This window comes from Sphingomonas daechungensis, assembly GCF_039543105.1.
GTDB classification, from domain to species: domain Bacteria; phylum Pseudomonadota; class Alphaproteobacteria; order Sphingomonadales; family Sphingomonadaceae; genus Sphingomicrobium; species Sphingomicrobium daechungense.
In genome coordinates this window covers 2,713,232-2,937,525 of record NZ_BAABJC010000001.1, presented here as the reverse complement: position 1 = coordinate 2,937,525, position 224,294 = coordinate 2,713,232, and the positions used below count along the sequence as shown (strand labels likewise).

The window sequence follows — 224,294 nt, the reverse complement described above, 5'->3', positions numbered from 1 at the left end:
CGGAGTGACCGAGCGACCGTCGGCGAATTCCTCGAATACGCCCGACAGCACCGGCTCGATCGCATTGAACACGTCGTCCTGAGTGACGAAGCTCATCTCGAAATCGAGCTGATAGAACTCGCCCGGGGAACGGTCAGCGCGGGCGTCCTCGTCGCGGAAGCAGGGCGCGATCTGGAAATAGCGGTCGAAGCCCGCGACCATGATCAGCTGTTTGAACATCTGCGGCGCTTGCGGGAGCGCGTAGAACTTGCCCGGATGGACGCGGCTCGGGACGAGATAGTCGCGAGCACCTTCCGGCGAGCTGGCGGTCAGGATCGGCGTCTGGAACTCGGTGAAGCCCTGGTCGATCATGCGACGGCGGATCGAGCTGATCACTGCCGAGCGGAGCATGATGTTCGCGTGAACCTGCTCACGGCGAAGGTCGAGATAGCGGTACTTGAGGCGGATATCCTCAGGATAGTCCTGCTCTCCGGCAACCGGCATCGGCAACTCGGCCGCGGCAGACTGAACCACGACTTCCCGAGCGACGACCTCGATTTCGCCGGTCGGCAGCTTCTTGTTCACGACCTCGGCGCCGCGAGCGACGACGTCGCCGGTGATCGACACGACCGATTCGGCCCGCAGTGCATCGAGCTGCTCCAGCATCGGGCTTCCCGCGGCAGCAACGACCTGCGTGATACCGAAATGATCGCGGAGATCGATGAACAGGACGCCCCCGTGATCCCGCTTGCGATGAATCCAGCCGGAGATGCGGACGGACGAGCCTACGTCGGAAGCGCGGAGCTGGCCGCAATTATGAGTGCGATAAGGGTGCATTTGCCTGTCGATAGCGATGTTCGGAAATTCGGGGCGGCACTCACTGGCGCAAAGCCTTTTGTCAACCCGACGGCAGGTCGCTAAGGCCGCCTGAGACTCATGCACATACACCCACTGATTACCAAGTCCGAGGACTTGGCTACCCTTGTAGACCGCCTCGCCAAGCATCCTTTCGTCGCCGTGGACACCGAGTTCATGCGCGAGAATACCTATTGGCCGGATCTTTGCCTGATCCAGATCGCAAGCCCTGAGGAAGCGGCGGCGATCGATCCGAAGGCCGATATCGACTTGGGCCCACTGCTGTCGCTGCTGGTCGACAATCACGACGTCTTGAAGGTCTTTCACGCCGGCGGCCAAGACCTGGAAATCATCTACAATCTGACCGACAAGACGCCCGTGCCGCTGTTTGACACGCAGATCGCGGCGATGGCGCTCGGGCATGGAGAGCAGGTCGGCTATTCGAACCTGATTGAATCGATGCTTGGCCACAGCATCGACAAGGGCGCCCGATTCACGGACTGGAGTCGGCGGCCGCTCGACAAGAGGCAGATCGATTACGCCATCGCCGACGTCACGCATCTCGCGACCGTTTTCCCCAAACTCCTCAACCGTTTGAAGAAAACCGGGCGCGGTGGGTGGCTCGACGAGGAAATGGAGCGGCTCGCGAACCCTTCCAGCTTCGCCTTCGAGCCCGAGGATGCCTGGAAGCGGCTGAAGCTGCCCAGCCGCAATCCCGCGGTTCTCGGCCGCCTCAAGGCCCTTGCCGGATGGCGAGAGGTCGAAGCGCGGACCAAGAACATCCCGCGCGGACGGATCGTCAAGGATGACACCCTGGGCGAGCTTGCCGCTCACCCCCCCAAGACACAGGACGATCTTGGCAGGGTTCGTGGCCTCTCCGCCGGGTGGAGAACAAACGACATCGGTGCCCGCCTGATGGGGGCGCTGGAAACTTCCAGGCCGCTGGAGCAGGACGAATTGCCGGATCGCGAACCCCGCCGCCCGGGTCTGACCAAGGACGCCGCGCTCGTCAGCGATCTTCTCAAGCTCCTTCTCAAGATCCGTTCCAAGGAAGCCGGTGTCGCCCCTCGGCTGATTGCGCGGTCGGACGATCTCGAAGCTTTGGCCGCGGGCGTGCGGTCTGGCCTGAACATCCTCGATGGTTGGCGTTTCGAAGAATTCGGCAGGGATGCGCTTGACCTTGTCGAGGGCCGGCTCGCTTTCGCCATCGAGCACGGCAAGCTAAAGATGAGCAGGCTGGAGAAGGAGTCCGTTGATGCGTAGCGCAATCGTCCTGGTCGCTTTGGCGCTCGGCGCCTGTGCCACCGCGAACGCCAATGATGCCGCGCCGAGTTCGGGAAAGTGCAGTACTGACAAGTTGGGCGCGTTCGTCGGCCGCGACGCGACATCGGACACCGCGGCAGAGCTTGTCCGCGAGTCGGGAGCGAAGGTGCTTCGCTGGGCACCAAAGGGGTCGATGCTGACAATGGACTTCCGGGAAGACCGGCTGACGGTCCATCTCGACGCCAACAACAAGATCGAGCGGCTCGACTGCGTCTAGGCGGCGTCGCCGATCATCCTCGCCTGTGACAACGCCCGGCGGATGGTTGGCATGGTGACTCGCGCCCGCTCCGCAATCGCGTAGCGATCGACTTCCTCGACAGCCCTCTCCGCCGTCCAATATTCGCGATTCAACCGCTCGGTCATGAAACGAAGTGCCTCCAGCGGCACGTGAAGCCCCCGGTCGGCGAACAAAAGCTGGATCAGCGCTTCGAACAGCTTGTCGTCCGGCTGGTTGATCGTCGCCACAGGCGTGATCGCAAGTCGAGTCCGCAAGTCCGGCAGCGCCGGCGACCATGCGGGCGGCGCCGAATTCGCGACCAGGATCACCGGATGGCCTGTGTCCTGCGCATCGTTCCAGGCGTGAAAGACCTCTTCCTCATCGTGGCTGTCGGCCTGGTCGATCACGCGGCCGTGAACCCGTTCGGCGAAGGTTCTCGCCAGCAGGGTGCGACCCGAACGGCGCGGCCCGGTCAGGACGGTCGCCTTCACCGGCCACATGCTCCATTTGCGGAAATGTTCGAACGCCTCGCGGTTGGCGTCAGAGACGATGAACCGGGTTTCACCTTCCGTCTGCGGCCAGTCGAGCGGAAGCGCGATCTGGTCCGCCCCCCTTTTCATTCGTTGCCTCTCGGCGCCTGACCCTGGGGAGCGGGTGGAGTGGCGGGCTGCGGCTGCGGCGGGGCCGGCTGCGGCTTGGGCGGCACCGGTGGGGGGAGCGGCGGAGGCCCGGCAGACCCCGTCGACATCCTCAACACGAAACCGTTCTGCTCGACGTTCCAACCGCGCGATCCGAGCGAGGTCCGCAAGTTTGCAATGTTTCCGCCACGGTAGGTTACGTTCACGTAGCTGACACCGCCGGGGTTGATGCTGACCGGCACGACCTGGTCGACGCCCGGCGACGTGCGCAGGTGGGCCATCGCGAAATTGTAGATGTTCACATCAGGCGAAACGATCTGGATCTGATACGCCCACGGCTGTGCCTGCTGAACCGGCGCTTCCTCCACGACCGGCGGCGGCGGGGGCTCGGGAATGTCGAGGGTGCGGTCGCGGACCAGCCTGCCGCTGGCCAGCGCATCGGCGAACAAACCGTCCATTCGCTGAACGCCTGCCCGCATGATCTGCAGCGTGCCTGCGCCAGCCGGTGCAGTAATCGTGAAAGTCACCACCGGCTGCTTGTCGGGGCCGTGATAGCCCGTGAAACGAGCGAAGGCCGGACCACCGGGGTAGGCGCGCTGAATCTGAACTTGGGCAACGAGAATGTCGGCCGCCCCATAGAGATCGATCAAGTTGCGCCACCAGCCCCGGCCGGGACGATCGACTTGGGCGGCATTGACCAGCAGCGGGTCGATGCCCTGCCCGCTCACGCGGACATAGTCGATCGGGCTCTGAGCCGTTCTGAACTCGGCCCAGGCGCGCTGCCACGGATTGCGAAGCTCGACCGTCGTCGCGGTGCCCCCGGTCACGAGCACCGGGATCAGCAGCATCGGCACGGATCGGCGAACGTCCCCACCTACGCCCAACAATTCCGCGGATCGCGCCCGGTCGAACTGAATGCCTAAATCGGCGATGTAGCGATTGGGCCCGATCTGCTCTCGCTCCACAACGATCGAGCTGACAAGGTCGTCCAGCGTCGAGTCGGGTACCGTTGGAGCCTCGGAAATCGGGCGGTTGTGAGTTTTAGCCCAAAACGCCTTGAAGCCCTGCCGCTGGGCGACCCGCCAACCCTCGTACCGCGCGGACTGGCCGTCCTTGCCCGAAACGTCGACGTGAACTCCGGTGATTTCGAGCGTTCCCGAACTGTCGACTGGAGGGATTCCGCGGTCGCCACTTTCCATCTGCGCGTAGAGCACGCCGGAAATCCCGACGAGAGCGCACAGCGAGATCAGGAGGGCAACGAAGCGGCGGCGGAACATTCGCGGTGCCTTTTGACGATAACGGCGTGGAAATCCAAGCGGCTTGTGGCTAGGCGGCGGCTGATGTCTCAAAAGCCGCTCACCTATGCCGACGCCGGAGTGTCCATCGACGCCGGAAATGCGCTCGTCAAAACGATCGGCCCGCTGGCCCGTTCGACGGCTCGTCCAGGAGCCGACGCGGAGCTGGGCGGATTCGGTGGGTTCTTCGACCTCAAGGCTGCGGGCTACAGCGATCCTCTGCTAGTCGCCGCCAACGACGGCGTCGGGACAAAGCTCAAGCTGGCGATCGAGGCGGGCAAGCATGACGGTGTGGGCATCGACCTCGTCGCAATGTGCGCCAACGACCTGATCGTGCAGGGCGCAGAGCCGCTCTTCTTCCTCGACTATTACGCGACCGGAAAGCTCGACCCGGCCGTCGCCGCCGAGGTTGTAGCCTCGATCGCAGAAGGCTGCAGGCAGGCCGGCTGCGCGCTGATTGGCGGCGAGACCGCCGAAATGCCGGGCATGTACTCCGAGGGAGACTACGACCTCGCAGGTTTCTGCGTTGGCGCGGTGAACCGCGACAAGGTGCTGACGGGAGCCAACATCGGTCCGGGTGACGTCATTCTCGGCCTCGCCAGCTCCGGCGTCCACAGCAACGGCTTCTCGCTGGTTCGGCGGATCATTTCCGATCGCGGATGGAACATCGCCGAGACGTACCCATCTGCCGGTGGCAGCACGCTGGCAGACCAGCTGCTCGAGCCAACCCGCATCTACGTGAGGTCGCTGCTGCCCCTGGTGCAGGAAGGGCTGGTCAACGGGTTAGCTCACATCACCGGTGGCGGACTGCTTGAGAACACCCCGAGAGTCCTTCCGTCAAATGCCCACGCTTACGTCGATGCCGGCTCTTGGGAGCTGCCGTCGCTATTCCGGCTGCTTCAGGATGGGGGAAGCATCGAACCCCAGGAGATGGTGCGGACGTTCAACTGCGGCATTGGCATGATTGCCGTTGTGAGCGCCGGTCAGGCAGACGCCGTTGCATCGCGGCTCGAGGCAGCGGGCGAAGCGGTCTTCCGCATCGGTCGCATCGAAAACGGTCCGCGGGGATGCACGGTCCACGGCCCGAATCGTGCCTGGACCGCAGCCCATAATGCGTGACCCGCGCCGCGTCGGCGTTCTCATCTCCGGACGCGGAAGCAATTTGCGGGCTCTGGTCGAACAGGCGAAGGGCTACGAGATCGCACTGGTCGCATCGAACAAGCCGCAGGCGCCCGGCCTCGATTGGGCGCGAGAACAAGGGCTCTCCACTTGGACCTGGGACAGCAAGGGAGTCGAGAAGGAAGAGTTCGACCGGACCTTGAGCGCCGCGCTCGACGATCATCGCATTGGAACGGTGGCTCTCGCAGGCTTCATGCGTATCCTTTCGCCGTGGTTCATCGACCAGTGGCGGGGACGCATCCTCAACATTCACCCGTCGCTGCTGCCGAAATATCGAGGATTGGACACCCATGCGCGTGCCATCGAAGCGGGCGATCGAGTGAGCGGCTGTTCAGTGCACGTAGTAACCGAAGTTCTCGATGCAGGCGAAGTGCTGGGGCAGGCGGAGGTTGCGATCGAGAGCGGCGACACACCTGCGACCCTTGAAAATCGAGTGCTCGCGGCGGAGCATGAACTTTACCCTCGGATTCTGCGGGAGTTCGTGAGGCGATGACTGACGCCCTCAATTTCGTTCGAAGGACGGCCCTGGAGCTGCCGGAGACTGAGGAACGTAAATCTCACGGACAAGCGACGTTCTTCGTGGCCGGAAAGCAGTTCGCTCAATTTCGCGACAACCATCATGGTGACGGCAAGACGGTCGTCTGTGTCCGGACCAGTGGGCTCGATGAGCAAGCAACTCTTCTTGAAGCCGACCCCAAAACCTATTCGAAGCCGGCCTATCTCCATCCGTCAGGCTGGGTTTCGGTCAACGTCGCCGGCGAGGTCGATTGGGATCACGTTGCCGACCGCATCGCGAGCAGTTGGGAGCTTGCAGCGCCGAGGAGGTTACTGGAAGCAGGCGGTCGATGAGCGAATCACAATCCGAAGACGCCAGGCGCAAGTCGCGCCTTCGCTGGATCACCCTTGGCGAAGCCATCGCCATTGCCGCCCTGATCGTCTCCGCCGCGGGTGTCTGGCTTAGCTGGCAAGGGGCGGACGAAATGCCGCCGACCACGACGATCATCGAAAAGCAGCAGTCCATACCGCTCGCCTTGCGAGGAAAGGCTGAGGATGACGGTCGGTCGCTGACAATCACGCCGGTTGAGGCCGGCCATGCCCTGCAATCGCTCACGATCACTCCCTCGGGAGGTACCGCCATCGAAGTCGGCAGCGATGGCGAGCTTGAGGCAAGCGCCCTCATGGCCGCATTAGCCAAAACGGACAGCGATGAAAAAGGGACCCAGCGCGTGCGCGCCCAGATCGCCGCACGATACATAGAGGCGGGAGCCGACAAGTCGGCCAAGAGCAGCTACGTCATCACTTATCGCTGGGAAGGCGGCGGACTGTTCGGCGGCCGCTCGCTTCGGTTAACCGGGATCGCCCGCGCCTAGAAAGACTGGACAGACGCCCACGCATGTGCGGCATTAGCAGCCATGCAGCCATTCTATATCATTGCCGCCGGGCTGCTGGTTTCGGTGGCACAGATCGCTGTGCTCATCCGGGCGATTCTTCGCCCCCATCGCGACCCGTCGTCGAGACTGGCTTGGGCCGTGGTCATCGTGGTCGCGCCGATTATCGGCATGGTTGCTTACCTTCTGCTGGGCGAAGTCCGGATCAGCCTCGGCCGACGAGACAAGGGGCGGGCAATCGAGGCAGCACTCCCCAGGCCTGCAGGCGAGGATGACGCTGTCCGCGAAGTCGCCAAGGGCTTCTACCGAGCGCCATTCGATCTTGGCGAAAGCGTCAACGGCCTGGAAACGACGAGCGGCAACAGCGCCACACTCGCGGCAGACAGCAACGTGGCGATCGAAGAAATGGTCCGCGACATCGACGCCGCCGTACAGACGGTGCACCTGCTGGCATACATCTGGCTCGCCGATCACAACGGTACGAAGGTCAAGGACGCGTTGATCCGTGCGGCTAGGCGCGGAGTTAAGGTCCGCGCGCTCGCCGATGCGCTCGGTTCAAGGCATTTTATCCGGTCCAGCAACTGGTCGGATCTCGCCGACGGCGGCGTCGAAGCACGAGTAGCGCTCCCTGTCGGAAACCCACTGTGGACCATTCTTCGCGGCCGGGTCGACCTGCGCAACCACCGCAAGATGCTCATCATCGACAACCGGATCGCCTGGTGCGGAAGCCAGAATGTTGCCGATCCGGAGTTTCGCGTGAAGCCGCACTACGCGCCCTGGGTGGACATCATGACCCGGTGGCAGGGGCAGGTCGTCCATCACTGCCAATATCTCTTCGTCTCCGACTGGATGGGCGATGGCGGCGATGACATCAGCGCCCTCCTGTCCGCGCCCGTCGAGCACCCGACAGGCACAATCATAGCCCAGGTCGTCGGCACGGGACCGACGGTGCGATATGACGCAATGCCGTCCTGCTTTGCCGAGCTAATTCACTCAGCGCGCCAAGAGTTGGTCGTCACGACACCCTATTTCGTGCCCGATGATCAGGTGCTGTCCTCCTTGTTGTCAGCGGCCAGGCGGGGCGTAAAGGTGATCTTCATCTTGCCGAAGCGCAACGACAGCCGCGTGGTCCAGGCGACAAGCCGAAGTTATTACGCAGACCTGATCAAGGCCGGCGTGAAGCTGTACGAATATCGATGTGGCCTGCTTCACGCCAAGACGATGGTGGCGGACAGGAAAATTGGCTTGATCGGCTCGGCCAATCTCGACCGCCGCAGCTTCGAGCTCAATTTCGAGAACAACATCCTGTTTTCGGACAAGAAATTTGCCGGCGTCATCCGGGCCCGACAGGACGAATTCCTCGCCCAATCGGACCCGGTGACGATGGCAGACGTAGAAAGCTTCAGCCTACCGGCCCGGTTCTGGCAGAACAGCGTGGCGATGCTGAGCCCGATCTTTTGATCAGCCGACGATTTCTTCCGGCGTGAAGAAGTAATCGATCTCGATCTTGGCGTTCTCATCGCTATCCGAACCGTGGACCGAGTTCGCCTCGATCGATTCGGCGAACTCCTTGCGGATCGTGCCTTCGGCAGCGTCAGTTGGGTTCGTGGCGCCCATCACTTCACGGTTGCGGAGGACGGCGTTCTCACCCTCGAGGACCTGAACGACGACCGGACCCGACGTCATGAAGGTGCAGAGGTCATTGAAGAACGGACGCTCGCGGTGGACCGCGTAGAAGCCTTCGGCCTGGTCGCGAGTCATATGGATCCGCTTGGAAGCGACGACGCGAAGGCCGGCATCTTCAAGCTTCTTGGTGACTGCGCCCGTCAGGTTGCGGCGGGTGGCGTCGGGCTTGATGATCGAAAAGGTGCGCGTGGCGGCCATGGCCGTGCGGTCTCCTGAAACAATGGGTTGGGATTGGTCGCAGCGCCTAGCGGGGCGCGGACCGAACGGCAAGACTCAGCCCTTCTCCACCCATTTACCGCCTTCGTCCTGTGCCCAGTAGCGGCGATCCACCCCGTCCCGCCCGGCTAAGAGCTTCCACGCCAGCCGCGCGCCCTCGAGCGTCGCTGCATCGAACAGGTAGAACGCGCGATCGAACGTCAGCGCAGCTTCGCGCCATTGCCCGTCTGCGATCAGCAGATTGCGGGCGATGTTCGGCGCATCGGTGCTCGCGGAGAGCAAAATCGGCTGGCGTGCATCGTCGCTTCCTCCCGAGGGCGCATGCGGAATAAAGCTTGCAGGCCCCTGGTCCCACAGCATGCGGTCAAGCTTTCCGAGAAGACCCTCATCGTCAGCGACGATCAGCAGCCGTTTTCCGTCGGCGAGCAGGCGCTGCGAGATGCTTGCAATCACCTGCTCGAGCGGCGTTCGTCCGAGCTGGTAGAAATCGATCTGCATTCAGCGCTTCAGCGCCCCTCCACCGACGCTTCGATGAAGCGGTCGAGCAGGCGGACCCCATAGCCGGTCGCACCCTTTTCGTAGGTGCTGGTCGGCTTGTCGGACCAGGCCATGCCGGCGATGTCGAGATGCGCCCAGGGCGTTCCACTCTCGACGAAGCGGAGAATGAACTGTGCCGCGGTGATTGATCCACCCTCGCGCGGCCCGACATTCTTCATGTCGGCTATGGGAGAATCGATCAGCTTGTCGAACGAGTCCCCCATGGGCTGGCGCCACAATTTGTCCCCGGAAGACTGCCCTGCATCGAGTAACTTCGCCGCGAGGTCGTCGTCCGTGGTGAACAGGCCACCGTACTCGTGGCCGAGGCTAATGAGGATGGCTCCGGTCAGCGTCGCGAGGTCGACGATCAGCTTCGGCTTGTAGTTGCGCTGCACGTAGGTGATCGCGTCCGCGAGCACGAGGCGGCCTTCGGCGTCGGTGTTGATCACCTCGATCGTCTGGCCCGACATGCTGGTTACCACGTCACCAGGACGCTGGGCATTCCCATCGGGCATGTTTTCGACGAGCCCGCAGATCCCAACGACGTTTGCCTTCGCCTTCCGCTTGGCGAGCGCGACCATCGCGCCAGTGACCGCGCCGGCGCCGCCCATGTCCCACTTCATGGCTTCCATGCCGGCAGCCGGCTTGATCGATATGCCGCCGGTATCGAACGTCACGCCCTTGCCGACGAAGGCGACCGGCGCTTCTCCTGCCTTGCCGCCGTTCCAGCGCATGACGAGCATGCGGGGTTCGCGGACCGAGCCCTGGGCGACGCCAAGCAGCGCGCCCATTCCGAGCTTCTTCATCGCCTTGCCGTCGAGGACTTCGACTTCGACTCCCGTCCCGGACAGCGCGGCCTGCGCCCGGTCCACAAAGGTCTCCGGATAGATGATGTTGGCCGGCTCGGTCACCAGCTCACGCGTAAGCGAGACACCCTCGGCAACCGGCTGCCAGCGTTTCTTCCAGACACCTTCGGCTTCAGCCGGCGCCCCAACGATCGTCAGCTCCTTGAGGGTCGGCTTCTGCTTGTCCTTCAGCTTCGTGCGATACCGATCGTAGCGCCAACCTCGGAGGGTTGCGGCAAAAGCAACCTTCGCGGCAGCGTCCGCGTCGTACTTCAGGCCGGTCACGTCGAGCACGGCATGGGTCTCGCCTGAGGTCAGCAGCCTGGCGACAAGAGCCCCACCCAGCTTCTCCGCGGCGTCTTGCGGGCTGGTCCCGTCACCCGTTCCGACCACGACCAAACGTCGAACTCCGCCGTCGGCAGGCACGAACAGCTCCGCCGCGCTCCCGGAGTCGCCCTCGAACCGCTGTCGTTTCAGGGCAGCGTCGACCTCGGCACGAGCCTTCCCCAGACTGTCCAGCGCAATCCTGTTCTTTCCGCCGGCGGGCAGAACCAACGCGAAATCACCCGTCGGGCGGCTGTCGGCGAAACGTATCTTCATCAAGGAGAAATCCTGAAGGCAAAGGGTCTTGAATATGTGCGGCGTCTCTTAAGACCCGCCTGCCGCAATAGCAAAGGGCCCTCATGCAAGGCGGATTGTGGAGTGCCAGCCAAGGTGCAATAGGCTGGGCCAGCTTGCAGCCAGGGTGAATGGGCGGGATCAATTTTGCGTAGTCGATTTGCCTGGTGGACCGCGCTCCCTCTGACATTCGCCTCGACGGCCGCCTTCGCCCAGGCGCCTGACACCGCGTCCGAGCCTGCGGCGTCGGCATTACAGACGCCCGCCACGCCTGCGGCAGACGCTGAAGACATCATCGAATTCAGCTCCGACCAGGTCACCTACGACAACAGTCAGGACATCGTCACCGCGACCGGCTCCGTCCGTATGCAGCGGGACGGCAATTATGTCGCGGCCGACCAGATCGTCTGGAACCGCAAGTCTGGCGAGGTTCGGGCAATCGGGAATGTCGTCGCCATGAACCCGCAGGGCGACAAGTTTATCGGCGAGAACGTCGTCCTCACCGATACGCTGAAGGATGGCACGATCGACAACCTGCTGATCGTCCTGGAGAGCGGCGGGCGTCTCGCTGCGACCAAGGGCCGCCGTTCCGGTGACCTGACCATCCTCGACAACGCGATCTATTCCCCCTGCCCGGTCACCACCGAAAGCGGATGCCCGCGCAATCCGAGCTGGGCCATCACCGCGACCCGCGTCACCTACGATCCAACTTCGCAGCGTGTGCACTTCAAGGGCGGGCGCATGCAGATCTTCGGCATGCAGCTGCCACTTCTGCCGATCTTCAGTCTGGCAACGGGCGGTGCGGGCGGGGGCGTAAGCGGGTTCCTGGTGCCGGATATCAGCATCTCGCACGGCCGCGGCTTCGAAGTTGCCCTGCCTTATTACAAAAGGCTTGGTCCGAACCGCGACCTGACGCTGACGCCGCATGTCTACACGAAGAAGCTACCCGCCATCGAAGCGCGCTACCGCGAGCTGAACAGCCTTGGCGCGTTCCAGATCGGCGGGTTCCTCACCTATGGCCGCATCGAGGAGCTGACGGCTCTCGGCGAACCGCAGGAGACCGGCGAAAAGGGCATCCGGGGCTATTTCGATGCCAACGGCAGGTTCCAGCTCAATCCACTCTGGAGCATCACAGGCTCGACGCGGATCGCGACCGACAAGACTGTGACGCGGCGCTACGACATTACCCAAGACGACCGTCTACGCAGCTTCATCAACGCCGAACGGATCGATCCCAACAGCTACATCTCGATTGCCGGCTGGGCTTTTCAGGGGCTGCGGGTCGACGACGTGCAGAAGCGCATCCCCATTGCCCTTCCGGCGATCGACGCCCGCTTCCGCATTGACCCGCCGGCTCTTGGCGGTGTCATCGAGCTGCAGGCGAACAGCCTCGCCATCACCCGCATCGAAGGTCAGGACACGCAGCGGGCCTTTGCAAGCGCGCGGTGGGACATTCGCAAGCTGACGAACTGGGGCCAGGAGGTCGTCTTTACGGCCTATGCGCGCGGCGACGTCTACCACACGAGCAATGCTGCAAGCACTCTCGTACCGCTTTATCGCGGCGTCGATGGTTGGCACACCCGCGGCATCGGTGCCCTCGCAACCGACGTGAAATGGCCGTTCGTCGGTCCGCTCTTCGGCGGTTCCCAGCGGCTCACGCCGCGCGTCCAACTCGTCTTCACCCCCGCCACGCCGAACCTCGATATTCCCAATGAGGACGCCCGCGCAGTCGATCTCGAGGACAGCAACCTCTTCGCGCTTAATCGCTTCCCCGGATACGATCGCTGGGAAGACGGTTCGCGCATCACTTACGGGCTGGACTGGTCCTACGACCGCCCGAACCTGTCGATCGTATCGACGATCGGTCAGAGCTACCGCATATCCAAGCGGGAGAATATCTTCCCGGACGGGACCGGGCTTTCCGATCGGGTGTCCGACATCGTTGGCAGAACCCGGATCCGCTTCGGCCGCTTCATCGACCTCACGCATCGTTATCGCCTCGACAAGGAGAATTTCGCGGTTCGTCGCAACGAGCTCGACCTGACCGTCGGCGGCGAGGAAACCTATGCGCAGATCGGCTACCTCCGTCTCAACCGCGACATCGACGAAGCGATCGAGGATCTTCGCGACAAGGAAGAGCTTCGCGCGGCGGCTCGCATCAAGTTCGCGAAGTACTGGTCGATCTTCGGAGCGACGGTTCTCGATCTCACGGGCAAGGCCGAAGACCCCTTGTCAGTTTCCGACGGATACGAGCCAGTCCGCCATCGCCTGAGCATCGACTACGAAGACGACTGCATTGCTCTTGGCGTCTCGTGGCGCCGGGACTATGAGCGTGTGGGCGGGTTCAATGAAGGCAGCACATTCTCATTCCGAGTGTCCTTCAAAGGTCTCGGCCGCTAAGCCTGCGTTCAGCGGGCACGCGTAAACGGCATTCGCCCAATGGATTGAACAACAAGGGATTTCCAGACTTGCCAGCAGCATTCGATTTTTTGCCCGTCCGCGCTCGTTTTGCAGCGGCGGCCCTTGTGCTGGCCGTGGCGACCACGGCAGCGGCCCAGGATGCGGCAGACCAGCAGCCCGCAGGCGGAAACAGCGCAATTGCGCTGAAGCTCCCCGACAACCCCCAGATCTTCGGCCAGGCCATGCCGTCGGTCATCAAGGCCACGGCGATCGTCAATGGCGAGGTGATCACCCAGACAGACGTCGATCAGCGTCTGGCGCTGCTCGTCATCGCCAATAGCGGCAAAGTTCCGAACGATCAGGTCGAGGAGCTTCGCCAGCAGGTCCTGCGCAACCTGATTGACGAAAGCCTTCAGATCCAGGCCGCCAAGCAGGCGGAGATCACCGTCACGGACAAGGACATCGCCCGCACACTTGAGCGCGTCGCGTCCAGCGTGAAGATGAATCCCGATCAGCTAACCACCTACCTCAAGGCGAACGGGTCTTCGATCCGGACCCTCCGCCGGCAGATCGAGGGTGAGACGGCCTGGCGCCGCCTGCAGCAGCAGAAGATCGAAAATACCGTCAGCGTCGGCGACGACGAGGTGAAGGCGGTGCTCGAGCGACTTAACGCATCCAAGGGCACCGAGGAATATCGCGTCGGCGAGATCTTCCTGTCCTCGACACCCGACAAGATGCAGCAGACGATCGCCAACGCCAATCAGATCATCGCCCAGCTTCGGCAGGGCGCGTCGTTCCCGGGCTATGCGCGGCAATATTCCGAAGCTTCGACCGCCGCGGTCGGCGGCGACCTCGGCTGGGTCCGTCCTGAGCAACTTCCGGACCAGCTCGGCGGCGTTCTGCGAACCATGGGGCCGGGCCAGATCAGCTCGCCCATCTCCGTCCCGGGCGGCGTCTCGATTCTCGCGGTGCAGGATGCCCGCAAGATCCTTTCGGCCGATCCGCGAAATGCGGTCTTGAGCCTGAAGCAGGTGTCGATCGCGTTCCCACCCGGCACTTCGCGCCCACAGGCCGAAGCCCGCGTTGCGAAGTTCGCCGAGGCTGCCCGCAACGTCGGCGGGTGCGGCGGCGCAGAGCGGATTGCCGCCGAGTTCAACGGCGAAGTCGTAGCCAACGAAGGCGTCCGCCTTCGCGAGCTTCCGCAGGCACTGCAGGAAATCATGTTACCGCTGCAGGTCGGTCAGGCGACGCGCCCGTTCGGATCGATCGAAGAAGGCGTTCGAACACTGGTCATCTGCGGCCGCGACGAAGCCGATCCCACCGCTCCGACCTTCGATCAGGTCTTCAACCAGCTGAGCGAGGAGCGCGTCAACCTTCGCGCCCGTCGCTACCTGCGCGACCTGCGCCGCGATGCGGTGATCGAATTCCGCTAGGTTTCCTTTTCGGAAGGCGCAGCTGATGGCTCGCTTCCTGTCTCGGCCAATAGCCATCTCGCTCGGTGACCCTGCGGGCATCGGTCCCGAGGTCGTGGCCAAGTGCTGGGATGGGCGAGCAGTCAACAACCTCCCGCCGTTCGCCGCGATCGGCGATCCGCGCGCCATCGCTCACGTCTGGGATGGTCCAATCGAGCTGGTCGACGATCCCCAGGAGGCCGAGGCCGTTTTCGACTACGCTTTGCCCCTGGTTCAGATCACCGCGGCAGAGGACGACCTTCCGGGTCACCCGTCCGTCGCCGGCGCGCATTGCTCACTGGATTCGCTGGAGATTGCGGTAGGACTCGCCCGCTCCGGGTCTGCAGCGGCAGTGGTGACCGGTCCGGTCTCCAAGGAACAACTCTATTCGATCGGGTTCGCTCATCCCGGCCAGACGGAATTCGTGGCCGAACGCTGTGGCGTGTCGCAGGGCAATGTCGCCATGATGCTTGCCGGGCCGACACTCCGGACTGTCCCGGTCACGACCCATATTCCGCTCGCCGAGGTTCCGGCACACCTCTCGCCCGCGCTGATCGAAGCCCGCGGACGGACGACCTTGCGCGGACTGCAGCGCAACTTTGGGATTGCCGAGCCGACACTCGCCATTTCCGGGATCAATCCCCACTCGGGCGAAGGCGGCCTTCTCGGACGGGAAGAGATCGAGATCATCGAACCGGCGATCGCGGCCTTGCGAGCGGAAGGCTGGCGCGTGACCGGCCCTCATCCGGCGGACACGATGTTCCATGCCTCCGCTAGAGCCCGATACGATGCCGCTCTCTGCATGTATCATGACCAGGCGCTCATCCCACTGAAGGCGCTTCATTTTGAGGACGGGGTGAACGTCACGCTCGGACTGCCGATCATCCGCACGGCCCCGGATCATGGCACCGCCTTCGACATTGCCGGGCAGGACCTTGCGGACCCTCGGCCGATGGCGTCCGCGATCCAGATGGCCGCCTTGTGCGCTGCCAATCGGGAACTCGTGGAGTGACCGTTCCCCAGGAGCCCTTGCGCGACGTCATCGCGCGGCACGGGCTCCAGGCAAGCAAGTCCCTCGGTCAAAACTTCATCCTCGACCGCCAGCTACTCGCGAGGATCGCCGCCGTGCCCGGATCCCTCGCGGGTCAGACGGTTTACGAGGTCGGTCCCGGCCCCGGTGGACTCACCCATGCTGCACTCGGGGCTGGAGCAACGGTGGTTGCAGTCGAGCGCGATCGGCGCTGCCTCCCGGCGTTAGCCGAGCTCGAAGGCCTTTACCCCGGCAAGCTCCGCGTGATCGATGCCGACGCTCTCACCATTGACGAGCCTGCTGAAGTCGGCGTCGGCGCGCACGTGATCTCCAACCTGCCCTACAATGTCGGGACGGCGCTTCTGCTCAGATGGCTTAGCGGCTCTTGGCGGCCCTGGTGGCGGTCGCTGACCCTGATGTTCCAGAAGGAGGTCGCCGAAAGGATCGTCTCGGCGCCCGGAAGCAAGAATTACGGCCGCTTGTCCGTCCTGTCGCAATGGCGCTCCGACGCCCGCATTGTGCTCAATGTCCATCGATCCGCCTTCGTACCGCCACCGAAGGTCATGTCGGCGGTCGTCCACATCACGCCCAAGGCAATGCCGCTAAATGTTGAGCCCGCCGTCCTTCAGAAGCTGACGGAGGCCGCATTTGGGCAGAGGCGGAAGATGCTGCGCTCCAGCCTGAAAGACCTTCCGCGCGCGCTCGACGTTCTGAAACACCTCGGGATCGACAGCGCCCGGCGTGCGGAAACAGTGAGCGTCGACGAATTCGTCGCAATCGCCCGCCAGCTTTCCGCCGGCGGATGAACTAGTTCTTCTTGGAAACTTCCGGTGCGGTTGCAGAGGCGACCGACGGCCCGCGCGTGATGGTCGCGGATAGTTCGGCAAGCTGGGCGCACCCGGTCGGGCAAAGCTTTTGCAGCTTCGCCTGGTTCTCCTTGGCTTTCGCCAGAGCACCAAGCTCGACCATCGCCTCGCCCTGGATCGCAATCGCGTCGCGGTCATTCGGCTCCAAGAGCAGTGCCTTGCGCGTGTAGCGGATCGACTGGCCGAACAGGCGCTCTCGCTGAGCCACCCGAGCGAGCGAGTTGTAAGCCGCCCGGTTACGTGGATCGACCGCAAGCGCCGTCTCGAGCGCCTCGTCCGCCTCCACGAAACGCCCGGCGGCGAGATGCGCATTGCCCTTGGCGAGCAGTTCCATCGACCGCGGCGAGATCTGGTCGTCCGGCCTCTGCCCGATCGCGGATGTCGACACGCAAGCCGTTGCAATCGCAGCAATCATGACATTGGACAAAAGGCGCATTCTTATCTCCTCGGGCACGGCGGTTCTAACATGGGCGAACCAGCCGCGCGACGAAAAAGCCGTCCGTTCGGTCGTGACCCGGAGTCAGAAGCTTTCCTGCTCCGTCCAAACGCCCGGCGGCGATCGGCGTTTCCTCCACCTTCCATGATGAACGCTGGCTGAGGAATTGGTCAATTTGGCCTGCCCCTTCGCGGGACAGCAGGGAGCACACGGCATAGACGAGCCTCCCGCCTGGCCTGACCAGTTCCGCAGCCATTTCCAGGAGGTGTTTCTGAAGGGCTACCAAGCGATCCAGTCGCTCTTGCGTCAGCCGCCATCGCCCTTCGGGATTACGACGCCAGGTGCCGCTCCCGGAGCATGGCGCATCGACAAGCACCAGGTCCGCATGTCCGCGCCAGTCCGACAACTCCTGAAGCTCATTGGGTGGGCTGAGCAGCCGCGTCGCAATCCTTGTCCCCGCCCTCTCGGCCCGCGGCGCAAGCTTGGAAAGACGGGCGCGGTTGCTGTCGGTGGCGAGGATGCTCGCCGAGGGGTCCGCAGCCGCTAGAGCCAGCGATTTTCCACCCGCACCGGCACAAAGATCGAGTATCTGACCGGACGACGTCGGGGCGCAGGCAAGGGCGACGAGTTGGCTACCCTCGTCCTGAACCTCGACCAGGCCCCTGGCGAATGCGGGGTGATCGTCGATCCTTATTTCGGCGGGCAGTCTTATTCCCCACGGACTGAGCCGGGTCGCTTCCGCACCCTCGAACTCGGCAAGCATGGCGTCGCGATCGATACGGGCCACGTTGACGCGCAGGTCGAGCGGAGCACGCTCGAGCAACGATGGCAGTTCGTCCGCGCTCACCAATGGCGAGAGTTCCTGAACTAGCGGCCCAGGCACGATCCCCCTGCCCGCCGCCAGCTCCCCTTCGACCAAAGGCTCCGGCCCGCGAGGCTGGCCGAACAGGTCGTCGAGTGCCGGATCGTCGGAGCGAAGCGCCAGCACGGCCGCTCGCCCGCTTTCAGGCCGGTCCGCGACCGCACGGATCGCCCGGAACACCAGTTCACGAACCGCGCGCCTGTCCTTCGACCCGGCATAGCGCCGGGTCTTGAAGTAGCGAGTCACGAGTACGTCGGCGGGGGCGCCCTCGTCGCGCGCCGCAGCCACAACCTCATCCAGGATCTCGATCGCCGCCTGGAGTCGCGCGGCGGGTGTCATGACCTAGCGTGTCGGATAGTTCGGCGCCTCACGCGTGATGGAGACGTCGTGGACGTGGCTTTCGGACAGTCCGGCGTTGGTGATGCGGATGAAGCGAGCACGCGTCTGCAGATCCTTGATCGTTGCCGAACCGGTGTAGCCCATCGCGGCCTTCACGCCGCCAACGAGCTGATGGACGATCTCGCGGACTGGACCCTTAAACGGCACCTGCCCCTCGATCCCCTCGGGGACCAGCTTGAGCTGATCCTTGATGTCCTGCTGGAAGTAGCGGTCAGCGGAGCCGCGGGCCATGGCTCCGACCGAGCCCATGCCCCGATAGCTCTTGTAGGCTCGACCCTGGTACAGGAACGTTTCGCCGGGAGCCTCTTCGGTACCCGCGAGGAGCGATCCTACCATCACCGTCGAGGCGCCAGCCGCGAGAGCCTTCGCGATATCTCCACTGGTCCGAATGCCGCCGTCTGCGATCACCGGCACGCCGGACTTGGCCGCAGCCCTCGCGGTTTCCATGATCGCCGTCAGCTGCGGCACTCCTACACCGGCGATGACGCGCGTCGTGCAGATCGAGCCGGGGCCAATCCCCACTTTGACCGCGTCTGCCCCGGCATCGACCAGGGCCGTGGCGGCATCAGCGGTTGCGACATTGCCGGCTACAACCTGGACCGAGTTCGAAAGCGCCTTCACGCGTTCAACGGCGCGGCCAACGTCAGTGTTGTGCCCGTGCGCCGTGTCGATGACTATGCAATCGCATCCGGCCTCGATGAGTGCTTCCGAGCGGGCAAAACCCGCGTCGCCTACGGTGGTGGCCGCTGCGATCCGCAAGCGTCCTTCGCGATCCTTGGTCGCGTTGGGCGTTGCGACAGCTTTCTCGATGTCCTTCACCGTGATCAGGCCGACCAAGTGATCGCGTTCGTCGACCACCAGCAGCTTTTCGATGCGCCGCTGATGGAGAATCCGTCGAGCAACTTCCTCGCTGGTCCCAAGACCGACAACGGCGAGGTTCTCCTTCGTCATCAGCTCGGAGACCTGCTGGCCCGGATGCTCGGCAAAACGAACGTCGCGGTTGGTCAGGATCCCGCAGAGCTTGCCCGACTTCTCGACAATCGGGATGCCGCTGATGCGATTGGCCTGCATCAATTCCAGCGCCTCAGCCAATGTCTGGTCCGGGGTCATGGTAATCGGATTGACCACCATCCCGCTTTCGAACCGTTTGACTGCCCGAACGGCCGCGGCCTGTTCCTCGACCGACAGGTTGCGATGAAGGACGCCGATGCCGCCGAGCTGGGCCAAGGCGATTGCCATGTCAGCTTCGGTGACCGTGTCCATTGCGGATGACAGCAACGGAATGTTCAACGGGATTTCGCGGGTCAGGAAGGTCCGCGTATCGGCCTGGCTTGGCAGGACGGAGGACTCGAGTGGCTGGAGCAGGACGTCGTCGAACGTCAGTCCGAGCTGGATTTCAGGAGCTTCGTTGTGTGGGGCCATATCGGCCCATGCCAAGCTTCGCCCGATTCGCCAAGGGGCGGCTAGAGTCCAGGCTTCGCCTCCTTCAGCCAGCGACGGGTCTGCGGCGACAGGTCGTCCGGCAGATCGCCGAGAGCAAACTCGCAGACGGCTTCGACCTCCCAGCTCCAGCGTTTCGGTCGATATCCGACGTCGCGGACCACCACAACCGACGCCAGGTCGCGCTTGAAATCGATCGATTCCTCAAGCTCGCAGGCTATCTGCGTGATCCCGTGGGAGGTCATCCCGATCTCTTCGCGAAGCTCGCGCAATGCCGCGTCGACGGCCGGCTCATCTTCCGAACGGCCACCACCGGGCAGACGCCATCCCCGTGCATACCAAAGCTTGACGAGCACCAGCCGGTTCTCGGGCGTCAGCGCAATTGCATGTGCCCCGAACGTACGGGGTCGGCGGAAGAACCATCCGACCGCCAAAACCTTGTGGAAGGTCGTCGCAGCAACACGCAACAAGCGAGTGAGCACTCTAGCCTTCGCCCGCGCGTTTCAGGGCCCGCCTTGCAGCCTCGACGTGCATTCGCTCGATCATCCGGTCCTCGAAGCGCTCGGCCCCACCACTGAACGCCTCAACCAACCGGCGTGCGGTCTGCACCTCGTCCTGGCTCGGACCGAACGCTTCATTGCAAGGAGCGATTTGGTCGGGATGGATCAGAGACTTGCCGTCGAAGCCGAGACTGCGCCCGTGCATGCATTCGGAGAGGAATCCCTCAGCATCGCTAAGCCGGTTGAATACGCCATCGAAAGCCGGAACTTCGCCAGCTCGGGCGGCGAGGATGATAAGCTGAAGCGCGGTGGAGATTGGCTCCCTGGTCGCATCCAGCGGAAGATGAAGGTCGGCCCTCAGATCGTTGGTCCCCGCGATCAGCGCCTGAGCAGCGCGAGCAATTTCGGGAGCGGCCAACACCCCGGCCGCCGTCTCGATCATCGCCAGGAGCGGCTTGTTTAGTGCATCGGCAACCTGCCGAACGTCCTGCAACGACGACGCCCTCGGCAGGACGGCGTAATCGCTTCGCGATCCGGCAACTGCCTCAATGTCGTCCGATTGCCACTCAGTCCCGACGCCATTGATGCGGATAGCGACGGGCATCGGCCATTCGGACGAGACCGCCTCGACGGCTGCAATCCGTGCTTCGGCCTTGTCGGCGGGCTTTACCGCATCCTCCAGGTCGAGAACGACAAGGTCCGCTGCGCTCTCGCGCGCCTTCGCGATAGCCCGAGGATTCGATGCCGGCAGGAATAGGATCGAACGGACAGCGAACAGGTCCGACTTCACAGCGATTTTCCTTTCGTTCCGCCTCTCCTCACAGCAATATGGCCGAACGAGACGCTTGGGGGAATTCAATGCTGACGAGTTTCATGGTCGCCGTCGCGGTTCTGGCGCTCCTCTACGTGATGATCGGGATGAAGATCATCCATCAGGGGTATCGCTATACGATCGAGCATTTCGGGCGCTTCGTCCGCGTGGCTCAGCCCGGCTTCAACTTCGTACCGCCTTTCTTCTATCGGGTCGGCCACCGCATCAACATGATGGAACAGGTGCTCGATATTCCTGGTCAGGAGATCATCACCAAGGACAACGCCATGGTTGCGGTCGACGGTGTGGTCTTCTTCCAGGTACTGGACGCTGCCAAGGCCGCTTACGAAGTCAGCGACCTTTACACCGCCATCATGGCGCTCTCGACCACGAACCTGCGCACCGTCATGGGCTCGATGGATCTCGACGAGACATTGTCGAAGCGTGACGAGATCAACGCGCGCCTCCTGGCCGTGGTCGATCACGCGACCGAGGCGTGGGGAGTGAAGATCACCCGCGTCGAACTGAAGGATATTCGCCCGCCGCGCGACATTGTCGACGCCATGACTCGACAGATGAAGGCGGAGCGTGAGAAGCGCGCGGCCATCCTGGAATCCGAGGGCATGAGGCAGTCGGAGATTCTGCGGGCCGAAGGAGAGAAGCAGGCGAAGATCCTCCAGGCGGAAGGCCTTCGCGAAGCCGCCTTCCGCGAAGCCGAAGCCCGCGAGCGCGGCGCAGAGGCCGAAGCCAAGGCGACGACCCTGGTTTCCGACGCCATCGCCGGCGGGAACGCCCAAGCGATCAACTACTTCGTTGCGCAGAAATACGTCGAAGCGGTCAGCGAGTTCGCGCGCTCACCCAACGCAAAGACGATCCTCTTCCCGGTGGAAGCGACCCAACTGATTGGTACGCTTGGTGGGATTGGCGAATTGGCTCGCGAGGTCATGGGCGGCGACGGCCAGAAGCCACCCAGCCCGCCCAAGCCAAAGCCGGTCGCTTCGCGCGGCGCTCCAACGCCGTCTGTCCCTGGCATTCCCAGGATTGAAGGATGAACTTCATCGAGAGCATGGAGCCGGCCTGGCTGTGGCTGATCGGTGGCGTAATCCTGCTGATTGCCGAGATCATCGCACCGGGCTTCTTCCTTGTTTTCATCGGAGCCGCCGCCATTGCGACCGGCGCGTTCACACTGCTGTTCGATCTCGGCACCGCGCCGCAGTTGGCGCTCTTCGCCCTATATGCAGTCATCGCCTTCATGGTTGGGCGGAAAGTCTACGCGAACCAGAATGTCGACAGCACGGACCCGCTGCTCAACGACCGCTCTGCGCGGTTGGTCGGAAAAGTGGTGACGGTGATCGCCGATGTGGACGAACACTCCGGCAGGGTCCGCGTCGGCGACAGCGAATGGTCGGCGCGTGGCGGCCCCGGTCGCCCAGGCGAGCGCGTTCGCATAACGGGGGTTGATGGCAATTGCCTTCTCGTCGAGCCTGAGCGCCTGATCCCTTCCGCGTAACTCGGAGTCGTCCCTTGCCCGAATTTCAGCTTTCCCGCCGCCAGGCGCTCAACACGCTTGCCGCCAGCGCGGCGCTTCCGCTCTTCTCGAATGCCTCTGTCGCCTGGGGTAAGCCCGCCACCGACGCAGAAGCTGGCGCATTACTGGATTCGATCGGCAACAACCTTCTCGACACCAGTCCGGAAGGCGCGACCTCACTCGGTCTCGACACCGGAGCACGAGCCAAGATGCGCTATCACTTGGGCGATCGCTCTCCCGGCGGGCAAGGTCGCGTTGTCGCCACGCTTAAGGCCGATCTCGCGCGAGCCGAGGCGCTAGACACCTCCAACCTCTCCTTCCCTGTCCGCACCAGCGTCGAGGTCGTGAAGAGCGCCTACTCGACCGCGCTCGAAGGCTTCGCGCTGCCGTATGGCGACGTCGCTGTCGGGGGCTGGCGCAACACGCCCTACGTCGTGATCCAGAACGTGGGCGCGTACATCGACACGCCGCAACTACTCGACACGGATCAGCCGGTTGAGAACCGCGACGATGCCGAAGCCTATCTCAGCAGGCTCGCGGAATATCCGGGACAGCTGGATGGCGAGTTGGTGCGGATGAAGGAGGCACGCGCGAAGGGTCTCGTCCCGCCCGCATTCCTGATCGACAAGGCGCTCGCGCAACTCGATATTTCGCTGAACGGAACACAGCAAGGCGGCACGATCGTCGATTCTCTGGTCAAGCGTGCGAAGGACAAGGGCATCGCCGGCGATTGGGATGCACGGGCGAGGAAAATCGCCGTCGAGCAGGTCGTGCCGGCCCTGCAGCGCCAGATCGATGAGCTCAAGGCGGAACGCACGCAGGCAACCGACGTCGCCGGAATGTGGTCGCGCCCGTCAGGCGACGAATATTATCGCTGGGCGCTCAAGGCCTCGACGACGACCACGCTTTCGCCGGACGAAGTTCACCGGATGGGCCTTGAGCAGCTCGCCGAGTTGCACGGCCGCATGGAGCCGATCCTCAAGTCGCTCGGTTACACGCAGGGGACCATCGGAGAACGCATGCAGGCGCTGGCCAAGGACCCGCGCTACATGTTCAGCGAAGGCGACAAGGGCCGCGCGGAGATCAAGGCCTACATTGCGCAGAGCATCGCCAAGATCCGCACCGTCCTGCCGCGGGCCTTCAACACGCTGGTTCCCGGACATCTCGAAGTCCGGCGCATGTCGCCGGAGCAGGAACCCGGCGCTCCGGGCGCTTACGGCGGCGCCGGCTCGATCGACGGTAAGATCCCGGGCAAGTTCTGGATCAACCTTCGCACCACCGATTTGCACAGCAAGTACAGCTTGCCCGACCTCGCCGCACATGAGGCAATCCCCGGTCACGTCTGGCAGGGTGAATATGCCAACAAGCTGCCACTGATCCGCACGCTGTTAGCCTTCAACGCCTATTCGGAAGGCTGGGCGCTCTATGCGGAACAACTCGTGGACGAACTCGGCGTGTACGACGATTTCCCGGTGGGCCGGCTCGGTTATCTTCAGGCCATCGCCTTCCGTTGCTGCCGCCTTGTCGTCGACACCGGCCTGCACGCGAAGAAGTGGACCCGCCAGCAGGGCGTGGACTTCTTCGTCCAGCGCAATGGCTCAAATCCGCTCGAGGTCGCTTCGGAAGTCGATCGCTACTGCAGCTGGCCGGGCCAAGCCTGCGGCTACAAGGTCGGCCACAGCACGATCAACCGCCTCCGTGATCGGGCCAAGGCGGAGCTTGGCTCGAAATACGATCTCAGGGCGTATGACGATGCGGTCGTGCTTGGTGGGAACGTCCCGATGGACGTGCTCGCCAAGAACGTGGACGATTATATCGCTCGGGCGAGAAGCGCGGCCTAGCTCCCGACGACCGGCGGCTGCGGTGGGAACTTGGCCAGCGCCGCAGCAACCGCCTGGTTGAGCTTAACGTAGTCGACCCTGCCGCGATACTCGCGGTTCGCACCGACACCGTGCCAGATCGGCCGTCTTGTTGCGCCATCGTAGATGTCGATCACGACGCTGCGCTCCGTGAAGGTGTCGACATCGATGTCGCTGAAGGGCGAGCCAAAGCCGCCCCAGCCACCGAACCCCCAGCCGCCCCAGCCACGATGGCCCCAGCCACCCCATCCGCCCCATCCGGAGTAGAACGGCCCGAAGTCGTAAACCTCAGTGCGGTCGCGCTCGCCGATCGTGAAAGCGACCGAGAAGTCACCTTTGTCGGCAAGAGTGTAGCCGCGTGCAGCAAGCGTCTGATCAATCGACGCCTTTACCCGGGCGAACATCAGTGGGTTCATTCCCTGCGGTACACCGGAGTCGATCCAGCTGTAGGTGCGGTAGGTCTGAAAGTTCGCCGACGGGTCGAAATCCGTGCGAACGGTTGGCCCGTTTGCACATGCCGACACAAGAAGCGCAGCGGCCAATGGAAGGGCTCGCATAGCCGATCTCCCGAACATGAAGTCCATCTCCCCCGATTTATATCCCACCACCATACGCAGAACTACGAATAACGGTAGGTGAACGGGGAATAGCCGCGAGGTCGGGCTCGACATGGTTTAGGCGCGCCTCGACGGAGAACAGGCGATCCCTGCTGTAAAAGCGCAGCGGCCAGTCTCTCCGGCCCATCTCGGACAGCAGCAGGCGGTTAACCAGCTTGTGCAGTGGTTCGCTTGCATCGGCGTCGCTCAGAAACAGGCGCACTCCCGCCAGGAAGCAGCGCGTGATGGTCTCGTGGTAGCCTTCAGTCTCGCTGTTCACGCCGCCCACGCTCTCGTTGAAGCGCCGGATGATGCCGGCCAATTTCGCGTCCAGATCGACGTCGGGCCGTTTCATTAGAAGGTAAGTCGTGGCGCCGAGATGGGCTTCGTGGGTCCATTCTTCGCGAGCGAGCGTGCAGGCGAGCAGGCCCTCGCCAAGATGCTCGAGCTCGGCATCGGCGGTGAAGAGTCGCGGTGAATATTCGGTCATTGGATCGGGTCCTTAAAATTCGGAGCCCGATCCTTGAATGACCGGGCAATTACGCGGCGGCGGGAACCTTGGGCGCAGCTTGTCGAACGCCCTCGTCCACTTGGTCCGCGAATTGAGCGAAGTTCTCAATGAACAGGTCGACGAGCTTGGACGCCGTGCGGTCGTACTCGTCCTTGTCCACCCACGTGCTGCGCGGATCGAGGATCGACGTATCCACTCCGGGAACCGACACCGGCACCTCGAATCCGAAATTCGGATCCTTGTGGAACTCGACAGTGTTGAGGCTGCCGTCGAGAGCTGCGTTTAGGAGCGCACGAGTCTCCTTGATGGGCATCCGCTTGCCAACGCCATACTTTCCACCAGTCCAGCCGGTGTTGACCAGCCAGCATTCCGCGCCGCCCTCGGCGATCCGCTTCTTGAGCAGATTGCCATAGACAGACGGCGGGCGCGGCATGAACGCGGCGCCGAAGCAGGTGCTGAAGGTCGCGGTCGGCTCGGTCACGCCGATCTCGGTCCCGGCAACCTTGGCGGTGTAGCCCGAAAGGAAGTGATACATCGCCTGGTCGGGCGTCAGCCGCGCAATCGGAGGCAGAACGCCGAACGCGTCGGCGGTTAAAAAGATGATGGTCGACGGCGGCGGGCCGAGATTCTTCTCGCTCGTGTTCGGGATGAACTCGATCGGATAGGCGCCGCGGGTGTTCTCGGTCTTGCTGGCGTCCGTGAAGTCCAGCTCGCGCGTTGCCTCGTCCATCGTCACGTTCTCGAGGATCGTGCCGAACATCTTGGTCGTCGCGTAAATCTCCGGCTCACCTTCGGCCGAAAGATTGATCATCTTCGCGTAGCAGCCGCCTTCGAAGTTGAAGACTGCGGTGTCCGACCAGCCATGCTCGTCGTCGCCGATCAAAGTTCGGCTCGCGTCGGCCGAAAGCGTGGTCTTGCCGGTACCCGAAAGGCCAAAGAAGATCGCGCTCTTGCCGTCGGCGCCGATGTTGGCCGAGCAGTGCATCGGCATCACACCTTCCGCCGGCAGCAGGAAGTTCAGGAGGCCGAACACCCCCTTCTTCATTTCGCCCGAATATTCGGTGTTGCCGATCAGGATCATTTTCTCGGTCAGGTTGACCGCAATCACGGTATCGCTGCGGCTGCCGTGACGTGCCGGATCCGCCTTGAAGCTCGGCAGGTTGATGATCGTGTATTCGGGCGTGAAGCCCGCCAACTCGTCGGCCTTCGGACGTACCAGCAAGGTGCGGATGAACAGGTTGTGCCACGCCATCTGCGTAACCACACGGACGTTAACGCGATATTCCGGCTGGCTGCCGCCGAAGAGATCCGCGACGTAGAGCTCGTCCTGCTCCTTCAGAGCGGCCATGAAGTCGGCCTTCAGGTTTGCCCAATGCTCAACCGTCATTGGCTGGTTGATGGAGCCCCAGTTGATCGTGTCTTCAGTCGTTGCGTCGCGGACGACGAATTTGTCCTTCACGCTCCGGCCGGTAAACTTGCCGGTATCGACCAGCAGTGCGCCGTCCTTCGTCAGCCGGCCCTCGCCACGCTGCACGGCAGCTTCCACCAGGGGCGCGGTCAACAGGTTCCAGTGGAGCGTCGCACCAGTCTCAATGCCCTGGTCGTCTAGCCCGAACTGCGGCACCCGATCGGTCACGTAAAATCCCCTTCGTTTCAATAAATTAAGCGGCGACGACCGGTCTGGCCTGCCGCCGCATACGTATGCGTTGGCGGCCTATAACCCCAAGAAACTTACTGCGTCAAAGCGGATGACCGGTCTTGTGTCAGCCCGACACAATGTAACCGGTTCCAGTAAGCGATTGAAAAGTCAGGCCCAACGCTCTGTCGGAAACTGACGGTGCGCGGACCGCTTGTTTAAGCGGATTCGCCTATCTATCCGTGCCCCGATGAGCCACGAGATCGCGCTGGTCGATGACGACCGCAACATCCTGACTTCCGTCTCGATCGCGCTGCAGGCGGAAGGCTTCGTGACTCGGGTCTACACCGACCCCACCGCCGCGCTGAAAGCTTTCGCCGAAAAGGAACCAGACCTCGGCGTCTTCGACATCAAGATGCCGCACATGGACGGGATGGAGCTGCTGCGTCGCCTGCGCGAGTTCAGCACTGTTCCAGTCATCTTCCTGACGTCGAAGGACGATGAACTGGACGAGGCCCTTGGACTCGCGATGGGTGCCGATGATTATATCGCCAAGCCCTTTTCCCAGCGTCTCCTGATCGCCCGCATCCGCGCCATTCTGCGCCGGCAGGAGCTCGCCAAGGGCCTTGCGAGCGACAGTGCGGACGAGCCAGAGCCCGTCCTTCTCGACCGAGGTCGCCTCGTCATGGATCCAGCCCGTCACAAGGTGTTGTGGGGCGGCCGCGACGTGACCCTGACGGTCACCGAGTTTCTCATCCTGGAGGCGCTGGCCCAACGTCCGGGCGTCGTGAAGACGCGCAACCAGCTGCTCGACATCGCCTATCATGACGACGTCTTTGTCGACGACCGCACCATCGACAGCCACATCAAGCGCATGCGCCGGAAATTCCGAGCCGTGGATCCGGAGTTCGATGCCATCGAGACTCTCTATGGCGTAGGTTACAAATTCCAGGATGAATAACCGGCGCCCGATCTGGTTCGGCCAGCTGCCGCTGACCCGCCGCATCCTGGCGGTAAACCTGCTGACGATCGTCCTGCTGGCGCTCGGCGTCCTCTACCTGGATGCCTTTCGCAATCAGTTGAGCGAAGAGCGCCTCAACCTGATTTCGCGAGAGGCGGGCATGGTCGCCGGAGTCCTCGCCGCGACGCCGGAACAGGCACAAGATTCGGTCCTAACCTCCCTCGCCCGTTCTACCGGTAGCCGGATTCGCGTCTACGGCCCTGACGGTTCGCTGCAGGCCGACAGCTGGAACGTCACCGGCCCGACCTACACGCTGAGGGACCCGACCCTGCAGAAGTGGAACAAGGATGCAGCGCGAGCGCTCGACCGCGGCTTCAATGCCTTGGTCGGAGCATCGCCTCTCGACGATTTCATCGAACCCACGGACGATAGGGTCGAGGTGTGGTCCGAAGCCGTCCATGCGCGCGAGACGAAGCAGGCGGTCACCAAGGTCCGCAACGCGCCTGACCTGACCCCCGTTTTCTCGGCGGCCGCTCCGGTCGGCGATCGCACCGTGCTGCTGACGACCAACGATCGGGATTTCACCCGCATCGTACGAAGCCAGCGTCGGTCGCTGTTCGCCGCGATGGCCTTCGCGACCCTGCTTTCCGTCCTGCTCTCGCTGTTCCTGGCAAGGACCATCGTCCGTCCGCTGCGCAGGCTGGCCTTGGCGGCCCATCGCGTTCGTCTCGGCCGGGCGCGAGAGGTGAAGGTCCCTCGTTTGCCGTCCCGAATTGACGAAATCGGCCTTCTGGCCCGCGCAGTTTCCGACATGAGCCAGTCACTCCGCCACCGCATGGACAATATCGAGCACTTCGCGGCCGACGTGACTCATGAGCTGAAAAACCCGCTGGCGTCACTGCGGTCGGCGCTGGACGGCCTCGAGCGGGTCGATGACCCGGAGCTGAAGGCGAAGTTGCTGATGGTCGCCAAGGACGACGTCGTGCGCCTCGACAGGCTGATCGGGGACATCAGCGAAGCGGCGCGGACCGATGCCGAGTTGGCTCGAGCCCGCTTCGAGCCGGTCGATCTCGGTCCTGTCATCGAGCAACTCGTCAATTCGTGGGAGCACCGCCGCGAAAAGGGCGACGCGCGCATCGCCTTTGCTCGGCCGCGAAAGTCCAGCGCTGTCGTGCTGGGTGACGTCAATCGCCTGGTCCGGGCCATCGACAACATCATCGACAATGCAATCAGTTTCTCCCCCCCGGGTGGACTCGTGGAGATTGCGGCCACGCATGTCGGCGACGAAATCCGGATCCGCATCGATGACGAAGGCCCAGGCGTCCCTGAAGACGCGCGGGAAGCCATTTTTAACCGATTCCACTCAGTAAGACCCGAAGAGGAACATTTCGGACGGCATACCGGGCTTGGTCTCGCCATCGCCCGGGCGATCGTCGAAGGCCACGACGGGGAAATTGACGTGCAAGACCGCGATGACGCACCTTCCGGCGCCCGCTTCACCATTCGCCTGCCGGCGGCAGAGGTAGAATGAGCAGCCGCCTCCTGTCGTCGGAGACGGTCCACGCCAGCACAGTCGCGCTGGAAGGCCGAGCGGTGCTGATCTCCGGTCCGTCCGGATCGGGAAAGTCCGATCTCGCACTCCGCCTGCTCGACCGTGGCTTCATGCTTGTCAGCGATGACCAGACCATCGTCCGCCGCGATGGCGAACACCTGCTCGCCAGCGCCCCGCCGACGATCAAGGGCAAGCTCGAGATTCGCGGCATTGGCATCGTGGACATGGAAACGATCGGCGATGTCCCGATCGCGCTTTACGTCGAGCTGACTAGCGAGATCATGCGATTGCCCGACGATCGGCGCGAGCGACCCGTCCTTGGCGTGAACGTTCCGCTGGTGAGCGTTGACGCCCAGACAGCGTCGGCCGCCTCGAAAGTTGCGCTGGCCCTCGACCGCCTCGGACTGAAGTTCTAACAAGGCGACGGTGCCTACCCGCCAGAGTTCCCCGCCCCGTCTTCTTCTCGTCACCGGCATGTCGGGTGCCGGCAAGTCCAGCGTGCTCGACGCGCTCGAGGACATGGGCTGGGATTGCGTCGACAACCTTCCCGTTTCGCTTCTCGACAATTTCGTGCGCGGCGGCCGAGCGTCCGATGTTCGAGTAGGGCCGGCGGCGGTCGGCATGGACGTCCGCAGCCGAGGCTTCGATGCGGCCGCTTTGCCGGGGCTGATCCGCTCAATTCAGGGCGTGCGCGGGGAGATCCTCTATCTCGACTGCGCCGGAAACGAGCTGATGCGGCGTTACAATGAGACGCGCCGGCGTCACCCTCTCGCTGCCGACCGGCCTGCAGAAGACGGGATCGCCCGCGAGCGCGACATGACTGCTCCGCTGCGAAGCGCGGCCGATGCGATCATCGACACCACCGACCTGACCCCGACCGAACTGCGCGACGAGCTCCGCCGCCGTTATCCTAGCGACAGCGACGAGCCGGTGCTGACGATTGTTTCATTCGGATACGCTCGCGGCGTCTCGCGCACCGCAGACCTGATGTTCGACATGCGGTTTCTGGATAATCCTCACTGGGTGGAGGAGCTTAGACCGCTGACCGGCATCGACCAGCCCATTCGCGAATACCTGGAAAAGGACTCCGCCTGGACGCTGGCACTGGACCAACTGGAAGCGCTTCTCACCGACTGGATTCCCCGCTACTGGGCGGCCGGCAAAAGCTATGTGACCGTGGCTTTCGGCTGCACCGGTGGACGGCACCGGTCGGTCGCGGCCGCGGAGGAGATGTCCGAACGGTTGCGAAAGGCGGGATTTTCGCCAAATGTCCGCCATCGTGACCTTGCCTCACAGCCGAGCGATACGATCGAGGAAGATCCGGGGCGCGCCGCAGCCGATGTATCCGGCGGCGATTCTGGAAGTGGGTTGAACGAATGATTGGATTGGTACTGGTGACCCACGGCCGCCTGGCGGCTGAATTCGTGGTCGCCATGGAGCATGTCGTAGGGCCGCAGGAGGCGATCGAAGCCATCTGCATCGGTCCCGATGATGACATGGAAGCGCGGCGGCAGGACATCGCCAATGCGATTGCCAACGTCGATCGAGGCAAGGGCGTGATCATCCTCACCGATCTGTTCGGCGGCACACCGTCCAACCTCGCCATCTCTCTGATGAAAAGCGAGAATGTCGAGGTGATCGCTGGCGTGAACCTGCCGATGCTCATTCGCCTGGAAGGCGCACGCAAGGTCATGGGCGTTCACGCGGCCGTTGCGGCTGCTCGAGAGGCCGGACGAAAGTACATCTCGGTCGCGTCCGAGATCCTCGGGGAAGCCGCCGCTTGAGCGCGCTACAGCGCGAGGTTCAGGTTACCAACCAGCGCGGGCTCCATGCGAGGGCGAGTGCTAAATTCGTCAATCTTGCCAGTGGCCTGGATGCGACCGTTGAGGTCGAAAAGGATGGCAACAAGGTCTGCGGCACGTCGATCATGGGACTGATGATGCTTGGCGCAGCCAAGGGCGACTCGATCACGATCTACGTTTCCGGTGAAAATGCCGAGGATGCTCTCGAGAAGCTTGCTGCTTTAGTCGTGGAGCGGTTCGGGGAAGAATAATGCCCCGCGAGATCACCGCCTTCTCCAATACGACCGTCAAAAGGCTCCGCTCCCTTCGGGACAAGAAGGCCCGGAAGGAAGAAGGCCTGTTCCTGGCCGAGGGTCTCCGGATCATCGCCGAGGCGCGGGACAGCGGCCGTTTGCCCGAGATCATCATGTTCTCCCCGGAGGGCGCGCGGCATCCGCTTGCGTCCGAGATCATTGCCGCCACCGAGGCCGCCGGGGGCGACGCTGTCCAGACCACGCCGGACATCCTGTCGAAGACGTCGGGCAAGGACAATCCGCAGATGCTGGTCGCGGCCTACAAGCAGCCTGCAACAGACCTCAGCAGCATCGATCGCACGCGCGCGCCCTTGTGGTTCGTCGCTCAAGCGCTTCGTGATCCAGGGAACATCGGGACGATCCTGAGGACCGGCGACGCAGTGGGTGCAGGCGGCCTCATTCTCGTCGACGACAGCGCGGACCCTTACTCCGTGGAAGCCGCGCGCGCTTCGATGGGCGCAATCTTCACGCAGCAGGTTGCGAAAGCACCGTGGAGCGATTTCCTGGCGTGGCTTCGCTCGGGCGAAGGGCAGCTTGTCGGCACCAGCCTCAACACGGACCAGGATTACCTCAGCGTCACCTATCTGCCGCCTACATTCCTGCTGATCGGCAATGAACAGCAGGGTCTGCCGCAATCGTATGAGGAAGCCTGCGACGTCCTGGTCAAAATTCCGATGGCGGGCCGGGCCGATAGCCTGAATGCTGCGATCGCGGCTGCGGTCATGGCCTTTCAGGTTACGGCAAGCTGGCGGGCTTCATGAGGTACTTCGTCTGAAATTGGAGGTCCAAGTCATGAAAGCGTTCCTGGCCCTACCTGTCGCGCTGTTGCTCAACGCCTGCATGACCTATCCACCACCGTCGACAGCGCCCTATCGCGCAATCGGAACCGAGCCATTTTGGTCGCTGGTCATCGACGATAGGGACGTCACCTTCATTCCCGCTGGAGGGGAACCGATCCGTCAGCCGCGGCCGCCCGCAATCGTCGGGATCGCCGGCGAAATCTACCAGACGCCGCGCATCCACGTGAACATCGTCCACGCCAGTTGCAGCGACGGCATGTCGGACAAGATTTATAGCGATAAGGTTCAGGTCGATGTCGACGGCAAACGATTCAACGGATGCGGAGGAGATCCCGTGGCTCCAGCGACTCTTGCCGGAACCAACTGGCGCGTGGAGTCGGTCAACGGCCGCCCCACACCACAGCAGGGTGATTACTTCGTTCAGTTCGATGCAGACCGTGTCAGCGCCAAGTTCGGGTGCAACAGCATGAGCGGCGGCTATTCCGTCGGCGGCGACACCCTGAACGTCGGCGCGATGGCCATGACGCGGAAGTTCTGTCCTGAGCCCGCCATGAGCTTCGAGAACCAGGGAGCGAAGATCCTCGGACAGCCTGTGACGATGAAGCCGAACGGCGATCGGCTCACGCTCAGCAATTCCGCAGGGACAATCGAGCTCCGTCAGACCTTCTAAGTCATTCGGCAGCGATCTGCGGCGGGCCTTCGCTCTCGCTGAGTCCGAGTTCCTCATCCGCGTAGCGCGGGAGCGCCTCGACGGGCATCAGCACATCGATGTCTCGCCGGCCCGGTTCGATATTGAGCTCACGAAACTTGCGCGCCGTAACTAGCGACCGCGTCTCAAAGCTCGCGACGAAGCTGTTGTAATTGTTCACCGCCGACGACAGGCCGCTGCCGACTTTGCGAAGATCGTCGGCCGCTTTGGCGAGCCGTTCGTAGAGCTCCTTCCCAAGCTCACCGATCTGCCGGGCTTCCTTGGCAAGCTTCTCCTGCCGCCAGACCGCAGCCACGGTGCGCGCGATCGCAATCAGATTGGTCGGCGTTGCGAGAAGCACTTTCTTGTCGAAGGCAAAATCCCAAAGGTTCGGATCCTGCTCGAGCGCTGCCGTTAGGAAATGCTCGCCCGGAATGAACATCACGACATAGTCCGGCGCATCCTCGAACTGTGCCCAGTACGCCTTTGCGCCCAAGGTGTTCACGTGGGCGCGGATCGCGGAGGCATGTGCCGTCAGGTGCGTCGCTCGATCGGCCTCGTCGACGGCGCCGAAGGCGTCCTGGTAATCGTTCAGGGAAACCTTGGCATCGATCACCAGCGATTGCCCGCCAGGCACGCGAACCACGACGTCAGGGCGCAACCGCTGCCCATCCCCGTCGATGACACTCACCTCGGTTGCGAAGTCGCAATGCTCGGACAGGCCGCAGCTTTCGAGCACGTTGCGGAGTTGCTGTTCACCCCAGCGCCCGCGTGCTTTAGGCGCATTGCGAAGTGCGTTCACAAGCTTGGCCGCCTCTGCAGATACGCGCTCAGTCCCGGTGCGCATCGCATCGATCTGCCCTGAAAGAAGTCCGAAGGCGTCGCGGCGTTCGGCTTCTACCTTCTGTACGGTCGTCTCATAACGTTCCAGGCGATCGTGAACCGGCTGAAGCAATGCCTTGATGTTAGCGCCGCTATTCTCCTCGGATTGCCGGAACCGCTGATCGGCGCGCTTCAGGAATGTCTCCTGCGCCTCGGCGAGTAGCTTGTTGCTGATCTCGGCAAACTGGCTCGACAACGCCTCCTTGGCCTCGATCAGTTCCTTGATACGGGCTTCGAAACCCTTCTCTCGTTCCACCTGTGATGCTTCGAGGGCAGCCAGCTTCGTCACCGCCTCGCGATTGGCATCGCGTTCCCGCGCGACCTCATTGAGTTGCAGGCGCAGGCTGTCGACCGTTTGCTTCGCGCCGGCTCCGTCTCGGCTGCCAAGCAACCAGCCTAGCAACGCTCCAACGGCGAGAGCGATAATGACGAAGGCGATGACGGTTCCACTCATGTCCGCACCCTCCCAGGAACAGAACGGGAACCTTAGAGCGATTTCATTTCAGCGACAATAGGAACCGCGCTACGCACTACTGGTTCTCCACAGGAATCTAGGGAGTCCTGAATGTCCATCCGCAAGATGATCTCGCTGCACCCCGACGTGCATGGCCATGTGAACCAGCCGCTCGGCGATGCCGTCCACCACCTGATGTACTGCGCGAAAATGTGTCTCAGCTGCGCCGACGCCTGCGCGGCCGAGAAGATGGACATGACGCAGTGCATCCGCACCTGCATGGACTGCGCAGACATCTGCGACGCCGCCTGCCGCGTCGGGCTACGCCGCACCGGCTCGAATGAACAGGTTCTCCGCGAAGTCCTCGAACTCTGCGCCCGCGTTTGCGACGCATGTGCGGCGGAGTGCGAGAAGCACGATCATGAGCATTGCCGGCTCTGCGCGCAAATCTGCCGGGAATGCGCCGAGGATTGCAGGAATGCAGCGGCGTCGGTGACGCCGGCGATGGCCTAGGCTGCCACCTTCCGCTGCTTGGCGAGCTTGTTGAGGATCATGTTGCGCTTCAAGCGGGACAGATGGTCGATGAACAGCACCCCGTTGAGATGGTCCATCTCATGCTGGAGGCAAACCGCCAGCATCCCGTCGATGTCCTCTTCGCGGACCTTGCCGTCGAGATCCAACCAACGCGCGCGAATGCGATCGGGCCGGTCGACCTCGGCGAACTGGTCCGGCACCGACAGGCAGCCCTCGGTATACGGCACGTCCTGGTCGGAGGTGGTCAGGATTTCCGGATTGATGAACACGCGCGGGTCCTTGACCGGCTCTCCGCCCTCTTCTTCCGGCTCCTGAAGATCGATCACCAGCACGCGCAGCGGCACGCCGACCTGGATCGCCGCAAGGCCAATGCCGGGCGCATCGTACATCGTCTCGAACATGTCGGCGACGAGGGTGCGCAGCTCTTCGTCCACGCCTTCAACAGGTTTGGAGATCTCGCGCAGGCGCGGGTCGGGAACTTCAACGATCGGTCGGATGGCCATGCGGGTCAATTTAGTCTTTCAGCCCAGTCGCTTCAAGCAACCGGCCGACGAGCACGAAGCGCCTGCGCGAGCGTGCCCTCGTCGAGATAATCCAGCTCCCCTCCCACAGGGAGGCCGTGAGCGAGCTGCGTGAGGCGGATTGGGAACTTTTCGAGCCGCTCAGCGAGGTAATGCGCCGTGGTTTGGCCCTCCAGGGTGGCGTTCATGGCGAGGACGACCTCCTCAATGCCGCCCGACGCCACGCGCTGGATGAGGCTGTCGATCGCCAGATCATCGGGCCGAACGCCCTCCAGCGCTGAAAGCCGGCCGCCAAGCACATGATATCGCCCGGGAAACAGCCGCGAGCGATCGAGCGCCCAGAGGTCGGCAACTTCCTCCACGATGCAGAGACTCTTCTCGTCCCGGCGCGGATCGCGGCAAATACCGCAGGGGTCCGACGTATCGACGTTCCCGCACACAGAGCAGGTCGAAAGCTTCTCCGAGACTCGCTGCAGGGCCGACAGCAGCGGCTCCAGTGCGGTCTGACGCTTTTTCATGAGGTGCAGCACGGCACGACGTGCCGAACGGGGTCCGAGCCCCGGCAGCCGTGCCAGCGCGCCTGAAAGCGCCTCAATCTCCTCGGAAGCCATTACGGCGCTGAGGTAGGCAAAGTCCCCGCCTTCCGCCATAGGGCGCGGCAATGCGGATCATCTTCATGGGATCGCCGGACTTTGCCGTTCCAGCACTAAACGCGCTGGTCGAGGCAGGTCACGAGGTCATTGCTGTCTATTGCCAGCCTCCGCGGCCTGCCGGACGCGGAAAGGCCGACCGGAAGACCGCCGTCCATGAGCGAGCCGAGCAGCTCGGGCTGGAAGTCCGGACACCAAGAACCCTTCGGAACGAGGAAGAGCAGGCTCGCTTCACCGCCCTGGACGCAGACCTGGCAGTCGTCGCCGCTTACGGTCTGATTTTGCCCAAGCCGATCCTCGACGCACCGAAGATGGGCTGCGTGAACATCCATGCTTCGCTCCTCCCCCGCTGGCGCGGCGCGGCGCCGATCCAGCGTGCAATCCTTGCCGGTGACAAAGAGACTGGCATCACGCTTATGCAAATGGACGAAGGCCTGGATACCGGTCCAATATTGCTAGACTGGCCTCTCGAAATCGACGGGAAAACAGCAGGACAGGTTACCGAAGAATTGGCATTACTTGGTGGACAGGCACTCTGGCGGTGGCTTGCCGAACCGGCACGCTACCCGCCAAGGCCACAACCCGAGGACGGCGCCACATACGCTTCAAAGCTCGATAAATCTGAGGCGCAGCTTGATTTCACGCGGGATGCGGACGCCGTCGAACGACAAGTGCGGGCGTTTAACCCACCCGGCGCTTGGTTCGAGTTCTTGGGCGAGCGGATCAAGGTCCTTCTAGCAGAAGTCGTTCCCGGCGGTGGTCCCTCGGGCGTGGTTGCGGACGATCATCTAAAAATCGCCTGCGCAGAGCGGGCGGTTCGGCCGCTGATCGTTCAGCGCGCTGGTCGAACTAGAATGAATCCCGACGAACTTCTCCGTGGGTTTCCGATTCCCAAAGGCTCACGGCTTAATCAAGAAGAGCCTGGCAACTCGTGACGCGATGGAAGCTGACGGTCGAGTATGACGGCCAACCCTTCATGGGCTGGCAGCGGCAGGATCATGGCCCGTCGGTCCAGCAGTCTCTGGAAGAGGCCATCCAGAGCATGACCGGAGAGCTTACAGCCGTGCATGCGGCAGGGCGCACGGATGCCGGTGTTCACGCGCTGGCCATGGCCGCCCACGTTGATATCGAGAAGCCGCTGACGGAGCACCGCTTGCGGGAGGGAATTAACGCTCTGATCCGGCCTCATCCGATCTCGGTCATTGCGGTGGAGGACGTCGCGGATGACTGGCACGCGCGGTTCTCATGCCTTGGCCGCAAGTATCTGTATCGCATACTGAATCGCCGCGCTCCGCCGGCTTTGGATCGCGGCCGCGTTTGGCACATCGCAGTTCCATTGGACGCGGAGGCGATGGCTGAAGGTGCAGCTTTTCTGATCGGCCGGCACGACTTCACGACATTCCGATCCGCGCATTGCCAGTCCGATAGTCCGGTGAAAACGCTCGACCATTTGACCGTGGCCAGGACGGGCGAGGAAATTCACATCGAGGCGGCTGCACGAAGCTTCCTGCATCACCAGGTACGCTCGATGGTGGGATGCCTGGCGCTCGTTGGACGAGGCCAGTGGCAGCCTTCCGACGTCAAGCGAGCGCTGGAAGCCCGCGATCGCGCGGAATTGGGACTGAACGCGCCTCCTGACGGGCTCTATTTCGTCGAAGCCAAGTACGGCTAGGAGCGAAACTCAAACGAGGATTTCTCTGGCTCGCTGCTGGCCGAGAAAATCCTGCGGACTGGCGGTCAAGCCGTAGGCGCCTGCACAGAATATGGCGATAACGTCTCCGGCCTCGGCCCGGGGCAACTCGACGCTGTCGGCGAGGAGATCGAGCGGGGTGCACAGGCAGCCTGTGATCGTCACCTCCTCATCTGGCTCAGCCCCAAAGCGGTTGGCAATCGCGACCGGATAGTTTCGGCGAAGGAGCTGGCCAAAATTGCCAGACGCGGCGAGCATGTGGTGAAGGCCGCCATCGGTGACCAGGAACGTCTCGCCGCGGCTTTCCTTCCGGTCGACGATGCGCGTGAGATAGACCCCTGCCTCGCCCACGAGCCAGCGGCCGAGCTCAATAGCGAACTTGGTGCTTTCGAGGGTTTTTCCACGCTCTTGCAATACATTGGAAAGCGTCGTTCCAATCGCTTCGAGGTCGAGCGGCTGATCCCCGCCAAAATACGGAATGCCGAACCCGCCGCCGAGATTAACCTCGGGCGGCGGGGCTCCGGCCTGATCAGCAATCTCCGCCGCCAGAGCGATTGTCGCAGCCTGCGCTTCGATCAGCGCTTCCGCGTGAAGGGACTGGCTACCGGCGAAGATGTGGAGGCCGCGCCAATCCGCGCCTGCTTCGATCAAACGGCGGATGAGCGCCGGCGCACGGTCGTGGTCAACGCCAAACTGGCTCACCGACCCGCCCATCTTCATCCCCGCGCCCTTGAGCGCAAAGGGCGGGTTCACTCGCACCGCAAGTTTGGGAGGCCTGTTTCCCAGCGCCGAAATGGCCAGCGCTCTCTCTGCCTCCCCCTCGCTTTCGAGATTGATCGTGACGCCGGCGCCGATCGCGGCTTCCAGCTGCTGATCGGTCTTGCCCGGCCCCGCGAAGCTAATTGGGAGGCCGAGATGAGCGACGCATCCGAGCTCCCCCGCCGAAGCAACGTCGAACCCGTCCACCTTCTCCGCAATCCATGGCAGCAACGGAGCATACGGGTTTGCTTTCACGGCATAATGCAGGGCGACACCAGGCGGCATTGCTGCCCGGAAGCGATCAATCTGCCGTCCGACCAAGGACTTGTCGTAAACGAACAGAGGCGTGCCGCCCGCATCGGCAATCAAGTCATCGAACGTGCGCCCACCGATCAGGAGACGCCCCTCACCATCGGCGCCAAAGCCTGGCGGAATAGGCCCCATCGGCTTCATGCGTGTTCCTTCACCAATGCCGCCCGATCGACCTTGCCATTAGGCGAAATGGGAAGTGCATCGACCCAGACGATGTCCCTGGGCTGCATGTAGGCAGGAAGCTCCCTGGCGAAGTAAGCTCTCAGCCGGTCTTCGGCGCTCTCCCCGTCGGCAACTGCGATCAACCTGACCGCCTGGCCCAGACGCTCGTCTTTCACCCCAAGTGCAATGACGTCCCGAACTGCGCCGCTTGAGAGCGCCGCTTCCTCGATCTCGGTCGGACTCAGTCGATTGCCACTCACCTTGATCATCGCGTCGTCTCGGCCACGGAAGCGGATCAGGCCGTCTTCAGCCCTCACCGCGCGATCGCCGGACCAGACTGCGGTCCCTCCATATCGAGAGGACGCGGGCGCCGGCTTGAATCGTTCAGCCGATTTCTCCTGGTCCTGCCAATAGCCTTGCGCGACCAGGGGCCCAGCATGAACCAGTTCGCCTTCCCTCCCCGGCAGAGCTTCACTTCCATCGGAGGCGACGATCATGACTTCCGCGAAGGGAATGGCCTTTCCCACGCTGTCCGGGTGCGCATCCGCGAGGGAGGGATCGAGGCTCGTCGAACGAAAGGCCTCCGTCAGACCGTACATGAGATGGACCGACGCGGCCGGAAAGAGCGAGCGGAGCTTGCGAAAGACGGTCTCGGGCAGATGCCCGCCGCTATTCGTCAGGGTTCGAAGCGTCGCACCCTGGCCTTTCGACCAATCAGCCTCCGCAAGCTGAATCCAAAGCGGGGGAACGCCTGCCAGCACGGTGACGTCATGACGCCCGACTGCTCGGGCGACGTCCTTTGGCAGGAGGTAGTCGAACGCGATCGCTTGTCCCCCCGCAGCCCATGTCGAAAGCAGTTGGTTCTGGCCGTAATCGAAGGCCAGCGGGAGCACGGCGAGAGTGCGATCACCTGGCCCAAGTCCGAGGTAATGCGCGACGCTGATTGCACCGAGCCACAGGTTGGCGTGACTCAGCATGACACCCTTGGGCTTGCCGGTGGACCCAGATGTATAGAGCAGAGCAGCCAAATCCTCGGGATCTCGCGTCGACGGACCGAGGGCCTCGCTGGACGCATTCCAATGCTCGAGGACTAATAGCTCCACGCCAGAACGGTCGCCGTCCTCCAGGGACGCCAATCGGGCCTCGTTTGCAATCAGCAGTTTCGCGCCGCTGTCCGACAAGATGTGCCGGGCCTGCGCGCGCTTGAGCACGGGGTTGATTGGAACATGCACAAGGCCGGCGCGCGCTGCGGCGAGCGGAAGGATGCAGGCCAGCTTGGTCTTTCCCATCCAGCTCGCCACGCGGTCGCCTGCACTGAGCCCCCTCGAGAGCAGCGTGGAGGCTGTCCGTCCAACCTCCTCCTCCAAATCGGCGTAAGTCAGCGTTTCCGTTCCCGCGGTAAGCGCAGGCGCATCCGGAGCGCCGCGAATGACCAGGTGATCGAGCGGAAAAGGCATTGGATCCGGTGTCACTCAGTCGTCATCGCCGGGAGAGGGGCGCGAGGCAATGATGTTGCCGTAACAACGACCATGGATTAGGGGCGCGAGGGTGTTGAACAAGGTCGAAAAAGCGCCCGACGAGATCATCGCCGAGGTGACGCTGCGGGAACTGCTGTCGCAGGTGCTCGGTCTCGCGGAATCCCAGGTGAGCGGGTTTGCAGACAGCACCGCTCTGTTCGGATCGCTTCCCGAATTCGATTCCATGGCAGTCGCGAATTTTCTGACCGCGCTCGAGGAGCGGCTGGGCGTCCTGATCGAAGACGACGACGTCGATGCCGAGGACTTTGCGAGCTTTGGTAGCCTTCTGGCTTTCGTGGAGCGGCTTCAGAGCCGCTAAGGCCTACTCGGCGGCCATCGCCTCGAATTCCTGCGCCGCCAGATACTTCTCCGCATCCAGGGCGGCCATGCAGCCCGTTCCGGCCGCGGTCACGGCCTGGCGGTAAATCTTGTCCATGACGTCGCCGCAGGCGAACACGCCCGGGATGCTGGTGCGGGTCGAGCCAATTTCGACGTCGAGATAGCCGTCGCTGTCGAGCTTGAGCTGGCCGTCGAACAATTCGGTCGCCGGCTTGTGGCCGATGGCGACGAATGCGCCTTCCACATCGATGCGCGAGACTTCGCCGGTCAGGCGGTTCTTGATGTCGAGGCCGATCAGCGCTTCGGGCTCGCCGCCGCCCACGAACTCGGTGACTTCCGAATCCCAGATGATCTTGATGTGCGGATTGGCGAACAGCCGGTCGTGCAGGATCTTCTCGGCGCGAAGGCTGTCGCGGCGGTGGATCAGAGTGACGTCGTGGCTGTGATTGGTGAGGTAAAGCGCTTCCTCGACCGCGGTGTTGCCGCCGCCGATGACCGCGACGCGCTTGCCGCGATAGAAGAAGCCGTCGCAGGTCGCGCAAGCTGACGCGCCCCTGCCCTTCATATGCTCTTCCGACGGAAGATTGAGCCACTTGGCCTGGGCACCGGTGGCGATGATGAGCGTGTCCGCGAAATATTGCGTGCCGCTATCGCCAGTCAGCCGAATCGGGCGGCTCTTCAGGTCCACTGCGGAGATGTGGTCCCACACCATGCGGGTGCCGACATGCTCCGCCTGCGCCTGCATTTCTTCCATCAGCCACGGGCCCTGGATGACGTCGCGGAAGCCGGGATAATTCTCGACATCGGTCGTCGTGGTGAGTTGGCCGCCGGGCTGAATGCCCTGGATGACGATCGGGGAAAGGCCTGCGCGCGCGGCGTAGATGGCGGCGGTAAGGCCGGCCGGACCGGAGCCGAGAATCGCAACGCGGGTGGACATGGTGTTGGTCATTTCGAAGCCCGATTTAGTGCCTAACCTGAATTAAACCAGACGCGACTGCTTGAGCGCGGCCTCGATGAAGCCGGCGAAGAGCGGATGCGGTTCGAACGGCCGGCTTTTCAGCTCCGGATGGAACTGGACGCCGATGAACCAGGGGTGGTCCGGACGCTCCACGATCTCCGGGAGACGACCGTCCGGGGACATTCCGGAGAAGACGAGACCGCCCTTCTCCAGCGCATCCTTGTAGTGGCTGTTCACCTCATAGCGGTGGCGGTGGCGCTCGCTAATCTCGTCCTGCCCGTAGATGCCGCGAACGACACTGTTGCCATCCAGCTTGGCCGGATAGGCTCCGAGCCGCATCGTCCCGCCAAGGTCGCCACCTTCCGCTCGAGCCTGAAGGCCCTCCTTGCTCATCCACTCTGTGATGAGGCCGACAACGGGTTCGGGAGTCTCACCGAACTCGGTGGTCGAAGCTTCTGCAATGCCGGCCGTGTTCCGGGCGCCTTCGATGCAGGCCATTTGCATGCCGAGGCAGATGCCGAAGAACGGAACGTTGCGCTCGCGGGCAAACTGCACCGACGCGATCTTGCCCTCGCTTCCGCGTTCACCGAACCCCCCCGGGACCAGGATGCCGTGAAGAGGTTCCAGCTCAGCAGCGAGATTGGCGTCCGGATGCTCGAACATTTCCGCGTCGAGCCAGCGGATGTGGACCTTGGCGCGATTGGCGATTCCGCCGTGGACGAGCGCCTCGTTGAGGCTCTTGTAGGCGTCGGGAAGGCCGACGTATTTGCCGACGACACCGATGGTGACCTCGCCCTCGTGGTTGTCGAGCCGGTCCATGATATCGTCCCAGCGGGACAGGTCGGGCGGCGGCGCATCGTCGATGCGAAAGGCCTTCAGGACTTCATCGTCCAGACCTTCCTTGTGGTACTGCAACGGCACATCGTAGATCGACCGGGCGTCGAGCGCCTGGATGACCGCCGATGCCGGCACGTTGCAAAACAGAGCAATCTTGGCCCGCTCGCTCTCGGGAATCGGCTTCTCTGTGCGACAGAGCAGGACGTCGGGTGCAACGCCGAGGCTGGAGATCTCCCGCACGGAATGCTGGGTCGGCTTGGTCTTCAGCTCGCCTGCGGCCTTGATCCACGGCACCAGCGTCGTGTGCACGCTGACCGTCTGGTCGCGGCCGAGGTCGTTGCGGAGCTGGCGGAGCGCTTCGATGAATGGCAGGCTTTCGATGTCGCCCACCGTCCCGCCGATCTCGCAGATGACGAAGTCGACATCGTCGGTATCGGCGAGCGCGAACTCCTTGATGGCGTTCGTGACGTGCGGAATGACCTGCACCGTCGCGCCGAGGTAGTCGCCGCGCCGTTCCTTCGCGATGATGTCGCGGTAGATGCGCCCGGTCGTGATATTGTCCGACTGCCGGGACGACACGCCTGTGAAACGCTCGTAGTGACCGAGGTCGAGATCGGTCTCGGCCCCATCGTCGGTCACGAAGACCTCGCCATGCTGATACGGCGACATCGTCCCCGGATCGACGTTCAGATAGGGGTCGAACTTCCGGATGCGGACCTTGAAGCCACGTGCCTGAAGCAATGCCCCGAGAGAGGCTGAGAGGAGACCCTTACCAAGCGATGAGACCACGCCGCCGGTGACAAATATGAACCGCGCCATGGGAGTTGGGGCTTAGGGGTGAAACGCCGCGACGCGCAACCCGGCCAGCGAAAAAAAAACTGTTCGTAGCTCGCTATTGAGCGAGCGGAACCGCCGGCTCGGCCTGGTTCGACGTCGGAGCGCCCGGCTGCTGCTGCGGCGTTGCGGGCGCAGTCGCCGGCGCGGGTGCAGGAGCGACCTGGTTGGCAAGCGAAGTGTCGACCTTGGTCGGCTCACGCGTCGTACCGGCGATCGCGGCCAACACGATCGATAGAACGATAAAGAGACCGCCGAGGATCGCAGTCGAGCGCGTCAGGAAGTCGGCTGCGCCGCGAGCGGTCATGAAGCCGGACGAGCTGCCTCCAACGCCAAGCCCACCGCCTTCCGAGCGCTGCATCAGGATGACGCCGACCAGCGAAGCGGCGACGAGCGTCTGAACGATCAGAAGGAACTTGAACATTTCGGCCTTTCAGGAGGATGCCGCGGGCATCTAGCGGTCGCTCCGCGGAGTTTCAATGCTTGAGCGGTCAGGCCGCGGAAGCGGCCTGGACGATGGGCAGGAATTTCTCCGTCGTCAGGCTGGCGCCGCCGACTAGCGCGCCATCGACATCATCCACCGCGAAGATCTCCGCGGCGTTAGAGGCGTTGACCGACCCTCCATAGAGAATGCGAATTTCGTTCCCGGCATCTCCATACGCGGCAACCAGCCGATCGCGCAGCGCCGAATGCATTTCGCCGATGTCGGCGGATGAAGCGACCTTCCCAGTCCCGATGGCCCAGATCGGCTCGTAGGCAATCGCAAACTGTCTCGGGATAGCGGCCGCGGCCTCCTCGGCGTGAGGGAGCGACTCATCAAGCTGAGCCTGCACCGTTCCGACGGCCTGCCCTGCCTCCCTGACGCCCAGGCTTTCACCGATGCAGAGGATTACGTCCAACCCGGCGGCAAGCGCGGCCTCGGCCTTCCGCCGCACTTCCTCGTTCGATTCATGCTGGCCCTCGCGCCGTTCCGAATGGCCGACAATCGTCAGCTTTGCCCCAGCATCGAGCAGCATCGCAGCAGAGATACACCCCGTGTGCGCACCCTTGTCCGCCCAGTGCACGTCCTGTCCGCCAATCGGGAGGATACTCTCGGACCGCGCGGCCCGCTCGATAAGGGTCGCAGGCAAGCAAAGGGCAGCATCGACGTTCGATACAGAAGCCGACCCGGCCGCGATGCTGTGAATCTCTCCCAAGTCGGAAGACACGCCGTGCATCTTCCAATTTCCAACCACATATTTCCGACGCGTCATTTGCTGCCCCCGACCTCGAGAAGCGACGGCACTACCCTTCGTCACCGATTGTTGGAAGCGGGCGCTTGATGGCCCGGAAAGCGCGACCTAAAGCGGCGGCTTCACATCGGCCTCGCGCGGAGCCTCAATGCTTGCTTCCTTCCGCCGACTGTCAAAATCGACCGTCGGAACTGCCATCATGGGCATCATCCTGATCCTGATCCTCGTCGGGTTCGCGATGGGCGATATCCAGAGCGTGATCTCGGGCGGCGGCTTCCGGGGAAGCAGCGATACCCTGGTGAAGATCGGATCGAAGACGGTCACCGACCGTGACATGAGCCGGGCGATGGAGCGCCGCCTGTCGCAGGCGAGACAGCAGAATCCGTCCGCTGATTATGCTAGCATCGCGGCCGACTGGGACCCTCTCCTGAATGCAGTCATCGACGCAAGGACGGTCGAGGCGTTCGCGCACAAGTTCGGGTCCGTTCTGTCGAAGCGTCTCGTCGACGCGCAAATCGCGAACATTCCCGGAGCCAAAGGCTTGGGAGGCAAGTTCACCGACGCATCGTACCAGAACTTCCTGCGCGAACAGCGGATGACCGATGAGGAAGTCCGCATGATCGTCAGCAGCGGCCTTCTCCAGCAGCTGATCATCGCGCCGGTCGTCGTGAACGCGAAGGCGCCGGTCGGCATGGCGACGCCCTATGCGTCGATCCTCCTGGAAGGCCGCTCGGGCGAAGTGGCATTCGTCCCAACTGCGGCGTTCCGCCAGGGTCTCAATCCGACCAGCGCGGACATCGATCGCTATTACGCCGCCAACCAGCGGCGCTACATGGTCCCAGAACAAAGAGTGCTCAGAATCGCGAAGATCGGTCCGGAGCAAGTAACGAACGTCCAGCCGAGCGACAAAGAGATCGACGACTATTACAAGGCCAACGGCGCAACTTACGGATCCAAGGAGACGCGTGTCATCACGCAAGCCGTCGCGCCGGATCAGGCGACGGCCAACGCTATCGTCCAGCGAATCCGCGGCGGGCAGACGTTCGCTGCGGCGGCCGCGCCTGCAGGTTTCACTCCCGAAGACATCTCCGTCGGCCCCCAGACCAAGGAGCAGTTCACGGCCACCGCCGGAGCCAATGTCGCCGGGGCGGCATTCGCTGCTGCGGAAGGCGCGACGATCGGCCCGATCCAGACCGCGAACGGCTGGAACGTGGTGAGGATCGACAAGATCGAGCGTGAAGGCGGCAAGTCGCTGGCGGCAGCTCGTCCGGAGATTGTCCAGAAGCTGGTCGCCGACAAGCGCAAGGAAGCGATCGAGGCGATCGTCGACAAGGTTCAGGACGCCCTTGATGGTGGCGCGAGTTTCCCCGAGGCCGCCGCTGCTGGCAAGCTGACCCCGATCGAGACCCCGCCGCTGACTGCGTCGGGAACGTCGCCGGCCAATGCGGCTTACAAGTTCCCTGCAGATCTCGCGCCCGCGCTCAAGTCCGGTTTCGAGCTTGGTGAGGGCGATGAACCCGTCGTGGATTCGCTTCCGAATGACGGCGGCTATGTCCTGGTCGCGCCGGCGCGGGTTATTCCGGCTGCCCCGGCCCCGCTGGCGAGCATTCGCGATCGCGTAACCCAAGACTGGATCGCCAGCCAGGCATCGCAACGGGCGCAGCAGCTCGCCCAGTCCATTGCTTCAAAGGTCGGCAAGGGCTCGCTCGCAGACGCATCGAAGGGCGCTCCGGTGGCCGTGAAGGTCGAGCCGGTGAATGCGCGGCGCATCCAGCTGAGCCAGTTCCAGGGCCAGGTCCCGCCTCCCCTGGCGATGCTTTTCATCCTCGGTGAAGGCAAATCGCGGTTGGTCGCCGGCGGTCAGGGCGAAGGCTTCTACGTCGTCAAGGTGGACAAGATCATTCCCGGGAATGCGTTGAACCAGCCCGCGCTCATCGGACGTACCCAGCAGGAAATGCAGCAAGCGCTGGCGGAGGAGTATGGCGCGCAGTTCACCAACGCCATGCGCCAGACGGTTGGCGTGAAGCGGAACGAGAAGGCAATCACCGCGTCGAAAGCACGGATCACGAGCACCGGTAGCTAAAGTCTGCGGTCGTATTGACGGCTAACATTTTGTTGCCTACACGTTCCCTGTCTGTTCCAGGGGGATTGGCCGCGCGATGCTAACTGCCAAGCAGCACGAACTGCTCCGCTTCATCAACACCCGTCTCAACGACTCCGGCGTTTCGCCGAGTTTCGACGAGATGCGGGAAGCTCTCGACCTCAAGTCCAAGTCGGGCGTCCATCGTCTGATTTCGGCTCTTGAGGAGCGTGGGTTCATCCGCCGCCTGCCCAATCGGGCGCGAGCCTTGGAAGTCTTGAAGCTTCCGGAGTCGTCGGCCCCTGCCGCGCCCGCTCCACGCCCGGTCGTGCCTGCAGCAGCCAACGACACGATTGAAATCCCTCTGCACGGCCGCATCGCCGCCGGCACGCCGATCGAAGCCCTCCAGGGAACGGAGGGTTTTGCGGTTCCCGCAGCACTCCTCGGCCCGGGCGAACATTACGCGCTTGAAGTTTCAGGGGATTCGATGATCGAGGAAGGCATCCTCGACGGCGACTTCGCACTGATCCGGAAAGCCGATACGGCCCGCGACGGAGAGATCGTGGTGGCGCTGATCGACAATGAGGAGGCGACGTTGAAGACGTATCGACGCGAAGGTCAAACCATTCGCCTGGATCCGGCCAACGCGCGCTACGAGCCGCAGCGCTACAATGAGAGCCGGGTCAGCATTCAGGGGCGGCTCGCTGGCCTCATTCGGCGCTACTGATGTCGGCGGCGCGGATTGACTACGTCGAATTGCCGAGCGCAACGGCTTACGAGCTTACGCGCGGCTTCTACGCCAAGGCCTTCGGCTGGGCGTTCACCGACTACGGCCCGGATTACTCCGCCACGACCACCGGTGACGTGGACGTCGGCCTGAACGGTCAGCCCGAAGAAGCCTTGTCCGCGCCCTTGCCCGTCATTCGTGTCGACGATCTCGAAGCCGCATTCGATGCAGTATCGAAAGCCGGTGGCGTTATCGCCAAGCCCATTTTCGCCTTTCCGGGCGGTCGCCGGTTCCATTTCATCGATCCGTCGGGAAGCGAACTCGCCGTCTGGCAGACCGCGGATTAGCCTATTCAGCGGTGGTCGGGTCGATGACGTTGCGAACCTCGCTGATCTTGTTGGCAGGGAAGCCGCCGCGCTCGGCATGCTCGCGAATGATTTCCTCGTTGGGCGCGCGATAGATGCAGTAGATTTTGTCGTCGGTGACGTAGCTATGCACCCACTGGATTTCTGGCCCGAGTTCTCGAAGGACCGAGCAACTGGTCTGGGACGCCCCCTTGAGATCGCTTTGCCCTAGCGAACCGACGCCGGGCATATCACGCTCGATCACGTATTGCGGCATATCACGTCTCCAATTCCGCGACGCTCGACGATAGCCGAGTTCGCAAGGAGCGTCACTCGGCCCAGGGGTGATCACCGACGCGCTGGGACACCGTCTCGACACGGGGCTGGTCATCAAGGAAGATGGCCAATCCACCCGTTTCAACAAGCGACTTTCGGTCGAACTTAAGCCACTGCGGCGTGCAGCTTTTCGGAAGCCAACGATCCGACACGACGATATCGGCCTCTGCGCAAGCGTCCGTGAGAGCTTTCCAGTCGATGCTGTTCGCCGATCTCGTTGCCAGCAGGCGGTAGTTCCGCGCCCCGGCCTTCAGGACGGCCACGCAGGAATCGCGCGAGCAGGACCCGATCGATGATTCTGCGAGCAGTCCGGGCTCGTCGTCGAACCCCGATGCCTCGCTCACCAGATCGCGCATGAAATCGCCGGACCGATCGCGAAGCATCATCGGCGTTCCATCCGGGGCGACGATCGCCAGATGCCGACCGTCGCCGGTGATCAGCACATCCGGCGATGGCGCAACGGCAGCGGCGGCAGCCCCGACCGCGACGGGAACCAATCCGAGCAAACGCACACGAGCGGTCGTCCAGAGGAAGAACCAGAGGCCACCGAGGACCATGGAAGCGAAGGCCCAGGCAGGCATGGAGGGCAAAGTCGCAACCGCGCCCTTCGCACCGGCGACGGTGTGAGCGATCGATAGCAAAACCGCGAGCGCCTTGTCCGACGCCCACCAGAAAGGCGTTCCAAGGCCGATAGGGTCCAGAACGAGAGCCGCGGCCTCCACCGGCATGATAACGAACGTCGTCAGCGGGATCGCGACGAGATTTGCGGCGACACCGAAGAGCCCGGCCTTGTGAAAGTGGTACAAGGCCAGCGGCGTCAACGCGACTTCGACGACCAGGCCGGTGAGGATCATGCCGACGAGGGTCCGCCCGGCCTTGGCGAACGGACCTTCGTCGCGGCGCATCAGGAGGTTCTGTCCCCAGCCGGAAGAGTGCAACGCGATGATCGCAGTCACAGCCGCGAAGCTGAACTGGAAGCTCGGGCCTGCCAGGGCTTCAGGCCGGAAAATGAGGACGGCCAAGGCGCCGACGGCAACGAGCCGCAGGCTGATCGCCTCTCGGCCGAGGGCAATTCCGCCAAGGACCAGCAAGGCAGCGACGCAGCTTCGCACTGTCGGAACCTGTGCGCCTGTCAGGAGGGTGTAGCCGATTCCCGCCGCGGCAGCCGCCGCAGCCGAAACCAGGACGAGATTGAACCGGAGAGCGACCCGCTCGCTGAGCGCGAGCAGCTTCAGTGCCAGAAACATCACCGCCCCGACGACGGCGGCAATGTGCAGCCCGCTGACCGAGAGCAAATGCGCAAGGCCGCTCCGCCGCATCGCGTCCGCGTCCTCCTCCGAAACAGCATTCTGGTCGCCGGTGACAAGCGCAGTGGCGATTGTCCCGGACGGCCCCGGAAGCCGCTCGCGGATATGGCGATCGAGGCGATCACGGAGCGAATCGAGCCAGCCAGGCTCGGCGGATTGCAGCACTTCGACTGGGCTCAGCGCCCTGCCAACAGCTCCCAAGCCCTTGAACCACCCATCCCGCGCAAAGTCGTGAGTGCCGGGCAACGCCATGGGCGGCGGCGGCGCTAGGCGGGCCTTGAGGGCAATCTTGGCGCCAGCTGCGATGCCGGGCGGAGCTCCATCGGCCTTCAGCGACACCCGCACGAGCGGCGGCAGCTTCTCGTCGAGAGGAGATACCGTCAGGCGTATGTCGCCCTTGGCCGGAAGCTGCTCGACCTGGGTTATCACGGCCTCGAACGTCACGACTTTCGGGCGATCGAGCCGAGGTGCGGCGACCCATTCGGAGCGCAGCCAGATGAGTCCGCAGCCAATTGCGGCGGCGAGACCAACCCAACCCACAGCCCGTTCCAACCGACCGGTGCCGAATGAGAAGCCGGCAACCGCCGCGCCGGCTCCAAGGCAAATGACTGCGAGCCACTCTCTCGGCCCATTCAGCGCAATCCAGAAGGCGATGCCCATGCCGAAGCTGGCGACCAGCCATAACGGCAGCTGGCCGCGTTCGCGCTCGAGGAAGCGCTCAACCTCCTCGCGCGACGCGGAAAAACGCGCCTTCCAATAGCCCCGAGCATGCTGTGGAAGATGCGCACTCCCTATGTTAGGGGCGCCCATCCGTTGCATTGCACAATGGACCAAAGAGGAAAGCGCGAGCGAGCGCAAGCGGAGATAATTTGACCACCGAAGCCCGTCCCGTCGTCACCCGATTTGCTCCCTCCCCCACCGGGTTCCTTCACATCGGCGGGGCACGGACGGCATTGTTCAACTGGCTGTTCGCCCGCCACCACGGCGGGAGGTTCCTGCTGCGTATCGAAGATACGGACAAAGCACGCTCAACCCAGGAAGCGATAGACGCCATTTTAGACGGGATGCGCTGGCTGAACCTCGATTGGGACGGTCACGAATATTACCAGTCGCAGTTCTGGGCTCGTCACGCGGAGGTGGCGCGCAAGCTGCTCGACCGAGGACACGCCTACCGCTGCTACATGACGCAGGAGGAACTCGCTGCGCAGCGCGAGAAGGCGCAGGCCGAGCGGAGACCGTTCCGCATCGAAAGCCCCTGGCGGGAAGTCACCGACGAACGAGGCGAGACCCCGTTCGTAATCCGCCTCAAGGCACCCCGCGACGGCGAGACCGTCATCGAAGATCGAGTTCAGGGTCGTGTTGCGGTGCAAAACGTCGAACTCGACGATTTCGTGCTTCTCCGGTCCGACGGAACGCCGACCTACATGCTGGCCGTCGTTGTGGACGACCATGACATGGGCGTGACTCACGTCATCCGCGGAGACGACCACCTCAACAATGCATTCCGCCAGCTCGCGATCATCCGCGCGATGGGGTGGCCCGAGCCGATTTATGCGCACGTTCCGCTGATACACGGACCCGATGGTGCAAAGCTTTCCAAGCGGCACGGGGCGCTCGGTGTCGACGCCTACCGCGACGAGCTTGGGCTGCTGCCTGAGGCCGTTTCGAATTACCTGCTGCGCCTAGGTTGGGGCCATGGCGACGACGAAATCATCAGCCGCGAGCAGGCAATCGAGTGGTTCGACCTCGCCAATGTCGGAAAATCCCCGTCACGGTTCGACTTCAAGAAGCTTGAGAACCTCAACGGGCACTACATCCGCGAAGCCGAGGACGGTCGACTGGCTGAGCTGGTTGCCCCGAAGCTCGGCCTGGACAATGGGCAAAGGGAACTGCTGCTTCGGGCCATGCCGGAACTGAAAGCGCGGGCGCATGATCTCAATCAGCTCGCCGAGGCTTCAAAGTTCCTGTTCGCCAGCCGCCCGCTGCAGTTTGATGAAGCGGCATCAGTGCTTCTCACGCCTGAGTGCCGCGTCCTTCTTTCGCATGCGTACAAGGCGCTCGCGGGCGTCGAATGGAACCATGACGCCCTCGAACAGTCTGTCCGCGAGGTAGCTGATGCGCAGGACCTAAAGCTGGGGAAGCTGGCTCAGCCGCTGCGCGCCGCGTTGACTGGCCGGACCACGAGCCCTGGAATTTTTGACGTGCTGGCCCTCCTCGGCAAGAGCGAAAGCCTGGCGCGAATTGAAGATCAAATGTTGGAGCCGAACGAATGAGCGATAAATCCGCAACTCTAAAGACCCCGGCCGGAGACTTTGCCTATCCGGTGCTCGAGGGTTCGGTCGGACCCGACGTCGTGGATATCCGCAAGCTCTACGGCCAGACCGGGATGTTCACCTACGACCCCGGCTTTACCTCGACGGCGAGCTGCGAGAGCGCGATCACTTACATCGACGGCGAAAAGGGCATCCTGCTCCATCGCGGCTATCCAATCGATCAGCTGGCGGAAAAGTCGACGTTCATGGAGGTCGCGTACCTGCTTCTGCACGGAGATCTGCCGAAGAAGGATGAGCTGGACACCTTCGTCTACACGATCAGCCGTCACACCATGCTGCACGAGCAGCTGGCGACCTTCTATCGCGGCTTCCGGCGTGACGCGCACCCAATGGCGATCATGTGCGGCGTCGTCGGCGCGCTTTCGGCGTTCTATCACGACAGCACGGACATCACCGACCCGCAGCAGCGGATGATCGCTTCGCACCGACTGATAGCGAAGATGCCGACGATTGCGGCGATGGCCTACAAGTATTCGGTCGGTCAGCCATTTCTCTATCCGGACAACAGCTTGTCCTACACCGGCAACTTCCTGCGCATGACCTTTGGTGTTCCGGCCGAGCCCTACGAGGTCAATCCGATCATCGAGAACGCGATGCGCCGGATCTTCATCCTGCACGCCGACCACGAGCAGAATGCGTCGACTTCGACAGTTCGCCTGGCGGGTTCGTCGGGAGCGAACCCGTTTGCCTGCATTGCGGCCGGCATCGCTTGCCTTTGGGGTCCCGCCCATGGCGGCGCCAACGAAGCGGCCCTGAACATGCTGCGCGAGATTGGTGATGTGAAGCGGATCCCCGAATACATCGCCCGAGCCAAGGACAAGGACGATCCGTTCCGGCTGATGGGCTTCGGCCACCGCGTCTACAAGAACTTCGACCCGCGCGCGAAAGTGATGAAGGCGACGGCGGACGAGGTTCTCAAGGAGCTCAACATTTCCGACCCGGTCCTCGACGTTGCCAAGGAGCTCGAGCACATCGCGCTTAACGACGAATATTTCATTGAAAAGAAGCTCTACCCGAACGTCGACTTCTATTCGGGGGTCATCCTCAATGCGATCGGCTTCCCGACGGATATGTTTACGGCTCTCTTCGCCTTGGCGCGCACAGTCGGCTGGGTTGCGCAGTGGAACGAGATGATCTCCGACCCCGAGCAGAAGATCGGACGTCCGCGGCAGCTCTATATCGGAGAGACGCAGCGGGACTACGTCCCCTGCGACCAGCGCTAGACCGAAGGCAGTGACAAGGTGAACCGGGCGCCCTGCCCCGGTTCGCTTTCAAGGCTGATCTCGCCACCCATTGCGTGAGCGAGACGGCGAGCGATTGCCAGGCCGAGGCCCGATCCGCCCTCGGTGCCTTTGGCGCGCTCGAACCGCTCGAAGATGCGCTGCTGGTCTTCGGGATCGATGCCCGGTCCCTGATCGGCGACGTGCGCCCGGGCAAACCCGTCCGAACGGTCGAAGGTGATGGTGATCGTTGAGCCGTCGGGCGAATGACGGACCGCATTGCCGAGAAGATTGACCAGGATCTGCACGACACCGCGGCGGTCTCCATGCGCGGGGATTTGCCGGCTGGGTTCGGAGACGATGGTGACACCTTTCGCCCGCGCCGCCGGCTCCAGCAGGCCGATCGCCTCCGTGGAAATCGCAACAAGGTCAACACGGTCGCGGTCTTGCTCTCCCTCGCCGTTCATCGACCGAATGACGGAGAGGAGGTGGCGACCAGCGGCAGCAATGTCGCCCGCATAGTCGGCATAATCGCTGCGCAGCGGGCCTTCGGACTGCTGAACGATACGGTCGGCGCTCTCGATGATGCGGTCGAGCGGCGAGCGTAGCGCCTCGTCGATCATCTCGTCGAGCTGCGAAGCGGGGTCCACTGCCGAAGCACGCGACTCCATGCCTTCACCGGACGCTTCGCCCTGAAAGCCGGCGAACCTGCCGTCAGTGGAGGTTACGGAAACACCCCGAAGCATGATCACATCGTCGCTGCCCTGCCGGGGCCGGGCACGCTGACCTTCAAATTCGGATCGCGAGGTTGCCGCCACCAGCAGCGGCAATTCGCCGTCCTCGTTCTCCTCAAGCTTCAGGAAGCGCGTCAACGGCTTGCCAATTGCCTCTTCGGGCGTGGTGCCAAGCTTTTCCGCCAATCCGGACGACATCGAGACGATCGCCAGATCTTCGTTGACCGCCCATTCGTCGGGCGCGGCTCCAATCTCGATGTGTTGCTCATGCGGAACCAGCGTGCCGAGGCGTGGACCGGCCGCCGCGCGATAGACCCAGCGCTCGAGCACCAGCGAGACTTCTTCGCCTTCGGGCGTGGCCCGGACCCAGAGCTCGACGTCCTGGTTCGATCCCGCCGCAATGGCGTTCCGGTAGATCGGTACGCCGAGCTTCCTTGCCAGGCGGGCAATCGACAGAATCTGCGGAAGCGCAAGCTGCGATCCGACGTGGGATCCCGCCTCCATTTGAAGCGCAACAAGATCAGGATCGGCAGAAATCAGCCGGTCCTGCTCGTCGAGACGCCCGCGCACCGGGCCACGATCAGACGGCGCGGTCGCCATGATCGCTTCCCAAGGTCCTCAGCGCAGATCGGTATGCCGGATCGAGCTGAAGCCATTCCCGCACAGAACGCGCCTTGGCCTCGTCTAGCGCATCGAAGCGGCCAAGTTCGACGCCAAGATCTGCGATGCCAACGAGGTCGCCAAGCAAGGCCAAAACCTTTGCAGCAAACTCGCGGGACACTCCGGCGAGCCTGAGGAGCAGGACGAGGCGGCCATCGCTCCCATCCGCCAGGTAATCCCACGCATTAGCGCCGCTGAAGCCCGCCCGCTCCCCGAGAGCATGGGACAGGAACGCGACGTCGCCCTCGTCCGCGGCCACTTCCAGCAGGTTTTCGTCGAGATAGCCCGCTTTGCTAAGGGCGCCGACTAGGACTGCCGTAAGGCCGTCGACCGCCTTCCGTGGGTCGCGCGATCTCAATAGGACCTCGGCGGCGGTGCCAAACGGAAGATGACCTTCTCTCGACGCGACGCCTGGTGCGTGACGACGGATCTGCGCGGCGACCGACAGGGCAAGCGCCTTCGCAAGATCGTCCGACAGGTCCTCGAACTCGATACCCGGTTGGCCCAAGCGGTTCCGGCGCCGTCCGCGTGCCAGGATCAAGGCCATCGCCGCGGCAGAAATCGCCTCATTATCGTCAGCGATCAAAGCCTGAAGAAAACCACCGCGCGGATTTGAGCGGACGCGGATGGCATTGGAAATACGCTCTTCATCCGCCCGGCGCAGAAGCAGGGCGATCAGCTCGACATGATCGAGCAACTGGGCGTCGGTCAACTCGCGGAGCAGCTGTTGGCCGTCTTCATCGTTCGCGGCGACGAAACCGATCGGCAGCGAGGCGCGAATTTCCTCCGCGATCGTGCCAAGCAAATCGGCGAGCATGGACGTCATCAACGCCCGTTCCTGCTCGGTCAGCCGATCCTTCGGATCGAGGAAGAAATCCTTGCGAACGGTAGGCAAGCGCCGTCGACCTGCGGGTCGCGCAGGATAGCCCCCATCATCTTCCGACGGCGAGGCAATCGGCCATTCGTCCGGCACCATTTGATTGGCATTATCGGATTGAGGTTAATGCGGCGTCAATTCTGTTCGCACGCGGTGTACCAAATACTGAACGAAGAAGAACGAAACAGAGGTGTATACCAGCACGGCGACGAGGAAGCCGGTCCACGCTTGGCCGATTGCGAACAGAAGCAAGAGAAAGATCGTGTTCCGGCGAGACACGAGCCACGGCGGAAGAGCGATGTCCGTATGAGCCCGCTCGACCTGATACGCTTGCGCGAAGGCAGCGGCGCTCAACGCACAGACGAGAGCCCCCCACCCTGCTCCATGCCGCGTTTCCCACCAACTGAGCGCGATCAGCGCCAGCCCACCGGCAGGCCAAAGCAGGAGCTGTGAATAGGTCTTTGGCGGGATTGGGCGGAGGCGAAGGATCCCTAGCCTCCGCGCCACGAGGTCCAGCGGAGACGACAACACCAACGTGATCACTGCGGGCCAGAGCCAGCCGCGAGTAAAGGCGAACGCCGCGCCGACGGTGAGCGCAAGAGCGAGATAAAGGAGCCACTCAGCCCGAACGCCGGTCTCCATCAGCTTCTCGGTCGCAAAATCCTCGACCGGCGGAAGGACGTAGCGGCTGGCCAGGTCAGTGCGCTCTGACCGAGAGGCAGCGATCAGCGAACGTTCGAATTGTTCGAGAGCGCCGGAATTGCGGGCGAGAAGAGGCTCATTCCCGGACGTTGCGGCCTGTAACCGGGCTCCCGCCTGGAGCGATCGACGCAAGAGCGTAGACGGCAAGTCCCAATCGCCCAGCATGGCCGCGGTCGCACCGAGCATTCGGCCGTCGATCAGCGCCACCCCGCTCCAACGACTGACGCTATCGATGCGCTCGAAATTCTCGTGCGCTTCGTCATCGGGCACCGTCAGCACCAGCGCCTCGTGCTCGTGGCCCAAACGCAGCAGCAATTCGAGTGGCGCCGCGATTCCGTCGCCGATCAGCAGGATCAGCTCGGACGCCTCAAAACGAGTGGCCGCCTCGGCGCCGTCGCTGACGGGCACGACGGCAAGCCCCTCCTGCCGGAGTCGCTCGAATGCCTGGTTCAAGGCCAGCGGGATCCGCTCCACGAGAACAACGATTGGCGAAGCGCCCGCCGCGGCTGCGCAGCGCACCTGGTACTCGATGAGGGTTCGGCCGGCGAGCGGAAGCAAGGCAGCCAGGCCGCCGGAATCATCCTCCTGATAGGCTCCGATAAGAGCGCCTAGCGCCAACGATCCCCTCTCGGCTTCACTGAACTCGGCGCAATCGAAGCAAACGCCGAACCGCTTCTGTAACGGCTTTCGCGCAGGGACAAAGATGATAAACTGCCCGACATGAAGCCAAACCCGCAGAGCGCCGAAAGCCAGCCCACCTCGTTGAGGGACTATGTTTCGCCGCCTGTAGAGACGGAAATCTCCGGCGGGTTCGACCCTTATGCCTGGCGGGAGTCCGAGGCGGAATCCGATTTTCGCGGTGCAGGCGGCCGCCAGGTCCTTGGCAGCGCGCTCGTTGTCCTCGCGGCGCTGTGGGTCGGATACATTGCATGGGCGGCCGGCAGGGCGCTTGCGAACGAGCCGCTGACATCGCCCTCGATCGCGCAATGGCTGGCTTTGGCGACGGGGCCGCTGGCGCTGCTCGGCTTGTGCTGGATCATGTTCGGGCGGACCCGGCGCAAGGAAGCAGAGCGCTTCACGCGCTCCGTGATCGAGATGCGCGCTGAGGCGCGCTCGCTCGAGGGCCTGCTCGGCGTGCTGTCCCAGCGGATCACCGATAGCCGCACGGAGCTGACAACGATCGCTCAGCAGCTGATGCAGCTTGGCGACGACGCCACCGGCAAGCTTGGCGGGATCACGCGGGAATTCGATTCAAGCACGGAAAAGCTGGTCAAGCATGGCGTTGCCCTCGACCGGGCCGCCGAGTCTGCTCGGACTGATATCGCCGTACTGCTGGACGACCTGCCCAAGGCTGAAGCCACGGCCCGCAACATGGCGGAACAACTGCAGGTGGCCGGAACTGCGGCCTCTCGGCACGCGACCGGATTCGCCGAGCAGGTTTCGGCTTTGTCGACGACGGCGCGCTCGGCTGAGGAAGTCGTCGCGGCGGCTGTGCAACGGCTGACCGAACATTTGTCGCGGGTCGAGGCCGGCGGCAATGAGGCGGCTGCTGCAATCGGAGATGCCAATCACCGGCTGTCCACGACCGCCGACGACCTCATGATCCGTGCGGCTGCGACGCTGGAGCAAATCCGCTCCGGCATCGACACGCAAGCGGCTGCGGTCGCGTCGCTGGTCGAGCAGTCGTCCGCCGGCATCGGGAAAACGGGCGCCGAGGCTGCTGAGTCGCTGGCGTCGAACGTGACAGCCGCCAACGTGGCCCTTGACGGGCTGACGTCGCGGATCGCGGAACAGGAGCGGGCCTCGCAGCGGATCGTCGCGGAGACGGCGCGCGCACTTGCCGAGCTCGACCAGCATTTCACCAGCCTCGCCGAGGCAGGCGACCAGCGGGCCGGGACGTTCGCAAGGTCGATCGGTCGGGCGCGGACGGAGCTGCAGCAGCTTTCGGAAGAAACCAGCGCGCAGGACAATGCCGTGGAAGCGCTGGCGGAACGCGCGGCCGCTCTCCAGAACTACGTTGGCCGCCTGACGAACGACGTGAAGGACCAGCTCTCCTTCGCCATCGGCGACGCGGAAGCCGGGACCGAGCGCCTCATTCGTTCGACCGAGAAGATCAGGCCCGAACTGCAATGGATGCGGGAGGCCGCGATCGAGGCGAGCGAGCGCATCAAGACATCAGCTTCGGGCATCGCCGAGCAGCAGGACCGGTTCACCACGCTTCTGGCTACTCTCGACGAGGGGGTCGGCGAGGCTGGCGAACGCCTCATCTCCCTCGCTCACGCCATCTCCGCCGCACAGACGGAGGCGAGCAAGCTGAGCCACGAAACGGGCCCTGCTCTCATCGACGCGATGGTGCAGGTCAAGGAAGCGGCGTCGCATGCCGCGGACCGCGCCCGCGAGGCAATTGCCCGCGTCGTGCCGGAGAGTGCGCAGAACCTCTCCTCGGCGACACGTGAGGCCCTTGAAGCCGTCATTCGGGACGAAATCGAGTTGAAGCTCGCCGACGTACAGGCAACTGCCGCGCGTGCAGTCGACGCGGCACGCTCTGCGTCGGACCGCTTGACGGAGCAGATGCTGACGCTCGGACGAAGCGCCACTGCCCTCGAACAGCATATGGAGCAGGTCAGCTCGCAACAGCGGGAAAAGGACAGCGAGGCCTTCGCCCGCCGGGTGTCGCTACTCATCGACTCCATGAACTCGGCATCGATCGACGTCGGAAAGATCCTGTCCGACGAAGTCGACGACAAGGCCTGGGATTCCTATCTCAAGGGCAATCGCGGCGTGTTCACGCGACGTGCCGTCCGCCTGCTCGAAGGCTCGGAAACCCGGGCAATCAAGGCGCACTACGATTCCGACATCGAGTTCCAGGACGCGGTCCACCGCTACGTCCATGACTTCGAGGCGATGATGCGCAGGATTGTCGCCGACAAGGATGGCGGAGTCATCGCGGTGACGTTGATGTCGTCGGATACCGGCAAGCTCTACGCAGCGCTCGCACAAGTTGTCGACAAACGCCGCTAAACGATTGATCTAATTGTAAAAGTCGATGTCGTCGGCGGTGATCCATCCGTTGACGTAATTCGCGTAGTAGATCGCGGTAAGCAGTGCGCCCAGCGCCACGGCCTTGAGCAAATGTCGCTTGAGGTCGAAGCGATGCGGGGCGCTATCGGCCTGTCCCTGTATCTTCGAATTTCCGACTTCCTCGTCGGTCCTTACGCCGAACGGCAGCAGGAAGAACGCGCTGGCGGCGAAGAACAGGAAGAAGATCGCCGAGATCGACGTCCACCTCATGAGATAGTGCGGACCAGCATGACCTCGACCAACGGCTTCTTGCCTGTCCATGCGGTCGCGCAGCGACGAACGGCCAGGCGCACGGCCTCGCGGAGTTGATCCTCCGCAGCGCTGGGATTGAAGGCCTTTTCAGCGGAATCGGTCGCGTCGGCGATGAAGTCCTCGCGGTCCTCTTCGATCGGAACACCGAAGGGCCGGATCACGGGTGTGCCGGCCAGCTTCCCGTCAGGGCCGATCGGCAAGGCGACGGTGATCAGGCCGCTGAAGCCCAGACGGCGGCGCTCGGTGATGGTCGACCCATCCGCCGGGAGGATGACGTCACCATCGAGAACCAGCCGACCAACGCGTACCTCGGTGAGTTTCGCCGGCCCGTCGGGGGCGAGACGGACAAGATCGCCGTTCCTCTGCAGCATGGCCTGAGGAACACCGTGCGACAGGGCGAAACGCGCATGCTCCGCCATGTGACGCGGTTCGCCGTGCACTGGGACGATGATCTCGGGCCGAATCCAGTCGTACATCTGTGCAAGCTCGGGCCGGCCCGGGTGACCGGAGACGTGAACATGTGCCTGCCGGTCGGTGATGATGATCACTCCCAGGTCCGACAGGGCATTCATGATCCGGCCGATCGCCGCCTCGTTCCCCGGGATGATCTTGGACGAGAAGATAACGGTATCGCCCTCGGTAAGCTTGATATCGTGGTTGCCGAGAGCGATTCGGCCGAGCGCGGCTCGCTGCTCCCCCTGCCCGCCAGTTGCCATGATCAGCACTTCCTTGCGCGGCAGGCGCATCGCCTCATCGAAGCCGATGATCTCGGGAAAATCGAGAAGGTAGCCGGTCGATTTGGCTACGCGGACGATCCTGTCGAGCGAGCGGCCGGCCATGCAGACCTTCCGCCCGGTCTCGGTGGCGACGCGTCCAATCGTCTGGAGTCGCGCGGCGTTGGAGGCGAAGGTGGTAACGACAACCCGTCCCTTGGCGCGCGCGACCTCGTTGCGGAGGCCCTCGTGAACGCCGGCTTCCGATCCGGAAGGCGCATCCTGGAAGACGTTGGTGGAATCGCAAACCAGAGCGAGGATTCCTTGGTCGCCGACACGCTCCAACGCCTCGTGGCTCGACGGTTCGCCGAGCACGGGAGTCTCGTCGATCTTCCAGTCTCCGGTGTGAAAGATCCGCCCGTGCGGCGTCTCGATCAGAAGGCCGTTCCCTTCCGGGATCGAATGCGCGAGCGCGACATAAGTCAGCTTGAACGGGCCAATCTCGAAGCTCGCATCGCGGGCGATGACGTTCAGCTTCACCTGCCCGGTGAGCCCCTCCTCCTCCAGCTTCTCGGCGATCAGGCCCGCGGTAAACGGCGTCGCGTAGAGCGGCGTTTTCAGGTCGGCGGCCAGATAGGGGATGGCGCCGATGTGATCTTCATGCCCGTGCGTGAGGACAATGCCCGCCAGCTTGTCCCGCTGCTTCTCGATGAACTCGAGATCGGGCAGGATCAAGTCGATGCCCGGATAGTCCGGATCGGCGAACGTCAGGCCGAGATCGACCATCAGCCACTGCCCCTGCATGCCGTAGAGATTGACGTTCATGCCAATCTCGCCCGACCCGCCGAGCGCGCAGAACAGCAGTTCTTCGCCTGGAGTCATTTAAGCCGAAGCGACCTTCTCATGCAGCAGGCTCAACCCCCGGATCGTGAGGTCGGGCTCAACGGTGTCGAACAGGTCGGTCTGCTTGTCGAATAGCGCGGCAAGGCCGCCGGTCGCGATGACCTTCACCGGGCGGCCGATCTCTTCCTTGAGGCGTGCCACCAGCCCTTCCATCATCGCCACATAGCCCCAGTAGACGCCGGTCAGCATCTGGCTGGCTGTGGTGCGCCCGATGACGGACGTGTTCTCAGGGACCTCGATGGCGATGCGGGGCAGCTTGGCCGCAGCATTCACGAGCGCGTCGAGTGACAGGTTGATGCCCGGAGCGATGATCCCGCCTTTGTACGCGCCATTATAGTCAACGATGTCGAAAGTCGTCGCGGTGCCGAAATCGATCACGATGAGGTCGCCTGGGAATTTCGCGTGCGCCGCCATGGCGTTGAGAGCGCGGTCGGCGCCCACGTTCTGCGGCTCGTCCACATCCAGAGGGATGGGCCACGCGGCCTTCCCCTCGCCCGCGATCAGCGCCTCAACCCCGAAATACTTGCTTGCGAGCACTTCAAGGTTGTGGGTCGCTCGAGGAACAACGGTACCGATGATTGCCGCCGTGACGTCAGCCTTGGAATAGCCTTCGAGTTCCAGCAACTGATGGAGCCAGACTGCATATTCATCGCCAGTCCGCCTTGGGTCGGTCGCGATCCGCCAACGCGTCTTGATCTCGCGCCCGTCGACGAGGGCGAAGACGACATTCGTATTGCCGGCGTCGATGGCTAACAGCATGGTTGCGCACTAGCCTTCCCGGCTGGCGTTCACAACTTGGCGGTAGACGAGATATGACCGACGCGCCCTATCACGCCCATATCTATTTCTCGCCGGAGGAACGCGGCACGGCAGAATCGTTGCGGGTGAGCTTCCAGGCCCAACCGGACGTGCTGTTCGTGGGGCGGATGACCGAGGGCAAGGCTGGGCCTCATCCGATTCCGCAATACGAGGTCCACTTCCACGAAAGCGCTCTCGACAAGGTTCAGAACATGATCCGCGCTTCAGGACTTCGCGCTTTGGTTCACCCCCTGACGCAGGACGATCTCGCCGATCACACGAGCCTTGGCGAATGGATTGGCGGCAAGCCGCTCGATCTCGACCTGACCACGCTGGATCCACCGGGGAAGAACCAGGGGATCCCCAGGTTCGGGAAAACAGACTTCTAGAGTTCGACGTCCCCGGCGCGGATGACGTCTACGTCACCGTTCCGGCGGAGACGAAGCGCTCCGTCCGGCTCGATGCCGTCGAAGATCCCGTTGACCTTCTCTTCGCTGCTCGAATGGACCGTCAGCCGAGTGCCGATCGGGTGAGCGCGTGCGAGCCAGGCGCGCGAGAACACGTCTGGAGTCGAGCTGCGCCAGAGCGTGAGCATGCGGGCGAAGCTTCCGGCCAGCAACGGTGCGAACGCCTGAGGCAGCAGAGCGCCATTCAACGCGGCGGCATCGCGGCCCTCAAGCTTCGGCGCCGACGCAAGATTCAGTCCAAATCCGACGACCACCCGCTCCGCGCTCCGTTCGAGCAGGATGCCCGCGAGCTTTGCCGTTCCCAGCATCAGATCGTTGGGCCATTTCAGCATCAGCGGCTGATCGGGAACGGCGATATCGACCGCTTCGATGAGAGCCAGTCCGGCGGCGAGCGATAGCGACTGCGGTGGAGGATCGCCTTGCCCCAATCGAACCAGCGTGCTGCCGAAGAAATTGCCGGCCTCGCTGACCCATTCGCGGCCCTGGCGGCCCCGTCCCGCCTCCTGGGTCATGGCGACCAGCCAGTCGCCCTCGATGGCGTTCGCGTCGGCAAGCAGATCGGCGTTGGTCGAGCCGGTCTGCTCGACGATCCGAATCCGGGTCAGAAGATCGAACTCGCAGCCAGATCGGTGAGCTTGTTCAGCGGTCCGATCAGCAAATATCCGAGCGGCGAGACAATCAGCGCTGCAAGAAAGATCAGAGCGCCCTGCACCGGCTGGCTCACACGACCGAACGGCGCGGCGGCCTCGTCCATGTACATGACCTTGATGATCCGCAGGTAATAGTAGGCACCGATCACCGTCCCAACGATCGCGGCCACGGCCAGCGCCACCAGTCCCGAGTTCACGGCGGCCTGGAACACCAGCAACTTCGGCCAGAAGCCGAACAATGGCGGGATTCCTGCAAGGCTGAACATGAACATCGCCAGCGCGGCCGCGTAGGCCGGACGCGTCTGGGACAGGCCTGAAAGCGCCGCGATCTCCTCGACCGGTTCACCATTCTCGTCGCGCATCCACAGGACGCAAAGGAATGCGCCAAGCGTCATCACGACATATACGGCCATGTAGAACAGAACGGACGACGCCCCCTGCTGGCCGCCCGCCGCAAGGCCGACGAGAGCAAAGCCGACATTGTTGATCGAGGAGTAGGCCAGCAGGCGCTTGATGTTCGTCTGCCCATACGCGGCCACCGCGCCGAGGAAGATTGAAGCAAGCGCGGCAAAGATCACGATTTGCCGCCAGGCCTCGATCGCCGGCTCGAGCGCGTCGAGGCAGATCCGTGTGCCCAGGAGAACCGCGGCCACCTTCGGCGCGGACGCGAAGAAGGCGGTGACTGGCGTCGGCGCACCTTCGTACACGTCCGGGGTCCACATATGGAACGGAACGGCGCTGATCTTGAAAGCGACACCGGCCAGCACGAACACCAGACCGAAGAGAAGGCCGAGCGAGGTCGAACCTTCGCGAGCAAACGCCGCTGCAATGCCGTTGAAATTCATCGTCCCGGTGAAGCCGTAAAGCAGCGAAATCCCATAGAGCAGGATGCCGCTGGCGAGGGCGCCAAGGACGAAATACTTCAGGCCAGCTTCGGCGGACCGATCATCGGAACGGCGGTACGAGGCGAGGACGTAGGCTGACAGGCTCTGCAGCTCCAGGCCGACGTAGAGCGTCACCAGGCTGGTCGCGGAAACCATCACCGCGCCACCGAGTGCGCTGAACAGGATCAGCACGGAGTATTCGGCGCTATGCTCGGTGTCCCTTTCGAACCATCCGTGCGCAGCGATGATCGCGACGGCCGAAGCGAGGAAGATGATGGCCTTGCCGAACGACCCAAAGAGGTCAGCGGTGATTAGGCCCCCAAACACTCCCCCCGCATGGGTCGGGGCCCCGATCAGCGCGAAGGTTGCCGCTATCAGGATCGCGACGGCCGACCAGCTTGTGACGCCGCCGATGCGGCGCCCACCGAACGCGGCGACCATCATCAGGGCGATGCCGCCGACCGTGAGGATCAGCTCCGGCAGGATGGGTGCGAACGGGTTCATCAGTGAGCGGCCTCGGCTGCATGGTGTTCAGCCTGCAGCTGAGGCTTTCCGGGTTTGAAGTTGAGGTCGCCTGCGGGTGCTGCGCGATCGATGCGTTCGACCAGTCGCGCGACGTCGGCGCGGAACGGACGAATGAAGCTTTCCGGGTAGATGCCCATCCAGAACACGCCCACCACGATGGGCGCGAGGAGCCACCACTCACGAGCCGACAGGTCAGTCATCTGCGCGGCCTCGGGCGTCCGGGCGACGCCGAACGCGATCCGCCAATAGAGAAGAAGCATGTAGGCGGCACCGAGGATGATGCCGGTCGTGGCAACGATCGCCGCCCAGCTCGACACCTTATAAGTTCCGACCAGGCTAAGGAACTCGCCAACGAAATTGCTGGTGCCGGGCAGTCCGACGCTGGCCATCGTGAAGACCATGAACAACAGGGCATAGCCCGGCATGTTGTTCGCAAGCCCGCCGTATTTGGCGATCTCGCGCGTGTGCATGCGATCGTAGACGACGCCGACGCAAAGGAAGAGCGCGCCGGACACCAGGCCGTGGCCGAGCATCACCATCATCGCGCCTTCGATGCCCTGCTGGTTGAAGGCGAACAGGCCGAAGGTGACGAATGCCATGTGCGCCACCGACGAATAGGCGATCAGCTTCTTCATGTCGGTCTGCACGAGGGCGACCAGGCTGGTGTAGACGACCGCGATCCCGCTCAGGACGAAGACCAGTGGCACGAAATAGGCCGAGCCTTCAGGAAACATTGGCAGCGAGAACCGGATGAAACCGTAGCCGCCCATCTTCAGGAGCACACCGGCAAGGATCACCGAGCCCGCCGTCGGCGCCTGGACGTGCGCATCCGGCAACCACGTATGGACCGGCCACATCGGCATCTTCACCGCGAAGCTGGCGAAGAATGCTAGCCAGAGCCATTTCTGCGCATCGACCGGAAAGTCGTGCGCCATCAGCACCGGGATCGACGTCGTCTTCGCCTGGGTCACCATGTAGATCATGGCGATCAGCATCAGCACCGAGCCGAACAGGGTGTAGAGGAAGAACTTGTAACTGGCCTTGATGCGCTCCGCGCCGCCCCAGATGCCGATGATCAGGTACATCGGGATGAGACCGCCCTCGAAGAAGACGTAGAACAGGAACAGGTCCTGCGCGGCGAACACGCCGAGCATCAGTGCTTCCATGAGCAGAAACGCCGCCATGTACTCGGGCACGCGCTTGTCGATCGAACGCCAGCTGGCCCCGATGCAGATCGGCATCAGGAACACCGAGAGCATGATGAGGACGAGCGCGATGCCGTCGATGCCGAGCGCCCAACTGATGTTGCCTGCGAGCGGGAGGTTCTCGACGAACTGCCACTGCGCACCATTCGGGTCGAACGCCGCCCACAAGTAAGCGCCAAGTGCCAGGTTGATCAGTGTCGCCACGAGTGCGATCCAGCGCGCCGCCTCCGCCTTCACGAACAGGCACAGTCCGCCGGCAATTAGCGGAATGGCAATGAGGAGGGTCAGCAAGGGAAGGTTCGTCACTTGGCTGCCCACCAGATTGCCCAGCTTGCCGCGCCGACGAGGCCGAGAAGCATCACGAGAGCATAAGAATAGAGGAAGCCCGATTGCAGCCGCGCGGAGATGCGGTTCCCGACGCCGACCGCGTACGCTGCGCCGTGCGGCCCGAAGCGGTCGATCGTGCCTTCGTCACCGCGTCGCCAGAACAGGCGGCCAAACCACAGCGCCGGACGGATGAAGATCCGATCGTATAGTTCGTCGAAGTACCATTTGTTCTTCACGAACTGATAGATGCCGCCGAACTGCTTTACGAAGGCCGCCGCGTCCTGCGGATGGCGAATGTAGTTGTTGTAGGCAATCGCGAGGCCGACCAGCATCACGATCGTCGCTGTGTACTTCACCCAGATCGGCACCTCATGCATCGCGTGGGCCAGGTGCTCGTTGAACGCCAGGCTGCCGTTCCAGAATTCGGCTGACTCCAGGAAGTAATGGCTGAAGGTAAAGCCTGCGGCGATCGCTCCGATGGCGAGCAGGCCAATCGGCACCAGCATCGTCAGCGGACTTTCGTGCGGATGATACCCGCCCGTACCTTCCGGCGGCATCGCATCGTCATGCGCACTGTCGCCATGCTCCTCGTCCGGATGATCCGCATGGTCGCCGTGGACTGCATGCTGGATGTGCTCCGAAGCGCCCCAGCGCGGCTTGCCCCAGAAGGTCAGGAACATCAGGCGCCAGGAGTAGAAGCTGGTGAGCAAGGCGGCGATGGCGCCTGCCCAGAAGGCAATGGTCCCGTGCACCGAACCGCTCGCGTAGGCGCTCTCGAGGATGGCATCCTTCGAATGGTAGCCGGCAAAGCCAACCCCCAGGATGCCGACGCCGGTGATCGCAAGCGTGCCGATCAGCATCACCCAGAACGTGAACGGGATTTCCTTACGGAGGCCGCCGTAAAAGCGCATGTCCTGCTCGTGGTGCATCGCGTGGATGACCGAGCCCGCGCCCAAGAACAGCAACGCCTTGAAGAAGGCGTGCGTGAACAGGTGAAACATCGCTGCGCCATAAGCGCCGACGCCTGCCGCAAAGAACATGTAGCCGAGCTGCGAACAGGTCGAATAGGCGATCACCCGCTTAATGTCGTTCTGCGCAGTGCCGACGGTCGCCGCGAAGAAAGCCGTAGCCGCCCCGACGAAGGTCACGACCATGGTTGCCGTCGCGCTCTGCTCGAACATCGGCGACAGGCGGCAGACCATGAACACGCCGGCGGTGACCATCGTTGCCGCATGGATGAGGGCGCTGACGGGGGTGGGACCCTCCATCGCGTCTGGAAGCCAGGTGTGGAGGCCGAGCTGCGCAGACTTGCCCATCGCGCCGACAAACAGCAGCAGGCAAAGCGCGGTCATCGTGTCGACCTGCAGGCCGGCGAAGCCGATCGTCGAACCGGCCATTGAGGGCGCGGCGGCGAGGATCGCCGGGATCGACAAAGTACCGAACACCCAGAACGTGCCGAAGATGCCGAGAGAAAATCCGAAGTCGCCGACGCGGTTGACGACGAACGCCTTGAGCGCCGCCGCATTGGCCGAGGGCTTATGGTACCAGAACCCAATCAGCAGGTAGGACGCCAGGCCCACCCCTTCCCAGCCGAAGAACATCTGGACGAGGTTGTTGGCCGTCACCAGCATCAGCATCGCGAAGCTGAACAGCGACAGATAGGCGAAGAAGCGAGGCTGGCTCGGATCCTCGGCCATGTAGCCCCAGCTGTAGAGGTGAACGAGCGACGAGACCGTCGTCACCACCACCAGCATCACCGCCGTCAGCGTGTCGACGCGAAGCTCCCAGGCGACGTTCAACGTTCCAGAGTGGATCCAGTCGAGCACAGGAACGACCTGCTCATGCGACGCTCCGGTCAGGTACCCGATGAAGATCGGCCAGCTGAGTGCCGCGCCGATGAACAGCGAACCCGTCGTGACGACCTTTGCGGGCGTCTGACCAATCCAGCGGCCGCCGAGGCCGGCGACGATCGCGGCCAGGAGCGGCAGGAAAACGATGAAGAGGACTGGGTGCATCAGCCGTGCATCCGGTTGACGTCGTCGACCGCGATCGAGCCGCGGCGACGGAAGAAGATGACGAGGATGGCGAGGCCAATGGCGGCTTCGGCGGCGGCGACGGTCAGGACGAACATCGCCATCACTTGCCCGACGAGGTCGCCGAGGAAGGCGCTGAACGCGACAAGGTTGATGTTCACCGCGAGCAGGATCAGCTCGATGGCCATCAGGATCAGGATGACGTTACGGCGATTGAGGAAGATGCCGAGCACGCCCAGCACGAACAGCACGGCCGCGACGCCAAGGAAATGATACAGCGTAATCACAGCTTCATCCCCTCGCCCACGGTCGGGTTCTCGAGCTTGATCGCGTCCTCCGGACGGCGGTCGACCTGCTTGGAGATCTTCTGGCCGCGGACATCACCCCGGCTGCGGTGGGTCAGCACAATCGCACCGATCATCGCGACGAGCAGGATCAGGCCGGCGATTTCGAACGGATAGAGGAAGCGGCTGTAAAGCACCTGCCCGAGGGCGACGATGTTCGGCTGCGTGGCTTCCGGAGCGGACGCGGCGCTCAGCACCGGACCTGCCTGCCATGCGCGCACGGCGAAGAACATCTCAGCGAAAAGGATGATCGCGATGATGATCCCGAACGGCAGGTTCCTGCTGAAACCGGAGCGGAGTTCCGCGAAGTCGATGTCCAGCATCATGACGACGAACAGGAACAGCACCGCGACCGCGCCGACATAGACGATGACCAGCAGCATCGCGATGAACTCTGCGCCGACGAGCAGCATCAGGCCCGCCGCGTTGAAGAACGCCAGGATCAGCCAGAGCACGCTGTGCACCGGATTGCGCGAGAAGATCACGCACACCGCCGAAGCGAGCATGACCGTCGCGAAGAGGTAAAAGGAAAGGAGTGCGATCAAGTCTTGGACCCTGTTGCGGCGCGCTTATCGGTAGGGGGCATCGGCGGCAAGATTGGCGGCAATGGCGCGTTCCCAGCGGTCGCCATTGGCCAGCAATTTCGCCTTGTCGTAGAGCAATTCCTCGCGCGTCTCGGTCGCGAATTCGAGGTTCGGACCCTCGACGATCGCATCCACCGGGCATGCCTCCTGGCACAGGCCGCAGTAGATGCACTTCACCATGTCGATGTCGTAGCGCGTGGTCCGACGGCTGCCGTCCTCGCGTGGTTCGGCTTCAATGGTGATTGCCAGCGCCGGGCAGACCGCTTCGCACAGCTTGCACGCGATGCAGCGCTCTTCGCCGTTGGGATAACGGCGCAAAGCATGCTCCCCGCGGAAGCGCGGGCTCTGAGGCGCCTTCTCGTAGGGATAGTTTATGGTCGCCTTGGGCTTGAAGAAATACTTCAAGGTCAGCCAGTGCGCCTTCACAAATTCCCAGAGGGTGAATGCCTTGATGGTGCGCGCGATCATTTAGGACTTACCTGCCGGTGTGCACCGACCCTGCATGAAAACCTGGAATGGCTTGCTGCGGTCGCCTTCGGAAGCAAGCGCGGCAGGCTGAATGAGAATGTCCGCGGTGCCGTCCGCTTGTTCGCTCAATGTGTACATGAAGATGCAGGACGTCTGAGTGAAAAGACATGGGCCTCCATGCAGCGACACGAACGAGTAGTCGTGAGGCCCAATCGGAAACGCCGCGAGGGCCTTGCCAGCGCGGATTGGGTCACCGGGCCAGTTCATCTGGACGTCAACTTCGTCCTTTCCATCACGAAGCGTGAGACTGAACGCCCACTTATTCATCTCTGGTGGAAGACCGATCTTGTTCGAGGTAACCGCCCCGCCGCTGACGACAACGCTTCGCGGAGGTTCCACGACGCAGTTAAGTGACAGGACCTGAGCAGCTAGCCAAAGTTCAATCACGCAGCGCCTCCGTAGCGGGAGAACATGAGCCAGCCCGAGATGATGACGACGAAGAGAAGGCTGAGCGGAAGGAAAATCTTCCAGCCGAGCCGCATGAGCTGGTCGTAACGATACCTCGGCACCGTCGCCTTCACCCAGCTGAAGACGAAGAAGAAGAATCCCATTTTGAGGAAGAGCCAGATCGGGCCCGCCGACCACCCAAGAAGCGGAATTGTGTAGAGCGGCGCCCAGTTCACCGGCGGCAGCCAGCCGCCCCAGAACAGCAGCGCATTTAGAGCGCACATTAGTATGACGTTGCCGTATTCGCCGAGCCAGAAGAGCGCGAAGCTCATCGAGCTATATTCGGTCTGGTGTCCCGCAACGAGCTCGCTTTCCGCTTCGACGAGGTCGAACGGCGTGCGGAAGGTTTCCGCCATCGAGCTGATCAGGAACACGATCGCCATCGGGAACAGCAAGGGATTGAAGCCGTAGCCGTTCAACAGGCCAAATAGCTTGTGGCCCTTCTGCGCCATGACGATATCGGTCAGGTTGAAGCTGTTCGCGTAGAGCACGACGCAGATCAGCACGAAGCCGATCGACACTTCGTAGCTCACCATCTGCGCGGCCGCGCGAAGGGCCGAGAAGAACGGGTACTTTGAGTTCGACGCCCAGCCGGCGACGATCACCCCGTAAACGCCGAGCGACGACGCCGCGAGCACGTAGAGCAGGCCGACGTTGATGTTCGCCAGCACCACACCGTAGTCGAACGGAATCACCGCCCATACAATCAGAGCGGTCGTGAACGTCACGATCGGCGCGAGCAGGAACAATCCGCGGTTCGCGCCCGACGGGATGATGGTTTCCTTGAGGAAGACCTTCAGGCCGTCGGCAAAGCTCTGCAGCAGGCCCCACGGGCCGACCACGTTCGGTCCGCGCCGGAGGGCAATCGCGGCCCAGATCTTGCGATCGGCATAAATGATCATCGCCACGGCCAGCATCAGCGGCAGCGCAATGACGAGGATTCCGATGATCGTGGCGATCAGCCACGACCATTCGTAGGTAATTCCGAAGGATTGGAACCAGGCCGTCACTCAGCCGCCTCCTGCACCGTTCGGCCGTGAAGCAGCTCTTCCGAGCAGGTGTGCATGGTCGGGCTCGAGCGCGCGATGGCGTTGGTCAGGTAGAAATCGCGGATCGGGTAGACGATCGCGCCCTCCGCCTTCGCGTTGAGCTTTGGCGGCGACCAGTCGAAGGCGATCAAGCCGTCCGTACCGAGATGCGGAAATTCCTCGATCATCTTTGCCCGGAGCTGGTCGAACCGATCGAAGGGCAGCGGCGAACCGATCAGGTCGGAGACCGCGCGGAAAATCGTCCAGTCCTCGCGCGCCTCGCCCGGCGCAAATGCCGCCCGTTCACTGCGCTGAACGCGGCCTTCCGTATTGACGTAAGTGCCGTGCTTTTCCGCATAGGCCGCTCCCGGAAGGACCAGATCGGCCTGACGGGCACCGTTGTCGCCATGGTGGCCGATGTAGACCTTGAAGCTTCCAGCGAAGCGTGCGGGGTCCATCTCGTCGGCGCCAAGCAGAAGAACGATCTCAGGCTTGGCCTTCTCCAAATCTGCGATTCCGCCTGGCTGCGCATAGCCGAGGATCAGGCCCGCCATCCGAGACGCGCTTGTGTGCAGGACGTTGAAACCGTTCCAACCATCACGAACAAGGTTGAGGGACTTCACGAGCGCGAGAGACGCGCCAAGCGCGCCGGCGGCAAGGCCACCGGCACCGACGATCACCGCGGGACGTTGAGCGTTTGCAAAGGCTTCCGCGACGTTCTTGGGAAGCTTTCCGAGCAGTTTGAGATCGTTGCCGATCCAGCTGACCGGCATACCGAGGTCGATTTCGGGGCCAAGACCGAACACCCTGGCACCCTTGCGCGCCGCCTTGCGGAGCCGCGTGTTGACGAGCGGCGCTTCCCAGCGCGGGTTCGTGCCGACGAGCAGCACGACGTCGGCATCCTCGATGCCGGCAATGGTCGAGTTGAAATTGATCGCCGCGAGGCTCGATGCGTCATAGGTCAGGCCGGTCTGACGGCCTTCCAGAAGCGAAGACCCTTGCGCCTGAAGCAGCTTTCGCGCCGCGTACATCGTCTCGGCGTCGAGCAGGTCGCCCGCAACAGCCGCAACGTTCGCGCCCGCCGCCTTCAGTTTTGCGGCAAACAGGTCGAGCGCTTCACCCCAGGTCGCTTCGCGAAGCTTGCCCTTTTCCCGCACCCACGGGCGATCGAGTCGGTTGCGCACAAGCGCGTCGGCGTGGTGCCTAGTCTTGTCGCTGATCCACTCCTCGTTGACGTCGTCGTTGACGCGGGGAAGGATGCGCATGACCTGGCGCTGGCGAACGTCGAAGCGAATGTTCGACCCCACCGCATCCATCACGTCGATGCCCGGCACACGGCGAAGCTCCCAAGGGCGGCTCTCGAAAGACTGCGGCCGCTGGAGCAAGGCCCCCACCGGACAGACGTCGGCGAGGTTGCCCGCCATCTCCGTCTCGACCGCTCTTTCGAGGTAGGACGTGATCTGGCTGTCCTCGCCGCGGTACAGCATGCCAAGCGCCGGGACGCCCGCAACTTCCTCGGAAAAGCGAATGCAGCGGGTGCACTGGATGCAGCGCGTCATCGCGGTCTTGATGACCGGGCCCATGTATTTGTCGTCGATGGCGCGCTTGTTCTCGTCGAAGCGCGAGAACGGGCGGCCATAGGCCATCGCCTGGTCCTGGAGATCGCATTCGCCGCCCTGGTCGCAAATCGGGCAATCGAGCGGGTGGTTGATGAGCAGGAATTCCATCACCCCTTCCCGCGCCTTCTTCACCATTGGCGTGTCGGTTCGGATCGACTGGCCGTCGGCGGCGGGCAGTGCGCAGCTTGCCTGCGGCTTCGGCGGACCAGGAGCAACTTCGACGAGGCACATGCGGCAGTTGCCGGCGATCGACAGCCGCTCGTGATAGCAAAAGCGCGGGATCTCCTTCCCGGCGAGTTCGCACGCCTGCAGGACGGTCGCGCCCTGCGGGACTTCGATCTCGGTGCCGTCGACGGTGACCTTGGGCATCAGTTCTTCGCAGCCTCCACTGCTGGTGCGGTCGCGGCCGTGGGTGCCGGCGTCGGCGCATTGAGCCGCTGAAACAGTGCCTCAGCAAGCGCTGCACGAAGCGCTGGACGGCTGGCCTGAAGCTTCACGCCGGCGCGAAGGCACTTGCCAAAGTTACCCATCAGTGCGCCGAATGCCGTGTTTTCTTCAGCGCTCGTCGGCTTGGTCCGCGACAGAGCCAACACGCCCGCCGGGTTTGTGTCGGCCACGCACGCGCCCATCTCGTCAACGCTGACATGCCGGCCGGTCACTGCGTACCAGTCGCGATTGTAAATCTGCTGGAGCGGCAGCGGTTGCAACGCGGCCGCTTTCTCATACGACCGTTCCAATCCCGCTTCTGCCAACATTCCACGAAGAATGTCCGGCGGAATGTTGATGCGCCGCTCTTCGACCATGTCGTTGCTAAAAACGATCCCGAAACACTGCACGCTGCCGCTCATCAGTTTGGCGTAGGCGGCTTCCTCTGCCGGTCGCGTCGCTGCGAAAAGCGTCTGCCGAACAAGGTCATTCCGGCGATTGAAAAGGCATTCGCCGAACTCTTTGGCGCCTTCAGCCTGATCCTTGGCTGTCAGCGTCGGCCCGGGCCGTCTAAAGTCGCCCAAACGGGAACCAGTCGGTGGCTCAGCTAGTGTCGCGCTCCCAGTTGCACCAAGAACGACGGAAATAAGGACTGCCCGAAGACACCTCATTCGCCCTTCTCCCCATCCTCGGTTTCGCGACGAGTCTCGATCGTCGTCACGCGTGGTCCGGCGCGCTGGGAAATGGCGATCCCGGCAATCAGTGCCAGCACCAGCAGACCTGCGATGAGCGCGACGCTCATTGGGCGGCCTTCGTAGGTGCGGAGAGGACGCGATAAGCAGCAAGAGCAAGCATCGATCGCAGGCCAGGCTTATTGATTTCGACCATGGCGCCTTTCTTCAGGCATTCCGAAAGGACCGGACCAAGCGGTCGCATTGCGTCGACTTCTTGCTTGGTCGCCGGGCTTGTACTCAACACCGCGGCGGTAGCCTGCGGCGCGTTGAGTACCGCACAAAGCGCCATTTCCTCTGACGGACTGCGCGCGGGAATCGGCTCGCGAGCTTCGTTAAAGGCCGTCTTGGTCGAAAGATCGGGGCCAGCATCCAGCTTAATCAGCGCTTCGGCCAGGGCACCGGCGAAAAGCAGACGGTTGAAGCGCAAGGTCGCGCCTGGCGCGCAACGATCATGCCCCTTGGCAATCGACCGCATGCGCTTGTCGTAGGCTTCGGTCCAATAATCCAGCGCCAGGATGTCGCGTGCACCTTGCGGCGTCTCCGAGACGACGCACGCGCCGAAATTGTGCATGGCGGTGACCGCCAGCTGGTCGTTCGAAAGAGAGCCGGCAGAAACAGCAACGAGGGCCAGAACAAGGCTCATTCCGCCGCCTCCAGCATGCCCCTGGCCGTGCGCTCGGCGATCCGGCGCTCGATTTCCGGGCGGAAGTGGCGGATCAGGCCCTGGATCGGCCAGGCGGCGGCATCGCCGAGGGCGCAGATGGTGTGGCCTTCGATCTGCTTGGTGACGTCGAGAAGCTTGTCGATTTCGCCGACCGACGCATCGCCTTCGCGGAGCTTCTCCATCATGCGCCACATCCAGCCGGTGCCTTCGCGGCATGGCGTGCACTGGCCACAACTCTCGTGCTTGTAGAAGTAGGAGATGCGGCTGATCGCGCGGACGATGTCGGTCGACTTGTCCATGACGATGACCGCCGCCGTGCCGAGGCCCGAGCCGAGCGCCTTCAGCCCGTCGAAGTCCATTGGCGCGTCCATGATTTCGGCCGCCGGCACCAATGGAACCGACGATCCGCCCGGGATGACTGCTAGAAGATTGTCCCAGCCGCCCCGAATCCCGCCTGCGTGGCGGTCAATCAGCTCGCGGAAGCTAATCGACATCGTTTCCTCAACCACGCACGGGCAATTCACATGACCCGAGATCTGGAAGAGCTTGGTACCCTCGTTCTTCTCGCGGCCGAAGCTCGCGAACCATGCCGGGCCACGACGCAGGATCGTCGGGACGACTGCGATGCTCTCGACGTTGTTGACGGTGGTCGGACAGCCGTAGAGGCCTGCTCCGGCCGGAAACGGCGGCTTCAGGCGCGGCTTGCCCTGCTTGCCCTCGAGGCTTTCGAGCATCGCCGTTTCTTCGCCGCAGATGTACGCACCCGCCCCGCGGTGGACGAACAGGTCGAAGTCATAGCCCGACCCCGCAGCGTTCTTGCCAAGCAGCCCAGCTTCATACGCCTCGGCAACGGCTTTTCGTAACACCTCGGTTTCGAAGATGAATTCACCACGGACGTAGATGTATCCGGCGCGGGCCCGCATGGCGAAACCGGCAATCAGCGCGCCTTCGATCAGCTTGTGCGGATCGTGGCGGATGATCTCGCGATCCTTGCACGAACCCGGCTCGGATTCGTCGGCGTTGATGACCAGGAAGTTCGGCTTACCCGGCTTCGGCTCCTTGGGCATGAAGCTCCACTTCATGCCTGTCGGGAAGCCCGCGCCGCCACGGCCGCGAAGGCCTGAAGCTTTCACTTCCTCGATGATGGCGTCCTGGCCCCGCTGCATGAGCTTGGCAGTGTCGTCCCAGTCACCGCGAGCGCGCGCGGCCTTCAGCCACGGCTCCTGGAAGCCGTAGAGGTTGGTGAAGATGCGGTCCTTGTCGGCGATCGGGGTGACGCTACCCATCAGCTGACGACCTTCTTGCCGAAGAGAACGCTCAGGCCGCCAAGCAGCACGCCCAGGATAATCCAGACGATCCAGGCGCCGCCGGTGAACAGCTTGAACAGGCCAAGCAGCAGGAAAATGGCTCCGATCACCGCCAGGCCGCCTTTAGCTGGCGCTCCCATCACCACTGCCCCCGATAATCGTAGTTCCGCTCGGCCATCTTCTTCAGCGTGGTCGGTCCGCCCTCCGGGCAGCTCGTCTTGCGCTCGACCTGCGGGCCCACCTTCGGATGCTCGCCGCGAGCAAGCGCATCGAGCACCGCGCCCATGCTCTCCTCGGTGAGGTCCTCGTAATTGTCGTCGTTGATCTGGACCATCGGCGCATTGGCGCAGGCGCCGAGGCACTCGACCTCGGTCAACGTGAAGAGCCCGTCCTCGGTCGTGTGACCCTTGCGAAGGCCTCGCAGCTCGCAGGCCTTCAGCACATCGTCCGAGCCGCGGAGCATGCAGGGCGTGGTGCCGCAAACCTGCACATGGAAGCGTCCAACCGGCACCAGGTTGAACATGGTGTAGAAAGTCGCGACCTCGAGCACGTGGATCGGCGCCATGCCAAGCTCGCGGGCCACGAATTCCATCACCGGAAGCGGCAGCCAGCCCTGCGTGTTCGCCTCTGCACCGACCTGACGCTGAGCGAGGTCGAGGAAGGGGATCGACGCCGACATCTGCCGGCCTTCCGGATAGCGCGCGACGATCTCCTTCGCCTTCCGCGCGTTCTCCGGCGTCCACTGGAAACCATCCCAGCGTGCCCGAACTTCCGGATCGTCAATGATTCCGCTTTGGCCGGCCATTAGCGAGATCCTCCGGCGCGGGCCCGGAGGTGAGCTCCGATGACAGCAGCTAGGCCGATGCCGAAGCCAAAAATCAGACCTGCAGGCAAATAGAATGATACCCCGCTAAGGGTGGAACCCAGCCAGTATCCAGCGGCGGTTATGGTGGCGGTAAAGACGAAGAGCGCCAAAAGCTTTGGAGAAGTCACCGGTCCACCTCCCCAAACACGATGTCGATCGCGGACAGCACGGCCGTCACGTCCGCGAGCATGTGGCCCTTCATCATGAAGTCCATCGCCTGCAGGTGCGAGAAGCCGGTCGGGCGGATCTTGCAGCGGTAGGGCCGGTTGGTGCCGTCCGCGACGAGATAGACGCCGAACTCGCCCTTGGGGCTCTCGGTCGCGACGTACACCTCGCCCGCCGGGACGTGGTAGCCCTCGGTGTAGAGCTTGAAGTGATGGATCAGCGCTTCCATCGACGTCTTCATCGTCGAGCGGCTCGGCGGGAACACCTTCTGGTCCTCAGAGCCGACCGGCCCCTTCGGCATTTCCTTGAGGCACTGCCGCATGATGCGCGCCGACTGCCGCACTTCCTCGACGCGGACCATGAAGCGGTCGTAGCAGTCGCTGGCGGTGCCGACGGGCACGTCGAACTCCATTCGGTCGTAGACCTCGTAGGGCTGCGAGCGGCGGAGATCCCACGGCAGTCCGGCTGCGCGGATCATCGGCCCTGAGAAGCCCCAGGCGATCGCGTCGTCCTTGTTGACGACGCCGATGTCGACGTTGCGCTGCTTGAAGATTCGATTGTCGGCGACCAGGCTGATCGCGTCCTCGAACAGCTTGAAGCGGGTATCGAGCCACTCCCCGAGGTCGACAAGCATCTTCTCCGGCAGATCGTAGCGAACGCCGCCCGCGCGGAAGTAATTCGCGTGCATGCGCGCCCCGGACGCCCGCTCGTAGAACTGGAGCGTGTCCTCGCGCACTTCGAACAGCCACAGGTTCGGCGTCATCGCGCCAACGTCCATGATGTGGCTGCCGAGGTTCAGCATGTGGTTGGAGATGCGGGTCAGCTCCGCCATCAACACGCGGATGTACTGCGCTCGCAGCGGCACCTCGAGACCGAGCAATTTCTCGATCGCCAGCACGAAGCTGTGCTCCATGCACATCGGCGAGCAGTAATCGAGGCGGTCGAAGTACGGGATCGCCTGAGCGTAGGTCTTGTACTCGATCAGCTTCTCGGTGCCGCGATGGAGGAGGCCCACGTGCGGATCGACACGTTCGACGATCTCGCCGTCGAGCTCCATGATCAGGCGAAGAACACCATGGGCCGCAGGGTGCTGCGGTCCGAAGTTGATCGTGTAGTTGCTGACCGCGTCGTCGCCGGCAGTCCCACCGCCGACGTTGACCTCAACCGTTCGCGTGCGCGTGTCGGTCATCCGGCGCCTCCACCGGGACGGCGGCGCGTCGTGCCCTTGGGCTTGGGATCAGGCGTGTCACTGGCCTTGCTGACTTCCGACTTCGCCTTGACGGCACGCGGCTTGCGGGCTTCCTTGGTGGCCTGAACGTCAGCCGGCTTGCCCGCGCCGGTCTGCGCAGGTGTATCGGTCGTCTTTGGCGTCTCGGCCGGAGTCTTGGCGTTCGTTGGCGCGGTACCGCTCGGCGTCGGGCCTGGCGAGGGTGCTCCCGCGCCCACCGGCTTCGCCTTCTCGTCGCCCGGGAGGACGTACTCCGTACCCTGCCAAGGCATCAGGAAATCGAACGTGCGGAAGTCCTGCGGCAGGTCGACCGGCTCGTAAACGACGCGCTTCTCGGCCTCGGAATAGCGAAGCTCGACGTGGCCCGTCAGCGGGAAATCCTTGCGGAGCGGGAAACCGTCGAAGCCGTAATCGGTGATGATGCGGCGAAGGTCGGGATGGCCAGCGAACAGTACACCGTAGAGGTCGTAAACCTCGCGTTCGAGCCAATTGGCGACTGGCCAGACGGCCGTTGCGCTCGGAACCGGCGAGCTCTCGTCAGTCAGGACTTTCACCCGAATACGCCGGTTCTTGGTCAGCGACAGAAGCTGGTAATTGACCTCGAACCGCTCAGGCCGCTCGGGATAGTCGCAGCCGGCGATTTCCATCAGCTGCTGGTATTCGAGGCCGGGCGTGTCGCGCAGCGTACGCAGCGCATCGACGACGCTCTCGCGGTGGACGGTCAGCGTGATCTCGCCGACATGGTCCTTCGCGTCGAGCAGGATCGGCCCGAGCGCATTGGTCGCGGCGTCGATGACCCCCTCGTCCGATGCGGTCTGGGGGACGTGTGGAGCGAGCTTCACGGCCATCAGCGTTCGATCGTCCCCTCACGGCGGATCTTCCGTTGAAGCTGGAGGATTCCGTAGAGCAGAGCCTCCGCCGTCGGCGGGCAGCCCGGAACGTAAATGTCGACAGGCACGATGCGATCGCAACCGCGAACCACCGAGTAGCTGTAGTGGTAATAGCCGCCGCCGTTGGCGCAGCTGCCCATCGAGATGACGTAGCGCGGCTCCGACATCTGATCGTAGACCCGTCGAAGCGCCGGAGCCATCTTGTTGCAGAGCGTTCCGGCGACGATCATCACGTCCGACTGGCGCGGACTAGCGCGCGGGGCCGCACCGAACCGTTCAAGGTCGTAGCGCGGCATGTTCACATGGATCATCTCGACCGCGCAGCAGGCAAGGCCAAAGGTCATCCACCACAGCGACCCGGTACGCGCCCAGGTGAACAAATCCTCGGTCGTCGTGACCAGGAAGCCCTTTTCGTCGAGGCTCTGCTGAAGCTCCTCGAGCTTCTTGCGGTCGATGTCGCCCGGAACGAGGCCCGCCAGCCGGGCAAGCTCTTCCTCGGTCGGCATCGGGTCATGCCGGGGATCGAGCATCACTCCCATTCGAGAGCTCCCTTCTTCCAGGCATAGGCGAGGCCGAGGCCGAGTTCCGCGAGGAAGACCATCATGGCGATCCAGCCCGGCCACTTGGTGAAGTCGAGACTGACCGCCCACGGGAACAGGAATGCTGCTTCGAGGTCGAACACGATGAACAGGATCGCGACCAGGTAAAAGCGGACGTCGAACTGGGCGCGCGCATCCTCGAACGCCGGGAACCCGCACTCATATTCGGCGAGCTTGGCCGGGTCCGGCTGGTGCGCCCCGGTAAAGCGCGACACGATCATCGGCAGGATCACGAACGCGCTCGACAACGCCAATGCGATGCCGAGGAAGAGCAGGATCGGAAGGTATCCGGCAGCTACGCTGGACAAAGGGAAACTCCGGGGCTCGAAAACTTGGCGGGGCTTTAGGACAGAGGGTTGCGGGGGGCAACCCGCTTACCCTCACGAAAATGGCCAAATTTGCTAGCGGAGCGCCCCTGCAATCAGCTTCTGCAGGCGGCTGTGGATCGATCCGGCCGCGGCGACATATTCCCGTCGCTCGAAGACGCGGTCCTGGCCGCGATAATCGCTGACGAATCCGCCCGCTTCCCGCACCAGAAGCACGCCCGCTGCACTGTACCAGGGATCGAGGTCGTCTTCCCAGAAGCCGTCCATCCGGCCCGCAGCAACCCATGCCAGGTCGAGGGCGGCGGATCCGAAGCGGCGGACACCGGCGACCTGCGGCCCAACGGCATTGTAGATCTTCGCCCACTCCGCCGCTTCGCCGCGACCGAAATGAGGAATTCCTGTCCCGATGACGCAATCCGCAAGCTCGCGGCGCGCAGACACGCGGAGCCGGCGGTCCTGGAGCCAGGCACCCCTGCCCTTCTCGGCCCAGAAGCTCTCGTCGGTCAGCGGCTGGTATACCAGGCCGTGGGTGATTTCCGGCCGGCCGTCAGGGCGCTTCTCCTCGACGGCGATCGAAATGGAGAAATGCGGGATGCCGTGCAGGAAGTTCGTCGTGCCATCGAGCGGATCGACCAGCCAGCGCGGCTTGGACGGGTTGCCCTCAATGCTCCCGCTTTCCTCGGCCAGAATGCCCCAGTCAGGCCGCGCGTTGCGCAGCTCTTCCAGGATCGTCTGCTCGGCGCGCTTGTCGGCCATCGATACGAAGTCGGCCGGACCCTTGCGACTTACCTGAAGCTGTTCGACCTCCCCGAAGTCGCGACGAAGACGCGGCGCCGCCTTGCGAACGGCGCGCTCCATGACGGTGATGAGGCCGGAGTGAGCTACCATCTACTTAGTCGGCGCGGCGGACATATTCGCGGGAGTACGTATCGACGACGATACGGGTTCCGCTCGCAATGTGCGGCGGGACCATGACGCGTACGCCATTGTCGAGAACAGCCGGCTTGTAGCTGGAAGAAGCCGTCTGGCCCTTCACCACCGCGTCGGCCTCGACGATCGTCGCTTCGATCTGGTCGGGCAGCTGAACGCTGATCGGGCGCTCGTTGTAGAGCTCCATCACCACGTCCATGCCGTCCTGAAGGAACGCCGCCGGCTCGCCGATCAGGTCTTCGGCGAGCGAGACCTGCTCGTAATTATCCTTGTCCATGAACACGAGCATGTCGCCGTCATGGTAGAGGAACTGGAAGTCCTTAGTGTCGAGGCGGACGCGCTCGACAGTCTCTGCGGAGCGGAAGCGGACGTTGGTCTTGCGGCCGTCGATGAGGTTCTTCATCTCGACCTGCATGTAGGCACCGCCTTTGCCCGGCTGCGTGTGCTGGATCTTCACGGCGCGCCAAATGCCGCCTTCGTACTCGATGATGTTGCCCGGACGGATGTCCACGCCGCTGATCTTCATGACCGCCTACCTGCTGAGACTGGTGAAAGAGCCGCCACGGGCTGAACCCGCGGATTGGCGGGCGCCTTAGCCTTTGGTCCGTTTCCCGGCAAGCAGGGGGTAAGGGTTGATGGGCGTACCCTGGTACCACTTCTCCCCCGGAGCCATCTTGTTGATGGCAAAATGGAGGTGCGGGCCGTCAGGGCTGGCGTTTCCGGTGTGGCCGACCCGGCCAAGCACCTGGCCGCGCTTCACCCGCTGCCCTTCGGCAAGCCCCGGCTGATAGGCCTGGAGGTGAGCGTAATAGTAGGTCCAGTTCTGGTCGGGCGAGCGGACGTAGATTGTGTTGCCCCCACCGCCGTTGGAGAAGAACAGCTTCTCCACTGTCCCATCGGTCGCCGCGATCACCGGCTTCCCCTCGTCGGCCATGATGTCGATGGCATCATGAACCCGCGCTCCGCCCGCGCGTGCCTGCGTGAACGTGTCGGTCAGCTGATCGGCCTTGATCCCCTCTACCGGGATTGCGAGGCCTGCCGGTCCAACCTCAACGCCTTCAGCGATCGCAACCGGCGCGCCCGAAGGCGGCTGGACGACTGCGACATCGCCAGCCGACTTGACCTTGCGGGCGTCGGCGGTCGGGAGGACCCCGGTGTTGTAGGCGAAAATCCAGAAGGCGCTTGTCAGGATTGCGGAGACAATTGCGGTTGTGACGACCCTGAACATCGCGCCTCCCGAATTAAGCGACGAATTTCGCCTGGAACCCAGGCTTCATGATCAGCGACAGGCGCATGACGTCCCAGTTGGTCATGCGCAGGCAGCCGTGGCTCTGCGTCTTGCCGATCAGTTGCGGCTCCGGCGTGCCATGAATGCCGTAATGCTCCTTGGTCAGGTCGAGCCAGGCGACGCCGACCATCCCGTTGGGGCCCGGAGGGAGCTTGTGCTCGGCCTTGTCGTCCGAAACATCCCAGAACAGGTCGGGCTGGTAGTTGAACGGCGGCAGGAACGAATAGGTCGTCGCCTTCCAATTGCCGAGCGGCAGCGGGTCGTGACTTGAGCCGGTTGTCACCAGGAACTGCGCAAGCAACTTGCCGTCGATCTTCCCGGATTCAGACGGGAACTCTCCCTCATAGACCTTCAGCGTACCGTCGCTCTTGTCGACGACGACATAGTCGCCGCGCGGCTGGCTACCCTCGATATTCAGCGCGTTGAGCAAGGGAGCCTGCTTGGGGTTCGCGCCAGTATACTCGCGCGACGCCGGAACCACGTTCGGAAGCGTAAGGGTTTGTCCAACTCCAATGAGCTTCTCCGGCCCATTCAGCGCCACGATCGTTTCCGGGGTCGTGTGATACCGTTCGGCCAGCTTCTCGAGCATGTTCCGGTATCCGAGGAAATCAAGCTTGGCCTGCTCCTCGGGCTTGGATGGCATTGGGTAAGTGAACGGTCCGCCAACGTCCTCGGCGCTCAGCTTCACGTCCACGGTGGCCGGACGGCTGTCGCGGCCGAGCTCCTGCTTGGTCTTCTCATCGAGCTTACCGGTGACCGGCAGCCCGTTGGCCTGCTGAAATCCTCGCAGCGCCTTCATCTGCGATGACCCCGCGCGGCCGTCGATCGCGCCTGGCGAGAAACCCGCCTCGTCGAGAAGGACCTGAGCCTGCAGCAGTCCAAGATCGATTTTCGCCGCTGGATTTGCGGACGCGGCGTTGGACTGAGCAGAGTTGGTCTCCGCCGTATTGGATTGAGCGAACGCCGCTCCGGCAAGCAAAGCGGCGGCGGTGAGGAACAAACTGTGGTGACGCAACGCAACTCTCCGAATTCAACAAGGTTCGGATGGTGCAACGATGCAAGATACAACTGTTTCCAATTCGCCCCGCGCGATCCGCATCGGCTGCTCCGGCTGGAACTACAAGCATTGGCGCGGCGCCTTTTACCCCGATGGCCTGCCGATGCGGCGCTGGTTCGAGTTCTACGCCGCGCATTTCGACACGGTGGAGATCAACAACAGCTTCTATCGCCTGCCGCCGCCCGCTACGTTCGACAAATGGCGTGAGCAGGCGCCGGAAGGATTTTGCTACGCCGTGAAGGCGAACCGGTTCATCACGCAGGCCAAGAAACTTCTCGACCCGGAAGAACCGCTGGAACGGATGATGACCTCAGTCCGGCACCTGGGCGATCGAACCGGTCCGATCCTCTACCAATTGCCGCCGAGCTTGAAGCGAAACCTGGAGAGGCTGGAGCGATTTCTACAAGCGCTGCCATCCGACGCGATCAATGTCTTCGAGTTCCGCGACCCAAGTTGGTACGTGCCGTTGACCTACGAGCTGCTAGACCGGCACGGCGCTTCGATTTGCGCCCACGATATGCGCGGCTCGGCGACCGAACGGATTGCCGTTGGGCCGGTCGCTTATGTCCGTTTTCATGGTGGTGTCGGTAAATATTGGGGCCGTTACGCGGACGAGCAGTTACATCACTGGGCGGAGTGGATGCTCGACCAAGCAAGCAACGGTCGCACGGTCTGGGCCTATTTCAACAATGATATCCACGCGCATGCCATCGCCGATGCCCGGACTTTGAAGTCAGTGCTCGACCAGGTCCGGCACTAGGCACAAAAAATCCCGGGCGAAGCAGCTGCCTCGCCCAGGATCCCCTTTAAGCGGAGCTAAAGTTTAGCCGCGCTCTGGCGCCGGTGGCGGCGGCGGAGGCGGAGGGGGCGGAGCTGGGCAAGCCTCGGTCGCCAGGATCACCGTTCCATCCGGACACGTCTGCGTCGACGGCGGCGGAGGGGGCGGAGGAGCCGGTGGAGGCGGCGGTGGGGGCGGAGGAGCGGCTTCCGCACCACCAAAGTTGAAGATCAGGCTGGCCATCAGGCTATGCGACCGGAACTTCGATTCGAAGTTGGTGAAGCCAACCGCATTGGTCGTGACATCGGTCGTGACCGGCGCGCCCGCCGCGTCGGTGCCGATCACCGTCTCCGGATTGCCCGCAAGCGCGAAGCCCGCGTTGCTGGAAAGATCGAGATTGCCGGTGCGGAAGTAGCGATACTTCAGGCCGATATCGATATTCCGGCTGAGCGCGTAGCGCAGCGCGGCAATGCCCTGGAACGCCCAGGCGCTGTCGCTCTCGCCGAGCGCCTTGACGCGAGCACGACCGGCGCCGGCTCCGACCGAGAAGGACAGGCCGTCGTCGTTGCCGAAATCAACCAGCGCGTTGATCATTCCCGACAGGACTTTGACGCTGCTGTTGTCGAGATCGATGTCGCCGCCGATCAGCGCCGGCAGCGGATCGACGATGTCCGGAGCGACGTCGCGGTCGGGCCGGTTGAGGGCGGTGCTGATCGCCGCCAGGTCCGTGGAGTCGACTTCGAGGCCGTCGATCTTTGAACGCTTGTAACCAAGCTCGCCCTCGAGCCGGAACATGCCGAAGTCGTAGCCGCCGATGACGTCCAGATCGTAGCCGCGCTTGTAATCGAGGCCGAAGGTGTTGTTGTAGGTGGCGTCCGCCGGACCGATGATCGTCGGCGTCGTCGCCACGGTTTGGGTGGTCGTATAATCCACCAACAGGTCAGCATCCTGATCCTTCGGGAACAGGACACCGCCTTCGATACCGACGTATCCGGCGTTGTCCCGCGCGGCTGCCGGAGACGCGATTGCAGCCGCCGCGGCGGCGGCGAGCAGATAGTTACGCATTGAGATTTCCCTTGCTTGCTTGTCGCGGCCTCCAACCGGTCAGCAGCGGCGAAGTTGCAGCGTTCCGCGGCTGTTGGGGGATTCGCTTTCAGCTTGTGTCGTTTGGGATACAGTTCGGGCGGTTATCGGCAGTTTCCCGCCGCCGTCAGATCAATGTCTGTTCAAACAGCTTCGCGAATTCCGTGACGACCTTCGCGACGTCCTCCTCACCCCACACGGCCTGGCAAACAGCGAGGAAGTCCGCGCCCGCGCGAACCAAAGGCTCGGCATTCTGCGGCGTGATGCCGCCGATCGCGACACAGGGGATCTCGAACACCGACGACCACCAGCTAAGGATCGAAGGGTCCGGACGATAAGAGGATGGCTTCGTCAACGTCGGGTAGAATGCGCCAAACGCCACGTAATCCGCGCCCGCTTCCCCGGCACTCATTGCAAGGTGTCGGCTGTCGTGGCAGGTTACGCCGATCTGCGCGCCCGGCCCAAGCACCGCCCGCGCCTCCCGCACGTCCCCATCGCCCTGGCCAAGGTGCACGCCGTCGGCGCCAAGGCGCTTGGCCAGGCCGATGCTGTCGTTGACGATGAACGCAGTGCCGGCGTCGGCGCAGATCCTCTGCAGCGGGTCCGCCCACCGGGCGAGCTCGTGCTCACCGACATCCTTCACGCGAAGCTGAAACGCGGCGACTTCACCCGTGTCGCAGGCGGCCTTCAGCCGGTCAGCGAAACCGCCGCCAACGTCTTGAGGCGAGATCAGGTAGAGGCGGCAGGCCTCCGTCCGCCGCGGCGGCGGAAAGTCTGCCGGATCGAAATCGTCCTCCACCGTTAAGCGGCAACCTTGTCGGTCGATGCCTCGTAGATTTCGTCGATCGCTTCACCGAGCTCACGATCGAAGTCGGCTTCGCTCGTATCGTGGCGAAGGCTTTCGAGCAGGGCGCGCGAGAAGCTGGCGATCATGCCTGGATTCTTCGCAAGCTCGCGGCAGGCGTCGGTTCGGGAAAAGCCGCCGGACAAAGCAACGACGCGCAGCACGCGCGGATGATTGACCAATGCATCGAACGTCCCGGGCACGGCTGGGATCGACAGCTTGAGCATGACTTCGCTGCCTTCCGAAAGCTGATCGAGATGCTTCAGGATTTCGTCGCGAAGCAGAACGTCCGCTTCGGCCCGCTCGGCGCTCTTGATATTCACTTCTGGCTCGATGATCGGCACCAGCCCGTGGCTGAGCACCTGCTTGCCGACCTCGAATTGCTGGGCGACGACGTCTGCAATGCCCTGCGGGTTGGCGAGATGGACGACCGAGCGCTCCTTGGTTCCGAAAATGCCCTTCTGGACCGCACGCTCCAGAAGCTGGTCGAGATCGGGGTTCGGCTTCATCAGCTGGACGCCGTTGGCCTCATCGGCGAGCCCCTTGTCGATCTTGAGGAACGGAACGACGCCCTTGCTCCAAAGGTAGGCTGGAACCGGCTGGCCATTGGCCTCCCCGTCCATGGTTCGCTCGAACAGGATCGCGCCGAGAACCTTGTCGCCGTTGAAGACCGGAGAGGAGATGATCCGCACCCGCATCTTGTGAACGAGATCGTACATCTCGGCATCCGACGACCACTCGTCGCCCTTGTAGCCGTAGCCCTTGAGCGCGCCCGGCGTCGATCCGCCGCTCTGGTCGAGGGCCGCGATGAAGCCGTTGGCGCTCTTCACCTTCGTCAGCATGTCGTGGTTCGGCATTGTCATCCCCATTCTTCGTTAGCGCCGCGCTAGTGCCGCGCGGATGTTCATTGCAACGGAAATCCGGTTTCCCTCCCCGAACCAGGGCTCCACACTGTGGAGCAGCCAGGCCGGAAACAGGACCATCAGCCCGCTCTTCGGTTCGATTTCGGTGCGGACATCAGGCCCGCTATCCCGAAAGCGCAAGCCCGGCGCATGCATCCTCAAGGCCGGCATGCGCGGATCGTGAAGGACGAGCTGCCCGCCCTCTCCTTCGCCCGCGCGAACGTAGTATACGCAGGACCAGTAACTACCGCCGTGAACGTGCGGCATGTTGAAGGCTCCGGACGTGTTCACGTTCGCCCAGATGTCGATGGTCCACTGCGGAGGCGGACGATCGGGACGATGGCCCGTGTGAGCGCTGGCCACGGCGGACGCATGATCGAGCAGGCGCCGCCCGGCGGTACCCGACCAGCGCGGGAAGTCGCGCTTCGACTGCCAACCCCCGCGATTTGACAGCTTCAGTCCGGAATCCCGCTTGTGCTGTTCGAGAATGAGCGGTTCCAGCTCACGATTGAGCGCTTCTGCATCGCCGACTTCATCGACGATGACCGGCGTCGGAAAGAAATGCAGAAGCTTGGCGCTCATTGCTCCAGCGCGGCCACGCCGGGGAGGGTTCGGCCCTCCATCCATTCGAGGAACGCACCGCCTGCGGTCGAGACGAAGGTGAAATCCTGCGTCACGCCGGCATGATTGAGCGCGGCCACCGTGTCGCCGCCTCCCGCGACGGACACCAGGGCACCGTCCTTGGTGAGCGCCGCCGCGGTCTTGGCGAGAGCGACTGTTGCGGTGTCGAACGGCGGCGTTTCGAATGCTCCAAGCGGGCCGTTCCAAACCAATGTGCGGCAGGTCTTGAGAGCGTCCGCGAGAGCTTCCACCGCCGCCGGTCCGACGTCGAGGATCATCTCGTCGGCCTGGACCTCGTGCACGTTGCATGTGCGCAGGCTCGGCGGGTTCCGGGCGAACTCCTTCGCGACAACCACATCGTATGGAAGATGGATCGTGCAGCCGGCCTCGTCGGCGCGATCAAATATCGCATTGGCCTCGCCGGTCAGATCATGCTCGCAAAGCGACTTGCCGACATCGACGCCGCGTGCGGCAAGGAAGGTGTTGGCCATGCCTCCGCCGATGATCAAATGATCGACCTTGCCGACAAGGTGGCCGAGCACCGCAAGCTTCGTCGAGACCTTGGCTCCACCGACAACAGCCGCGACCGGTCGCTCAGGCGAGCCAAGCGCCTGCTGCAGGGCCTTGAGTTCGGCCTCCATCGCCCGTCCAGCAAAGCTCGGCAGGAGGTGCGCCACCCCCTCGGTAGAGGCATGCGCACGATGGGCGGCAGAGAACGCATCGTTGACGTAATAGTCTCCAAGGGCCGCCATGCCCTTGGCCAGCTCCGGATCGTTCTTCTCTTCGCCCGCGTGAAACCGGGTATTCTCCAGGATGCCGATATTGCCGGGCAGCATCGTAGAAATCGCGCGCTGCGCTTCCGGTCCCTGACAATCCTCGATGAAGCGGACCGAACGCCCGGTTAGCTCCCACAGCGGCTTCACCAGCAGTGCCGTCGACATGTCGGGCCGGTTCTGACCCTTCGGACGCCCGAAGTGCGACAGAAGCAGGACGATTGCGCCCCGATCCGACAGCTCGGCGATCGTCGGAACGACAGCACGGAGGCGCGTGTCATCGCTGACCGAGCCATCCTGCATGGGTACGTTCAGGTCGACGCGCACCAGAACGCGCTTGCCATTCAGGTTTTCAGGAAGATCGTCGAGGGTCTTGAAAGCGCTCATGAATCAGCCCGAATGTTCCCAATGTTCACACTGACGAGCCTAGTTTCCGGGCTTTGGGGCCCATCGCACCGCTCATCAATCAGCCATAGTTCGATCCTACGCCTGTAGGACAGTCCTTAGCCGAGCTTGGCCATCGCCGTGGCGGTGTCGACCATGCGGTTCGAGAAGCCCCACTCGTTATCGTACCAGCTGACAACGCGGACGAGCTTGCCTTCGAGAACGGCCGTTTCGAGACTGTCGACGGTCGAGCTTGCCGAATTGTGGTTGAGGTCGATCGAGACGAGCGGCTCGTCGGTGTAGGCGAGGATGCCCTTGAGGCGGCCGCTCTCGCTGGCGGCCTTGAGCGCGCCGTTGACCTCTTCAAGCGTCGTGTCGCGCTTCGGCGTGAAGGTCAGGTCGACAAGGCTGACGTTCGGCACCGGAACGCGGACCGCGGAGCCGTCGAGCTTGCCCTTCAGTTCCGGAAGTACCTCGCCCACCGCACGGGCCGCGCCGGTGGTCGTCGGGATGATCGACATCGCCGCAGCGCGCGCGCGACGCAGGTCCGAGTGGATCTGGTCGAGAATCTTCTGGTCGTTGGTGTAAGCGTGGATCGTCGTCATCAGGCCGCGCTCGATGCCAATCGTGTCGTTCATGACCTTGGCGACCGGCGCGAGGCAGTTGGTCGTGCAGGAGGCGTTGGAGACGATCTTGTGCTCAGGCGTGAGCTTGTCGTCGTTGACGCCATAGACGACGGTCAGGTCGGCGCCCTTCGCCGGAGCCGAGATGAGAACGCGCTTGGCGCCCGCCGCGAGATGCTTTTCGCCGCCTGCGCGGTCGGTGAAGAAGCCGGTGCACTCCAACGCAATATCGACGCCGTTGGCGGCGTGCGGAAGGTTCGCCGGGTCGCGCTCGGCGGTGACGTGAATACGCTTGCCGTTGACGATGATGTCGTTGCCATCGGTCGTGACTTCGCCCGGGAAGACGCCGTGAACGCTGTCGCGCTTGAACAGCCAGGCGTTGGCCTTCGCATCGGCGAGGTCGTTGATGGCGACCAGCTCGAGACCGCTATCGGGGCGTTCCAGGATCGCGCGAGCCACCAGGCGCCCGATGCGTCCGAATCCGTTGATTGCAACTTTCGTCATTGGATGCCTCTTTGATTCATGTGGTTGAGCACCCTTGTGGCGATTGCCTCTGGGGTTAGCCCGAAGAATTCGTATGCGTCCTTCGCCGGAGCCGAGACGCCGAAGCGGTCAATGCCGATGCGCAAGCCGTGAAGACCAGTGTAGCGCTCCCAGCCGAAGGTCGTGCCCGCCTCGATCGAGACGCGGAGGATTTCGCGATTGGAAACGTCCGGCAGAATGTCCTCGCGATACTCGGCGGTCTGCGCGTCGAAAAGCTCGGTGGACGGCATGGAGACCACATCGGTGCCGATGCCCTGCCCTTCAAGACGTTCCGCGGTGTCCAGAGCGATCTCGACCTCGGAGCCGGTGGCGATGATGATGACCTTGCGGGCATTGCCGGCCGCCTTGAGACGATAGGCGCCGCGCGCGCAGAGATTGCCCTCGACGGCTACGGTACGGACCGGACGCAGGTTCTGGCGGGTCAGAGCGAGGACGCTCGGCTCCTTGGTCTCCAGCGCCAGCGCCCAGCATTCGGCAGTCTCGACCGCATCAGCGGGTCGAAAGACGTTCAGGCCCGGCATCGCGCGCAAGCTCTGGAGGTGCTCGATCGGCTGGTGGGTCGGGCCGTCCTCGCCAAGGCCAATGCTATCGTGGGTCATCACGTAAATGACCTTGGCCTGCTGCAGCGCCGAGAGGCGGATCGCCGGGCGGGCGTAGTCGGTGAACACAAGGAAGGTGCCGCCGTATGGGATCACGCCGCCATGCAGCGCCATGCCGTTCATTGCCGCGGCCATGCCAAACTCGCGGATGCCGTAGTAGATGTAGCGGCCGCCGTAATTGTCGGCGGTAAGCGGCTCGAGCGCCTTGGTCTTGGTGTTGTTGGAGCCGGTGAGGTCGGCGGACCCGCCGATCGTCGCGGTGACCACCGGATTGATCGCTTCGAGCGCCATTTCCGACGCCTTGCGGGTGGCGACCGTCGGCGGGTTGGCGATCAAGCTGTCGACATAGGGCTTGAGCCAACTGTCGTCGGCCTTGTTGGCCGTGCGGCTGACGAACTCGTCCTTCCTGCCACTCGCTCCGAGGCGCTTTTCCCACTCTGCCTTGGCCGATGCACCCTTTCGTCCGGCCTCACGCCACGTGCTGAGCACGTCCTCGGGAACTTCGAATGCCGGAAGTTCCCAATCCAGCTCCACACGCGCTGCAGCGACCTCGTCCTTGCCGAGCGCCGATCCGTGCGTTGCGGCCGTGCCCTGTTTGTGCGGAGCGCCGAAGCCGATGATCGTCTTGCAGCGGATCAGCGATGGACGCGGGTCGGCTTTGGCTTCGTCGATGGCGCGCGACACGTCGTCGGCATCGAGACCATCACACTCGGTGGTGTGCCATCCCGCGGCCTGATGCCGCGCGACGACGTCCTCGTTCCTTGAGAGCTCCGTCGAGCCGTCGATGGTAATCTCATTGTCATCCCACAGAACGATCAGGCGGCCGAGCTTGAGGTGGCCGGCGAGACCCGTCGCCTCGTGGTTGACGCCTTCCATCAGGCAGCCGTCGCCGGCGATCACGTAGGTCCAGTGATCGACGAGCTCGTCGCCGTAGACGGCATTGAGATGACGCTCGGCGATCGCCGACCCGACGGCCATCGCGACGCCCTGCCCAAGCGGACCCGTGGTGACCTCGACTCCGGGAAGCTCGAAGTTCTCCGGATGCCCGGCGGTAGGGCTGTGCAGCTGGCGGAAGTGCTCGATGTCCTCGATCGTCGGCCGCGCGTAACCGGTCAGGTACAGCAGCGCGTAGATCAGCATCGAGCCATGGCCGGCCGAGAGGATGAAGCGATCGCGGTCCGGCCAGTGCGGATCGGACGCGTCGAACTTCAGATGGCGTGTGAAGAGCGCGGTGGCCGCATCCGCCATGCCCATCGGCATGCCCGGATGACCGCTGTTCGCAGCTTCGACCGCGTCCATCGCCAAGGCTCGAATGGCATTGGCAAGTCGGCGTTGAGTCGGCTGCAAATCGCGCTCCATCCATGGGGTCGGCCCGCGCTCGGGATTCGGCGTGCCGGATTGCGGTGGCCCTTGGCGGGTGAGCGGTGAACCGTCAACCTCGGCGGCCTCAAGCCGGCCACTCGTGACTTGCCGGAATCGCGGTTCTTGCGTAGCGGAAATGGATGGAAGAGAGCCGCCTCAATACCGCACTGGATCGTGTCGAGCGCGCACTGGCCAGGATCGAGCAGTCCGTCCCCAAGTTGAGTCGTCCCACTGGAAAGGACGACGCGCTTCGGGCGCGAGTCCGCGAGGCCGTCGCTGAGCTCGACCAGATCATTCGCTTGGCGGAGGACGCCTGATGGCAGAGATCGACGTCTTCATCGCGGGTCGAAGCTACCGTGTCGCCTGCCGCGACGGCGAAGAAGACTCGCTTCGCAAGGCGGCGTCGCTGGTGGACGCCAAGAGCCGTGAGGCGCTGTCCGGGCTGGGCACCTTGTCCGAGGCACGCCAGCTTCTCTTCGCTTCGCTCCTCCTGGCGGACGACATGATCGATGAGGGGAAGGTCGCTGCGCCGCCTCCGGCTCCAGCGATCGATCCGGCGCTTGCCGAACGCGCCGAGCGGGTTGCGGACCGGCTCGAATCGCTCGCAGCGGCACTTGAGAACGAAGCGGCAAGCGCCTAGATTTGGTCTTGACGGGTACTGCCCGGTACGAAGCCACGAAAATCCCTGAGGCGATTAAATATCCTAGGGGACTGTCCCTGTCCGGATCCTGGTCCGGTGCACATGGTTCCCACCTGACGTTTGTGGCGTCAGAGGATTTCCGGCAAACGGCCACGGTGGTCCCGTCACTTCCCTTCGACCTGTCGAAAGATGTTCTGCGCAAATCCTCCCTGGAGGCACGCAAGGCGTTCGTTCGGACACTGGACGATGGGCACCGCGCGATTCTCGAACAGAAGCTTGCCGAGCATCTGACCTCGCTCTGCGCCAATGCCGCCGTTGTCGCCGGCTATTCGCCGATGGGAAGCGAGATCAGCCCGATGCTGGCAATCGAGGAAGCGCGCGCGGTGGGCCGCATCGTCGCTTTCCCAGCCTTTTCCGATCCCGCAAAGCCTTTCCGGTTCCTCTCCGGAGACCCCGTGGAGCCGGGACCGTTCGGCTTCCTGCAGCCGAAGCGACGTGCGCCGGTTGTGGAGCCGGACCTGATCCTGGTGCCGCTGATCGCGATCGATGGTCGTGGGACCCGCCTGGGTCGCGGCAAGGGCCATTATGACCGCGCTCTCGGCCACCTGAAGAAAACGGGTGCGAAGCTTATTGGCGTCGGATGGGCCATGCAGCGCCTGGAAGCAGCCATTCCCTCCGATCCATGGGACATCCCCCTCCACGGCTTCGCCAGCCCGGATGGCGTCGAGGAATTCGCGTGACTGAACCGAGTTGGCGGAGAGGTGCAGGAATCGCCGCGATCCTGCTTCTGATCCTCTTCTGGGCGATCCTCGTTGCAAGCCTCTCGAGTTTCGTCGGACGCTGGCCGATCCTGCTCCAATCGCTCTTCTACCTGGTCATGGGAATCGCTTGGATCGCGCCTTTGCGGCCGCTGATCCGCTGGTCGCAAACGGGGCATTGGCGGGCGAATCCGAAGCCGCGCAATTGAATCGAGCGTGTTATTTCACTATATCACTCGCTCCCGTGACACAGACGATCGCCTTGCAGGCCGCGCGCTTCTTGCGCGAGCGACCCTACGAAGTGGTGATGGCCGGCGCCGTCGCCCTTGCCGGCGTCATCGCGCTCGCCGGCTCGGCGGGTTCGACGCCGTCTTTGTCAGGCCTGCCCTCCGCGTCTGATCCGAAAGCCCTTCCTGCTCCGCCTCCCCTGCTCGTCCGGCAATTGCCCGTCGAGCAAGCGGAAGCGATCAACCAGGGGATTGCGATCGACACGGGACCGAACCCTGCCGCCAAAGCCTTCTCGCTCGGCTCCGCTGACTCTGCGGCGCGGGGCAGAGCGCTCGAATGCCTGACCAGCGCTGTCTATTACGAGGCGGGCCAGGAAAGCCTCGATGGACAGCGCGCCGTCGCTCAGGTCGTTCTTAACAGGGTTCGCCATCCGGCCTTCCCCGCGAACGTCTGCGGCGTCGTGTATGAAGGTTCGACGCGCGCGACCGGCTGCCAGTTCACCTTTACCTGCGACGGCTCGCTGATGCGCGGGCCGGAGCTTGGTGCATGGAACCGCGCCAAGGCCGTCGCCGAGGCGGCACTGAACGGCTACGTCTATAAGCCCGTCGGCAACGCCACCCACTACCATGCGAATTACGTCGTCCCTTACTGGGCGCCGACCCTGACCAAGAACGCAATCGTTGGGGCACACATCTTCTATCGTTGGGCTGGCGGATGGGGTCGTCCGGCCGCCTTCGTACAGTCCTATGCGCGCAGCGAGCCGAATGTCGGCGCATTGCGGTCGGCGGCTATCCTTGCCGAACAGCGCGATATTGCGACACGCGGGCAGGCTGGAGATGTCGGCAAGGCGATCGCCGAGATACCGGGCGCCGAGACGATCAAGCTCGCCCCGTCGATGCGCGGCGACAAGCGCGTTGCGGTTCGCTTCAACCTGACCGCCCGCAAGGCGTCGGACGAGGTGAAGCACAAGGAGTATGTCGAGGAAGTGAAGGCTTCGGACAATTTGCGCTGGTCGCTGAACGGCGGCATGGCTGCGGTGGACGACAAGCCGCTCGGCGTCGCCAGCGCCACGGCCGGAAGCGCCAGCGGCTCGCCGCAATAAGCAATCCAGATTTCAGGAATGGCGCGAGTGACGGGGCTCGAACCCGCGACCTCCGGCGTGACAGGCCGGCGCTCTAACCAACTGAGCTACACCCGCGTTTTTGGCGTGGCGGCGAACTAGGTGGCACCCTGCGGGGTGTCAACATCGGCTGAGTCTTTTTCTTCTTCCTCATCGCCGACATGCGTCAGCGTGCCGTGTTCGAACAGGAAGCCCGCGATGTCAGGCGTTCCGGCGGCCGAGAAAATCGTCTTCATGATGATCAGCAACGGGACGGCAAGCAGCGCACCCGTCGTCCCCCAAACCCAGGACCAGAAGCTCAGCGCGATCAGGATCGCCAGCGGGCTGATGGTCAATCTCTTGCCGACGATCATCGGCGTGATGAAATTGGCTTCCACCATGTGCAGGCCGACGAAGATCAGAGGTGGAAGCATCGCCGTCCACACATCCGAGAAGATCATCAATCCGCCGAGGAACAGCAGCAACGCCGACACGATCGGGCCGAGGTAAGGGATGTAGTTCAGCACCGCGACGATGCCGCCCCACATGATCGGGGAATCCATGCCCAGCTGCCACAGGATCAATGCCGTCAGCGCGCCTAGGGTCACGTTGATGAGGGTGATGGTGCCGATGTAGATCGAGGTGGCGTCGACGACCTGCTGGATCACTCGCGCCGTGGTCAGCGCGCCCTCAAAGCTGCCGCGGCTGACGATCGTCTTCTTCCGCATCGACGTCCAGCCGGCGAGAAAAAAGAAGATCACCAACAGCGAGAAGAAGAGCTGGATGAGGACATGCGGTGCGGACGTGGCGAGGAGGCCCCCGAGCGAGTTGGGCGTCTCCAGCGTGACGGTCCGTCCGCCACGATCTGGAAAGACGGTGATCTGCGAGAAAATTCGGTCAACGAACTTGTCGAACGCCTTGTAGAGGTCGAGCACCGGATCCAGCTCTGCCTTCACCCTCGGGATACGTTCCGGCACCAACGCAACCCAGTCGATGGCCGGAAGGACGATCGAGCCGATCGCAAAGACGGCGATCAGGATGAAGAAGATGATGCAAAGCCCGGCGGCCAGGCGTGACGGCACCCCGCGCCGCTCGAACCATTCCAGCATCGGTACAAGCGTGATGGCGACGACCAGCGCGGCCGTGACGGGCATGAAGAACTCTGCGCCCGCCCTCAATGCGAATGGCAATGCAAGCAGGCTGCCGATGCCCGCGATCAGCGCAATCGATGCAAGCAGCCGATCTCGCTTTGCACTGCTTTCAATCAATGCGTGCGGAATCTCCGGCGGTGGCGGCGGAGCGGCCTTCGCTTTCGTTGTCCGAGCATCCATGGGCTGACGATATCCGCGATAAGCCTTGCTCGCCAGCGGCTTGCGAAGGAATTCGTGGTGCCCCTGGTCCGACTCGAACGGACACTCCGGTTAGGAACTCGATTTTGAGTCGAGCGCGTCTACCATTCCGCCACAGGGGCCCCGAAGCGCCTAGCTAGCGACGGCTTGCCTCCAGGACAACCGATGGTTGTCAGCTGGCGAAGGAAAAGGCTGTCGGCGCCGCGCCGTATCGGTTGGGAACGGTCGTGCCCCTCTTCATGAACAGGGTCAACAGGTGCGCGAACGCGAGCAGGACGACTCCGAGGACGCCGAGGGCGACGATCTGCGGCAGAATGCCCCGGAACGCGAATGCCAGCGGCAGAAGCAGCAGGAGCAGGCAGGGAACGACAAGTTCGCGGCCAGACTTGCAGGCGGCGAACGGCAACGGCGATTTGTGGAACGATCAGCAAGAGACCGACGAGGCCGGAGAGGATCCCGCGCATCCCAAGCAACGCCCCGACTATGCCGGCCACGGCGTTGGCAACGATCACGAACGCGAAGAAGAGCCAGAACTCCTCTCGCGACGCCCGTCCCGAAAAGTCCGCATATTTCTTGAGCGTCTGACGCGCTGATTCAAACAGTCTCATTTGGCCCCCGTTGCCGCCGTTAGACATTGTTATTGTTAAATATCAATTACGTGGCACCTGCCTTCGGTAGCTCAAGGCCTCCGCGACATGGATCCGGCCGACACTCTGTGACTCCGCGAGGTCCGCGACCGTGCGCGCGACGCGGAGGACCCGGTGGAATCCGCGCGCCGAGAGCCGCATCGCCGCCGCCGCATCCGCTAAGAGCTTGCGTCCGGGCTCGTCCGGTGTCGCAAACCTCTCGAGAACCTCGCCGTCGGCCTCCGCGTTAGTACGTACTCCTGAGCCGTTGTAGCGGTCGGCCTGCAGCTGGCGGGCAGCCGCCACTCGGCCCGCGACCTCCGCGCTTCCTTCCGCTGGCGGCGGCAAGGTCAGGTCGGCTGCCGAAACCCCTTGCACGTCCACATGCAGATCGATGCGGTCGAGCAGCGGCCCCGATACGCGCGCCTGGTAATCCGCAGCACACCTGGGCGCCCGGCTGCAGGCAAGGGCCGGGTCTCCCAGATGGCCGCACCGGCAGGGGTTCATCGCCGCGACAAGCTGCACACGCGCCGGGAAGGTGACGTGCGTATTCGCTCGCGCAACGCTGACATTGCCGGTCTCGAGAGGCTGCCGAAGCGAATCCAGAACGCCGCGCTGGAATTCCGGCAGTTCGTCGAGGAACAGGACGCCAAGGTGAGCAAGGCTGATCTCTCCCGGTCGAACGCGAAGTCCACCGCCGACCAACGCGGGCATAGATGCCGAGTGGTGCGGTGCGCGGAATGGCCGGCGCCTGGTCATCCGCCCGCCTTCCAGTTCCCCAGCGACAGATGCGACCATCGACACTTCGAGCGCTTCGGCGGATTGAAGGGGCGGCAGGATGCCGGGAAGGCAAGCCGCAAGAAGCGACTTCCCGGCGCCCGGAGGACCGCTCATCAGCAGGTTATGGCCGCCGGCCGCGGCAATCTCGAGCGCGCGCTTGGCGACTTCCTGACCCTTGACCTGCTTAAGGTCGGGACCGGACGCATGTTCGACCGCTTCGCCCGGCTGCGGCGGAAGGAGCACTGACGACCCCTTTAGATGAGATAGCAATGCCAACAGGTCCGGCGCCGCGATCACCTCGACGTTCCCGGCCCACGCAGCTTCCGCGCCTTGCTCGGCCGGGCAGATCAGGCCCTTGTCCTCTGACGACGCCTGGATTGCGGCCAGGAGAACTCCGGGAGACGATGCGATCCGCCCATCGAGCTTCAATTCGCCAACGATGACGTAATGAGACAAAGCCTCGGCGTCCGCGGCACCGATTGCAGCCAAGAGGCAGAGCGCGATGGGCAGGTCGAAGTGCGACCCTTCCTTCGGCAAGTCCGCCGGCGAAAGGTTCACGGTAATCCGCTTGGGCGGGAGCGCGAGGCCGATCGATGCAAGCGCGGCATGAACGCGCTCGCGGCTTTCCGCGACCGCCTTGTCCGGTAATCCGACGATGGTGAAACGGGGCAATCCGGCGGAGAGCTGGACCTGGACTTCGACCGGCCGGGCTTCGAGCCCGAGATACGCAACCGTGGCGACGGTGGCCGTCATGCGGCACCGCCAAGGGACAACATTGCGCTACGCAGACACCCCCCTAACTCGGCGCCGACTTGCTAGCCCGCACCTGAGCCACACCGCAAGTCCTTGCGAGAGAAGGCGACTGGCCCCACATCGTCGGGATGATAACGAAGGACCAGTGGCGAAAATTCATCGACAACCCGATTGTCGAATGGACGATCTTCGTGGTCGGCCTGCTGCTTTTGTTCGTGGTTGCACCACTGGTCGGTGCAGTCCCCGGACCCGGCGGCGTCATCGTTGCCGGCATCGGCCTGGCCATGGTCCTAAAGACCAGCATGTGGGCCAAGCGCCGCTACGCCCGTTTCAAGAAGTGGGAACCGACGGTTCTCGGCAAGCAGGTGAAGCCGGGGAACTGGACGGACTTTGCACTGCGCAGGCGGAGCGCGCGCCGGCGTAAGGAAGTCGAAAAGGCCCGTCAGGCAAGTTTGCCCGAAGAGGGCCAGCCGAATTGACTTTGCAGCGGCCCTCCCTTATCGGCCCGCTGCAACAGCGGCTGCCGGAATGGCGGCCCTTTTCATTTAGATTTTGAGAGAATGAGCGATGAAGCGCACCTTCCAGCCGAGCAACCTCGTCCGCAAGCGCCGTCACGGCTTTCGGTCGCGGATGGCGACCGTCGGCGGACGCAAGGTGTTGAATGCTCGCCGCGCCCGCGGCCGCAAGAAGCTCAGCGCCTAACAATCCTCCGCAAACGCTCGGATTTTCTCGCTGCGAACGCCGGTCGGCGCGCGGCGATGCCGGGCTTTGTGCTGCTCGTTCGCGATCGCAAGGACGGCGACCCTGTAAAGCGCGTGGGCTTCACCGTCAGCAAGAAGGTCGGCGGGGCGGTTATCCGCAACCGGATGAAGCGCCGTTTCCGCGAGCTTGCGCGCGAGATCATTCCGTCGAGCGGACATGCCGGCGCAGACCATGTGATGATTGGCCGCTCAAGCGGGATCGAGCGTGAATTCAATGCCTTGCGCAGCGACCTGTCGAAGGCGCTCGAAAAGGCGCGGCCGTGATTGCCAAGGGCATGATCCTGATCGCGAAGGCTTGGCAGAAAGGCCCCTCGCGCGTCTTGCCCCCAAGCTGCCGCTACCAGCCTAGCTGTTCGGCCTATGCGATCACTGCACTTCAACGCTATGGGGCGGCGCGCGGTGGATGGCTCGCTTTCAAGCGGATCATGCGCTGTCACCCCTGGGGCGGCCAAGGCCCCGACCCTGTACCCTGATCGAGGATCCTAAGTGAACGAGAGCAAGAACCTGATCCTCGCGGTCGTACTGAGCGCGCTCGTGCTGCTCGGATGGAGCTTTCTGTCCGACAGGTTCGTCCCGGCGAATCCTCCGCCAAAGGTCGAGAAAGGCAAGGTTCAGGCGGCCAATCAGCCCTCGCAACCCAGCAACACGCCGGTCGCAGGTACGCCGTCACAATTGCGCGATCGCAGCGCGGTGATCGCGGAAGCGCCGCGCGTGCAGATCGAAACGCCATCGCTGCGCGGCTCGATCAACCTCAAGGGAGCACGGATCGACGATCTGTGGATGCTGAAGCACCACGTTTCCTACAAGAAGGACTCGTCTCCGGTGGCGCTGCTTTCCCCGCAGGGGACCCATGCCGCATCCTTCGTCGGGTTCAGCTGGAACGGGCCGGACACGCCCAATGCCGACACGCTGTGGAAGGCAAGCTCGCCCGTCCTGACGCCGGACAAGCCAGTCACGTTGAGCTGGGTCAGCCCCACGGGCGTTACCTACGAGCTCAAGATCTCGATCGACGACCTCTACCTCTTTACGGTCGATCAACGGGTCACCAATGGCTCTACGCAGCCGATCCAGGTCCAGCCCTACAGCTTCTCCAGCCGGGCAGGCCGTTCCGCCGACGTGTCGTCGTGGACGGTTCACGTCGGACCCATGACCGTCCGCGACGGCAAGGCGGACTACGAGGCCGACTGGAAGACGATCCGCGAGGCCGGGCCCAGCGGCCTGAAGTATGACGCATCCAAGGGCTGGATCGGGTTTACCGACAAATATTGGCTGACGGCGCTGGCTCCGGAAGGGACAACGCAGGACTCGTTCCGCTATTCCAACACCGGCGCCTACCAGGCGGACAGCGTCGGACCCGCCGCAATTGTCGCTCCCGGTCAATCGAGCAACTTCAAGACCTCGGTCTTTGCCGGAGCGAAGGAAAAGACCACGCTCGACCGCTACGAGGCCGCGGGCGTCCCGAAGGTTTCCAAGGCGATCGACTGGGGCTGGTTCGAATGGTTCATGCGGCCGATCTTCGACCTGCTGAACTGGCTGTTCCAAATCACCGGCAACTTCGGCGTGGCGATCATTCTCCTGACGGTAATCGTCCGCGCGCTGATGTTCCCGATTGCGCAGAAGCAGTTCCAGTCGATGGCGGCGATGCGCAAGCTGCAGCCGAAGATGAAGGCGCTCCAGGAGCGCTACAAGGAAGACAAGCCGCGTCTTCAGCAAGAGATGATGAAGCTGTACCAGCAGGAGAAGATCAATCCTGCGGCGGGTTGCCTTCCGATCCTGCTCCAGATTCCGGTCTTCTACGCGCTCTACAAGGTGCTGATGGTCAGCGTCGAAATGCGGCACCAGCCGTTCGTGCTGTGGATTCAGGATCTGTCGGCTCCGGACCCGTTGACGCCGGTGAATCTGTTCGGCCTGCTCGATTTCACGCCGCCGCACTTCCTGGCGATTGGCGTGCTTCCGATCTTGCTTGGCGTGACGATGTGGATCCAGTTCAAGCTGAACCCCGCCCCGGTCGACCCGACGCAGCAGCAGATCTTCGCGATCATGCCGTGGGTGATGATGTTCGTGATGGCGCCGTTTGCGAGCGGCCTGCAACTCTACTGGGTCACCAGCAACATCCTGACGATCCTGCAACAGTGGTGGCTGTACAAGAGATACGGCCTCCACTTCTCCGACACGCATCCGGCGACAACCTGACGTGTCGGAGGAGCAGGACGAGCATAGCGAACGCGCGCGCAAGCTGTTTGCGGGGCCCGTCGAGTTCCTGAAGTCGGCGCCGGGCCTCAAGTTCCTGCCTGACCCGGACTATCCGGAGATCGCGTTCGCGGGCCGGTCGAACGTCGGGAAAAGCTCGTTGCTCAACGCCTTGACGAACCGGAAGGGTTTGGCGCGGACGTCGAATACGCCGGGCCGCACGCAGGAGCTGAACTTCTTCGATGTCGGCCAACCTCCGCAAATCCGCTTGGTGGACATGCCCGGCTACGGGTTTGCGGAAGCCCCAAAGGACCTGGTGAAGCGCTGGCGATTCCTGGTGAACGACTTCCTGCGCGGCCGCGCAGTCCTCCGCCGCGCGATCGTGCTGATCGATTCGAGGCACGGGATCAAACCGGTCGATCTCGAGATCATGGAGATGCTCGACGGTGCGGCAGTCAATTACCAGCTTGTCCTGACGAAGGCCGACAAGGTGAAGGCGACTGATCTCGCCGAAACGCTAGAGCGGACGAAGGTTGAGGCCGCCAAGCATGCCGCCGCACACCCGCAACTCATCGTGACATCGAGCGAAACCGGGTCCGGTATCGCCGAGCTGCGGACCGCAATCCTTGAAGCCGCGACATCCTGAGGGGATAGCCTTGCTGAAGATCATCATCGGTAATCGCGCCTATTCGAGCTGGTCGATGCGCGGCTGGCTGGCGGTGAAGCAGACGGGCGAGGAGTTCGAAGAGCTGGTCGTGCCGATGTTCGACGAGGATTGGGAAAAGCGTCGCGAGGGCGACGAGTTCGCGCCTTCGCTCGGCAAGGTGCCGATCCTTTGGGACGGCGACTGCGTCGTTTGGGACAGTCTTGCCATCGTCGAATTTCTCGCCGACCGCTTCGGCAAGGAGCTCTACTGGCCGGACGATGAGACCGCCTGCGGCATGGCGCGGTCGATGGCGGCCGAAATGCACTCGAGCTTTGCGAACCTCCGCCGCGAGCTTCCGATGAACGTCCGCAAGACCTTCCCGTTCAAGCCGTTGCCCGAAGGAGTCCGGGGCGAGATCGAACGCATCCTGACCCTTTGGGCGCAGGCCCGCGCGCGCTTTGGCGGCGGAGGCGATTTCCTGTTCGGCCGCTGGTGCGCCGTCGACATGATGTACGCACCGGTTGTGACACGTTTCATCACTTATTCGGTGCCGCTACCTCCGTTCGCCGAGCTCTACATGAAAGCGGTCCTCTCCCACCCTCACGTCGGTGAATGGATCGACAAGGCGCAGGACGAGCCTTGGGTCATCGAGCATTACGAACAGGAACCCGCCTAGGCCGGACGCTTCGTATCCGGATAGGGCATGCCGTCCTTGTGGGCGTAGGTGCCTTCGGGCGTGAAGATCAGGTCAATGTCGGAATAGCCGCCGCCAGTGTTGGTGCCGCCTCCGAACGCGAGGAAGCTGCAGTCTTCGCCGCTTTCGTTGATCAAATGGTGGCCGATCCCGGTTCCCTTAGGCCAGGCCGCGAGGTCCCCAGCACGGAGCTTCGTCCGCCCCTCGTTCTCGACGAGAACGGCCTCGCCCGAAAGCATGACGACGAACTCGTCCTCGCCATTGTGCCAGTGACGCTGGCTCGACCAAGCACCGGGCTTGAGAGTCACGTGGCTCACGCCGAAGTCGGTCAGGCCCGTTGCTGGGGCAAGGCGTCGATACCAGCGGCCCGCAAGCTCCTTGTCGAACGGCGGCGGATAGCCCGTGCGATTGACCTGCTCGATGGATTCAAGGTCGATCTTGGGCATGCCTCGCTCCTTTGCTACGCCAGCGAAATGTCAGTCGATCCAATCGCGCTTGCGCGGGACCTAATCAACTGCGCAAGCGTGACCCCGGCGCGCGGCGAAGTCTTCGACGTACTGGAAGGGGCTTTGACGCCGCTCGGATTCACCGTTCATCGTTTCACGCTTGGAGAGCCGCCCGACGGCCCGACCGAGAACATGGTTGCCATACGCGGCGGCGGCGGCCCACACTTCGGTTTTGCCGGGCACCTCGACGTCGTTCCTCCGGGCGATGGCTGGGCCACCGATCCGTTCGAAACCGTCATCGATAATGGCGTGATGACCGGCCGCGGCGCTGCCGATATGAAATGCGCCATTGCGGCCTTCGTCGCTGCCGTCTCCCGCACCGATGCAGCAGGCGGGACCATTTCCCTGCTCATCACCGGCGACGAGGAAGGGTATGCGACGTACGGGACGCCGCGGATCATCGATTGGCTGAAGGAATGGTCGATCAAGCCCGACATGATCCTGATCGGCGAGCCGACTTCGGTCGATCGTCTTGGCGATACGGTCAAGATCGGGCGGCGCGGATCGGTCAACATGTGGATCGACGTGCCCGGCACCCAGGGACACGTTGCCTATCCGCACCGTGCCGACAATCCGATTCCGAAGCTGGCGCGGGTCGTGGCGGCGCTCGATGCAATCCACCTCGACGATGGCACTGACGCCTTCCCGCCATCCAATCTGGAATTCACGGCGATCAGCACCCCGACGCAGGCGAGCAACGTCATCCCGGCGACAGGGACTGCCCAGCTCAACATCCGCTTCAACAACATGCAGCGCGGGGAGGCTCTGGTGCGGATGGTCGAAGAGATCGCGGAACGCGAAGCCCCAGGCTCGGCCGTTCGAGCACGTATCTCCGGCGAGGCTTTCCTAACCCCGCCCGGCCAACTCTACGACGTGATCGTCGCTGCGATCGAGGAAGAGACCGGCATCACGCCGGAACTGTCGACCTCGGGAGGCACGTCCGACGGGCGCTTCCTGATCGAGCTGTGCCCGGTCGTCGATTTCGGACTTCCGAACGCGACGATGCACAAGCTCAACGAAAGCGCAGCCGTGGACGACGTTTACCAGCTATCGCGCATATACCAACGCGCGCTGGAGAAGGTGCTAGGCCAGGCCTAGCGCGCGGACGCGAGACCTCCGGGCCGCAAAACCGATTGCCCCGAAGCCGATCAGCATCATCATCCACGTTGCAGGCTCCGGCACGGCAGTGTCGATGCGCGTGAACGTGATCCCGAACAGGCCCTGGTTATTCCAGACCGAAGTCGAGTTATTCGAGCCCACCGAGGCGTAATTCGTGCCGCCGGCACCGTAGATCGGGACGTTGATGTAAAGCCGATCCAGGGACGCGCTGAAATCATTGTCCGCATGGAAGACGGCAGAGGTGATGACGCCGTTCTGCACGGTGAAGCTGTTCTCGAACTGAGAAAACCACAGCCTCGCATCCACGGGGACGGAGGCGCCCGCATTCGGTGAAAAGCTGTCGATGAAGACCGACTGCGCGCTGGACGTTGCATTGTCGGTGAGTCCGACGATCCGCCCGGTGACCGTCCCGGAGACGGCGCCAGTTCCCATGACGTTGGGATCGGTCAGGTCGGATCCAAACGTGAAGATGAAGTCCGTGGCACTCGCCACCGTACCGCTCAAAGCAAGACAAGCGGCAGCCACCGCTTTCAGAAAAGCGCCCTTCATGGACACCCCTTTCCCCCGTTAACCCGGCGATAAGATTAACATAAATTTAGATTGTGGGTACCCGCGCGTGCCGCAACGCACGCCAACGTGGCATTCAGGCAACAGCGGTGTGCGGAGAGCGGGGTGGTCAGGCGACCGAGCGCGACGGAGCGGCATCGCGTGTCCACGCCAGATATTCGGTTTCGAACATCGGCTCAGCGAACACGTAACCCTGGATGGTGTGGCAACCCATGGCACGCAATATGTCGGCCTGGGCGGATGTCTCCACGGCCTCGGCGACAATCTCGCATTCGACGCCCTGGATCAGTTGCATAACGGCCTGAACCATCACCCTCGCCTTGTCGGACTCCTCGATGTCGACGATCAACGACGGGTCCAACTTGACGCGGTCCAGTGGAAGCTTCTGCAAGCGGGCAAAGTTCGAATAACCCGTTCCGAAGTCGTCAATCGCGATGCGCACGCCATCCTCGCGGAGCGACGCGATTTCCGCAACGACGGTATCGCTTGCGCGCATCGCCGCTGTTTCGGTGAACTCGAGTTCGACCAACGAAAGCGGAACGTGGTTCTCGGCGAAGGCTTGGCGCAAGCGGTCGAAAAAGTCTGCGCGGTCGAGCTGCCGCGGACTGACATTGAACGCGACCCTGCGATCGAAACCCTCACGGTGCCAACTGCCGAGCGTTGCGGCGACTTCGCCGATAACCCAGTCGCCTATCTCGGAAATCAGGCCAGTGCTCTCCGCAATCGGAATGAACAATCCCGGCAGGCACAGGCCATCGCGCGGGTGATTCCAACGCAAGAGCGCCTCGGTACCGACGAGCTCGCCGGTCACCAGGCTAAGCTGCGGCTGATAAGCCAGCACGAACTCGCCGCGCTGGACAGCCTCCGTGAGCGCCTTTTCCATATCGATCTTGCGCTGATGTTCGGCGGCGAGCTCGTCATCGAACAGGCAGTGCTGCCCCCCGCCGAGCGCCTTTGCACGGTACATGGCAATGTCCGCCGCTCGCATGAGGGATTCGACGGTCGTCCCGTGATCGGGGTTGAGCGCGACGCCGATCGAAGCGCCGATGTCGACGCTATGGCCGTAAAGCTCAAACGGCTCCGAGATCGCCACGACGATGCGCCGTGCAATTCGTTCGACATCCGCAGTCGACGCAATGTCGGGAAAGAACAAGGTGAACTCGTCGCCGGCAAGACGCGCCAGCAGCGGTCTCTTGCAAGCCGTCTCGGCAATTTCGGCAGTGACCACCACGCGCAGGCGATTGGCCACCATGATCAGGAGTTGGTCGCCGCGAGCGTGACCAAGGCTGTCATTGACCATCTTGAAGCGATCGAGGTCCACGAACAGCATTGCGCAGCTTTTGTCCGGACCGACGTCACAAAGCAGCTTGTCCGCCTCGGAGCGGAAATGAAGCCGGTTCGGCAGCGACGTCACCGGATCATACATGCCGAGCGCCTGGGCGTTCTCGATCGAGGATCGCACCTCCGCGAAAAGGGTATCCACGGCTGCGGCAAGCTTCGGCATGTTGCGACGAACGATTGCCGGCGGCGGTGAAATCAGGTCGCCGCCTTCAACGGCCAGCAGGCGATCCCCCAAGGCGGTTAGCGCGCGAGCACTTTCGCTGTTGGGACGCTCCGACGCGATGTAACAGATCAGCAAGCAGAAGGCGCCGGCGACGACCGACGCGACGATCTGGTCGTTGAAGTTGGTGATGTAGAGGAAGGCGCACAGCGAAAATATGAAGGAGGCGAACCCCGCCGCGCCCGAAAGCAGGGCGTTGCTGAACTTCTGAGCCGAGCCTGCCTTCATGAAGATGGTCGCGTGCCTCGAGACGGCCGATTGCCGTTCAGCGAGTCCTAAACGGGCACGGTTAAAAAAGTGTGCAGTGAACGAGTTACCGTTTTCGAAGGACGAGATAGAGGCTGCCGCCTCCGCCGTGACGCCGATGAGCCCCACGAACGGCCGCAATTCTCCCTGCGTGACGCGATGCCGCGAGCCAGTCGTGGACTGCCGCCCGAATCCGTCCGCGAGCGACCGGCGGTTCACCTGGGCGATGGTGCCCAGTTATTAACAAAAGGACGCGATCGCCGGCAGCCTCGGCACGTTCCAACGCCACGTCGATCGCGCTCCAGGCCTGGTCCAGATTGAGGCCGTGAAGGTCGACAATCCGGTCGGGTTGAACCGATCCGGAGCGCAGCTTGCGATCCCATGTTCCGTCGAGTGTCCTACCGGGCTGCGGCGGCTGAGGGGACCGGTTCTCCCGGGCTGGCGGCTTCAGCTTGGTCGTGGCGATGGGTGTCATCCCCTCCACGGCGCTCGGCAGCTCTTCTATTTGGGTAGAGGACGACTTGAGCGGCTCGCGCGATAGCGGTCGGATCGTGGCGGTGACACGAGCCCAAAGCTCGGCCTCATCAGGGCTGAGCGGTCGCGCCATTCACGGTGCCCTTTGGCACCAGGACCCAGGCGACGCCGTTGGCGGACATGCCGCCGGCGATGCGCGTGGCGTCCTCTCCCGCGCCCCAGAATGTATCGAAGCGATTGGCCCCCTTGATGGCACCGCCGGTATCCTGCGCGACCCAGAAACCGTAAGCCTCCGGCCGATCCATCGCTAGAAACACCGGAGCGCCGAGCGGGACGAACCTGGGGTCGGCCGCCACCGTCGCCTTGGGCGAGACGGGAACGTTCATGGCGCCCAATGGCCCCGGTCCCGTCAACTCCCGAAAGAAGATGTAGGACAGATTCTCGCGCATGAGCTGGCGGCCCTGATCGGGGTTCGCGCGCATCCAGTCCTTGATCGCCTGCATGTTGGCCCCGCCCGGTGGCAAGATGCCGCGCTCGCGGAGGAGACGCCCGATGGCCACATAATCACGGCCGTTCTGGTTCGCATAGCCGAGCCGCATGACTGTCCCGTCAGGGAAACGGACGCGGCCTGATCCCTGAATTTCTAGGAAAAACAGGTCGACGTTGTCGGCCGCCCAGGCAAGGATCGGTGCGCGGTCGGCAATCGCTCCGTCCTCAATTTCGGGCCGCGTGAAATAGAGAACGCAGGTGCCTGTCTCGTCGACTCGGCCGCGTCCGGTCTGGCCATCCAGGCGAGTGCAGCGTGTCAGGTCCCGCGGTATACCATGGATGGGAACGTAGCCGGGCAGCGGCGACCGCGATCCGGCGATTTCCGGCTCGTAATAGCCGGTTGCGAAGGCCTTGCCGCCGCCGACCGAGATCCAGTCAAAGCGATCGCGGAAGAACGCGCCGGCGGCTTCCGGCGCAACTGCGCTCGCTTCAGTGCAAACCGCGGCCCAGGCAGCACCTGACGTCAGGCCAGATTGATCCTGACGGCGTAGAAGCGCCGGACAGCTCGCTCGGAAAGCCTTGAAAGCCCGGCTCGCGTCCATCTGTGTGACAAATTGCGGCGCGGCCGCCAGACTGATGCCCGCTGCAATGGCGTTAGCAGGCGGCGGCGGGGCAAGCGGCGCGGGCGGAGGAACGGGCCTTGGGACGGGCGCTGGTGCAGGCTGCGTTGGAGCCGGGACTGGCCGCGTCGCGCAAGCTGACAGGAAGATGAAAGTCGCGAGCGCAACCGCTCTTGCGGCGCGGGTCACTCTTCCTCGTCGGTCTCGATCAGAAGCCAGTTGGGATCGCGAGAACCGATCTTCCGACGGAAAGTCCACAGGTCGCGGGTCTGCACCGCGTCGCTGAGCGAGCCGGCGACAACTTCGCCATCCTTGTTGCGAGTGACCGCCGCAATGTCGGCTTCGAACCGAACCGTGACAACCGCAAGATCGTGATCGGCCGATGCCTCGGTGATGAGGGTCTGCTCAACGTTGACTAGCCTGTTGTCGAGGACGAGTCCGTCCTTCTCACGCTGCTCGATGGCAGACGAAAACGTCTCGTAAACATGGTCGTCGACATAGGGGCGCAGCGCATTCGCATCGCCCTTCCAGAAGGCTCCGAGCACGATCTGGTAGGCGGACTTCGCGCCCTCGAGGAACTTCGCGACGTCGAATGTCTGATCAGCCGCGAGCAAGGCGCGCACGCCCGGCCCCGCGGTTGGCAGATAGGCAAGGTCGCCAGCATCGGTCGACGACGGCTGCAGGACCGAGGGCTGGGTCACCCGCGGCTCGACCATAGCCTCAGGATCGGCAGGCTTCAGAATCGGCTGCTGCTCATGTCCCGTGCGCTCACCCAGCACACTGTAGAGCCGCAGACCGATGAACAATGCCACCAGAGCCAGGATGATGATCACAGTCAAAGCTTCGAGTCCGATCCTTCAAATCTTAGCACGAACATAGTGCGCGAAACCTTTCAATTCAAAGCCCGCATCGCCATGCCGTCGCCATTGCGCGCCCGATGGGCGACTGCTAGTCGGCCAACCGCAAACGCGCACGGGTCCAAACAGGGTCCGCAACTCCCAAATCGATCAAGGCGAAGAACACAATGGCCGATCAGGATACGCTTACACCCGGCAACGGCTCCGGGGACCAGAACCTTGGCCCGCAGGCCGCGACCCTTGCGCAATACATCAAAGACCTTTCGATTGAGAATCCAAATGCGCCGCATGTGTTCCAGTGGCAGGACCAGCCGCGCGTCGACGTTCAGTTCAACATCAATGTCGATCGCGTTTCGGACGACGTTCATGAGGTGGTGATCAAGCTCGACGTCTCCGCACGTTCCGACAGCGGCGTCCAGTTCATGATCGAGCTCAGCTACGGCGGCCTGTTCGGACTTCGCAACTTCCCGGAAGAAGCGCTTGGGCCGTTCCTCCTCGTCGAGGCCCCTCGCCTGCTGTTCCCGTTCGCCCGCCAGATCATTGCGGAGTCGACGCAGAACGCCGGTTTCCCGCCGCTGCTTCTGGACGGCATCGATTTTGGGGCCGCGTACCTCGCGCAACTGCAGGCAGCCCAGGAAGGTGAGGCTAACGGCAGCGGCGAGGCCGCTCCGGCGGAGCCGGCCCCGTCGCCCGACGAGGGCCAGGCGTAATCGCGCCTGACCGAAGCGGGATCGCGTCATGAACCTGCTCAAGGCAACTGGAACAATCGGCGGGCTGACCCTGGTCAGCCGCATTGCGGGCTTCGCGCGCGAGATGCTGATGTCTCGCGTCATGGGCGCAAGCTGGCAGGCGGACGCCTTTTTCGTCGCGTTCCGGCTTCCCAACACTTTTCGCCGTCTGTTCGGTGAAGGCGCCTTTTCGGCCGGCTTCGTCCCGCTCTACAGCCAGCGGCTGCAGGGTGAGAACGGCGAGGTAGAGGCGAAGAAGTTCAGCGAGGAAGTGCTGGCGATCTTTCTCCCGACCCTGATCCTCTTCACCCTCGTCTTCGAGATCATCATGGGACCGTTCGTGTTCCTGATCTCGGGCTATCACGGGCAGGAATTGTGGCTGGCGACGTTCCTCACTCGCCTGACCTTCCCCTACCTGCTGCTGATCAGCCTCGTTTCCCTGTTTTCGGGCATCCTCAACAGCCTCTCGCGGTTCACCGCGGCGGCCTTTGCTCCCGCCTTGCTCAATCTCGCGATGCTCACGGCGCTGATCTTCGTGCCGCAGGGCGGAACGACCACCGCCTACGCGCTTGCTGTCGCCGTCACTGTCGGCGGCATGATGCAGCTCGCGCTGCTCCTGACGGCCTGCAAGCGAGCCGGCGTGGTGCTGAAGCTTCGGCGGCCGAGGATGACTCCCGGCGTCCGCCAGTTTGTCCGGGTCGTCATTCCGGCGACTTTGGGGGCGGGCGTCTATCAGATCAGCGCCTTCATCGACACGTTCTTCCTGACGCGCATCGGGACCGGGGCGATGAGCTATTTCAACTATGCCGACCGCCTCAACCAGCTTCCGCTCGGCGTGATCGGTGCGGCTCTGGGAACTGCGATCCTGCCGCAGGTGAGCAAATATGTCGGCGCCAACGAGCCCGAGAAAGCGGCGAAGGTCCAAGGACAAGCGGCGGAGCTCGCCATGCTGCTCTGCCTTCCCGCGGCCCTCGCTCTTGCGGTGAGCGCTCTTCCCCTGGTGTCGGCGCTCTTCCAGGGCGGCAAGTTCACGCCGGAGGATGCTCGGCTGACGGCGCTGACGCTGTCGATCATCGTGCTTGGCTTGCCGGCTTATGTGCTCGTCAAGGTCCTGACGCCCGGCTTTTACGCTCGGCAAGACACGGCAACGCCAGTGAAGATTGCTGTCTTCGTCCTGATCGCGACCGTTGTCCTCAATTTCGTCCTGATCCCGCCATTCGGCATTGCCGGCCTTGCCTCCGCGATCGCGATTACCTCGTGGCTCAACTGCCTGATCCTCTACGTGATCCTCCATCGGCGCGGGCATTTCCGGATCGAAGGCTGGCTCGCTAGCCGCATCATTCGCCAGCTTATCGCCGGCGCTCTCATGGTCGCGGCTCTGTACGGCATCCGAATGGTTCTCGGCGGCTGGTTCGACGGTACGGTCGTGAAGCGCCTTGCGGGCGTCGTCGCGCTCGTCGGTGGCGGCATGGCGGTCTACTTCCCGGCGGTGTGGTTCCTCGGGGGCACCGACCGCGAGGAACTGAAATCCTTGTTCCGCCGCAGTAGACCGTACACCGATGTCGGCTAACCCCAGCATGCGCGTCGTTTCCGGTATCCAGCCGACCGGCGGGCTTCACCTCGGCAACCTTCTCGGCGCCATCCTTCGCTGGGTCAGGATGCAGGATGAGGCCGAGTGCCTGTTCTTTCTCGCCGATCTTCACGCACTCACCATCGACGTTGCGCCAGCCGAGCTCCGTTCAAACGTTCGCGAGATGGCGGCAGCGCTGATTGCCAGCGGGATCGATCCTAAGAAGTCGATCCTCTTCCAGCAGAGCGCGATCCCCGCCCATCCCGAGCTTGCCTGGATTCTTCAGTGCACCGCTCGGGTCGGCTGGCTGAACCGCATGACGCAGTTCAAGGACAAGACCGGAAAGTCGCGCGAAGGCGCCAGTGTCGGCCTCTACACTTACCCGGTCCTGCAGGCGGCGGATGTTCTCCTCTACCGGGCAACGCACGTGCCAGTGGGAGAAGATCAGAAGCAGCACATCGAGCTCGCCCGCGACATCGCGATCAAGTTCAACACCGATTACGAGGTCGATCTCTTCGTGCCGCCCGAGCCCTTCGTCGGCGGCGGGACCGCGGCCCGGGTGATGAGCCTTCGCGACGGGACTTCGAAAATGTCGAAGTCGGACCCGTCGGACATGAGCCGCATCAACCTGACCGACAGCGACGACACCATCTCTCAGAAGATCCGCAAGGCGAAGACCGATCCCGAGCCACTGCCGGAACACCACGCCGGGCTGGAGGGCAGGCCAGAAGCCAAGAATCTCGTCGGCATTTATGGCGCAGTGACGGGCGAGACCGTCGAGCAGGTTCTGGCCCGATTCGCCGGACAGGGCTTCGGAGCGTTCAAACCGGCGCTGGCCGATGCTCTGGTGGCCCTTTTGCACCCGCTTCGTTCATCTTTGGAAGAGCTCCGAAACGACCCTGCGGAGCTGGACCGTCATCTGGCCGAAGGCTCTGAACGTGCAGCAGAATTGGGCGCGCCGACCCTCGCGGAAGCCTATCGCGCAATCGGTCTACCCCGATGAACGCTCACTTCATCGATAGTTCAGCGGGCAACGACTAATTGGATTTCGATACCCCGCAGTGGGTTTTGGAAATTCGAGGTCTGAAATGTCTATCAAGAAACTGGCCGCCGCTGCCTTTCTGGGTGCGGCTGCGCTGGGCGTGTCGGGCTGCGCCATGGGCCTGCCGACGAATGTCACCCGTTACACCGCTATGCCCGTTCCTGCCGGTCAGACGTTCTACGTCGTCCCGGCGAACGGTGCGCTTCCAACGCTGGAGTTCAACCGCTTCGCGGCCCAGGTCGCGCAGCAGATGGAAGCCAAGGGCTACCGTTCTGCCGGTGCGCCCAACGTCGCCGACATGCTCGTCAAGATCGGATACGGCGTAGACAAGGGAAGCACCGAGGTCTCGGTCGATCCTTTCGCTCGCTCCCATTACTATGATCCGTTCTACCGCGGCCGCTACAGTCCGTTCTACGGCGGCTATTTCGGCCGGCCGTACTACTCGCGGTTCGGCTACGCGGGTTACCGCTCGCCCTTCTACTGGGGCTGGGACGATCCGTACTGGTATGCGTTCGGTCCGGACCCGGTGCGTCAGTACACGGTCTACAAGAGCGAATTGAACCTGGACATCGTCCGCCGGGCCGACAGTGCTCCGCTGTTCAACGGTAAGGCGGCCGCCCGGTCGCAGACGGATGAGCTTGGAACGCTTGTTCCCAACCTTATCGAAGCAATGTTCACCAACTTCCCCGGCACGAACGGGGAAACGGTGAAGATCACCGTCCCGGCCAAGAAGAAGGCGTAAATAAGAATGAAGGCCTGCTCAGGGGACTGGGCAGGCCTTCGAGCTGCCGCTGCTCACGCGACGGCTTTCAAGAGGCTTGCCCGGCGCGATCGCCGAAACGCGGTGCCAGTCAGCCCGAATCCCAAGAGCATCATCAGCCATGTCGCAGGTTCAGGAACCGCACGCGCTTGAGTGCTGCTCGACAGGAAGTCGGCGATTTCCGCGTTCGTCCCGTCTGCAAGCGGGTTCACCCGCGTTCGCGACCAGAGATTGAACATATAGTCTTCCGGCGCGAGGCCCATTGAGTCCAATAGCGACAGCGGCACGGTCGCGGACAGACTGTTGCCGGCGATCGTCGTCCCTCCGGCGATAACATTGAAGGTCGGTGCTCCGGCCGGCGGTATTGTAACAATGCGAAGCGTGCCGTCTGGGAACATCACCACCACGGCATCGAAAAGCACTCCTGCGCCAACGCTTGGACTTCCGAACGTCAGACGCGGCGCGCCGCTGCCTCGATTGATCCCCCAAACGAAAATGCTCCCTGTGGTTGTTCCGATCGCACCGTTCATGGTGGAGGTCAGGAAGTAAGACGTGCCGTCGAACGCGACATCGCCGCTCAGGATATCGACGTCGTCGTTGAGCGGACCCGTATAGGTCGAAAGAAAATCGTCCAGAGGGTCGACAACAGTCGCGGACGCCGGATTGGCGAGGGCCAGCAAGACCGTGGCAGAGGTTACTAAATACAAGAGCCGCATTTTAAGCCTCCCAATTGAGCTCCAATGGGAGGCGACAGTCGCGTATCACGTGGCCTTTCCGAAAGGATGCGCACCTGATGATTGGCCGGCGAACCGCCGATTTCTTGCTGGCTACGCTCGTAGTGAGAGGGGATCGATGTCCATCGAATCCCAGTAGTCGGATAGGCCGATGGCGGTCGTGAGCTGTCGAAAGCGCCTGTCAGAATTGATTGAGGTCATAGCGGGCCAGTAAAGCTGATCGGTGTATCGGCGAGTGTAAGGGCCGATTGGCGATGGCTCGCCGAACGATCCTTCGTTGAGATAGTAACGCTCGAGGCTCGCAAGCGTGAGGTCGGGGCGACCGAGCAATGCGAACACCGGAGCGGCGAAAGCGATCGACTGCACATCGTCGCGGCTCATCCGAACCTGATCTTCTACGGAGGCTTCGATGTCTTCAGGACTCTCTTTGTCGATGGCTCGGGCAAGCCGGATGAATGGCGCGACCTCAGCGTCGCCAGTCCCGGACGGACGGGTTTCCGGATCCATAAGCATAGCAGCTGCCGAACCGGCGCGACCCGTGAAGAGCAGGTGGTCGTACTTGGTATGCCAGAGAAAGGGATTGGCAGGCCAACGGTCTGCCGCTTCCTTGAGAAGGGCGTCGGCATCCTGAATTTGCCCTGCACGAGAAAGTGCTGTCGCTGCAAAGGCATAAGGGCCTGGGATCATCGGATCCCGTTTAATGACGCCCATGTGCAGCGCGGCTCCCTCCTTTAGCCGGCCAACCTGATAATAGAGGATGGCAAGCCTCCCGTTGGCGAGCCAATGGTCTGGGTACTCGCGCTGGATCCTGCTCAATTCAGGCTCCAATCGAGACCAGTTGCGGAAGTATGGCAGGACGCATGCCAGGGCCAGCTGCGCGTCCGGATTATCGGGTTCGAGCTCAAGAGCGCGATTGGCTGCAGAACGAATCCGGTCGGGGAGGCCTGCAAGCTGCGCCTCGCTAAATCCGTCGAGGCCGTGCGTATAGGAAAGAGCCAGCATTCCCCAGGCTGCGCCATACAGCGGGTCGATGCGCACGGCGCGTTCGAAGTAAGATACCGCCTGCCTGGTCTGGTCAGGACGGCTTGCGCGTTGGGCCAGATCGCCAAGCCGCACGAGCTCTACGGCCTCCGGATCGGGGCGATGCTGCCACGGCTTTCGCCAAAGCAATCCAGTACCAAGCGCCCCTGCAACGGCCGCACCAGCGCCGAACAGCCAGTTCCGGCGGCTCGCAGTGGGCGCCGACGGCTCGGATTCGTGAGACCGATCCTTGGCTGCCAGTGCTGCGTCGACGATCCGGTATCCCACCTTCGTGATTGTTTCGATTGCGAAGGTACCGCCCCCAATTTCCGAGGCGACCTGGCGAAGACGCGAAACAGCGCGATTGATGGCGTCCTCTCCGACGATTCGCCCGTCCCAGCACCATGCGATCAGCTCGTCGCGCGTCACGATGCCGCCGCGTGCGCGAGCCAGTGCGACGAGAAGCTGCATTACGCGCGGTTCCAGGGTCTCGCGCTTGTCGCCGCGTTTGACCTGGCGGACTGATGGTTGAACTCTGAGGTCCCCGACCGTGAAGGGCAGTTCGTGCGCAAGGACGATCTGCCCAGGGACAGCCAGCCCGTCGTGCTTTTCTTCCCCCATGACGGAAGATGTAAACCGGAGTTGTTGAAATAAGAAAGGCCCGGCGGGATTGCTCCTGCCGGGCCCATTCTTCGACCTTTGGGGCGGTCGAAACCCCCCTCCCCGAAGCTAGCCTTCGAGCTGGCGCGTCAGCAGGCGAATGTCCGCATCGAGCTCCGCATCGCTAGCGCGAAGCTTCTCGATCTGGCGCACCGCATGGATCACCGTCGTGTGGTCGCGCCCACCGAAACGCCGACCGATGTCTGGCAGCGACTTGGGCGTCAGCTGCTTCGACAAATACATGGCGACCTGGCGCGGGCGAGCGACTTCGCGCGCGCGGCGCGCCGACGTCATTTCGGCCTTGCGGATGCGGTAGTGCTCGGCAACCTGAGCCTGGATCTCGTCGATCGTGATCCGGCGCTGGTTGGCGCGAAGCACATTGGCGAGAACCTCTTCGACGAAAGCGATGTCGATCGCTCGGCCCGTCATCATTGCATAGGCAGCGATGCGGTTGAGCGCGCCTTCCAGCTCTCGAATGCTCGACGTCACCCGGCGGGCGAGGAACTCGACCACGTTTCGCGGCATGTCGACCGCGGGAAGAGCCGCCAGCTTCGTCTCGATGATGTTGAAGCGAAGCTCGAAATCCGCCGAGTTGATGTCTGCGACGAGGCCCCAGGACAGACGCGACAGGATGCGCGGCGCGATTCCGTCAAGGTCCTGTGGGGCGCGATCGGACGTGATCACCAGCCGGCGACCGGCAGTGATGATTTCGTTCATCGTGTGGAAGAATTCTTCCTGCGTCGAGTCCTTGCCGGCAATGAACTGGACGTCGTCGATCAGCAGCAAGTCCGCGCTCCGCAGCCGCTGCTTGAAGCCGATTGTGTCGTTTTCCTTCAGCGCACGGATGAACTCGACCATGAACTTCTCGGCCGACATCGAAACGACCTTGGCCGAGCGATTCTGCGCCAGGAACGCGTGACCGATGGCGTGAAGCAGGTGCGTCTTGCCCCGGCCAGTTCCGCCATGAATGAAAAGTGGGTTGAAGCTTACGGTCTTGGCCGTCGCCAGAGTCCGCGCGGCGGTCGCCGCAACTTCGTTGGCCTTTCCGATGACGAAGGTTTCGAACCGGTAGCGTGGATCGAAGTTCGGTGCGGACGGATCGCGGCCGCGAGCGGCCGGCTCAGGCGCCTCCTCCAGGATCAGCAACGGAGTCGGGCGCGGGCCGTCTGTGCCGGCCATGACCCGGACCGAGCGGACGAGCGGAAGCGTTGACTTCCACGCGAGCGCGAGTCGGTCGCCGAAATGCGAGCGTACCCAGTCGGCCATGAACTGGCTTGGCATGACGATGTCGAGCGTGCCGGTCTCAGGGTCCAGGTCGCCAAGCGCAGCGGGCTTCAGCCAGCCGTCGAATGTTCGCGCACCAAGATCGCGACGAAGCCCCGTACGGATCGATTCCCAAGCGGCTTCGAGCGGCGCTGCGACCAGCCCTTCGACCTGCTCCTGAGACACCTCCGAACGTTGCCCGTGCACTGGTTCGCGCCTCCTCATTTCCCTGTCAAAGAGACAAACGGAGTCCGTCGCGACCAACGCGAGTCGGGCGCCCATGACTGCTTTTCTCTCTAGCCCCCCGGCGCGGATTCGCGACCGGAAAGGCCGTTTTGGAAGCCTCGGGCTGGTGATTCAAGCGCGATTTTTCACAAGACTGAAATAATCAGCCTTGACAGAGGAAACGTGGGACTTTTGCGTTGAAACGGCAGAAAACTGCCATTTTCGTGGTTAGTCGCGCGTTAACGATTCCGCGAATCGCGGGAATTGCTGCATTTTTTTGACGCGGCAAAAAAGAAGGGCCGCCGGCAATGCCGACGGCCCGTTTCTTTGCGGGACTAATCCTCGGGGATTACCCTAGTGCAGCAACCCTCTTGGCCAGCCGCGAGAACTTCCGGGCCGCCGTATTCTTGTGCAGGACGCCACGGGCAACGCCACGTGCCATCTCCGGCTGAGCATCGCGAAGAGCCTTTACGGCATCATCCTTCTTGCCTGCTGCCAAGGCCGACTCGACGGCCTTCACGAAGGTCCGGATGCGGCTGACGCGGCTGTGGTTGATGGCTTCGCGGCGCTCGTTGCGACGGATGCGCTTCTTGGCTTGCGGCGTGTTCGCCATGAATATTCCTCTAAAACCCTGTGTCTCAATGAAAAAGCGGCGCGTAGCCAAGAGGCCGCGCCGACGTGAGGACTCCCCTAACCGGAGAGGCCCGAATCGTCAACAGTCAGCGCTGGCAGGCCGGACAGTAGAATGTCGACCGTCCGCCCTGGACGATTCGACGGACCTTCCCGCCGCACCCGCACGGCTGACCCTCCCGATCATAGACGGCGAACGCCTTCGAAAAATAGCCGAGTTCGCCATCAGGACTGGCGAAGTCCCGCAGCGTCGATCCGCCCGCCTCGATCGCCTCGTCGATCACCTGGCGGATCGCGACCACCAGCCGGTCGAGCCTTGGCAGGCTTATAGAGCCGCCGGCCCGTGTCGGATGGATGTGCGAACGATATAGAGCCTCGCAGACATAAATGTTGCCGAGCCCGGCGACGATCGTCTGATCGAGCAGGAGCTGCTTGATCGCAGCGCTCCGGCCGGCCAGCCGCTGCCTCAGGTCTCCCGCATCAAGCTCGAGCGGCTCGGGTCCCAACACTGCAAACGCCGGCCACGCATCGAGTTCCGAGGTCGGGATCAGATCGACCGAACCGAATCGCCGCGGATCGTTGAGAGCGAGCCGGGTCCCCTCATCCGTCTCCAGCAGCAAGTGGTCGTGCTTCTCGATCTCCGCGCGATTGATCCTCCAGCTACCTGACATGCCGAGATGAAAGATCATGGTATCGTCGCGGTCGGTATGGATCAGGCCATACTTCGCCCGGCGCCCAAGGCCGATGACCTTCGCACCGGTCAGCCGCTGGCCAAGATCCTTTGGGAACGCCCGCCGCAGGTCCGCACGACGCGCCTCGACCCGCTCGATCCGCCTGCCGTCAAGGACCTTGGCAAGTCCGCGGACGGTGGTTTCGACTTCGGGAAGCTCTGGCATCGGCGCGATATGGCGGACTGTCCGCAACCTCGCTAGAGCCGCGCCCCATGTCAGAGAAGGTCAGCTTCGGCGAGGAGCTCGTCAGCCCGGAAGAAAAGACCCGTCGCGTCGGCGAAGTCTTCAGCTCGGTCGCCCGCCGCTACGATGTCATGAACGATTTGATGTCGGGCGGCCTCCACCGGCTGTGGAAGGACCGCTTCGTCGCCCGGGTGAAGCCTCGCACCGGGGAGCGCATTCTCGACATGGCCGGCGGCACCGGTGACATCGCCTTCCGCATGGCGCAGCGCGGCGCCGAGGTCACCGTGTCGGACATCAACGCCGACATGCTTGCGGTCGGTGAAGAGCGCGCGAAAAAGCGCGGCCTGACGGGTCTGAAATGGCAGGTCCAGAACGCCGAGGAACTGATCTTCCCGGACAGTAGCTTCGACGCCTACACGATTGTGTTCGGCATCCGGAACGTCACGCACATTCCGAAAGCACTGAAGGAAGCGCATCGCGTGCTGAAGCGCGGCGGACGCTTCTACTGCATGGAATTTTCACGCAGCGACTGGCCGGGCTTCTCGGAGCTTTACGACGCCTGGTCGAAGAATATCATTCCGAAGCTCGGCAAGGCGATCGCCGACGACGAAGCGAGCTACAAATATCTCGTCGAATCCATCCAGCGCTTTCCACGGCCCGAACGCTTTCGCGAAATGGTGACCGAAGCAGGCTTCGTTCGAGCCGCCGCTGAACCGATGCTCGGCGGGCTGGTGACCATCCACAGCGGGTGGAAGATTTGACCACGACGGTCACCCACCTGTGGCGTCTGTTGAAGTGGGGCCGGACGCTGGCTCGTCACGGCGCCCTGCGCGGTATTGAATCCGATCCCTTGACGCCGCCGCCCGTGCGCCGCCTCGCACGGCTTGCGCGCTTTGGTGCGCGGGTTCCCGATACGCCGGAATATGCTGCGGCTCTTCAGGCGATTGGCCCTGCAGCGATCAAGCTTGGACAGGCTCTTTCGACCCGGCCCGACCTCGTCGGCGCCAAGGCGGCCGAAAATCTGTCCCAGCTTCAGGACAACCTTCCGCCTGCGCCTTTCGCCGCGATCCGGCAGACGATCGAGTCATCCTTCGGGACGAGCATCGAGAGCCTGTTCGTGGAGTTCGACGAAAATCCGATCGGCGCGGCGTCCATCGCGCAGGTCCACAAGGCTGTCACCACGGACGGCAAGGTAGTCGCGGTCAAAGTGCTTCGGCCGGGCGTCGAGGAAGAAATCGCCAGGGCCATCGACACCTACGAGTGGGCAGCCGCTCACGTTGAATCGATGGGCGGGGAGGCAGCCCGCCTGCGCCCCCGCCTTGTCGTCGCCCAATTCAAGCAGTGGACGGCGCGAGAGCTGGACCTTCAGCGAGAGGCCGCGTCAGCCTCCGAACTCCGCGAGAACATGATCGCCGAGCCGGGCTATTACGTGCCCGAAATCGACTGGCGCCGGACCGCCAGGCGGGTGCTCACGCTCGAATGGCTCGACGGGATCAAGCTGAACGACCGCGAGGCGCTGATCGCCGAAGGGCACGACTGCAGCGCCTTGTCCGGAATTCTCGTCCGCGCCTTCCTTCGCCAGGCCGTGGTCGACGGCTTCTTCCACGCCGACCTGCACCACGGGAACCTGTTCGCCCTGCGTGACGGCCGGATCGCCGCCATCGATTTCGGGATCATGGGCCGCATCGACCGCAGAGCGCGAATGTGGCTTGCGGAAATCCTCTACGGGCTGATCACGGGCGACTATCGGCGCGTCGCGGAAATCCACTTTGAGGCGCAGTACGTGCCCTCGCACCACAATGTGCAGGAGTTCGCGACCGCCCTGCGTGCGGCCGGCGAGCCGATCCGGGGCCTCCCCGTCAAGGAGATTTCCGTCGGACGGATGCTGGAGAGCCTGTTCTCCATCACGCGCGATTTCGACATGCCGACGCAGCCGCATTTGCTGCTTCTGCAGAAGTCGATGGTGATGAACGAGGGCGTGGCGACCGCGCTCGATCCCGACATTAACATGTGGGAGACAGCAGAGCCGTTCCTTCGCGACTGGCTGCGCTCCGAGCTTGGCCCCGAGGCATATTACGCCGACCGCATCGTCGAGCTGGTCCGCGCCGCCAAGCTTGTGCCCGAACTGATCAAGCGGATCGACCAGTACTATCCCCCATTCGGTGCTGCCCCTCCTCCCCCGCCACTGCCCGAGATTGCGGTGATCCAGCGGCCGAGATGGGCCGGCTATGGGCTGGTCGCGCTGATCGGTGCAGCGGTCGGAGCGGCTGCCATATTCTTGGTCGGCTAGACGACTCTTTCACTTCCGAATCAGCAGCTTGCGCCAGCCGGATGTCTGGATGCGCCGAGCGACGTTGAGGCACGGAACGGCCATTCACTCGCTCCGTTGGACAGAGGTGGGCGCACCCGCCCGCTTCAATTTCGTCCAGACAAGGAGGCCCGCAATGGCAAGAGGATATGGCGACGACATGAACCGCGACCGATGGCGCGACGAGAATCGCGAACGGTCGAGCTACGGACGTGATCGCGACGAGGATCGCGGCTTCTTCGAGCGCGCCGGCGAACAGCTTCGCTCCTGGTTTGGCGACGATGACGACGATCGCCGGCCCGGTCGCGACTATCAGCGCGACACGTCCTGGAACCGCGACCAGCAGATCAACCGCGGCCAGCAGCCTCGCTCTTGGGACAACGACCGCAATTCAAGCTCGCACGGCGTGGGCTGGAGCGGCGGATCGTCGTGGGATCAGGATCAGCACCGGAGCGCTGAGCGCAATCGTGGGCATGGCCGTGAAACCGGCGGCTACGGTGGCGGGATGAGCCAAGGTCAACGCTCAGGAAGCAACTGGGATCGCGAACAAGGCCGCGGCGGATACGGTTCGCCCCGCAGTTCATCGCAGGATCGCGACCGCAGCCTCTCCAGTGGCTTCGGCGGCTTTCGCAACGAGAGCGACTTCCGCGGCCAGCATCGGCGCGACCACGCGCAAAGCTGGGGCGAAGCCAATCGCGGTGAGAACGAATCGCTCGGCTACAGCGACATGGGCGACACTCTTGGCGGCTTCGGCAATCAGCGCTTCGGCAGCAGCCAGGACGATCACTATCGCAGCTGGCGCGACCGTCAGATGTCGCAACTCGACCGCGATTACGACGATTACTGCCGCGAGCGCGAACATCAATTCCACTCCGACTTCGATAGCTGGCGGCGCAATCGCCAGAGCCAGTCTCCGTCGGCATCGAGCGGCGGCTCGGGTGTCGACACGGGAATGGCATCGAATGCTGGTGTCGGAACGACCACGGCTTCGGTGACCGGAACCGGCGGCAGCGGCTCCGCAAGTGGCGCCGCGACCGGCGTTGGCGGCTCGATCCAGGCCGACACCACGCGGGCGATCGAGACGGCTGATGCCGGTTCGGAAACTGGCAGCGGCGGACGTTCTGGCTCACGCTCGCGAACCTAGGTGCAAGTTCGTCACGGGAGGCGGGGCTCGCAAGGGCCCCGCCTTTTTCGTGCCTGCTTGCGCTGCGGCAGCGGGGCGATAACCTCCGGCGACAACCTTTGGGGGACTGGCCGATGTTTCGAATTGCCCTGGCGCTTGCGATTTCCGCCATTCCCATGATTTCGGCATCACCGGCGCAAGCCGCTCAAGCCTCCGCCTCGACCTATCCTCAGTTGCTCAAGGCGTTCGAAGAATGGCGAGCGCTAAACCAGCCCAAGATCGCCAACGGCCGTCCCGATTATGGCCCGTCGGCGATGGCTGAGAAGGCAGGGGACCTAGCCAACCTGCAACTGCAGATGACCGGGCTGAACACCGACGGTTGGACCGCTTCGCAGAAGGGCGACTACCGCCTGATGCAGGCTGAGATGAGCGGCCTCGATTTCTACTTCCGCGTCCTCAAGCCCTGGGCCCGCGACCCAGGTTTTTACCAGACCGTCTTTCCGGAGATGAGCGACGTTCCGGCGCACGAGGGTACCTACGCCGAGCCGGTCATCGACCTGTTCGCCTATCGTTGGCCGCTCAATGCGGCCGACCAGAAGCGCCTGACCGCGCAATTGGCGACCATTCCGCCGCTCCTGACCGATGCGCGCGCGAACCTCGCCGGCAGCACGGCTCACGACCTTTGGGCCTACGGCGACCGTGCCTTTCGCGAGCAGGCCGAAGCCCTCGCAGCGCTGGAAGCGGGCACCCTGAGCCTTAACGACCTCGACGGCCGGCGCACGGCGTCGCTCCTAGGCGCGTCGCCGCAGCTGAAGAAAGCCGTCGCCGAGGCGCGCGAGGCAACCGTCTCCTTCGCCGACTGGATCAAGTCCGAGGCACCCAAGCGCCAGGGCCCGTCCGGCGTCGGCAAGGACAACTACAATTGGTACCTGAAGCACGTCCTGCTCGGCCCCTACGACTTCGACCAGCAGGTCACCTTGCTCCGCCGGGAGCTCGACCGTTCGCTGGCGTCGCTTCGACTGGAGGAGGTGCGCAATCGCACGGCTCCGCCAATCCCTGAAATCAAGGATCCGGCTGCCTACAAGGCGATGGCGCTGGCGCGTGAGGAGAGGCTCTACCGGCTGCTCGTCGATGCCGGCTTTATTGCCGACAAGCCCTACTTCCGCTCCGCATTGTTCGGCCAGCTAGGCGATTACACGCCGGTCGAGCAGCGCAACTTCTTCACCCACGTCACTGCACTCGATCCGCTGCCGCTTTCGAGCCACCAATTCCACTGGATCGAGCTCGCTCGCCTCCGCCAAGAACCGCACCCCAGCCCGATCCGGCAGACGCCTCCCCTCTTCAACATCTACGCTGACCGCTCCGAAGGCCTGGCAACGGCGATGGAAGAGGTGCTGATGCAGGCGGGCCTCTACGACGACGAGCCCCATGGCCGCGAACTGGTCTGGATCATGCTCGCCAATCGCGCCGCCCGCGGCCTCGCGTCATTGCGGGTGCAGGCCAACGAGATCGGGCTCGACGAAGCCGGCAAGTATCACGCGTCTTGGACTCCGCGCGGCTGGTCCGACGCCAACAGCAGGCTCGTCGGCTTCGAGCAGCTGCTCTACCTTCGCCAGCCCGGTTACGGCCCAAGCTACATTATCGGCAAGACTCAGCTCGACCACCTGCTCGCCAAGGCCTCGCACCAGGCCGACATCGAGGGACGCCCCTTCTCATCTCGCGACACCTTCGCTGCCATCTGGGCGTCCGGCATCGTTCCCTTCGCCATCATCGAGGACGAGTTTCTCGAACCCGCGAATTAGCCGGAACTCGACTCTCGACGCCTCGCAGGGCTAAGCCGCGGGCCATGGCCAAGGTGCTGCTGATCGTTGGCGGAGGGATTGCCGCCTACAAGTCGCTCGAGCTTGTCCGGCTGTTCAAGAAGGTCGGGCACGAGGTGACGCCCGTCCTCACCAAGGGTGGGGAGCATTTCGTGACGCCGATGGCGCTCGGCGCGCTCGCCAAGAGCGAGGTCTACACGTCCCTGTGGGAGCTCAAGGACGAGATCGACATGGGCCATATCGAACTCAGCCGATCCGCCGATTTCATCCTCGTCTGTCCGGCCACGGCGGACCTTCTCGCCAAGATGACAGCAGGCATCGCCGACGACCTGGCGACGACTTTGCTTCTCGCCACCGACAAGAAGGTGGTCGTCGCCCCGGCCATGAACGTTCGCATGTGGCAGCACCCGGCAACCGAGCGAAACATCGCACAGCTCAAGGTCGATGGCGTCACGGTCATCGATCCCGACGAGGGCGAAATGGCGTGCGGCGAGTACGGCCCCGGCCGCCTTCACGAGCCGCAAGCGATCTTCGACTTTCTCAACCAGCGCGGATTCCTCGGCGAAAAGTGACGCTCCAGGGCAAGCACATCCTTGTCACGGCCGGCCCGACTCATGAGCCGATCGATCCCGTCCGCGTAATCGCCAATCGATCCTCCGGACGTCAGGGATTCGCCATTGCCGCCGCCGCCGCCGAGGCCGGCGCGCGGGTGACGCTCGTTGCCGGACCGGTCTCGCTCGACACTCCGCCCGGCGTGGACCGGGTCGATGTGGAGACCGCCCAGCAAATGGCGGATGCAGTCATGGCCTCCCTCCCAGCCGACTGCGCGATCATGGTCGCCGCAGTCGCCGACTGGCGCGTGGAAATCTCGCCGACCAAGCTGAAAAAGGGAAACGGGCCGCCAAAGCTCAAGTTCGTGCCGACGCGCGACATTCTGGCAGAAATCTCGGTGCACGAACGGCGGCCGCGGCTGGTGATCGGTTTCGCAGCCGAGACCGACAATGTCGTCGAAAACGCCATCGCCAAGCAGGTTGGCAAGAAGGCCGACTGGATCGTTGCCAACGACGTTTCCGGCGACGTCATGGGAGGTCACCGCAACCGCGTCCATCTTGTGACAGCGAGCGGAATCGAGGACTGGCCGGAAGACTCAAAACAGGAAGTCGCGCGGCGCCTCATGCGCCGCGTCGAACAGGAGATCGGATGATCGAGATCAAGCTTACCCGGCTGCCCCACGGCGAAGGCCTGCCGCTTCCCCAATATGCGACCGAGCACGCCGCCGGCCTGGACGTTGTGTCCGCCGAGGACCTCACTCTTCAACCGGGAGAGCGGCATGCCGTCGCGACCGGCTTTGCGATAGATATCCCACACGGAAACGAGGTGCAGGTGCGTCCCCGCTCCGGACTGGCGCTCAAGCACGGCATCACCTGTCTCAACACGCCCGGCACGATCGACAGCGACTATCGCGGCGAAGTGAAAGTCATTCTCGCCAATCTCGGCGGCGAACCGTTCGAGGTTCGTCGCGGCGAGCGGATCGCGCAGCTTGTCCCGGCCCCGGTCCTCCAGGCACGGTTCACCGAGGTGCAGGAACTGGAGGAAACCGCGCGAGGCAGCGGAGGCTTCGGAAGCACCGGCCGGTGAGCGAACTTAGCGACGACGAGCTGGAGCGCTACGCACGACACATCGTCCTCCCGCAAGTCGGCGGCGTCGGCCAGCGCAAGCTCAAGTCGGCGCGCGTTCTCGTCGTCGGTGCGGGCGGCATCGGCAGTGCAATCGTCCCGGCACTCGCCGGCGCAGGGATCGGGAAGCTCACAATCATCGATGACGACATCGTCGATCGCAGCAACCTTCAGCGCCAGCCCATCTTCCGTGACGACCAGATCGGCCAGCCCAAGGCGGTGCTGGCGGCGGAGGTCGTGCGCGCGCTCAACCCCTATGTGGAAGTCACTGCCGTTAAGGAAAGGCTGAGCGCGGACAATGCCGAGTCGCTCCTGGCGGGCCACGATCTCGTGATCGACGGCTCGGACAATTTCGCAACGAGGTTGGTCGTCGGCGACTTGCTTACGCGTCTTCGCATTCCGCTGGTGTCGGCGGCCGCGGTCATGTTCCAAGGGCAGATCGCCCTCTTCCGCGGCTGGGAGCCCGACAAACCCTGCTACCGCTGCTTCGTCGGCGATGCGTTCGACAGCGACGATTGCGACACCTGCGCCGAGCAAGGCGTACTCGGCGCGCTGACTGCAACCGTGGGGAGCTTCGCCGCCCTGATGGCGATCCGGGTCATCGTCGGGATCGGCGAGGACGTCCCCGGAAGCTTATTCCTGTTCGACGGAGAAGCGCTCGACTGGCGAAAGATCCGCCTTCCGAAGGACCCGAACTGCCGGACCTGTTCGGCCTAGGCCTTCTTCTTCCGCGCCGGCTTCTTTTTGCCTTTAGCGGACGGCCCCTTGGCGGCCTTGGCGTCGATCCATTCCACCGCCTGCTCCAGCGTGACTGCCTTCGGGTCGGCGCTCTTGGGCAAGGTCGCGTGAGTCGAACCATCGCTGACGTAGGGACCGTAGCGACCGGACATCACCTTGATCTCCAGTCCGCTGCTGGGATGGGCGCCGAGTACCGCAATCGGCTCGCGCGAAGCGCCTTGGCGGCGTCCGCCGCCTGAAGCCGCATCGGCAAGCTTCGCGACCGCCGCGTTCATCCCGGTCTCGAAGACTTCGGCCGTCGAATTCAGCCGCGCATATTTGCCGTCATGCTCGAGATAGGGCCCGTATCGGCCAATCGAGGCCTTGATGGTCTTGCCGGTCTCCGGGTGCGCGCCGATCTCGCGTGGCAGCGACAGCAGTCTTTCGGCCATTTCGAGGTCCACGTCCGCAACCGGCACGTCCTTCGGGATCGACGCTCTTTTGCCTTCGCGCTCAAGGTACGGACCGAAGCGCCCGCTCTTCAGCTCGATCCCGTTGCCAAGATCCTGCGGGCCCTCACCACCCGCCTGCTCGCCGCCCTGTCCGAACTTCTGCGTGTAGCGGCATTCGGGATAGTTCGAGCAGGCGACGAAGGCGCCGAACTTGCCGCCCCGAAGCGAGAGCCGGCCGTTGCCGCAAGCCGGACAGACGCGCGGATCGCTGCCGTCCTCGCGCGGCGGATAGAGCCATGGCGCCAGAAATTCATCGAGCGCAGCCGTCACTTCCGACGGCTTCTGCTCCATGACTTCACCCGCCTTGGGCTGGAAGTCCCGCCAGAATAATTGAAGCAATTTCTGCCAGTTGAGGCGCCCGCCTGAGACGTCGTCGAGCTCTTCTTCCAGCTCCGCGGTATAATCGTAGCTGACGTACTTTTCGAAGAACCGCTCCAGGAACGCGGTCACGAGCCGTCCGCTCTCCTCGGGGATGAATCGAGCCTTCTCGACCCGCACATACTCCCGGTCCTTCAGCGTCTGCAGGATCGAGGCGTAGGTCGACGGCCGACCGATCCCCAGCTCCTCCAGCCGCTTGACCAGGCTCGCTTCGGAGTAACGCGGCGGAGGTTGCGTAAAATGCTGGGTCGCCTCCACGCCGGTCTTGGTCGGCGCATCGCCCTCGCGCAAGGCCGGCATGCGAGCGCTCTCTTCATCCTGGGCGTCGTCGCGGCCCTCGTCGTAAAGCGTCATGAAGCCCGGAAAGAGCACGACCTGGCCGGTCGCGCGGAGCACGGCCCTGCCCGCTCCATCGGTCAGCTCCACCGTCGTGCGCTCCAGACGCGCGGACGCCATCTGGCTGGCCAACGCGCGGTTGTAGACCAGCTCGTACAGACGAGCGTGGTCGCCCGACGCCGCGTGCGACCGGCCGAAGTCCGTTGGTCGGATCGCCTCGTGAGCCTCCTGCGCGTTCTTCGCCTTGCTGGTGTAGCGCCGTGGCTTGTCCGGAACGAAGCCGCTGTCGTAGCGGTTGGCGATCGCCTTGCGGGCGGCGCTGATCGCCTCTTCCGCCATGTCGACGCCGTCAGTGCGCATGTAGGTGATCAGCCCGTCCTCGTAGAGAGACTGGGCGACCCGCATCGTGTGGCTGGCGGAGAAACCTAGCTTGCGCGCGGCCTCTTGCTGAAGCGTTGAGGTGGTGAATGGCGGCGGCGGGTTCTTGGCGAATGGCTTGGTCTCAACCGAAGCGACGGTGAAGCGTCCGCCTTCGACCACCGCCTTGGCGGCATCGGCATCGTTCTTGGAGCCGATCGAAAGGCGGTCGAGCTTCTTGCCATCGAGCTGGACGAGTCGCGCCGTGAACGGCTGGCCGTCAGCCTCGAAAGTGGCGCTGACCTGCCAATATTCCTGGGTCTTGAAGACCTCGATTTCGCGTTCGCGGTCGACGATCAGGCGGAGCGCCACCGACTGGACACGGCCCGCGGACTTCGCGCCGGGCAACTTGCGCCACAGGATCGGCGAGAGCGTGAAACCGACGAGATAGTCGAGTGCCCGCCGGGCGCGGTACGCATCGATGAGGTCGACATCGAGCTCGCGCGGGTTGCGCATCGCCTCGGTGACCGCGGCGTTGGTGATGGCATTAAAGGTTACGCGCTGCACATCCTTGGGCAGCGCCTTCTTCGCCCGAAGCACCTCTTGGACGTGCCAGCTGATCGCCTCTCCTTCCCGGTCGGGGTCAGTGGCGAGGATCAGCGCGTCCGCCTTCTTCGCCTCGTCGGTGATGAGCTTCAGCTGCTTCGAACGGTCTGGCGAAACCTGCCACAGCATGTCGAAATCATGCTCGGGATCGACCGAGCCATCCTTCGGCGGAAGATCCCGAACATGCCCGTAGCTCGCGAGTACGCGATGCCCGCCGCCCAGATACTTCTCGATGGTTTTCGCCTTCGCCGGCGATTCGACTACGACCAGTTTCACAGATTGCCCTCACGCATACGCGTATAAGGTGGGGACTTCGGATTCGGCCCGTCAAGCCGCTCGCAAGCTGACCTTTCCGCCGGCATGCCGATCGAGGCGTCCAGCAAGGTCGAGTTCCAGCAGCGCCATCTGCACCGCGCCACTCGTAACACCCGACAAGCGAATGACCTCGTCGACCGGCACCGGCGAGGGGCCGAGCAGTTCCTCGACGATGCCCAGCGCACTATCATCGCCGTCCGACTGATATGGCTCGGCTTCGTAGGCGTTTCGGGGCGAAGCCAGGCTCGATTGCATCGGTCGCACGGCCTCCAGCACGTCGGCCACATTCTGGACGAGCGTCGCGCCCTGCCGGATGAGCTGGTTGCAGCCCTGCGCCCTCGGGTCGAGCGGGGAGCCCGGCACCGCCATCACCTCGCGTCCCGCCTCCGCTGCGAGCCTGGCAGTAATCAACGATCCGGAGCGCGGCGCCGCTTCGACAACGACCGTTCCCGCGCTCAAGCCGGCGATAATGCGGTTGCGATAGGGAAAATGCCGGGCGCGCGGCTCGGTACCCGGCGGCATCTCGGCAACGACCAATCCACGCTCCGAGATCGCCTCCTGCCGTGACTGGTTCTCCGGCGGATAGAAGAAGTCGACGCCTCCCGCGATAACGCCGATCGTGCCCGTTCCGAGCGAACCGTCGTGCGCCGCGCTGTCGATACCTCGCGCCAGGCCGGAGACGACTACCGCATCCTGCTGACCGAGATCATACGCGAGCTGGCGCGCGAAGCGGCAGGCCGCCGCCGACGCATTCCTCGCGCCGACGATCGCGATTAGCGGCCTGTCCAGCAGGCTCAGGTTACCCTTCACGGTGAGGACGGGAGGAGCGTCGTCAAGCTCAGCAAGAGCTCGCGGATAGAGGCCTTGCCCCAGGACAAGGTACCGTGCCCCCAATGTCTCGACGCGCGCAATCTCGCGTTCCGCGTCGCCTCGGCTGACCAGTCTCGGCGCTTTTCCTCCGCCCCGCGCCGCAAGATCGGGGACAGCCTCAAGCGCCACTGCGGCGGAGCCGAAGCGGGCGATGAGCTGGCGGTAGGTTACAGGCCCGATACCGGGCGAACGGACCAGCCGAAGCCGGTCGACCAAATCATGAATCACGCGGTCTTCTTACCTACCCTTGGCTCCTTGCCGTGCCGAAGCCGGACGATGTTCTCACGATGTTTCCAGACGACCAGCAAGGCAAACCCGAGAAACATCGGGAACAACAGGTCCTGGTCGAGGACGGCAGCGCTGATCGGCGCGCTGATTGCGGCGGCGATGCCGGCCACAGATGAAATCCGGACGATAAGCAACAGCCCAAGCCAGATAACAGCGTAAATGACAGCCGCGATCGGCAGCAGCGGGATGAGGATGCCGAGCAGGGTGGCGACGCCCTTCCCGCCCTTGAACCGTAACCAGACTGGGTAGAGGTGCCCGACCAGGGCCCCGGCAGCTGCGAAATTCTCCGATCCTGGCCAAAGGGTTCGAGCCAAGAGGATCGCAGCTGTCGCCTTGAGACAGTCGAGCACAAGGGTTGCAGCCGCGAGTGGCTTACTGCCGGTCCTCAGCACATTGGTCGCGCCGATGTTGCCGGAACCGATGTCCCGGACGTCGCCCTTGCCGGCGAGCTTGGTCAACAACAGGCCGAACGGAACCGAACCGAACAGATAACCGAGCGCCAGCGCGAGCAGCAGGTCCTTACTCATACCCGTCGGATTGGTAGCAGAAGGCGCCGAGCCTGCAATTGCGCGCATTCACGCCGCGTGCAAAGCGGTCGGAATGGATGCGGACGCACCTCTCCTGTTCTTCGATTCCGGCGTCGGGGGGCTCTCGGTCCTCGAACCGGCACGGGTGCTGCTCCCGAACGCGCCGATCGTCTACGTCGCGGACAATGCCGGCTACCCATACGGCGGACGGAGCGAGGCCGAGATCGCCAGCCGCGTACCCGCCCTCCTGGGCCGGCTCGTGGAGCGCTTCCACCCTCGCCTGGCCATCATCGCCTGCAATACGGCATCGACCATCGCCCTCGACCACGTCCGGTCGGCGCTGGACCTACCGGTCGTCGGCACCGTGCCCGCGATCAAGCCAGCCGCCGAGCTGTCGAAGTCGCGCGTGATCGGCGTTCTCGGAACTCAGGCAACCGTCCGCCAACCCTACGTCGACAATCTCGCGGCGGAGTTTGCCGCGGACTGCACCATCATCCGCCACGGTTCGCCCGAGCTGGTCGACCTTGCCGAAGCGAAGCTGGCCGGCGACGAGGTGACCGTCGATGCCGTTCGCGCTGCCGCGCAGCCGATGTTCGATGCCCTGAGCGGCGACCGGATCGACGTCGGCGTATTGGCCTGCACCCACTTCCCGCTTCTCCGGGAGGAGCTCGAAGCGGCCTACCCTGGCGTTGAATGGATCGACGGCGGCCCCGGCATCGCCCGCCGGATCGCCTACCTGACCCGCGAGCAGCCGTGGCCGGCGGACCCGCGTGGAGGGGTGATGATCTTCACGGCAGAGCCGCGCTCGCCTCTCCTCGGCACGCTGGCCCGTTACGGGATTGGGGAGGTCCGAACGCTTTGACTTGTTGCGAGTCGTTCGCAATGGAATTCCGGAGGCACCGTCGCTAAATGCCCGGCCAAGCGGGGGATAAGGGATATTCCCTAATCGATCCGGAGTCCCTCTCGGGTAAGCATCGCGCAATGGATTACGACAGCATCTTCAAGGCAGCCATCGACAAGCTGCACGAGGAAGGCCGGTATCGCGTCTTCGTCGATATCCTGCGCACCAAGGGCAACTTCCCCAACGCGCAATGCTTCGGCGGCAATGGCCCGAAGCCGATCACCGTCTGGTGCTCGAACGACTATCTTGCAATGGGCCAGCACCCCTCGGTGATCGAAGCGATGGAGCTCGCGCTCCGCGACGTTGGTGCCGGGTCGGGCGGCACCCGCAACATCGGCGGCAACACCCATCTCCACGTCCAGCTCGAGGAAGAGCTGGCTTCGCTTCATGGCAAGGAGTCCGCGCTGCTCTTCACGTCCGGCTACGTCTCCAACGAGGCGGCGCTGTCGACTTTGGGCAAGCTGCTCCCCGGCTGCGTGATCTTCTCCGATGAACTCAATCACGCTTCGATGATCGCCGGCATCAAGAACTCGGGTTGCGAGAAGCGCGTGTTCCGCCACAACGACCTCGAACATCTCGAGGAACTACTGGCCGCAGCAGAGCCCGAAACTCCGAAGCTGATCGCGTTCGAAAGCGTCTATTCGATGGACGGCGACGTCGCGCCGATTGCCGAGATCTGCGACCTCGCCGACAAGTACAACGCGCTGACCTACCTCGACGAGGTCCACGCGGTCGGCATGTACGGCGCCTGCGGTGGCGGCATTTCGGAACGTGACGGCGTCGCGGATCGCCTCACCCTCATCGAAGGCACGCTCGGCAAGGCGTTCGGCGTGATGGGCGGCTACATCACCGCTTCGAAGACGATCGTCGACTGCATCCGCAGCTACGCGCCCGGTTTCATCTTCACGACCTCGCTGTCACCGGTGCTCGTTGCCGGTGCGCTTGCAAGCGTCCGCCATCTGAAGGCCAGCTCGACAGAGCGCGACATGCAGCAGGCGGCGGCCGCGCAGCTCAAGGCCAAGTTCCGCTCCGCCGGCCTCCCGGTGATGCCCAGCGTGACGCACATCGTGCCGCTTTTGGTCGGCTGCCCGGTCAAGGCCAAGCGGATCAGCGACATCCTGCTCGCCGAGTACGGCCTCTACGTTCAGCCCATCAATTATCCGACCGTCCCGCGCGGTACGGAGCGGCTGCGCTTTACGCCCGGCCCGCACCACACGGCCGAGATGATGGACGAACTGACCTCCGCCCTGGTCGAAATCTGGGACCGGCTGGACATGCAGGCCGCTGCCTGAGCCCGGCAAGGGCTATTTAATACCCGTTAAGTGCTGGTAACATCGCGCCATTGAGTCGGTACTGGGGGCCCGGTTCTCGAATGGCCTTTGTGATGATGTTCCTGAATCCACCCGCGCGCTTGCGGGCCTTGCCCGATCGCTGGGCGAACTTGCTGCGTCCGCTGTGGATGATCCTCTTCGGCCTGGCGATCCTGACCGTCATCATCTCGACCATCTACGCCGTCCGGGCGACCTACTGGATGCAGCCCGTAATCTATCAGTACGGCCTCGACTTCGACGTCACCACGGAAGGCGACTTGAAGGTCGGTACCTACGCTCCCCCGGGAGAGAAGCCGGCCGTGCCGCTGACCTCGACCGTCGTCGCCATCGACGGGACGGCTGTCCCCGCGGACTACCAGGTTTCGCAATTCGCAAAGCGCCTCGACCAGGCGCAGGGCAAGCCGGTCAAGGTCACCCTGGTCCAACCAAACGGCCGGAAGCTGGAGCTTTCGCAGCAAAAGCACAGGATCACGTCCGACCCGGCCGCTGTCAGGGACCGCGACCTCAGGGTCGCCGCAAGGCTCGTCACCGCCCTCCTCGCCTGCACCGCGCTTCTCGTCTGTGGCCTGCTCCTCGCCTTGAGGCGCCCGAACGATCCCGTCGCGATGCTCCTCGCCTTCGCTTTCGTCGGCATGGTCGCGACGATCGATCCGCCGATGCAGCTGTGGCTGTGGACCAACCAGGACTACATGATCGACATCCTGGGGGCGGTCTTCTTCTACCTGCTCCTCATCGCCCTCGCTTCCTTCCCGGACGGCGTCTTCGTCCCGCGCGTCCTTCGCTGGCTGATCCCGCTTGGCATCCCGCTGACCTGCTTCGTTTCGTTTCCCGACATCGACGAGGACGTGCAGGGCATCGTCGGCCTTGTCGCCTTGCTCGGGGTCCTCGGCAGCCAGTTCATCCGCTTCCGCCGCGAGCCCGAGGGGATCGTCCGTCAGCAGATCAAATATGCGGGCTTCGGCTTTGCAGCAGGCATCCTGCTGGTCCTCGCCGCGCTGATCGTGGCGGCATCGATGGGCGACGATCCGAGCGGCTACACGCCGCTGATGAGCCTCGTCGTGCTGCTCTTGTTCAGCACCGGCATGGCGGCCATGGCCGTCGGACTCCTCGTCGCGCTCACCCGCTTCCGACTATGGGAAGCGGATACCGTCATCACCCGCTCGGCGGCCTACGCGGTCGTCACCCTGATCGTCGGCGTCGTCTGGGCGGCGAGCTCCGACCTCGTGAAGCTCGTCATTACCGAGGTCATGGGCCACGACAGCGAGGCGGGCGCGACAACCGTCGGAGCGATCATCGCCGCCGGCGTCTTCTCGCCTACGCAATCCGCCGTTCTCGGCTGGACCCGCAAGCATTTCGGCGGCCCGCTCGACCAGATCCACGATGCGGCCAAGAGGCTGAAAAGCTGGGGCCTGACGGAATCGCCCGAAGAAGTCGCCACCCGAGCCCTCTCGATGATCGACCAGGCCGCCCACCCCGCCGCCTCCGCAATCGTCCTCGACACGGCCATGGGCCACGAGCTCATCGCCGCCCGCGAAGTCACATCGGCCGACGACCCGAAGCTGGTCGAGAAGTTGGTGCTGGAAGACGAGGAAAGCTCGGTCGGCACATTGCTCATCGGCCGCCGTTCGGACGGCAACCGCTACAACAAGCAGGAAATCGACGCGATCCGCGAGATCATTCCCTCCCTGGCAGAAGCCCTCCGGGTAGCCCGCGGCCGCTTCTCCCGCGAGAGCGCAATGCAGCAGCGCATGGAAGAAATGGCGGCCCGGCTTGCGCAGCTCGAAGGGGGACAGCCGAAACCAGCTTAGCTAGTGGCAGCATTCGACCCGTTCCGGACATTAGCAGCGTGTGGGTATCTTTCGACCCAGTGTCGCCACTGGGCTATGGCGATTCGTCGCCCGAAGCCGACATCATCGGCGCTGCAGCACCGCTCTACCCCAATATGCTTTCAGCATTGCGCGCCGCCTTGCGATTGACAATGTCTGCCCTTCTGAACCTGCTCAGTGAAATCCCGATCCTGGCGCTTGCGTTCTTCCCACTCGGCGCGAGTGCCGCAGAACCGCTTGGTCGCGAGCCGGCTACCGATGGGAGTGATGTTTTCGCAGATCTTCTCTTCCTTTGGCCCAATGTTCGTGTTGCTCGCAGGTACGGTTTGAACAGGCTTCGACGCCGCGTCCGCGGTGGTTTGAGACTGGCTAAAACAGGGCGTCGCAAGCAAAGCGACACAGAGCACGAACGGTGGAAACAGACGCTTCGACATTGTCAAACTCCAATCCGTGATCAAGACCCAAATTACAGGAGAAAAGAAGCGAAGCAAACGCGGTCCAGCGTTAATGCGGGTGTCATCACCAACATTGTGGCTCATGCTATAATGGACTGAGTTAGGTCAGCTCACTCTCACTACTCAAACTTGCCGCGACAGGCTTCGACCCATTGCGGACACTAGCTCTGGCCGTAGAACGGGCCGCGTGAAACGAACAACGAACCGCTTCTATCGATGGTCGCGGGTCCAGAATAACCAAGGCTTGCTCGAAAACTCTCCTGACGGGCGATTTCGGCATAATCGCGCGCAGGCCATTGGTTTGCTGCTTATTGGCATACCTCTACTCGTGGTGATCGAGCTGAACCGAGGCGGAAAGGCGAATACCTGGCTTTGGCTTCCTGTCGTCGCTTGGAGCGTCGGGATTGTGACCATCATGCTCTACCAAACCTTCAAGACCATTTTTCGCTATTATCGCGATTGGTGGAAGGGGCGGCGCTAAAGTCCGCTTTCCACCCATTCCTGCCGCTGCCCGCCCAGCATCCAGACTGGTAACGTAGGATTGCATTTGCTTGGGCCTCGGCGATGACGTCGACTCCCGCTCACCATCGTCGACTTAACCCGTCCTGCCCCCGCGCGGGGGCACGTGCGCACACGCGTGTCACTGCGAACATTGGGACCATTCGCCTCTCTTCGCTCTCGCAACGGTGGCGCGTTGAGGCGGGGCGCGCTAGGGGTTTCGCATGCGCATAGTGATGACCGCCGACCACGCCGGTTTCGAAATGAAGGACCAGCTTGCCGACTGGCTTCGGGCTGACGGGCACGAGGTCCTCGACTTTGGCACAAACAGCGCCGAAAGCGTCGATTATCCGCGATACGGAGCGCTTCTCGCCGATGCTCTCGCCGATGGCCGGGCCGAGCGCGGCATTACCGTTTGCGGGTCGGGAATCGGCGTCGCCATCGCCGCCAACCGAAACCCCGCCTGCCGGTGCGCACAGGTGTCGGAACCGCTGTCCGCTTCGCTTGCTCGCAAGCACAACGACTGCAATGCCATCGCCCTCGGTGCCCGGCTGATCGGGCTTGAAATGGCAAAGGCCTGCGTCACCGCCTTCCTCACGAGCGAATTCCTCGGCGGCCGTCACCAGCGACGCGTCGACCAGCTCGCCAACCCCTCGGAACAGGAACCCGCCTGATGGCCACCGCCGCCAACCTCAACGATGTCCAGCCCGACGGCTTCTTCACCCGCGGCCTCGCCGACGCCGATCTGGCAGTCTTCGAGGGCATCAAGCACGAACTGACCCGCGAGCAGACCCAGATCGAGCTGATCGCGTCGGAAAACATCGTCAGCCGCGCAGTGCTTGAAGCGCAGGGCTCGGTTCTGACCAACAAGTACGCGGAAGGCTATCCCGGCCGCCGCTACTACCAGGGCTGCGCTCCTTCAGACGAGGTCGAGACGCTGGCGATCGAGCGGGCCAAGAAGCTCTTCGGCTGCGGCTTCGCCAACGTCCAGCCGCACTCGGGCGCACAAGCCAACGGCGCGGTGATGATGGCGCTGCTCCAGCCTGGCGACACGATCATGGGCATGAGTCTTGCCGCGGGCGGCCACCTGACCCATGGCGCTCCGCCGGCTCAGTCGGGCAAATGGTTCAACGCTGTCCAGTACGGCGTCCGCGAGGATGACCATCTCGTCGACTTCGATGAGGTCGAGAAGCTCGCGAAAGAGAATAAGCCGAAGATGATCATCGCGGGCGGCTCGGCCTATCCGCGTCACCTCGACTTCGCCCGCTTCCGCGCCATCGCCGATGAAGTTGGAGCCTATTTGTTCGTCGACATGGCCCACTTTGCCGGCCTGGTTGCAGCGGGCGAGCACCCCTCCCCCTTCGGCCATGCGCACATCGTCACGACGACCACCCACAAGACGCTGCGCGGCCCACGCGGCGGTATGGTGATGACCGACGACGAAGCCATCGCGAAGAAGGTCAATTCGGCGGTCTTCCCAGGTCTCCAGGGTGGCCCTCTCATGCACGTCATCGCCGCGAAGGCCGTCGCCTTCGGCGAAGCGCTGCAGCCCGAGTTCAAGACCTACGCCAAAGCCGTGATCGCCAACGCCAAGACCCTCGCCAACCGCCTTAAGGAACGCGGTGCGGATCTCGTCGCCGGCGGCACCGACACGCACCTCGCGCTGGTCGACCTCCGCCCGCTTGGCCTCACCGGCAAGGACGCCGACGAGAGCCTGGAGCACGCCGGCATCACCTGCAACAAGAACGGCGTCCCGTTCGATCCGCTGCCGCCGGTGAAGACCAGCGGCATCCGCGTGGGCTCTCCGGCCGGCACGACCCGCGGATTCGGTGAGGCGGAGTTCCGCGACATCGGCGACATGGTTGCCGACGTTCTCGACGGGCTCGTGAAGAACGGTCCGGAGAACAATGGCGAAGTCGAGAGCGAGGTGAACGGTCGCGTGCGTGAACTGTGCGCGCGCTTCCCTATCTATAGCTGATGCGCTGCCCATTCTGTGCCCATGAAGACAGCCAGGTGAAGGACAGCCGCCCGTCGGAAGACGGAGCGGCGATCCGGCGCCGGCGCCAATGCGAAGCCTGCGGCGCGCGTTTCACCACCTTCGAGCGGGTCCAACTACGCGATCTCACCGTCGTGAAGAAGGACGGCAAGCGCGAGCCCTTCGACCGCGCCAAGCTGGAACGCGCCATCGGCCACGCCTGTCGCAAGCGCGATGTTGATCCGGCGAAGATCGACCGGCTGGTCAGCGGCGTTCAGCGCCAGATGGAAACGCAGGGCGACGAAGTAACGTCCGTGAAGATCGGCGAAGCCGTGATGTTCGGCCTGCGCACGATCGATCACGTCGCCTACATCCGCTTCGCCAGCATCTACAAGGACTTCAGCGACCCGAGCGAGTTCGCCGAGATCGCCGAGCGGGTGGAAAAGGAAGCGGTCCCGCCCGGCCACGACAAGTTGCTGTGAGCGCAGCCAAGCCCGTCATCGTTCTCGTCCGTCCGCAGCTTGGCCAGAACATCGGCAAGGCAGCGCGCGCGATGCTCAACTTCGGCATGACCGAGATGCGGCTTGTCGCGCCTCGCGACGGTTGGCCCAATCCCGATGCAGGCCCATCGGCGAGCGGTGCCGACATCGTGCTCGAACAGGCGCAAGTCTTCGACACGGTGCAGGAGGCGATCGCCGACTGCTCGAACGTCTTCGCCTCGACCGTCCGCCGCCGCGACCTCGTGATGCCCGTCGTCACCCCTGAAAAGATGGCCGACGACATTGTCGCCTCAGCAGGCCGGACGGCGATCTTGTTTGGTCCGGAACGCTCGGGCCTCGAAACCGAGGATGTCGCCCTCGCAAACGCCATCGTCACCGTGCCGATCAATCCCGAGTTCGGCTCCGTCAACCTTGCCCAAGCGGTGATCCTGCTCGCCTACGAATGGTCGAAGCGCTCAGAGCTTGCTTCGCCCACGACAAAGGAGCTGGAAGAGCCCGCCCCTCACGGCGAAGTCGAAGGAATGATCGTCCAGCTTGAGCAGGAGCTCGACGCCAAGGGCTATTTCCACCCGCCGTCGCGGACGCAGGCAACCAAGAACACCATCCGCACCATCTTCACCAAGACCGGCTGGTCGTCGCGCGAGGTGAAAGCCATCCGCGGCATCATCCGCGCCCTGGTGAACCCGAGCCGCAACCGCGGCTGAACTTGACCTCCGGCGCCCTCTCGCCTAGGTGCGCCGCTCGCAATTGATCCCACATGTCCGGTGAAGTGGTGATCGCGTCAGGCTTCATGCCTGCCGGTGCGGTCCGGACACGACAAAGAAGCAAGTTGGAGAAACGATGTGAGCAAGCGCTCTAGCGCCAAGTATAAACTCGACCGCCGCATGGGCGAGAACGTCTTCGGACGCCCGAAGAGCCCGGTCAATCGCCGCGAATATGGTCCCGGTCAGCACGGCCAGCGCCGCAAGAGCAAGGTGTCGGACTTCGGCATTCAGCTCCGCGCCAAGCAGAAGCTGAAGGGCTATTACGGCGACGTCACCGAGAAGCAGTTCAAGCGGACGTACCAGGAAGCCAGCGCCATGAAGGGCGACGCTTCGCAGAACCTCATCGGCCTGCTCGAGCGCCGCCTCGACATGATCGTCTATCGCGCCAAGTTCGCGCCGACGATCTGGGCAGCCCGCCAGCTGGTCAGCCACGGCCACATCCGCGTCAATGGCGTGAAGTGCAACATCGCCAGCCGCCGCGTGAACGTCGGCGACGTGATCGAGCTCGGCTCGAAGGCGCAGGAAATGGCCCTGGTCATCGAGGCGCAGAGCCTCGCCGAGCGTGACGTTCCCGACTACGTGTCGCCGGACGGAACCTCGAAGGTCAGCTTCACCCGCGTTCCGACGCTGGACGAAGTGCCCTACCCGGTCCGCATGGAACCGAACCTGGTCATCGAATTCTATTCGCGCTGATTTTTCGGTCAGTTCGAACAAGCGGGGCGGTCCTTCGGGGCCGCCCTTTTTGTTTGCCTATTTCGCCGGGTACGACGCCAGCAGCCAGCGCTGATAAAGCGCTTTTTGAGCCGCAGTGGCGTTGGCGACCTTTACCACCTTGGGCTTGTTCTTCGGGATCGAGCCAAGCTTCAGCGTCTTCTGAAGCAGCTGGTCGCGGCGGAAATAGCTGACGGTGACCACGTCGCCGACCTTCCTTTCGGTCAGCGCGTCGTCGAAGCGATCATTGGTCACTCTCCGCCCGTCGAAAGCCGTAATGATGTCATCCGGAACGAAGCCGGCATTCCAGGCCGGGCTGCCGCGTTCCACGCCCGTCAGCTTCATGCCGCCTTCGGCCTGATCTGCTTTCCACCCGACCCACGGCCTGGTCGGCACCGTCTTGTCGCTATCTTCGTAGGAGATCCGGAGCCCGACAGATCCGAGCAGCCGATCGAAATCCACCGGCGCTGGCGCGTCGACATTCCGCGCCCACCAGTCGTCCCACGAATGGCCAGTCAGCTCGGCGAGGATCGCTTTCACATCGGCCGCCTGAAAGCCCTTTCCCTGCTCGGAGGGATAGCGGCGGAACAACGCCTCATGAACGTCGCGATAGGAAATCTTCCCGCCGCTGTCCTGAAGCAGCGCGATGTCGAGCAGCCAGGAAACGACCGAGCCTTCCGCATAAATATCCGCCCAGGCATTGGCTGCACGGTCCCCGCCTGGAGCAATCCATTCATCGAACGACGTCGACGCGACCGACTGCAGCGAAGCCCCGGGAGTGTGCCGATGATGATCGATCGCGTCGGCAAGGGTCGCAAAATATTCGTCGGGCTTCATGATGCCTGCGCGAACCAGGAGCTGATCGGCGAAATAGTCGGTCGAGCCTTCGTGCAGCCAGAGCAGGTCCGTGTAGTTCTCGCTCTGGTAGCCGTAAGGCACCATCGCAGCGGCCCGGTACGCCTTCACGTTCCAGGTATGAATGAACTCATGCGAAGCGGTGCTGAGGAACTTCAGATATTTGTCGCGCGGTTGGAAGGAATTGCGCGGCAGCTGGATGACAGTGGAGTTCCGGTGCTCCGTAGCCCCGCTCGCCCCGTCGGTTGCGTGGATCATGAAAACGTAGCGCTGGAACGGGTAGGCGCTCCAGATCGAAGGGGCCTGTGCAACGATCTTTTTCAGGTCGGCGACAGTCTGGTTGGCGTCGTAATTGCCCTCGCCCCAGAACACGACGTCATAGTCGCGTCCGCCCTCCTTGAAGGCGAACGAGCGGTTGATCCCCGTCTCGATCGGGGAGTCGACGAGGATATCCCAATTGGCGCCGGTGAACCGGTTCGCGCCGGCTGACTGCAGGCCGGAAAAGCTGCGCCATCCGTCGGGCACCTTGAGCGAGACGGCGACGTCGTCGGCGCGGCTCGCGTCCGAGTACATGAATACCGCGGAGGCATCGAGATAGGCGTGGCTGTCGTCGATGTGGCGCGACCTTAGGCCCAGCTCATTGGCGTAGACGTCATATTCGACGGTCACGGGGCCGGTGCCCGCCCGTTGAATCCTCCAGGTGGACTTGTCGACCTTCTGCCACGGCAAGGCGCGGCCGCGTTCGTCTTTCGCAGCGAATTCGCTCAAGCCGTTGGCAAGATTGAGGATCTGGTAGCGGCCTGTCCGCCATGAAGGCATCTTCACGTCCAACGTTCCGGCTGCGCCCGACGGGAAGACGATGCGGACCTTGCCGCTGTGATGCTCCGGGGAGGTCAGGTCGATCGCATAGTCGACGGTCGCTGGCGCGGCACTGCTGAACGCCAACGCAATTGCGGCAACCGCCAGTCTCAACATGCACTCACTCCCTCGACCTGATAGCGCTTGTTAGCAGCCGCGGACGAAAGGCCCATGCCGGATCGACGAACGGCAAACTTTGCTTTCGTTTCACAACACACTAGGCGCGCGGCATGACCCTTCCTCCTCTTCCCGAATGGGCGCCGCACGAAGCGGTCTGGATCGGCTTCCCGTCGGATCCGGAGCTGTGGCTGTCGGATTTGAAGGAGGCCGAGAAGGAGGTCGCGGCCTTCGCCAAGGCCGTCCACGCCGACGGCAAGGGCGAGAAGGTGTGGCTCGTCGCCGCGCACGAGGATGCCGCGAAGCAGGCACGCAAGCTTGCGCCGTTCGCGACGGTGATCGTCGAGAAGTTTGGCGACATCTGGCTTCGCGACAGCGGGCCGATTGTCATGGGTTCCGGGAAGCACCGCCGCGCGCAAGGCTTCCGCTTCAACGGCTGGGGCAATAAGTACGATCTCGAAGGTGACCAGGACGTCGGAGAGCGCATCGCAAAGGCTGCGTCCCTGCCTTACGCGAAGGCGGATTGGGTACTTGAGGGCGGAGCAATCGACGGTGACGGCTCAGGCACGGTGTTGACCACCGAACAGTGCCTCCTCAATCCGAACCGCAACCCCGGTGCGACCCACGACGACATCGCGGCCCGGCTGGAGCACGACCTCGGCTTCGAGCGCGTCGTCTGGCTCGGCGAAGGCCTCGTGAACGACCACACAGACGGCCACGTCGACAACCTCGCCCGGTTCGTCGCTCCCGGCCGCGTCGCGATCCCGACCGCCGCGAAGGACGATCCCAACGACGCCATCTATCGCGATGCTGCCAAGCGGCTGAAGGCGACCAAGCTCGACGTCGTCACTCTGCCCTCTCCCGGGCGGATCGAGAATGAGGACGGCGACGTCATCCCGGCGAGCTACATGAACTTCTACATCGGCAATGCCGCGGTCGTCGTGCCGCAGTACGGAGCACCGAACGACAAGGCGGCGGTCGCCGTGGTCCAGGCGCTCTTCCCCGGCCGCGTTGCAATCGGGCTCCGCGCTGACCATGTCCTGACAGGAGGCGGAAGCTTCCACTGCATCTCACAACAGGTTCCCGCATGAGCAAGCTCACCGTCGCTGCTTTGCAGCTCGCCTTTACCGACGACACGGCCGCCAACATCAAGGCGGTCGCCGACCTAGTGCGCGAAGCCGCCTCGAAAGGCGCGGAAGTCGTGCTTCCGCCGGAGCTGTTCGAAGGCCCCTATTTCTGCAGGGTCGAGGATGAGGGCCTGTTCGCCAATGCGCGCCGTACCGAGGAGCATCCGTCGGTCATTGCCATGCAGGAGCTGGCGAAGGAGCTGAAGATCTGGATTCCGACCAGCTTCTTCGAGCTGGACGGGCCGCACCATTACAACTCTCTCGCGATGATCGGTCCCGACGGGAAGATCGCCGGCGTCTACCGCAAGAGCCACATTCCCGACGGCCCCGGTTACGAAGAGAAGTTCTACTTCCGGCCCGGCAATACCGGGTTCAAGGTGTGGGAGGGACCGAACGCCTCGACCCTCGGCGTGGGCGTCTGCTGGGACCAGTGGTACCCCGAAACCGCCCGCGCGATGATGCTGATGGGCGCGGACATCCTCTTCTACCCGACTGCCATCGGCACCGAGCCACATGATCCGGATCTCGACACCTCCCGCCTCTGGCGTCGAGCGATGATCGGCCATGCTGTCTCGAACGTCGTGCCCGTTGTGGCCGCCAATCGCATCGGTACCGAACACGGCCAGCGCTTTTACGGCCACAGTTTCATCTGCGACGAACGCGGCGACATCCTCGCGGAGTTCAGCGCCGAGGAAACCGGCGTGCTGGTAGCGACACTCGACCTCGCCCAGGCAAAGAAGCACCGCGCAGCCTTCGGCTTTTTCCGCGATCGCCGGCCGGAATTGTACGGGCGATTGGTCGAGGACCGCTAACGAACGTAAGTTGACTCGCGCCGACCGGAGGCGCTTGTTCCGCCCCCTCAACGAAAGGGGACGGCATCATGCGAACGTTTGTGACATGTGCTGCCATTTTGGCCTGTGCCGCGTGCACCCAGCAAGCCACCGCTCCGACGGCGAAGCCTGACACCGCTGCGGAAACGGCCGCCATCGAAAAGCTGGAGCAAGCTCAGATCGCGGCGATCACGGCGCGCGATCAAGCAGGGGCGACCGCCTCTTACGGCGATGATGCAGTCTTTATCAGCGAGCGGGGCGAAACCAGCAAAGGCCGGGACGCGATCGTCGCCGGGTTCAAGAGTTTATTGGCCGATCCGACGTTGAAGATCGACTACAAGCCAGGCTCGAAGACCTTCAGCGACGCCGGCGACATGGCGTATTCCACGGCGGAGTACACCGAGACCTATACCGATCCGACGACGAAGAAGCCGGTCACCATCAAGGGCATGAATCTCAGCGTCTGGAAGAGGCAGGCGGACGGAAGCTGGAAGCTGGTCGCCGACAGCAATCCCGCCGCGCCTACCGGCTAAGCTCGATCGCTCGCTGGAAGACGGATTCGAACATCGGGCGGTCGAGCCGCCCGGTGTTCTGGTTATAGCGAGAGCAGTGATAGCTCGACAGGAGCACGCGTCCGTCTGCCGTGACTGTCTCAGCGCCATGGCCGAACTTCGTGCTGACAGGTGGCAGACCGAGCGATCGAGCCGCGGCGACATGGGCAATCTGGCCGAGCGCCAGCAGAACGCGAACTCTGGAAAGCGCCGCTAGCGATGCTTCGAAGTAACTGCGGCACGTCCTGATCTCGCCCGGCTCCGGCTTGTTGGCTGGCGGCAGGCACTTCACTGCATTGAGGATCACAGCGCCGCGGAGCCGCAAGCCATCGGTTGGATCCGCGCCGTAGGTCCCTTCCGCCAGGCCGAACTTGACCAATGTCTCGTACAATAACTCGCCGGCGTAATCCCCCGTGAATGGGCGACCGGTGCGGTTCGCGCCGTGTTTCCCAGGAGCGAGCCCGACAATGGCGAGCCATGCATCGGGATCGCCGAAAGCCGGAACCGGCGCATTCCACCAATCGGAATGCTCTTCGCGGCACGTGTGGCGAAACATGACCAGCCGAGGGCAGAGCGGGCAGTCGCGCGGAGCCTCCGCCTTGGGGACCGGCGACAAGTCGGCGGGACTGGCGAACTGCATTGCTCTGCCGTAGGCGACCGAGCGTGCCCGGCGCAACGCAACTCTACGCCATCGCCATCGGCTCCAACCGGCCGCATGGACGTCACGGTCGTCCCCCGCAGGTCGTGGAAGCGGCGATCGCGGAGCTCGACCGCCTCTTCGACCTCTTCGATGCTGCGCCGATCGTCCTCAACCCGGCGCACGGCGGAGCCGGCCGCGACTTCGCCAATTCCGTGGCGCTCATCGAAAGTGAGCTGAAACCGCCGGAAATGCTCAAGGAGTTGAAGGCGCTCGAGCGAGCCTTCGGAAGGCGCCGCGGCCGTCGCTGGGGATCGCGCGTACTCGATCTCGACATCATTTCTTGGACGGGCGGACGCTGGCGCGAGCGTGGACTGACAGTGCCCCACAAAGCAGCGATCGAGCGCGGCTTCGTCATCAACCCACTGGCGACGATTGCTCCAGGCTTGCGGCTCAACGGCAACCTGACCGCTTTTCATTTCGCCCATCGCCTTGCCCGCCGCCGCCCTCGAAGCTAACGCGGCTCCGCTGGTCGGGCCCTTAGCTCAGTCGGTAGAGCAACTGACTTTTAATCAGTAGGTCGCTGGTTCGAATCCAGCAGGGCTCACCAGCACTCAGGACAAACGCGCAGCCCGATTCTTGCGATAGATCCCGAACAAGATGAGCAGGAAGGCGGCGAGCCTGATCAGGTAGATCGTGCCCCGCTCCTCGGTCGGGATGTTGCCGAGTGCGATGACCGACTGCCCCAGCCCCAGCAGTCCGAACGCCAGCGCGAAGCTGAGGAACAGTTCGTCGCGCGATCGATGCCAGTAGCGCAGGAAGAACAATCCGCAGACGAGAAAGCCGAACACGACAGCGCCTGACAGGAAGTCATAGAGGGTCATCGCTCACTCCTTCTCCGCGTCCCAGACGAATCCCCAAATCAGCGAACTGACCGCCGCGAGCGCCAGCAAGAGACGCGGCAGGCGCAAATCAACTTCCGGGCTTGGCCAGATCACGAGGTCCAGCACCAGCAAGAGATTGTTCGCCGCAAGGAAGGCGAAGCAGACGCTGCTCCAGAACAGCAGGCGCACGTGCGAGTGGCGGTAACTCCGCCCCAGCAGCCACGCGCATGCGGCGCTGGTCAGGAAGCACAGGACATAGACGATTGTCGCGAAAACCCCGTCCATCTCAATCTTTCCTCAATCTGAAAGCGTCGGCGAACGCCGTCGCACTCCGGCCGCTCGCCGAGACGATGGTCCTCCTCACCGCATCCGGCCTTGCGGCATAGAGTTCTTCCAGCTGGTCGACGCATACGGCGACCTCGTCGTTGATCGGCATGTACACCGCACCGGTCGGATCGACGGATATCAAGCCGGCTGAAACCAGCGACTCAAGCGCATTGCTGACAACCAGTTCACTGGCGCGCATGCTCGAGACGAGTTCCGCCTCCGTCCATGCGCGTGGATCGCGCTTGAGGACGAGAAGCAGCTCCAGCGCCCAGACTGATCGAAAGCTCGATTCGATGAACCGAAGCAGGTCCTTGGACGCAGTCACGATCGCGTTTCGGAAGGTACAAGTCCGAACATTAGGAGTGCCCGTAACGTCGCCGTCGACTTGATGGCAACCCTGACGCCCAACTCTTGATTCAGATTAGGAATTTTTTAGAAACTGCCGCGAAATATTCAGCTATTGTTCGCGTGCAGCCGGGGGGCTGCGGATCGTTCAACCTGGGCGGGGGAGTAAAACCGACCGGAGAGTAGAGTGAACATCCAGGCCCAGCGGGACTTCATCGATCGCCGCCAGCTCGTCAGCGCTCTTCGGGCGTTGCGCCGCGGCGATTTCAGCGTTCGCCTTCCCGAAGACGTTGATGGCGCAGACGGCGAAATTGCCAGCCTCTTCAACGAGGTGGTTGGCATGAACGAAGCTATCACCCAGGAATTCGAACGGCTTTCCAAGGTCGTCGGCAAAGAGGGGAAGATCACTCAGCGGGCCCGAGTCCGCGGCGCCAGCGGCGGGTGGGACACGAAGCTTCGCGCCGTCAACGACCTGATTGACGACATGGTCCAACCGACCGCGGAAGTGTCGCGAGTCATCGGCGCCGTCGCCAAGGGCGATCTCTCACAATCGATGACCACCGAGATCGACGGGCGTCCGCTGCGCGGCGAGTTCCTGCGCATCGGCAAGGTCGTGAACACCATGGTCGAGCAGCTCGCCTCCTTCGCCTCGGAAGTGACCCGCGTGGCCCGCGAAGTCGGCACCGAAGGCAAGCTAGGCGGTCAGGCACGGGTGAAGGGCGTCGCCGGTACGTGGAAGGACCTCACCGACAACGTGAACGCGATGGCCACCAACCTCACGGGGCAGGTCCGCAATATCGCTGAGGTGACGACCGCCGTGGCTCGCGGCGACTTGTCGAAGAAGATCACCGTCGAGGTGCGGGGCGAGATCCTTGAGCTCAAGAACACGATCAACGTGATGGTGGACCAGCTCAACGGCTTCGCGTCGGAAGTGACTCGCGTGGCGCGCGAGGTCGGCACCGAAGGCAAGCTCGGCGGCCAGGCTCGCGTCGAAGGCGTCGCCGGGACGTGGAAGGACCTCACCGACAACGTGAACCTGATGGCCGAAAACCTGACCGGCCAGGTGCGCAACATTGCCGAGGTGACGACCGCCGTCGCTCGCGGCGACTTGTCGAAGAAGATCACGGTCGACGTGAAGGGCGAGATCCTCGAGCTCAAGAACACCATCAACGTCATGGTGGACCAGCTCAATGGCTTCGCATCCGAAGTGACGCGCGTGGCGCGCGAGGTCGGCACCGAGGGTAAGCTCGGCGGACAGGCGCAGGTGCCGGGCGTCGCCGGAACCTGGGCAGACCTCACCAACAACGTGAACTTGATGGCGGCGAACCTGACGGGCCAGGTTCGTAACATCGCCGAAGTGACGACCGCGGTCGCGAAGGGCGATCTTTCCAAGAAGATCACCGTCGACGTGAAGGGCGAAATCCTGGAGCTGAAGGACACCATCAATACCATGGTGGACCAGCTCAACTCGTTCGCGTCCGAGGTGACTCGCGTGGCGCGCGAAGTGGGTTCGGAAGGCAAGCTTGGCGGTCAGGCGCAGGTGGAAGGCGTGGCCGGCACCTGGGCCGACCTCACCGACAACGTGAACCTGATGGCGGGTAACCTGACAGGCCAGGTCCGTAACATCGCCGAGGTGACGACGGCCGTCGCGAAGGGCGATCTTTCCAAGAAGATTACCGTCGATGTGAAGGGTGAAATCCTTGAGCTGAAGAACACCATCAACACGATGGTGGACCAGCTCAACGCATTCGCGTCCGAAGTGACTCGCGTGGCCCGCGAAGTGGGTACGGAAGGGAAGCTCGGCGGACAAGCGCAGGTGGAAGGCGTCGGCGGCACCTGGGCCGACCTCACCGACAACGTGAACTTGATGGCGGCGAACCTGACCGGTCAGGTTCGCAACATCGCCGAGGTTACGACCGCCGTGGCGCTCGGCGACTTGTCCAAGAAGATCACCGTCGACGTGAAGGGCGAAATCCTCGAGCTGAAGAACACCATTAACGTGATGGTCGATCAGCTCAATTCGTTCGCGTCGGAAGTGACTCGCGTGGCGCGCGAAGTCGGCACCGAGGGTCGCCTCGGCGGCCAGGCACAGGTCGAGGGCGTCGGTGGTACGTGGAAGGACCTTACCGACAACGTCAACGCCATGGCCGCGAACCTCACCGGCCAGGTGCGTAACATCGCCGAGGTTACGACCGCCGTGGCGCTCGGCGACTTGTCCAAGAAGATCACGGTCGACGTGAAGGGCGAAATCCTTGAGCTGAAGAACACCATCAACACCATGGTCGACCAGCTCAACTCGTTCGCTTCCGAAGTGACCCGCGTCGCCCGCGAGGTTGGCACCGAAGGCAAGCTCGGTGGCCAGGCGCAGGTCCGCGGCGTCGCGGGAACCTGGAAGGACCTCACCGACAACGTGAACCTGATGGCCGACAACCTCACCGGTCAGGTGCGCAACATCGCCGACGTGACGACCGCCGTGGCGAAGGGCGACCTTTCGAGGAAGATCACGGTGGACGTGAAGGGCGAAATCCTCGCCCTCAAGAACACCATCAACACCATGGTCGATCAGCTCAACGGCTTCGCGTCGGAAGTGACCCGCGTGGCCCGCGAAGTCGGCACCGAGGGAAGCCTCGGCGGGCAGGCGCAGGTGCCGGGCGTCGGCGGAACGTGGAAGGACCTTACCGACAACGTGAACCTGATGGCGACCAACCTGACCAACCAGGTGCGCGGCATCGCCGAGGTCGTGACCGCGGTGGCGCAGGGCAACCTCAAGCGGAAGCTGACGCTCGACGCGAAGGGCGAAATCGCCGCCCTCGCCGACACCATCAACTTCATGATCGATACGCTTTCGACCTTCGGCGACCAGGTGACGAACATGGCCCGCGAGGTTGGTATCGAAGGCCGTCTCGGCGGTCAGGCGCGAGTGCCGGGCGCCGCCGGCCTGTGGCGCGATCTTACCGACAACGTGAACCAGCTCGCGGCGAACCTGACCAACCAGGTCCGCTCGATCGCCGAAGTGTCCACCGCCGTGACCAAGGGCGACTTGACGCGCTCCATCGCCGTCGAGGCGCAGGGCGAGATGGCAGCGCTCAAGGACAATATCAACGAGATGATCCTCAACCTGAAAGAGCAGACGCTCAAGAATGCGGAGCAGGATTGGCTAAAGACCAACCTCGCCCGCTTCTCGCGCATGCTTCAGGGCGAACGCGATCTCGCGACGGTCTCGAACCTGATCATGTCCGAGCTCGCGCCGCTGGTGAACGCGCAATACGGCGTGTTCTACGTCACCAAGCGCGAAGAGGATGAAACCAAGCTGGAGCTGGTCGCCAGCTACGGCGCGGAGAGCCAGGAGCAGCTCAAGCAGGAATTCAAGCTTCGCGAGGGACTGATCGGGCAAGCGGCGGCCGATCGCCGGCCCATCCTGCTGAAGGATGCGCCGCCCGACTTTATCCGTATCGGTTCGGGCCTTGGCCACGCCAAGCCGTCCAGCGTCAGCATCCTCCCCGCCCTCTTCGAGGACGAGGTGAAGGCGGTCATCGAGCTCGCTTCGTTCAGCGAGTTCAACGAAACTCACCAAAGCTTCCTCGACCAGTTGATGGAATCGGTCGGCATCGTTCTCAACACGATCGCCGCGACCATGCGCACCGAAGGTCTGCTCAAGCAGTCCCAGCTGTTGACCCAGGAGCTCCAGGCCCGCCAGACGGAACTGACCCGCAAGCAGCAGGAACTTCACGCCACCAACGAGGAGCTTCAGGAGAAGGCGCAGCTTCTCGAAAACGAGAAGAAGCAGGTCGAAGGCAAGAATATCGAAATCGAGATGGCTCGCCGCGCGGTCGAGGAGAAGGCCGAGCAGCTCGCCCTCACCTCGAAGTACAAGTCCGAGTTCCTCGCGAACATGAGCCACGAGCTGCGGACGCCCCTCAACTCGCTGCTGATCCTGTCGAAGCTGCTGTCGGACAACGCGCAGGGCAATCTCAACGACAAGCAGGTCGAGTTCGCGAAGACAATCAACTCCGCGGGGTCCGACCTCCTCAACCTCATCAACGACATCCTCGATTTGTCGAAGATCGAGTCCGGCACGGTGACGATCGAGGTGGGCGAGATGCCGGTGCAGCACCTGAAGCAGCACATGGAGCGGACCTTCCGTCAGCTCGCGGCCGACAAGAACCTCGACTTCAACGTCAAGTTCGAAGGCAAGCTGCCGCAGACGATCCGCACCGACGAGAAGAGGCTTCAGCAGATCGTCCTCAACCTGCTGTCGAACGCCTTCAAATTCACGTCGCGGGGCAGCGTTACGCTGGGGGTCCGGTCCGCCACCAGCGGTTGGAGCGAAAACCACCCGGTCCTCCGCAACGTCGACCGGGCGATCGAGATCGCCGTCACGGATACCGGCATTGGCATTCCGGAAGACAAGCAGAAGCTGATCTTTGAGGCGTTTCAGCAGGCCGACGGCACGACTAGCCGCAAGTACGGCGGCACCGGCCTCGGCCTGTCGATCAGTCGCGAGATCGCAAGGCTGCTGGGCGGCGAGTTGCAGGTTCGGTCCAAGCCAGGCGAAGGCTCGGTCTTCACCCTCTACGTTCCGCTAGAAGCCGCCTCCTCATCGGTCGCCTCGGCTGGAACGCCTGCCCGCTACGATAACAGCGGAGCAGTCGTGCCCTCCGCTCTTCCGACCGGATTCGAGGTCACGGACGACCGCGATAATCTCGGCAAGGACAAGTTCGCGCTGATAGTCGAGGACGATGCGACTTTCGCGTCCATCCTTCTCGATGCGGCGCACGAGGCCGGACTGAAGGGCGTGGTCTCGACGGCCGGTGCCGGTACACTGGCCATGGCGCGGAAGCTTCAGCCCACGGTGATCACGCTCGACCTTGGACTCGCGGACATCGACGGCTTCGTCCTTCTCGATCTGCTGAAGCACGATCCCGATACGCGGCACATTCCGATCCATGTCATTTCCGGAGCTGAACACAGCAGCTCGGTACTCGGAATGGGAGCGTCCGGCGTCACGGAGAAGCCGGCCGAGCGATCCGAGTTGGTCGCGATCTTCGCGCCGCTCGTCGAGGAGGCGGAGCGGCAAACACCCCGCCGCCGCAAGAAGACGGGGACCTTTGCGCCCAGCCGTCCGGTCCCCGAGCTCACAGGCGCCAAGGTGTTGATTGTCGACGACGACATCCGGAACATATTCTCGCTGACAAGCGTCCTCGAAAGCCATGACGTGGAGGTCCTCCACGCCGAGCGGGGCAAGGACGGAATCTTGATTCTGGAGCAGACGCCGGACGTCGATGTCGCGCTGATCGACATCATGATGCCGGAAATGGACGGGTACGAAACCATGCGCCAGATCCGCAGCCGTGATGAGCTGACAGACCTGCCGCTGATCGCGGTGACCGCCAAGGCGATGAAGGGCGACCGGCAGAAGTGCCTCGATGCCGGCGCTTCGGATTACATCGCCAAGCCCGTCGACATCGAATTGCTGCTCGCCCTCCTTCGCGTCTGGGTCGCACGGGGCAGAGAGGCCGGCGCAACGGCCGAGCCACCGTTGTCCATGGAGGCGGCGGAGTAGGCCATGAACGGACCGGTGGGAGAGATCGCCGTTCCTCGCGTAACGGAGGAAGCCGCACAGAATTCAGAGACTGAACGGGCTCGCATCCTCCTGGTGGACGATGACGAGCGCAACCTGCTTGCCCTAGCCACCGTGCTGGAAGACCTGGGAGAGGTTGTCCTCGCTCATTCGGGCGAAGAGGCGCTTCGCCACCTGCTCCGGGGCGAGTTCGCCGTCATTCTCCTCGACGTCTACATGCCCGGGATCGACGGTTATGAAACCGCGCAAATCATTCGCAGCCGGGAGCAGACCAAGGGGATTCCGATCGTGTTCCTCTCGGCGGTGAACAAGGAGACCGAGCATTTGATGCGCGGCTATTCGATGGGCGCGGTCGACTATGTCTTCAAGCCGGTCGATCCGATCGTCCTAAGGTCGAAGGCCACGGTATTCGTCGACCTGTTCCAGAAGACCAAGGAGGTCGAGCGGAAGGCGGCTCACGAGCAGGCGCTGATGGACGCAACCATCCGCGCCAATGCCGAGCGGCTGCGCGCGGAGCAGGAACTCCGCCGCTCGGAGCAGCGGCAGGCAGCGATCATCCAGTCCCTGCCGATGGTGCTCTACCTCGAACCGTTCGATGCCCGGGATCGCGGCCCGACCTACGTCAGTGGGGACCTTCACGCGATCACTGGGTTCACGTTCGAGGAAGTTCAGGGTCAGCCCACGATCTGGAACGATCGGCTGCATCCGGAAGATCGCGATGGCGTGATCGCCGCGATCGAAGCCCGCAAGTCGAATGGCCGATCGTCAGTCGAGTATCGCTGGCTATGCGCCGACGGCAGCTACCGGCACTTCCTCGATCAGGCCGTGCTCCTGAAAGACAATGAGGGACGCCCACTGGAGTTCGCCGGCACCCTTACGGATATCACCGACCAGAGATCGCTTGAGAGCCAGCTGATGCAAGCCCAGAAGATGGATGCTATCGGCAAGCTCACAGGTGGAATCGCTCATGATTTCAACAACCTGCTGGCTGCGGTGATCGGCGGCCTGGGGATCCTCGAAAAGCGCGCGACCCTTGGGAATGAGGAAGCGAAAATCCTCGGAATGACCCGGCGCGCCGCCGAGCAAGGCAGCGAGCTCGTCCGCCGACTGCTCGCCTTCGCGCGCCGGCAGACTCTAGAACCGAAACCCGTCAGCATCGCCGCCTTGAAGGAGTCCGTCTCGGATCTTCTGACGCATACGCTCGGCGGGCTGGTCAGTATCGAGTGGGAAATCACGAAGGACATCGGGAACCCATTCGCCGACAGGGCTCAGCTTGAGCTCGCGTTGCTCAACCTGATCATCAACGCCCGTGACGCCATGCCCGATGGCGGAACCATCACGATCGCGGCCGATGACCGGTCTGTCAGCAGCGGAGAGATCGCCGGCCTGGCTCCAGGCAATTACGTCCGGCTTGCGGTGACCGACACCGGCACTGGCATCGCTACTGAATATCTCGAAAAGGTCCTTGAACCCTTTTTCACGACCAAGGACGTAGGAAAGGGAAGCGGACTGGGCCTCCCGATGGTCTACGGCTTCGCCAAGCAGTCCAACGGAGCATTCCGGATCGAGAGCCGGGTCGGTCGCGGGACGACGGTTGAACTTTGGCTACCCGAAGCGTCGGAAGACGGTGCATCGCGTGACGTGCCTAAGAAGTCGGAGGCTGTCGCGGTGGATAGCGATGTCCGCCCATTGAAAATCCTGCTGGTCGATGACCACCCCGAAGTCCGGACGACGACGGCTGCGTTGTTGGAAGACCTGGGACACACTGTCTTCGAAGCTGCGAATGGCGGCGAGGCTCTGACCGCTCTGGAAGATGGGGCGAGCGAATGCGATCTGCTGATCAGCGACTACGCCATGCCTCATCTCTCCGGGACGGAATTCGTCAGGCGCGCGCGGCAGATCTCGCCTGAAATCCCGGCCTTGATCATTACGGGATACGCGGAGTCCGACGCCGTGCGCGATCGGCCGGAGGACGTCGAAATCCTCCTGAAGCCATTCACGCCCAAGGCTCTCAAAGGCGCGATTGCCCGAATCTGCGGTGAGCCGGCGGCCTGACGCTCTGGCAAACGTTCGTTCGTCGCGACGAGCCGAGGACACCCCGTTCCAACCGCGCGTTCTGAGTCAAACAATCTGGAGACTCGGTCGTGTCCCCGACCAACGATTCACCTGACGAGAGAATGGAAGAGGTAAGCGACCGTCTGGAGGAGAGCTTACGGACCTGTCGGTCGGTGTTGAACGACTATCGCCAGTTGCTCTTGAACAATCCGAACGAGTTCGATGAAGGCCAAGGCATCGACCGCGACAGCTAAGCTTCAGCTAACTGCCGGAAATTGCATCAAAACATGAACCGTCGTTTGTCGGAGCACCCCGCCGCTTCGTCGAACTGGCGGGCGATGTCAGGGAGTGTTCACAGTCCGGGCGTAACGCCGCCCCAATGACAAAGACCTGCCGCCAGTTCGTACCCTTCGTGGCCACCGCAACCGCTTTGGGACTTGCCGCTCCTGCCGAAGCCCAGGCGCCCCCTCCTCCCTCGACCGATCAACCGGCAGCACCGGTCACCGACGATCAGGCCAGTACGACCGAGCCCGCGCCGGCTGCTGAGGACGAAGGCTATGACGAGGGCAGCGAAATCGTCGTTACTGGCGTCCGCCGCGGAAGCGTGGTCGGCGACATTCCGCCGGAAAATATCCTTGGAGCGCGCGACGTTCGGGCTACCGGTGCCAACAGCATCGACGAGTTGCTAGAATCGTTAGCACCGCAAATCGGCAGCGCGCGCGGCCGAGGCGGTGAGCGCCCCATCCTTCTTCTGAATGGCCAGCGCATCTCCAGCTTCCGCGAGATGCGCGACATCCCGACCGAGGCCATCGAGCGGGTCGAAATCCTCCCGGAAGAGGTTGCGCTCAAATACGGTTACCGGGCGGACCAGCGCGTGGTGAACATCGTCCTTCGCGAGCGCTTTCATTCCACTGTCGCGCGGGTGGACGGCAATCTTTCCACGGAGGGCGGTTACACGGGCGGCCTGGGCGATCTCACTCGCCTTTCGATCCAGAAGAATTCCCGAACTACCGTCAATCTCCATGCGGAAGGCAATTCGTTGCTGACCGAGGATGAGCGGGACGTCAGTCCAGCGGACCCCTCCCGCAGCCTGGTCGGATCAAAAAGCCAGCTTCGCGCAAGTACGACAATCAATCGCACGATCCTGACCGACGTCGGTGCCACGCTGAATGCCGAAATCGAGCATAACCAAGGCCGTTCGCTGTTCGGCCAGTCCGACTTTGCGCTGAACACGTTGGTGCGCAACACGCGGAGCGACACCGCACACGTCGGCTTCACGCTCAATGGCGACAAAGGCAAATGGCATTGGTCATCGACTGGAAACGGCGACGTCGGCAAGTCAATCACAAGGAGCGATCGCGCCGACGAGACGGGCCGCGACCGGGCGGAGACCACCTCCGCATCGGCCGACGTCGACCTGACGGCCAACGGTCCCTTGTTCGCAGTCCCCGCGGGAGATGCGAGCATGACCGTGAAGGTGGCCGGCCGGACACTAAGTTATGATAGCGAGGACCGCACTGCCGGAGTCCTTTCGAAGAGCAATCTCGACCGAACGTCGGGTACTGCCAGCGTGAACTTCGATCTTCCCATCTCGCGGCGGAACCGCGACTTCAGCGCGCTCGGCAACCTTACGTTCAACGCCAACGCTGAAGTCGATCAGTTGTCGGACTTCGGCACACTCACGACAATCGGCGCCGGACTCAACTGGTCCCCCGTGGACCGCCTCAACTTCATCGGGAGCTGGACCCGCGAGGAGGGCGCGCCGACGGTGCAGCAGCTCGGCGATCCAGTCATCGACACTCCGGGAACCCGCGTTTTCGATTTCACAACGGGCCAGACCGTGCTGGTCACCGCGACCAGCGGCGGAAACCCGGCATTGCTGGCGGACCGCCGCAACGTGTTCAAGATTGGCGGGAATTGGAAGCCGTTTCAGGAGAAGGACCTTCGCCTGAGGGCTGAATATGTTCATTCGAGGCTTGATCGCCCAATTTCGACGTTTCCCGGCGTAACTGCGGAGATCGAGGCCGCCTTCCCCACCCGCTTCGTCCGAGATTCGACGGGCCAGTTGGTCAGCGTCGACTTCCGGCCGGTCAATTACGACGAAGCTCGCAAGGACACCATCCGCTGGGGCTTCGACTTCACCAAGTCTTTGACGTCAGCGCGGCCATCACAAGCCGCAATCGAGCGCTTCCGTGCTCGCCGCCCTGCCGAAAGCCGACAGTCCGGCCAAGCAGGGCAAGACGCTCCGCCGCAGGGACCAGCACCGGCAGGCGCAGCGCCGCCAGCCGAAGGTGCTGGGCCTCCGCCGGGCGGATTTGGGGGTGGTGGTCCAGGCGGCGGATTTGGCGGACCTGGTGGTGGATTCGGGCGGTTCGGAGGCGGCGGTGGCCGTCAGGGCGGGCGGCTGCAATTCTCGCTCACTCACACGATCAACCTCGTCGACGAGGTCACGATCCGTCCAGGGATTGCGAAGCTCGACTACCTCGATGGAGATGCTTCGGGATCGAGCGGAGGGACTTCGCGGCATCTCGTCGAAGCGCAGGCCGGCTATTACAACAACGGGCTCGGCGCCCGTCTCTCGGCGAATTGGCGGTCCGGCACGCATGTCAACGGCAGCAACGGCAACGATCTCGACTTCTCGTCGCTGTCGACTTTCAACCTCAGGCTTTTCGCCAACCTCGGCGAGCGCTTCGATCTCGTGTCCAAGCATCCATGGCTCCGCGGCAGCTCGCTCAGACTGGAGGTGAACAATATCTTCGATTCCAAGCCCCGTGTTCGGGATTCGGCCGGCGGAGTGCCCTTCAACTACCAACCGGACCTGCTCGACCCCCTCGGTCGGACGATCACGATTTCAATCCGTAAGCTCTTCCTTCCGCCGCGCAGCTATTTCCGACGGCAGTCGGATCGGCCTGCGAGCTAAAGCCGCCGGATCGGAGCGAGGGTCAACACTCTGGTAAGCGTCAATTGATACGCCTTGTGCCATGACAAAGTCTCCGTCGGAGTTGGGAGTGGAAGAACAGCCCGTCGAAACGACGCTCTATTCCCTGTCCGACCATGCACCCGATCCGGTCGAGCGCCGCGATGGTGAACGCTATCTGACCTTGTTCAGAGTGGGGTCGCTGATGATCGGAGATCGACGTGAGCTCTGCCTGATCCGCAACATCTCGGCGGGCGGCATGATGATCCGGCCCTATTGCAAGCTGACGATCGGCGACGGTGTTTCCGTAGAGCTCAAGCGCGGCGAGCAAATTCACGGAACGATCAACTGGGTTCGAGACGAAACAGCTGGCATTGCTTTCGACGAGCGCATCGATGTCGTCGAACTGCTCGCAAGCTCGATGGACGGCCCCCGCCCTCGCATGCCGCGGGTGGAGGTACGCTGCATTGCCTCGGTCCGGCATGGCGCGAGTGTCTTCGGCATGCGGGCGCATGATGTTTCACAGGGGGGCATGAAGGTTGAGTCGAACAGCGACATTCCGGTCGGCGCACAAGTCCTCGTTACTCTGCCAGGACTGCCGTCGAGGGACGCGGTTGTGCGCTGGAAGGAAGGCCGCGCTTACGGGATCACGTTCCGTCGACTGATTGCGCTCTCGGAATTGGTCGAGTGGCTTCGTGGCCAGCGGGAGCTCCTTAGAGCTGCAAACTAGGCATTATTCGCCGAGGCGGGACATCGACGACGGCGACCAAACCCAGCTTTCTGCCAATCGCCGCTGATCGTCGTTCATGTTCCGCTGAGTCAGGCCGGGTCGCCAATAGCGCGGCTGGATCTTCGGCCTCGGCGCCGGGATGTGACGGAGCACTTCGGCGGGCTCCAGCTTGGCGTCGAACGCGATGCCGGCGTAGCTGCCGTTAACCCAGACGACGCGCCCGCGAGTGCAAAGATCGTTGCGGCAGAACACCACCGTCGTCCCCTCGATCGGAAGCTTGTCGCTTTCGACCAGAGCGCCCTCAGACGATAGGTTGCGCAGCTTCACCGAATGCTTCGAGTTTCCATGCTCGAGCGTCGCTGTCAGCAGCACCTGCGATCGGCGCGACTTGCGATTCTGGTCCGGCGTGGCGTTGTCCATCCGCAGCGTGATAAACGGCCACGGTAAAGCTTTGCTTAAGTGCGATCGCTTTCGCCCTTGCGAAATCGAAGCATGAGGTTGTTCGCGGGCATCTGCGGCCAATCGACGAACTCGAACCCTTTATCGGCTGCGGCCTGCGCAAAGTCCTCGACGCGGCGGAGCCCCCAGTGAGGGTCGCGCCTCTTGAGGTCGGCGTCGAACCCAAGGTTGGACGACGCCGTCGGAATCTCGTCCTTCAACCACGGCCCATAGAGGATGAGGCTGTCTCCTGGCGCAAGAAGTCGCGCTGCGCCGGCGATCAGGCCAAGGGATGCCGCCCACGGACTGATATGCGCCATGTTGATGTTCAATACGGCATCCGCTCGGTCGATCGGCCAATCGCCGGATCTGGCATCGATCACGACCGGCTCGCGAAGGTTGGACAGGCCCGACCTGGCGCGCCAGCCGCGGATCGAAGCCAGCGCGTCCGGATGCGTTTCGCTCGGCTGCCATTCGATGTGCGGAAATCGCTCCGCGAACCACACGGCATGCTCTCCGGTCCCGCTGGCGACTTCTAGAACGGTCCCGCTCACCGGCAGCCACTCGGAAAGTACGTCGGCGATCGGATCACGATTCCGCTGCACCGCAGGCGCAGACCGCCTCGCATCCTCGCCCACGGGACTTTCGTAGAAGCGCCGCTGGCTCATGGCGACCGGTTCGACCCTACTCCGCCGCCTGCGCCGGTTCTGGCTCCTTGTAAACCAGGACCGGTTTCCTCGCGGCGAGCGTTTCGTCGAGGCGGCGGCGCGGCGCGTGGATCGGGGCGGCCTTCAGCGATTGGTCGCCTGCCTTAGCGCGACCAGCGATGGAGCGAAGCGCGAGGATGAACTGATCCAGGCTTGCCTTCGACTCCGTTTCGGTCGGCTCCACAAGCATGGCGCCGTGGACGACCAGCGGGAAATACATGGTCATCGGGTGGAAGCCTTCGTCGATCAGCGCCTTGGCGACGTCGATTGTGCTGAGGCCCTCGCCGAAGCCGCGGTCGGAGAATATCGCTTCGTGCATGCATGGGCCGGTGTCGCCGAACGGAGCGTCCAGGACATCTTCCAGGCTACGAAGAATGTAATTGGCGTTGAGCACGGAATCCTCGGCAACCTGGCGGAGGCCGTCGGCGCCGTGGCTGAGGATGTACGACAGAGCCCGCGTGAACATGCCCATCTGCCCGTGGAAGGCCACCATGCGGCCAAAGGTCGTCGGATGCTCGTCGGCGGCATGCTCTTCCTCGACGATCTTGAAGCTGCCGTCGGGATATCTCGCCGCGAACGGAAGCGGGCCGTAGGGTGACAAAGCCTCCGACAAGACTACCGGTCCCGAACCCGGGCCACCGCCCCCGTGCGGCGTGGAGAAGGTCTTGTGGAGGTTGATGTGCATCGCATCGACGCCAAGGTCGCCGGGACGAACCTTGCCGACGATCGCGTTGAAGTTTGCACCATCGCAATAGACGAACCCGCCCGCCGCGTGCACGGCGTCGCTGATCGCCTTCATGTCCGGCTCGAACAGGCCACACGTGTTCGGATTGGTGATCATCACCGCCGCAACGTCCGGCCCGAGCCGCGCCTTCAGCGCTTCGAGATCGACGCGTCCGGCCTTGTTCGCCGGAATGTTCTCGACGCGATAACCGGCGAAGGCTGCCGTTGCCGGATTCGTACCATGAGCACTTTCCGGTACCAGAACCACCTCGCGCTTGTCGCCGCGGGCTTCCAGCGCCGCACGGATGCAGAGCAAGCCGCAAAGCTCGCCATGCGCGCCGGCCTTCGGGCTCATCGCGACGCCGTGCATTCCGGTGAGGTCGAGCAGCCAAAAGGCGAGCTGGTTAATCAGTTCGATCGCGCCTTGCACCGTTTCCTGGGGCTGCAGCGGGTGGATGTCCGCAAAGCCCGGAAGCCGAGCGACCTTCTCGTTGAGGCGCGGATTGTGCTTCATCGTGCACGACCCGAGAGGGAAAAGGCCGAGGTCGATTGCGTAATTCTGGCGAGAAAGACGTGTGTAGTGACGAACCGCTTCCGGCTCGCTCAGCCCCGCCAGACCAATTCCTCGATTGCGCTCCAGGCCGCCTAGGCGACCGGAGTTGGTCTCGAACTTCGGAAAGTCGACGCCGCTCTGCTCGGTCGATCCGATTTCAAACAGAAGGGGTTCTTCGAGCATCAGCGCGCGGTTGCCGGTTACGGTCTGGGTCTCGCCCTCCTCGTTTGCCGGGGTGGACGGCCGCCAGCCTGAAGGATTGACGGTCACTGGCACACCTCCTTCAGGCCCGCTTCCAGGGCCGCGATATCCTCGTCAGTCACGGTTTCGGTCACGGCAATGACCAACCCCTTCTGAAGCGCGTCCGCGCTCGGATAGAGCCGGCCGAGCGACACGCCGCCAAGGATGCCCTTTTCGGCAAGATGGTGGACGGCGGGGCGCGCTTCGACAGGAAGCTCGATGGTGAACTCGTTGAAGAAGCTGTCGTTGACGACACGAACGCCGGGGATCCCCGCCAAACGGTCCGCAGCCTCGCACGCGCGCGCGTGATTCAGCTGAGCCAACTGCCTGAGGCCCTTCTCGCCGAGCAGGCTCATGTGCACCGAGAACGCCAGCGCGCAGAGGCCGGAATTGGTGCAGATGTTCGACGTCGCCTTCTCGCGGCGGATGTGCTGCTCGCGGGTCGAGAGCGTCAGCACGAAGCCGCGCTTGCCTTCCGCGTCCACCGTCTCACCGGCCAATCGGCCCGGCATCTGTCGGACATACTTTTCACGGGTGGCGAACAGGCCGACATACGGCCCGCCGAACTGGAGGCCGACGCCGATCGACTGCCCCTCGCCGACGACGATGTCGGCGCCCATTTCGCCGGGCGACTTAATCAGCCCAAGAGCGACCGGCTCCGTCACGACTGCGATCAGGATCGCGCCATTGGCGTGAGCGGCTTCGGCAATCGGAGCCAAGTCTGTGATACGGCCGAGGATATCGGGATACTGGACGACGACGGCGCTCGTCTCGCTGTCGATGGAGGCAATCAACTTGCCAGCGTCCGTTTCAGTAGAAAGCTCCGGCAGCGACGTCTCGAGCCGGTCCTCGGTGAACTTCGCCATCGTCTTGGCGACGCTGACATAATGCGGGTGCACGCCTGACGAGATGATCGTCTTGTTCCGGCACGTGATGCGGTGGCCCATGACGATGGCCTCCCACATGGCGGTCGAACCGTCATACATCGACGCGTTGGCGACTTCGCAGCCATAAAGGCGCGCGACCTGCGTCTGGAACTCAAACAGCACTTGCAGCGTGCCCTGTGCGATCTCGGGCTGGTACGGCGTGTAGGCGGTCAGGAACTCGCCGCGCTGGATGATGTGATCGACGCTTGCCGGAATATGGTGCTTGTAGGCTCCGCAGCCGAGGAAGAACGGCGCTTCTCCGGCGGTCAGGTTCTTGCGAGCGAGGGCGCTCAGCTGGCGCTCGACCGAAAGTTCCGACGCGTGGAGCGGAAGCCCTTCGATCGGCCTTGAGAGCAAGGCGCCGGTCGGCACGTCCTTGAACAGATCATCGACAGTCGCGGCGCCGATCGTCTGCAGCATCGCGCTGCGGTCGGCGTCCGACAAAGGGAGATAACGCATCTAGTGTGGCTTCCTCATGATGAAGCGAAGGCGGACATAATCTGCCGTTGGAGAGCCGACGGCGTGGGCAACGGCCTCGCTGATCTCGGCGCGCTCGGCCTCCGGCACGCCGGCGCGATCGAGCCACCCGCGTCGGAAAGTCGTCACCCACTGGCCAATGCCGTCGGGCATCGGCGTCGGCCGTTCGATGAGGCGGGCATCGATCTGGGTAAAGCTCGCCGCTTCGTACACGGCCGCGAAGTCGTCCACTGACGGATACCAGTTCGAGGATTTGAGCGGCGGCGGGTAACCGCGGGCCACCAGTTCGGCATCGAGGACCTCGCGGAGCTTCGCGAGATTCCCGTCGCCGCCCATCTCGCCGGCAAAGCGTCCGCCGGGTTTAAGGGCACGGAAGATCGCCTTCGCGACCCGCTCCTTTTCCAGCATCCAGTGCAACGCCGCGTTGGAGAAAGCCGCGTCGAATTCCGCATCAAACGTCATATCGGCCGCGTCCATCTCCAGGACGTCGAGGCCGATCGCCCGAGCAGCAGCGACGAGCTGCGGCGAGTTATCGATGCCGACGACCTCGGCCCCGCGCTCCGCAATCTTGTGGGTGAGGGCACCGTCGCCGCAGCCAACATCGAGGATGCGCTCGCCCACCACGGGGTCGAGCAAATCGAGCGCGGCTTCGCCCAGGTCGGACACGAACCGTCCGACCCGGGCATAGTCCGCGGCATCCCAGCGGCTGGTCGAGGCGATGACCTCGCTCAGAGCGTCGCCACCCAGTCCCGGTAGGAGCCCTCGTCCATCAGCCCATCAACCTCTCCCGGATTATCGAGCTTGAGCTTGAAGAACCAGCCCTCGCCCTCCGGATCGCGATTGACCAGCGCGGGATCGTCGGCGACCGCTGAATTCCCCTCAACCACCTCGCCAGCGACCGGCGAGTAGACGTCCGAAGCGGCCTTTACCGATTCAACGACGGCAGCTTCCTGCCCCATGGTCAGGCGGCGGCCTGCTTCCGGCACTTCGGCGAACACGATGTCGCCGAGCGCTTCCTGCGCGTGGTTCGAAATGCCGACGGTCGCCGTGTCGCCTTCGACGCGAATCCACTCATGCTCGCGGGTGAAATAGACGGTCATGCACTCGGCTCCTTGCGATGATAGCGGTGGGGGACGAACGGCATCGTCGTGACGCGGACGTCGAAAAGCTTGCCGCGCTGCTCGGCTTTCAAGGCGGTGCCCGGCTCGGCGAGATGGCTGGCCACGTAGCCCATGGCGATCGGCCGCTGCAGGCTCGGACTGAAACCGCCGCTGGTGATTCGGCCGATCTCATTGCCTTCGCCGTCGAGCACGAGAGCGCCTTCGCGCACCGGCTGGCGGCCTTCGATATCGAAGCCGACGCGCTTCTGCGGGACGCCGTTCGCAAGCTCCTCGCGAATCCGGGTGAAGCCCGGGAACCCGCCTTCGGCACGGCGACGCTTGTTGATGGCGAAGGTCAGTCCGGCCATCACCGGCGTCGTCGTCCGGTCGATGTCGTGGCCATAAAGCGGGAGACCAGCCTCAAGCCGGAGCGAATCGCGCGCGCCCAGCCCGATCGGCTTCACCCGCTCATCCCCCACCAGCCAATCGGCGATGGTCTGCGCAGCAGAGGAATGGATCGAGATTTCGAACCCGTCCTCGCCGGTGTAGCCGGAGCGGCTGATCCAGGCCTGATGACCGACGACCCGGAACGGGCCGCCCTGCATGAACCCCAGTTCGGAAACGCCTGGAGCAACGGCTTCGAGAACCTCGGCAGCCTTCGGACCCTGAAGCGCAAGCAACGCCTGGCCCTTCATGTGATCCATGACCGTGCTTCGCGGCAGCAGGTTCTCGAACACTTCGAGGTCGCCCTGCTTCGTCGCGCCATTGACGACCAGGTAGAACTCCTCCCCGCGCCGCGTTGCCATCAGATCGTCGATGATCGTGCCGTCCTCGGCCATCAGCAGCGAGTAACGAAGCTTCATGTCGCCGAGCAGGCGAAGGTCGCCCGGAAGAAGCGTTTCCAGGGCCGCGTCGACGCCGCTCCCGTGGAACAGGATCTGGCCCATGTGGCTGACATCGAACAGGCCGGCGTTCTCGCGCACCCAAAGGTGCTCGGCCATGATGCCTTCGTACTGAACCGGCATTTCATAACCGGCGAACGGAACCATGCGACCGCCATGTCGGCGATGCCATTCGTCGAGCGGAAGCTTCAGAAGCGGGGATTCGACCGGGCCAGCGCCGCCCTGCGGATCGCCGCTGTAGGGCTCCCCGCGCGCCTGGGTCTCGTCGGTTGGGCCGTTGTGCGTTTCTCTGCTCATCGTGGCGCTCCGGTTGCGACAGCCGCGCGGAATCATCCCGTTCGACGCCGTCGCCCCCGTCTGTCGCGCGACCTGAGAGCTTTCACCGGGCTGGCCGGCTTACCCCTTCGGTGGTCCGCCCTCGCAAGCGGACACTTTCCAGACTGTCAGGCGCGCGCGGTCCCTTTGCCTGAGAGATTCCGGGGGCGGTTGCTCCTTCGGCGCCGCGAAGCCCCGTGAAGGGACATCGCGAGCTCTCCCGCGCGGCCTCCCGGTGAGCGAGCCCACCGGAGACGGGAGGAGCCTTGGCTTTGCAAGGCACCGGAGTCAACGCGAGAATCGGCCTTTTCGCGCCCTAGCGCGTGACGTTGTAGCGGAGCTGCTGCTCGCTCAGCTGGAAGCCGACAAGATGCTCGAACGTCGCATTGGCAACGGCGGTCCGGATCTCCGGATCGGTCATCGGATCGACGGCAGCGTCCGCCTGCCCGGCCTTGCGCGGTCGCGTAAGCTGCTTTTCAACATCCGCCGGAAGCTGGGCGGCCGACCGGCTCACTCGAGCGGAAGCTTGGCCCGACGTTTGCGCACGATAGCTGCCCGGCGCGAATTCCAAAGCGACTCGGCCGACGCGCTTGGCTGCAACCTGGCTGCCCGCCTGAAGAACGACGTCGAAATACGGAAGGACGACGGTACGCGCGGCGGTCGGATCACGCCGTGTCGCCACGACATCGAAGGTCAAGGTGGAAAGGATCTGGTCCGTCGTGTCCTGGCAGGTCGCCCGGACATTCGTGATCGTCGCCGTCACATCGATGGCATCGGCTGTGATGTTCCCTGCCGGATCGAATAGCGTAACGTCGCCAGTGCCGGCTGGAATCCCGGGGATTGGGCAAGCGCTGCGACGAACATAAATGCCGCCCTCTTCAGGCGAGCCCTCGCGATTGCAAGCCGGAAGGAGGGCGAGAATCATCAGCGGAATGAGACGGAGCTTCACTGGGATTGGGTTCCTTGGGGCCTGAACAAGTCGCAGCAGTTCATAGGAAGCGCCTTCAAAGCCTGCAAGCGATGGCTTACATGGCCCGCCATGGCTGAACCTCGCCCTAACTTGCGCGTCCTGATTGCTGCGCCCCGTGGCTTCTGTGCGGGCGTCGACCGCGCGATCCAGATCGTTGAGCTGGCGCTCGAGCGTTACGGTGCGCCGGTCTTCGTCCGCCACGAGATCGTTCATAATCGCTTCGTCGTCGAACGCTTGAAAGGCATGGGAGCGATCTTCGTCGAAGAGCTGCAGGAAGTTCCCGACGATCGCCCTGTCGTCTTCTCCGCGCACGGCGTTCCGAAGTCCGTCCCGTCCGAAGCTCAGGGCCGCGGCCTGACCTACGTGGATGCCACCTGCCCGTTGGTATCGAAGGTTCACCGCCAGGCGGAGCGGCTGATCGACGAAGGCCGGCACATCCTGTTCATCGGTCACGCCGGCCACCCGGAAGTCATTGGCACCTTCGGTCAGGTACCCGCTGGCTCGATGACTTTGATCGAAACCGTCGAGGATGCACAGACGATCGACGTTCCGACGTCCGCGGATCTTGCCTTTCTGACCCAGACGACCTTGTCGGTCGACGACACCGCAGCGGTCGTGGATGCCTTGAAGGCCCGATTCCCGGACATCCGCGTGCCTCGCAGCGAAGACATTTGTTATGCGACGTCCAACCGGCAGGCGGCGGTCAAGGCGATCGCCCCCGAATGCGACAAGCTGATCGTGATCGGCGCGCCGAACAGCAGCAATTCGCTTCGCTTGGCCGAGGTTGCCGAGCGCCTGGGTGTTCCGGCTCGCCTGATCCAGCGTGCGGCCGACATCGACTGGGACTGGCTTGGCCAACCGGAGACGCTCGGCCTGACGGCTGGAGCGTCCGCGCCGGAACTCCTGGTCCGAGAGGTCCTGGAAGCCCTTCGTCAACGATTTGAGCTGACCGAAGAGATCGCCGACCACACGCCAGAGCGAATGGTCTTCAAGCTTCCGCGCGAGCTCGTCGCCTAGTGAGCGAACTGTCGCTCGTCGAAATTTTCACGGATGGCGCCTGCCGCGGGAACCCGGGTCCCGGCGGATGGGCTGCTTTGCTGCGAACCGGCTCTCGTGAGCGGGAGATTTCCGGTGGTGAGGCCCTGACTACCAACAACCGCATGGAACTGACCGCGGCGATCAAGGCCTTGGACGCTTTGAAGCGTCCCTGCCGCGTCGAGCTGCATACCGACAGTAATTACGTCCGCGACGGCATCACCAAGTGGATCCACGGCTGGCGTCGCAACGGCTGGAAAACTTCGGACAAAAAGCCCGTCAAGAATGCGGAGCTCTGGCAGCAGCTGCTCGACGCCTGCACTCCCCACCGCGTCGAATGGCATTGGGTCAAGGGGCATAGCGGCCATCCCGAAAACGACCGCGTCGATGCCCTCGCCTGCGCCGAGGCAGACAAGTTCAAGGCCTCTTCCGCCTAGATCGCCAGCAACGCGCCGCGATAGGTCGGGTCCTCGAGTGTCTGGCCGGCACCTTCCGCAACGCAGGTCAGCGGATTGTCCGCGACTCGGACCGGCAGGCCGGTTTCATATTCGAGCACGGTGCTGATCTCGCGCAGCAGCGACCCGCCGCCAGTCATCGTAATTCCCGCGTCGATGACGTCCGCGGCAATCTCGGGCTGCGTATGCTCAAGCGCCGAGCGTACCACGTGGACGATCCGCGCCACCGGTTCCGCCACCGCGTCGGCGACCTGCGCCTGGGTGAGCGTGATTTCGCTCGGGACTCCGCGCGCCACATCGCGGCCGCGCACATAAGTGGAAACATTGTCGGATTCGGGCGTCCGCTTGGCTGACCCGATCTCCAGCTTCACGCGCTCCGCCGTTCCCTCACCGATCAGCAGATTGTAGTTCCTGCGGACATAGGACGAGATCGCCTCGTCCATCTTGTCGCCCCCGACTCGCGCGGACTCGCAATAAGCGAGACCCTGTAGCGAGATCACCCCGACTTCGGTCGTCCCGCCGCCGATATCGACGACCATCGAGCCGATCGGGTCGCGGACCGGCAGGCCGGCGCCGATTGCCGCCGCCATCGGTTCGTCGATCAGCGAGACCTTGCCGGCGCCAGCATTGGACACCGCATCGCGAATCGCACGACGCTCAACGCTGGTCGCCCCGGACGGGACGCAGATGACGACCTCGGGGTTGCTGGAGAAGCAGCTTCCGCCGGCCTGCGCCTTGCTGATGAAGTGCTTGATCATCTGCTCCGCCACCTCGAGGTCGGCGATGACGCCGCTCTTGAGCGGGCGGATCGTCTTGATGTTCTCCGGCGTCTTGCCGAGCATCAGCTTGGCATCGTCGCCCACGGCCCGGACCTTCCGGATGCCATTGAGCCATTCCATCGCGACGACTGACGGCTCGTTGATCACGATGCCCCGGCCCTTGACGTAGACCACCGTATTGGCGGTCCCGAGATCGATCGCGAGATCGCGCGACGTGAACTTGAAGATACTGGCTACACTCACTTGGAACGTCCCCGGCCCATGTCCCGGCGAGTTCGCCGAGCCCTGCGCGGAGACTAATCGAGGGAGCGAACGCTACTAGGCGGGTTCCAGCATTCGGGCAGCGCGAAGGAGCGGTTCGCCGTTAACGCTAAGCCGTTGCGGACGCGGAAGAATTAATCGCGAAACGCGTGGTCGCATAAGCCGACACGTCAATGCCCGGTGAAGGCTCTTCTGCCATCAACAGGCTCGAGGCCAGCTGGCTCGCTGCAGGCGCGGTCTGAATACCAAATCCACCTTGCCCGACGCACCAGAAGAACGATGGCTGATCGGGGTCAAAACCGTACACCGGGGCGCGATCCGGGGAAAAGCTCCTGAGCCCGGCCCATTTTCGCTCGACGGCTTCGATCTTCCAATCGACCACCTTTTCAAAGCGATCGATGGCGATGGCTACATCGATCTCCTCCGGTGCTGCGTCGCAGGGGTCGGTGTCGATCTCGTCATGCGGGCTGAGCCAGACGGAGCGGTCGCTCTCGCCCTTGAAATAGAAAGTGCCCGCCGCATCATCGACGAGCGGTAGATCGCGCAGCCCGCCACGTTCCAGCCGTAGCTGGACCATCGTTCGGCGCTTTGGGGAGATCCCCAGCGGAGAAACGCCGCAAGCTTCGGCCACTTGATCAGCCCAGGCACCCGCCGCGTTCACCACCACCGCTGCTGAAACCTCCGAACCATTGCTGAATCGGACCGTCCAGCGGCCATTGGCGTACGCCGCCCTTTCGAGCTTCGCATCGGGCAGGATCGAGCCACCCTCTCGCTGGAACTTCCGAATATACGCCGCATGCAGCGCCGCGACATCGATGTCCGCGCACCCTGGCTCCAGCAGCGCACGCTGCCATTCGGGCCGAATGCCAGGCACCAGTCGTTCCAGCTCCTCCCGCTCGACCGTGCGGGATTCAACGCCGGGCGGAAGGACCGGTAGCTCGTCACGGGTCAAGTGGACGGCCCCGCGACTCCGTAGGAACCCTCGATCGGAGAATTCGGCAGGCGGCGCATCGAGAAACGCGCGCGACATCGCGCTTAGGACCGACACCCTCGCCCCGCCGTAGCTTTCGAGCCAGAACGCCGCCGATCGCCCCGTGGCGTGCATCCCGCAGCGCGATTCCATCTCAATGATCGCGGTTCTCCGACGGCCCGCGACGTGGGCGCCCAGGCTTGCTCCGGCGATTCCGCCCCCGACGATCAAGACGTCAAAGTCGACCATTCTTCAGCGCGGTTACGGTTTGGAAAGCCCTGCCGTCTAGGTCTGACGTCATGACAAACGGCGCATTTACCGAAATCCTGCTCGCCATTCTGGCAATCTTGCTCGTCGTCGCGGCAGTCATTGACGTGCGCACGTTCACGATTTCCAATCGGCTGAACTTGGCCGTCGCGGGTCTTGCCCCGCTGTATTGGTGGTCGGCTCACTTGCCGCTTTGGCCGGACGTTGGATTGCAAATCGCGGTTGCCGCGGCCGTCTTCTGCCTGTTCGCAATCGCCTTCTACGTCGGGATGATGGGCGGAGGTGACGTCAAGCTCGCCGCGGCCCTCGCCCTCTGGTTCTCGCCGATGTCGACGCTGCGATTCCTTGTGATCATGTCGATTGCCGGCGGCCTCCTGACCCTGGTGGTCGTTGCCCTGCACCGCATGCGCAAAAAGCAGGGAAAGCCTGAGGTTCCGTACGGCGTCGCGATCGCGTTCGGCGGACTGATCATTCTTATCCAACGGTTTCTTAACCAATTTGCCTGATGTGTGTCACCTTACTGGGGCCCGAGAAGGGGAGGCGATTTCGCCATGAATGTTAAGAAGATCATGCTGCTCGTGGGAGCGCTGGTGATCGCGGCAGTGACCGCAATCATGGCCAAGAACATGTTCGCAGGTGCGGGCGCCGAACAGGCGCAGGCAGCCGCGGCAACACCGGCGGTGCCGGTTGGACCCAAGGTGCTCGTTGCACGCAAGGATCTGCCTGTCGGCACGATCATCGATGCCGAGAGCCTCACCTTCCAGCCGTGGCCGAAGGAAATGACGCAGGACGCATACTACACCGAAGGCGCTCCGGACGCGGATATGTCCAAGCTCCTCGGCCAGGTCGTGCGCTATCCCGTCACTGCCGGTCAGCCGATGACCCGCGGCGCCCTCGTTGGCCCGAATGACCGTGGCTTCCTCGCTGCGGCGCTTGGCCCGGGCATGCGTGCAGTCACGGTTCCAGTGAACGCGACCACCGGAGTTGCCGGCTTCGTCTTCCCGGGTGACCGCGTCGATATCATGCTGACTCAGGAAGTAGCCGGTGGCGGCGATGGCCCTGCCCTCAAGGTGACCGAGACGGTTGTCCGCAATGTCCGCGTGCTGGCAACCGACCAGCGCACCGACAGCAAGGGCGACGATGGCAAGACCCTCGTCAAGACCTTCTCCAACGTCACTTTCGAAGCCACTCCGCGCATCGCCGAGAAGATCGCCGTCGCGCAGAGCGTTGGTCAGCTGTCCCTTTCGCTGCGTTCGATCGCCGACAATTCGTCGGAACTCGAGCGTGCGATTGCCTCCGGGGAGGTGAAGGTCCCCGAAGGTACCAACCCTGCTCAAGAGAAGCAGATGCTGCTGGCGGTCGCCAATCGGCCGATCGACACCAACACGACCTACTCCACTGGCGGCGATGTATCCCGCTTCCAGCGTCGTAGCGTCCCTGCCCGCACCGCCTCTTCGGGCGGTCAGGGCGGCGCCTCCTCGGGAGGTACCGCAGGCGAAGTTGCGGCCGGTCCGGTCGTCCGTGTCGCTCGCGGCAACAATGTCACCGTCGTTCCGGTGGGAGCTCGCTAAAATGACCAGTCGTTCCAAAACTCGCCGGGCTCGCCTCGGCACCGCCTTCGTGGCCCTGGCCATCGGCCTCGGCACGGTCGCGGCACCGACCCAGGCAGTCGCCCAGTCAGGCGCTGCTCGCCCGTCGGAAACGCTGAACCTCAGCGCCGGCACCGGCACCCTGGTTCGCCTCTCCGCTCCGATGAGCGACGTGTTCGTCGCCAATGAAGCAGTGGCTGACGTCCAGGTCCGCTCGAACCGACAGCTCTACGTCTTCGGCAAGGGCAGCGGCGAGACCACTGTCTATGCGACTGGCGCCAATGGAAAAGTTGTCTATGCGGCAAATGTTCGTGTCGGCAATAATCTGGGGTCGGTCGACGAGATGTTGCAGCTGGCCATGCCGGATGCGAGCGTCCGCGCTACTCCGATGAACAACCTGGTGCTGCTCACCGGCACGGTCGCAAACCCGACCGACGTCGAAGAGGCGCAGCGTCTCGTCCAGGCCTACGTGGGTACCGGCACGCAGGTGGTGAGCCGCCTCCGCTCCGCGACTCCGCTGCAGGTGAACCTCAAGGTTCGCATTGCCGAGGTCAACCGCTCGCTGCTCAAGCAGATTGGCGTCAACCTCCTGACCTCCACCAACGGCGGCTTCCAGATCGGCGTCGCTCAGGGTCAGGGGATCTTTCTGCCGCCCGCAGGCTCGGATCTGACGACCAACTCTCGTCCGCAGCCAATCCGCCCGCCGATCGGCTCCTCGATCACGGGTATCGGCAAGCTATTCGGCATGGACATCCTGTCGTCGCTCGATCTCGCCGAGGTCGACGGCCTTGTGACCACTCTCGCCGAACCGAACCTGACCGCGCTCTCGGGTGAAACCGCCAGCTTCCTGGCCGGTGGCGAGTTCCCGATCCCGGTCTCGCAGTCGCTCGGCTCGATTTCGATCGAGTACAAGCAGTACGGCGTCGGTCTGGCCTTTACGCCTGTCGTTCTCGCCGACGGCCGCATCTCGATGCGCGTCCGCCCGGAAGTGAGCGAGCTGTCGTCCGAAGGTTCGATCAAGCTTAACGGCTTTGACGTTCCGGCTCTCGTGACCCGCCGCGCGGAAACGACAGTCGAGCTCGGTTCGGGTCAGAGCTTCATGCTCGCCGGCCTGATCCGGAACAACACCACCAACAATGTCGACAAGGCGCCGTTCCTCGGTGACTTGCCGATCCTGGGTGCGCTGTTCCGCTCGACCAGCTTCCGCCGACAGGAAACGGAACTGGTGATCGTGGTCACGCCTTACCTGGTCAAGCCGGTTTCGGGCCGCCTGGCACTGCCGACTGACGGTTATCGCGCGCCCTCAGACGCCAAGCGCGTCTGGGAAGGCAAGTCCTACGACAGCAATGTCGGCGCGGCTTCGACGCCGTCGTCGCCTGCCCCCGCTTTCGGCGGCGCCGGCGCTGCGGCCGTCGCTTCTCCGGGGTTCAAGCTGTGACCCGCCGCTTCATTGGGAAGGATGCCAAAATGGCTTCGAAGTCTGCACTTCTGCTGGTCGCCGTGGCGCTCTCGGGTTGCGCCTTCAAACCAGGCCCTGAGCCTAGGGCTGGCGCAGAGCCAGTGAACGTTCCGGTCGTCAGCAAGTCGGAATTCGTGTTCGACGCTGCTGCACCGAACGGTGCGCTTCCGCGGTCGGAAGCAGAGCGTCTCGACGCCTGGTTCCGCAGCCTCGATCTTCGCTACGGCGACGCCGTCTACGTCGATGGCAGCTATTCGGAAGGCGCTCGTGCCCAGGTCGCTTCGCTTGCGGGCAACTACGGCATCATCGTCTCTTCGGGAACTCCGGTTACCCCCGGCGTAGTGGCTCCTGGCACTGTCCGAGTGGTCGTCAGCCGCACGGTGGCCAGCGTTCCGAATTGCCCCAACTGGGACGACAAGTCGAACACCAACTATAACAACAAGACCATGCCCAACTTCGGTTGTGCAGTGAACGGCAACATGGCCGCCATGGTCGCCAATCCCGAAGACCTGGTCCACGGCCGCGAAGGCAGTGGCCTTGGCGACGCCGCAACGGCTTCGCGTGCGATCAACTATTATCGCACCGCACCGCCGTCCGCGACGAAGGGTCTGCAGGAAACCACTACTTCGAAGAAGGGTCAGTGATGAACGCTCCGTTCCAGGCACGCGCTGGACTGCGCGATCCGTTCCAGGCTTTCGTCTGCGACGACGCAACCGCCGACATGCTTCGGCCGGTGGCGGTCGAGCACGGCTGGTCGCCTGAGAAGGTCAACAAGGGTGGACTGCGCAACGCCGTGCAGTCGCTTTCGGTCTCCGCGAGCCCGAACATCCTGTTTGTCGACCTTTCGGAATCGGCCGACCCGCTGAACGACATCAACGCGCTTGCGGAAGTCTGCGAGCCGGGGACGATCGTCATCGCTTCGGGTCAGGTCAACGATGTCCGCCTCTATCGGGACCTCGTCGCGAGCGGCATCCACGACTACCTGCTGAAGCCGTTCACGGTCGATCACCTGCGCGACACGTTCGCGAACGCGCAGACGATCCTGTCCGGCCCCCGTGGTGAGGCGCAAGTCGACAAGCCGCACATCATGGCCGCCGTCATCGGTGTCCGCGGTGGAGTCGGCGCCTCGACCATCGCAACTTCGCTTGCATGGCAGCTGGGCGAGAAGGCGCACCGCTCGACGGCGCTGCTCGATCTCGACATTCACTTCGGAACTGGCGCTCTGGCGCTCGATCTCGAGCCGGGCCGCGGCCTGACCGACGCGATCGAGAACCCGAGCCGCATCGACGGTCTGTTCATTGAGCGCGCAATGGTGCGTGCGAACGAGCGCCTGTCGGTTCTCTCGGCCGAGGCTCCGATTCATCAGCCGCTGATGACCGACGGCACTGCCTTCTTCCAGCTTCAGGAAGAAATGCGGAACGCCTTCGAATCGACGGTCCTCGACCTGCCGCGTCACATGCTGATCCAGTATCCGCACATGGTCCACGATGCGCATGTTGCAGTTGTGGTGTCCGAGCTGACGCTCGCCGCCACCCGCGACACCATCCGCATTCTGGCCTGGCTGAAATCGAATGCTCCGCAGACCAAGGTCATCGTCGTTGCAAACGGCGTTCCCTCGGGCGGCGCTCTCGAAATCAACCGCAAGGATTTCGAGCAATCGATCGAGCGTCCTGTCGACATCGTCGTCCCGCACGACGGAAAGCTTGCTGCCCAGGCAGCCAAGCTCGGCAAACCGATGGCGGAAGTCGCGACTGGCAAAATGGCTGCCCCGTTCTCGGCCCTTTCGAGCATGGTCCTCAGCCATGCGACCGAGGAAGGCGCTCCGAGCGGGGAAGGCTCGATCGCCGGCGGCGCGAAGTCGCTGGTCGATAACCTGAAGTCGATGCTGAACAAGCCGAAGGCGAAAGCTGCTTAATCGGTCTGCGGGCGGCCCTCGGCCGCCTGCTTTGGGGAAGGATTGGACGGTCGAATGCTGTTGACCCTCATCATCGTCTTGGGCGGCGCTGGGACATTGGCCATGCTGCTGTTCGCAATGCAGGGGCCGTCGACGTCGAAGGCGCTCAAGCGCCGTATCGAGATGGTCAAGGAGCGCCATGGCGACGTCATCGCCGCGAACGCTCAGGCCCAGATCCGAAAACTGTTCGCGAACCGTTCGACCGGTGGCGGAATGGAGGGGCTGGCGTCGACGATCATCCCGAAGCCTGCGCTGCTGCGCAAGCGGCTTGAGCAGACCGGGCGTCAGATCACGCTGGCGAAGTACTTGATGGTGTCGATGGGTATCGCCGCCGTCGTCATGTTGCTGTTGATGATGAAGGGCGCGCCCTTCCTACTCGGCCTTTTCGCAGGCCTGTTCGTCGGTATCGGCCTCCCGCACATAATCGTTGGCAAGATGATCAAGCGCCGCATCGCGAAATTCAACGCGAACTTCCCTGACGCCATCGAATTGATGGTGCGCGGTCTGCGTTCGGGTCTTCCGATCACCGAAACTCTGGGCATCGTCTCCAGCGAAATCGGCGGTCCAGTCGGACTCGAGTTCCGCTCGGTGTCCGACAAGATGAAGATCGGCCGTACGATGGAGGCCGCGCTGCAGGAAACTGCCGATCGCCTCGGAACGCCGGAATTCCAGTTCTTCGTCATCACGCTGGCCATCCAGCGCGAGACGGGCGGCAACTTGGCCGAAACACTTTCGAACCTGGCCGACGTGCTTCGCAAGCGCGCCCAGATGAAGCTGAAGATCCGCGCGATGAGCTCGGAATCGAAGGCATCGGCGTACATCGTCGGCGCCCTGCCCTTCATCGTCTTCGGCCTCGTTTACATGATGAACCCCGATTACATGGGCGGCTTCTTCGTCGACCAGCGTCTCATCGTGGCAGGCCTCGGTGCGCTCTGCTGGATGGGCATCGGCGTGTTCATCATGGCCAAAATGGTCAACTTCGAGATCTGAGGGGGGACGGTTAGACATGCCTACTGGAGGCCCCACTCTTCTCGGCTTCGACGTCATCCTGATCGCGACGATCTTGAGCGGCGTCGCGACCCTGGCCGTAATGACCGCAATCTATGCGGCGACCACGGTCAAGGATCCGATGGCCCGCCGCGTCAAGGCGCTCAACGAGCGTCGCGAGCAGCTCAAGGCCGGCATCGTCGCGTCGACCAACAAGCGTAAGAAACTGACCAACCGCAACCAGGCGGCAGACCGTGTCCGGTCCATCCTTGGCCAGTTCAAGATGCTTCAGGACGATCAGATCCAGAAGGTTCAGCAGCGGCTGATGCAGGCCGGCATCCGGACCAAGGATCTCGCCTTCTTCATCATCGCGGCCCGCTTCATGGCACCGCTGGTGCTTGGCCTTTCGGCGGTCGTGCTGATCTATGTCGTGGACTATTGGCCGGAATGGTCCTGGCTGCGCCGCTACATCACCGTCGCAGGCGTGCTTGTGCTCAGCTACAAGGCGCCGGACATCTGGCTCAAGAACAAGGTCACCAAGCGCTCGCACGCGGTGCGCAAGGGCCTTCCGGATGCGCTCGACCTGCTCGTGATCTGCGCCGAAGCCGGCCTCACTGTCGACGCCGCCTTCGGCCGTGTCGCCCGCGAGCTTGGCAAGGCCTATCCGGAGCTCGGCGACGAGTTCGGACTCACCGCGATCGAGCTGGGCTTCCTTGCCGAGCGTCGTAACGCCTTCGAGAACCTTGCCATGCGCGTCGACCTCGAAGCGGTTCGCGGCGTGGTCACGACCATGATCCAGACCGAGAAGTACGGTACTCCGCTCGCATCCGCCCTGCGCGTGCTGTCTGCCGAGTTCCGCAACGAGCGCATGATGCGCGCCGAGGAAAAGGCCGCGCGTCTTCCCGCAATCATGACCGTTCCGCTGATCCTGTTCATTCTGCCGACCCTGTTCATCGTGATCCTGGGTCCGGCCGCCTGCGCGATCAGCGACAACTTCCTGAACTCGTAACAGGAAGCTGACGGGTGGGGGGTACCGCCCGCGTCGAAAGGCGCGGGCGGTTTCCGTTTGGGCGGGAACAAACCGCCGCACTTTCGCTTGTTACCTGAACGGAACAATCGAGGGATTGCGCAATGACCGCCTTTACCCAGGACCAGTGGATCATTCTTGCGCTGGTTTTCGTCCTAGGCATCCTGCTCGGCATCTTCCTGACCGCCGGCGGACGCAAGAAGTGGAAGACCCGCTATTACGACGAGCGGACACGGCTCGAGACGCGAGAGCGCGAATACAAGGATCGCGAAGCCCACTGGGCGGGACAGGAAAAGGAATGGCGCGAGCGCGACAGCCTACGCGCCGCCGCGATCAAGGGCAGCGACCCGGTGGATGACCGGCCGCTGTAGGACTAGCCTTCGATCTTCGAAAACACGGCGACGCGATCAACCGCGTCGCGCAGTCGAGCGAGGAGGTTCAAGCGGCTCTCGCGCTTGACCGGGTCGGCATCGTTGACGGTCACCTTGTCGAAGAAGGCATCCACCGGCTTTCGAAGCGAAGCGAGCACCTTCATCGCCCGCTCAAAGTCTTCTTCTTCGATGGCCTGCTCGGCGCGCGGCTCGGCAACGTCCAGCGTCTCGTCCAGTCCGGCTTCCTCAAGAAGCGGATCGTAGGACTGCGCGCGCGGGTCCCGCCGCTCCTCCCACTTTTCCTTGCGCAGGATATTGGCCGCGCGCTTGTATCCCGTCAGCAGGTCTGCACCATCGTCGGTGCCAATGAACGCCTGAAGCGCCTTCACCCGTGCGAGCAGCCGGACGATGTCGTCCTCGTCTCCGAGTGCAAAGACAGCGTCGATCAAGTCATGCCGAATGCCCGCTTCGCGCTGCTGAACCTTGAGGCGATCGCCAAGGAAGTCGAGAATCGCCTCAGATAGGCTCGTGGCTTCATCGATGATCTGGCCGCGTTCGATCTTCGGCGTCTTTTCGGACTTCCAGCGAACAACCACGCGATCGCCGTGACGATAGGTAAAGGTCCCAACCTCCGCGGTGATCTGATGCTCGTCGTCATCGGGCTCGAGCAAATCGGGAAATCGGACGGTGTCGATCGCTCCAAGCCGGGAGACGATCAGCAGCACCGCTGCCTGGACGAGCACGTCCGACAGAGGCAACCGAAGATTGTTTTTCGTCAGTATTTGCAGGAAGCCCAGCGCAGCTCGGCGAAGCGCGAACGGATCGCGTGAACCGGTCGGTTTCTCACCGATCGAAAAGAAGGCGACCAAGGTATCGAGCCGGTCGGCGATGTTGACGGCGACGGTCGTCGGGTCCGTCGGAACCTCGTCACCCTGCCCTGCCGGCCGGTAGTGATCGCGGATAGCGTTGGCGACGGCTTTCGATTGACCTTGCGCCTCGGCGAGATATCCGCCGAGCGTCCCCTGCAGCTCCGGAAACTCGCCGACGATCTGACTGACGAGGTCGGCCTTGGCGAGCTTCGCGGCCGCTTTGACCTGCTCGATATCCGCACCCGGGACCAGCCGTTCCTTGACCAGCCACTCGGCCAGCTTGGCAACGCGAGCAACCTTGTCGGCCGTCGTCCCGAGCTTTTCGTGAAAGACGATTCCGCTCAGTTTCGCCGCTTGCTCCTCGAGCGGGACCTTCAGATCCTGCTCCCAGAAGAACCGGGCGTCCGCCAGCCGAGCTGCAAGCACACGGCGGTTGCCCTCGACGATTGCCTCGCCCTTGTCTTTCGAATCGATGTTGGCGACGCAGACGAACGCAGGCGCCAGCGCACCAACGTCGTCGGTGCAGGCGAAATATTTCTGGTTGGTCCGCATGGTGAGCACGATCACTTCACGCGGAACATCGAGGTAATCAGGATCGAAGCGGCCAAGCAGCGGGATCGGCCACTCCGTGAGGCCGGCGTTCTCAACCACGAGCCCCTCGTCCGGAACAAGCGTCAGTCCGGCGTCCGCGGCCGCCCTTTCGGCCCCCTCGCGGATCAGCTTTTCGCGCTCTTCATGATCGACGATGACGTGGCAGGCCCGCAGCTTCTCGGCATAGTCATGAGCGCCACCCACCGTAATCGGGCCCGCATGATGAAACCGGTGTCCGACTGTCGTTGCCCCGGAACTGATCCCATCGATCTGCACCGGGACAATGTCCTCGCCGAGAAAGGCGACGACGCCATGGAGCGGGCGCACCCACCGAAGAGAGCCACTGCTCTCCGACGAGGCGCCCCACCGCATCGACTTGGGCCAGGGGAAGTCGCGAACGATCCGCTCGACGATTGGACCCAGCAGGTCGCGCATCGGCTGCCCAGCCTTTTCGACCACCGCGAACCACACGCCGTCACGATCCTGCAGTTGCTCGTGCGGTAAGCCGACCTTGCGCAGGAACCCTTCCAGCGCCTGCGGCGGCGCACTTGTGCGCGGCCCTTTGATCTCCTCGCTGACCGCCTGCGTTTCTGCCGGAAGTCCGCGCGCGATAAGCGCCAGCCGACGCGGCGTCGACCAAACGTCGATCGCTTCCGCCGTCACGCCGAGCTCGTCCATCTCCTGCGCAAACATGCGCGCCAGATCGTTACGGGCGCCCGCCTGCATCCGCGCCGGAATTTCCTCGCTCAGGAGTTCGAGGAGAAAATCTGCACTCACGCTTGCCACTCGTTGCATTCCATCCACGTTGCGCACGCCGCCTTCGCCAGATCGCGTACCCGCCCGATGTAAGCCTGGCGCTCAGCGACGGAGATCACGCCCCGCGCCTGCAGCGTGTTGAAGATGTGGCTGGCCTTGATCGCCTGCTCATAGGCCGGGATCGGTAGCTTGTTCGAAACGCAATTCTCGCTCTCGGCAGCAGCCTTGCGGAACAGGTCGAACAGGCTGTCCGTGTTCGCGACCTCGAAATTGTAACGCGATTGCTCCTTCTCGTTCTCGAGAAATACGTCGCCGTAGGTCACGCCCGCGTCGTTGAACTTGAGGTCGAAGACATTGTCGACGCCCTGGATGTACATCGCGAGCCGCTCCAGCCCGTAGGTCAACTCACCGGTGACAGGCTTGCAATCGAAGCCACCAACCTGCTGGAAATAGGTGAATTGCGTGACTTCCATCCCGTCACACCAGACTTCCCAGCCAAGGCCCCAGGCACCAAGCGTTGGGCTCTCCCAATCGTCCTCGACGAAGCGGATGTCGTGCTTCAGCGGGTCAATTCCGATCTCGATCAGGCTTCCGAGATATAGCTCCTGCAGGTCGGGCGGGCTCGGCTTCAGAACGACCTGATACTGGTAATAGTGCCCGAGGCGGTTGGGGTTATCGCCGTAGCGGCCGTCGGTCGGCCGGCGGCTCGGCTGGACATAGGCTGCCTTCCACGGATTGGGCCCAAGCGAACGCAAGACGGTGGCCGGGTGGAAAGTCCCTGCCCCCATTTCCATGTCGTACGGCTGCAGGAGAACGCAGCCCTGCGCGCTCCAGTAGCGATGCAGCGTAAGGATCAGGTCCTGAAAGCTGAGGGCCAAAACCGGAAACTCGTTCGTTGGTGGATGTTCCGCGAGGCTTTGGCGCATCGATTCCAAGCGGGCAAGTGGACGCTTGGCGATCGCATTCATACATCCGCCGTCAAGCAGCAGATGCGCAAAGGATTTCGATGTTGAGAAAATTGATCCGCCGCGGCCTCGCCGCCCTCGGGCTGGTGACCGTCGCAGCGAGCGGCACGCCGGCAATCGCTCGATCATCCAATGCTCCTGCGCTCTGGGAGGTCAAGGACAAGGACACCACCGTCTATTTGTTCGGGACCATCCACCTGCTTCCGAAGGATCAGTCGGCCTGGCGCACGCCCAAGTTCGACAAGGCTGTCCAGAATTCGCAGACGTTGGTGCTGGAAACGTTGATCGACACCGCCAATCCGCAGCAGCTCGGATCGATCATGGCAGCGCTTGGGTATTCGAGCGGCCTCCCGCCGATTGCCGACCGCGTTCCCGCGGCCAAGCGTCCGCAACTGGAAGCAGCGATCGCCAAGACCCAGATCCCGCGCGCTATGTTCGACCGCATGGAAACCTGGGCAGCGTCCTTCACCTTGCTCGGCGTACAATTCCAGATGCTTGGAGTCGAAGGCGAGCAAGGCGTCGAGGCCGTGCTGCGCAAGTCGTTCGCGGCGGCCGGCAAGCCGGTCGGCGAGCTGGAAACCAATCGCGAGCAACTGAGCTACTTCGACAGGCTGCCCGAAGAGGCCCAGCGCAACTTGCTAGAAGGATCGATCGAAAACCCCGAAGCGATGCGTTCCCAGTTCGCGCAAATGCTGCAGGCCTGGCTGAGCGGCGACGTCAAATCCATCGGCAACTCCTTCAACAAGGATCTTGAGGGATCGCCTGAACTGAAGGCCGCCCTCCTCACGCGCCGGAACTACAACTGGAGTCAGTGGATCGAACGCCGGATGACACAGCCGGGCACGGTCATGGTCGCTGTCGGCGCGGGCCATCTCGCAGGTGACGGTTCGGTCCAGCAGTATCTGCAGAGCCGCGGCTACAAGGTGAAACGCCTTCAATAGCGTCTGCATATCCTGACATAAAGTCAGGTAATATTGACACACACCCGAATCGCCTCTATGTCAGGTTGTGCTGACTATATGTCAGTAGGACATGACATGGGAGCGGCGATGGAGAATCGTCTCAGAGTCTTGAGAGCGGAGCGCGGCTGGAGCCAGGCCGAGCTTGGCGGCCGACTTGGCGTTTCGCGCCAGGCGGTCAACGCCATCGAGACCGGCAAGCACGACCCGTCGCTCCCGCTCGTGTTCAAGATCGCACGGCTTTTCGAGCTGCCGATCGAGAGCATCTTCAACGACGAGGTGAGCGATGGAAACCGGTGAGGGCGAACGCCTGCACTCGCAGCAGCGTAAGCGGTTTTGGTCGATTCTTGCGGCGCTGGCCGGTGTTGGGCTGGTCGCGGGATTTGCGAGCGGGTTCGCTGCCGGCTTCTTCGATGCCGGCGGAGGAGTGGGATCGCCGATCGTGCTTTTCGTTGGCGCGGCGGGTGTCGCTCTGTTCGTCGTCGCCGTCGTCTATGGCAGCTGGCGCTTCTTCGTGAACGCGGATGAAGTGGAGGTCAGCGATAACCTGTGGGCATCGCTGATCGGCTTCTATTTCTACGCAATCGCCTTCCCCGCCTGGTGGTGTCTCTCGAAAATCCGGGTCGTTGGCGAGCCTAACGACTGGGTCATCTACGCGGCAACCATCGTCATCGCGACCGGCGCATACGCATTCCGCAAATGGCAATCACGCTAAGATCCTCGAACATAAGGGAGTTCACATGCTGAAACTGAGGTTCGCATTTCTCGCTACCGCTTTGGCCTGCGCTTCGGCTGTCCAGGGACAGGCTCCCGCGACTGCGCCTGCGCCTGCACTTCCAGACGCCGATCCTGCAATCTGGGTCGTCAAGGATCCGGATACGACCATCTATCTGTTCGGGACGTTTCACGCGCTCGACGGAAAGTCGGCCTGGTTCAACGACGAGGTCAAAGCGGCATTCGATCGCTCGAAGGAGTTGGTTCTCGAGATTCCGCCGGTGGACGATCCCGCCAGCATTCAGCCGATCATCATGAAGTATGCACTCGACACATCGGGCAAGCCCCTATCGGATCGGCTTTCGCCGGCGACAAAGGAAAAGTTCGTCGCCGCCCTTGCGAAGCTCGGAGCCCCGCCGAACGCATTCGACAAGTTCACCCCATTCTTTGCAGCCCTGACGCTTACAATGGCGAACGCGCAGAAATTGGGAATGACCGCCGCGAACGGGTCCGAAGCTGTCCTCACCAAGGCGGCCAAGGATGACAAGAAGCCGATCAGCGGTCTCGAAACGATCGAATATCAGATGTCGATCTTCGCAAACCTGTCGGATGCCGAGCAGATTGCCATGCTAGAGCAGACGCTCGACGAGCTCGATGAGGTGGCTGGGCTCTTCAAGAAAATGAACGACCACTGGTCCAAGGGTGATTCCGAAGGAATGGCTGCGCTGATCAACGAAATGAATGCAAAATCTCCCAAGCTTTACAAAGTGCTGTTGACGGACCGCAACGCCAATTGGGCGGAGTGGATCGACAAGAGGCTCGATCAGCCGGGTGTCGTGTTCGTTGGCGTTGGCGCCGGGCACCTCGGTGGCGAAACGAGCGTCCAGGCATTGCTCGCCAAGCGCGGGATCAAGAGCGAACGCCTGACGCAGTGAGGGGTTTTAGGAACGGCAACAGGATCAGGAGATTGAATGGATTCCGCGCGCTGAAAAAAGGGACGTACTCCACTCGTCGCGAATAATTCGCTTCGCGCTGAATTCGCTAGACTTTTCTTAATCTGTTGGTGACCATCATCGCCGGATATCGGGCTGGGGGGCCACGATGAACCGGATGCTTGGGCGCGCCGCAGCGCGAAGGAGACCAAACGGGGGCGACTAGTCGTCCGCGAACGCTGCCAGTCGTCCATGTGCCGGCCAATCCCCTCTCCGCTCGCTGGGTGTGGAGACCTGGGATGCTTGCTGCGCTGATTGCCGCTGCCGTCACGACAACGCCGGTTCCGCCGGCGTCGCCTACCCCCCGCCCGAACGTCCATCCGGCTCTGTGGGTGGTCAACGACGAAGACACGATCATCTATCTGTTCGGCACGTTCCACGCGCTCGACGGCAAGAGCGAGTGGTTCAACGACGAGGTCCGCACGGCCTTTTCCGGCTCGGAAGAACTCGTCCTCGAAACCATCGTCCCGGACAGCTTGAAGAAGCGGGTCCCGCAAAGGCCTGCTCCGCAGGGCGTAGGGATGCAGACGGTCGGTCCCTTCGCCGGGTCGGCGAGCTTTCTCTCGACCAGCAAGATGGTGATGTCCGCCGGTCGCTCCCAAGGCATGTCTACGGACCATGGCGCGGACGCAATCCTGCGCGAAGCTGCTGACGATGCCGGCATGCCGGTCAAAGGACTGGAAACGTTCGACTTCCAGCTTGGAATGTTCGGCAAGATGCCGGGCGCCAAGCCGCCTGCCAATCCCACGGAAGCCGCTCGCACGAAAGCAGCAGTGGCCGCCGTTCTTGCCCAGCTTCAATCCGACTGGAACCGCGGCGACGTGGAGGGTTTCGTGCCGATGCTGGAGCAGATGGAAGCGCGCTCTCCGGCAACATACAAACTGCTGTTCAACGATCGGAACAACCGCTGGGCCTTCTGGATTGCAAAGCGTCTCCGGCAGCCTGGCGTGGTCTTCGTCGCCGTGGGTGCCGGGCACCTGGCCGGCAAGGACAGCGTCCAGCAGAAGCTTAGCCTCTACGGTATCCGAACGGCCCGGGTGAACTGACAGCGCAGTAACTTGCGCTAAAGAGGCCTCTCGCCTATAGGCGCGCCCTTCCCGGCCAATGTCATCCCTGGAGGCGTGGCGGGAAGCAACTCTATCAAGGAACACGCAAAAAATGAGCGATCAGCTGACGCTGCCCGCCGAAACGCGCGACTGGGCTGGCAAGGGAGCCTCCCGCGAACTGCGTCGTGGTGGACGGGTACCGGCCGTTGTGTACGGCCAGAAGAAGGAAGCCCTCTCGATTCACGTCGAAGAGAAGCTCCTCACCAGGATGCTCCAGACGGGGCACTTCATGAATTCCGTCGTCATGGTCGAGGTCGGCGGCAAGCCGACCCGAACGCTGCCGAAGGCCGTGGACTTCCACCCGGTTTCGAGCCGCCCGATCCATGTCGACTTCCTGCGCATCAGCGAGCACACCAAGGTGAACGTCGCTGTCCCGATGCGCTTCGACAACGAAGACGCTTCGCCGGGTCTCAAGCGCGGTGGCGTTCTCAACGTCGTCGTCCACGAGCTCGAGATCGTCTGCGACGCGGCCCACATCCCGAGTGAGATCCACATCCCGCTCGACGGGCTGGAGATCGGCGATTCGATCCACATCAGCAATGTGAAGCTGCCTGAGGGCGTCAACCCGGCGAACTCTGAAGAGGATTTCACCGTCGCGACGATCGTCGCTCCGTCGGCCATGAAGTCCGAGGAAGAAGAAACGGCCGCTGCCGATGCGGTTCCGACCGTCGACAGCGACGAAGGCGAAGGCGACGCTGCCGAGGGCGGCGAGGAAGCCTAAGCTTTCTTCCAATGCGAAAACCGAAGCCGCTCATCCGAAAGGATGGGCGGTTTCTTTTTGTGCCGCCCTCACGCTAGGTGAACGCGATGCAGATTTGGGTGGGCCTTGGAAATCCAGGCGCGAAATACGCGCTTCACCGGCACAATGTCGGAATGATGTCTGCCGACATCATTGCGGAAGTGCACGGCTTCGGCCCGTGGACCAAGAAATTCCGCAGCCTCATCTCCGAAGGCCGCATCGGCCGTCACAAGGTCCTGCTGGTGAAGCCGCAGACCTTCATGAACGATAGCGGCGATGCAGTTCAGCAGGCGCTGCACTTCTACAGGCTCGATGAGGAGGCGCTCACCGTCTTTCACGACGAACTCGATCTCGCTCCTTTCAAGGTAAAGGTTCGCGTCGGCGGCGGACTCGCCGGCCACAACGGGCTACGATCGATCAACGCCTCACTCGGCCCCGACTTCCGCCGCGTCCGCATCGGCATCGGCCACCCTGGCCCCGGCCAGAAAGAAAAAGTCACGCCCCACGTTCTCGGCAACTATCACAAGATCGAGATGGAGGAGCTTTCCGACATGCTCGCAGCGATCGCAGCCGAAGCCGAATGGCTCGCCGATGGGGACGACGTGCGCTTCATGAGCGAAGTCGCTCGCCGCCTGCAGGACGACGCATGATCCGTTCGCTGTTCGTCACCAAGCTCTACGAAGCCATCATTGCAGACGACCTGCTGAACGATCTGGCGTATTCGATCCGAAGCTTGGCAGAAGATGACAAGGCCGGTCAGCGCTGGTCCAGCGAGCACCGGTATGCCGGTTACACCAGCTACGCGTCGCTCAACGACCTCCCTCGTCGCGACCCTGCAATCGGCGACCTGGCCAAGCTGCTGACAAAGCACGCGTCCGAATTCGCCAAAGATTGCGCCTTCGACCTCGTGCGGAAGCCGAAGCTCGATAGCCTATGGGTCAACCTCTTGCGCGGTTCCGGTCATCACAGCGCGCACATCCACCCGCACAGCGTCATCTCCGGCACGCTTTATGTAGAAGTACCGAAAGGCTCGGGCGCCATCCGCTTCGAGGACCCTCGCCTGCCACTGATGATGGTGGCGCCGACACGAAGGCCTGACGCGCCTGAAGACCTCCAGTCATTCGTGACTGTCCAGCCGCGACCAGGGCTCCTGCTTCTTTGGGAGAGCTGGCTTCGCCACGAGGTCCTCCCCGGCAGCGGCCGCGGAGAACGCCTGTCGATCAGCTTCAACTTCGCCTGATCAGTCCTTCGACGGGATCATCAGTCCGCGTTGAACGGCCGGGCGAGCGAGCCCGCGTTCCAGCCATGCCGGGACGTTCGACAACGCGTCGAACGCAACCAAGTCCCGAGCGTCGTAGAAGCCAATCAGGTTCCTGACCCAGCCGAGCAGGGAAATGTCGGCGATGGAATAATCGTCCATGATCCAATCGCGACCCTGCAAGCGTTCGTCGAGAACCTTCAACAGACGCTTTGATTCGTCCGCAAAGCGCTGGAGCGGTCGCTTGTCCTCCCAGTGACGCCCCGCGAACTTATGGAAGAAGCCAACCTGTCCGAAGAATGGTCCAACGTGGCCAACCTGCCAGAACACCCACTGCATCGTCTGATAGCGCCGGGCGCCCTCCGGCAGGAGTTGACCCGTCTTGTCGGCCAGATAGACGAGGATCGCCCCGGATTCGAACAAGGCGATCGGCTCGCCATCCGGCCCTTTCGGATCGATGATGGCCGGGATCTTCCCGTTCGGGTTGAGCGACAGGAATTCTTCCGTCCAGCTTTCATTCTCGCCGATGAGTACGAGGTGCGGCTCATACTCCAGCCCGACTTCCTCCAGCATGATAGAGACCTTCACCCCGTTGGGTGAGTTGATGGAGTAGAGCTGGAGGACATCGGGGTTCGCGGCTGGCCAGCGGCGCGTGATCGGAAAGGTTGGGAGGTCGCTCATCCTTAACCAACTAAGGCGCCGCCCGCCGGTTTCAAACCGCGGTTGAGGAAATCGCGCGGTTTGCCTAATGGCTCCCCATTCCGTCATCGCGAGGAGCGTAGCGACGCGGCGACCCCGCTCGATTGCTTCGCTCCGCTCGCAATGACGAACCAACTGGAGATTTCATGGGCTTTCGCTGCGGCATCGTCGGCTTGCCGAACGTCGGCAAATCCACGCTTTTCAATGCGCTGACCGAGACCGCGGCGGCGCAGGCTGCCAACTATCCGTTCTGCACGATCGAGCCGAACGTGGGCCGCGTCGCCGTCCCTGACGAGCGCCTCGACAAGATCCGCGATATCGCCAAGTCGGCGCAGGAGATCGAAACCCAGATCGAGTTCGTCGACATCGCGGGCCTCGTCCGCGGCGCGTCCAAGGGCGAGGGCCTCGGCAATCAGTTCCTCGCGAACATCCGCGAGGTGGACGCGATCGTCCACGTGCTGCGGTGCTTCGAAGGCGGCGACGTGACTCACGTCGAAGGCCGCGTCGATCCCATCGCCGACGCCGATACGGTCGAGACCGAGCTCATGCTCGCCGACCTCGACAGCCTCGAACGCCGCGTGCCCAACCTCGTCAAGAAGGCGCAGCAGGGCGACAAGGAAGCGAAGATCGAGGCATCGGTGCTGGGCCAGACGCTCGAATTGCTGCGTGAATCGAAGCCCGCGCGCCTGACCCGGCCCAAAGACCCGGAGGAGGAGCGCGCGTTGACCCGTGCACAGCTGCTGACCGCCAAGCCCGTGCTCTACGTCTGCAATGTCGACGAAGGCGAAGCGGCGACCGGCAATGCGCTGTCCGAACGCGTGTTCGCCAAAGCCGCAGCCGAGGGCGCCAAAGCAGTCGTGATATCAGCCGCGATCGAAGCAGAAATTGCGACCCTGCCGTCCGAAGAGCGTGATGCCTTCCTGTCCGACCTGGGGCTGCATGAAACGGGCCTCAACCGGATGATCCAGGCGGGATATGAGCTCCTCGGGCTCATTACCTTCTTCACTGCCGGTCCCAAGGAAGCGCGGGCCTGGACCGTCCGTCGTGGCGCGAAGGCGCCGGAAGCGGCCGGGGCGATCCATTCCGACTTTGAACGCGGGTTCATCCGCGCCGAGACGATCGGTTACGACGACTTCGTCGCATTCGGTGGTGAAACCGGCGCCAAGGAAGCGGGCAAGATGCGCGCAGAAGGCAAGGAGTATGTCGTGCAGGACGGCGACGTCCTGCTCTTCCGCTTCAACGTCTAAGCTCGAACTTCTCCGCGATTGCGTAGAGGGCGAGCACCCACAATAGCCCGAAGCTCCAGCCACCGATGACGTCGCTGGGCCAGTGGACGCCAAGCATGAGGCGCGTCAGCCCAATGATGAGCGCGAGAAGGCATGCGCCCGCAATCCAATAGGCTCTGCCCTTCTCTACCGCCGGGATCAGAAGCGCCAGGGTCACATAGATCATTACCGAATTCGCCGCATGCGCGCTCGGGAAGCTGAGGCTGTGAATCTCGACAAGGTGAGGATTCGCGTCCGGCCTCAGCCGGTCGATCTCGTATTTCTGAAGCTCAACCAGAATACGACCGAACGACGTTCCGACCAGCAGCAGGAGGGCAAGTCGCGCTCGCCGGCGCAGCGCTAGAACAAGCGCGGCACCAGCGATGACCGCAGTAACGAAGTAGCCGCCACCGACGAAGGTCACGAACCGAGCGATCTCGGCAAGGGGCGCGATGTGCCCGACGTAGAACTTGCCGAGGACCAAGCTGTCGACCGGCCCGTCGCCGAGCAAGAGCATCGCAAGCCAAAGCAGCGCGAGCCCGCCGGCCAATAGACCCAGACCGATTTGCTTGCGGCGAGGCGTCTCCATCGACGCCTAACGCCGCTAGCTGCTCAACTGCTCCGCGTCAGAACCGTGTGCCGAGTCGAAGTCCGATCGTGCGCGGCCTGCCGGGCACGATATGGACGTTCGTACAGATGCTGCACGAGACGCCGCGGGAAAGCTCGTTGCGGCTATCGAACAGGTTCGTGGCGAAGAGCTCGATGCTGTGCTTGTTCCACTCGTAACCCGCGAACAGGTCGACGAGCGTGTAGGCACGAAGCTTCCCGGTCTGCAGGTTGTCGGCGACCCTGAGCGCCGAGCGTGCCGAGCCCTGATGGACCAGGCCGATCTGTCCATGAGCCTTACCCGGGCCGATGTCCCAGGTGTAGCGCGCTGTCCCCGTTACCTTGAACTTCGGGGTGATAGGCAGGCGCGTTCCCTTGGGGGCGGTGATTGAGTCCCCGGGTACGCCGTCGCAGTCGGGAGCCGTGTCGGCAGCGACGGCGCAGACGTTCTGCTTTACCTTCGCGTCGGTGTAGGCCGCGGCGGCGTTCAGGCTGAGGCCGCCACTGACGTAGCTGATATCCGTCTCAATGCCGTTCACCTTCGCATCGCGGCCGTTCTGGACAACCGTAAGGCTGTTCAGGCCAAGGAAGCTGAACTGGAAGCTTTCCCAAAGCTGATGATAGATCGCACCGTTCCACCGCAGCGGCCCGAACGAAGTCTTCCATCCCAGCTCGTAGTTCACGAGGAAGTCCGGATCATAGGGCGCCAGTCCCGGCTGGCGGTTGATGCCGCCAGGCCGGAAGCCCTTCGACCAGGTCCCGTAGAACAGCAGACCCTCCTGCGGCTTCCAGGTACCGTTGAAGCGATAGGTGAAGCCGGAATCCTTGCTTTGCTTCGGGACCAGCTTGCCGTTCACGAAGTCGGCGACGTTGATGCATGGCGTGCCGGCGATGGCGCCATTGGTGATCAAGGTCGTGTCGGTGCCGTTGAGCTGCGAATCCCGCAGGGTATCGCCGCTCGTCGTGTAGCACTGCGCAACGCCCGTTCGAGTGCTGCCGACCGCGTTCGGCGGCGGATTGCCCGATGCGCCCTGGAAGAAGGCTGGGTCACGACCGAAGCCCGCAAAACCGAAGACGGTATTGTCGAACTTGTACCAGCGGAGGCCGCCGGTCAGCGCGAATTGCGGCGAGACGTCGAACGTCGCTTCCCCGAACAGCGCATAGTCGCGGTCGATTCTCTTCTGCGACGTCAGCCAGATTAGACCCGGGCGGCCGTTGACGGACAACGTGTCAGCGAGGTTGTCGACATGGTATTCCTGGAGAATATCGTTGGTCTGGCGTTGGTAGAACGCACCCCCGATGACCCGGAAACGATTCTCTGCCGGGGACGCGATCCGCAGTTCCTGGCTCATCTTCTTGTAGTTGTTCCCGCCTGTAATGTACTGGCGCGGGTCAACCGAGTTGCCGTTGTTGTCGAAGTAATACTGATAGTTCGCGATGCCGCCGTAGCTCTCGTAATAGGCGTCATAGGCATCAGCATAGTCGGTGTAGTCGTTGGTCGAATGATTTGGCCGATGCATGAACGCGCCGGCATAGGTGATGTCGAAATTGCCCACCTTCCCCTCAACGGTCAGGGCATATTGCGTGAACTTGTCTACGCCTGGCTCCTTCCGGAACCTCTGCGTTTCCAAATCGCCAAGGCGTTCGTCGAAGTACCAGACACCCCGCGTTTCCGAGCGCTGGTGCATGATCGTCGGCGTGACGGTCCAATTCTCGTTAAGATCGATTTTCAACGCCGCTCGACCGCCGTAGGTCGTGTTGGTGTTGAAATTGTCCTTCACGAAAGAAGCGTTATCGGCCTGGAATCCGTCTCGGATACAACCGATGATGCCGCCGTTGAGAGGATCGAGGATCGGCGTTCCGCAATAGGACCGCGTGCCGCGGATATTGTCTATGTAACCGGCATCCCTCTGCCAGAAGGCCACGCCGCGGAACGCGATGTTGTCGGAAACCGGCAGGTTGACCATGCCCTCCAGGCTTCCGCCTACGCCGCCGTGAGCGACCGTGTTGAGCTCAGCGTCAATCCGGCCAGCGGTGACCCCAAGCTCCGGCTTGTTGGTGATGATGCGGATCGTGCCCGCTTCGCTCGATGCGCCGTAGAGAGTGCCCTGGGGCCCAGCGAGGCTCTCGATGCGCGCAATGTCGTAGATATGAACATCGAGGTTGCCGCCGATGGTCGTGACCGGCTGCTCATCCAGATAATAGCCGACTGAAGGCAGCGAACCTGTGTGATTGCCGTCACCGCCCGTGGCGACGCCGCGCATATAGACGATAGCGAAGCCCGGTGCCGCGGTCTGGAAACTGACGGACGGAAGCTGCTTCGCGAAATCCTCGAAGTTGGAAATGTTCAGCTGGTCGAGCCGCCGAGTGCCGATCGCCTGGACGCTGATCGGGACGTTCTGGAGATTCTCCTCACGCTTCTGGGCCGTGACGATGATCTCGTTGGAGTCCTCTGCTTGAGCGACTTGAGTCGGTGCGGGCTGCTCTGCCGCGTCTGCTGCCGCAGGCTCCTGGCTGGGATCCGGTGCAGGCGTCGTTTGCGCGAATGATGGTGCGGCAATTGCCGTCGACGCGAGAAAACCGAATGTAAGCGCGCGAATCTTCCGAGCGGTCATTTAAGCCCCCTACTGACCAAGTAGGCCTATGCCGTCAGAGCGCTTACGACTTGTCAACGTCCAGTCGTTGCGGTGCCGTCACTTCACGGCGGATTGTGTCGACGATGCTACAGATATTCGACAGGAGCGCGCGGGTATGCGTCGAGCATAGTCCCCAATGCCGCTTTGAGCGGGCCGAGATGAGGTTCGTAGGCGCGCCATTCGTCGGTGGCGTGGGTATAAATCGGCTGCCGTACCTGTTCGGAGCTCGGAGTCCGAACCGCGCGCTCTGTCTTGTAAAATTCCATCACCGAAGGCTCGAACTCCAATCCGCAATATTCGAGCAGCGCCCGGACTTGTTCCTCCGTATTTTCCACCATCCGCTCGTAGACGACCCGATGAACCCGGCCCGGCATCACCAAGTCCATGTGAGCCATCAAGCGCACATAGTCGGAGTAGTACCGTCCGAGATCCCCGAGATCGTAGGTGAAGTCCTGACCGCGAGCGAAATGCTGCCGGAAGTTGGACATGCAGCAGGCGAGCGGGTGACGCCTGGCGTCGATGATCTTCGCGTTCGGCAGCACGAACTGGATGAAGGGGACGAAAGTCCAGTTGTTCGGCAGCTTGTCGATGAAGAAGGGCCGGTCCGTCCGCCGCTGCACCGCGCTGCGCTTGAGGTATTCCTCACCGGCGTCCCGTCGCTCGTCTTCGCTGAGGTCAACGGCAGATGACGGATACTTCCCCCGACCGCGAGCGACGGCGGGCATGTCCGGCAGTTCCGACGTACCTTCGACCAAACTATGCGAGGACAGGATCTGTTCGATCAAGGTCGATCCCGCACGCGGCATGCCGACGATGAAGATCGGATCCGGCGCGGGACTCCCGCCTGGCCGCGTCAGGAGTTCAGCCGTAAACAGCTCGATGCTGCGATCCACCAGCTGCGTCAGGTGATCCGCATTGAACGGATGATATTCGCGCCGAAGCTTGTTGCCCGCCGCGTAATGGGCGAACGCCTCGTCCCCGCGGCCGCGATCGTGAAAAGCCTTCCCGAGCGCGAACTCGACGTGGAAGCGATCGTCGTCCTTGAGATCGGAGCGCGCCAGAGCAGCTTCCATGGCCGCAATGTCTTCGTCGGTGAACTCGACCGTCTTGAGATTGGCGAGGCTCCACCACACCTCGCCCAGCGCCGGGTTGATCGCGATCGCATCCCGATACGCAGCAACCGAATCCCCCAGCCGCCCAACGGTCTTCAGCATGTGGCCGTAGCTCATCAGTACGCGCGGCTGGTTGGGCGCGCGGGACAAGACCTGCTCGTAGAGCATCAGTGCCTGCTCGAAATCGCCCAACCGTCCCAACGTTGCCGCCTTGAGGTTGAGGTGGCCAACGCGATCGGGCTCGGCCTCAAAGACGCCGTCCAGCAGTTCCAGCGCCTCCGAGGGCCGCCCGAGCCTGCCAAGAACCATCGCCAGGTTGGCGCGCGCGCCCGTGAAGTTAGGATCGATCTCCAGCGCGCGACGCAGGAGAACCTCGGAATCCTTCAGCCGCCCCAGCCGCGCCGCAAGCTCGGCAAGCATGCGGATGGCGCGGACATCGAACGGGTCCTCCATCAGGTGCGGCTTCAGCAGACGCTCTGCGATATCCAGCCGGTTTTCATTAAGAGCCTTCGCGGCCTCCACGAGCCGCGGGTGCCACCGCATCATTCCTGCAGAACCGTTCGTCACAAGCGGCGTGGTAGCGCGCCCTTTGCACTCGCGCCAAGCCATGACGGTGGCTAACGGTGCCCAATGATTTATTTCGAAGATTTGCAGGTCGGCTCCGAGACCTACTTCGGTAGTTACGACGTCACTCGCGAGGAAGTGCTGGAGTTCGCTCGCAAGTACGATCCGCAGCCATTCCACTTGTCGGACGAGGCCGCCGCCAAAACCCATTTCGGGAGGCTGGCGGCCAGCGGCTGGCACACGACGGCCATGACCATGGCCGTGATCGCCCGCTATGTTGTCGAGGACGAGCAAGCGGGACTGGGCTCACCCGGCATTGACGAGCTGCGCTGGCTGAAGCCGGTCTATCCCGGCGACACCCTTCACGTGCGCGGAAAGATCATCGAGACGAGACCATCGCAGTCGAAGCCCGACATCGGCTCGTTCCGAACGGAAACGACGGTCACCAACCAGGACGACGTCCCGGTGATGCGCTTCACATCGATCGTGCTGATCCGGCGCCGACCAACCGAGGACTGAGCAACCGGAGCGGCCGAGCGACCGCTCCGTCACTTATCGTCAGTCTTGTTGCGTGTGGCGGTTACGGCCGCCGCGATTGCCGCGGCGATCCTGCTGTTCGCCCTCGCTGCGGACGACACGACGAGGCTGCTGCGCCCGCTCGCGAGTCGGCTCGGTGAAGGTCTGATTGGTCCTCACGCCGCGCTGCTGCCGAACATTGTTGTTCGTCGCTCGCGGGCCGTTTTGGAAGTCGGCCCAGTTCTGGACGATCTGGCCGGTGCCACCCGTCGCCCGCGGCGCGCCACGCTGGCGCCACTGCCAATAGCGGCGCTGCGTATCGGACCAACGGTACGGGTTCCGATGGCGATCGTACACGTAATAGCCGGATCCCGGATAATAATAGCCGTCGTACCAGCCGTAGCCCGGCGTGCCGTAGCCGATGCCGCCATAATAGCTGCTGCCATAGTAGCCGCCGCCGTAATATCCGCTGCCGTAGTACGGGTCGTAATAGCCGTCACCGTACCCGACACCGACGCCAAGTCCGCCATAAGGTCCGTAGGCGCAGCCGCCGAGGCCAATCGCGGCGGTGACTGCGAGCGCACCGAGCTTGAGTTGAGAAACGCGCATAAGGAATTCCAGTACGCTTGAGTTACACGTTACCCTGCATTTCCGCGCGCGGGCGTGAATACGAAATGAACTAAGCCGATGATTTCAGATGGCTTATCCGAACCTTGCGACTAGCTACGGTTGAGACGCGAGCCCGCTCGCCACTGGAGCAGGATCTCGGTGAGGAACAAGGGCATCACCCAGGTCGCCCATATCATGTCGTTGACATTGGCTTGAAGCTCTCCGGGCATCGCCCGGGACCAAAATCGGCACGCCACGAACGTCCAGGCCGCAACGTAGCTGCGGATCATCCAGGTTCTGTGCTGCTCGATCCGCCGGTTCCTGATCGCGCGGAACGCCATCGCTGTGAACGCAATCCACACAGCCGCGAGAGCGCCGGTGGAGATGCCCGGGGTATGCTGGGTGTCGAACGACCGGATCAGCGCGGCGATAGCGCCGGCCGATCCGCCAACGATGTAGGTGTAGCCGGCAGGCTTATGCCATCGGAACCATTCGCGGGTGAGCCCAATGCGTAGCGCTATGGCGCCAGCGAAGAGCATGCAGATGCCGCCCGCAATGTGAGCATAGAGCATTGGCAAATGCCCCGCATGGACCTTCTGCTTGACTGGCCCAAACACAGGCCCCGCAATAAGCCACACGAAAATCGCAGCTGAAACGATCGCGACGCCGACAAGAGCGTCCGTCCGCGCGTGCGGGTAATGCCTTCTGGAAGCCGTCGCCATGGGCCCTCCCTGTCCGTCGCCGCATAACACGGCGACGGTCAGGGTCACAGCCTTGGAGGCTGTTCGTCAGCCGTCGATGCCAGCCTTGCGCTTGGCTCGCTTCGACTTGGCCTGGTTCTCCGGCTCGAGGACGCCGGTCTCGCGAACCAGGGTCGCCTTCTTCTGATTGCGAATGTTCAGGAAGGCGAGACGCGCAAGGACAGTCGCGAAGAGGAGGAATACTGCCACTGCAATGCCCGTCGCGTGACGGTTCGGCAGATTGGGCTCCGCCGTCCACACCAGGAACGCTGCAACGTCCTTGGCCATCTGGTCGACGGTCGGTTTCGGATTACCCGGAGCGTACACGACCTGGCCTTCGCTGGTCAGCGGCGGCGGCATCGCGAGGTTGAGGTTCGCGAAGTACGGGTTGTAATGCAGGCCCTGCGGGGTTTTCGCGGCCGGGAACTCCTTGAGCAGCTCGGCGGGCTGATTCCGATAGCCGGTCAGCAGCGAATAAACGTAGGCCGCGCCGCCATGGCGCGCCTTGGTCATCAGCGAGAGATCAGGCGGAAGCGCATTGTTGTTCGCTGCGCGCGCAGCCGTGTCGTTGGCGTAGGGTGCCGGGAAGCGATCCGACGGCAGTGCCTTGCGGGTCGCGGGTTCGCCGGTTTCAGGGTTCACACTCGGAACCTCGGTCGGCCACTGATTGGCGATCGCCTTGATCTCGGCCTCGGTATAGCCAAGCCCTTCAAGGTTGTGGAACGCGACCTGGCTGAGGCTGTGGCATGCCGAGCAGACCTCCTTGTAGACCTGGAAGCCGCGCTGGAGCTGCTGCTTGTCGAACTTCCCGAGCGGGCCATCGCTCGCCAGCGAGAGGTGCTTGGGATGGAGATGAAATTCCTCCTCAGCAGTCTTTGGTGGCGGGCTCGACCAATAGGTCGAGACGTTGCTGAAGAACGAGATCAGCAGCACTACCGAAAAGACGGCGCCGACCAAGCCCAGTATGTAACGCATTCCCGTCCCCTTACTCGGCGGCCGCACGGCCGGTCGCCAGCGTACCGGCGGGGCCCTGTTCCGTTTCATGATGCAGCACGGCCGATGTGATCGAATCCGGCAGCGGAAGCGGCCGTTCGAACGCCGACACCAGCGGCAGGATGATCAGGAAGTGCGCGAAATAATATGCTGCTGCCAGCTGGCTCAGGCCGACATAGAGCGGCGTCGCCGGAGCGCCTCCGCAATAGCCGAGGATCAGGACGTCGATCACCAGCAGCCAGAAGAATCGCTTGAACACCGGACGATAGTTGCCGGAGCGAACCGGCGACTTGTCGAGCCAAGGCAGGAAGAACAGGATCAGGATCGAGCTGAACATCGCCAGCACGCCCCACAGCTTTGCCGGCAAGATGAAGTCCACGGTGAAGGCGCGAAGGATCGCGTAGAATGGCCAGAAGTACCATTCGGGCACGATATGCGCCGGCGTCGCCAACGGGTTGGCCGGAATGTAGTTGTCCGGATGTCCAAGGTAGTTCGGCAGGAAATAGACGAACAGCGAGAAGACCAGCAGGAAGCCCGCCGCAAACCAGCCGTCCTTCGCCGTGTAGTACGGGTGGAAAGGCAGAGTGTCCTTTTCATCCTTGACGTCGACGCCCGTCGGGTTGCTCGAACCCGGAATGTGCAGCGCCCAGATGTGCAGGATCACGACCGCCGCGATCACGAACGGCAGCAAATAGTGCAGCGAGAAGAACCGGGTCAATGCAGCCTGGTCCGGCGCGAAGCCGCCAAGCAGCCAGACACGGATCGGCTCGCCCACGAGCGGGAATGCCGAGAAGAAGCCGGTGATGACCTGCGCTCCCCAGTAGCTCATTTGTCCCCAGGGGAGCACGTAACCCATGAACGCCGTCGCCATCATCAGCAGGTAAATGACGAGGCCGAGCATCCACACCAGCTCACGCGGTGCCTTGTACGAACCGTAATAGAGCCCGCGGAAGATGTGGATATAGGTGACGATGAAGAAGAAGCTCGCGCCGTTCATGTGGATGTAGCGAAGGGCCCATCCACCGTTCACGTCGCGCATGATGTGCTCGACCGAATTGAACGCTCCGTCGACGCTCGCATAATACCACATGGCTAGGACGATTCCGGTGACGATCTGGATCGTCAGGAACAGGCCGGCGAGGATGCCGAAGTTCCACCAGTAGTTCAGATTACGCGGAACCGGATAACCGCCGCCGACCGCGCCATAGACCAGGCGGGGAAGCGGTAGCCGCTCGTCCAGCCACCGCATGAGCGGGGCCTTCGGTTCGTAGGGTTTTGCCCAGGCAAAGCTCATCTTAGGCTCTTTCCCCTTTAGCCGATGCGAACAGTCGTGTCGGACACGAATTCATAATTGGGTACCATCAAGTTCTTCGGGGCCGGTCCCTGGCGGATCCGGGCCGCGGTGTCGTACGCCGAACCGTGGCACGGGCAGAAATAACCGCCGAACGGTCCGCGGTTCTCACCCTCGCCGACACCCAGCGGCACGCAGCCGAGGTGGGTGCACACACCGAGCGTGATCAGCCAGTTCGCCTTGCCCGGCTTGGTGCGCTGAGCGAGCGATTCCGGATCGCGAAGCTCCGACATCGGAACGGCATTGGCAGCCTGAATCTCAGCCGGAGTCAGGTTACGGATGAACACCGGCTGCTTGCGCCACACGGTCTTGATCGCCTGCCCCGATGCGATCTTCGAGATATCGACTTCGGTCGACGCCAGCGCCAGCACGTCCGCCGGCGGATTCATCTGGTTGATCAGCGGAATGGCGACGGCAACCGCACCGACTCCGGCGAAGCTGACGGCCGCGACATTCAGGAAATCCCGGCGGCGAACGCCACCCTCCGTTTCAGCCTGTGCGGATTGTTCCAGCGTGGCCATGCTTCCCCTTGTGACGCCCAATGTGACGCATTGTCTGTCCGTGCCGACCGGCACATAACGAAGTCGCCCACGGGAGGACCCCAAGGGCGATTGGCGGTGCTGATAGCGGCGCGTTTCGGCACTGCCAAGTGCCACAATTGGCATTCGCGCACGGTGCGCTATGTGGCGGCCATGCTTGTGCTCGACGAACAACAGCAGGCCGCCCGCGACTGGTTCGAATCGCTGCGCGATCGCATCTGTGCGGCATTCGAGAAAATCGAGCGCGAAGCCGATAGCGAAGCGTCCTTCCGCTACACTCCGTGGGAGCGCGAAGATGCCGAGGGCGGGCCGGGCGGCGGCGGCGTTCGCGGCCAGATGACCGGCAAGGTCTTCGAAAAGGTCGGCGTCAATGTCTCGACCGTCGGTGGCCGCTTCGCCCCGGAGTTCGCGGCAAGCATCCACGGCGCGGCAGAGGATCCCCGGTTCTTCGCCACCGGCATCAGCCTGGTCGCCCACATGGCCAATCCGCACGTCCCGGCCGTCCACATGAACACGCGCTTCCTGACGACGACCAAACGCTGGTTCGGGGGCGGCGCGGATCTCAACCCCGCCATTCCAAACCCGGAAGACACTGACGCCTTCCACGCTCGTCTCCGTGCGGCCTGCGCCGCCCACGACCCGACCTTCTATCCGCGCTTCTCGAAGTGGGCCGAAGACTATTTCTTCCTGCCCCATCGCGGTGTCGCTCGCGGGGTCGGCGGGATCTTCTACGACCATCTCGAGTGCTTTGAGCCTGGGGAAGGACCGACTTTCGAGGAGAACTTCGCCTTTACCCGAGATGTCGGCGAAGCCTTCCTCGACATCTTTCCGAAGATTGTCCGCGCCCGCCTGAGAACGCCTTTCACCGAAGACGACATGAGCAAGCTGCTGGAATTCCGCGGCCGCTATGTGGAGTTCAACCTCCTCTACGACCGCGGCACCTTGTTCGGCCTCAAGACTGGCGGAAACATCGACGCCATCCTGATGAGCCTCCCGCCCCTCGCCGCCTGGACATGAGCTACGACGAAGTCTCGGACCGCGATCTCGTCGCGGTCGTCACATTCCTGGAGATGCACGCGCGGCCGCAGGTCGAAGTGCCTCCCTCACCTTGGAAGCTCCGCCGCATCGAGGACCCGGAGCCCGGCGCCTATCGCGAGCTTTTCGCAAGCATTGGGTCCCGATGGCTCTGGTTTTCGCGCCTCGTGATGGCTGATGGCGACCTGTCCGCGATCATCCAGGACCCGAAGGTCGAGCTTTTCTCCGTTGAAGACGAGGCTGGGAGGGCGGTCGGCATGCTGGAACTCGATTATCGCCAGCCGGGCGAATGCGAACTCTCCTTCGTCGGCGTACTCCCAGAGTTGTCCGGGCAAGGTCATGGCCGCTGGCTACTCGCCGAGGCTGTCGACAGGGCCTGGCGAGACGGCGTCCGCCGGGTCCACGTGCACACTTGCACGCTTGATCATCCGGCGGCCCTCTCAGCCTATCGCCGGGCGGGCTTCACTCCGTACAAGCGCGCGATCGAGCGCTTTCCCGATCCACGCCTGATCGGAGCGCTGCCGCGCGATTGCGCTCCTCAGATCCCGCTGCTGGGGACGCTCGCCTGAGCCTCTTGGCCTGAGGCCTGCACGTATAGCCGAGCCAGCATCACCATCAGGACGACGTAGACGCCGGCCTGCACGATCTCGCCGGCGAGGGAGACGAGAAGCGCGCCGACGGTGAACGGCTCCATCTCGCCGAAGACCATGCGAACCACCAAGCCAAGGATCGAGAAGGTCGCGAGGATCAGGATCGCCGCGCCGATGAGAAAGATCATCAGGAAAGCGAACAGCCGCCACCAATTCCCTGCCGTCAGGTTCCAGCTTCGCTTGACGATTTCGACGGGCCCAATCTGTTCCGCAACGGCGATCGGACCGGTCAGAACCATGCGGATAACGACGAAGAAGAACGCAACGAGGACGACCAGGAACAGGAGGGCTAATGCGCCGCCCGGCTGAGCCTGCAAGGTGCGGCCGATCCCCACGAACAGGATGGCGAACGGCAGGCCCCAGATCATCTGACTGATGAAATAGACGGGCATCCGCGCGAAGCTGCTGGTGATCACTTCTCCCACGGTCAGCCGATTGCCCATGGCCAGCTTGGCGAGCGCTAGCTGCCCCACGATCGCGATCAGCATCGCGACGAGCAAGACCGCGACCCAAGCACCCGGCGCCGGAAATTCACCGACCTTGGGAGTTGGCATGAACAGGTTGGCGACGAGTCCGGGCAAAACCAGCAACGCGAGTGCAACCGTGGCGAACAGCTTGCCGTCACTCTGAAGGAGCGCACGCGTTTCGTCCCAGGCGCGCGAGATGGAGAGTTTACTTGTCACCAGGGTCCCCCTGTTGGAATGGTGGCGCAGTTATGCGGACCGTCGCCGGGACTTGCAACGCGCTTGCGACCAGCGAATGCAAAGGCCATCTCGCAGCCATGATCGACACCAGCGACATCGAATGGCGCGTAAGTGAAGGGCAGGTGCCCTACCCCGATGCGCTGGCATTCATGGAGGAGCGCGCGGCCGCCATTCGGGCCGGAACGGCGAGCGAATGCATCTGGCTGGTCGAGCATCCCCCGCTCTTCACTGCCGGGACGAGCGCCGACCCAACGGAGTTGTTCAATCCCGCCGGCTTCCCGGTCTACGATGCCGGCCGCGGCGGCCGCTACACCTATCACGGCCCCGGCCAGCGGGTTGGATACCTGATGCTCGACCTTGAACGGCGCGGCCGCGATGTGCGGAATCTGGTCTGCTCGCTCGAAGGCTGGATGATCTCTACCCTGGCCGATCTCGGGATTTCCGCCCACCGGGCGCCTGGCAGGATCGGAATTTGGGTCGGCGAAGGGCCCGCCGAGGCAAAGATCGCCGCGCTCGGCATCCGGATCAAACGCTGGGTTACCTTGCACGGGTTTGCAATCAATGTTGCACCGGACCTTTCCCACTTCGGCGGCATCGTTCCTTGTGGGATCAGCGAGTTTGGGGTGACGAGCATGAAAGCGCTTGGGAAAGAAATGCCTCTGACGCGCGTTGATGATGCGCTGAAGCGAACTTTCCCGTCATTTGTCAGTGACTTGTCACTGACGTGTAAAGTGTCTTGATGGGCGCGAGCGCTTCAGACTATTGTGCGCGCGATTTGCGAGGTGGGCGCCGCCCACTTTCAGATCGGATAATCTAGGGAGTTTTGAATGCGTGCTCTTATCCTGGTCGCCGGTGCGGCCCTGGCGGTTTCGGCTTGCAGCAGCAACGAAGCCGCAGACAACACGATGAACGTCGACAACCTTGTCGTCGACAACATGACCATGAACGAGCCAGCGATGGACGCCAACATGGACATGAATGCGACGACCGACGCGAACGCGGTTACGACCGACATGAACGCGACGACCGACGCCAACGCGACGGATGCCAACGCAACCAACGCGATGTAATTCGACGGCTCTCCATTTGGAGTGCTGACGAACAAGAGGCTGCCGGTTTTTCCGGCAGCCTCTTTTTTTGTACTTGCGAGGAAATCCGATGAAACGCCTGCTCTGCACCGGCCTGATGGTGATCGCATTGTCCTCCTGCGGCAGCTATAGGCAGACCACCGAGAACAGCGGAGTCCTCGACAACGTCTCAGTCGAGGCGATGCCGGCGAACGATGCCAGCGCCCTTGAAGCGGTTGAAGCGCAGGACTCACGCCTCGCCACGCAGGAATTGGCCAACGAGACGGTCGAAACCGCAACCAACGATTCCAACGCCGTCGGAAACGCCGCCGGTAACTCGCAATAGCTAAGGCAGGCCGATGACCTTGTGAGCCTGCAGTGACAGGCGCCACAGCGGCCGCTCCATCACTAGCCGGATCGAATCCTGGAGCGCCCACTCCCGCTCCTCGCAATCCATCGGCTGGATCAGGAAATTCGAGAAGTCCCAGCACTCGAACTCAGCCGGGTCGATACCCATCTGTGGCCAGACCAGTTTCAGTTCGTTACCCCGGCGCTGAACCACGTCGGTGCCCGCCTTGGGGCTGATGCAGAGCCAGTCGATGCCTGCAACCGCCGAGATCGTGCCGTTACTCTCGACCGCGATTCGGAAGCCGCGTGCATGCAAGGCCTCGACCAGTGGCGGGTCGAGCTGCAACATCGGCTCTCCGCCCGTGATGACCACCAGCCGATCCTCCGTGCCAGGGCCCCAGGTTCGTTCGACCTGCTGAGCGAGGGTCGGGGCATCGGCGAACTTGCCCCCGCCCTCTACGTCAGTCCCGACGAAATCCGTATCGCAGAAATTGCACTGGGCCGTGTCGCGGTCCTGCTCGCGGCCAGTCCAGAGGTTGCAACCGGCGAAGCGAAGGAACACGGCCCGACGCCCCGTTTGAACCCCTTCGCCCTGAAGCGTGAGGAAGCACTCCTTGACCGCATAGCTCATGCGTAGGCCGTCGGATCCTCGATCCCGGCATCTGCGAACCCTTTCGAGCGTAGGCGGCAGGCATCGCATTCGCCACAAGCCCGCCCGTCTGGAGCGGGGTCGTAGCAGCTGTGACTGATGCCGGCGTCCAGGCCGAGCCTGTTGGCCTCGCTCGCGATTTGGGCTTTGGTCATCTCCTGCAAGGGAGCGTTGATTGTGATCGTTCCACCTTCGGAACCGGCCTTGGTCGCCAGCCGCGCAAGAGTCTCGAAACCGGCGACAAATTCCGGCCGGCAATCGGGATAGCCGGAATAATCCAGAGCGTTGACCCCGATGAAGATGTCATCCGCCCCCTCGGCCTCGGCCCAGGCCAGAGCGATGCTGAGGAAGATGAGGTTGCGCGCCGGCACGTACGTCACCGGGATACCCGGCTGCACACCGTCCTTCGGCACTTCGGTCTCGCTCGTCAGCGCCGATCCGCCGAAAGCCCGAAGGTCGAGGGGCAGGATGATGTGACGATCTGCGATGTCGGCTGCAATGCGTCTCGCAGCTTCGATCTCGACCCGGTGGCGCTGGTTGTAGTCGATTGTCAGCGCCAGGACTTCGAACCCGCGTTCGCGAGCAAGCGCCGCGCACACCATCGAGTCGAGCCCGCCCGAAAGGAGCACGATCGCCTTCTTCCTGTCTGAGCCGATTCCCGCCATGGCGGCGCCCTCTAAGGCGTTGAAGGCAACAAAAGAAGGGCCGCTCGTCGTTCAACAAGCGGCCCAGTTCCGGGCCTGAGCCCGTTTGGGAGGAAAGCGTGCCAAAATCCGGCACGACCCCCTCCTACCTGACCTTGGTTAAACCCTTGCTTAATGGAATGGGAATTTTCTCAGCAATTCCCAATTCTTCGCGCCTGGAGCACGTAATGAAACGGCGCATTGTTGGAGATGCCCTGTGTCTCAATCCGCAGCGATCGCGGCGTAATCAGCTGGACGTTGGACTGTCCGAATGCGCCACCTGTACAGGTGTAATGGACCTCCGTGCGGCTCTGCTGGTCGCGGATAATCTCACGCGAGCAGTTTGAGCGCAGATGCTCGTACTGGGAAAGAACAGCAGGATCCGCGATACAGATGTTACGGCGCCCTCCGTCCGCGCGGCTAACCTCCCACAAGCCACCGGAAGTCTGCATAAAGACCGCCGGACGGGCAGCAGCCGTCAAAGCGAGCAGCGCCACGGCTGCCGCGCAAACTCCTGTGGTCGCTCGAATCGGGCGCTTCATCGGGCGGCACTTACCATGAAATAGGTTAACGTGGAGCGTGTTTCCTCGACTAGGACACGTCCACCAGGGCGATCGGAAAGCTTTGGGAGCAGAATGCACAATCGACCGTGATGAAGCCATCGGGGCCGACCATCTCCGCCCTCTCCTCCTCGGGGAAGCGAGCGATGACCGAACGAACGTAGTCGGGATCGCACCGGCATCCACGTTTCAGCGCGACTGGTTCGAAGGTTAGCACCTCCGCCTCTTCGTGGAATAGGCGCCAAATCAGGCCGTCGAGGGGGAGCTCGGGATCCGTCAGCTCTTCCGGCTTCACCGAGCCAGCGAGGATCGCGACATGCGGCCAGTCCGGATGGTCGAGCTGTGTATGAAGGCGCTCGCGCCCTTCCTCGCCCTCCGGAAGATGCTGAAACAGGATCCCACCCGCATGCCATTTGCCGTCCCGCTTTTCCGAGGCGAGCCGGACTAGGCTGGGGATCTGTTCTGATTGAGCGAAGTAACTTTGTGCGGCCTGGGCAAGGCTCTCGCCTTCGAGCGGCACAATACCCTGGTATCGCTCGTCGCTTACGGGCTGGTCAAACGTGATGGCCAGGTAGCCCTTTCCGAACAGCGCGAACAGCGATGGGTTCGGGCCGATGTCGGCGAGCCGCTCGGGGCGATGACGAACGTAGCCGCGGAGCTCCCCGGCGAGGTAGTCGCAGACGAGCAAGTCGACGGCGCCGTTCTCCGTCTGCGCCTGCAACGTCATCTGGCCCTGTGGGTCCTTGAGCAGCGAGCCGAGCAACGCGGTCAGCGTCAGCGCTTCGGCGAGCAGCCGTTCGATTACCGGCGGGTAGTTATGCGCGGACAGGATCTGGTCGAGCACAGGACCGATACGCGCGGCTCGCCCACGAGCGTCGCGCGACGGGATGGTGACGCCGATGGCGACGTCCATGGACAATTTATCTGCGGGCATGATGCTTAGATAGGAGCCAGGCGCCCGCCTTCCAACCGCTTAAGCGGCGGCCGCCGGAGCCTCATACTGGGCGGCTGCGGCGGACAGGCTCTCGACGAACTCCCGAATGTGGCTTTCGTCGATGACCAGTGGCGGAAGCACGCGCATGACGTTGTCGCCCGCGGCGACCGTCAGCAGACCCTGTGTGCGAAGCCAGTTCACAAATTGGCGGCTGTCGGTCTTCATCTTGATGCCGAGCATCAGACCCATGCCACGAACGCTTTCGAACAGATGGTCGTGGTTCGGGATCATCTGCTCGAGCGCCGAGCGCAGGCGCTCGCCCATCAGTTGAACGTTGGTGAGAAACTCATCGTTGGCGATCACGTCGAAGACCGCCTGACCGGCCGCCATTGCCAACGGATTGCCGCCGTAGGTCGAGCCGTGCGTTCCAATGACCATTCCACTGGCAGCCTTCTCGGTTGCGAGGCAGGCGCCAAGCGGGAAGCCTCCGCCGATGCCCTTGGCAGAAGCCATGATGTCCGGCTCAACGCCATATTGCTCGTAGGCATAGAGCGTGCCCGTGCGCGCAACGCCGCACTGCACTTCGTCGAACACCAGCATCAGGTCCTTCTCGTCGCAAACGGCGCGGAGGCCGGCGATGAATTCGTGGCTGGCGGGGCGGATCCCGCCTTCGCCCTGCACCGGCTCAAGAAGGAAACCGGCGGTGTTGTCGTCGACCGCGGCCAGCGCCTGCTCCAGATTGTCGAACTCCACGACCTTGAAGCCGGGCAGCAGCGGCGCGAAGCCGTCGCGAAGCTTCTCCTGATTGGTCGCGCTGATCGTGGCCATTGTCCGCCCGTGGAAGGCGTTCGAAAAGGTGATCAGGTCATGCTTGTGGGGATTGCCCTTGGCATGGTGGTAGCGGCGCGCGGTCTTGATCGCGCACTCGACCGCCTCGGCGCCCGAATTGGTGAAAAAGACGGTGTCGGCGAAAGTCAGGTCGACCAGCCGCTGCGCGAATGCCTCGCCCTGAGGGCTACCGTACAGGTTCGACACGTGCATCAGCGTCGCCGCCTGCTTGGCGATCGCCTCGGTCAGATGCGGATGGCCGTGACCCAGCAGGTTGACCGCGATGCCCGACGCGAAGTCCAGGTACTTCTCGCCGTTCTCGCCATAGAGATAGACGCCTTCACCTCGAACCGGCCTCACCTCGCAACGAGGATAAACGGGCATGAGCGGAGTGATGGCCATCTCGGGCAGGTCCTTCTGTGGTCTGTGGGGTGCGGCTGATTACCGGTCCGGCCCTATAGCCAGACGGCCCAAAAAGGGAAAGGCGCGCCGGTTTCCCAACGCGCCTCCTTGTTTCGGACCTGTTCCGAAGGTCTTAGTCGTGGCGGTAGCCGCGATCGTCTTCGTAGCGATCGTTGCGGCCGTCACGATCGCGGTCGCTCCAGCCGTTGTTGCCCCAGCGATTTCCGTCGCGCGCTTCGTAGCCGATCCGCTGCTCGAGACGCGAAATGCGATACGTGAGCGACTGCGCCTCGCGCGGGTTGAGCCCGTTGCGAGCCGAGCGGTAGATCTGCCGTTCGAGATCGCGAGACTGGTTGCGCAGGCTATTGGCCTCGCGCTCGCTCAGGATATTGCGCTGGTCGAGCCGGTTGATCGTGCGCTGCAGGTTGTCGACCCGTGCCTGAAGGCTGCGGACCGAGCCATAATTATTGTTGTAGCCATAGCCCTGCGGGGCTGGATGGTACTGGGCAGGTGCGGGCGTTGCGACAGCGAGAGCCGAAGCAACAGCGGCGATACCGATAAGAACTTCACGCATCATGGCTCTCCTTGAGCGGTTGATGCGTCTGTTGTGCTCCTGACCGCTTGCCGGGACGCTGAACGCTTCCGTTATCGGGCGTTCAACTAGCTTAACGCGGCTTATTGCTTGATCTTCCAGCCTTTTTTCAAAAGCGTAAAGCAAATCGCCCACAAGGCGACGTTGACACAGAGGAGTCCGATGGCCCCGACCGCTATCGGCGAATCGCTGATTCCCAGAAATCCGAATCGGAAACCCGAGATCACGTAGAAGAACGGGTTCGCGTGGCTGATTGCCCGGAACGTCGGCGCCAACTGCTCAACCGAGTAGAAGGTCCCGGACAGGAGCGACAGCGGCGTCACCACGAAATTGGTCACGGCGGCAGCATGGTCGAACTTGTCGGCCCACAGAGACGTCAGCAGCCCCATGAAGCTCAGCATCAACGCACCCATCAGTCCGAACCACAGAGCCCAGAGCGGGTGCTCCAACCGGACATGCACTCCCGGCCACAGCAGCATCGCAAGCCACACCGCAAAACCGACCAGGAATGCGCGCGTCACTGCCGCGCCCACCAGGCCCGCAATCAGCTCGCCGGTCGACAACGGGGGCATGAGATAGTCGACGATGTTCCCCTGCATCTTGCCGACCAGCAGCGAGAAGCTGGCATTGGCGAAGGCGTTCTGAATCATGGCCATGACGATCAGCCCCGGCGCGATGAAGTCGGCGAAGGGAACGCCCATCACGGTGCGCCCACCGCGGCCTAATGCGACCGTGAAAATCGCCAGATACAGGAGCGTCGTGATCGCCGGTGCCCAGACGGTCTGCATCTGCACCTTGAAGAACCGGCGCACCTCCTTGATATAGAGGGTCCTGAGCCCGCCCCAGTTGACGCCGTGCAATACCGGCTCTCCCGGTGGTGTTCGAACCCAGATTGGAGATTGCTCGCTCGGAGTGGTCACGGGCATGCGCCTATCGGTTGGCGCCAGCCCCCGCAACCCGAGCGACGACGTTGGAGAAGTATTTAGATGTCCTGGACTGAAGAGCGGATCGAGCGCCTGAAGGCGATGTGGACGCAAGGCGCGACGGCCAGCCAGATTGCCGACGAGCTCGGCGGCGTGAGCCGCAATGCCGTCATCGGCAAGGCCCACCGCCTCGGCCTGGAAGCCCGTCCATCGCCGGTCAAACCGGGTGAAGAGAAAGAGCATCGCGCACCGGCTGCCGCCGCGCCCGCACCAAAGCCCGCTCCCGCCGAGCGCCCGGCACCCCGTCCGGCCCCCGCCGCGGCCGATGCTGCTCCGGAACAGGCTACCCCGGCCGAGCGCCCCGCGCGTTCGCCGCAGCGCCAGAGCTCGCCTGAGATGCAGTATCGCTCGATCGGTCCGGGCGGCTTCATCCGCCAGGGTCCGGGCGACCAGCAGGCGCCGATCCCGCCGGCCCCGCCGCGCCGCCTTGTCCCGGCCAAGCCGAGCGACGAGGTCGCCGACAAGACGAGCCTGCTCGACCTCAACGACCGCATCTGCAAGTGGCCGATGGGACACCCGGGCGAGCCCGACTTCCACTTCTGCGGCAATGCGTCGAACCCAGGCTTCCCGTACTGCGTCGAGCATTGCGGCGTCGCCTACCAGGCGCAGCTCCCGCGCCGCGATCGCCGTCCGCCCCCGCCGCTTCCCTTCGGCGGCCCCCGGGTCCGCTAAGCGAAGACGCGTTTCTTTTCGCCGAGGAACGCCCGCAAGGCAGCGCGCGCACGCGTCCAGCCTTTGTCATGGTCGAGCGGGATGTGATTCTCGCTGTCCAGCAGCACGAGCTTCGATCCTGCGATCTGCGCCGCCATTGTTTCTGAGCAAGCCGACGGGATGATCCGGTCGCCGCGGCTGTGCATGATCAACGTCGGCGCCTGGATCTTCGCCAAGTCCGGCCGGAGGTCGATCGTTCGGAAGACGTCCTGCAACTGCTCGCTGAGCACACTGATCGTGCCGAGGCGGTCCACAAACCAATCCATCATCTCGCTATTGGCTTCGGGCCAGTAGAGCGCACCAAGCATCCGGGCGAATGACCCGCGGTCGCTGGGCGCATAGCCGCGCCCGAGGTTCAGCAGCGTTTCCCTTCGCATGATCTCCTCGGGGTCGTTGCGGACGCCGAACCCTTCTGCGTAACCGCCGATCAGCACGAGTCTGCGTACCCGCTCCGGAAAGCGCGCCGCATATGCGATCGCCACCAGTGCGCCGTGTGACATGCCGAGGACGTCAAGCTTCTCGACTCCCGCGCCGTCGATGACCGCGACGAAGTCGTCCAGGAGCGAGTCGAAATTCCACCGGTGAGGATCCGGATCCGACAATCCAACGCCGCGCATGTCGCTCCGGATCAGCCGCCGTCCGCGTAGTCCCTCCGCCATCCAATGGCTCCAGGTCGGCGTCGAAAGGTCCTTGTCGATGTGATGGAACCAGACGGCCGGCATGACCAGGGGAAAGCCTTCGCCAATGCTCGTCCAGGCGATCTTCGCTCCGTCCGAGGACGCGCACGTTCCGCTTTGCTCGGCCGGCTTGGCCTCAGCCACAAGCGGGTCGAGCTCGTCTCCCTCCTCCGGCTTGAGAAACTGCCGCGCGAGGCGGACGAAGTCGTTCCAGCCGGCCTCCTTCTCCAGCAAAAGGTGATTGTCTCCGTCGAGCGGCACAAAGGTCGCCTCCGGGATGTTCCGGGCGAGATATTCCCCGGCGGAAAACGGAACGACCTGGTCGTCGCGGGAATGGAAGATCAACGTCGGCACGGACACCTGCGGCAAGAGATCGCGGACATCGATCAACGATAGTGCCCGCTGCAGCTTGACCGCATTTTCCGGTGAGCAGCTGACCTTCTGCATCTCGTTCCACCAGTTGATCTGCTCCGGCGTGCCGTTCGGAATGTACAGGCTGGTGAAGACCTGCCGGTAGGTCGGGTGATCGGCGCCCCATCCCACTTCTGTCAGTGTCAGCAGAGCCTCGCGGCGCGCGATCTCCTCCGGGTCACCCCGCGCAGCCCATCCGGCCGCATAGCCGCCACAGATCAGGAGCCGCCGCACCCTCTCCGGATGGCGGACCGCATAGGCGATTGCCACCGACGCCCCCTGGCTGATCCCAAGCAGGTCGAACTTGTCGACCCCTGCCTGCTCGACCACGCATTCGAGGTCGTCCACGAAAGCCTCGAACGAAATTTCGGGCGTGTCCCAGTCGGACATGCCGTTCGCGCGCTCATCATAGCGGATCAGCGAGTGCCCGCGGGCGAACTCATGCAACCAATGGCGCCAGACGGGGCTTTTCCAGTCGTGCTCGAGGTGGTTTAGCCAGTTCGCCGCTTTTACCAGCGGTGGCCCCTCCCCCATGATCGAGAAGGCAAGGCGCGTTCCGTCCTCGGCGCGCGCGTACCGCACAACCTGCTGCGGCAGCCCGGTCTGGGCGAGCTCGACGCGCTTCTTTGCATCGTCCTCAACGCGCCGCCGCCAGGTCGCAGGCGGCTCCCCATATTCGCGCTTGAATGCTCGCGTGAACGCCGCCTCGGAGTTGAAGCCGACGGAGTAAGCGACGTTCGACGCATTCTGCTTGCCGTCGCGAAGCATGTTCGCGGCGACGCGCATCCGCCATCGCCCGCAATATCGCATCGGCGGCTCGCCGATCAGTTCGGCGAACAGCTCGCCCAGCTTGGTCCGGGATACGCCGGCCTCGCGCGCGAGAGTCTCAATGTCGAGTTCCTCGGCGTAGCGGCTGTGAATAACGGCCAACGCCTTCGCGACGGCCGGATCCTTGAGGCCAGCCAGCCAGCCGCGCTCGCCCCTTGGCAACCTGTCCATGTATCGCCGGATGGCCTCGGCGAAGAAAAGCTCGGAGACTCTGGCCACCATCTCCGGCGACTGCCCCGCCTCGTTGAGCATGCGCATGGATGTTTCGATCCAGTCCGAATGCGCATCGTCGCTCGAATCCAGCTTGAGCATCTTGGGCAGGCTGTCGAGCAGCGGATGGTTCTCCGTCGAAACGCCCAGAAAGCCGCAGTAAAAATCGACTGCGTCCCCCCCGTTATCGATCAATACCCGAGCAGGTCCGTTAGGCGCGGCCTCGATCACCTCGTGGGAATCGATCGGCGTTAGCCCGGGCCGTGTGTAGAGCAGGTGCACGTCGTTGCGCGGCAGAAGAACGATGTCGCCGGGATTCAATGTGATCGGCGGCTCACCGTCGACGGAAGCGTAGAGCCTGCCCGAGCGAATGTAGTGATAGGCGACCAGTTCGTCGGCGCGGACCTGGAAGCGCTCGGAATCCTCATCCTTGAATCTCGACAACAGGCAGAAGTCGCCGCGGGTCTGGGCGTCGATGACCACGCCGCCGGTGAGGCGAAGCGACGCAAGAATGTCGGTCAAAACGTCCATCGCCACCCCGACCATGCATACGAATGCGGCGTTTCGGTCAAGTTATCCGGCAAGCTGGTCATTTTGGCAAACCGGCGCCTGAAGTAGAGACTGGGCCATCGAGTTTCAGGATGCGCTGCATGATTCGGAAGTACTGCTTCCGAAAACGGCGAACTGCGGCTCTTGAACAAGCAAGGGGAATCGAAATGAGCAAGCTTGAAAGAGATATCAACTCGCGAAGAGCGGTAGTCATCTTCTTCGCAGTTCTTTCTGGTGTTTCAGCGGTTGCGACTGCCGTCGCACCGGCAATTGTCCACGCCTAAGTAAAATCAAGGGGAATGCAAATGTACCACGATTTCAACTATGAGGCGACGCTGGCATCGTCCCTGCGTGCCCAATGGCAGCTCGACGACGTCCTTCGTGAAGACCAGGAATTGGACTTCAGCCGCAACTTCATGCCGGAAAGCCTGGCCCGCACCCGCGCCGTCGAAGGTCTAAATCCCTTCGAGCAGCGCCTGCTCAACCAGATCTCCGCTCACCAGTACCTCTGCATCTTCGGCGTGGTCGAGGAAGCGATCCTTCCGTTCTTGCTCGATCATGCACGTCCGCACCTGATGGAGGACGACTGGCGGGTTCGCGCGCTGCTCAACTTCGCGGGCGAGGAAGCCAAGCACATTCATTTGTTCAAGCGGTATCACTCCGCATTCGTCCGGGGCTTCCCCGTCGAGTGCGAGATGATCGGTCCGTCCGAGGCGATTGGCGCGGAGATCCTTCGCCACGATCCGCTCGCGGTCGCGCTGGTGATCCTGATGATCGAGTGGATGACCCAGCAGCACTACCTGGGCAGCATCCGCGACGACGGCGATATCGACCCGCTCTTCAAAAGCCTGATGAAGTTCCACTGGATGGAAGAGGCGCAGCACGCGAAGCTCGACACGCTGATCGTGGATGCACTGGCCGAGGGCCGTTCCGACGCTGAGATCGACAAGGCGGTGGACGAGTTCTTCGAGATCGGCGCCTTCCTTGACGGCGGGCTCAAGCAGCAGGCGACTTTCAACCTCGACGCACTCGAGAAGGTGATCGGCCGCAAGCTCCCAAACCGCGAGGCAATCGAGGCCCAGCAGCATCAGGCTGCTCGATGGACCTACGTCGGCTCCGGCCTTGTCCATGAGCGCTTCAAAGCCACGCTGAAGAGCATTGCGCCGCGCATCGTCGCTCGCTTCGAAGAAGCCGAGCCGGTCTTCGCCTGAACCAACCCACCCAAAGGAGAATGAAGAATGTTGGACACCGTCAAGAACGCTCCCGTGAACGGGCTCGATCTCGCCGCCCTCGGCGAAGTCATTGAAGCCATCCAGGCCGATAGCTCGAAGGGAATCGTCGGCTTCGACGTCGTCACCCGCTGGAAGGGCCAGACCCGCAGCGAGACGACCGTCACCGGCTTCAACATCGCCGGCGAGCGCGTCCAGCGCAGTCACAAGATCGTCGCCGACGAACCGTTCGAGCTGCTCGGCGCCGATACTGCGCCGAATCCGCAGGAGCTGCTGATGGCGGCGTTCAACGCCTGCATCACCGTCGGTTACGTCGCCGGCGCGTCGCTCAAGGGCATCAATCTCGACTCACTCGAGATCCGGACCAAGGGCGAACTCGACCTGCGTGGCTTTTTGGGCCTCAGCGACGATGTCGCTCCGGGCTACCAGAACGTCGACTACGAGGTCGTCATCAAGGGTGATGGATCGGCTGCGGATTTTGAGGAAATCCACCAGACGGTCATGAAGACGTCGCCCAACTACTTCAACATGAGCCGTCCGATCAAAATGAACGGGACGCTGAGCGTCGGCTGAGCACGATCGGCCGCGGTGCCGTGCCTGGCGCCCCCAAAACGTCAGGCACGGCATCAAACGGCAGCAATAAAGGGGGTAATCGAATATGTCCGACCTGGTCATCGAAAAGGTCAATCCGAACAAGGCTCTTTGGGAGAAGGGCGACTTCACGCGCATTGCCGACACCATGCGGCAGAGCGGCGAGGAGCTGGTCAGCACGCTCGGCATCACGCCGAGCATGAACGTCCTCGATCTCGGCTGCGGCGACGGCACGACCGCGCTTCCGGCCGCCAAGATCGGAGCCACCGTGACGGGCGTCGATATCGCCGCCAATCTCGTTGCGGCCGGCAACAGGCGCGCTTCAGCCGCCGGCCTCACCAACCTTCACTTCCGCGAGGGCGACGCGTCGAACCTCGAGGGCATCGACAGTGACAAGTACGACCTCGTCGTCAGCGTCTTCGGTGCGATGTTCGCTCCGCGACCATTCGACGTCGCGTCGGAGATGGTGCGCGTCACCAAGCCCGGTGGCCGCATCGTGATGGGCAATTGGATCCCCGGCGATCCGACGCTCGTCGCCCAGATCCTGAAGATCAGCGCGGCCTACACGCCCCCGCCGCCGGAAGGCTTCGTCAGCCCGATGACCTGGGGCGACGAAGACAAGGTGCGCGAGCGTTTCGAAGCAGCCGGGATCACCCCCGAGAACGTCCGCTTCGAGCGTGCCACCTGGTACTTCCGAGTGCCCGGCCAACCCGCCGAGCTGCTGGCGATCTTCCGCGACTTCTACGGCCCGACGATGAATGCGTTCGAGGCTGCTGCCAAGGCTGGAAAGTCGGAGCAACTGGAGCGTGAGCTCATCGACCTGTTCGTCGCCCAGAACAAAGGCTTCGAACGCACCGAAATCCCCGCGATCTTCCTCAAAGTCACCGCGACCAAGAGCTAAATTCGCCAAAGCCCCAGGAACCAGAAGGATGAAACACGAAGTCATTGAACGTGCAGACCGGTCGCTGTTCCAGCGTATCGCGTTGCGTCCCCGCCGTCGTCGCCAGTTGCGCGCCGAACGGATCAGGCCCTCGCTGCCGCATTCGCGCGCCGCGAATCGGTTTGCCGAGACCTGCGCCGGGATCGGCGGAACGACCATGCTCCACGACCTGATGCCGGACATCGTCACGGTCAGCTTCGGCGAGCGGACGAAGGCCATCCATGCCCGGCTCCACTCGCAGGGTTGGAAGTCCGTTGGCCTCGGCGACTGGCAGGGCGAGCGCGTGCTCGGTGTTTCATTCGGCGGTGATCGTCGCGCGACCCGGACCGCCGATGACCTGCTCGACGCCCTTATCGCCATCGTCGGCGAAATGGAGATCGCGGAAACGCGCGCCTGGTGAACTGAACCCCTCGCGCCGGCCCCTCCTCCCCCTCCCCAGCCGGCGCAAAAAGGAAGGCCCCGGAGCGCAAAGCCCCGGGGCCTTTTCTTTTACCGATCGAGGAAGCTTACGCCTTCTCGGCTTCGAGCGTCTGCTGCGACGCCGGCTTCTCGCCGCCGCTGATGCTGATCTTCCGCGGCTTCATCGCCTCGGGAATCTCGCGCACCAGTTCGATCGCGAGCAGGCCGTCCTTCAGGTCCGCACCGCGTACCTGGATGTGATCGGCAAGCGCGAAGCGGCGCTCGAACGAGCGGGTCGCGATGCCGCGGTAGATGTAATCGTTGCCGCGGTTCTCGCTGTCCTCGGCCTTCTTGCCGCTGACGATCAGAACGTTCTGCTGGGCGGTGATGTCGATCTCGTCGGACTTGAAGCCGGCAACCGCAAGCTCGATCCGATAATCGTTGTCGCCGAGCTTGATGAGGTCGAACGGCGGGTAGTTTTCCTGTGCCTGGCCGGTGTTGCTGTTCTCGAGCATGTCGAACAGCCGGTCGAAGCCGACGGTGGAGCGGCGATAGGGTCCAAAATCAAAAGCACTACGCATGTCTTGTCCTCCATTTGAGCAACAAGGCGGGGAGCGGCTGAGGCCGCGGCCCCGTCACCGGCCCCATCTGGCGACCGGCACCGCTGATTTGGAATTGCCGCTTGCGATTTCAAGGCTGTGGAAAACACCTAGTCGCAAGCTTGGCACGGCTTGAATCAGGGCCTTATAGCTATCCCCACATGTCCGACCTGTTCGCTTCCAACGCCGCCGCGCCCGCACCCGAAAGCTACGACGCTTCCTCGATCGAGGTCCTCGAAGGCCTGGAGCCCGTCCGCCGCCGCCCCGGCATGTACATCGGCGGCACCGACGCCCGCGCGCTTCACCACCTCGCCGCCGAGGTCATCGACAATGCGATGGACGAAGCGGTCGCCGGCCACGCCAGCCGCATCGAGGTCACGCTCGAGCCCGGCAACCGCCTGACCGTCTTCGACAACGGCCGCGGCATCCCGGTCGACCCGCACCCCAAATATCCGGGCAAGTCCGCGCTCGAGGTCATCATGACCACCCTTCACTCGGGCGGTAAGTTCGAGGGCAAGGCCTACAGCACCTCCGGCGGCCTGCACGGCGTCGGCGTCAGCGTCGTCAATGCGCTCTCGACCGAGACCATCATCGAGGTCGCCCGCGACAAGAAGCTCTACCGCCAGGCCTTCTCCAAGGGCGTCGCCACCTCCCCACTCGAAGAGGTCGGCGCGGCCCCCAACAAGCGCGGCACCACCGTCACCTTCACGCCCGACCCGGAGATTTTCGGCGCCGAGTCCGACTTCGACCCCGGCCGCCTCCTCCGCTTGGTCCGCTCCAAGGCCTATCTCTTCGCCGGCGTCGAGATCCGCTGGCGCTGCGACCCGTCGCTCGCCTCCGCGGACGTCCCCGAAAGCGCGACCTTCCAATTCCCCGGCGGCCTCGCCGACCATCTCGCCGAGCAGCTCGCCGACCGCCCCGCCGTTACCAACCAGCCTTTCGTCGGCAAGCAGGACTTCCCCGCCGCCGACGGCGCGTCGCAGGGCAGCGCCGAATGGGCCGTCGCCTGGCCGCTCTATTCGGACGGCTCCGAAAGCTATTACTGCAACACCATCCCCACGCCCGACGGCGGCACGCACGAAGCGGGCCTCCGCGCCGCGCTCACCAAGGGCCTCCGCGCCTTCGGTGAACTGGTCGGCAACAAGAAGGCGAAGGAGATTACCGCCGACGACGTCTTCAACGGCGTCGAGCTGATGCTGTCGGTGTTCATCCGCAACCCGCATTTCCAGAGCCAGACCAAGGACCGCCTCACCAGCCTCGAGGCCGCGCGCTTCGTCGAAAATGCGGTCCGCGACCATTTCGACCATTACCTCGCCGACAATATGGACCGCGGCCGCGCGCTCCTTGGCTCGATCGTCGAGCGGATGGAGGAGCGCCTCCGCCGCCGCGCCGAGCGCGAGGTCAAGCGCAAGACCGCCACCTCCGCCCGCAAGCTCCGCCTCCCCGGCAAGCTCACCGACTGCGCCAGCGACGACCCCGAAGGCACGGAGCTTTTCATCGTGGAAGGCGACAGCGCCGGCGGCTCGGCCAAGCAGGCCCGCGACCGCAAGACGCAGGCGATCCTGCCGATCCGCGGCAAGATCCTCAACGTCGCCAGCGCCACCGCCGACAAGATCCGAGCCAACCAGGAAATCGCCGACCTCAACCTCGCGCTTGGCTGCGGCACCAAGGACAAGTTCGACGAGGCGAGCCTCCGCTACGAGCGGATCATCATCATGACCGACGCGGACGTGGACGGCGCCCACATCGCGACCTTGCTGATGACCTTCTTCTTCCAGGAAATGCCGGAGCTGGTCCGCCGCGGGCACCTCTTCCTCGCCCAGCCGCCGCTCTACCGCCTGACCGCCGGAGCCAAGACCCTCTACGCCCGCGACGACGCCCACCGCGCCGAGCTCGAAGCGACCGAGTTCAAGGGCAAGAAGGTCGAAGTCAGCCGCTTCAAGGGCCTCGGCGAGATGAACCCGAACCAGCTCAAGGAAACCACCATGGACCCGAAGACGCGGTCCATGCTGAAGGTGACCCTACCCGCCGCCTACGAGGACCGGCAGCCGGTCAAGGACCTGGTCGACCGCCTGATGGGCAAGGACCCGGCAGAGCGCTTCAAATTCATCCAGTCGCGAGCAAGCGCGGTGGATGAAGAGGAGATTGATGCCTGACGTCTCGCTAGGAACGGGCAAATCCGCTGAACGTTCGGCCCGGACAGAAAGGGAGAGTTTCATGCGTCTTTCCGTATTGCTCCTATCCGCCGCGCTGCCCCTTGCGATTGGGGCCTGCGGACAGAGCGACACAGCGCCTTCGGTCGCGAACGATGCGGCTTCAAGCGAAGCTGCAATCGCTAACAATTCGGCTTCCGTCCCTGCATCGGGCGCACAGGCGTTCGTCAATGCCGCCGCCGCCAGCGACCGGTTTGAAATAGAGACGTCAAAGCTGGCCCCCGGCTCCGCCGCGTCGAACGCGTTGATGGCGTACGCGCGAGAGATGGTCGCAGCGCATACGGCGTCGAGCGCGAAGCTGAAGGCGATCGCTGGCAAGGACCCGGTCGGCATCACGATCGACGACACGCTGAACACGTCGCAGAACGCCACGCTCGAGGACATGAAGACCAAGAAAGGCTACCTTTTCGACGCTGCCTACCTCGCCGCCCAGGTCCACGCGCACGAACAGGCGCTGACCGAGCTCAAGGCCTATGCCGCGTCCGGCGACAATGCCGAGCTCAAGGCCTTTGTCGAAGGACTGTTACCGACCGTGACCGGACACCTCGAACAGGCGAAGGCGCTCAGCCAGGCCAAATAAGCATCCTGATTTAAGTTACTGAGATTACCTGCAACTTCGCTGAACTCGCCCGCGTTTTAAGGCCGCGTGTCAATGCGAGTTGAAGAGAGTGAATGTTGAACAAGATGGCCGTTGGTCCTTCCTGCTGGGACTGGACGTCCACCCGTTTGGGGCAGCGCTACGGCGAGCGATCCGCCTCCCGGACAAGAACCTCCCGGCTGACCTCAGCCACCTGCTCGACTCCATCGACCCGAGACCATGTAACCGGAGGGAAGAGTGCCGAGAGAATTGATCGACACGGGAACCGATAAGCGTTTCGTTCGCCGCGACAAGGAAGGGCGTTTCAAGGAGTCCGACGATGTCGGACGGAGCCTCGCGCAGGACCAGAAGCGAGATTCGAAGACTAAGCCCAAGCGTGGCGAAGGCGACAAGGGCGACCGCTGATGATCCATCGCTCGCGCTACGTCATCGGCGTGGCGGCGGCGATGATCGCGATCTTCGTCTTCGCCTATGCGATCAACATCGAGAGGTTCTGACGGGATCGATCCACTAACGCCAGGTTGGCCGCCGGTTAGCCAAGAGACTAACAATGGGGCGATGCATCGTCCCATCTCTCGCGGATCGCTTGCCGTCGCGGCCTTTTCGACTGTGGTCGAGTGGTACGACTTCACGCTCTACCTCTATTTCGCGACGGTTCTCGCCCGCGTCTTCTTCGGCCCGGGCGAGGCGTCGCTGCTGGTGACCCTGGGCGGCTTTGCCATCGCCTATCTGATGCGACCACTGGGAGCGATTTTCTTCGGCCACATTGGTGATCGCAAGGGACGGCGGCATATGCTGCTGCTCTCGGTGGCGCTGATGACCGCCGCCATGCTCTCGACCGCCATGCTGCCGACCTACGCCCAGATCGGGCCGGCGGCAGGCGTGCTGCTGGTGCTCCTGCGCTGCGTGATGGGGTTTAGCGTCGGCGGCGAATATACCGGGGTTGTCGCTTACCTGCTCGAAGGCGCCGAGCCCCACCGCCGCGGCCTGATTGCCTCCTCCGCCTCGGCTGCAAGCGAAGTCGGTGCCTTGCTCGCGGTCGGCGTGTCGGCGCTTACTGTTGCGTCGATGAGCGAACCGGATCTCGCAAGCTGGGGTTGGCGAATCCCGTTCTTCGTCGGTGCGGCGCTGGCGGGTACGGTGTGGATCGCTCGCTCGACGATGGAAGAATCACCCGAATTCCATCGGCAGGTGCGAGAGCAGACCATCCCTGAAAGTCCGCTTCGCCACAGCCTTGCCAACCATCGCGGCGGGATCGCGCGGGCCTTCGCCATCTCCGCGCTTGGCTCGATCACTTACTATGTCGGGATCACCTACGTTCCCGCGTTCCTGACTTCGGCTGGCTCGCTCACGGAGAGCGTCTCTCTCTGGCTGTCGACCGCAGCGGCGGTTGTCGTCATCCTGGTGACGCCGTTGACCGGAATCCTCTCCGACCGTGTGGGACGGAAGCCCGCTCTCGTCGTCCTGGCGCTGGGAAGCGCGGTTCTCCCGATGACCATGTTTGCGCTGATGGCCAGCGGCTCGCATGACCAGGCACTGATCGGGACATTCGTTCTCGCGGCGCTCGCCGGCGGAGTCAGCGCTGTCGGAGCCGTTGCCACGGCCGAGCAATTTCCCGGTGAGGGGCGCGTCACCGGACTCGCCCTCAGCGCCACTATGGCTACCGCGATTTTCGGCGGGCTGACCCCCTACGTCGCTCAACTCCTCGTCGAACGGACCGGCTGGACGATGGCGCCGGGAGCAATGATCGCGCTCGTGAGTCTCTGTGTTCTTCCCGTCTTCCTCCTCATGAAAGAAACGGCACCGCGGTGAGCACGGCCTTCCTCTTCGACGCGCCTAAAGCGACCAGCGCCGGATCGAAGGGTCGAGCGTCAGTCCGCGCCAGATCCCCTTGATGTCGGCAAGTGTGCCACCGTCCTTGACCCAGGAGTTCAACCGATCCGGAGCAAGGTCGCGATAGGCCTGATGCCCGACCGCTCCCACGACAAGGTCATAAGCTTCGCCATCCGATTCGGTGAGTTGAAGCCCGTGGATCGCTTGTAGCTCGGCTGCGTCCGCCAAGGGATCGGCCACGTCGACGTCGTAGCCGAGCTCGCTCAGCCGCTCGACGAGATCGAAGCTGCGGCTGTTCCTGAGATCCGGAACATTCTCCTTGAATGTCAGGCCGAGGATCAGCGCCCTGCCCGCCTTGCCGCCCCGTTCGGCATGCAGCGTGTCGGCAATCCACCGGCCCATGCCGTCTTTGGTGCCCCGCCCCGCGAGGATCACCTGCGGGTTGTGACCCAGCTCCTCGGCCAGATGGCTGAGGTAATAGGGATCGACCCCGATGCAGTGACCGCCGACGAGGCCGGGCTCAAAGGGCAAGAAGTTCCATTTGGTGCGCGACGCCTCGAGCACGTCCCACACGGACACGCCGATCTTCGCGAAGATTTGGGTCACCTCGTTCATGAAGGCGATGTTGATATCACGCTGGGCGTTCTCGATGGCCTTGGCGGCCTCGGCAGCTTTGATCGACGCAGCGCGGAACACGCCGCCTTCGGTAACGGCGCCGTAGATCCGCTCCATCTGGTCGAGGACTTCCCGATCCTCGCCGGCGATGACTTTCGTAATACGGTCAATCGTATGCTGCCGATCGCCGGGATTGATCCGCTCCGGCTGTAGCCGAGGCGGAAATCGCGGCCGCGCTTGAGACCCGAAGCCTTTTCGATTTCCGAGCCGCAAATCCCTTCGGTAACACCCGGATAAACCGTGCTTTCGTAGATGATCGTGGGACGCTTCGTGCCATCGATGGATTCAGCGACAATCCTCGTCGCGGCGATGAGCGCGGATAGATCCGGGCGATTTTGCTCATCGACCGGCGTCGGCACGGTTACGATAAAGACATCCGCGCCCGAGCAATGCGAGCGATCGCTGGAAAGCTTCAAAGTCGAGGACTTGAGAGTCTCTTCGTCGACTTCTCGTGTTCGGTCGTAATTCTGTCGAAGCTCACCGATTCGATTGGCATCGATGTCGAACCCGATAACTTCGAACTTCCGAGCGAGCGCGACCGCCAGCGGCAGGCCGACATAGCCGAGCCCGACGACGACGATCCGTTCGCCCATGGGGCTAGCGCGCTGCTGCTTCTGGGCCGTTCTTAACGAGCTTCAGGCGCGGACCTCGACCAACCTTGCCGCGGCCGATCCCAAAATATTCGAAGCCGGCTTCTTCCGCATCATCCGGATTGTAGACGTTGCGAAGGTCGACGATGATTTTGCCGCGCATGATCCGCGCGAAACGGTCAAGATCGAGCGCCCGGAATTCGTCCCACTCGGTGACGACCACGAGCGCGTCGGCGTCCCGTGCCGCTTCGTAAGGGTCGCTCACGAACTCGGCGCCCGGCATGAACTTCCGGGCGTTCTCCGTCGCCGCCGGGTCGAACGCGGCAACAGTCGCGCCGCCCTCCAAGAGCCTGTTCACCAACGGTATCGACGGAGCGTCGCGCATGTCGTCGGTGTTCTGCTTGAAGGCCAAGCCCAGTACGGCGACGCGCTTTCCGCTGACGCTACCGTCGAGGGCCTTGCTGACGCGGTCAGCCATGCTGTTCTTGCGGTCGTCATTGACGTCCACCACGGTTTTCACAATGCGCTGCTCGACGCCGGCCTCGTTCGCCGTCTGAAGAAGCGCCAGGGTGTCCTTCGGGAAGCAGCTGCCACCGTAACCGGGGCCCGGATGCAGGAACTTGGGGCCGATGCGATTGTCGAGACCGATCCCGCGAGCGACGTCCTGGACGTCAGCATCGACGGCCTCGCAAAGGTTCGCGATCTCGTTGATGAAACTGATCTTCACCGCGAGGAAGGCGTTCGCGGCATATTTCGTCAGTTCGGCAGTGCGTCGGCCGGTGAACAGCATCGGCGCCTGGTTAAGGAACAGAGGCCGATAGATTTCGCGAAGCACTTCGCGAGCCCGATCGTCCTCGGCGCCGACCACGATGCGATCGGGAATCTTGAAGTCGCGGATGGCGGCGCCCTCGCGGAGAAATTCGGGATTAGAAGCTACCGAGGTTCCGGCCGGAGCGCCCTCCTGCTGAAGCAATTCGGTGATCTTATCGCCGGTGCCGACGGGAACCGTTGACTTGGTCACGACGACTGCCGGGCCTTTGAGGACGTGCGCCAATTCGCGCACTGCATCAAACACAAAGGTGAGGTCGGCATGTCCGTCGCCGCGCCGCGCAGGCGTTCCCACGGCGATGAAAACGGCCTCTGCCCCCTCGACGCCCGTCGCAAGGTCGGTCGTGAAGCTTAGCCTGCCCCGATCGACGTTAGCCTTGACCAGTGCCTCGAGCCCCGGCTCCCAGATCGGCATGAGGCCATTCTTCAGAGCTTCGATCTTGCCTGCGTCCTTGTCGATGCAGACGACATCGTGGCCGAAGTCCGAAAGGCACGCGCCGGAAACAAGGCCGACGTAACCGGTGCCGATCATCGCAATGCGCATTATTCACTCCTGGGTGGGACGGGCGCGTCTTAGACCGCAGTAGGACGCATGGCCAGATGAGGCTCCGAGAACTTCCCCTTATGGGACGGTCAACCCTTTTTGTGAGGTGGACGGTGATCGCGGGAGTAAGGAGGTCAGATGACAATTGACCTGGATCGCGCCGTACTCCTGCCCATCGACATGCAGCTTGCGTTCGATACGCCGCCCTGGCCACGGCGGTGGAACGAGAAAGTCGACCCTAATGGTCTAGCGTTGTTGGATTTCTGGCGGGCGGCCGGGCGCACGATCATCCATGTGCGGCATGATTCCGTGCAGCCAGGCTCCTCTCTGGCGCCGGGGTCTCCTGGAAATGCCTTCAGGCCGGGCTTCGAGCCTCTGGCCGGAGAACAGCTCGTCACCAAGAGCGTGAACTCCGCCTTCATCGGTACCGACCTCGACATTCGCCTGAAACGGTTGAACGCCAAGCATGTTGTTACCTTCGGAATCTCCACCGATATGTGTGTGTCGACGACGGTCCGCACGGGCGCGAACATGGGCTGGGACATGATCCTGGTGCCTGACGCCTGCGACTGCTTTGACCTGCCAGACGGGCAAGGCGGCATCGTTTCGGCCGAGGACGTGCAGCGCGCCCATGTGGCAACGCTCGGCTTTGAATTTGCCCGGATCATGACCACGGCGGAGCTGACGAACCTGCGCGCTGCAGCATAGGTTCACCTAATCGCCTAGTTTTCGCCCGAAACTTCCTATATTGGGCGCCGCTTCCCGATGGAAACGACAACTCTGCCTCGACCCCCGCGCGTGGGCCTGGTGTCGCTTGGCTGTCCCAAGGCATTGGTCGACAGCGAGCGGATCATCACCAAGCTGCGCGCCGATGGATACCAGATGTCCCCCGACTATGCGGGCGCGGACGTCGTGCTGGTCAACACCTGCGGCTTTCTCGATTCTGCGAAGGAAGAAAGTCTTGAAGCGATCGGCGAGGCCATCGCCGAGAACGGCCGCGTGGTCGTCACCGGCTGCATGGGCAATGAGGCGGATGTCATCCGCAAGCGCTTTCCCGACGTGCTCGCGGTCACCGGGCCGCAGCAATATGAGCAAGTCGTCTCGGCGGTTCACGATGCCGCGCCGGCCGCGACCTCACCCTATCTCGATCTTGTGCCGGAAGCCGGCCTGAAGCTCACGCCGCGCCACTACAGCTATCTCAAGATTTCCGAGGGCTGCAATCACCGCTGCAGCTTTTGCATCATCCCGAGCATTCGCGGCGACCTCGTCAGCCGACGGCCCGATGCTATCCTTCGCGAAGCGGAGAAGTTGGTCGAGGCAGGCACGAAGGAATTGCTGGTCATCAGCCAGGACACATCCGCCTATGGTGTCGACATCCGGCATCAGCCGCGGATGTGGAAAGGCGAGGAAGTCCGCGCTCACATGACGGACCTGGCGCGCGAGCTGGGCAAGCTCGGCGCTTGGGTGCGGCTGCACTACGTCTACCCCTACCCGCACGTCGACCAGGTCATCCCGCTGATGGCTGAGGGGCTGGTGCTTCCCTACCTCGACATCCCCTTCCAGCATGCGAGCCCGAAGGTCCTCCGCTCGATGAAGCGGCCGGCCAACGAGGCGAAGGTGCTCGAGCGGCTGAAGAACTGGCGATCGATTGTTCCGGACATGGCGGTTCGCTCCTCCTTCGTCGTCGGTTTCCCTGGCGAGACGGAGGACGACTTCCAGTACCTTCTCAACTGGCTCGAAGAAGCGCAGCTCGATCGCGTCGGCGCGTTCAAGTTCGAGCCGGTGTCCGGCGCTGCGGCGAACGCTTTGCCAGATCCGGTTCCTGAAGAAGTGAAGCAGGAACGCTACGAGCGAGTGATGGCGCTTTCCGCCCGCATTTCCGCCGAGAAGCTGGAAGCGAAGATCGGCAAGACGCTCGACGTCCTCATCGACACGGTCGACGCGGAAAGCGGCGGCGCCACGGGCCGTTCAAAGGCCGATGCACCGGAGATCGATGGCGAAGTGCACCTGCGCGATGCCGGTCATCTGTCCCAGGGCGATATCGTCACCGTCCATATCGAGGACAGCGACGAGCACGACCTGTTCGGAGTTCCCGCTTAGTCCTTCGGCTTGTTGAGGCGGTCGATTGCTTGGTCGACGGCCCTGGTCACCCGCTTGATCGCGAACGACAGAGCATCGAGTTCCTGCAGCGCTTTTTCGACGACCTCTGCGCTGGGCTGAGTGGTCGATGCTGGGCTTTGCAATAGTGCGGCGCTCACGGCGGCGGTCGCGATAGGCTTGCGGAACTTACAACCGAAGAACCGGCTACTGGTCCAGGCAACCTCCGCCTGAACCGGCCCGGCTTCCGGCAGTACGACGTCGATGACCTCACCGATCGAGAGGGCGCTTGCCGTTTCCACCAGCAGGCCCTCCTCAGACAGATCGTGGATGGTCACTACCGCCTGTCCCGGACCGGCACTTCCTTCCGATTCAATGCGAAGCTTGCGGCGGCGCGACCTACGGCGTTCGCTTGCATCGGACGCGATCTCGAGTTGGGCACGCAAGGACATCCGGGGATGCTTGGCGCTTCATGGCTAAGAAGAAGTTAACTTTGCCTGTCATCTGGCGCGGCGCGCGGGCATTTCACCGGTTCGAGCATGCCGCTAAGGCACATCGCCATGACTGACTTCAATTCGCTGCTCGCAACGGACCGCGGCCAGAAGGCGCATCCGATCCATCTCGTCGATAAGGCTAACTTCGAGGGTTGGGCGAAAACGCGTCCCGCGGAGGACCGGGCACTCCTCAAGGCTCACCGGTTCGATGGAAAGGCGGGCTTCGCCTTCGTCATGCTGCCGCGGAAAGTCGATGAGTTCGAAGTCGTTTCGGCGGTGCACAATGTCGACGAACTATCGCCGTGGTGTCTCGCAAAACTCGCTGAGAGCCTGCCCGAGGGTACTTACAAGCTCGCAACCGGCGAGCCCGGACCAGCCGCCCTGGGATGGCTGCTCGGTCAGCATCGCTTCGACGATTATCGATCGAAGACCGACGACGCCGAACGTGGCGCGCGGGTGTTGGTCACCGGGGAGCCGGCCAGGATCGACGCGACGGTGCGGCTGGCCGATGCCGTCGCGCTCGTCCGCGATCTCGTCAACACCCCAGCGCTGGACCTTGGTCCGGCTGAGCTGGAACAGGCGGTCCGGACGCAAGCTGAGAGAATCGGCGCCGAGGTCAAGGTCATCTCGGGCGATGAGCTATCCAGCGGTTACCCCTTGATCGCCGCGGTCGGACAGGCCGCGAGCAAGGACCGGGCCCCGCGCCTGCTCGAAGTCGAATGGGGCAATCCGGACCACCCACGGGTCACGATCATCGGCAAGGGTGTCTGCTTTGACACAGGCGGGCTGGATCTGAAGCCGGCAAGCGGCATGCGGCTGATGAAGAAGGACATGGGCGGCGCTGCGCACGCGCTGGCGCTGGCGACACTGATCGCGGGGGAACGGCTTCCAGTGCGGCTTCAGTTGCTTATCCCGGCCGTGGAGAACAGCGTGTCGGGTAGCGCGATACGCCCCGGCGATGTCGTCAAGTCGCGGCAGGGTCTTCAGGTCGAAATCGACAATACGGATGCTGAAGGGCGGCTCGTCCTCGCCGACGCGCTCGCAAGGGCGAGCGAAAGGGAGCCAGAGCTGATCGTCGACTTTGCGACGCTCACGGGCGCCGCACGAGTTGCCCTCGGTCCTGATCTTCCAGCGATGTTCGTCAACGACGACGACTTTGCCAACGATCTGGCGAAGGCCGGGACCGAGGTGACAGACCCGGTCTGGCGAATGCCCTTGTGGGACGCCTACGACGAGATGTTGAAGAGCGACATCGCCGATCTCGCCAATGCGTCGAACACACCGATGGCCGGGGCGGTAGTCGCCGCAATGTTCCTCAAGAGATTTGTGCCGCAAGGCGCCAAATGGGCGCATTTCGACACTTATGCCTGGCGAGACCAGGCAAAACCGGGTCGTCCAAAAGGCGGGGATGCACTCGGATTACGCGCTGTTTTCGCTGTCCTTTCCAGGCGTTACCCGCGACCGTGAAGGTATCGTACTGACGACGACTGCATTTAATTCGTCTCTCAATCCGGACCGGACCTGCAACATTTCGGCAAGTTGCCGGTTTACTTTGGGGTCACGCGAAGGATGGGAGTGTTAATCGCATGGGCGACGAATCGCTGGCAGGCTGGATGCGAGCGCTGATTGCGTACGTCCGCTCGGGCGAGCCCGATCTCACGAACAGGCAGATGGCTCTGCTGATGCTCGTCTATCTCACCCCCGGTCCGCACACGGTGCGTGGCCTCGCCAAGGTTCTCGGGGTCTCGAAGCCGGTTGTGACCCGTGCCTTGAATACTCTCGGCACGCTGGGTTATCTCCGCCGGGAGCGGGACCCGGACGACCGCCGCAACGTGTTCGTTGTCCGGACCAGCAACGGGACTGATTTTCTTGAAGGGTTCAAACGCAACCTCCGGGAGAGCGACCGCGTCGCCGCGTCGCACCGGCCAGTTATTGGACAGCAACAGCCCGCCTTCGCCCACGGCCGCTGAGGAGTTTGCGCTGTCGGGCCCGTCAAACCCGCCCGACCCGCGCTTCAATGCCTATCGCCCAGACCTCGCCGATGTGGCCCTGGCTGGACGCGTGA

The 224,294-nt window shown here is 63.2% G+C and carries 233 protein-coding genes, 3 tRNA genes, 1 other RNA gene, 3 pseudogenes and 2 riboswitches (2 of these 242 running past the window's edge); of the genes and pseudogenes, 117 read left to right on the top strand and 123 right to left on the bottom strand.

Annotated features, from left to right (window positions below; all coding sequences use genetic code 11):
* Nucleotides 1-816: the beginning of an aspartate--tRNA ligase gene (gene aspS / locus ABD928_RS15195; protein WP_345170071.1), read on the bottom strand. 960 nt of this gene lie to the left of the window's left edge; 816 of the gene's 1,776 nt are visible here — the first part of the coding sequence; the start codon lies at nt 814-816; its stop codon lies beyond the left edge, outside the window.
* Nucleotides 817-915: 99 nt separating this feature from the next.
* On the opposite strand from aspS, the gene rnd reads away from it, so the two are divergent.
* Both rnd and ABD928_RS15185 read left to right on the top strand, forming a co-directional pair.
* Entirely contained in the window at nt 916-2,097 is a 1,182-nt protein-coding gene (gene rnd, locus ABD928_RS15190; RefSeq protein WP_345170069.1) for a ribonuclease D, read from the top strand.
* On the top strand, nt 2,090-2,374 hold the full coding sequence (locus ABD928_RS15185; RefSeq protein ID WP_187713955.1) for an I78 family peptidase inhibitor: 285 nt from the start codon (nt 2,090-2,092) through the stop codon (nt 2,372-2,374). Before rnd ends, ABD928_RS15185 begins: the two co-directional genes overlap by 8 nt.
* Here the strand turns inward: ABD928_RS15185 and ABD928_RS15180 are convergent.
* Nucleotides 2,371-2,994 carry an HdaA/DnaA family protein gene (locus ABD928_RS15180; protein WP_345170066.1) on the bottom strand — a complete coding sequence of 208 codons (624 nt, stop codon included), beginning with the start codon at nt 2,992-2,994 and terminating at the stop codon, nt 2,371-2,373. The genes ABD928_RS15185 and ABD928_RS15180 overlap by 4 nt on opposite strands.
* Complete coding sequence (locus ABD928_RS15175; protein ID WP_345170064.1) at nt 2,991-4,289, bottom strand: heavy-metal-associated domain-containing protein; 1,299 nt, start codon at nt 4,287-4,289, stop codon at nt 2,991-2,993. Before ABD928_RS15175 ends, ABD928_RS15180 begins: the two co-directional genes overlap by 4 nt.
* Before the next feature lie 63 nt (nt 4,290-4,352).
* On the opposite strand from ABD928_RS15175, the gene purM reads away from it, so the two are divergent.
* Genes purM through cls form a run of 5 tightly spaced genes read left to right on the top strand, consistent with a single transcriptional unit; the run spans nt 4,353 to nt 8,335 of the window.
* Nucleotides 4,353-5,426 carry a phosphoribosylformylglycinamidine cyclo-ligase gene (gene purM, locus ABD928_RS15170; protein WP_345170062.1) on the top strand — a complete coding sequence of 358 codons (1,074 nt, stop codon included), beginning with the start codon at nt 4,353-4,355 and terminating at the stop codon, nt 5,424-5,426.
* On the top strand, nt 5,419-5,979 hold the full coding sequence (purN, locus tag ABD928_RS15165) for a phosphoribosylglycinamide formyltransferase (RefSeq protein ID WP_345170060.1): 561 nt from the start codon (nt 5,419-5,421) through the stop codon (nt 5,977-5,979). The genes purM and purN overlap by 8 nt, the downstream gene beginning before the upstream one ends.
* Nucleotides 5,976-6,335 (top strand): MmcQ/YjbR family DNA-binding protein, encoded by a 360-nt coding sequence (locus tag ABD928_RS15160; protein WP_187713950.1) that lies wholly within the window; start codon nt 5,976-5,978, stop codon nt 6,333-6,335. The genes purN and ABD928_RS15160 overlap by 4 nt, the downstream gene beginning before the upstream one ends.
* The gene (locus ABD928_RS15155; protein ID WP_187713949.1) at nt 6,332-6,856 is read left to right on the top strand and encodes a hypothetical protein; all 525 of its coding nucleotides are present in this window, start codon (nt 6,332-6,334) and stop codon (nt 6,854-6,856) included. Before ABD928_RS15160 ends, ABD928_RS15155 begins: the two co-directional genes overlap by 4 nt.
* A 42-nt stretch (nt 6,857-6,898) precedes the next feature.
* Nucleotides 6,899-8,335: a cardiolipin synthase gene (gene cls / locus ABD928_RS15150; RefSeq protein WP_345170057.1), complete on the top strand. Its 1,437-nt coding sequence runs from the start codon at nt 6,899-6,901 to the stop codon at nt 8,333-8,335.
* On the opposite strand, the gene ndk is transcribed toward cls, so the two are convergent.
* The 3 genes from ndk to ABD928_RS15135 all read right to left on the bottom strand — a co-directional run bounded on the left by ndk (nt 8,336) and on the right by ABD928_RS15135 (nt 10,758).
* Nucleotides 8,336-8,758: a nucleoside-diphosphate kinase gene (gene ndk / locus ABD928_RS15145; protein WP_187713948.1), complete on the bottom strand. Its 423-nt coding sequence runs from the start codon at nt 8,756-8,758 to the stop codon at nt 8,336-8,338. It abuts the gene before it with no gap.
* Nucleotides 8,759-8,833: 75 nt separating this feature from the next.
* Nucleotides 8,834-9,274: a DNA polymerase III subunit chi gene (locus ABD928_RS15140; protein WP_187713947.1), complete on the bottom strand. Its 441-nt coding sequence runs from the start codon at nt 9,272-9,274 to the stop codon at nt 8,834-8,836.
* Between the two features lie 8 nt (nt 9,275-9,282).
* Nucleotides 9,283-10,758: a leucyl aminopeptidase gene (locus ABD928_RS15135; RefSeq protein ID WP_345170055.1), complete on the bottom strand. Its 1,476-nt coding sequence runs from the start codon at nt 10,756-10,758 to the stop codon at nt 9,283-9,285.
* A 165-nt stretch (nt 10,759-10,923) separates the two neighbouring features.
* On the opposite strand from ABD928_RS15135, the gene ABD928_RS15130 reads away from it, so the two are divergent.
* From ABD928_RS15130 to rsmA, 4 genes are all read left to right on the top strand, one after another.
* Entirely contained in the window at nt 10,924-13,176 is a 2,253-nt protein-coding gene (locus ABD928_RS15130) for an LPS-assembly protein LptD (protein ID WP_345170053.1), read from the top strand.
* A 134-nt stretch (nt 13,177-13,310) separates the two neighbouring features.
* Nucleotides 13,311-14,609 (top strand): peptidylprolyl isomerase, encoded by a 1,299-nt coding sequence (locus ABD928_RS15125; RefSeq protein WP_345170051.1) that lies wholly within the window; start codon nt 13,311-13,313, stop codon nt 14,607-14,609.
* A gap of 25 nt (nt 14,610-14,634) precedes the next feature.
* Nucleotides 14,635-15,639 (top strand): 4-hydroxythreonine-4-phosphate dehydrogenase PdxA, encoded by a 1,005-nt coding sequence (gene pdxA / locus ABD928_RS15120; RefSeq protein ID WP_187713946.1) that lies wholly within the window; start codon nt 14,635-14,637, stop codon nt 15,637-15,639.
* The gene (gene rsmA / locus ABD928_RS15115) at nt 15,636-16,463 is read left to right on the top strand and encodes a 16S rRNA (adenine(1518)-N(6)/adenine(1519)-N(6))-dimethyltransferase RsmA (protein ID WP_187713945.1); all 828 of its coding nucleotides are present in this window, start codon (nt 15,636-15,638) and stop codon (nt 16,461-16,463) included. The genes pdxA and rsmA overlap by 4 nt, the downstream gene beginning before the upstream one ends.
* Nucleotide 16,464: 1 nt before the next feature.
* Here rsmA and ABD928_RS15110 read toward each other — a convergent pair whose 3' ends face one another.
* Genes ABD928_RS15110 through ABD928_RS15090 form a run of 5 tightly spaced genes read right to left on the bottom strand, consistent with a single transcriptional unit; the run spans nt 16,465 to nt 20,950 of the window.
* Nucleotides 16,465-16,959, bottom strand: a complete 495-nt coding sequence (locus ABD928_RS15110) for a hypothetical protein (protein WP_187713944.1) — start codon at nt 16,957-16,959, stop codon at nt 16,465-16,467.
* A gap of 25 nt (nt 16,960-16,984) precedes the next feature.
* The gene (locus tag ABD928_RS15105) at nt 16,985-18,160 is read right to left on the bottom strand and encodes an RsmB/NOP family class I SAM-dependent RNA methyltransferase (RefSeq protein WP_345170047.1); all 1,176 of its coding nucleotides are present in this window, start codon (nt 18,158-18,160) and stop codon (nt 16,985-16,987) included.
* A gap of 3 nt (nt 18,161-18,163) precedes the next feature.
* On the bottom strand, nt 18,164-19,642 hold the full coding sequence (gene guaB, locus ABD928_RS15100; protein ID WP_345170044.1) for an IMP dehydrogenase: 1,479 nt from the start codon (nt 19,640-19,642) through the stop codon (nt 18,164-18,166).
* Between the two features lie 41 nt (nt 19,643-19,683).
* Nucleotides 19,684-20,130, bottom strand: a complete 447-nt coding sequence (locus tag ABD928_RS15095) for an NUDIX domain-containing protein (RefSeq protein ID WP_345170042.1) — start codon at nt 20,128-20,130, stop codon at nt 19,684-19,686.
* A 13-nt stretch (nt 20,131-20,143) separates the two neighbouring features.
* Complete coding sequence (locus tag ABD928_RS15090; RefSeq protein ID WP_345170040.1) at nt 20,144-20,950, bottom strand: HpcH/HpaI aldolase/citrate lyase family protein; 807 nt, start codon at nt 20,948-20,950, stop codon at nt 20,144-20,146.
* Between the two features lie 68 nt (nt 20,951-21,018).
* Between ABD928_RS15090 and ABD928_RS15085 the strand changes: the two genes are divergently transcribed.
* The 3 genes from ABD928_RS15085 to ABD928_RS15075 are packed head-to-tail and all read left to right on the top strand — an operon-like array spanning nt 21,019 to nt 24,340.
* Complete coding sequence (locus ABD928_RS15085; RefSeq protein ID WP_187713942.1) at nt 21,019-22,023, top strand: SPFH domain-containing protein; 1,005 nt, start codon at nt 21,019-21,021, stop codon at nt 22,021-22,023.
* Nucleotides 22,020-22,481, top strand: a complete 462-nt coding sequence (locus ABD928_RS15080; protein WP_345170038.1) for an NfeD family protein — start codon at nt 22,020-22,022, stop codon at nt 22,479-22,481. Before ABD928_RS15085 ends, ABD928_RS15080 begins: the two co-directional genes overlap by 4 nt.
* 14 nt (nt 22,482-22,495) lie before the next feature.
* Nucleotides 22,496-24,340 carry a DUF885 domain-containing protein gene (locus ABD928_RS15075; RefSeq protein ID WP_345170036.1) on the top strand — a complete coding sequence of 615 codons (1,845 nt, stop codon included), beginning with the start codon at nt 22,496-22,498 and terminating at the stop codon, nt 24,338-24,340.
* On the opposite strand, the gene ABD928_RS15070 is transcribed toward ABD928_RS15075, so the two are convergent.
* Genes ABD928_RS15070 through ABD928_RS15060 form a run of 3 tightly spaced genes read right to left on the bottom strand, consistent with a single transcriptional unit; the run spans nt 24,337 to nt 27,101 of the window.
* The gene (locus tag ABD928_RS15070; RefSeq protein ID WP_345170034.1) at nt 24,337-24,915 is read right to left on the bottom strand and encodes a DUF4136 domain-containing protein; all 579 of its coding nucleotides are present in this window, start codon (nt 24,913-24,915) and stop codon (nt 24,337-24,339) included. The genes ABD928_RS15075 and ABD928_RS15070 overlap by 4 nt on opposite strands.
* 37 nt (nt 24,916-24,952) lie before the next feature.
* The gene (locus tag ABD928_RS15065) at nt 24,953-25,444 is read right to left on the bottom strand and encodes a hypothetical protein (protein ID WP_187713939.1); all 492 of its coding nucleotides are present in this window, start codon (nt 25,442-25,444) and stop codon (nt 24,953-24,955) included.
* Nucleotides 25,445-25,493: 49 nt separating this feature from the next.
* Nucleotides 25,494-27,101: a phosphoenolpyruvate carboxykinase gene (locus ABD928_RS15060; RefSeq protein ID WP_345170032.1), complete on the bottom strand. Its 1,608-nt coding sequence runs from the start codon at nt 27,099-27,101 to the stop codon at nt 25,494-25,496.
* Nucleotides 27,102-27,351: 250 nt separating this feature from the next.
* Here ABD928_RS15060 and ABD928_RS15055 point away from each other — a divergent pair, with 250 nt between their 5' ends.
* From ABD928_RS15055 to ABD928_RS15020, 8 genes are read left to right on the top strand one after another with little or no spacing between them, the layout of a single operon-like run.
* On the top strand, nt 27,352-28,062 hold the full coding sequence (locus ABD928_RS15055) for a response regulator transcription factor (RefSeq protein ID WP_187713938.1): 711 nt from the start codon (nt 27,352-27,354) through the stop codon (nt 28,060-28,062).
* Nucleotides 28,055-29,593, top strand: a complete 1,539-nt coding sequence (locus ABD928_RS15050; protein ID WP_345170029.1) for a sensor histidine kinase — start codon at nt 28,055-28,057, stop codon at nt 29,591-29,593. Before ABD928_RS15055 ends, ABD928_RS15050 begins: the two co-directional genes overlap by 8 nt.
* Nucleotides 29,590-30,030: an HPr kinase/phosphorylase gene (locus ABD928_RS15045; RefSeq protein ID WP_187713937.1), complete on the top strand. Its 441-nt coding sequence runs from the start codon at nt 29,590-29,592 to the stop codon at nt 30,028-30,030. Before ABD928_RS15050 ends, ABD928_RS15045 begins: the two co-directional genes overlap by 4 nt.
* A gap of 10 nt (nt 30,031-30,040) precedes the next feature.
* Complete coding sequence (gene rapZ, locus ABD928_RS15040; RefSeq protein WP_223276134.1) at nt 30,041-30,994, top strand: RNase adapter RapZ; 954 nt, start codon at nt 30,041-30,043, stop codon at nt 30,992-30,994.
* Nucleotides 30,991-31,398, top strand: a complete 408-nt coding sequence (locus ABD928_RS15035; protein ID WP_187713936.1) for a PTS sugar transporter subunit IIA — start codon at nt 30,991-30,993, stop codon at nt 31,396-31,398. The genes rapZ and ABD928_RS15035 overlap by 4 nt, the downstream gene beginning before the upstream one ends.
* A complete protein-coding gene (locus ABD928_RS15030; protein WP_187713935.1) occupies nt 31,395-31,667 on the top strand; it encodes an HPr family phosphocarrier protein in 273 nt (90 codons plus the stop codon). The genes ABD928_RS15035 and ABD928_RS15030 overlap by 4 nt, the downstream gene beginning before the upstream one ends.
* On the top strand, nt 31,667-32,470 hold the full coding sequence (locus tag ABD928_RS15025) for a TrmH family RNA methyltransferase (RefSeq protein ID WP_345170027.1): 804 nt from the start codon (nt 31,667-31,669) through the stop codon (nt 32,468-32,470). The genes ABD928_RS15030 and ABD928_RS15025 overlap by 1 nt, the downstream gene beginning before the upstream one ends.
* A 31-nt stretch (nt 32,471-32,501) precedes the next feature.
* Nucleotides 32,502-33,179: an META domain-containing protein gene (locus ABD928_RS15020; RefSeq protein WP_345170025.1), complete on the top strand. Its 678-nt coding sequence runs from the start codon at nt 32,502-32,504 to the stop codon at nt 33,177-33,179.
* A 1-nt stretch (nt 33,180) separates the two neighbouring features.
* Here the strand turns inward: ABD928_RS15020 and ABD928_RS15015 are convergent, their stop codons facing one another.
* Complete coding sequence (locus ABD928_RS15015) at nt 33,181-34,533, bottom strand: DNA recombination protein RmuC (RefSeq protein WP_187713933.1); 1,353 nt, start codon at nt 34,531-34,533, stop codon at nt 33,181-33,183.
* A 111-nt stretch (nt 34,534-34,644) separates the two neighbouring features.
* Here ABD928_RS15015 and ABD928_RS15010 point away from each other — a divergent pair, with 111 nt between their 5' ends.
* Entirely contained in the window at nt 34,645-35,046 is a 402-nt protein-coding gene (locus ABD928_RS15010) for a four-helix bundle copper-binding protein (RefSeq protein WP_187713932.1), read from the top strand.
* Here the strand turns inward: ABD928_RS15010 and def are convergent.
* The gene (gene def / locus ABD928_RS15005; RefSeq protein ID WP_187713931.1) at nt 35,043-35,570 is read right to left on the bottom strand and encodes a peptide deformylase; all 528 of its coding nucleotides are present in this window, start codon (nt 35,568-35,570) and stop codon (nt 35,043-35,045) included. The genes ABD928_RS15010 and def overlap by 4 nt on opposite strands.
* A gap of 32 nt (nt 35,571-35,602) precedes the next feature.
* On the bottom strand, nt 35,603-36,199 hold the full coding sequence (recR, locus tag ABD928_RS15000; RefSeq protein WP_187715863.1) for a recombination mediator RecR: 597 nt from the start codon (nt 36,197-36,199) through the stop codon (nt 35,603-35,605).
* 50 nt (nt 36,200-36,249) lie between these two features.
* Here recR and fmt point away from each other — a divergent pair, with 50 nt between their 5' ends.
* Together fmt and truA are read left to right on the top strand one after the other, a co-directional pair.
* A complete protein-coding gene (gene fmt / locus ABD928_RS14995; RefSeq protein WP_187713930.1) occupies nt 36,250-37,173 on the top strand; it encodes a methionyl-tRNA formyltransferase in 924 nt (307 codons plus the stop codon).
* A complete protein-coding gene (gene truA, locus ABD928_RS14990; RefSeq protein WP_345170019.1) occupies nt 37,170-37,910 on the top strand; it encodes a tRNA pseudouridine(38-40) synthase TruA in 741 nt (246 codons plus the stop codon). The genes fmt and truA overlap by 4 nt, the downstream gene beginning before the upstream one ends.
* Before the next feature lie 9 nt (nt 37,911-37,919).
* Here truA and ABD928_RS14985 read toward each other — a convergent pair whose 3' ends face one another.
* Together ABD928_RS14985 and ABD928_RS14980 are read right to left on the bottom strand one after the other, a co-directional pair.
* Nucleotides 37,920-39,140, bottom strand: a complete 1,221-nt coding sequence (locus ABD928_RS14985) for a pyridoxal-dependent decarboxylase, exosortase A system-associated (protein WP_345170016.1) — start codon at nt 39,138-39,140, stop codon at nt 37,920-37,922.
* Entirely contained in the window at nt 39,137-40,618 is a 1,482-nt protein-coding gene (locus tag ABD928_RS14980) for an acyl-CoA ligase (AMP-forming), exosortase A system-associated (protein ID WP_345170226.1), read from the bottom strand. Before ABD928_RS14980 ends, ABD928_RS14985 begins: the two co-directional genes overlap by 4 nt.
* Nucleotides 40,619-40,709: 91 nt before the next feature.
* Between ABD928_RS14980 and ABD928_RS14975 the strand changes: the two genes are divergently transcribed.
* Nucleotides 40,710-40,997: an acyl carrier protein gene (locus ABD928_RS14975; protein ID WP_223276133.1), complete on the top strand. Its 288-nt coding sequence runs from the start codon at nt 40,710-40,712 to the stop codon at nt 40,995-40,997.
* A 3-nt stretch (nt 40,998-41,000) separates the two neighbouring features.
* Here the strand turns inward: ABD928_RS14975 and trxB are convergent, their stop codons facing one another.
* The 4 genes from trxB to tpiA all read right to left on the bottom strand — a co-directional run bounded on the left by trxB (nt 41,001) and on the right by tpiA (nt 44,899).
* Nucleotides 41,001-41,966: a thioredoxin-disulfide reductase gene (gene trxB / locus ABD928_RS14970; protein WP_187713928.1), complete on the bottom strand. Its 966-nt coding sequence runs from the start codon at nt 41,964-41,966 to the stop codon at nt 41,001-41,003.
* Nucleotides 41,967-41,996: 30 nt separating this feature from the next.
* Nucleotides 41,997-43,631 carry a CTP synthase gene (gene pyrG / locus ABD928_RS14965; protein WP_345170013.1) on the bottom strand — a complete coding sequence of 545 codons (1,635 nt, stop codon included), beginning with the start codon at nt 43,629-43,631 and terminating at the stop codon, nt 41,997-41,999.
* A gap of 73 nt (nt 43,632-43,704) precedes the next feature.
* The gene (secG, locus tag ABD928_RS14960; protein WP_187713927.1) at nt 43,705-44,070 is read right to left on the bottom strand and encodes a preprotein translocase subunit SecG; all 366 of its coding nucleotides are present in this window, start codon (nt 44,068-44,070) and stop codon (nt 43,705-43,707) included.
* Between the two features lie 67 nt (nt 44,071-44,137).
* Nucleotides 44,138-44,899, bottom strand: coding sequence for a triose-phosphate isomerase (gene tpiA, locus ABD928_RS14955; RefSeq protein WP_345170010.1), 762 nt, complete (start codon nt 44,897-44,899; stop codon nt 44,138-44,140).
* 127 nt (nt 44,900-45,026) lie between these two features.
* On the opposite strand from tpiA, the gene ABD928_RS14950 reads away from it, so the two are divergent.
* From ABD928_RS14950 to ABD928_RS14940, 3 genes are all read left to right on the top strand, one after another.
* Entirely contained in the window at nt 45,027-46,961 is a 1,935-nt protein-coding gene (locus ABD928_RS14950) for a peptidylprolyl isomerase (RefSeq protein WP_345170008.1), read from the top strand.
* Nucleotides 46,962-47,037: 76 nt separating this feature from the next.
* On the top strand, nt 47,038-47,685 hold the full coding sequence (lexA, locus tag ABD928_RS14945; protein ID WP_345170006.1) for a transcriptional repressor LexA: 648 nt from the start codon (nt 47,038-47,040) through the stop codon (nt 47,683-47,685).
* Nucleotides 47,685-48,032 (top strand): VOC family protein, encoded by a 348-nt coding sequence (locus tag ABD928_RS14940; protein ID WP_187713923.1) that lies wholly within the window; start codon nt 47,685-47,687, stop codon nt 48,030-48,032. Before lexA ends, ABD928_RS14940 begins: the two co-directional genes overlap by 1 nt.
* A gap of 1 nt (nt 48,033) precedes the next feature.
* Here the strand turns inward: ABD928_RS14940 and ABD928_RS14935 are convergent, their stop codons facing one another.
* Nucleotides 48,034-48,306, bottom strand: coding sequence for a DUF4242 domain-containing protein (locus tag ABD928_RS14935; protein ID WP_345170004.1), 273 nt, complete (start codon nt 48,304-48,306; stop codon nt 48,034-48,036).
* Nucleotides 48,307-48,358: 52 nt separating this feature from the next.
* Complete coding sequence (locus ABD928_RS14930) at nt 48,359-50,482, bottom strand: ComEC/Rec2 family competence protein (protein ID WP_345170002.1); 2,124 nt, start codon at nt 50,480-50,482, stop codon at nt 48,359-48,361.
* A 59-nt stretch (nt 50,483-50,541) separates the two neighbouring features.
* On the opposite strand from ABD928_RS14930, the gene gltX reads away from it, so the two are divergent.
* Together gltX and ABD928_RS14920 are read left to right on the top strand one after the other, a co-directional pair.
* Nucleotides 50,542-51,945 (top strand): glutamate--tRNA ligase, encoded by a 1,404-nt coding sequence (gene gltX, locus ABD928_RS14925; protein ID WP_345169999.1) that lies wholly within the window; start codon nt 50,542-50,544, stop codon nt 51,943-51,945.
* Nucleotides 51,942-53,228 carry a citrate synthase gene (locus ABD928_RS14920; RefSeq protein WP_345169997.1) on the top strand — a complete coding sequence of 429 codons (1,287 nt, stop codon included), beginning with the start codon at nt 51,942-51,944 and terminating at the stop codon, nt 53,226-53,228. Before gltX ends, ABD928_RS14920 begins: the two co-directional genes overlap by 4 nt.
* Here ABD928_RS14920 and ABD928_RS14915 read toward each other — a convergent pair.
* The 3 genes from ABD928_RS14915 to ABD928_RS14905 all read right to left on the bottom strand — a co-directional run bounded on the left by ABD928_RS14915 (nt 53,225) and on the right by ABD928_RS14905 (nt 56,816).
* On the bottom strand, nt 53,225-54,559 hold the full coding sequence (locus ABD928_RS14915) for a sensor histidine kinase (RefSeq protein ID WP_345169995.1): 1,335 nt from the start codon (nt 54,557-54,559) through the stop codon (nt 53,225-53,227). The genes ABD928_RS14920 and ABD928_RS14915 overlap by 4 nt on opposite strands.
* Nucleotides 54,540-55,514, bottom strand: a complete 975-nt coding sequence (locus tag ABD928_RS14910; RefSeq protein ID WP_187713919.1) for a DUF2336 domain-containing protein — start codon at nt 55,512-55,514, stop codon at nt 54,540-54,542. Before ABD928_RS14910 ends, ABD928_RS14915 begins: the two co-directional genes overlap by 20 nt.
* A 105-nt stretch (nt 55,515-55,619) precedes the next feature.
* Complete coding sequence (locus tag ABD928_RS14905) at nt 55,620-56,816, bottom strand: glycosyltransferase family protein (protein WP_345169992.1); 1,197 nt, start codon at nt 56,814-56,816, stop codon at nt 55,620-55,622.
* Between the two features lie 102 nt (nt 56,817-56,918).
* Here ABD928_RS14905 and ABD928_RS14900 point away from each other — a divergent pair, with 102 nt between their 5' ends.
* Nucleotides 56,919-59,219 (top strand): coiled-coil domain-containing protein, encoded by a 2,301-nt coding sequence (locus tag ABD928_RS14900; RefSeq protein WP_345169990.1) that lies wholly within the window; start codon nt 56,919-56,921, stop codon nt 59,217-59,219.
* 9 nt (nt 59,220-59,228) lie between these two features.
* On the opposite strand, the gene ABD928_RS14895 is transcribed toward ABD928_RS14900, so the two are convergent.
* From ABD928_RS14895 to ABD928_RS14885, 3 genes are read right to left on the bottom strand one after another with little or no spacing between them, the layout of a single operon-like run.
* Nucleotides 59,229-59,489, bottom strand: coding sequence for a DUF1467 family protein (locus ABD928_RS14895; RefSeq protein WP_187713914.1), 261 nt, complete (start codon nt 59,487-59,489; stop codon nt 59,229-59,231).
* Complete coding sequence (locus ABD928_RS14890) at nt 59,486-61,126, bottom strand: ribonuclease J (RefSeq protein WP_345169987.1); 1,641 nt, start codon at nt 61,124-61,126, stop codon at nt 59,486-59,488. The genes ABD928_RS14895 and ABD928_RS14890 overlap by 4 nt, the downstream gene beginning before the upstream one ends.
* Entirely contained in the window at nt 61,127-61,906 is a 780-nt protein-coding gene (locus tag ABD928_RS14885; protein WP_187713913.1) for a type III pantothenate kinase, read from the bottom strand.
* Nucleotides 61,907-61,959: 53 nt separating this feature from the next.
* Here ABD928_RS14885 and ABD928_RS14880 point away from each other — a divergent pair, with 53 nt between their 5' ends.
* Nucleotides 61,960-62,334 (top strand): DOPA 4,5-dioxygenase family protein, encoded by a 375-nt coding sequence (locus ABD928_RS14880; RefSeq protein ID WP_345169984.1) that lies wholly within the window; start codon nt 61,960-61,962, stop codon nt 62,332-62,334.
* Here ABD928_RS14880 and ABD928_RS14875 read toward each other — a convergent pair.
* The 24 genes from ABD928_RS14875 to ABD928_RS14760 all read right to left on the bottom strand — a co-directional run bounded on the left by ABD928_RS14875 (nt 62,331) and on the right by ABD928_RS14760 (nt 83,023).
* On the bottom strand, nt 62,331-63,002 hold the full coding sequence (locus tag ABD928_RS14875; RefSeq protein WP_345170224.1) for a biotin--[acetyl-CoA-carboxylase] ligase: 672 nt from the start codon (nt 63,000-63,002) through the stop codon (nt 62,331-62,333). The two genes, ABD928_RS14880 and ABD928_RS14875, sit on opposite strands and share 4 nt — an antisense overlap.
* Before the next feature lie 11 nt (nt 63,003-63,013).
* On the bottom strand, nt 63,014-64,450 hold the full coding sequence (gene nuoN, locus ABD928_RS14870) for an NADH-quinone oxidoreductase subunit NuoN (protein ID WP_345169982.1): 1,437 nt from the start codon (nt 64,448-64,450) through the stop codon (nt 63,014-63,016).
* Nucleotides 64,450-65,982, bottom strand: a complete 1,533-nt coding sequence (locus tag ABD928_RS14865; protein WP_345169980.1) for an NADH-quinone oxidoreductase subunit M — start codon at nt 65,980-65,982, stop codon at nt 64,450-64,452. The genes nuoN and ABD928_RS14865 overlap by 1 nt, the downstream gene beginning before the upstream one ends.
* A complete protein-coding gene (gene nuoL, locus ABD928_RS14860; RefSeq protein WP_345169978.1) occupies nt 65,979-68,018 on the bottom strand; it encodes an NADH-quinone oxidoreductase subunit L in 2,040 nt (679 codons plus the stop codon). Before nuoL ends, ABD928_RS14865 begins: the two co-directional genes overlap by 4 nt.
* Entirely contained in the window at nt 68,018-68,323 is a 306-nt protein-coding gene (gene nuoK / locus ABD928_RS14855) for an NADH-quinone oxidoreductase subunit NuoK (protein WP_187713911.1), read from the bottom strand. Before nuoK ends, nuoL begins: the two co-directional genes overlap by 1 nt.
* Nucleotides 68,320-68,925: an NADH-quinone oxidoreductase subunit J gene (locus tag ABD928_RS14850; RefSeq protein ID WP_187713910.1), complete on the bottom strand. Its 606-nt coding sequence runs from the start codon at nt 68,923-68,925 to the stop codon at nt 68,320-68,322. The genes nuoK and ABD928_RS14850 overlap by 4 nt, the downstream gene beginning before the upstream one ends.
* 24 nt (nt 68,926-68,949) lie before the next feature.
* On the bottom strand, nt 68,950-69,432 hold the full coding sequence (nuoI, locus tag ABD928_RS14845; protein ID WP_192607365.1) for an NADH-quinone oxidoreductase subunit NuoI: 483 nt from the start codon (nt 69,430-69,432) through the stop codon (nt 68,950-68,952).
* On the bottom strand, nt 69,433-69,879 hold the full coding sequence (locus ABD928_RS14840; protein WP_345169971.1) for a hypothetical protein: 447 nt from the start codon (nt 69,877-69,879) through the stop codon (nt 69,433-69,435).
* A complete protein-coding gene (gene nuoH, locus ABD928_RS14835; protein WP_187713908.1) occupies nt 69,876-70,949 on the bottom strand; it encodes an NADH-quinone oxidoreductase subunit NuoH in 1,074 nt (357 codons plus the stop codon). The genes ABD928_RS14840 and nuoH overlap by 4 nt, the downstream gene beginning before the upstream one ends.
* Nucleotides 70,946-72,955, bottom strand: coding sequence for an NADH-quinone oxidoreductase subunit NuoG (gene nuoG / locus ABD928_RS14830; RefSeq protein ID WP_345169966.1), 2,010 nt, complete (start codon nt 72,953-72,955; stop codon nt 70,946-70,948). Before nuoG ends, nuoH begins: the two co-directional genes overlap by 4 nt.
* Nucleotides 72,955-73,596, bottom strand: a complete 642-nt coding sequence (locus tag ABD928_RS14825; RefSeq protein WP_345169964.1) for a hypothetical protein — start codon at nt 73,594-73,596, stop codon at nt 72,955-72,957. Before ABD928_RS14825 ends, nuoG begins: the two co-directional genes overlap by 1 nt.
* 83 nt (nt 73,597-73,679) lie before the next feature.
* A complete protein-coding gene (locus ABD928_RS14820; RefSeq protein ID WP_262984764.1) occupies nt 73,680-73,814 on the bottom strand; it encodes a hypothetical protein in 135 nt (44 codons plus the stop codon).
* A complete protein-coding gene (locus ABD928_RS14815; protein WP_187713906.1) occupies nt 73,811-74,389 on the bottom strand; it encodes a hypothetical protein in 579 nt (192 codons plus the stop codon). Before ABD928_RS14815 ends, ABD928_RS14820 begins: the two co-directional genes overlap by 4 nt.
* Nucleotides 74,386-75,696, bottom strand: coding sequence for an NADH-quinone oxidoreductase subunit NuoF (gene nuoF, locus ABD928_RS14810; RefSeq protein WP_345169961.1), 1,311 nt, complete (start codon nt 75,694-75,696; stop codon nt 74,386-74,388). The genes ABD928_RS14815 and nuoF overlap by 4 nt, the downstream gene beginning before the upstream one ends.
* The gene (locus tag ABD928_RS14805) at nt 75,696-75,857 is read right to left on the bottom strand and encodes a hypothetical protein (RefSeq protein ID WP_345169959.1); all 162 of its coding nucleotides are present in this window, start codon (nt 75,855-75,857) and stop codon (nt 75,696-75,698) included. The genes nuoF and ABD928_RS14805 overlap by 1 nt, the downstream gene beginning before the upstream one ends.
* Nucleotides 75,857-76,522, bottom strand: a complete 666-nt coding sequence (locus tag ABD928_RS14800; RefSeq protein ID WP_345169957.1) for a complex I 24 kDa subunit family protein — start codon at nt 76,520-76,522, stop codon at nt 75,857-75,859. The genes ABD928_RS14805 and ABD928_RS14800 overlap by 1 nt, the downstream gene beginning before the upstream one ends.
* A 184-nt stretch (nt 76,523-76,706) precedes the next feature.
* Nucleotides 76,707-77,936, bottom strand: coding sequence for an NADH-quinone oxidoreductase subunit D (locus tag ABD928_RS14795; protein WP_187713904.1), 1,230 nt, complete (start codon nt 77,934-77,936; stop codon nt 76,707-76,709).
* Nucleotides 77,933-78,823 (bottom strand): NADH-quinone oxidoreductase subunit C, encoded by an 891-nt coding sequence (locus ABD928_RS14790; RefSeq protein WP_345169954.1) that lies wholly within the window; start codon nt 78,821-78,823, stop codon nt 77,933-77,935. The genes ABD928_RS14795 and ABD928_RS14790 overlap by 4 nt, the downstream gene beginning before the upstream one ends.
* Nucleotides 78,823-79,371, bottom strand: a complete 549-nt coding sequence (locus ABD928_RS14785) for a NuoB/complex I 20 kDa subunit family protein (RefSeq protein WP_187715860.1) — start codon at nt 79,369-79,371, stop codon at nt 78,823-78,825. The genes ABD928_RS14790 and ABD928_RS14785 overlap by 1 nt, the downstream gene beginning before the upstream one ends.
* A 23-nt stretch (nt 79,372-79,394) precedes the next feature.
* Nucleotides 79,395-79,772: an NADH-quinone oxidoreductase subunit A gene (gene ndhC / locus ABD928_RS14780; RefSeq protein ID WP_187713902.1), complete on the bottom strand. Its 378-nt coding sequence runs from the start codon at nt 79,770-79,772 to the stop codon at nt 79,395-79,397.
* 93 nt (nt 79,773-79,865) lie between these two features.
* Complete coding sequence (locus ABD928_RS14775; RefSeq protein WP_345169950.1) at nt 79,866-80,678, bottom strand: inositol monophosphatase family protein; 813 nt, start codon at nt 80,676-80,678, stop codon at nt 79,866-79,868.
* A gap of 4 nt (nt 80,679-80,682) precedes the next feature.
* Entirely contained in the window at nt 80,683-81,246 is a 564-nt protein-coding gene (gene efp, locus ABD928_RS14770) for an elongation factor P (RefSeq protein ID WP_187713901.1), read from the bottom strand.
* Nucleotides 81,247-81,312: 66 nt separating this feature from the next.
* Entirely contained in the window at nt 81,313-81,948 is a 636-nt protein-coding gene (locus ABD928_RS14765; RefSeq protein ID WP_345169947.1) for a M23 family metallopeptidase, read from the bottom strand.
* A 13-nt stretch (nt 81,949-81,961) separates the two neighbouring features.
* Nucleotides 81,962-83,023 carry a L,D-transpeptidase family protein gene (locus ABD928_RS14760; RefSeq protein WP_223276129.1) on the bottom strand — a complete coding sequence of 354 codons (1,062 nt, stop codon included), beginning with the start codon at nt 83,021-83,023 and terminating at the stop codon, nt 81,962-81,964.
* 40 nt (nt 83,024-83,063) lie between these two features.
* Here ABD928_RS14760 and ABD928_RS14755 point away from each other — a divergent pair, with 40 nt between their 5' ends.
* A complete protein-coding gene (locus tag ABD928_RS14755; RefSeq protein WP_187713900.1) occupies nt 83,064-83,825 on the top strand; it encodes a DUF72 domain-containing protein in 762 nt (253 codons plus the stop codon).
* Nucleotides 83,826-83,888: 63 nt separating this feature from the next.
* On the opposite strand, the gene ABD928_RS14750 is transcribed toward ABD928_RS14755, so the two are convergent.
* From ABD928_RS14750 to tkt, 7 genes are all read right to left on the bottom strand, one after another.
* Nucleotides 83,889-84,908, bottom strand: coding sequence for an outer membrane protein (locus ABD928_RS14750; RefSeq protein ID WP_187713899.1), 1,020 nt, complete (start codon nt 84,906-84,908; stop codon nt 83,889-83,891).
* Between the two features lie 145 nt (nt 84,909-85,053).
* A complete protein-coding gene (thiE, locus tag ABD928_RS14745) occupies nt 85,054-85,725 on the bottom strand; it encodes a thiamine phosphate synthase (RefSeq protein ID WP_187713898.1) in 672 nt (223 codons plus the stop codon).
* A gap of 2 nt (nt 85,726-85,727) precedes the next feature.
* Nucleotides 85,728-86,627 (bottom strand): fructose bisphosphate aldolase, encoded by a 900-nt coding sequence (locus tag ABD928_RS14740; protein WP_187713897.1) that lies wholly within the window; start codon nt 86,625-86,627, stop codon nt 85,728-85,730.
* Nucleotides 86,628-86,645: 18 nt separating this feature from the next.
* Nucleotides 86,646-87,254: a TIGR02466 family protein gene (locus tag ABD928_RS14735; protein ID WP_345169942.1), complete on the bottom strand. Its 609-nt coding sequence runs from the start codon at nt 87,252-87,254 to the stop codon at nt 86,646-86,648.
* Nucleotides 87,251-88,453 carry a phosphoglycerate kinase gene (locus tag ABD928_RS14730; protein ID WP_345169940.1) on the bottom strand — a complete coding sequence of 401 codons (1,203 nt, stop codon included), beginning with the start codon at nt 88,451-88,453 and terminating at the stop codon, nt 87,251-87,253. Before ABD928_RS14730 ends, ABD928_RS14735 begins: the two co-directional genes overlap by 4 nt.
* 116 nt (nt 88,454-88,569) lie before the next feature.
* On the bottom strand, nt 88,570-89,577 hold the full coding sequence (gene gap, locus ABD928_RS14725) for a type I glyceraldehyde-3-phosphate dehydrogenase (protein ID WP_187713894.1): 1,008 nt from the start codon (nt 89,575-89,577) through the stop codon (nt 88,570-88,572).
* Nucleotides 89,574-91,562 (bottom strand): transketolase, encoded by a 1,989-nt coding sequence (tkt, locus tag ABD928_RS14720; protein ID WP_223276128.1) that lies wholly within the window; start codon nt 91,560-91,562, stop codon nt 89,574-89,576. Before tkt ends, gap begins: the two co-directional genes overlap by 4 nt.
* Nucleotides 91,563-91,717: 155 nt before the next feature.
* Between tkt and ABD928_RS14715 the strand changes: the two genes are divergently transcribed.
* The 6 genes from ABD928_RS14715 to ABD928_RS14695 all read left to right on the top strand — a co-directional run bounded on the left by ABD928_RS14715 (nt 91,718) and on the right by ABD928_RS14695 (nt 94,305).
* Entirely contained in the window at nt 91,718-91,894 is a 177-nt protein-coding gene (locus tag ABD928_RS14715) for a hypothetical protein (protein WP_187713892.1), read from the top strand.
* A complete protein-coding gene (locus tag ABD928_RS14710) occupies nt 91,894-92,217 on the top strand; it encodes a cell division protein ZapA (protein WP_187713891.1) in 324 nt (107 codons plus the stop codon). The genes ABD928_RS14715 and ABD928_RS14710 overlap by 1 nt, the downstream gene beginning before the upstream one ends.
* Before the next feature lie 12 nt (nt 92,218-92,229).
* A non-coding RNA gene (gene ssrS, locus ABD928_RS15450) (6S RNA) lies at nt 92,230-92,383 on the top strand.
* Nucleotides 92,373-92,957 carry a 5-formyltetrahydrofolate cyclo-ligase gene (locus ABD928_RS14705; RefSeq protein ID WP_345169935.1) on the top strand — a complete coding sequence of 195 codons (585 nt, stop codon included), beginning with the start codon at nt 92,373-92,375 and terminating at the stop codon, nt 92,955-92,957. The genes ssrS and ABD928_RS14705 overlap by 11 nt, the downstream gene beginning before the upstream one ends.
* Nucleotides 92,954-93,184, top strand: a complete 231-nt coding sequence (locus ABD928_RS14700) for a DUF2842 domain-containing protein (RefSeq protein WP_223276127.1) — start codon at nt 92,954-92,956, stop codon at nt 93,182-93,184. Before ABD928_RS14705 ends, ABD928_RS14700 begins: the two co-directional genes overlap by 4 nt.
* A 35-nt stretch (nt 93,185-93,219) precedes the next feature.
* The gene (locus tag ABD928_RS14695; RefSeq protein WP_345169932.1) at nt 93,220-94,305 is read left to right on the top strand and encodes a cell wall hydrolase; all 1,086 of its coding nucleotides are present in this window, start codon (nt 93,220-93,222) and stop codon (nt 94,303-94,305) included.
* A 19-nt stretch (nt 94,306-94,324) separates the two neighbouring features.
* On the opposite strand, the gene ABD928_RS14690 is transcribed toward ABD928_RS14695, so the two are convergent.
* From ABD928_RS14690 to ABD928_RS14670, 6 genes and pseudogenes are all read right to left on the bottom strand, one after another.
* Nucleotides 94,325-94,401 (bottom strand) — tRNA-Asp (locus ABD928_RS14690).
* A gap of 20 nt (nt 94,402-94,421) precedes the next feature.
* Nucleotides 94,422-95,633 (bottom strand): AI-2E family transporter, encoded by a 1,212-nt coding sequence (locus tag ABD928_RS14685; RefSeq protein WP_345169930.1) that lies wholly within the window; start codon nt 95,631-95,633, stop codon nt 94,422-94,424.
* A 55-nt stretch (nt 95,634-95,688) separates the two neighbouring features.
* A tRNA-Leu gene (locus ABD928_RS14680) sits at nt 95,689-95,773 on the bottom strand.
* A 50-nt stretch (nt 95,774-95,823) separates the two neighbouring features.
* A complete protein-coding gene (locus ABD928_RS14675; protein ID WP_345169928.1) occupies nt 95,824-96,057 on the bottom strand; it encodes a hypothetical protein in 234 nt (77 codons plus the stop codon).
* Between the two features lie 43 nt (nt 96,058-96,100).
* Nucleotides 96,101-96,259: pseudogene (locus ABD928_RS15445) on the bottom strand (DUF805 domain-containing protein); the annotation flags it as partial.
* A gap of 42 nt (nt 96,260-96,301) precedes the next feature.
* Nucleotides 96,302-97,810: a YifB family Mg chelatase-like AAA ATPase gene (locus tag ABD928_RS14670; RefSeq protein ID WP_187713886.1), complete on the bottom strand. Its 1,509-nt coding sequence runs from the start codon at nt 97,808-97,810 to the stop codon at nt 96,302-96,304.
* A gap of 128 nt (nt 97,811-97,938) precedes the next feature.
* Between ABD928_RS14670 and ABD928_RS14665 the strand changes: the two genes are divergently transcribed.
* From ABD928_RS14665 to ABD928_RS14635, 7 genes are all read left to right on the top strand, one after another.
* Nucleotides 97,939-98,289: a hypothetical protein gene (locus ABD928_RS14665; RefSeq protein ID WP_187713885.1), complete on the top strand. Its 351-nt coding sequence runs from the start codon at nt 97,939-97,941 to the stop codon at nt 98,287-98,289.
* 88 nt (nt 98,290-98,377) lie between these two features.
* Nucleotides 98,378-98,512, top strand: a complete 135-nt coding sequence (rpmH, locus tag ABD928_RS14660; protein WP_037504084.1) for a 50S ribosomal protein L34 — start codon at nt 98,378-98,380, stop codon at nt 98,510-98,512.
* Nucleotides 98,513-98,514: 2 nt separating this feature from the next.
* Nucleotides 98,515-98,835: a ribonuclease P protein component gene (gene rnpA, locus ABD928_RS14655; protein ID WP_345170221.1), complete on the top strand. Its 321-nt coding sequence runs from the start codon at nt 98,515-98,517 to the stop codon at nt 98,833-98,835.
* Nucleotides 98,832-99,044, top strand: a complete 213-nt coding sequence (gene yidD / locus ABD928_RS14650; protein ID WP_345169926.1) for a membrane protein insertion efficiency factor YidD — start codon at nt 98,832-98,834, stop codon at nt 99,042-99,044. Before rnpA ends, yidD begins: the two co-directional genes overlap by 4 nt.
* A gap of 13 nt (nt 99,045-99,057) precedes the next feature.
* The gene (yidC, locus tag ABD928_RS14645; RefSeq protein WP_187713884.1) at nt 99,058-100,764 is read left to right on the top strand and encodes a membrane protein insertase YidC; all 1,707 of its coding nucleotides are present in this window, start codon (nt 99,058-99,060) and stop codon (nt 100,762-100,764) included.
* A 1-nt stretch (nt 100,765) separates the two neighbouring features.
* Nucleotides 100,766-101,407: a ribosome biogenesis GTP-binding protein YihA/YsxC gene (yihA, locus tag ABD928_RS14640; RefSeq protein WP_345169923.1), complete on the top strand. Its 642-nt coding sequence runs from the start codon at nt 100,766-100,768 to the stop codon at nt 101,405-101,407.
* A 13-nt stretch (nt 101,408-101,420) separates the two neighbouring features.
* Entirely contained in the window at nt 101,421-102,083 is a 663-nt protein-coding gene (locus tag ABD928_RS14635) for a glutathione S-transferase family protein (RefSeq protein ID WP_223276670.1), read from the top strand.
* Here the strand turns inward: ABD928_RS14635 and ABD928_RS14630 are convergent.
* Nucleotides 102,080-102,547 carry a cupin domain-containing protein gene (locus tag ABD928_RS14630; protein ID WP_345169921.1) on the bottom strand — a complete coding sequence of 156 codons (468 nt, stop codon included), beginning with the start codon at nt 102,545-102,547 and terminating at the stop codon, nt 102,080-102,082. The two genes, ABD928_RS14635 and ABD928_RS14630, sit on opposite strands and share 4 nt — an antisense overlap.
* Nucleotides 102,548-102,574: 27 nt before the next feature.
* On the opposite strand from ABD928_RS14630, the gene dapE reads away from it, so the two are divergent.
* The gene (gene dapE, locus ABD928_RS14625) at nt 102,575-103,705 is read left to right on the top strand and encodes a succinyl-diaminopimelate desuccinylase (protein ID WP_345169919.1); all 1,131 of its coding nucleotides are present in this window, start codon (nt 102,575-102,577) and stop codon (nt 103,703-103,705) included.
* Here dapE and ABD928_RS14620 read toward each other — a convergent pair.
* The 5 genes from ABD928_RS14620 to ABD928_RS14600 form a co-directional block, all read right to left on the bottom strand.
* A complete protein-coding gene (locus ABD928_RS14620; protein ID WP_345169916.1) occupies nt 103,691-104,218 on the bottom strand; it encodes a PEPxxWA-CTERM sorting domain-containing protein in 528 nt (175 codons plus the stop codon). The genes dapE and ABD928_RS14620 overlap by 15 nt on opposite strands.
* 184 nt (nt 104,219-104,402) lie before the next feature.
* A complete protein-coding gene (locus ABD928_RS14615) occupies nt 104,403-106,082 on the bottom strand; it encodes a putative bifunctional diguanylate cyclase/phosphodiesterase (protein WP_345169914.1) in 1,680 nt (559 codons plus the stop codon).
* A gap of 85 nt (nt 106,083-106,167) precedes the next feature.
* On the bottom strand, nt 106,168-106,707 hold the full coding sequence (locus ABD928_RS14610; protein ID WP_187713879.1) for a Smr/MutS family protein: 540 nt from the start codon (nt 106,705-106,707) through the stop codon (nt 106,168-106,170).
* Nucleotides 106,685-107,665, bottom strand: a complete 981-nt coding sequence (gene mltA, locus ABD928_RS14605) for a murein transglycosylase A (protein WP_345169912.1) — start codon at nt 107,663-107,665, stop codon at nt 106,685-106,687. Before mltA ends, ABD928_RS14610 begins: the two co-directional genes overlap by 23 nt.
* Before the next feature lie 203 nt (nt 107,666-107,868).
* Nucleotides 107,869-108,522 carry a Tim44/TimA family putative adaptor protein gene (locus tag ABD928_RS14600; protein ID WP_345169909.1) on the bottom strand — a complete coding sequence of 218 codons (654 nt, stop codon included), beginning with the start codon at nt 108,520-108,522 and terminating at the stop codon, nt 107,869-107,871.
* A 185-nt stretch (nt 108,523-108,707) separates the two neighbouring features.
* Between ABD928_RS14600 and secB the strand changes: the two genes are divergently transcribed.
* The 4 genes from secB to ABD928_RS14580 all read left to right on the top strand — a co-directional run bounded on the left by secB (nt 108,708) and on the right by ABD928_RS14580 (nt 112,622).
* Entirely contained in the window at nt 108,708-109,250 is a 543-nt protein-coding gene (gene secB, locus ABD928_RS14595; RefSeq protein WP_187713877.1) for a protein-export chaperone SecB, read from the top strand.
* Between the two features lie 28 nt (nt 109,251-109,278).
* Nucleotides 109,279-110,838, top strand: a complete 1,560-nt coding sequence (murJ, locus tag ABD928_RS14590; protein WP_345169907.1) for a murein biosynthesis integral membrane protein MurJ — start codon at nt 109,279-109,281, stop codon at nt 110,836-110,838.
* 7 nt (nt 110,839-110,845) lie between these two features.
* A complete protein-coding gene (gene trpS / locus ABD928_RS14585) occupies nt 110,846-111,841 on the top strand; it encodes a tryptophan--tRNA ligase (protein ID WP_187715855.1) in 996 nt (331 codons plus the stop codon).
* Between the two features lie 85 nt (nt 111,842-111,926).
* On the top strand, nt 111,927-112,622 hold the full coding sequence (locus ABD928_RS14580; RefSeq protein WP_345169904.1) for a DUF4136 domain-containing protein: 696 nt from the start codon (nt 111,927-111,929) through the stop codon (nt 112,620-112,622).
* A 53-nt stretch (nt 112,623-112,675) separates the two neighbouring features.
* Here ABD928_RS14580 and ABD928_RS14575 read toward each other — a convergent pair whose 3' ends face one another.
* From ABD928_RS14575 to mutM, 5 genes are all read right to left on the bottom strand, one after another.
* Entirely contained in the window at nt 112,676-113,356 is a 681-nt protein-coding gene (locus tag ABD928_RS14575; RefSeq protein ID WP_345169902.1) for a PEPxxWA-CTERM sorting domain-containing protein, read from the bottom strand.
* Nucleotides 113,357-113,467: 111 nt separating this feature from the next.
* Nucleotides 113,468-115,015: a winged helix-turn-helix domain-containing protein gene (locus ABD928_RS14570; protein ID WP_345169900.1), complete on the bottom strand. Its 1,548-nt coding sequence runs from the start codon at nt 115,013-115,015 to the stop codon at nt 113,468-113,470.
* Nucleotides 115,016-115,123: 108 nt separating this feature from the next.
* On the bottom strand, nt 115,124-116,542 hold the full coding sequence (dnaA, locus tag ABD928_RS14565) for a chromosomal replication initiator protein DnaA (protein ID WP_345169898.1): 1,419 nt from the start codon (nt 116,540-116,542) through the stop codon (nt 115,124-115,126).
* 349 nt (nt 116,543-116,891) lie between these two features.
* Complete coding sequence (rpsT, locus tag ABD928_RS14560) at nt 116,892-117,155, bottom strand: 30S ribosomal protein S20 (RefSeq protein WP_187713872.1); 264 nt, start codon at nt 117,153-117,155, stop codon at nt 116,892-116,894.
* A 106-nt stretch (nt 117,156-117,261) separates the two neighbouring features.
* Nucleotides 117,262-118,068 carry a bifunctional DNA-formamidopyrimidine glycosylase/DNA-(apurinic or apyrimidinic site) lyase gene (gene mutM, locus ABD928_RS14555; protein ID WP_187713871.1) on the bottom strand — a complete coding sequence of 269 codons (807 nt, stop codon included), beginning with the start codon at nt 118,066-118,068 and terminating at the stop codon, nt 117,262-117,264.
* A 47-nt stretch (nt 118,069-118,115) separates the two neighbouring features.
* Here mutM and ABD928_RS14550 point away from each other — a divergent pair, with 47 nt between their 5' ends.
* The 7 genes and pseudogenes from ABD928_RS14550 to ABD928_RS14520 all read left to right on the top strand — a co-directional run bounded on the left by ABD928_RS14550 (nt 118,116) and on the right by ABD928_RS14520 (nt 125,730).
* Nucleotides 118,116-118,847, top strand: coding sequence for a class I SAM-dependent methyltransferase (locus tag ABD928_RS14550; RefSeq protein ID WP_187713870.1), 732 nt, complete (start codon nt 118,116-118,118; stop codon nt 118,845-118,847).
* On the top strand, nt 118,844-120,376 hold the full coding sequence (gene ubiB, locus ABD928_RS14545) for a 2-polyprenylphenol 6-hydroxylase (RefSeq protein WP_345169893.1): 1,533 nt from the start codon (nt 118,844-118,846) through the stop codon (nt 120,374-120,376). Before ABD928_RS14550 ends, ubiB begins: the two co-directional genes overlap by 4 nt.
* 154 nt (nt 120,377-120,530) lie before the next feature.
* Nucleotides 120,531-121,538 (top strand): hypothetical protein, encoded by a 1,008-nt coding sequence (locus ABD928_RS14540; protein WP_187713869.1) that lies wholly within the window; start codon nt 120,531-120,533, stop codon nt 121,536-121,538.
* A gap of 113 nt (nt 121,539-121,651) precedes the next feature.
* Nucleotides 121,652-123,319 carry a DUF885 domain-containing protein gene (locus tag ABD928_RS14535; protein ID WP_187713868.1) on the top strand — a complete coding sequence of 556 codons (1,668 nt, stop codon included), beginning with the start codon at nt 121,652-121,654 and terminating at the stop codon, nt 123,317-123,319.
* A 44-nt stretch (nt 123,320-123,363) separates the two neighbouring features.
* Nucleotides 123,364-124,541: pseudogene (gene coaBC / locus ABD928_RS14530) on the top strand (bifunctional phosphopantothenoylcysteine decarboxylase/phosphopantothenate--cysteine ligase CoaBC).
* Nucleotides 124,538-124,975 (top strand): dUTP diphosphatase, encoded by a 438-nt coding sequence (gene dut / locus ABD928_RS14525; protein ID WP_345169890.1) that lies wholly within the window; start codon nt 124,538-124,540, stop codon nt 124,973-124,975. The pseudogene coaBC and the gene dut overlap by 4 nt, the downstream one beginning before the upstream one ends.
* A complete protein-coding gene (locus ABD928_RS14520; RefSeq protein ID WP_345169888.1) occupies nt 124,972-125,730 on the top strand; it encodes a HesA/MoeB/ThiF family protein in 759 nt (252 codons plus the stop codon). Before dut ends, ABD928_RS14520 begins: the two co-directional genes overlap by 4 nt.
* Here ABD928_RS14520 and topA read toward each other — a convergent pair.
* From topA to plsY, 3 genes are read right to left on the bottom strand one after another with little or no spacing between them, the layout of a single operon-like run.
* Nucleotides 125,727-128,195, bottom strand: coding sequence for a type I DNA topoisomerase (gene topA, locus ABD928_RS14515; protein WP_345169886.1), 2,469 nt, complete (start codon nt 128,193-128,195; stop codon nt 125,727-125,729). The two genes, ABD928_RS14520 and topA, sit on opposite strands and share 4 nt — an antisense overlap.
* 51 nt (nt 128,196-128,246) lie before the next feature.
* Nucleotides 128,247-129,332: a DNA-processing protein DprA gene (gene dprA, locus ABD928_RS14510; protein WP_345169884.1), complete on the bottom strand. Its 1,086-nt coding sequence runs from the start codon at nt 129,330-129,332 to the stop codon at nt 128,247-128,249.
* Entirely contained in the window at nt 129,329-129,919 is a 591-nt protein-coding gene (plsY, locus tag ABD928_RS14505; protein ID WP_187713867.1) for a glycerol-3-phosphate 1-O-acyltransferase PlsY, read from the bottom strand. Before plsY ends, dprA begins: the two co-directional genes overlap by 4 nt.
* Before the next feature lie 73 nt (nt 129,920-129,992).
* On the opposite strand from plsY, the gene murI reads away from it, so the two are divergent.
* The 3 genes from murI to ABD928_RS14490 all read left to right on the top strand — a co-directional run bounded on the left by murI (nt 129,993) and on the right by ABD928_RS14490 (nt 133,959).
* Nucleotides 129,993-130,781 carry a glutamate racemase gene (murI, locus tag ABD928_RS14500; protein ID WP_345169881.1) on the top strand — a complete coding sequence of 263 codons (789 nt, stop codon included), beginning with the start codon at nt 129,993-129,995 and terminating at the stop codon, nt 130,779-130,781.
* Nucleotides 130,782-130,900: 119 nt separating this feature from the next.
* Complete coding sequence (gene hemA / locus ABD928_RS14495; protein ID WP_187713866.1) at nt 130,901-132,112, top strand: 5-aminolevulinate synthase; 1,212 nt, start codon at nt 130,901-130,903, stop codon at nt 132,110-132,112.
* Nucleotides 132,113-132,192: 80 nt separating this feature from the next.
* Nucleotides 132,193-133,959: a hypothetical protein gene (locus ABD928_RS14490; RefSeq protein ID WP_345169879.1), complete on the top strand. Its 1,767-nt coding sequence runs from the start codon at nt 132,193-132,195 to the stop codon at nt 133,957-133,959.
* Nucleotides 133,960-134,099: 140 nt separating this feature from the next.
* On the opposite strand, the gene ABD928_RS14485 is transcribed toward ABD928_RS14490, so the two are convergent.
* Entirely contained in the window at nt 134,100-134,516 is a 417-nt protein-coding gene (locus tag ABD928_RS14485) for a hypothetical protein (protein ID WP_345169877.1), read from the bottom strand.
* Between the two features lie 103 nt (nt 134,517-134,619).
* Here ABD928_RS14485 and ABD928_RS14480 point away from each other — a divergent pair, with 103 nt between their 5' ends.
* The 6 genes from ABD928_RS14480 to rpsD all read left to right on the top strand — a co-directional run bounded on the left by ABD928_RS14480 (nt 134,620) and on the right by rpsD (nt 138,862).
* The gene (locus tag ABD928_RS14480; protein WP_345169875.1) at nt 134,620-134,913 is read left to right on the top strand and encodes a hypothetical protein; all 294 of its coding nucleotides are present in this window, start codon (nt 134,620-134,622) and stop codon (nt 134,911-134,913) included.
* A gap of 241 nt (nt 134,914-135,154) precedes the next feature.
* Nucleotides 135,155-135,604: a ribose 5-phosphate isomerase B gene (gene rpiB, locus ABD928_RS14475; RefSeq protein ID WP_187713860.1), complete on the top strand. Its 450-nt coding sequence runs from the start codon at nt 135,155-135,157 to the stop codon at nt 135,602-135,604.
* Nucleotides 135,604-136,908 carry a serine hydroxymethyltransferase gene (glyA, locus tag ABD928_RS14470; RefSeq protein WP_187713859.1) on the top strand — a complete coding sequence of 435 codons (1,305 nt, stop codon included), beginning with the start codon at nt 135,604-135,606 and terminating at the stop codon, nt 136,906-136,908. The genes rpiB and glyA overlap by 1 nt, the downstream gene beginning before the upstream one ends.
* A complete protein-coding gene (gene nrdR / locus ABD928_RS14465) occupies nt 136,908-137,387 on the top strand; it encodes a transcriptional regulator NrdR (RefSeq protein ID WP_187713858.1) in 480 nt (159 codons plus the stop codon). Before glyA ends, nrdR begins: the two co-directional genes overlap by 1 nt.
* Entirely contained in the window at nt 137,384-138,109 is a 726-nt protein-coding gene (locus tag ABD928_RS14460) for an RNA methyltransferase (RefSeq protein ID WP_345169871.1), read from the top strand. The genes nrdR and ABD928_RS14460 overlap by 4 nt, the downstream gene beginning before the upstream one ends.
* 138 nt (nt 138,110-138,247) lie before the next feature.
* Nucleotides 138,248-138,862, top strand: coding sequence for a 30S ribosomal protein S4 (rpsD, locus tag ABD928_RS14455; RefSeq protein WP_187713857.1), 615 nt, complete (start codon nt 138,248-138,250; stop codon nt 138,860-138,862).
* A gap of 57 nt (nt 138,863-138,919) precedes the next feature.
* Here rpsD and ABD928_RS14450 read toward each other — a convergent pair whose 3' ends face one another.
* Complete coding sequence (locus tag ABD928_RS14450; protein ID WP_345169868.1) at nt 138,920-140,710, bottom strand: M61 family metallopeptidase; 1,791 nt, start codon at nt 140,708-140,710, stop codon at nt 138,920-138,922.
* A 113-nt stretch (nt 140,711-140,823) separates the two neighbouring features.
* Here ABD928_RS14450 and ABD928_RS14445 point away from each other — a divergent pair, with 113 nt between their 5' ends.
* The 3 genes from ABD928_RS14445 to ABD928_RS14435 all read left to right on the top strand — a co-directional run bounded on the left by ABD928_RS14445 (nt 140,824) and on the right by ABD928_RS14435 (nt 143,200).
* The gene (locus ABD928_RS14445; protein ID WP_187713856.1) at nt 140,824-141,801 is read left to right on the top strand and encodes an agmatine deiminase family protein; all 978 of its coding nucleotides are present in this window, start codon (nt 140,824-140,826) and stop codon (nt 141,799-141,801) included.
* Nucleotides 141,798-142,649: an N-carbamoylputrescine amidase gene (gene aguB, locus ABD928_RS14440; protein ID WP_187713855.1), complete on the top strand. Its 852-nt coding sequence runs from the start codon at nt 141,798-141,800 to the stop codon at nt 142,647-142,649. The genes ABD928_RS14445 and aguB overlap by 4 nt, the downstream gene beginning before the upstream one ends.
* A 68-nt stretch (nt 142,650-142,717) precedes the next feature.
* Entirely contained in the window at nt 142,718-143,200 is a 483-nt protein-coding gene (locus ABD928_RS14435; protein ID WP_187713854.1) for a YybH family protein, read from the top strand.
* Here the strand turns inward: ABD928_RS14435 and ABD928_RS14430 are convergent.
* Nucleotides 143,190-143,858 carry a uracil-DNA glycosylase gene (locus ABD928_RS14430; RefSeq protein ID WP_345169865.1) on the bottom strand — a complete coding sequence of 223 codons (669 nt, stop codon included), beginning with the start codon at nt 143,856-143,858 and terminating at the stop codon, nt 143,190-143,192. The two genes, ABD928_RS14435 and ABD928_RS14430, sit on opposite strands and share 11 nt — an antisense overlap.
* A gap of 23 nt (nt 143,859-143,881) precedes the next feature.
* Here ABD928_RS14430 and folK point away from each other — a divergent pair, with 23 nt between their 5' ends.
* Nucleotides 143,882-144,373, top strand: a complete 492-nt coding sequence (folK, locus tag ABD928_RS14425) for a 2-amino-4-hydroxy-6-hydroxymethyldihydropteridine diphosphokinase (RefSeq protein ID WP_345169862.1) — start codon at nt 143,882-143,884, stop codon at nt 144,371-144,373.
* 16 nt (nt 144,374-144,389) lie between these two features.
* Nucleotides 144,390-144,465 (top strand) — tRNA-Lys (locus ABD928_RS14420).
* A gap of 4 nt (nt 144,466-144,469) precedes the next feature.
* Here the strand turns inward: ABD928_RS14420 and ABD928_RS14415 are convergent.
* From ABD928_RS14415 to ABD928_RS14405, 3 genes are read right to left on the bottom strand one after another with little or no spacing between them, the layout of a single operon-like run.
* Nucleotides 144,470-144,739 (bottom strand): DUF5985 family protein, encoded by a 270-nt coding sequence (locus tag ABD928_RS14415; RefSeq protein ID WP_187713853.1) that lies wholly within the window; start codon nt 144,737-144,739, stop codon nt 144,470-144,472.
* A 3-nt stretch (nt 144,740-144,742) separates the two neighbouring features.
* Complete coding sequence (locus ABD928_RS14410) at nt 144,743-145,024, bottom strand: DUF5985 family protein (protein WP_187713852.1); 282 nt, start codon at nt 145,022-145,024, stop codon at nt 144,743-144,745.
* Between the two features lies 1 nt (nt 145,025).
* Nucleotides 145,026-145,391, bottom strand: a complete 366-nt coding sequence (locus tag ABD928_RS14405) for a hypothetical protein (protein WP_187713851.1) — start codon at nt 145,389-145,391, stop codon at nt 145,026-145,028.
* Nucleotides 145,392-145,598: 207 nt separating this feature from the next.
* Between ABD928_RS14405 and ABD928_RS14400 the strand changes: the two genes are divergently transcribed.
* The 5 genes from ABD928_RS14400 to ABD928_RS14380 all read left to right on the top strand — a co-directional run bounded on the left by ABD928_RS14400 (nt 145,599) and on the right by ABD928_RS14380 (nt 156,694).
* On the top strand, nt 145,599-150,974 hold the full coding sequence (locus ABD928_RS14400; protein ID WP_345169860.1) for a HAMP domain-containing protein: 5,376 nt from the start codon (nt 145,599-145,601) through the stop codon (nt 150,972-150,974).
* Nucleotides 150,975-150,977: 3 nt separating this feature from the next.
* Nucleotides 150,978-153,047, top strand: a complete 2,070-nt coding sequence (locus ABD928_RS14395) for a response regulator (RefSeq protein ID WP_345169858.1) — start codon at nt 150,978-150,980, stop codon at nt 153,045-153,047.
* Between the two features lie 122 nt (nt 153,048-153,169).
* Nucleotides 153,170-153,301 carry a hypothetical protein gene (locus ABD928_RS14390; protein WP_262984840.1) on the top strand — a complete coding sequence of 44 codons (132 nt, stop codon included), beginning with the start codon at nt 153,170-153,172 and terminating at the stop codon, nt 153,299-153,301.
* 125 nt (nt 153,302-153,426) lie between these two features.
* Nucleotides 153,427-155,967, top strand: a complete 2,541-nt coding sequence (locus ABD928_RS14385; RefSeq protein ID WP_345169855.1) for a TonB-dependent receptor — start codon at nt 153,427-153,429, stop codon at nt 155,965-155,967.
* Nucleotides 155,968-156,028: 61 nt separating this feature from the next.
* Nucleotides 156,029-156,694: a PilZ domain-containing protein gene (locus tag ABD928_RS14380; RefSeq protein ID WP_345169853.1), complete on the top strand. Its 666-nt coding sequence runs from the start codon at nt 156,029-156,031 to the stop codon at nt 156,692-156,694.
* Between the two features lie 3 nt (nt 156,695-156,697).
* Here the strand turns inward: ABD928_RS14380 and ABD928_RS14375 are convergent, their stop codons facing one another.
* From ABD928_RS14375 to ABD928_RS14340, 8 genes are all read right to left on the bottom strand, one after another.
* Nucleotides 156,698-157,114: a PilZ domain-containing protein gene (locus ABD928_RS14375; protein ID WP_345169851.1), complete on the bottom strand. Its 417-nt coding sequence runs from the start codon at nt 157,112-157,114 to the stop codon at nt 156,698-156,700.
* A gap of 35 nt (nt 157,115-157,149) precedes the next feature.
* Nucleotides 157,150-157,800 carry a DUF938 domain-containing protein gene (locus ABD928_RS14370; protein WP_345169849.1) on the bottom strand — a complete coding sequence of 217 codons (651 nt, stop codon included), beginning with the start codon at nt 157,798-157,800 and terminating at the stop codon, nt 157,150-157,152.
* Between the two features lie 16 nt (nt 157,801-157,816).
* On the bottom strand, nt 157,817-159,385 hold the full coding sequence (gene gcvPB, locus ABD928_RS14365) for an aminomethyl-transferring glycine dehydrogenase subunit GcvPB (RefSeq protein ID WP_345169847.1): 1,569 nt from the start codon (nt 159,383-159,385) through the stop codon (nt 157,817-157,819).
* Nucleotides 159,382-160,740 (bottom strand): aminomethyl-transferring glycine dehydrogenase subunit GcvPA, encoded by a 1,359-nt coding sequence (gcvPA, locus tag ABD928_RS14360; protein ID WP_345169846.1) that lies wholly within the window; start codon nt 160,738-160,740, stop codon nt 159,382-159,384. The genes gcvPB and gcvPA overlap by 4 nt, the downstream gene beginning before the upstream one ends.
* The gene (locus ABD928_RS14355; protein WP_223276342.1) at nt 160,741-161,424 is read right to left on the bottom strand and encodes a class I SAM-dependent methyltransferase; all 684 of its coding nucleotides are present in this window, start codon (nt 161,422-161,424) and stop codon (nt 160,741-160,743) included.
* Between the two features lie 62 nt (nt 161,425-161,486).
* Nucleotides 161,487-161,858, bottom strand: coding sequence for a glycine cleavage system protein GcvH (gene gcvH, locus ABD928_RS14350; RefSeq protein WP_345169844.1), 372 nt, complete (start codon nt 161,856-161,858; stop codon nt 161,487-161,489).
* Nucleotides 161,855-163,057: a glycine cleavage system aminomethyltransferase GcvT gene (gcvT, locus tag ABD928_RS14345; RefSeq protein ID WP_187714736.1), complete on the bottom strand. Its 1,203-nt coding sequence runs from the start codon at nt 163,055-163,057 to the stop codon at nt 161,855-161,857. The genes gcvH and gcvT overlap by 4 nt, the downstream gene beginning before the upstream one ends.
* Before the next feature lie 56 nt (nt 163,058-163,113).
* A riboswitch (glycine riboswitch) is annotated at nt 163,114-163,203 on the bottom strand.
* 1 nt (nt 163,204) lies between these two features.
* Nucleotides 163,205-163,308, bottom strand: a riboswitch (glycine riboswitch).
* 83 nt (nt 163,309-163,391) lie between these two features.
* Nucleotides 163,392-164,024, bottom strand: a complete 633-nt coding sequence (locus ABD928_RS14340; RefSeq protein ID WP_345169842.1) for a hypothetical protein — start codon at nt 164,022-164,024, stop codon at nt 163,392-163,394.
* Nucleotides 164,025-164,114: 90 nt separating this feature from the next.
* Between ABD928_RS14340 and ispH the strand changes: the two genes are divergently transcribed.
* Both ispH and rnhA read left to right on the top strand, forming a co-directional pair.
* Nucleotides 164,115-165,062 carry a 4-hydroxy-3-methylbut-2-enyl diphosphate reductase gene (gene ispH / locus ABD928_RS14335; RefSeq protein ID WP_187714737.1) on the top strand — a complete coding sequence of 316 codons (948 nt, stop codon included), beginning with the start codon at nt 164,115-164,117 and terminating at the stop codon, nt 165,060-165,062.
* Nucleotides 165,062-165,517, top strand: coding sequence for a ribonuclease HI (gene rnhA, locus ABD928_RS14330; protein WP_187714738.1), 456 nt, complete (start codon nt 165,062-165,064; stop codon nt 165,515-165,517). The genes ispH and rnhA overlap by 1 nt, the downstream gene beginning before the upstream one ends.
* Here rnhA and ABD928_RS14325 read toward each other — a convergent pair.
* On the bottom strand, nt 165,514-166,557 hold the full coding sequence (locus ABD928_RS14325) for a rod shape-determining protein (protein ID WP_345169840.1): 1,044 nt from the start codon (nt 166,555-166,557) through the stop codon (nt 165,514-165,516). The genes rnhA and ABD928_RS14325 overlap by 4 nt on opposite strands.
* 127 nt (nt 166,558-166,684) lie before the next feature.
* The gene (locus ABD928_RS14320) at nt 166,685-167,794 is read right to left on the bottom strand and encodes an NAD(P)/FAD-dependent oxidoreductase (RefSeq protein ID WP_345169839.1); all 1,110 of its coding nucleotides are present in this window, start codon (nt 167,792-167,794) and stop codon (nt 166,685-166,687) included.
* A gap of 50 nt (nt 167,795-167,844) precedes the next feature.
* Between ABD928_RS14320 and ABD928_RS14315 the strand changes: the two genes are divergently transcribed.
* The 8 genes from ABD928_RS14315 (at nt 167,845) to ABD928_RS14280 (ending at nt 175,199) form a co-directional block, all read left to right on the top strand.
* Nucleotides 167,845-168,318, top strand: a complete 474-nt coding sequence (locus ABD928_RS14315) for an A24 family peptidase (protein ID WP_187714739.1) — start codon at nt 167,845-167,847, stop codon at nt 168,316-168,318.
* Between the two features lie 45 nt (nt 168,319-168,363).
* Nucleotides 168,364-169,383: a Flp pilus assembly protein CpaB gene (gene cpaB, locus ABD928_RS14310; RefSeq protein ID WP_345169837.1), complete on the top strand. Its 1,020-nt coding sequence runs from the start codon at nt 168,364-168,366 to the stop codon at nt 169,381-169,383.
* A gap of 1 nt (nt 169,384) precedes the next feature.
* Nucleotides 169,385-170,839, top strand: coding sequence for a type II and III secretion system protein family protein (locus ABD928_RS14305; RefSeq protein ID WP_345169836.1), 1,455 nt, complete (start codon nt 169,385-169,387; stop codon nt 170,837-170,839).
* A 29-nt stretch (nt 170,840-170,868) separates the two neighbouring features.
* On the top strand, nt 170,869-171,504 hold the full coding sequence (locus tag ABD928_RS14300) for a CpaD family pilus assembly protein (protein ID WP_187714740.1): 636 nt from the start codon (nt 170,869-170,871) through the stop codon (nt 171,502-171,504).
* Nucleotides 171,504-172,775, top strand: coding sequence for a pilus assembly protein CpaE (locus ABD928_RS14295; protein WP_345169834.1), 1,272 nt, complete (start codon nt 171,504-171,506; stop codon nt 172,773-172,775). Before ABD928_RS14300 ends, ABD928_RS14295 begins: the two co-directional genes overlap by 1 nt.
* A 54-nt stretch (nt 172,776-172,829) precedes the next feature.
* Nucleotides 172,830-173,804, top strand: a complete 975-nt coding sequence (locus ABD928_RS14290) for a type II secretion system F family protein (protein WP_345169833.1) — start codon at nt 172,830-172,832, stop codon at nt 173,802-173,804.
* 16 nt (nt 173,805-173,820) lie between these two features.
* Nucleotides 173,821-174,810 (top strand): type II secretion system F family protein, encoded by a 990-nt coding sequence (locus tag ABD928_RS14285; RefSeq protein ID WP_187714741.1) that lies wholly within the window; start codon nt 173,821-173,823, stop codon nt 174,808-174,810.
* 122 nt (nt 174,811-174,932) lie between these two features.
* Complete coding sequence (locus tag ABD928_RS14280; RefSeq protein ID WP_345169831.1) at nt 174,933-175,199, top strand: hypothetical protein; 267 nt, start codon at nt 174,933-174,935, stop codon at nt 175,197-175,199.
* 2 nt (nt 175,200-175,201) lie between these two features.
* Here ABD928_RS14280 and glyS read toward each other — a convergent pair whose 3' ends face one another.
* Nucleotides 175,202-177,454, bottom strand: coding sequence for a glycine--tRNA ligase subunit beta (gene glyS, locus ABD928_RS14275; RefSeq protein WP_187714742.1), 2,253 nt, complete (start codon nt 177,452-177,454; stop codon nt 175,202-175,204).
* Complete coding sequence (locus ABD928_RS14270) at nt 177,433-178,341, bottom strand: glycine--tRNA ligase subunit alpha (protein WP_187714743.1); 909 nt, start codon at nt 178,339-178,341, stop codon at nt 177,433-177,435. The genes glyS and ABD928_RS14270 overlap by 22 nt, the downstream gene beginning before the upstream one ends.
* 83 nt (nt 178,342-178,424) lie before the next feature.
* Here ABD928_RS14270 and ABD928_RS14265 point away from each other — a divergent pair, with 83 nt between their 5' ends.
* The 8 genes from ABD928_RS14265 to ABD928_RS14230 all read left to right on the top strand — a co-directional run bounded on the left by ABD928_RS14265 (nt 178,425) and on the right by ABD928_RS14230 (nt 184,130).
* Nucleotides 178,425-179,321, top strand: coding sequence for a TraB/GumN family protein (locus tag ABD928_RS14265; RefSeq protein ID WP_345169829.1), 897 nt, complete (start codon nt 178,425-178,427; stop codon nt 179,319-179,321).
* Between the two features lie 108 nt (nt 179,322-179,429).
* On the top strand, nt 179,430-179,639 hold the full coding sequence (locus ABD928_RS14260) for a helix-turn-helix transcriptional regulator (RefSeq protein ID WP_187714745.1): 210 nt from the start codon (nt 179,430-179,432) through the stop codon (nt 179,637-179,639).
* Nucleotides 179,626-180,054 (top strand): hypothetical protein, encoded by a 429-nt coding sequence (locus ABD928_RS14255; protein WP_187714746.1) that lies wholly within the window; start codon nt 179,626-179,628, stop codon nt 180,052-180,054. The genes ABD928_RS14260 and ABD928_RS14255 overlap by 14 nt, the downstream gene beginning before the upstream one ends.
* A gap of 25 nt (nt 180,055-180,079) precedes the next feature.
* On the top strand, nt 180,080-180,988 hold the full coding sequence (locus ABD928_RS14250; protein WP_187714747.1) for a TraB/GumN family protein: 909 nt from the start codon (nt 180,080-180,082) through the stop codon (nt 180,986-180,988).
* Nucleotides 180,989-181,284: 296 nt separating this feature from the next.
* Nucleotides 181,285-182,091: a TraB/GumN family protein gene (locus ABD928_RS14245; RefSeq protein WP_187714748.1), complete on the top strand. Its 807-nt coding sequence runs from the start codon at nt 181,285-181,287 to the stop codon at nt 182,089-182,091.
* Nucleotides 182,092-182,203: 112 nt separating this feature from the next.
* Nucleotides 182,204-182,872, top strand: coding sequence for a 50S ribosomal protein L25/general stress protein Ctc (locus ABD928_RS14240; RefSeq protein ID WP_187714749.1), 669 nt, complete (start codon nt 182,204-182,206; stop codon nt 182,870-182,872).
* 86 nt (nt 182,873-182,958) lie between these two features.
* Nucleotides 182,959-183,540 (top strand): aminoacyl-tRNA hydrolase, encoded by a 582-nt coding sequence (gene pth, locus ABD928_RS14235; protein ID WP_187714750.1) that lies wholly within the window; start codon nt 182,959-182,961, stop codon nt 183,538-183,540.
* Nucleotides 183,537-184,130: a TIGR02466 family protein gene (locus ABD928_RS14230; RefSeq protein ID WP_187714751.1), complete on the top strand. Its 594-nt coding sequence runs from the start codon at nt 183,537-183,539 to the stop codon at nt 184,128-184,130. The genes pth and ABD928_RS14230 overlap by 4 nt, the downstream gene beginning before the upstream one ends.
* On the opposite strand, the gene ABD928_RS14225 is transcribed toward ABD928_RS14230, so the two are convergent.
* Entirely contained in the window at nt 184,131-184,829 is a 699-nt protein-coding gene (locus ABD928_RS14225; RefSeq protein WP_187714752.1) for a glutathione S-transferase N-terminal domain-containing protein, read from the bottom strand.
* 164 nt (nt 184,830-184,993) lie between these two features.
* On the opposite strand from ABD928_RS14225, the gene ychF reads away from it, so the two are divergent.
* Nucleotides 184,994-186,094 carry a redox-regulated ATPase YchF gene (gene ychF, locus ABD928_RS14220; protein ID WP_187714753.1) on the top strand — a complete coding sequence of 367 codons (1,101 nt, stop codon included), beginning with the start codon at nt 184,994-184,996 and terminating at the stop codon, nt 186,092-186,094.
* Here ychF and ABD928_RS14215 read toward each other — a convergent pair.
* From ABD928_RS14215 to ABD928_RS14205, 3 genes are all read right to left on the bottom strand, one after another.
* A complete protein-coding gene (locus ABD928_RS14215; protein WP_187714754.1) occupies nt 186,084-186,701 on the bottom strand; it encodes a phosphatase PAP2 family protein in 618 nt (205 codons plus the stop codon). The two genes, ychF and ABD928_RS14215, sit on opposite strands and share 11 nt — an antisense overlap.
* 37 nt (nt 186,702-186,738) lie before the next feature.
* Entirely contained in the window at nt 186,739-189,333 is a 2,595-nt protein-coding gene (locus tag ABD928_RS14210; RefSeq protein WP_345169824.1) for a TonB-dependent receptor, read from the bottom strand.
* A 107-nt stretch (nt 189,334-189,440) separates the two neighbouring features.
* Complete coding sequence (locus ABD928_RS14205; protein WP_345169822.1) at nt 189,441-191,009, bottom strand: tetratricopeptide repeat-containing sulfotransferase family protein; 1,569 nt, start codon at nt 191,007-191,009, stop codon at nt 189,441-189,443.
* An 87-nt stretch (nt 191,010-191,096) separates the two neighbouring features.
* Here ABD928_RS14205 and ABD928_RS14200 point away from each other — a divergent pair, with 87 nt between their 5' ends.
* Complete coding sequence (locus tag ABD928_RS14200) at nt 191,097-191,549, top strand: MaoC family dehydratase (RefSeq protein WP_187714755.1); 453 nt, start codon at nt 191,097-191,099, stop codon at nt 191,547-191,549.
* Nucleotides 191,550-191,588: 39 nt separating this feature from the next.
* Here ABD928_RS14200 and ABD928_RS14195 read toward each other — a convergent pair whose 3' ends face one another.
* The 5 genes from ABD928_RS14195 to petA form a co-directional block, all read right to left on the bottom strand.
* Nucleotides 191,589-192,155 carry a hypothetical protein gene (locus tag ABD928_RS14195; RefSeq protein ID WP_187714756.1) on the bottom strand — a complete coding sequence of 189 codons (567 nt, stop codon included), beginning with the start codon at nt 192,153-192,155 and terminating at the stop codon, nt 191,589-191,591.
* A gap of 110 nt (nt 192,156-192,265) precedes the next feature.
* Nucleotides 192,266-192,877 carry a DUF2306 domain-containing protein gene (locus ABD928_RS14190; RefSeq protein WP_187714757.1) on the bottom strand — a complete coding sequence of 204 codons (612 nt, stop codon included), beginning with the start codon at nt 192,875-192,877 and terminating at the stop codon, nt 192,266-192,268.
* A gap of 66 nt (nt 192,878-192,943) precedes the next feature.
* Nucleotides 192,944-193,870 (bottom strand): cytochrome c1, encoded by a 927-nt coding sequence (locus tag ABD928_RS14185; RefSeq protein WP_187714758.1) that lies wholly within the window; start codon nt 193,868-193,870, stop codon nt 192,944-192,946.
* A 10-nt stretch (nt 193,871-193,880) separates the two neighbouring features.
* Nucleotides 193,881-195,182 (bottom strand): cytochrome b, encoded by a 1,302-nt coding sequence (locus tag ABD928_RS14180; RefSeq protein WP_187714759.1) that lies wholly within the window; start codon nt 195,180-195,182, stop codon nt 193,881-193,883.
* 17 nt (nt 195,183-195,199) lie between these two features.
* Entirely contained in the window at nt 195,200-195,760 is a 561-nt protein-coding gene (gene petA / locus ABD928_RS14175; protein ID WP_187714760.1) for a ubiquinol-cytochrome c reductase iron-sulfur subunit, read from the bottom strand.
* A gap of 171 nt (nt 195,761-195,931) precedes the next feature.
* Between petA and hemF the strand changes: the two genes are divergently transcribed.
* Together hemF and ABD928_RS14165 are read left to right on the top strand one after the other, a co-directional pair.
* Entirely contained in the window at nt 195,932-196,795 is an 864-nt protein-coding gene (gene hemF, locus ABD928_RS14170) for an oxygen-dependent coproporphyrinogen oxidase (RefSeq protein WP_345170219.1), read from the top strand.
* Complete coding sequence (locus ABD928_RS14165) at nt 196,792-197,382, top strand: GNAT family N-acetyltransferase (protein ID WP_187714761.1); 591 nt, start codon at nt 196,792-196,794, stop codon at nt 197,380-197,382. Before hemF ends, ABD928_RS14165 begins: the two co-directional genes overlap by 4 nt.
* Here the strand turns inward: ABD928_RS14165 and ABD928_RS14160 are convergent.
* Entirely contained in the window at nt 197,352-198,146 is a 795-nt protein-coding gene (locus tag ABD928_RS14160) for a glycerophosphoryl diester phosphodiesterase membrane domain-containing protein (protein WP_187714762.1), read from the bottom strand. The genes ABD928_RS14165 and ABD928_RS14160 overlap by 31 nt on opposite strands.
* A 98-nt stretch (nt 198,147-198,244) precedes the next feature.
* Here ABD928_RS14160 and lipB point away from each other — a divergent pair, with 98 nt between their 5' ends.
* The 3 genes from lipB (at nt 198,245) to ABD928_RS14145 (ending at nt 199,580) form a co-directional block, all read left to right on the top strand.
* On the top strand, nt 198,245-198,907 hold the full coding sequence (gene lipB, locus ABD928_RS14155) for a lipoyl(octanoyl) transferase LipB (RefSeq protein WP_345169819.1): 663 nt from the start codon (nt 198,245-198,247) through the stop codon (nt 198,905-198,907).
* A gap of 87 nt (nt 198,908-198,994) precedes the next feature.
* Nucleotides 198,995-199,237, top strand: a complete 243-nt coding sequence (locus ABD928_RS14150; RefSeq protein WP_187714763.1) for a hypothetical protein — start codon at nt 198,995-198,997, stop codon at nt 199,235-199,237.
* A gap of 88 nt (nt 199,238-199,325) precedes the next feature.
* A complete protein-coding gene (locus tag ABD928_RS14145) occupies nt 199,326-199,580 on the top strand; it encodes a hypothetical protein (protein WP_187714764.1) in 255 nt (84 codons plus the stop codon).
* On the opposite strand, the gene queE is transcribed toward ABD928_RS14145, so the two are convergent.
* From queE to ABD928_RS14110, 7 genes are all read right to left on the bottom strand, one after another.
* Nucleotides 199,581-200,213, bottom strand: a complete 633-nt coding sequence (gene queE / locus ABD928_RS14140) for a 7-carboxy-7-deazaguanine synthase (protein ID WP_187714765.1) — start codon at nt 200,211-200,213, stop codon at nt 199,581-199,583. It abuts the gene before it with no gap.
* Nucleotides 200,210-200,896, bottom strand: coding sequence for a 7-cyano-7-deazaguanine synthase QueC (gene queC / locus ABD928_RS14135; protein WP_345169815.1), 687 nt, complete (start codon nt 200,894-200,896; stop codon nt 200,210-200,212). The genes queE and queC overlap by 4 nt, the downstream gene beginning before the upstream one ends.
* A 170-nt stretch (nt 200,897-201,066) precedes the next feature.
* Nucleotides 201,067-201,456, bottom strand: coding sequence for a hypothetical protein (locus tag ABD928_RS14130; RefSeq protein WP_187714766.1), 390 nt, complete (start codon nt 201,454-201,456; stop codon nt 201,067-201,069).
* Nucleotides 201,457-201,505: 49 nt separating this feature from the next.
* Complete coding sequence (hslO, locus tag ABD928_RS14125; protein WP_187714767.1) at nt 201,506-202,408, bottom strand: Hsp33 family molecular chaperone HslO; 903 nt, start codon at nt 202,406-202,408, stop codon at nt 201,506-201,508.
* A 39-nt stretch (nt 202,409-202,447) separates the two neighbouring features.
* Nucleotides 202,448-203,638 (bottom strand): aspartate aminotransferase family protein, encoded by a 1,191-nt coding sequence (locus ABD928_RS14120; RefSeq protein ID WP_187714768.1) that lies wholly within the window; start codon nt 203,636-203,638, stop codon nt 202,448-202,450.
* 133 nt (nt 203,639-203,771) lie between these two features.
* On the bottom strand, nt 203,772-204,212 hold the full coding sequence (locus ABD928_RS14115) for a hypothetical protein (RefSeq protein WP_187714769.1): 441 nt from the start codon (nt 204,210-204,212) through the stop codon (nt 203,772-203,774).
* Between the two features lie 101 nt (nt 204,213-204,313).
* On the bottom strand, nt 204,314-205,156 hold the full coding sequence (locus tag ABD928_RS14110) for an ABC transporter permease (protein WP_345169808.1): 843 nt from the start codon (nt 205,154-205,156) through the stop codon (nt 204,314-204,316).
* 60 nt (nt 205,157-205,216) lie between these two features.
* Between ABD928_RS14110 and ABD928_RS14105 the strand changes: the two genes are divergently transcribed.
* Nucleotides 205,217-205,885 carry a GcrA family cell cycle regulator gene (locus tag ABD928_RS14105; RefSeq protein WP_345169805.1) on the top strand — a complete coding sequence of 223 codons (669 nt, stop codon included), beginning with the start codon at nt 205,217-205,219 and terminating at the stop codon, nt 205,883-205,885.
* Here the strand turns inward: ABD928_RS14105 and ABD928_RS14100 are convergent.
* Nucleotides 205,882-208,581 (bottom strand): alpha/beta fold hydrolase, encoded by a 2,700-nt coding sequence (locus ABD928_RS14100; RefSeq protein WP_345169804.1) that lies wholly within the window; start codon nt 208,579-208,581, stop codon nt 205,882-205,884. The two genes, ABD928_RS14105 and ABD928_RS14100, sit on opposite strands and share 4 nt — an antisense overlap.
* A gap of 323 nt (nt 208,582-208,904) precedes the next feature.
* On the opposite strand from ABD928_RS14100, the gene ABD928_RS14095 reads away from it, so the two are divergent.
* The 4 genes from ABD928_RS14095 (at nt 208,905) to ABD928_RS14080 (ending at nt 211,759) form a co-directional block, all read left to right on the top strand.
* The gene (locus tag ABD928_RS14095; protein ID WP_187714773.1) at nt 208,905-209,810 is read left to right on the top strand and encodes a diiron oxygenase; all 906 of its coding nucleotides are present in this window, start codon (nt 208,905-208,907) and stop codon (nt 209,808-209,810) included.
* 27 nt (nt 209,811-209,837) lie between these two features.
* Complete coding sequence (locus tag ABD928_RS14090) at nt 209,838-210,401, top strand: OsmC family protein (protein WP_187714774.1); 564 nt, start codon at nt 209,838-209,840, stop codon at nt 210,399-210,401.
* 85 nt (nt 210,402-210,486) lie between these two features.
* Entirely contained in the window at nt 210,487-211,320 is an 834-nt protein-coding gene (locus tag ABD928_RS14085; RefSeq protein WP_187714775.1) for a class I SAM-dependent methyltransferase, read from the top strand.
* Between the two features lie 28 nt (nt 211,321-211,348).
* The gene (locus ABD928_RS14080; protein ID WP_187714776.1) at nt 211,349-211,759 is read left to right on the top strand and encodes a hypothetical protein; all 411 of its coding nucleotides are present in this window, start codon (nt 211,349-211,351) and stop codon (nt 211,757-211,759) included.
* 106 nt (nt 211,760-211,865) lie between these two features.
* On the opposite strand, the gene ABD928_RS14075 is transcribed toward ABD928_RS14080, so the two are convergent.
* Nucleotides 211,866-212,339 carry an Hsp20 family protein gene (locus tag ABD928_RS14075; protein ID WP_187714777.1) on the bottom strand — a complete coding sequence of 158 codons (474 nt, stop codon included), beginning with the start codon at nt 212,337-212,339 and terminating at the stop codon, nt 211,866-211,868.
* Between the two features lie 179 nt (nt 212,340-212,518).
* Between ABD928_RS14075 and parE the strand changes: the two genes are divergently transcribed.
* From parE to ABD928_RS14055, 4 genes are all read left to right on the top strand, one after another.
* The gene (gene parE, locus ABD928_RS14070) at nt 212,519-214,513 is read left to right on the top strand and encodes a DNA topoisomerase IV subunit B (protein WP_345169800.1); all 1,995 of its coding nucleotides are present in this window, start codon (nt 212,519-212,521) and stop codon (nt 214,511-214,513) included.
* Nucleotides 214,514-214,574: 61 nt separating this feature from the next.
* Nucleotides 214,575-215,150 carry a DUF4142 domain-containing protein gene (locus ABD928_RS14065; protein WP_187714778.1) on the top strand — a complete coding sequence of 192 codons (576 nt, stop codon included), beginning with the start codon at nt 214,575-214,577 and terminating at the stop codon, nt 215,148-215,150.
* Between the two features lie 255 nt (nt 215,151-215,405).
* The gene (locus ABD928_RS14060; RefSeq protein ID WP_187714779.1) at nt 215,406-215,573 is read left to right on the top strand and encodes a hypothetical protein; all 168 of its coding nucleotides are present in this window, start codon (nt 215,406-215,408) and stop codon (nt 215,571-215,573) included.
* Between the two features lie 153 nt (nt 215,574-215,726).
* Complete coding sequence (locus ABD928_RS14055) at nt 215,727-216,980, top strand: MFS transporter (protein ID WP_187714780.1); 1,254 nt, start codon at nt 215,727-215,729, stop codon at nt 216,978-216,980.
* Between the two features lie 24 nt (nt 216,981-217,004).
* Here the strand turns inward: ABD928_RS14055 and ABD928_RS14050 are convergent, their stop codons facing one another.
* The 3 genes and pseudogenes from ABD928_RS14050 to ABD928_RS14040 form a co-directional block, all read right to left on the bottom strand.
* Nucleotides 217,005-217,889, bottom strand: a complete 885-nt coding sequence (locus ABD928_RS14050; RefSeq protein WP_345169797.1) for a nucleotide sugar dehydrogenase — start codon at nt 217,887-217,889, stop codon at nt 217,005-217,007.
* Nucleotides 217,889-218,269, bottom strand: a pseudogene (locus ABD928_RS14045) (nucleotide sugar dehydrogenase); the annotation flags it as partial. The gene ABD928_RS14050 and the pseudogene ABD928_RS14045, both read right to left, overlap by 1 nt.
* A gap of 4 nt (nt 218,270-218,273) precedes the next feature.
* A complete protein-coding gene (locus ABD928_RS14040) occupies nt 218,274-219,638 on the bottom strand; it encodes a UDP-glucose dehydrogenase family protein (RefSeq protein ID WP_345169795.1) in 1,365 nt (454 codons plus the stop codon).
* 138 nt (nt 219,639-219,776) lie between these two features.
* Here ABD928_RS14040 and ABD928_RS14035 point away from each other — a divergent pair, with 138 nt between their 5' ends.
* Nucleotides 219,777-220,346: a cysteine hydrolase family protein gene (locus tag ABD928_RS14035; protein WP_187714781.1), complete on the top strand. Its 570-nt coding sequence runs from the start codon at nt 219,777-219,779 to the stop codon at nt 220,344-220,346.
* A gap of 57 nt (nt 220,347-220,403) precedes the next feature.
* Nucleotides 220,404-221,738, top strand: coding sequence for a 30S ribosomal protein S12 methylthiotransferase RimO (gene rimO, locus ABD928_RS14030; RefSeq protein ID WP_345169790.1), 1,335 nt, complete (start codon nt 220,404-220,406; stop codon nt 221,736-221,738).
* Here the strand turns inward: rimO and ABD928_RS14025 are convergent.
* The gene (locus ABD928_RS14025) at nt 221,735-222,187 is read right to left on the bottom strand and encodes a PilZ domain-containing protein (RefSeq protein WP_223276716.1); all 453 of its coding nucleotides are present in this window, start codon (nt 222,185-222,187) and stop codon (nt 221,735-221,737) included. The two genes, rimO and ABD928_RS14025, sit on opposite strands and share 4 nt — an antisense overlap.
* A gap of 108 nt (nt 222,188-222,295) precedes the next feature.
* Here ABD928_RS14025 and ABD928_RS14020 point away from each other — a divergent pair, with 108 nt between their 5' ends.
* From ABD928_RS14020 to ABD928_RS14010, 3 genes are all read left to right on the top strand, one after another.
* Nucleotides 222,296-223,696 carry a leucyl aminopeptidase family protein gene (locus ABD928_RS14020; RefSeq protein WP_187714783.1) on the top strand — a complete coding sequence of 467 codons (1,401 nt, stop codon included), beginning with the start codon at nt 222,296-222,298 and terminating at the stop codon, nt 223,694-223,696.
* Nucleotides 223,697-223,842: 146 nt separating this feature from the next.
* Nucleotides 223,843-224,199, top strand: coding sequence for a MarR family transcriptional regulator (locus ABD928_RS14015; RefSeq protein ID WP_345170217.1), 357 nt, complete (start codon nt 223,843-223,845; stop codon nt 224,197-224,199).
* Nucleotides 224,162-224,294 carry the beginning of a hypothetical protein gene (locus ABD928_RS14010; RefSeq protein ID WP_345169787.1) on the top strand. Its footprint extends 209 nt past the window's final position, so 133 of the gene's 342 nt are visible here — the first part of the coding sequence; the start codon lies at nt 224,162-224,164; the stop codon falls past the right edge of the window. The genes ABD928_RS14015 and ABD928_RS14010 overlap by 38 nt, the downstream gene beginning before the upstream one ends.

Coding starts and splice junctions, on each gene's coding strand:
- glyA (WP_187713859.1), top strand. CDS start 135,604: ATGGCCACCGCCGCCAACCTCAACGATGTCCAGCCCGACGGCTTCTTC.
- trpS (WP_187715855.1), top strand. CDS start 110,846: ATGCGCGTCGTTTCCGGTATCCAGCCGACCGGCGGGCTTCACCTCGGC.
- ABD928_RS15105 (WP_345170047.1), bottom strand. CDS start 18,160: ATGACACCCGCCGCGCGACTCCAGGCGGCGATCGAGATCCTGGATGAG.
- recR (WP_187715863.1), bottom strand. CDS start 36,199: ATGGCTTCCGAGGAGATTGAGGCGCTTTCAGGCGCGCTGGCACGGCTG.
- ABD928_RS14205 (WP_345169822.1), bottom strand. CDS start 191,009: ATGCGGTGGCACCCGCGGCTCGTGGAGGCCGCGAAGGCTCTTAATGAA.
- cpaB (WP_345169837.1), top strand. CDS start 168,364: ATGAATGTTAAGAAGATCATGCTGCTCGTGGGAGCGCTGGTGATCGCG.
- ABD928_RS14390 (WP_262984840.1), top strand. CDS start 153,170: ATGGAAGAGGTAAGCGACCGTCTGGAGGAGAGCTTACGGACCTGTCGG.
- ABD928_RS14370 (WP_345169849.1), bottom strand. CDS start 157,800: ATGAGCCAGCGGCGCTTCTACGAAAGTCCCGTGGGCGAGGATGCGAGG.
- ABD928_RS14075 (WP_187714777.1), bottom strand. CDS start 212,339: ATGCGTAGTGCTTTTGATTTTGGACCCTATCGCCGCTCCACCGTCGGC.
- ABD928_RS14795 (WP_187713904.1), bottom strand. CDS start 77,936: ATGACCGACACGCGCACGCGAACGGTTGAGGTCAACGTCGGCGGTGGG.
- ABD928_RS14035 (WP_187714781.1), top strand. CDS start 219,777: ATGACAATTGACCTGGATCGCGCCGTACTCCTGCCCATCGACATGCAG.
- ABD928_RS14715 (WP_187713892.1), top strand. CDS start 91,718: ATGGAAGAGAGCCGCCTCAATACCGCACTGGATCGTGTCGAGCGCGCA.
- ABD928_RS14115 (WP_187714769.1), bottom strand. CDS start 204,212: ATGCGTGAAGTTCTTATCGGTATCGCCGCTGTTGCTTCGGCTCTCGCT.
- ABD928_RS14630 (WP_345169921.1), bottom strand. CDS start 102,547: ATGCCCAAGATCGACCTTGAATCCATCGAGCAGGTCAATCGCACGGGC.
- gcvPA (WP_345169846.1), bottom strand. CDS start 160,740: ATGCGTTATCTCCCTTTGTCGGACGCCGACCGCAGCGCGATGCTGCAG.
- ABD928_RS14150 (WP_187714763.1), top strand. CDS start 198,995: ATGCGTGCTCTTATCCTGGTCGCCGGTGCGGCCCTGGCGGTTTCGGCT.
- ABD928_RS14665 (WP_187713885.1), top strand. CDS start 97,939: ATGATAACGAAGGACCAGTGGCGAAAATTCATCGACAACCCGATTGTC.
- trxB (WP_187713928.1), bottom strand. CDS start 41,966: ATGACCAACACCATGTCCACCCGCGTTGCGATTCTCGGCTCCGGTCCG.
- hemA (WP_187713866.1), top strand. CDS start 130,901: ATGGATTACGACAGCATCTTCAAGGCAGCCATCGACAAGCTGCACGAG.
- ABD928_RS14570 (WP_345169900.1), bottom strand. CDS start 115,015: ATGGGGGAAGAAAAGCACGACGGGCTGGCTGTCCCTGGGCAGATCGTC.
- ABD928_RS14895 (WP_187713914.1), bottom strand. CDS start 59,489: ATGAGGTGGACGTCGATCTCGGCGATCTTCTTCCTGTTCTTCGCCGCC.
- ABD928_RS15035 (WP_187713936.1), top strand. CDS start 30,991: ATGATTGGATTGGTACTGGTGACCCACGGCCGCCTGGCGGCTGAATTC.
- ABD928_RS14380 (WP_345169853.1), top strand. CDS start 156,029: ATGACAAAGTCTCCGTCGGAGTTGGGAGTGGAAGAACAGCCCGTCGAA.
- ABD928_RS14095 (WP_187714773.1), top strand. CDS start 208,905: ATGTACCACGATTTCAACTATGAGGCGACGCTGGCATCGTCCCTGCGT.
- ABD928_RS15010 (WP_187713932.1), top strand. CDS start 34,645: ATGTCCATCCGCAAGATGATCTCGCTGCACCCCGACGTGCATGGCCAT.
- queC (WP_345169815.1), bottom strand. CDS start 200,896: ATGGCGGGAATCGGCTCAGACAGGAAGAAGGCGATCGTGCTCCTTTCG.
- ABD928_RS14930 (WP_345170002.1), bottom strand. CDS start 50,482: ATGGGCGCCCCTAACATAGGGAGTGCGCATCTTCCACAGCATGCTCGG.
- ABD928_RS14740 (WP_187713897.1), bottom strand. CDS start 86,627: ATGCCGAACCACGACATGCTGACGAAGGTGAAGAGCGCCAACGGCTTC.
- ABD928_RS15140 (WP_187713947.1), bottom strand. CDS start 9,274: ATGCAGATCGATTTCTACCAGCTCGGACGAACGCCGCTCGAGCAGGTG.
- ABD928_RS14800 (WP_345169957.1), bottom strand. CDS start 76,522: ATGGCCGGCCAAAGCGGAATCATTGACGATCCGGAAGTTCGGGCACGC.
- ABD928_RS14815 (WP_187713906.1), bottom strand. CDS start 74,389: ATGAGCCTTGTTCTGGCCCTCGTTGCTGTTTCTGCCGGCTCTCTTTCG.
- gap (WP_187713894.1), bottom strand. CDS start 89,577: ATGACGAAAGTTGCAATCAACGGATTCGGACGCATCGGGCGCCTGGTG.
- ABD928_RS14710 (WP_187713891.1), top strand. CDS start 91,894: ATGGCAGAGATCGACGTCTTCATCGCGGGTCGAAGCTACCGTGTCGCC.
- def (WP_187713931.1), bottom strand. CDS start 35,570: ATGGCCATCCGACCGATCGTTGAAGTTCCCGACCCGCGCCTGCGCGAG.
- ABD928_RS14450 (WP_345169868.1), bottom strand. CDS start 140,710: ATGTTGAGACTGGCGGTTGCCGCAATTGCGTTGGCGTTCAGCAGTGCC.
- ABD928_RS14385 (WP_345169855.1), top strand. CDS start 153,427: ATGACAAAGACCTGCCGCCAGTTCGTACCCTTCGTGGCCACCGCAACC.
- ABD928_RS14240 (WP_187714749.1), top strand. CDS start 182,204: ATGAGCGATCAGCTGACGCTGCCCGCCGAAACGCGCGACTGGGCTGGC.
- ABD928_RS14900 (WP_345169990.1), top strand. CDS start 56,919: ATGAAGCCAAACCCGCAGAGCGCCGAAAGCCAGCCCACCTCGTTGAGG.
- ABD928_RS14430 (WP_345169865.1), bottom strand. CDS start 143,858: ATGCAGTTCGCCAGTCCCGCCGACTTGTCGCCGGTCCCCAAGGCGGAG.
- ABD928_RS14395 (WP_345169858.1), top strand. CDS start 150,978: ATGAACGGACCGGTGGGAGAGATCGCCGTTCCTCGCGTAACGGAGGAA.
- ABD928_RS14435 (WP_187713854.1), top strand. CDS start 142,718: ATGCGAACGTTTGTGACATGTGCTGCCATTTTGGCCTGTGCCGCGTGC.
- efp (WP_187713901.1), bottom strand. CDS start 81,246: ATGAAGATCAGCGGCGTGGACATCCGTCCGGGCAACATCATCGAGTAC.
- ABD928_RS15175 (WP_345170064.1), bottom strand. CDS start 4,289: ATGTTCCGCCGCCGCTTCGTTGCCCTCCTGATCTCGCTGTGCGCTCTC.
- ABD928_RS15185 (WP_187713955.1), top strand. CDS start 2,090: ATGCGTAGCGCAATCGTCCTGGTCGCTTTGGCGCTCGGCGCCTGTGCC.
- ABD928_RS14180 (WP_187714759.1), bottom strand. CDS start 195,182: ATGAGCTTTGCCTGGGCAAAACCCTACGAACCGAAGGCCCCGCTCATG.
- ABD928_RS14445 (WP_187713856.1), top strand. CDS start 140,824: ATGACCCTTCCTCCTCTTCCCGAATGGGCGCCGCACGAAGCGGTCTGG.
- ABD928_RS15110 (WP_187713944.1), bottom strand. CDS start 16,959: ATGCGCCTTTTGTCCAATGTCATGATTGCTGCGATTGCAACGGCTTGC.
- petA (WP_187714760.1), bottom strand. CDS start 195,760: ATGGCCACGCTGGAACAATCCGCACAGGCTGAAACGGAGGGTGGCGTT.
- ABD928_RS14535 (WP_187713868.1), top strand. CDS start 121,652: ATGTTTCGAATTGCCCTGGCGCTTGCGATTTCCGCCATTCCCATGATT.
- ABD928_RS14105 (WP_345169805.1), top strand. CDS start 205,217: ATGTCCTGGACTGAAGAGCGGATCGAGCGCCTGAAGGCGATGTGGACG.
- mltA (WP_345169912.1), bottom strand. CDS start 107,665: ATGGACGCGAGCCGGGCTTTCAAGGCTTTCCGAGCGAGCTGTCCGGCG.
- ABD928_RS14885 (WP_187713913.1), bottom strand. CDS start 61,906: ATGCTGTTAGCCATCGACGCCGGCAATACGAATGTCGTCTTCGCCCTC.
- ABD928_RS14245 (WP_187714748.1), top strand. CDS start 181,285: ATGCTTGCTGCGCTGATTGCCGCTGCCGTCACGACAACGCCGGTTCCG.
- ABD928_RS14580 (WP_345169904.1), top strand. CDS start 111,927: ATGTCTATCAAGAAACTGGCCGCCGCTGCCTTTCTGGGTGCGGCTGCG.
- lipB (WP_345169819.1), top strand. CDS start 198,245: ATGATCGACACCAGCGACATCGAATGGCGCGTAAGTGAAGGGCAGGTG.
- ABD928_RS14090 (WP_187714774.1), top strand. CDS start 209,838: ATGTTGGACACCGTCAAGAACGCTCCCGTGAACGGGCTCGATCTCGCC.
- nuoL (WP_345169978.1), bottom strand. CDS start 68,018: ATGCACCCAGTCCTCTTCATCGTTTTCCTGCCGCTCCTGGCCGCGATC.
- hemF (WP_345170219.1), top strand. CDS start 195,932: ATGCTTGTGCTCGACGAACAACAGCAGGCCGCCCGCGACTGGTTCGAA.
- pth (WP_187714750.1), top strand. CDS start 182,959: ATGCAGATTTGGGTGGGCCTTGGAAATCCAGGCGCGAAATACGCGCTT.
- ABD928_RS15065 (WP_187713939.1), bottom strand. CDS start 25,444: ATGACCGAATATTCACCGCGACTCTTCACCGCCGATGCCGAGCTCGAG.
- plsY (WP_187713867.1), bottom strand. CDS start 129,919: ATGAGTAAGGACCTGCTGCTCGCGCTGGCGCTCGGTTATCTGTTCGGT.
- ABD928_RS14415 (WP_187713853.1), bottom strand. CDS start 144,739: ATGACCCTCTATGACTTCCTGTCAGGCGCTGTCGTGTTCGGCTTTCTC.
- lexA (WP_345170006.1), top strand. CDS start 47,038: ATGCTAACTGCCAAGCAGCACGAACTGCTCCGCTTCATCAACACCCGT.
- gcvH (WP_345169844.1), bottom strand. CDS start 161,858: ATGACCGTCTATTTCACCCGCGAGCATGAGTGGATTCGCGTCGAAGGC.
- ABD928_RS14985 (WP_345170016.1), bottom strand. CDS start 39,140: ATGAAGCCGATGGGGCCTATTCCGCCAGGCTTTGGCGCCGATGGTGAG.
- ABD928_RS14915 (WP_345169995.1), bottom strand. CDS start 54,559: ATGGCGACCGCGCCGTCTGATCGTGGCCCGGTGCGCGGGCGTCTCGAC.
- nuoG (WP_345169966.1), bottom strand. CDS start 72,955: ATGCCCAAGGTCACCGTCGACGGCACCGAGATCGAAGTCCCGCAGGGC.
- ABD928_RS14015 (WP_345170217.1), top strand. CDS start 223,843: ATGCGAGCGCTGATTGCGTACGTCCGCTCGGGCGAGCCCGATCTCACG.
- ABD928_RS14290 (WP_345169833.1), top strand. CDS start 172,830: ATGCTGTTGACCCTCATCATCGTCTTGGGCGGCGCTGGGACATTGGCC.
- ABD928_RS14185 (WP_187714758.1), bottom strand. CDS start 193,870: ATGCGTTACATACTGGGCTTGGTCGGCGCCGTCTTTTCGGTAGTGCTG.
- ABD928_RS14110 (WP_345169808.1), bottom strand. CDS start 205,156: ATGCCCGTGACCACTCCGAGCGAGCAATCTCCAATCTGGGTTCGAACA.
- ABD928_RS14315 (WP_187714739.1), top strand. CDS start 167,845: ATGACAAACGGCGCATTTACCGAAATCCTGCTCGCCATTCTGGCAATC.
- ABD928_RS15085 (WP_187713942.1), top strand. CDS start 21,019: ATGCTGACGAGTTTCATGGTCGCCGTCGCGGTTCTGGCGCTCCTCTAC.
- ABD928_RS14880 (WP_345169984.1), top strand. CDS start 61,960: ATGACCGACGCGCCCTATCACGCCCATATCTATTTCTCGCCGGAGGAA.
- ABD928_RS15050 (WP_345170029.1), top strand. CDS start 28,055: ATGAATAACCGGCGCCCGATCTGGTTCGGCCAGCTGCCGCTGACCCGC.
- ABD928_RS14255 (WP_187714746.1), top strand. CDS start 179,626: ATGGAAACCGGTGAGGGCGAACGCCTGCACTCGCAGCAGCGTAAGCGG.
- rimO (WP_345169790.1), top strand. CDS start 220,404: ATGGAAACGACAACTCTGCCTCGACCCCCGCGCGTGGGCCTGGTGTCG.
- ABD928_RS14485 (WP_345169877.1), bottom strand. CDS start 134,516: ATGAGCCACAATGTTGGTGATGACACCCGCATTAACGCTGGACCGCGT.
- ABD928_RS14950 (WP_345170008.1), top strand. CDS start 45,027: ATGCTTGCTTCCTTCCGCCGACTGTCAAAATCGACCGTCGGAACTGCC.
- ABD928_RS14250 (WP_187714747.1), top strand. CDS start 180,080: ATGCTGAAACTGAGGTTCGCATTTCTCGCTACCGCTTTGGCCTGCGCT.
- ABD928_RS15045 (WP_187713937.1), top strand. CDS start 29,590: ATGAGCAGCCGCCTCCTGTCGTCGGAGACGGTCCACGCCAGCACAGTC.
- ABD928_RS15180 (WP_345170066.1), bottom strand. CDS start 2,994: ATGAAAAGGGGGGCGGACCAGATCGCGCTTCCGCTCGACTGGCCGCAG.
- ABD928_RS14270 (WP_187714743.1), bottom strand. CDS start 178,341: ATGCGCCAAAGCCTCGCGGAACATCCACCAACGAACGAGTTTCCGGTT.
- tpiA (WP_345170010.1), bottom strand. CDS start 44,899: ATGACGCGTCGGAAATATGTGGTTGGAAATTGGAAGATGCACGGCGTG.
- ABD928_RS14210 (WP_345169824.1), bottom strand. CDS start 189,333: ATGACCGCTCGGAAGATTCGCGCGCTTACATTCGGTTTTCTCGCGTCG.
- gcvT (WP_187714736.1), bottom strand. CDS start 163,057: ATGAGCAGAGAAACGCACAACGGCCCAACCGACGAGACCCAGGCGCGC.
- nuoN (WP_345169982.1), bottom strand. CDS start 64,450: ATGAACCCGTTCGCACCCATCCTGCCGGAGCTGATCCTCACGGTCGGC.
- dut (WP_345169890.1), top strand. CDS start 124,538: ATGATCGAGATCAAGCTTACCCGGCTGCCCCACGGCGAAGGCCTGCCG.
- aguB (WP_187713855.1), top strand. CDS start 141,798: ATGAGCAAGCTCACCGTCGCTGCTTTGCAGCTCGCCTTTACCGACGAC.
- nrdR (WP_187713858.1), top strand. CDS start 136,908: ATGCGCTGCCCATTCTGTGCCCATGAAGACAGCCAGGTGAAGGACAGC.
- ABD928_RS14755 (WP_187713900.1), top strand. CDS start 83,064: ATGCAAGATACAACTGTTTCCAATTCGCCCCGCGCGATCCGCATCGGC.
- parE (WP_345169800.1), top strand. CDS start 212,519: ATGTCCGACCTGTTCGCTTCCAACGCCGCCGCGCCCGCACCCGAAAGC.
- purM (WP_345170062.1), top strand. CDS start 4,353: ATGTCTCAAAAGCCGCTCACCTATGCCGACGCCGGAGTGTCCATCGAC.
- cls (WP_345170057.1), top strand. CDS start 6,899: ATGCAGCCATTCTATATCATTGCCGCCGGGCTGCTGGTTTCGGTGGCA.
- ABD928_RS14040 (WP_345169795.1), bottom strand. CDS start 219,638: ATGCGCATTGCGATGATCGGCACCGGTTACGTCGGCCTTGTTTCCGGC.
- ABD928_RS14980 (WP_345170226.1), bottom strand. CDS start 40,618: ATGCCTTTTCCGCTCGATCACCTGGTCATTCGCGGCGCTCCGGATGCG.
- ABD928_RS14765 (WP_345169947.1), bottom strand. CDS start 81,948: ATGTTCAGGGTCGTCACAACCGCAATTGTCTCCGCAATCCTGACAAGC.
- pyrG (WP_345170013.1), bottom strand. CDS start 43,631: ATGGCGCGGTTCATATTTGTCACCGGCGGCGTGGTCTCATCGCTTGGT.
- nuoI (WP_192607365.1), bottom strand. CDS start 69,432: ATGATCGCGCGCACCATCAAGGCATTCACCCTCTGGGAATTTGTGAAG.
- ABD928_RS14410 (WP_187713852.1), bottom strand. CDS start 145,024: ATGGACGGGGTTTTCGCGACAATCGTCTATGTCCTGTGCTTCCTGACC.
- ABD928_RS14750 (WP_187713899.1), bottom strand. CDS start 84,908: ATGCGTAACTATCTGCTCGCCGCCGCCGCGGCGGCTGCAATCGCGTCT.
- ABD928_RS14790 (WP_345169954.1), bottom strand. CDS start 78,823: ATGGCCGTGAAGCTCGCTCCACACGTCCCCCAGACCGCATCGGACGAG.
- ndk (WP_187713948.1), bottom strand. CDS start 8,758: ATGGCCGCCACGCGCACCTTTTCGATCATCAAGCCCGACGCCACCCGC.
- ABD928_RS14200 (WP_187714755.1), top strand. CDS start 191,097: ATGATTTATTTCGAAGATTTGCAGGTCGGCTCCGAGACCTACTTCGGT.
- dapE (WP_345169919.1), top strand. CDS start 102,575: ATGTCAGTCGATCCAATCGCGCTTGCGCGGGACCTAATCAACTGCGCA.
- ABD928_RS14055 (WP_187714780.1), top strand. CDS start 215,727: ATGCATCGTCCCATCTCTCGCGGATCGCTTGCCGTCGCGGCCTTTTCG.
- ABD928_RS14065 (WP_187714778.1), top strand. CDS start 214,575: ATGCGTCTTTCCGTATTGCTCCTATCCGCCGCGCTGCCCCTTGCGATT.
- ABD928_RS14820 (WP_262984764.1), bottom strand. CDS start 73,814: ATGAGCGTCGCGCTCATCGCAGGTCTGCTGGTGCTGGCACTGATTGCC.
- murJ (WP_345169907.1), top strand. CDS start 109,279: ATGAACCTGCTCAAGGCAACTGGAACAATCGGCGGGCTGACCCTGGTC.
- ABD928_RS14320 (WP_345169839.1), bottom strand. CDS start 167,794: ATGGTCGACTTTGACGTCTTGATCGTCGGGGGCGGAATCGCCGGAGCA.
- ABD928_RS14805 (WP_345169959.1), bottom strand. CDS start 75,857: ATGGGAGCGCCAGCTAAAGGCGGCCTGGCGGTGATCGGAGCCATTTTC.
- glyS (WP_187714742.1), bottom strand. CDS start 177,454: ATGCAACGAGTGGCAAGCGTGAGTGCAGATTTTCTCCTCGAACTCCTG.
- secB (WP_187713877.1), top strand. CDS start 108,708: ATGGCCGATCAGGATACGCTTACACCCGGCAACGGCTCCGGGGACCAG.
- ABD928_RS15055 (WP_187713938.1), top strand. CDS start 27,352: ATGAGCCACGAGATCGCGCTGGTCGATGACGACCGCAACATCCTGACT.
- ABD928_RS14195 (WP_187714756.1), bottom strand. CDS start 192,155: ATGCGCGTTTCTCAACTCAAGCTCGGTGCGCTCGCAGTCACCGCCGCG.
- fmt (WP_187713930.1), top strand. CDS start 36,250: ATGCGGATCATCTTCATGGGATCGCCGGACTTTGCCGTTCCAGCACTA.
- secG (WP_187713927.1), bottom strand. CDS start 44,070: ATGTTCAAGTTCCTTCTGATCGTTCAGACGCTCGTCGCCGCTTCGCTG.
- ABD928_RS14785 (WP_187715860.1), bottom strand. CDS start 79,371: ATGCCGACCGAGGAAGAGCTTGCCCGGCTGGCGGGCCTCGTTCCGGGC.
- ABD928_RS14890 (WP_345169987.1), bottom strand. CDS start 61,126: ATGACTCCAGGCGAAGAACTGCTGTTCTGCGCGCTCGGCGGGTCGGGC.
- ABD928_RS14940 (WP_187713923.1), top strand. CDS start 47,685: ATGTCGGCGGCGCGGATTGACTACGTCGAATTGCCGAGCGCAACGGCT.
- ABD928_RS14490 (WP_345169879.1), top strand. CDS start 132,193: ATGGCCTTTGTGATGATGTTCCTGAATCCACCCGCGCGCTTGCGGGCC.
- ABD928_RS14025 (WP_223276716.1), bottom strand. CDS start 222,187: ATGTCCTTGCGTGCCCAACTCGAGATCGCGTCCGATGCAAGCGAACGC.
- nuoF (WP_345169961.1), bottom strand. CDS start 75,696: ATGGGTAGCGTCACCCCGATCGCCGACAAGGACCGCATCTTCACCAAC.
- rpiB (WP_187713860.1), top strand. CDS start 135,155: ATGCGCATAGTGATGACCGCCGACCACGCCGGTTTCGAAATGAAGGAC.
- ABD928_RS14920 (WP_345169997.1), top strand. CDS start 51,942: ATGAGCGATAAATCCGCAACTCTAAAGACCCCGGCCGGAGACTTTGCC.
- ABD928_RS14550 (WP_187713870.1), top strand. CDS start 118,116: ATGTCAGAGAAGGTCAGCTTCGGCGAGGAGCTCGTCAGCCCGGAAGAA.
- ABD928_RS15160 (WP_187713950.1), top strand. CDS start 5,976: ATGACTGACGCCCTCAATTTCGTTCGAAGGACGGCCCTGGAGCTGCCG.
- ABD928_RS14080 (WP_187714776.1), top strand. CDS start 211,349: ATGAAACACGAAGTCATTGAACGTGCAGACCGGTCGCTGTTCCAGCGT.
- ABD928_RS14260 (WP_187714745.1), top strand. CDS start 179,430: ATGGAGAATCGTCTCAGAGTCTTGAGAGCGGAGCGCGGCTGGAGCCAG.
- ABD928_RS15070 (WP_345170034.1), bottom strand. CDS start 24,915: ATGCGAGCCCTTCCATTGGCCGCTGCGCTTCTTGTGTCGGCATGTGCA.
- ispH (WP_187714737.1), top strand. CDS start 164,115: ATGGCTGAACCTCGCCCTAACTTGCGCGTCCTGATTGCTGCGCCCCGT.
- ABD928_RS14670 (WP_187713886.1), bottom strand. CDS start 97,810: ATGACGGCCACCGTCGCCACGGTTGCGTATCTCGGGCTCGAAGCCCGG.
- rpsT (WP_187713872.1), bottom strand. CDS start 117,155: ATGGCGAACACGCCGCAAGCCAAGAAGCGCATCCGTCGCAACGAGCGC.
- ABD928_RS14285 (WP_187714741.1), top strand. CDS start 173,821: ATGCCTACTGGAGGCCCCACTCTTCTCGGCTTCGACGTCATCCTGATC.
- ABD928_RS15155 (WP_187713949.1), top strand. CDS start 6,332: ATGAGCGAATCACAATCCGAAGACGCCAGGCGCAAGTCGCGCCTTCGC.
- ABD928_RS14685 (WP_345169930.1), bottom strand. CDS start 95,633: ATGGATGCTCGGACAACGAAAGCGAAGGCCGCTCCGCCGCCACCGCCG.
- rpmH (WP_037504084.1), top strand. CDS start 98,378: ATGAAGCGCACCTTCCAGCCGAGCAACCTCGTCCGCAAGCGCCGTCAC.
- ABD928_RS14935 (WP_345170004.1), bottom strand. CDS start 48,306: ATGCCGCAATACGTGATCGAGCGTGATATGCCCGGCGTCGGTTCGCTA.
- ABD928_RS14575 (WP_345169902.1), bottom strand. CDS start 113,356: ATGCGGCTCTTGTATTTAGTAACCTCTGCCACGGTCTTGCTGGCCCTC.
- ABD928_RS14305 (WP_345169836.1), top strand. CDS start 169,385: ATGACCAGTCGTTCCAAAACTCGCCGGGCTCGCCTCGGCACCGCCTTC.
- ABD928_RS14615 (WP_345169914.1), bottom strand. CDS start 106,082: ATGAAGGCAGGCTCGGCTCAGAAGTTCAGCAACGCCCTGCTTTCGGGC.
- ABD928_RS14120 (WP_187714768.1), bottom strand. CDS start 203,638: ATGGCCATCACTCCGCTCATGCCCGTTTATCCTCGTTGCGAGGTGAGG.
- pdxA (WP_187713946.1), top strand. CDS start 14,635: ATGGCTCGCTTCCTGTCTCGGCCAATAGCCATCTCGCTCGGTGACCCT.
- ABD928_RS15080 (WP_345170038.1), top strand. CDS start 22,020: ATGAACTTCATCGAGAGCATGGAGCCGGCCTGGCTGTGGCTGATCGGT.
- mutM (WP_187713871.1), bottom strand. CDS start 118,068: ATGCCAGAGCTTCCCGAAGTCGAAACCACCGTCCGCGGACTTGCCAAG.
- guaB (WP_345170044.1), bottom strand. CDS start 19,642: ATGGCCCCACACAACGAAGCTCCTGAAATCCAGCTCGGACTGACGTTC.
- ABD928_RS14730 (WP_345169940.1), bottom strand. CDS start 88,453: ATGAGCGCTTTCAAGACCCTCGACGATCTTCCTGAAAACCTGAATGGC.
- queE (WP_187714765.1), bottom strand. CDS start 200,213: ATGAGCTATGCGGTCAAGGAGTGCTTCCTCACGCTTCAGGGCGAAGGG.
- ABD928_RS14225 (WP_187714752.1), bottom strand. CDS start 184,829: ATGAGCGACCTCCCAACCTTTCCGATCACGCGCCGCTGGCCAGCCGCG.
- ABD928_RS15015 (WP_187713933.1), bottom strand. CDS start 34,533: ATGAGTGGAACCGTCATCGCCTTCGTCATTATCGCTCTCGCCGTTGGA.
- ABD928_RS14300 (WP_187714740.1), top strand. CDS start 170,869: ATGGCTTCGAAGTCTGCACTTCTGCTGGTCGCCGTGGCGCTCTCGGGT.
- ABD928_RS14085 (WP_187714775.1), top strand. CDS start 210,487: ATGTCCGACCTGGTCATCGAAAAGGTCAATCCGAACAAGGCTCTTTGG.
- ABD928_RS14130 (WP_187714766.1), bottom strand. CDS start 201,456: ATGAAGCGCCCGATTCGAGCGACCACAGGAGTTTGCGCGGCAGCCGTG.
- ABD928_RS14145 (WP_187714764.1), top strand. CDS start 199,326: ATGAAACGCCTGCTCTGCACCGGCCTGATGGTGATCGCATTGTCCTCC.
- purN (WP_345170060.1), top strand. CDS start 5,419: ATGCGTGACCCGCGCCGCGTCGGCGTTCTCATCTCCGGACGCGGAAGC.
- dnaA (WP_345169898.1), bottom strand. CDS start 116,542: ATGAGGAGGCGCGAACCAGTGCACGGGCAACGTTCGGAGGTGTCTCAG.
- ABD928_RS14020 (WP_187714783.1), top strand. CDS start 222,296: ATGACTGACTTCAATTCGCTGCTCGCAACGGACCGCGGCCAGAAGGCG.
- ABD928_RS15025 (WP_345170027.1), top strand. CDS start 31,667: ATGCCCCGCGAGATCACCGCCTTCTCCAATACGACCGTCAAAAGGCTC.
- ABD928_RS14295 (WP_345169834.1), top strand. CDS start 171,504: ATGAACGCTCCGTTCCAGGCACGCGCTGGACTGCGCGATCCGTTCCAG.
- murI (WP_345169881.1), top strand. CDS start 129,993: ATGGATGCGGACGCACCTCTCCTGTTCTTCGATTCCGGCGTCGGGGGG.
- ABD928_RS15020 (WP_345170025.1), top strand. CDS start 32,502: ATGAAAGCGTTCCTGGCCCTACCTGTCGCGCTGTTGCTCAACGCCTGC.
- ABD928_RS14280 (WP_345169831.1), top strand. CDS start 174,933: ATGACCGCCTTTACCCAGGACCAGTGGATCATTCTTGCGCTGGTTTTC.
- ABD928_RS14165 (WP_187714761.1), top strand. CDS start 196,792: ATGAGCTACGACGAAGTCTCGGACCGCGATCTCGTCGCGGTCGTCACA.
- ABD928_RS14100 (WP_345169804.1), bottom strand. CDS start 208,581: ATGGACGTTTTGACCGACATTCTTGCGTCGCTTCGCCTCACCGGCGGC.
- ABD928_RS14230 (WP_187714751.1), top strand. CDS start 183,537: ATGATCCGTTCGCTGTTCGTCACCAAGCTCTACGAAGCCATCATTGCA.
- ABD928_RS14735 (WP_345169942.1), bottom strand. CDS start 87,254: ATGAGCGCCAAGCTTCTGCATTTCTTTCCGACGCCGGTCATCGTCGAT.
- ABD928_RS14540 (WP_187713869.1), top strand. CDS start 120,531: ATGGCAAGAGGATATGGCGACGACATGAACCGCGACCGATGGCGCGAC.
- ychF (WP_187714753.1), top strand. CDS start 184,994: ATGGGCTTTCGCTGCGGCATCGTCGGCTTGCCGAACGTCGGCAAATCC.
- ABD928_RS14375 (WP_345169851.1), bottom strand. CDS start 157,114: ATGGACAACGCCACGCCGGACCAGAATCGCAAGTCGCGCCGATCGCAG.
- hslO (WP_187714767.1), bottom strand. CDS start 202,408: ATGCCCGCAGATAAATTGTCCATGGACGTCGCCATCGGCGTCACCATC.
- ABD928_RS14190 (WP_187714757.1), bottom strand. CDS start 192,877: ATGGCGACGGCTTCCAGAAGGCATTACCCGCACGCGCGGACGGACGCT.
- ABD928_RS14610 (WP_187713879.1), bottom strand. CDS start 106,707: ATGGCGCGACCGCTCAGCCCTGATGAGGCCGAGCTTTGGGCTCGTGTC.
- ABD928_RS14215 (WP_187714754.1), bottom strand. CDS start 186,701: ATGGAGACGCCTCGCCGCAAGCAAATCGGTCTGGGTCTATTGGCCGGC.
- rnd (WP_345170069.1), top strand. CDS start 916: ATGCACATACACCCACTGATTACCAAGTCCGAGGACTTGGCTACCCTT.
- ABD928_RS14775 (WP_345169950.1), bottom strand. CDS start 80,678: ATGGTAGCTCACTCCGGCCTCATCACCGTCATGGAGCGCGCCGTTCGC.
- ABD928_RS15135 (WP_345170055.1), bottom strand. CDS start 10,758: ATGAAGATACGTTTCGCCGACAGCCGCCCGACGGGTGATTTCGCGTTG.